The following is a 230,686-nucleotide window of genomic DNA, read 5'->3' as shown; positions in this document are numbered from 1 at the left end:
CGTGGGATGCGTCGGTTGCAGGAGCGCGTGACCATCCCGCTCGCCACGCGGCCGGTCCGCGATTCGAGCCATGCCGCGTGGCGGATCGAGGTTGTCGGCGCGGGCATGCCCGTTCAAGGCGTCGAGGAAGATGAGTCGTACCGTCTCGAGGTGGCCAGCAGCGGGGTCACGCTGCGCGCGGCGACCGTGGTCGGCGCGATGCGCGGCATCGAAACGCTGCTGCAGCTGGTGACGAGCGATGCCACCACTCACTACCTGCCCGCCGTCACCATCGACGATCGGCCGCGCTTTCCCTGGCGCGGACTCCTCGTCGACGTCGGGCGCCACTTCATGCCCGTGGAGCAGGTCAAGAAGACGCTCGATGGCATGGCGATGGTCAAGCTCAACGTACTCCACTGGCACCTGAGCGAAGACCAGGGCTTTCGCGTCGAGAGCAAGCGGTTTCCGAAGCTCCACCAGCTCGGAAGCGACGGGGAGTACTACACGCAGGAGCAGTTGCGTGACGTGGTGGCGTATGCGCGAGATCGTGGCATCCGGGTGGTGCCCGAGTTCGACATGCCGGGCCACTCCACCGCGTGGTTCGTGGGCTACCCGCAATACACCACACGACCGGGGCCCATCAGCATTCGACGGGAGTGGGGCGGCGCCGACGCGATCTTCGATCCGACGCGCGAGGAGGTCTACGGATTCATCGATCGCTTCATCGGCGAGATGGTGCGGATCTTTCCCGACGCGTACTGGCACATCGGTGGCGACGAGGTGGAGGACAAGCACTGGAACGCGAATCGCCGCATCGTCGCCTGGCGTCGCCGCCGCGGGTTCCGCAACAACGAGGAACTGCAGGCGTACTTCAACCGTCGCCTGACGACCATTCTCGCGAAGTATCATCGGCGCATGATCGGCTGGGACGAGATCCTCAACCCGCGCCTGCCAAAACAGACGGTGGTGCAGTCGTGGCGCGGCACGAACTATCTGCGCGATGCGGCGAAGGCCGGGTTCACCAGTATCCTCTCGGCGCCCTACTACCTCGACCACATCAAGCCGGCGACGGACTTCTACCTGGCCGATCCGGTCCCGCGTACGACCGACCTTTCCCCGCAGGAGCAGCAGCTCGTCCTCGGCGGCGAAGCCTGCATGTGGTCGGAGTTCGTCTCATACGAGACGACCGACTCGCGCCTCTGGCCGCGGCTTGGTGCTGTTGCCGAGCGTTTGTGGTCGCCGGGCGAAGTCACCGACGTGGCTGACATGTACCGCCGGCTCGACATCCTGGCGAACCGGCTGGAGGGTTCGGGGATCCGCGTGTTGTCGCACTCGGAGCGCATGCTGCGCAAGTTTTACCCCGTCGGCGAACTGAGCGTGCTCGACACGTTGCTCACCGTGGTGCAGCCGCCGTTCTTTGCGCAGCGGTTGAACGGAAAGTCCACCAACCAGCTGCAGCCGCTGACGCGGCTCGTCGACGCGGCGCGCCCCGATCCTCCGGCGCGCTGGCTAACCGAGCGTCTTGTGCGTCGCTTCGTGGTCAATGCCGACGACAGCGCGGCTTACGATTCGCTGGTCACGCTCTTCTCGCGGTGGCGCGAGCTGGCGCCGCGCGTCGATTCACTGGCGCAGCGCGCCACGGAGATCGGCGACGCGGTGCCGGTCACGCGCGCGCTCGAGCGTACATCAGCGATCGGCCTCGAGGCGCTGCGGCACGCCCGCGCGGGGACGCGGCCAGACTCCGTGTGGATCGCGAACGCGAACGCAGATCTCAAGCTCTACGATGCGCCGCAGGGGCTGCTCCGCGTGGTGATCGTCCCGGATGTGCGAAAGCTCGTCGCGTTGTTCCAGGGTGTGGTGCAGTAGAGGTTCGACAGTGGAGGCCCACGGGTGGCGCGCTTCGCGCGGGTACTGCGAGCACAATGACAACGCGGCGCCGCTGGCAGGAGTGGTCCGAAGTACCGCTGGTAGTTTGCGGATTGTCGTCCGCCCGCGATACTCAGGCGTTCGCCACGAGCGTGGCCGCGCCATCAGTGAAGCGAAGGTCAATGCCGCCGCGCGCGGCAGCGTGCGACGCATACCGCGTCCACGGACCATCGTCGGCGGTCATCGGAATCGTCGTACCGTCAGCCGAGCGCGCGGTCAGGCACAGCGCCGGTTGTCCGCCGTGCGATTTCGAGACGATATGCACCGTCGCTCCCGCTGCGAGGCCCCGGTCACGCGGAGCGCGGAGCAGGGCAAGGGTCGCGAAGGTCAGTGCGTGTGACTGCTGTGCCGTGATCGGTGTGTCATCCATCCGAGCGTCGAGCGCGATGCCTCTGCCAGCAACGGCGCGGCCAAAGCGCTCGATGAGGGGCCACCACCTTGCGAACGTCGTCGCGCTGTCGGGCGCGAGCTGTTCTTCACCTCGAGGCGCGCGGAGCTGCCGCAACTGTCGAGCGAGGGTCCGGGCTTCCGCAGCGATCGACACCAGTCCGCGGTGATCCTCCGCAGACACTGTGGTGCCGAGCGCGTCCACACGCAGCGCGAGGGCTGCGGCGATGCCGCCGAGGTCGTGTGCCGCAGACCCTATGAGATCCCCGAGCAGCGCACCTTCGGTCTCGGAAGGGTCGGGGACATTCGCATGCTCGCGTGCTATCATGTGGACTCAGTGGGCGAGAGAGCGCCCGCTGAAGGACGGCGCTGCGTCATGGTGCCGTGTCCGCTACACCTCGACCGTGCTGGACCGTTCATGACTGATACCCCGATTCGTGTGCTGCTCGTCGACGACCATGCCATCATGCGTGAGGGGCTCGCCGCCGTACTCACGGCTCGTGGCGGCATGATTGTCGTTGGCCAGGCGGGCGACGGATCCTCGGCGCTGCAGTTGTTCAACGAGCACTCGCCCGACGTGTCGATCGTGGACCTGCGCATGAGCCCGATGGATGGCGTGGAAATTACGCAGGCCATGCGGGCCGTCACGGCCAATGCGCGCGTGATCCTGCTCACGACGTACGATACGGACGAGGAAATCTTTCGTGGGCTGCGCGCGGGGGCGGCGAGCTACCTGCTCAAGGACGTCGACTCCGCGACGCTGATTGAGACGATCCGCGCCGTGCACGCCGGCCGCAAGGCCATTCCGCCGGAGATCGCCGCCAAGCTGGCCGACCATATGGCCACCGACGCCCTCACGCCGCGGCAGGCCGACGTGCTCAGGTGTCTCGCGGAGGGCAAGTCCAACCTCGAGATCGCCAACGCACTCTACATCAGTGAAGGCACAGTCAAGGCGCATGTGAAGGCAATCCTCCAGAAGCTCGCCGCGCGCGACCGCACGCAGGCGATCACGATCGCGATCAAGCGAGGGCTCGTCCGCGCGCTCTGAACGACGGGCTGTCCGCGCTACGCCTCCACCTCGATCACGGCCTCGCCATCCACCACGCGTCGGATCGAGGCCATGAGGCGGTCAGCGGGAACGCCCTTGGACACGAAACCCCAGGCGCCCAGCTCCATGGTGCGCGTCACCAGCTCGTCGTCCGGATAGCCGGTGAACACGATGACGCGGGACTCCGGCGTACGGCGGACAAACTCCAGGAGCAGCGCCACGGCATCAACGCCGCCCGGAAGGTCGATGTCCAGCAGCACCACCGTGGGCTGAACGCGCACCGCAACATCAACGGCGTCGGCGAACGACTCCACGCGATGGAACGCCAGGCAGTGGGGCTCCATCGTCAGGCGTCGCTCGAGTGCGTCGACGAGCATCACGTTGTCGTCGATACACATGACCGTGAACGAACTCGGCGTCAGCATCTCGGCCGCCTCACGTCGGGCCAGCGGTTGCCGTGTTTCACGGCAGCGCGTCGCCCAGGCGGGAGATCGACGACGGCTGGATCCACGTGACGACACCATGCACGGGTTGATCGGGCGCCTGGCCGATTGCGATGATGCGGACGCCCGGCTCCGCCCGATGTGCCTCCAGCACCGAGGGCAGCGCATCGCCGTCGCATACGACGACGACCGGCGCCCGGCCGCTGTCGGGCGTCCATGGCAGCATTCCTCGCTGACCCAGGATGCGGCGCACGAGGGTCCGTTGACGCGGATCGCGCAACATCAGGTGTACGGTCAGCGGACTGCGTGCCCCATCTGCATCGCCCTCGTTGGACGACTGCACCGGCAGCTTCAGCACGAACGCCGTCCCCGACTCGTCGGACGACGCCACCGTGAGATCTCCACCGAAGCGCTGCAGCAACGCGCGCGATGTGGAGAGCCCGAGCCCGGTGGCAAACTCACGGGGACGGGTCGTGAAGAACGGCTCGAAGCATCGCCGGCGCGTTTCGGCGTCCATGCCCCTGCCGTTGTCACGGACCTCCACGCACACCACGCCCTGGCTCGCCTTCGCCGCGATGGAGAACACTGGGCTCGACGTGGCTTCGGTGGCGCGACGGGCGTTGAGCACGAGGTTGATCATCACCTGCGCGAGCGTTCCCGGCGGGATGGCCACCGCGGGAAGGTTGCTCGGCACGTCCACCACGAGTCGAGTCTCGGTCGTGAGTGCGTCCGCGATCAGCGGCCTCACGTCGCCCCACCAGTCGGCGAGGCGCGTCGTTCGCGCTTCATTGCGTCCGGGTGTCGAATCCGCAGCCAACAGGCGAAGGCCGTTTGCCAGTCGCTGGAGATGCGCAATGCTCACGCGGATCCCCGCGAGATCGGCGCGCGCCTGCTCGCTGAGGTCAGGCGACGCCGCCAGGACGTCGAGGCGAAGGAGAACCGGCATGACCAGATTGCGCAGGTCGTGCCCAAGCCCGGCCGCAAGCGTTCCCAGCATCGCCATCTGTTGCAGGCGCTGCAGGTGGTACTGCTCCTCGTCGCCCGAAAGGTCGACGCGGTCCACGTGATCTATGGCCATGGCTGCTGACGATGGTGCCTGACGAGCGAGGAGCATGGTCGAGGCCGCCGCCAATGCCTCGAGGCACCGGCGGCCTGCGGGTGGCGCTGTTCCCGTTGGACTCTACCGCTGTCCGTCCCGGACTCCATAGGCCGTGAGGCCACACTTCGCATATCCCATGCGGGCATGACCGCGTGTTGGCGACCTCAAGCTGCGCTCGGCATGCAGGCATCGCAACGGCGCGGCTGATCCGAGGTATCCACTGATGAGCGTGTGCTCGGCAGTACCTTCATGCATCGGTTTCGCTCATCGTTGCGTTAAGATGTGGCTGCGAATGTTCGACGAGAGCTTACCACCGTTCACCGAGGAAGGCCGCGGGTGCCCAGCGAAGGAGACAACGTGACAGGCGCGCGCGAGCCGGCGCACGGGGCCGCGGACCGTGCGCCGGCGGTCACACCGAGTGCAACACCCACACCGACTCCGGACACGTTGCGGGTACTGGTGGTGGACGACAGCGCCGACCTGGTGGAGAGTCTCTCCATGACTGTGCAGTTCCTGGGTCATCAGGTGCAATCCGCCGTGTCGGGGGCAGAGGCGCTCGCGTGCATGCAGGCGTGGTTGCCCGACGTTGTGTTGATGGATGTGGGCATGCCGGGAATGTCCGGCTATGAAGCAGCATCGCGGGCCCGCGCCGAGTCGTGGGGGCGCACCGTGGTTCTGGTGGCGATGACCGGGTGGGGGCGGGAGGAAGACAGGGCGCGCGCCATCGCGGCGGGCTTTGACCGACACGTCGTGAAACCCCTCGACATGGCTGGCCTCCGAGTCCTGCTCGCCGAGCTGAGTCAAGGCCGATAGGGCCCCTGGCGACAATTTCTTAACGATCCGCGGTCCCGCGTCGTCCAACGCTTTTCAGCCATTCCCGTTCGGGACACCGCTGCAGGTCATCTGGAGCCAACTCCAGCACTGGCAACGGGTTGCGCGTACCACTTGGACATCGGCTGGGCTCAGCCGTCCAGCGCCTTTCCGCCCAGGGATCGCCTCGCTCCCTCCCTCCCGCGTGGGTGCGGTTCCGGCGAACGTCATGACTCCGTCGCACGTACATTCGAACATGCTGAGGACCCTTTTTCTCGTCGGGGCCGCTTTACTGGTCTCCGCCGGATCGCTCGATGCACAGCGCCAGGATTCGCTGCGCCTTTCCATAGAAGACGCCGTGCAGCGCGCCGTGCGCGAAAGCGACGAAGCGCGAGTGGCCGCGGCACAGGTCGAAGTCAGCGATGCCCAGGTCATGACGGCGCGCGCGGCGGGACTCCCGCAGATGCGTCTCGCGTCGTCGTATTCGCAGGTGCTGCGCAATGCGCGCGCCGAGATCGTGGGCCAGTCGATCTTTGGCCAGAACTACAACTACTCGGGCAACATCAACATCTCGCAGGTGCTCTTTCAGGGCGGCCGCGTGTTTGCCGGATCGCGCGCGGCGGGTGACGTGCGGGCCGCCGCGCGGCTCTCTCGCGCGGAGACCCAAGCGGTGATCGCCGTCGACGTGCAGCGCGCCTATCTCAACACGCAGCTCTCCCGCGAACTGCTCGCGATCCAGCAGCGCAACGTGGAGTTGGCCGCAGAGCGGTTGGCGCTGGTCGAACGCCTCGAAGCCGCCGGGCGCGCCTCACGGTTCGACGTGTTGCGGGCTCGGGTCGAGCGTACCAACCTGGAGCCGCAGCTGCTCCAGGCGAAGAATGCGGCGGAACTGGCGGAGATCGAGGTTCGGCGCGTGCTCAATGTGCCGGCGAGCCAGCCGCTCGTGCTCATCAGCCAGCTCGATTCGGCAGGTCTGGACGGACCGCGCTCCATGGCCGTGGCCGATTCCGGCAACGATCCGGTCCGCGCGTCTGAACGCGCGGCGCTGTCGACGCTCAATGCGCGTCGCGAAGGTGTGCGCGTCGCGCGCGCGGACCTCATGCCGACCATCACCACGTTCTTCCAGACCGGCTATACGGCGCTACCGTCCAGCAACGGATTTCCCACGGTGTGGGGTCGAACCTCGCTTGCGTTCTGCGCGCCGACAGCGCCGGGACAACCCGCACCGACACGGGCTTGCCAGAACAACGGCTGGTTTGCCGATCGCAACTTCGGTGTGCAGGTCGCGTGGCCACTGTTCGACGGGCTGCGCACCAAGGGCAACATCGACCTGGCGCAGGCGCAGACCAGGCTGGCGCAGCTGCAGCTGGACCAGGAGCGTGAGCGGGTGTCGGTCGACCGCGCGCGCACGTGGGCCGAGTTCCGCCGCGCCGAGGCCGCCTTTGAAGCCCAACGACAGAATGTCGGACAGGCGGAGGAGGCGTTCAAGATTGCCGCGCTCCGTTTTGAACGTGGCTTGTCCACGCAGCTGGAAGTTTCCGACGCGCAGTTGCTCCTGCTGACCGCGCGCACGAATGCGGCGCGTGCCACCACCGAGTTCTACCTGGCGACTGCCGACCTGGCGCGCGCCCGGGGGCTGGAGATTCCGCTGCCCCCCACCCATTCGACCTCACGATAGATGCAATCTTCGCAATTCGCGCGCGTCACCAGCGTCCTGGCGCTCCTGTGCTTTGCGGCCGGGTGCAACCGCGCCTCTGAGGCAAGCGCTGCCAACGGGAAGGACGCACGGCCGGCGGCCGACCCTGGTGCCGGGAAGGGCCCCGGAGGGTCGGGCGGGAGCAGCGGTTCCGGGGGTGGCGGTCGCCCGCCGACGGTCCTCGGTCCGACGGACGTGATGAACGTGGCGCTCGGGTCGATCGAAGCGGCGATCATTCTCAATGGCGACCTCAAACCGATCGAGGAGATCGCCGTGCGCGCCCGTGTCGAGGGCGATGTGGTCGCGGTGTCCGTGCGTGAGGGCGACCGCGTCAGCCGCGGGCAGGTGATGGGTCGTTTCGAGAGCGCGGTCCAGGAGGGCGATCGCGCCTCGGCGGAAGCCGATGTCGAAGCCGCGAAGAGCGATGTCACCAATGCGCAGTGGAATGCGGAACAGTCCGCCGAGCTTCACAAGGCCGGCGCCATCCCCGAGCGCGACCTGCGGACGGCGCAGCAGGCCCTGACCGCGTCGACCGCACGCCTGGCCGCGTCCGAGGCGCGGCTGCGCGCGGTGACGCGGACGCTCGACGATACGCGCATCCTGGCGCCGACCAACGGCGTGGTGTCGGCACGCAGCGTGGAGATCGGTGAACACGTGCAGCGTGGGGCCGTGATGTTCACGGTCGTGCGCAATGACGTGCTGGAGCTGGCCGCCAACGTGCCCGCGCGCCAGGCGGCGGATCTCAAGGCGGGGCAGCTGGTGCGATTTGTCGCGGCCGGCCAGGCCCTGGAGGGTCGCGTGGCCCGGGTGGCGCCCACGATCAATGCGGCGAGTCGCACGATCACGGTCTACCTGCAGGTACCGAATCCGCGTGGGGAGCTCAAGGGCAACACGTTCGCGACGGGTCGCGTGGTGACGAAGGCGATCGACAAGACGATCGTGGTGCCGATTTCGGCCGTCCGGCAGTCGGCCACGGGAGACAAGCCATTCGTCTACCGCATCGTGGATGAGAAAGTGGACGTCGCCCCGGTGGAGCTTGGGGTGACGGACGAGCAGCTGGGGGCGCAGCAGGTGCTCTCCGGGCTCGCGGTCGGCGACCGCATCGTGGTGGGGAACGTGGGTGCCCTTGGTCGCGGCGTGACCGTGAACGTGGTGTCCGCGGAGACGGGCGGTGGAGCCGGCGCGCGCAGCGTGTCTCCCGGTGGCGGGCGACCGCGCGCCGACTCGACAAGGCGTTAGGCAGGAGCGACCGATGATCCTCACAGAGATTTCGATCCGGCGGCCGGTCTTCACCACCATGATGATGCTGGCGCTGGTGGTGTTCGGCATCGTGTCGTTCAACCGCCTCGCGGTGGACGAGTACCCCGACATCACCTATCCGGTGGTGATGACCAACACCTCGTACCCCGGGGCGTCGCCGGAAGTGATGGAACGCGACGTGTCGCGGCCCATCGAGGAAGCGCTGAACACGGTGCAGGGCATTCGGGAGATCACGTCGACGTCGTCGGAGGGCAACTCCAGCGTGCGCGTGATGCTGCAGCTGAACGTGAACGTGCTGGAGGCGCAGCAGGAGGTCGTCGCCAAGGTCGCGCGCATCCGCCGCCAGCTGCCGCCCGACGTCCTCGATCCCACGATCAACCGCTTCGACCCGAATGACCGGCCGATCATGGCGGTGGCGCTCACCAGCTCCGAGCGGCCGCTGCGTGACCTCACCGACCTCGCCGATCAGAGCCTCAAGCCGCGCTTCGAGAGTGTCTCGGGGGTGGGCGGCGTGAACGTGAATGGCGGCACCACCCGACAGATCAAGGTGGAGCTCGATGGCGATGCGCTTGTGGCCTACGGCATCTCGCCCATGCAGGTCTCTCAGGCCCTCGCGCGCGAGAACACCGAGGTGCCCGCCGGCCGCGTCTTCCGCGGCGAGACGGAACGCATGGTGCGCGTGACGGGCAAGATCCGCGACCCGATGGCCTTTGCGGACGTGGTGGTCACCGTGCGCAACGGCGCCCCGGTCCGCGTACGCGACGTGGCCACCGTCGTCGATGGCATCGCCGATCGCCGGTCCGCCTCGTTCATCGGTGACACCCGCTCGATCACGCTCGAAGTGCTCAAGGTCACCGGCTCCAACACGGTCGCGGTGAGCGACGGTGTCAAGAAGGTCGTCGAGGAGCTGCAACGCACGCTGCCGCCGGACATCGCGCTCACCCTCGTGCGCGATGACTCCATCAAGATCCGCGAGTCGCTTGCCGACGTGGAGCTGTCCATCGGACTCGGCGCCGTGCTCACGATCATGATCATCTACCTCTTCCTCAATTCGTGGCGGTCGACGGTCATCACCGGGCTCACCCTGCCGGTGTCGATCATCTCGGCGTTTTTCGTGATGTGGCTGTTCAACTTCACGATCAACACGATGACGTTGCTCGCGCTCTCGCTGGCGATCGGGCTCCTCATCGACGACGCTATCGTGGTGCGCGAGAACATCGTGCGCCATATCGAGATGGGGAAAGACCACTACACGGCCGCTCTCGAAGGCACCAAGGAGATCGGGCTCGCGGTGCTCTCCACCACGCTCGCCGTGGTGGCGGTGTTCGTCCCCGTGGCGTTCATGGGTGGGCAGATCGGAAAGATCTTCTTCCAGTTCGGCGTCACCGTGGCGTTTGCGGTGCTGGTCTCGCTGTTCGTCTCCTTCACCCTTGACCCGATGCTGTCCAGCGTGTGGGCCGATCCGGAGCTGGAGCATGGCGGCCACGCCGACACACGCAAGAAGACGCGGAACCCGATCCGGAAGCTCGCCTTTGCGTTCGACGACTGGTTCGAACGCACGTCGGAGCGCTATCGGCGCGCCCTCGACTGGTCGCTCGACCGTCGCGGGCTGATGATCGGTCTGGCGGTGGTGTCGGTCGTTGGCGCCTTCGCGCTCTTCCCGATGCTCGGCTTCACGTGGCTGCCGGACTACGACAGCGGCGAGTTCAACGTGTCGTACCGCGTGCCGCCGGGTTCGCGCATCGAATACACCGTCGCGCGTGGCCAGGAGATCCAGAACTTCCTCCGCGCCCAGCCGGAAGTTGCGTTCACGTCGCTGAACGCCGGCGGTGGCGGCGGCTTTGGCCGCGGCTCGAACGGCGGGCAGGTGTTCGTGCGGCTCAAGCCGCGCCACGAACGCGAGAAGACGATGTTCGAGATCCAGACCGACCTGCGGAGGAAGCTTGCGACCTTCCCCAGCGTCCGACCGACGATCACCGGCAACCAGTCCATCTTCGGCGGCATGCGGCAGCCGATCCAGATCTACGTTCAGGGCCCGGAACCCACGCGGCTCAAGCTCGCGGCAGAGCAGGTCCTCGCCGCCATGCGATCCATCCCGGGGTCCGCCGAGCCCCAGTCGAGCGACGACGGCGAGATTCCGCAACTCGACGTGCGCGTCGATCGACAGGCGGCCTGGTCATCGGGCCTCGCCATGCAAACGATCGGCGCCACCATCCAGCCCCTGTTCCAGGGACAGCGCGCTACCCGCTGGGAGGATCCCAACGGCTACTCGCACGACGTCATGGTCGTGTACCCGGACTCGGAGCGCGCGTCACCCGATGATGTAGCGCGCATCCCGGTTCTCAGCGCCAACGTCGATCCGCGCACGGGCATCGCAGCCACCGTGCCGCTCTCCCAGATCGCCGAAATCCGTCCCGGAGTGGGCCCGCAGTCGATCGATCGCGGCTACCTCGAGCGCCGCATCAGTGTCTCGGCCGGTGTGCTGCCCGGTTACCAGATGGGCAACGTCGCCGACCAGGCCAAGGCCGCGATCGACGCCCTGGGCCTGCCCACCGGATACCGCACCATCTTTGGCGGCGACGTACAGAACCTCAACGAGACCAAGGGCTACGTGAAGGAAGCCCTCATTCTCGCGGTGGTGTTCATCTACCTCATCATCGCATCGATCTTCGGCTCCTTCATCCAGCCGCTGTCGATCATGCTCGCGCTCCCGCTCTCGCTCCTCGGCGTCGCGTTGGGCCTGTTGGTGACCGGAGGATCGCTCAACGTGATGTCGATGATCGGCATCATCATGCTGATGGGACTCGTCACCAAGAACGGCATCCTGCTGATCGACTTCGTGAACAAGGAACGCGAACGGGGCGTCGATCGTCGAACGGCGATCCTCAACTCGGCACGGGTCCGCGTGCGGCCGATCATCATGACGACGGCGGCGATGATCTTCGGTATGCTGCCGCTGGCATTCGCACTCGGTGAAGGCGCCGAGCAGCGCGCACCGATGGCGCACGCGGTGATTGGCGGACTGATCACGTCCACGTTGCTCACGCTGTTCATCGTGCCGACCGTGTACACGATGCTCGACGACCTCTCGAACAAGGTGCTCGGACGCTCCGCAGCGACGACGGCTCGCGCGGCACACGCGCCCGCGACGGGAGACTGAGCCACCGCGGTTCGGAACGGCTGACGACGCCCTGTAGCCAACCACCGTACGGGTTCGAGTTCTCGAAGTCGCGCCCCAGCGCGGCCAGCGGCGGCGTACTTCGACGGCAGCTTCACCGTGAGCGTGTTCCAGATTGAGCGATCGAGGCGCCGTGGGCAGTCCGCCCACGGCGTCCTGTTGAAGGGGTCCGCCCCACGTTGGTGACAGGAACTGCCTGACGGCGCCGGCATCCGCCGCCGCCCACGTTCCGCGTCAGCTCCCGCTGCCGAACCCGGCGGGTCGGGGGCCTTTCCGTTCTTCAGGACGTGCCAGTGGACTCGTTTGCCAAGGCCTTCATTCGCGCGAGCCTTCTCTGGTTCGTCGCTGGCATCACCCTCGGCCTCGCCATGGCCGTGCATCCGTCGTGGGCCGTCTACCGGCCCGCGCATGCCCACATGAACCTCGCTGGCTTCGTCGTCATGATGATTTTCGGCGTTGGCTACCAGATGCTTCCGCGGTTCTTCGGTCACCCCATCCACAGCCGTCGTCTCGCCATCGCGCATATCTGGCTCGCCAACGTGGGACTGGCCGCGCTGGTGGCGGGCTTCTTTCTCGCCCCGAGCATTGGCCGATCGAGCGTCCCGGTGACGGCGGGCGGTGGCTTGCTGTGGGCGGCAGGCGCGTACGGGTTCGCGTACAACATGTGGCGCACGTTCAATGCGGCGGAGCGACGTCGTCGGTTGATGGCGCAGCAGCCTCACGCCCGGCAACTGCCCACCCGGTAGCACGCCTCTCCGGCGCGGCCGTACCACGGTCGGGCTCGTTGCGCACGGTTCGTCACATCAGCGCTCGGGAGTGTGACCACGGCGTGGCGTGCGGGGGTCGTTCCTGTGCATGCGATGCTGCCCGCCGTGCGCGCGAGGTGGCCCCACTTATCAGGGAGGTGGTCCATGGGACGCCTGCGTTGTGACGGCAGGTTGCTGGCCTTGCCGCTCGTCGCGGCGTCGGTCCTGGTGGCAGCGCCAGGCGGCGCGCAGACCATTTCGCCTCGCACGGTCCCCGTGCTGATGAGCCAGCAGTTCGACATCATCCCGTCGGACCGCGCGGCCATGGCCGGGGTGACGATCGCCCTGGACGACGAGCTGCTCGATCCGTTCATGAATCCGGCGATGGCAACGCGCACGCGGACCGCCCGCGTGTCGGTCGCGCCGTATTTCCACAGCTTGTCGGCGAGCGACGTGGGTGGGCGCACACTTCCCATCGCCGGCTTTGGATCGTTTGGCAACTGGTCGGCTGGTGGCCTGGTGGCCCTGCAGTCACTCGATCGGGCGCGCCTGCGATTCAACGCACCGGTGAGTGAACGCACCGCCGCGAACCGCTACCTGCAGGGCATGCTGGCTCGCCGCCTTGGCGACAACGTCGCGATCGGCATGTCGGCGTACCTGGCCGAACTCGACGCCGCGCAGGGCATCGACCAGCTGTATGCGGGGAGCGATCGCATCCTGCAGAACGGGTCGTCGAAGGACATCCGCCTCGGACTCACGAGTCGCTTTGCGGGCACCCGCGTCCTCGAAGTCGTCGCGTTGCGGAGCAACTTCGACATGACGCACGACGTGCACTTTCCGGGATTCCGTCGTTGGTCCGGAAACGGCACGTTCACCGACGTGCCCGAGCGCCGCGAAGTCAACCGCGATCATACCGAACGCTGGGGCGCGCACGCGGTGTACAGCCTGCCGGTCGGCACTGATGGCTGGCGGATCGGGTGGCTGGGAACGGTCAATCGCCTGTCGCACCCCAAGATTCCGGACTACCGCATCAACGAGGTGATCACGGTGCCGCGCGATCCGGGGCACTCGTGGGCCTACAACCTGGGCATGGGCGCATCACGCACGGTCGGCAGGTCCACACTCGGTGCGGACGTGGTGCTCGAGCCCATTTACAGCACGACGTGGGCCGAGGCCGCAGGTGATACGCTGGCGGCCAACGGGCGCACGATCCGGCGCGGTGAACACACCGTCGACAACGAGTTCCGTTTCTCCAACTCGCTGATGCGCTTTGGCTTTGCCCACGAGTGGCCGCAGAACGACTCTTCGTCCGTGATCGGCCTGCGTGCGGGGCTCGCGGTGCAGGCGTTCAAGTACCGGCTGTGGCAGACCGATCTCGTCCGCGATTCCTCGAGGGTGCAGGACGAACACTGGATGGAATGGACGCCCACGCTCGGCTTCTTGTGGCGCAGTCCGGGGATGGAGTTCCGCTATACGGCGAGCCTCACCTGTGGTGCTGGAGGAGCCTGCGTTGGCTGCCTGCTCGCGTGCGGGGACGATGTCAGCATCGCGGCCCCGACGCCCGGCGACGGCGGCGTGATCGCGGCCCCGACCGATGCGATCCGCTTCAACGCCGGCCGCGCGGTCACGCACCGGTTTGCGTTCACGGTTCGGGGGCGCTGGTAAGTCGTCCGTAGGGTGGACGGCACGCCATACGGCTCGTATGGTTTGCCATATGAAGACGACCCTCAACATCGACCCGTCCGTGATGGCCCGCCTCAAGCGCGAAGCGGCGCGGAGCGGTCGCACCATGTCCGAGCTCGTGGAGACGGCGCTGCGACGGTTGCTCGCCACTCGCCAGGAGAGCGCGCCGCTGGCGCCACTCCCGAGTTTCGATGGGGGAGGGGCGCTCGTCGATATTGCCGATCGGAATGCGCTCTACCGAGCGATGGAGGGTCGGTAGTGTTCGTCGTGGACACAAACGTGCTGGTGTATGCTGCCGACGTGTCCGCTCCGGAACACGCCCGCTGCCACGCGCTGCTCGAATCCTGGCGTCGGCAACGGGGCGCCTGGTATCTCACGTGGGGGATCTGCTACGAGTTCCTTCGCGTCGTTACCCATCCTCGCGTGTTGCGCAGGCCCTGGACCGCGGACGCTGCGATGTCGTTTCTTGCCGCGATTCAGGCGGCGCCCGGGCTCGAGATGCTGGTACCGACCGAACGGCATGCCGCGGTGCTTTCGGCAACGCTCGCCGAGGTGCCCGGGCTCAGCGGAAACGTGTGGCACGACGCAGAGACGGCGATCCCCATGCGAGAACACGGCGTTCGCCGAATAGGCAGTCGTCGTGACACCGACTTCCACCGATTCCCGTTCGTGGAGCGGCTCGACCCGTTTACCGACGAGCCCTAGCGAAGGTTGGCAGGTGACGGGCTGGACGACTCCGCCGAGGAGCGCGAGCTTGGCACCATGCCGCGACCCGACGATCCCCTCACCCGCCGAGCGTTTGGGCAGCTCCTCGGCGCCGCCGCCGTGATGGGTTCAATGCCCGTACCGCCTGAGCCGGCGACGCTGGAGACCGCACCGCTCGCCCCCGTCGCTGGCGACGAGATCTGCGACGCCTCGGCGGTCGACCTCGTCGCACGGATTCGACGCCGGCAGATCTCGGCGCGTGAGGTCATGGAGGCGCACCTGGCGCGCATCGAGCGCGTGAATCCAAAGGTCAACGCGATCGTGACGCTCGTCGCCGATCGCGCGATGGCCGGTGCACGCGCGGCTGACGAGTGGCAGGCGCGGCGGCGTCCGCTGGGGCCACTGCACGGCTTGCCGGTGGCGCACAAAGACCTGGTGCCGACCGCCGGCGTCCGCACGACGTTCGGGTCGCCCATGTTCCGCGAGAACGTGCCGACCACCGATGCGCTGCTGGTCCGCCGCATCCGGGCGGCGGGCGCGATCATGCTGGGCAAGACCAACACGCCGGAGTTCGGCGCGGGATCGAACACGTTCAACCCCGTCTTTGGCGCAACGCGCAACCCGTATGACCTGCAACGCACCGTTGGTGGATCGAGCGGCGGTGCGGCCTGCGCCCTGCGCTGCGGTCTCGTACCTATCGCCGACGGGAGTGACATGGGTGGCTCACTGCGCAACCCCGCCGCGTGGAACAACGTCGTCGGCTTCCGGCCGTCGCCCGGTCGCGTGCCTGACGACGATGGATCGTGGTCGCCGCTCGCCACCGGCGGTCCGATGGGGCGCACGGTGGCAGATGTGGCCCTGCTCCTCAGCGCGATGGCGGGGCATCACGCGCCAGACCCGCTCTCGCTGACGGACGATCCGGCGGCGTTTCGGGCGTCGCTGGCCCGCGCTTTCCGGGGCACGCGCGTGGCCTGGTTCACATCGCTTGGTGGGCTCCCCTTCGAGCCGGAGATCGTGCGCGTCGTGAATGAGCAGCGCGCCGCGTTTCGCGCGCTGGGCTGCACGGTCGAGGAGCAAGAGCCGGATTTCACGGGCGTCGACGATGCGTTCCCGACGCTGCGCCACCTCTCGTACCACGCCAACTACGCGCTGCCGGCTCGTCAGCGTCCGGAGATGTTCAAGGCGACGGTGAAATGGGAGATCGCGGAGGCGGAGCGCCTCACGAGTGCCGACGTGGCGCGGGCTGTGGCGCGGCAGCAGCGCATGATGCACGAGGTGGCCGACCTTTTCACCGCGTGGGACTACTTCGTCCTCCCCGTGACGCAGGTCGAGCCCTTCGACGTCGGCACCGAATACCCGACCCGCATCAACGAGGTCACAATGCCGACCTACATCGACTGGATGCGGTCGTGCTGGTACGTGACGTTCATGGCCTGTCCCGCGATCTCGGTACCGGCCGGCTTCTCCGCGCGCGGCCTTCCGGTGGGGCTCCAGATCGTGGGAAAGCCGCGTGCGGACTGGTCGGTCCTGCAGATCGCGCATGCGTACGAGCAGGCCACGAACCACGGCGGCCGGCTCCCAACCCTCTGACGCAACTCCCATGGACATCACCGTTGTCGTTCTGCGATTCGTGCACGTGGTGGGTGGGATCTTCTGGGTCGGCGCGGTGCTGTTCACGGTCGGCTACCTCATGCGCGCACTCGCCGATGTGGGATCCGCCGGTGGGCAGGTGATGGCCGCGCTCGCCAGGCGACGCTGGTTCGACGTGCTGCCAGGCGTCGCGATCCTGGTGGTGCTCTCCGGTGTCGACCTGCTGCGCCGTGTGTCGGGCGGCTTTGCCCCGCAGTACATGGGCTCGGGAGTGGGCATCGCGCTGAGCATCGGAGGACTGTGCGGGATCCTGGCCCTGCTGATCGGCCTGATCGTTTCGCGCCCCGCCACGCTCCGGGCGATGGCGCTGATGGCCCAGGCCTCGGCGGTGACCGACACATCGGAGAAGCAGGGCCTGATGGCCCATGCCATGACCCAGCGGAGCCGAGGACAACAGTCGATGCGGATCGTCGCGGTGCTTCTGTTCGTGACAGCGACCTGTATGGCGATCGCCCGCTATCTCTGACCCCTCGCGCAGGGTGTGGGCGTGCGCGTCCGTGCGCCGCGCGCCAGATTTGGCCCGACCCACACCTCCCCAATGCGTCGACATCGTCTTCTTCTCGCCGCCCTCGCCCTCGCCACGACGGCGGGCGCCCAGACCGTTCCCTCGATGCACGGCAAGCGGGCGCCGAGGCTGATCATCCGCAACGCGATGGTGATCGACGGCATGGGCACCCCCGCCTCGGGGCCCTACGACATCGTCATCGAGAACAACCGCATCGCGCAGCTCGTGCCGATCGCCGACGCCGTTGCGACCACGATCGGTGCGGCAAGTCGCAGACCGCAGGGCGGCATCGAAATCGACGCACGCGGGAAATACGTGATGCCCGGTCTCGTGAACGCCCATGCGCACGTGCAGGACGAGCGGGGCGGTATTCCGCAGGAGCTGGAGTACGAACTCAAGATCTGGCTCGCCTCCGGGATCACCACGGTGCGCGACGTCGGCAGCGACACACGCAAGACGCTCCCACTGCGTGACCGGATCAATGCCGGCCAGGCCGAGGGCCCGCGGATCTTTCACTATCCCATGTTCAATCTCCCGCCGGTGCCCAACAGCGCCGCGGAAGCGCGCGCCCGCGTGCAGCAGCTCAAGGCGCAAGGCGTGGATGGCATCAAGTTCCTCGGCACCAAGCGGGACGTGATGGAAGCGCTGCTCGACGAGGCGAAGAAGGTCGGGCTGCGCACGGCGCATCACGCGGCGGTCGAGGAAACCAACGCCTGGGACGACATCCGTTGGGGCACGACGACGATCGAACACTGGTACGGCATCCCCGACGCAGCCATTCGTGAGGGTGGCCAGAGCTTTCCGGCTGACTTCAACATCACGGACGAGACCCATCGCTTTCGTTATGCGGGTCGGCTGTGGCGCGAAGCCGATCCGGCCAAGCTCACGGAGGTGCTGACCGGCATGGTGAAGGCCAACGTCGCGTGGGTGCCCACGCTCGACATCTACGAGGCATCACGCGACCTGCAGCGGGCGCAGACGCAGCCCTGGTTCCGGGAGTACCTGCACCCGACGCTCGAGGAGTTCTTCAAGCCCAACCCGATGAACCACGGCTCGTACTTCATCGGCTGGACTTCGGTCGACGAAACGTACTGGAAGGAGAACTATCAGATCTGGTTCAAGGCCCTGCGTGAGTTCGATCGACTCGGCGGCACCATCGCCGTGGGCGACGATGCGGGCTTCATCTACCAGATGTACGGGTGGGGCATGGTGCGCGAGATGGAGCTCAAGCAGGAGGCGGGCTTCAGTCCGCTCAGGATCATCCAGCAGGCGACGAGCAATGGCGCAAAGGTGCTCGGCAAGGAGATGGACTTCGGTCGTGTGCGGCCGGGCTGGCTTGCCGACCTGATCATCGTGAACGGCAACCCCCTCGAGAACCTCAAGGTGCTCTATGCCAGCGGGACCGAGGCCGTGCGCGATGGCAAGGTGGTGCCCGCGGGCGGTATCGAATGGACCATTCGCGACGGCTTCACCTACCACGGCCCGACGCTGCTGCGCGAGGTGCGCGAGATCGTGGCGAGGGCGCGCAAGAAAGTGAGCTGATCGGTTGAGAGCGCTCCGACGCGCGTAGCTGCTTGGTACTCCAATCAGCAAGAACATCGAGGGGGCGCGGAGGAGATTCGGCGAGGGCTGAGCCTAACGGGCTGATGTGCGAGCTGCGTCATCGGGCTTTCGCAACGACCCGGATTCACTCAGTATTGAGGCCCTTCCTCCTCCGCCGGATTGCCCATGCCTCATCCGCGTCGTCGTTCCCTGTTCCTGTCGATCCTGAGCCTCGCGCTCGCCCTCGGATCGCCTCCTCTTTCCACCCTTGGCGCGCAGGCGCGCACGGTCACCGGCAAGGTGACCGCCGCTGATGGCGGCACCGTGCTTGCCGGCGTGTCGGTCATCGTTCGCGGCACCAACCGCGGCGCCATGACCGACGCGACCGGGAGCTACCGTGTGACGCTTCCGGCGTCGGGAAGCGCCGACGTGCTGACGTTCCGGCTCATCGGCTACACGCCGGTCGACATTCCGGTAGCCGGGCGCACATCCGTGGACGTGGCGCTCGAGACGGCCCGCACCACGCTCTCGAGCGTTGTGGTCACGGCCAATGCGATCGTGCGTGAGACGAAGGAACTGGGCTACTCGATCGCGCAGATCGAGCCGGCGCAGCTCACGGTGGCTCGCAGCTCGAACGTGCTCAACAGCGTCGCCGGCAAGGTGTCCGGCGTTCGCGTGACGCAGCAGTCGGGCACGGTCGGCGGATCGAGCAAGGTCGTGATCCGCGGCGTGAACTCGATTGCCTCGGCGACCGAGCCGCTGTTCGTGGTCGACGGTGTGCCGATCTCCAACTCGTCGTTTGCCGGCACCGAGACCGAGATTGTCACGGGCGGTGTGGACGTGGGCAACCGCGCCCAGGACCTCAACCCCGACGACATCGAGTCGATGTCGATTCTCAAGGGCGCAGCCGCGTCTGCGTTGTACGGCTCGCGCGCCCGCAACGGTGTCATTGTCGTAACGACCAAGCGTGGTCGAGCCGGCCAGCGTCGCTTTACCTACAACGGCTCGGTGCGTGCTGACCAGATCTTCCGTTCTCCGGAGTTTCAGAACGAGTACGCCCAGGGCTCACTCGGTGTGTACAACACGGCCAACGCCAACGGCTGGGGCCCCAAGATCACCGGGCAAACCGAGCCCAACATCCTGGGCGTACCCGAGGTGCTCAGGGCCTACCCGAACAACTTCAGCGACTTCTTCGAGACCGGGTACACGAACGTGCACGCCATGTCATTCGATGGCGGCACCGAAACGAGCGACTATCGCCTGGGTGGCACGTGGCTTGGTCAGACGGGAATCATCCCAAACTCCGAGCTGCAGCGCTACACGCTTTCGGTCAACTCGGGGCAGCGGTTCACCGACAAGCTGAGCGTGCGCCTGGCGGCCAACTACGCACGCTCCAGTTCCGCCGGTCGAGCCTCCCAGGGGCAGAACGGACAGAGCATCCCGATGTCGCTCTGGACGTTCACGCCGCGCACGCTGTCCACGGAGTTCCTGCGGGCCAATCGCATCGGGCCCGATGGACGCGCCGGGGCGATCGACGGCACGGGCACGAGCAACAATCCGTACTTCGTCGTTGACAACAACGGGCTCAATAACTCGGTCGATCGCGTGTACGGCAACGCCTACATCTCCTACGACGCCAGCAGCTGGCTCAACCTCGCCTTCCGGGCGGGCACCGATATCGCCGTGGAGAACCGGCGCTTCGTGACCCGCAAGGGGACGCGCGGGCGCCTGGACGGCGAGTTCGACACGCAGGACTTCAACGAGCGCGAGCTGAACACCGACTTCATTGCCACCGTCACGCGACAGCTGACGCCGGACCTCGCGTTCAAGGGCCTGGTCGGCCACAACTTCAACAAGCGCGTGTTCAAGCGGCAGCGCGTCTTCAGCCAGGGCCTGAACATCGACAAGCTGTACACGCAGGCCAACGCCAACGTGAACGCGGCCACGAACTTCCTGTCCGAGCGACAGCTGTTCGGTGCATACGGTGACGTGGGGCTGGCGTGGCGCGACTATCTGTTCGTGAACGTCACCGGACGCAACGACTGGTCGTCGACGCTGCCGGTCGCGAGCAACCGGTACTTCTACCCGTCGGTGTCGACCGGCTTCGTGCTCTCCGACGCGTTCAAGGAAGCGGCGATCTTCAAGAGCGGCAAGGTGAGCTTTGCCAAGCTGAGGGCCAACTGGGCGAACGTGGGCTCTGACGAGGAGCCGTACCAGCTGGCCTTTACGTATGCCCCGCTCACGCAGCAGAGCGACATCTATACGTTCAACCAGAGCTTCCCATACAACGGAGCCTCGGCGTTCGCGGCGACCAACGTCATCCCGCCCGCCAACCTCAAGCCGCAGCGGCAGAGCTCATGGGAAGTCGGCGGCGAGTTCCGCGTCCTGAACGACCGCATCGGCGTCGACCTGACGGTCTACAACCTCAGGAACTACGACCAGATCGTCTCGATCTCGGTGCCGCAGAGCACCGGGTTCAACGCCCGCCGCCTGAACGTGGGCGAGATCGTGAACAATGGCATCGAAGCGCAGGTAAGCTATTCCATCCTGCGTGCGGCCCGGAACGGGCTGCAGTGGGACGTCACGGCGAACTACAGCCGCAACAAGAACGAAATCACCAAGCTCGCGCCGGGCCTCAAGGAGTTTATCGTGACGTCGGGCGACGGCTTCGGCACGTTCATCGCTGCGCGGCCAGGCACCACGTTCCAGATCCAGGGCGTCGGCTTCCTTCGCGACTCCGTGTCGGGGCAATACGTGATCAACCCGCAGAACGGACTCCGCATCACGGGGCCGCGCCGACTCTTCGGCAACATCTATCCCGACTGGATCGGCGGCATCAGCAACTCGATCCGCTACAAGGACGCCGCGCTGTCCTTCCTCATCGACACGCGCCGCGGAGGCGTGGTGATGTCGAACACCGTCTCGTCCCTGCGCTCGTCAGGCACCGCGAAGGAGACGGCCGATCGTACGCCGTTCGTGCAGCCTGGCGTCATCATCAATGCCGACGGCACGCGACGCCCGAACGATGTGAAGGTGGCCAGTGTGCAGCAGTACTGGGGCAACCTCGACAGTTCGATCAGCCCGGAGAACAACATCTTCGACGGCTCGTACACCAAGCTGCGCGAGCTGCAGGTCAGCTACACGCTGCCACGGAGCTGGGCGAGCGCGTTCCGCAGCCGCGACGTGGTGGTGTCGGTCGAGGGGCGGAACCTGTGGCTGATCTCGAGCAAGGTGCCGCACATCGACCCCGAAGCCAACGTCCACGGCACGAGCCTGATCGGCGAAGGCATCGAACGCAACAACCTGCCATCGACGCGTTCCTTCGGCATCAACGTCCGCCTGGCCTACTGAGCCTTTCACCGAGACGCATACCATGACCCGAATCTCCCGCAGTCTCGCGTCCCGTGCCCGGCGCCTCGCGGCGTGCGGCCTGATCGCGCTGGCCGGCGTCGCCTGCTTTGAAGACGGGGCACTCAACGTCGACCCGAACCGATCCACCACCGCCGAGCCGGCGCTGCTGTTCTCCGGTGCGGAGGTGAAGTTCTCGCTCCTGCGCGTGGCCGAACTCACATGGCCGGTCGCCCTCATGAACCAGATGTGGGCCTCGGGCGCCGCGTGGGGGCTGGCGCAGGCTCAATACGACCAGACGCGCGTACGCAGCGCGTGGGGCGCCATCTACGTGGACGTGCTCAAGAACCTGATGCTCGCCACCAAGGAGGCCAACGCGCGGACGCCAAAGCCCAACAACACGCTGGCGCAGCTCAAGATCTACACGGCGTTCGTCTACTCGCAGACCACGTACCTGTGGGGCGACATCCCGTTCACGGAAGCGGCGACGGGCGAGGTGGACATCCCCAAGTTCGACTCGCAGGAGGTCGTGCTCAACGGCTGCATCAAGCTGCTCGATGAAGCGCTGGCGCTGATCGACGCCAATTCGGCGAAGATCGGCGCACCGAACGACCTGTACTACGGCGGCGACATGACCAAGTGGCGGCGCTTCGCGAACTCGCTGAAGTTCCGCATCCTGATGACGATGGTCGACGCGGACCCGACGAAGGCCGCGGCGATCGGTGCGATGGCCTCACAGGCGATGATCGCCTCGCGCGGGGACGACATGAAGTTCCCGTACTTCGACACTCCGGGACGCCAGAATCCGCGCTACTCGTTCACGCAGATCTTTCGCGGTGGCGTGCAGCAGGACTGGTACGCATCGAACGTGATGTTCGCCGAGATGGTGCCGTTCAACGATCCGCGCCTGCCGATCTTCTTCCAGCCCGGCCCGGCGGCGTCTTCGACGGAGTACCTCTCGCTCAACCCGGTCGAGCCCCGCACCACCCGTTCGGCACTCGTGCACCTGAACATGCTCAAGGCCAACCTCCCCGAGGTGTCGTTCTCGTACTCCGAGCAGATCCTGCTCGAGGCCGAAGCCACGGCGCGCGGATTCTGGCCCGGCGGCGTCGGCCTCGCCGACACGCGCTTCCGCGCGGGCGTCCGCGAATCCATGGGCGCACTCGGCGTGGCCTCCGGCGCGATCGACACCTATGTGAACGCGCTTCCGACGCTCACGGCCGCCAACTACCGCCGCGAGCTCAACCGTCAGCAGTGGCTCGATCTGTTCATGCGCCCGGCGGACGCGTGGGTCCAGTGGCGGCGCAGCGGCCCGGTCGGGCAGGAGCACCCGACGATGACGGTCCCCACCGGCGCCCTGGCCACGTCGCTCGCGCGCCGGCTGCTCTATCGCAGCGAGGAGATCAACTCGAACCCCAACACGCCGAGCGGCCTCACGGTGGACAAGCCAGTGTGGTTCGACAAATGATGACCAACATCGCATGGCGCCGCCGCACGTGGCGGCGCCTCGGGGCGACTGCCCTGGTTGCAACGGCCATCGCGTGTGCGGGACGAACGGCCGGGTCGCAGGCGTCACCGCGCGTGCGCATCGACACCGATGCCGGGCCGATCATCGTGGAGGTCTATACGACCAGAGCGCCGGTGACCGCCGCGAACTTCCTGCGCTACGTGACCGAGCGGCGCTATGACGGCGGGGCGTTCTATCGGGTCGTCACCATGCAGAACCAGCCCACCAGCCCGGTCAAGATCGAGGTCATCCAGGGTGGGTTGGACACCGATAGTACCAAACGCCTCCCCGCCATCGCGCACGAGACCAACGACAAGACCGGGATCAGGCACGAAGACGGCACGATCAGCATGGCGCGCGGGACACCCGGCAGTGCGTCGAGCGAGTTCTTCTTCTGCATCGGCGCACAGCCCGAGCTGGACTTTGGCGGCAAGCGCAACCCTGACGGCCAGGGCTTTGCGGCCTTCGGCAAGGTCGTACAGGGGATGGACGTCGTGCGTCGCATCCAGCAGATGCCGGCCGATTCGGCACCGCCACAGCGACTGCGAAACGTCGTCCGCATCAGGAGCATCCGCGCAATGTGACGGGTGGTGACGGGCCGGCCCTACCGGCCCGTCGCCGATTGGCTCGGCAGGCAGTCGCTTCTCTGCAACCTGCCTTTGGCAGGTAGGCCAGGCAGCCCGAGTACGCCTCGCCCTCGACCCCTCCCCTGAGAGTCCCCCCGCCGCTCCCTCCAGTGGACGGTTGACAGTCGGGCCTCCACCGGCCGTTCGTTGGAACGGCCAGGGAGTCCTGCTGAAAGCGTCCCGATTCACGACCGAGCCGATCATCGTCATTTTGCAGGAGCACGCCGCTGGCGCGGCGCCCGCGGACCTGATCCGGCGCCATGGCATCTCGCGCCCTGGTTAGGCAGCCGTCCAACATGTGGCGCGTCCAGCACTTACATGGCGCTGGCGGCGATCCGCGTGAACGAGCGCGTCAGGGCTTGACGAGCGCGACCGACACTCGTGGCCCGGCACTGCTCACCTTGGGACATCCTTCGCTTAAGGAGGCGTATTGGGCATCGAGCGCTATCGTACGCGTTGCGTAACCCGGTGCGCTCATCGCAAACCGGTAGCTGCCGGAACTTGCTGCAAATCCGCACGCAACAGTGCATCGCAGGACCTGTCCCTCGACGATGGCCTGGATGGCTGGAGCTTTAGCACGATCTACGAGCACACTGACGTCGGTCACTGGGGCGCCTTGGAAGTATACGTCGCTGATTGTCACGATGGGGATCGCGATGCCGCTTACGGAGTCCTGGACCGACGCAATCGTGATCAGGGGCTCACCAGCACGGATGAAGCAGGCTTCTCCCGCGCTCGCGCAAGCACTGAGAAGCAGGAGAGTAATAGTGACCACTGGCAGTAGAGCGCCTGAGCGCAGCCGCGACCGCTGGCTTAGGTTTATTCGCCGCACGATGGGGCCCCCCCGGACACGCTCACTGCCACATTTGACGAGCCGGATGTGGCGTCCGGCGCGGTCACAAGAACAGCAATATTGTGAAATCCCCCGCCGTTGGTGTATGAGAGTGTTGCGGAGTTTGTACCTGCCGGGGAGCCGTTCACGCTCCAAGCGTAGGTAAAGGGACCAGGTGATCCCGCGACGACGGCCACGTACTGGCAGGAAACGCCCGGCTGAACGAGGGAGGGGCCGCTGATTGAAGCAACAATCGAATTGCTTGGATTAATCCGTGAGTAGAGCACACGGTTGGCGACTCCTAAGCCGTTGCCCACAACCACGGAACTCGCCCCATTCAACACCGTCGTCCTTAGCTGCGACGCCGATAAGGAGGAGTTCGCGGCGAGGATCGCTGCTGCCACTCCAGCCGCCAAAGGCGTGGCAAGCGAAGTTCCGCTCTGCACTGACACGGCTGAGTTGCTGCCCGTCCATGCGACCTCCATAAACTCGCCAGGTGCCATTAGCGAGACCGTGTTGCCCCAAGCCGTGTTCGCCGACCTTGCATCGCCCGAATTTGTTGCTCCAACAACTACGGAGCCAGCCGACCGATTGCTCCGATCCTGAAATGCATCGGCATTCCAGTTGCCGGCTGATTTGAATAGCAGGATGTTCGCCGCAACTACTTGCGCCGGGAAAGCGTTGCCCGTCGCACCTCGCCATACTGACAGGTACATCTTGGGCGTCACTGGCGCAACTATTGCAGCCGAGCTCGCCTAAGCAGCAGATGCGCTCGCTTGGACACAGTCACGTGCTTCATTCGGTGTGAGCCGGCCGTCTATGCTACCTAACGAATCTGTAGAACAACCCGCCGCGGCCGCGCGAGCGGCTGAGACTTTGCAGGGTTGCTGGGTGAAGCTCGAGCGTGGTTCGTCCCCCGTCGAGGAGCGCCCATGGCCCGCTACAAGTACATCGACACCCAGCCCCGCTTGCGGCCGGTGGACCTGGCCCAGCAGCTGATGCCGGGCACCTTCGCACAGGCCGTGCATCATTGGGTGGCGCACGCGATCTACCTGTCGCACTTCGACGCGCGGTTCAAGGACGACACGACCGGCGCGCTCGTCCAGCCGCGCGGCCGCGCCAGCGGCGGCGTTGTACCCTCGGACCTGCGCCAACTTCGCCTTGCATACCGCTGCGTGCCGAGACCTGCCAGCGGTGTGGCGCGAGAGCGCGGGACGCTTGGACCCGCGATGCATTGAGGGCGGCCGGCGGATTGTCCCTTGCGGTGCGGCTTGGAAGGCGGTCGATTCTCCTGCAACCTGCCTTTGGCAGGTAGGCAAGGCAGCCACAGCGCCGCCTCGCCCTCGACTCCTCCCCCCTCCCGAGGTGTCCCATGAGAGCCACGTACCCCGCCGTGCTGGTGGCCACATCCGTCACGCTGGTAGCCACTGCCATGGCGCCGAACGCCACGCGGGCGCAGGCGCCCGCCACGACGCGTTCATACGTGCAGGTGGTCCGGCTCAAGCCGGAGATGGTGACCGAGTGGATGACGTTGCCGCGAACGGAAGTGATTCCGGCGCAGAAGAAGGCTGGCATTGCGTCGCGCATCACGCTGGCGACACAGGTTGGCAATGCGTTCGAGTACTTCATCCTGACGCCATTCCCGACCTGGGCGGCCATGGATGGCGATGCGCCGCTCGTTCGCGCGCTCGGCGCCGAAGGCGCGGCCCAACTCAACGCCAAGCTCCGTCGGTGCATCCTGACCCAGGCGTCCTACATGACCAACCGGCAGGATAGCCTGACCATCGACCCCGGTCCTGCGCTGGTGTGGCGTGTGGTCCTTCGCAAGATCCTGCCCGGGAAGATGCCTGAGTACCTTGCCTGGCACCGAGCCGAAGTGCTGCCCGCGATGCAGAAGGCAAAGGCCGCTGGCAAGATCGCTGGCTCCACCGTTGCCGTGCGGGGCGCCGGCGCGGCAAGCGGGGAGTTCACCGTCGTGACGTACCACAACACGTTTGCGGAGCTGCAGGCTGGCGACCCCATCACCCAGGTACTGGGTGCCCAGGCGGCTACAGCGATCAATGCAAAGAATGCGCTCTACTCGACGCCGGTGAGAGTCGACATACGTCGGCGAGTCGCCGACTTGAGCTACTAGGACTGACGCGCGCGCCGTGGGCCGATGCGCCCCCGGCGCGTTCGCGGCGATCGCGAGCCGGCACGCGCGGCCGCACGCCTTGGCGCCCTGCTCTTGCGCTCCGCCCACGGGTGAGCGCCGCCCGATGCGACGGATCGCCTCTGGTGGCGGTGGACCGATCGTGTATTCTGTCACGGCTCACACCCTCAGCATCCAATGGCGCGCGCACTCGTGATCGGTGGTACCCTCTTCATGGGCCGCGCGCTCGTGGATCTGCTCCTCGAGCGCGGTGATGACGTGGTCATCATGCACCGCGGGCACGGCACGCCGTTCGGGCCGCGCGTCGACGAGATCCGGTGCGATCGCAACGACATCGTTGCCGTGCGGACCGCACTCGAAGGGCGCCAGTTCGACGTCGTCTACGACATGGTCTACGACTGGCAGCGTGGCACGACCGCCGATCAGGTGAGCGCGGCCGCGACTGCCGCGGCACAGGGGCTCGCGCGCTACGTGTTCACATCGAGCGTGGCCGTGTACCCGCCGGGCGGCGACCACGACGAAGACGCGCCGCTCGTGCCTTCGGACGTTCCGAATCCGTATGCCGCGCACAAGGCTGACAGCGAGCGCGCCCTCTTCGCGCTGCACCGGGATCGCGCGATCCCCGTGACCACGCTGCGTCCGGCGTTCGTCTACGGCGAGAACAATCCGTTCGAGCGCGAGGCGTTTTTCTGGGATCGGCTCGTGGCCGGCCGCCCGATCCTCGTGCCCGACGATGGGCGGGCGACGATGCAGTGGGTGTATGCTCGTGATGTGGCGCGCGCGGCAGTGCTCGCATCAGCGAGTGACGCGGTCCTCGGGTGCGGCGTGAACCTGGCAAACTACCCGCCCATCACGCAGCGCGAGTTCGTGGAGGCGCTTGGCCGCGCCGCTGGCCGCGCGCCGAAACTGGTGTTCGTCCCGCGCGAGCAACTGCTCGCGCTCGGTGGCCAGCTGTTCCAGCCGCCGTACTACTTTGGCGCGTACCTCGACGTCCCCCCGATCACCGTACGCGCCGATCTCGTGCGCATGGGCCTGGGGCTCGAACTGACGCCAATGGACGAGGGGCTGGCCAGAACCTACGAATGGTACCAGCGCCAGCAGCGGCCACGCCCCGATTTCTCATGGGAGGATTCGGTGCTCGCAGCGATCGGGTGATCCCGGCGCCGACGTCCGGAAGAATGCATCCGGACGTCGCACGCCCCGCGCGACCGCAGGCGCAGGATCGGGGGCGCCGCCGTCAGGAGATCGGCTTTCGGGGCGCTACAAACACGTTCGGGACGCCGAGCTCCTGCAGCAATCGGTTGAATGCGGCCAGGTCTTCGGCCTCCAGCCGCTGCAGTCGTTGCAGCTGCACCTGGAGCTTGGTGTTGAGCTGGTCGTAGATCTCGCCGTGCTGCCTGGTGGGCGCAAAGTCGCCTTGCTGCACCTGCGCGTTGAGCGTGATGAACCAGTTGTAGAGCTTGACCGGCTGGTCGAGCGTACACTGGTCGACGTGGCAGGCGATTTCGTAGAGTTCCTCGCGCACCGACTCGAACCGACCACGCACCGCCTTCGCCGCACTGTCGACGCGAGCGGCGTAGGCCTGGTCCTTCGTCTGCTGCACCTTGCCGTCGATCTGCTTCTGGATGTCTTCGGTGCGCTGCGTGTTCTCCACGATCTCGTTGATGCGCTCCTGCACCCGCAGCGCGGCGGCGTATTGCGCCTGGAGGTCCGCGGTGGTGGTGATGGCGGCGATGCGCGGATCGGCGATGACCTCGAAGTGGTGCGTCAGCGTGTCGGAGCCGGCGATGAGTCGTGCGGTGTACTGGCCCGGTGGCACCATAGGTCCACCAAGGTGCCCCTCGTCGATCACCGTGTTGTCCATCTTCTTCGCATCTTCGACCTGCAGGTTCCAGGCGAAACGGTTGCCGCCGGCCCGGGCCGGCACCTTGTCCGTTCCCGGCATGTAGGCGAGACTGTCGGCGCGAGTCGCGTCAGCGCGGCGGGCCAGGGAGTCCCTGGCGCCCATGGCCGTATCGGCCTTGCCTTCACTGTCGAACGACCGGAGCACCTTGCCGGAGCCATCGAGAAACTGGAGTGTCACCTTTGCGGTCGGCTTGGCGGCGAACCAGTAGTCGATGTAGGCGCCTCCGGCCGGGTTGGCCCCGGCGGTGTTGATGCCGCGCGAGCCACCGCGCCAGCGGACGGCGGTTGCGGGCTGGAACAGGTGCATGCGCTTCGACGTGACGCTGTCGGCCAACTGACGCAGGGGCGAGAGGTCGTCGATCACCCAGAACGCCCGGCCGTGCGTGGCGGCGATCAGGTCATTGTCATGAACTTTGAGGTCGCGGACGCTGACGCGCGGAAGGTTGAGCTGCAACGGCTCCCATGTCGCGCCGTCGTCGAACGACACGTGCACGCCGAGCTCACTGCCACTGTACAACAGTCCGCGCCGCTTCGGGTCTTCACGCACCACACGTGAGTAGGCGTTGGCCGGCAGGCCCCGGACAATCTTCGTCCAGGTCCGCCCATAGTCCGCCGTCTTCCACAACGACGGCGCAAAGTCGTCCTGCTGATAGCGGTTGGCGGCGATGTAGGCCACGGCAGGGTCGTGCGGCGACGGATCGATATGCGCCGTGCGCGTGAGTCGCCCGTAGCCCGGCGGGGTCACGTCCTGCCAGGTCGTGCCGTTGTCCCGCGATACATGCACCTTTCCGTCATCGGACCCGGCCCACAGCACACCCTTCTGTCGCGGCGACTCCATGAACGCGTAGATCGTCGCGTACCACTCGGCGCCGGTCATCTCACCGTGGATCGGGCCACCGGTGCGTTCGAGCGTCTTTGGATCCGCCGTGGTGAGGTCGGGAGAAATGCGCTCCCAGCTCGCGCCCTCGGTCGTCGAACGCCAGACGTGCTGCGACGTCACGTACAGCGTCTTCGGGTCGTGCGGCGAGATGAGCACCGGAAACGTCCATTGAAAGCGGTGCGGCACGTCTTTCGCGCCCCACCCGTCAAAGTTGCGCAGGCCAACCGAGATGTCGCGCTCCTGCCGCGTCCGATGGTCGTAGCGCGAAAAGGAGCCCATGTAGCAGCCGCCATAGGTGATCATCGGATCGCGCGGATCCACGGCGACCGTGGCGTTCTCGCAACCGGCAACGGAGTAGTAGTCCCGCTCCCCGATGCTGCCATCGTCAGAGCGCGACATCACCGACACCGCCGAGTTGTCCTGTTGCGCACCGTAGATGCGATACGGCCATTGGTTGTCCGTCGTGACGTGGTAGAACTGCGCCGTGGGCTGGTTGTACATGGTTGACCATGTCGCGCCCTGGTCGAACGACACCTGCGCGCCACCGTCGTTGCCGTTGATCATGCGACGGTTGTCCTTCGGGTCGATCCACAGCGGGTGCGTGTCGCCATGCGGGACGCGCACCACGGTGAACGTCTTGCCGCCGTCGATGGATCGCATGACCTGCAGGTTCATCACGTACACCGTGTTCTCGTCCGTCGGGTCAGCGGTGACCGCGGAGTAGTACCAGGCGCGCACCCAGAAGCGCGGGTCGGTGTTCATGCGCTGCCACGTGTCGCCGGCGTCGTCGGAGCGGAAGATGCCGCCTGACGAGTCCGGCGCCTCGATGCTGGCGTAGATGCGGCGCGGGTTGGCCGGCGACACGTCGAGGCCGATCTTGCCGAGTGGCGTGCGCGGAATGCCCGGATTGAACGTGATCTCGGTCCACGTGTCCCCACCGTCCGCCGTCTTCCAGATGCCGCTTCGGCCGCCACCGGCGTTCATGGACCAGGGTGTGCGCTGGAACTTCCAGAACGACGCGTAGATGATGCGCGGGTTGCTCGGGTCCATCGACAGGTCGTTGGCGCCGGTCGAATCATTGATGAACAGGACCTTGGCCCACGACTTGCCACCGTCCGTCGTGCGGAACACGCCGCGCTCCGCATTCGGTCCGAACGCGTGGCCAATCGCTGACACGAACACGCGATCGGGGTTGCGCGGGTCGATCACCACGTCGGTGATCTGGTGCGTGTCGGTGAGGCCGAGGTGCTTCCACGTCTGGCCGGCGTCGGTGGAACGGTAGACGCCGGTGCCGAAGGTGAGGTCTTCGCGCAGCTGCGACTCGCCGGTGCCGACGTAGATCACGTTGGGGTCCGACGGCGCGGCGGCAATGGCGCCTACCGATGAAATGTCGGTCGTTCCGTCGGTGACGTTGTTCCACGATTGGCCACCGTTCGTGGTCTTCCACACGCCGCCGTTCACGCTGCCGTGGTAGAACACGAACGGACGCGTGGGGTCGCCGGCGACGGCCACCACTCGGCCGCCGCGGATCGGGCCCACGTTGCGCCATCGCAGCGATTTGAACCGCGCCGACGTCGCCGACGGTGCGGTGTAGAGCGTGGGGTCGTAGGCCGGCGCGCCCACCGCCTGCTGCGGTGCCGCAGGTCGAGTGCGCTGGGCACTCGCGAGGGATGCGCCGAGGGAAAGTGCGGTGAAGGCGAACGCGAGGGTGCGGACAGGTCGCATGGACGGAGACTCGACGGAGGGCCCGGCCGCCGGACGCGGCCGAGGGGCGAAAACTAGCCCTGGGCCCCTGAAAGGTCAGGTCGAGCGACCGCGCACGGCGCGCGCTCATCCCGCGACGCCCGGCCCGCCTATCGCTTCCAGCCCGCCAGGTTCTCGGCCACCACCGGCACGTCCATGTGCTGCAACAGCAGCTCGAACCGACGCTGCTCCTCCTTCAGGAACTTTGCCTGATCAGGATAGAGCGCCTTCGCGATCGTCGAGGAGTCGAAGTCGTCGTGCGCCACGTCGGCGTTCTTCCACACGATGGTGAACCGCAGGTCCCAGCGATCGGCTTCGCCGGCATGATAGACCGGAGTCACCGCCGACATCGACACGATGCGTCCCATCTCCTGCTGTCGCTGCAGGATCGGGAAGTGGTTCCGCTTGTAGAGATCCATCCACTCCGCCGTGTGGCCCCACTTGATCCTGTAGTAATAGTCGACGGTGAACGGCTTGTCGGCCTGGGCCTGGACCGTGCTGGCGCTGGACGAAGCTGCCAGGACGAATGCAAAGGCGTGCAGCAGGGCTTGGCGCATCTGGCGGGGGAAGAGTTGCCCGAATCTACGCGTTCCATGCCCAGCCGGCGACGGAACGAGCGCGAGAACGAAGCCTCCCGCGTCTCCACCGCTGTCCGGTGCTCCTTCGTTGGGTACTACGCCTCCGCCCCAGTCATTGATGCCACGTCGTCCACACGCGCTCACCGCCGCGGAACGCAAGGAGGTTGCTGCCACGCACGGCGTGAGGAGGGAGTTCGTCCAGCCGCTTCACGTTGCCTCCGCCGAGCACGACGTAGTCGCAAAGCAAGGCGACGCGAAGGATCTCCGTGACGTGGTGCACGTGGCGCTTCCACTTGCGGGCGCCGAGTCGCTGGAGGCCGCGTACGCCAAGGTAGTCCTCGTAGCTCTTTCCCTCCCGATAGGGCAGGTGCGCCAGTTCGAGCGGTTGCACGCTGGTGGCGTCTACGGTCGCCGAGCCGAGTCCCGTGCCAAGGCCGAGAAACAGCATGCGCCGGCCGCGATAGCTCCCGATGGCCTGCATCGCGGCATCGTTCACCAGACGGACGGGATGTTCGAAGGCCTCCTCGTACGCGAACCGCGTCCAGCCTCGGCCAAGGTTGTGCGGATTGCGGATCGGTTGTCCGTCGCGCACGGGCCCGGGGTAGCCAATGGTGACGACGTCGTATCGCCAATCCGCCGTTCCTGCGCGAACGGACTTCACCATCTGCGCCGGCGTGAGCGAGGGGCCCGACGGCAGCTTGAGCACGCGGCGCTCGCCGGCAATGGCAACCTTGACGTGGGTGCCACCGACGTCGACGACGAGGATGCGGCGTGGCCCGCCCCGTTGGCGTCGCGCGGTCATCGCGGATCGATCCATCCGCCGACACCGGCAACGAGGGCCGGCGCTTCAGCAGGGCCCCAACTGCCGACGGGGTACGAGGTCGGGAGGCGGTCGACATGGAGCAGGGGATCGACGATGCGCCACGCCGCCTCCACCGCGTCCTGACGCGCAAAGAGCGTCGGCTCGCCCTGCATGGCGTCGCCGAGCAGACGCTCGTAGGCGTCCATCTCGTCCGACGTCTTCTGGCGCGTCATCGAGAGCTCGATAGGCGTGCCCGCCATGCCTTCACCGGGCACCTTGGCGCTCGCGCCTAACGCGATCGCCACGTCGGGACCGAGCCGGAATCGCACGTAGTTGCCCATCGCCGGCTCCGCTTCGTTGAACACCACCTGCGGCGGCGCCTTGAGTTCCACATAAACCTCGGTTGCGGTCACGGCGAGCGACTTGCCCGCGCGGATGTAGAACGGAACGCCCGCCCAGCGCCACGAGTCGACCTCGACGCGCACGGCCCCAAAGGTGGGCACGCGTGAGTCCGGGGCCACGCCTGCGGCCTCACGATAGCCCTCGAACTGACCAAGCACCGCGGTTGCCGGGTCGAGGGGCCGGATGCTGCGCAACACCTTGGCCTGTTCGTCGCGGATCGCTTCCGGATACGCGCTGCTCGGCGGCTCCATGGCGAGAAACCCAACGACCTGGAGCAGGTGGTTCTGGATCACGTCACGCACCACGCCGGCTTCTTCGTAGAACTTCCCGCGTCCCGCCACGCCGAACGATTCGGCCATCGTGATCTGCACGTTCTCCACGTAGTTCCGGTTCCAGACCGGTTCGAAGAACGCGTTGGCGAAGCGGAAGTAGAGCAGATTCTGCACCGCTTCCTTTCCCAGGTAGTGATCGATGCGGAAGATCGACGACTCGTCGAAGCGCGCGTGCAGCGTGGCGTTGAGCGCCATGGCGGACCCAAGGTCGCGTCCGAACGGCTTCTCGAGAATCACGCGCCCGCGTGACGTGCAATCCGACGTCGCGAGGCCCTCCACCACTGTGGTGAACAGCGAGGGTGGAATCGCGAGGTAGAACAGCGGTTGTCGACTTGCGCCGAGCGCCTGCCGGATCCGGCCGTAGGTCTCGGACTCGAGGTAGTTGCCCCGCACGTATGCGAGCCGGGAGGCGAGCGCGGCAAACGCTTTCTCGTCGATCGACACCTTCGCGTCGGTGAGCGACGCGTGCGCGCGCGCGACGAGTTGCTCCCGGGACATGTCGGTGGACGCGACGCCGACCACCGGGAGGTCGAGTACTCCCCGTCGCGCCATCGCGTACAGGGCCGGGAAGATCTTCCTGTACGCGAGGTCGCCAGTGATTCCGAAGAAGACGAGGGCGTCGGAGCGCGCGCCGTTCATGCGTGCGGCCTCTCCACGTGGCCACCGAACTGATGACGAAGCGCGGAGAGCATCTTGTTGGCGTAGTCGGCTTCACCTCGCGAGGTGAAGCGCTCGAAGAGCGCGCCAGCCAGTACGTGGATCGGTACGCCGAGGTCGTTTGCTGCGGCGAGCGTCCACCGCCCCTCGCCGGAGTCGGAGACGCGGCCCTGGTAGCCGGCGAGCGCCGGGTCGTCGGCGAGAGCCTGCGTCGCCAGGTCCAGGAGCCACGACGGGATCACGCTGCCGCGCCGCCACAGTTCGGCGATCTCGCCAACGTCGAAATCGTATCGGTAGTACTCGGGGTGATCGAGCGGCGTGGTCTCGGCGTCGATGGCGCGCTCGTGTCGGCCCGCCCCCGCGTGACGCAGCAGGTTGAAGCCCTCGGCATACGCCTGCATCATGCCGTATTCGATCGCATTGTGGATCATCTTCACGAAGTGGCCCGCGCCGGCAGGGCCACAATGCAGAAAGCCGTGGTCCGCCGTGGAGTCGGTGCGCGTGCGACCCGCGGTTGGGGGAGCCGCGTGCGCTCCGGGCGCGAGCGTCTCGAAGATCGGGCGCAGCCGCTGCACGACGTCGGCCTCGCCACCGATCATGAGGCAGTAGCCCCGGTCGAGCCCGAATACGCCGCCGCTGGTGCCGCAGTCTACATAGTGAATGCCGGCCGAGCCCAGCCGCCTGGCCCGCGTGATGTCGTCGTGGAAGCGCGAGTTGCCGCCGTCGATGATCGTGTCGTCCGGTGCCAGATGCGGCAGGAGGTCGTCGATGGCACGGTCGACGATCGCCGCGGGCACCATGAGCCACACGAAGCGCGGCGACGGAAGTGCTGCGGCGAGCGCTGCCGGTGACGCCGCACCGACGGCGCCCTCGGCGGCCAGTGTCGCCACGGCGTCGGCGGCGCGATCGTACGCCACGCAGCGATGCCCGTCCTTCATGAGGCGCCGAACCATGTTGGCGCCCATGCGCCCCAGACCGACCATGCCGAGGTCCATCGCGTGTCCCGTGAAAGAGTGGTGCGTGCGCGCCGCGGCGCGAGCGGCGCCGCGAGGCTAACGTACAAGGTGGCATGATGCACACAAGTTCACCCGGAGTGCCCGACCCTCGCGTTCACGTGGCGGACGCGGCTGCGCTCGCGCGGATGCTCGTGCGAGAGGCGGCGACCGTGTGTGCACATGCTCTTGCCACGCGCGGGGCCTGGACGATCGCCGTGCCCGGGGGCTCGGTGCTCGAGCTGCTGGTGCCTGCCCTGGCCGAGGCGGCGCTCCCGTGGGATCGCGCGCACCTCGTACAATGCGACGAGCGCGTGGTGCCGGCGGGCGACCCCAGGTCCAACTGGTCGGCGTTGCGCGCGCTGCCGGCCTTTGCGCACCTGGCAGGCGCGATGCTGCACCGCATGCCCGTGGAGCTGGGCGAAGACGCACCGGTGGTGTATGAGGAGACGCTGACGCGGGTCGCCGGCCGCCCGCCCGTGCTCGACATCGTCCTGTTGGGTATCGGCGAAGACGGCCATGTGGCGTCGCTCTTCCCCGGGCACGCAGTCGCGCGCGCGACCTCGGCGAGTGTTGTCATGGAGCACGATGCGCCAAAAACACCGCCGCAGCGTCTCTCGCTCACGCTGCCGGTGCTCACCGGCGCCTCGCTCACCGTGCTTGCCGCGTTCGGTACCTCCAAGCGAGACGCGGTGCGCCGCACGCTCGACCCTCAGGGTGATGTGCCGGCTGCCGCGGTGTTTCGGGGCGCGCGGCGCGCCCTGCTGCTGATTGATCCGGCGGCGGCGCCAAACTCCGCGGGTTGATCCTGCGTGCATCGCCGAGATGGGCCCCCGGAGGTGGCGAGATATGCCCTATGGCCATGAGCGTCGTCGGCGCGACGGCCGCCGTTGCCTCGAGCGGCGCAGGACGAGGTTTCGCGGACAGGGACTCAGCACCGGTGAAGCGCCACAACCGCGGGATCAGCGAGATCGCCGGAGCCGTATCACTTGACCCCCTCAGGTGCTACCTGTTGAGCCAGTAGGCGAACTTCACGAGGAACGTGTTGTCAGGATGCAGGCCGAACAGATCGCGATAGTCGCGGGCCCATGACCGATCGAGGTTGCGGTCGTCGTTGTCCTGCCGCCCGTGTGCCCAGACCACAAACAGCGTCGAGCCGGGGCGGTACTCCCACCGGGCGACGGCATTCGTGCGAAGCTGCGTGACCGTGAAGGACATCTGCGACGTCGCCGGCGGTGTGTATGGCCGGAAGCGATCGTCGTACCGTTCGGCTTCGGGCGTGGCACTTACCTCACGCACATTGGAGTACGAGCCGCGTGTCACGAACGGCTGGCCGTAGAACTCGAAGCTGAGCCGCGGGGTCGCCGCATAATTGAGTCGGACATTCGTCGACACCGTATGCTGATCGAGGTGTGCGAACGCATAGTGCCGCACACCCCGCTCGTCGGTGAAGTTCCCAAACCACTGCATGTCGTTCACGTTTCTGCTGAACCCACTCCCAACGTTGGCCTGCAGGCGCGTGGAAACCCGAACATTCACGTACGGCTCGAGGGACCGTGAGCGCGAATTGCCCTCGTCGCCAAAGCCGAGGTTGAACCACAGGCCACCCGAGACGGTCTTTCGGCTGTCGGTGTTCACGCCGCCCCAGGGGTAGAAGCCGCGCGATTGCCGGAGGTGCGGGCCACCGCGGGTGCAGCGATCGCACACGCTGGGCGTCATGCGCGCCATCGTGCCGCCGAGGTGCACGTCCCAGGTGTTCATGAGGCCCATGTGGCCATTGAAGTTGAAGGCGTTGTCGAGCCGCGCGCCCGAGGTGTTCCAGGTTTCCCAGTGGTTGGCGTTCACCTGCGCCCAACGATAGATGCCCTTGGCCGTCCGGAAGGTGAGCGCGGCCCAGGTACTCCAGTCCACCTTGTCGGCACGCTGCAGGAACCCGATATCGTTGACGTCGAAGCCGGCCGACTGCCTGACGAGGCTGGTTTCGAAGCGGGTGATCCCGCCCCCATACTTGCCGAACCTGACCTGCTCGGCGTGGCCGACGAGCGAGGCGCGCGTGGTATCGACATCGAGGTCGTCGCCCGGCTGCTGGTAGAAGTGCACCGAGTTGCGCTGGGTGCGTGCGATGACAGCCGGCGTGCCCTCGATGCGCGAGCCGGCGAACTGCGCGGTGAACTCGTACTGTCGCTTGTAGAACCGGTTCCGGAACGTCGCGCCCGTTGCGTATGCGTTGCGGTGCAGCCAGGGCTCCGACCACGTGTCGAGCGAACGGTTCACCGCGGTGGCGATGAGCCCGATCCCGGCTTCGCCGCCTCGCAGGTCCTGCTGGGCACGAAACACGGCGTAGTTAGTCGTGGGCTCCACCGTCTTGCCGGAGTCCCCCGCGACCCGCGGTGTCACGGCGTCCAGCATGCCAAACGACAAACCGGAGTTGGTGCGTCCGGTGAGCTTTGTTGCCGCGGCGATTGATGTCGCCGTTGGCGTGGTGCGGTTGCCATACAAGTCGCGCAATGCGGGCGACCGCCCGATGCGTCGCGAGTAGAACAATCCCTCGTTGGTGCCGCAGTCCACAACTATGTAGCAGTTGAGTTCGAAGGCATAGAGCGCGGTGCCCTCGAGAAAGAAGGGGCGGCGCTCATTGAAGAAGACTTCGAAGGCGGAGAGGTTCACCACGGCGGGATCGGCCTCCACCTGGCCGAAGTCCGGATTCACCGTGGCGTCGAGCGTGACGTTTGGCGTGATGCCGAACTTGAGGTCGGCACCGCCGGTGATCTCCTGGTCTCGCCCAAAGCGCGACGGCGACATGACGCGCTGGACGTTCCTGGTGACCACGTACGGCGTAAGCTCCAGGCGTCGCGCGGTCGTGATGCCTTGCAGGCCCTCGAGTCGCCCGAGCTGCGACGCGAGGCCATTGCGCGTTGGAACGTATTCCGGCCACGCAGATCGTTCGCGATACCGCTCGATGTCGCGCCAGAGCCCGAATCCGAACATCGGCGATGCGGTGGGCGCATAGCGAAGCTGCGACAGCGGGATGCGGAACTCCGCCGTCCAGCCGAGCGAATCCACCTGCGTGCCGACATCCCACACACCGTTCCATGAGTCGTCTTCCTGCGTGTCGTTGCTGATCGAGTAGTCGCGCTGCACACCGTCCGGGTTGACGGCGAACTGGAAGCCCGTGCGTCGATCCCCATACGAGTCGATCAGGAGCTTGATCTGGTCGGACGGCCCGCGTTGGTCGCGACGCGACAGCGCGTGCATGACGCTGTCCGGGTGTGGATCGAACATCCTGGCGAACACATAGAGGTTGCGCTCATCGAACGCGACCTGGAACTCCGTGCCGAAGCTCGGCTTGAGCCCCGCACGCGGTTCGAACTGCACGAAGTCGGCGAATCGCGGCGCGGATTGCCACACGGCATCGTCCGCGCGACCATCGATCTGCGGGGCGCGCTGGGCCTGGACTGCTGTGGCCGTGCGCGTTGCGACCCTGGTGTCCTGCGCACCGAGGTTCGACGTCACGGCGACGGCGATGCCGAGCGGAAGGATATGGCGCAACATCGAGACGACTCTGGAAAGCGACCGAGCTTGGACAGCGCGTTGGTCCGATTGGTTGAATGGCCAACCGTCGGCCGGAATCGCGTGTCCTGCCTGACAGCTGTCGGAGGTTCGCTCCGACAGACCACCCGTCCTTCGGTTCAGGCATGTTAGGGCATCAGGGGGAGACCGGACTCCAGCGTGCGCCGGGGTGGACGTGCGGCGTCAGGCAGGCGAGCTTCTCCGCTACGGGCACGCCTTGCTACATACGTCGTCTCGATCAATCGAGCGCTCTGACGAGCGCGCCTCATCCATGATGACCCGCTACCGAAGCGGTCGCTTATCGGTCGCCCTCCCTATCCGCTGATCATGCGCTTCACAACAGCCTTCGCCGTTCTGCTCCTCCCGGTGTCTCTTGGTGCGCAGGTCAGGGCCTTCACCGGCCTTCGCCTCATTGACGGCACGGGTCGCGCGCCGATCGCGGACGCGACGATCGTGGTGCGCGACGGACGCGTGGTGGCGGCGGGCCCGTCCCGGCAGGTCAACATCCCAGCAGGCGTCGAGCGCATTGCGCTGAACGGCAAGACCGTGATGCCGGGACTCGTGAACGCACACGGCCACGTGACTTCGCCGGCAGACCTCGCGACCTACGCGGCGTACGGCGTGACCACGGTGTACAGCCTTGGCGGCGAACCGGCATCGGTGTTCGAGGCGCGGCGGAGCCAGGAGACGCCATTGCTGGCGCGGACGAGAGTGTTCGTGGCGGGCCCGGTGCTCGCGCCGACGACGATCGACGAGGCGCGAGCCCAGGTGGCCGGCGTCGCGGCGCAGCAGGTCGACATGGTGAAGATCCGCGTCGACGACAACCTCGGCACAACACAGAAAATGCCGGAGCCTGTCTACCGCGCGGTGATCGATGAGGCGCACCGACGAGGGCTCCGTGTGGCGGCGCACCTGTTCTATCTCGACGACGCCAGGCGCCTGCTCGATGCCGGCGTGGACCTCGTCGCGCACAGCGTTCGCGATGCGGCCGTCGACGGCGGGCTTATTGCCGCGCTCAGGGCAAAGGACGTCTGCGTGAGCCCGACGCTCATGCGCGAGGTGTCGACGTTCGTCTACGAATCGACGCCTCCCTGGTTCGACGATCCGCTCTTCAAGGCCCATGCGAATCCGGAATGGGTCGCACAGGGGAGGGATCCCGCGCGACAGCAAGCGATGCGCAGCAGCACGAGTGCGCAGCGCTACAAGGCAGCCCTCGACGTGGCGAGTGCGAACGTAGAGCGGCTGTCGGACGGCGGCGTTTCGATCGCGATGGGTACCGACACGGGGCCCGCGGGTCGCTTTCAGGGGTACTTCGAGCTCATGGAGCTCGAACTCATGGTGAAAGCCGGCCTCTCACCGCTGCAGGCGCTGCGCGCGGCCACGCTCGACGCAGCGCGCTGCATGAAGATCGACCGCGACCTTGGCACGCTGGAACCGGGGAAATGGGCCGACTTCGCGGTACTCGACGCCGACCCGCTGGCCGATATCTCGAACGTCCGCCGGATCTCCTCCGTGTGGGTGGCCGGGAATCGCGTAGTGCGCTGACCCCTCGGCGTCGCGGCGCCGAATGGCGCCTTCGCATTCTCACCTCGGCGGCGCGCAGCGCCAGCCGCGTGCACACGGAGGACCGGCAGCAAGCGGCGTCCCCGTAACGTTCCAGCGTGCACACCCCACGGTCGTTGCGGTCGCGAACGTGGGCGCGGGGCCGACCACGCGATGGACGTTGTCAGATGGCGTCACACGGTGACGGTGGATCTGCGCCGCTGTTCGGGGGCTGATGCGCCGCTTCGCGACGAATGCAGCCCATGTCAGGCCCCGGACGCCTAACGGCTTCCGGATTCGGTGGCCGGCCGGTCGGCGTCGCTCGCCCGCAATCTCACGGCCCACGAGATACCTGCTGAAACACTCGGCGCCTGCACGGTCGCCGTGAACGGATCGTAGATGTCAGGATCGCCGGTCGTGCTCCGCGGCCTCCACCAGACCGACTGCGCGGCGACAAAGACGCCAAAGGCCCCGGTGGGCGATGGCTTCCACGAAAGGTCGACGCCGAGCGAGGGGCCCCAGTAGCCGGGACTCGTGCTCACGAAGCGCGCCGTCTGCTGGGCGCGCGTGTCGCTCGTGCCCTCGACCCATCGCAGATCGCCCGTGACCGACACCGCCACCTGTCGCGCGCGAAAGACGGTGCCCGCGAGGCCGGCGCGCAGGTCGAGCAGACGTGCGTGATTGTCGAGTTGCTCCGTGGGACAGTTGGCGCACACCTGGCCGACGCGATTGCGCCGATCGCTCGTGGCGGATACGCCGACCAGCAACGTCACGTAGTCGTTCGCCGGGTACTGAAAGGCGAGCCCCCACCCCGACGGGTTGCCCCAGCGGTCGTCCGAGGTGCGCGCGTGCACCGAGCCAAGCCGCAGTTCCTGCGCGGAGACCGACGCCACACCAGCGCTCATCAGCGTTGCGAGCAGAGTCCCCAGGAACCAAACGCGCAAACGCCCGAAGGACGGAGTCATAGCGGAGCAATGAAGGATGGTCGCCGGTGACGGCCAGACGCCGGCCGCCTGCCTGTCCGACGCCCGCGTTGAAGGCGGGGTAACGACGGCGCGATCCGTGCACGCGAGGCCGTTGCCGTGGCGGGAAAGCTACCGTTGCCGACGCGAATCGCGTGTGGTGAATCGCACCAGAACGCTGTGCGCCGCGTGGCACGCTCGCTGGAGCGGTCTGCGGGTCGCCGCACCTATCCCACGTCGGCGCACCGTGACGTCAGCGCACCGTGAGCACGCGCTCGGCGCGAACCGGTGCAGTGCCCTGGGCGGTGATCTCCATCTGCAGCACGTAACGACCCGGGCGCAGGCTCGTGAGATCCACGACGACGGCACGCGGCGTGAACGCGCGCCCACGCGCGCTCACATCGCTCAGGCCCATCGACACCGGCTGCGATTCGCGCACCAGTCGCAGCGCCGTCAGGCCGCGACGCAGCCACCCACCGCCACTCTGTTCCTCCGGCGCCACGTTGATCGCCACCTGGATGCCTTCTCCCAGCGGACTGGTGTTGTAGGTCTCCCAGTAGATGCCAATCTTCGAGTCGCGCGCCACGACCTGCGAGGCGCGCGCATGCGGGAGCACTTCGTCGAGCGTGCGCGGCATTCCGTCGTACGGCTCGAACAACAGGAGGTCGGAAATGCTGACGCGAGAGCCAGGATGGTCGGTGGCGCGCAGGCCATATCGCGCGCGGGCCAAGGTGCCCCGGGAGGTCGCTGCCACTTCGCCACTGAGCAGGGTCGGGCCCCAGGACGTCATGGCGGAGATCGTTCCGGTTGCGCCAGGCAGCGCGTGTCGCACGATCGAGGCGTCGGCTTCTTCGCCCTTGGTGAGTACGAGCGCGGCTGACATCGCGCTCGTGCCGGCCACCGCGGCGAGCGCGGAGTCACCGGACACGTCGTAGGCCATGACGACGAGCGCGGAATCTCCGCGACGGAATAGCGCGGCCTGATGCACCAGTGGCAGCAAGCGGCGTGCGACATCGGGTGAGTAGCGCGCGCGCACGCCGGGAAGCCCCTTGCCACGCCATCCGATGGAATCGCTCAGCGCCGGGTTCCGCACCGTCGCTGCGGTGGGGAGCATGGGTGGTGCGGGGGAGGGTTCGTACCCGGTAATCACGCGACTCTCACGGCCCTGTACGTGGACGGTGGATTGGGTCCACGCCCGCGGCCAGCCGTACCGGATGAGCAGTTCGCGCTCGTCGGCGTCGAAGCCTTGCTCATGGACCGAGGGTGCGTCGGTGAGCATAACGGCATACAGTCGACGCGACAGGAACTCCGCGTGCGCGTCGTTGCCGGGCGACGAAAGCATCGGCCGAGCCAGCCACCAGATGCGGTTCTCTTGCGCGCGGCGCGCGACGCAGTCCACCTCGCGATAGTCGCGCAGCATGGCGTCGTCGAGTACGAGCTTGAGGTCGTGCCACTCGCATCGCTGACCTTCGTCCATCGCCCGCAGTGCAATGCTCCACGCGCTGTCTGCCTGCGCCGAACGCCCCGCAGCGTGGTAGGCAAACCCGCGGAGCGCCGGGCACCACCATCCGATGGTCGTGCATGTCGCGGCCACGTCGATCGCGCGGTCCACTCGACCCGCTTCAACCAGGTAGCGGACCAGAACCCCCGAGGTCCATGGTTCAGCCGGAACCACGCGGAACGCTGAATCGAGTCTCGCGATGAGTTGCTCGCGACGCCGGGCAATGTCGTCCGGCTCTGGAGGGGCCGGCGGTTCGCTCTCGTCGTACCAGTAGCAGAACCGACCCACCTGTTCGTCACACCGGCCACCAGAAGATCGGCCAAGATCGACCAGGGGGATGTGTTGGCGACGATACCCCTCGAACTCGAGTTGCTGGTGCTTGAGTTCCGAAAGAAGGGGTCCGGTTCGCACCGGGGTCACCGGGCGAACACTGATCACTTGTGCGGGGGCGGGCCGGGGCGCGGCAAACACCAGCGCGACAGCCGCCCGACGGATGAGCGATGAGGAAGGCGGAGGCATGGACACAGGAATGTACGACGCGTCGGCCCGCGATCGCGCGACCCGACGCCCGCAGCGATTGATACACGCCACGGTTCCTTCACCCGTGTGGTCGTTACCTGCGCCCGCCCAGCGTGCCAACCGCGATCGCCCCCAGTGGAAGGGGGACCGATCGCACCCGCGCGCCCGAGCCGTCTGCTCGGCAGGCTCGCTACGCGTGGGATCGAGCCAATGCCTGCACGACGGCGGCCAGGGCGTCCGCATCAAGTTCCTGCCATCCTCGACCGTCATCGTTCCGCGTGCCGATGCGGGCGCTCCCGTGCCGAGCGCGCATGGCGCCGGTGGCGGCGCGACGCGGCCCCGTGTGCACCTCAAGAACGCCAGCGCGTTCGACCACCTGGGACGCCGTGTCTCCGCGCACGGTTCCGCCCGCGATGATCCCGAGCCGCGCCCCGGCCCGCGTGCGAAGGCGCCCCAATGCGTCGACGCCCTCGAGCGCGGTCGACGCCCCGCCCGAGGTCAGGATCCGGGTCACGCCTAACGCGAGACAGGCATCGAGGGCTTCGTCGAGGTCGCGCGTCAGGTCGAACGCGCGATGGAACGTGAAGGGGAGCGGCGCGGCGGCCTCGAGCAGCGCCTCGGTGCCATCTTCGTCGATCGTGCCGTTCGGATGCAGCGCTCCGCCCACGATCCCGTGGACGCCCGCCGCCTTGGCCGCCTCGATGTCCCGCAGCATGACCTCGATCTCGTCGGCGGAATAGCAGAAGTCGCCGCCACGCGGCCGGATGATCGGAAAAATCGGGATGCCCGCCTTCGCCACGGTCGCGCGCACCATTCCCAGACTCGGCGTGGTGCCGCCTTCCTGCAGGTTGGCGCACAGTTCGATCCGACCGGCGCCAAGACGTTCGGCCGTGACGGCATCGGCCACGGAATCGACACAGGCTTCGACAAGGACGGGCATGCGGCTCTCGGTCAATCTGGGGCGAGACACGGAATCAGCGTGCCGAACGCGGGTGTCGCACCCGGGGGCCACGGCCGGTCGCGTGTCGTGGAGGTAAGTGGCTGACTCAAGAATACACGAGCGCCCTCTCCCCACCGCCGCCCTCGCTATGTTGTGGAGCGCCACCTCACCGATTGCCGCGTCGCCGAGTGCAGCTGGACTTCTTCCCGGAGCAGGTCAGGATTCAGCGCCTCGATCCGAGGGAGGTGGTGGGCGAGAAGACCCGGGTCGAGGCGATCTATGTGGTGCGCTTCGAATGGGAACGCGCCGTTCACCAGGTGTTCAAGGATCACTACGGGCTGTATTGCGCCGATCACGGGCGCCTGTGCCGAGCGGTGAGCGCCGTCACGGCCCGGCCCGACGAATAGCCACATCGTTGGCGCATCGGAGGGCCAACTCATGAAGCGAGCAATTTGGCTGAGTGGGGCCCTGGTGGGCCTCGTAGCGTGCAGCGGCGGAGATTCCAGCGGCCCACCTGGTGGCGGCGGCGTGGCCACGGTGCGCATGGTCGCCAACTCCATCACGTTGTTTCCCTCACAGAGCGAACAGCTCTCGGCGACCGCACTCGACGCGTCGGGGAACCCCATCGCGACACAACCGGCGATCGCCTGGGCGTCTGGCAACACCGCCGTAGCCACCGTGAGCCCGGGCGGCCTCGTGACCGGCGTCGCGAACGGCCAGACCGATGTCACCGCGACGATGGGCGGGCGCGTCGGGACCACGCGCGTCACCGTAGGCACCGCGCCGCTCATCGTCGTGGTCGACATGCCGGGCAACTCGTTCACCCCGTTCACGTCGACGATCCGGGTGACCGGAAGCGTGGATTTCCGGTTCCCGGCCACCGCGCACAACGTGATTTTCAAGGCGGCCGCCGGGGTGCCCCAGGACATCCTCCCGATCTCCAACACCACCGTGCGACGGACGTTCAACACGACGGGCACCTTTGCCTACGACTGCACGCTGCACAACGGCATGGCAGGCGAGGTGGTCGTCGTGCGCTGAAGGGTAGGGGGAGTCCCCACGGCCGTGCTGTGGCGCGGTGGCTTGACCGCGGCGTAGCTTGATCGCTCGCTTCCTCCCCCACTCTCATGCGCACCTCTCGATTGACAGCCGCCGCAGCGTTCGCGGCGGGCCTCGTGGCACTCCCCGTGATCGCGGCCGCCCAGGGTGGTCGGCCCGTCACGTTCCCGACCGATGACGCCGTTCTCAAGCGCATCTGGTCCGAAGGCATGGACAACTCGCGCCTGACGCAGCTTGGTCAGGTGCTGCTCGATTCCATCGGCCCGCGCCTCACCGGAAGCCCCGGCATGAGGTCAGCGAGCGATTGGGTCATCGCGCAGTACAAGGCGTGGGGCATCGACGCGAAGCGCGACGAATACGGCACGTGGCGCGGCTGGCGTCGCGGCGCCTCGCACATCGACCTGGTGCAGCCGCGCGTGCGTTCGCTCGAGGGGCAGATGCTGGCGTGGAGCCCGGGCACCAAGGGACGCCCCGTCACCGCGCAGGCGATCATCCTCCCGAAGTTTGCCGACAGCACGGAGTTTGTCCGCTGGCTGCCTCAGGCGCGCGGCAAGATCGTGCTGCTTTCGCCCGCGTGGCCGACCTGCCGCCCGTCAGAGGACTGGTTCCGCTGGAGCACCCCGGAGTCACGCGCACGCATCGACAGCGCGATCACGGCGATGCAGGCCGACTGGTCGAGTGACCCCCGCGACAGCACGAAGCTGTATCGCGGCACGGGCAAGTCGATGGGTCTCGGTACGGGCACGCTTGGGATGCGGCTCGAACAGGCCGGGGTGGCCGGTCTGATCACCTCGCGCCTCAAGCAGGGCGGCTACGGCGCCGGCGGTGGCGGCGGCTTTGGTGGGCCGCCGGGCGGCGGCCGCGCGCCGAGCGCTGGCAGCATGCGCGGCGGTGGTCCCGCCGCTTCGGTGACCGCCAATGCGCCGCGTCCGCCGCAGGGTTCCGGCGGCTGGGGTACCGTCGAAGTCTTCGAGACCTACAACACGGTTGCGCCTGCGGTGACGCTGAGCTGCGAGGACTACTCGCTGATCTATCGCCTGGCCGAGAACAATCAGCGGCCGATGGTGCGTCTCGACCTCGACGGTGAACTCCTGGGCGAAGTGCCGGCGTTCAACACGCTCGGCACGATCAAGGGTTCGGAAAAGCCCGACGAATACGTGATGCTCTCGGCGCACTTTGATTCGTGGGACGGTTCTTCGGGTGCGACCGACAACGGCACCGGGACGCTCATGATGATGGAAGCCATGCGCATCCTGAAGAAGGTGTATCCAAACCCCAAGCGCACGATCATGGTGGGCCACTGGTCCAGCGAGGAGCAGGGCCTCAACGGCTCGCGCGCGTTTGCGACCGATCATCCCGAGGTGCTCAAGGGGCTGCAGGCGCTGTTCAACCAGGACAACGGCACCGGTCGCGTGCAGAACGTGTCCGCGTCCGGCCTCACCGCCATCGGGCCGCATCTCCGCGACTGGTATGGCAAGCTCCCGAGCTTCTTCACTGATTCGCTGAGTCCCAACGTGGTGTCGTGGGCCTTCAACGACACACCGGTCGGCAACCCCGGTGGCACCGACGGCGCCGTGTTCGCCTGCTACGGCACCCCGTCGTTTGGCATGGGCGCGCTCAACTGGAACTACGGCACGTACACCTGGCACACCAATCGCGACACGTACGACAAGGTCGTGTGGGATGACCTCAGGCACAACGCGGTGCTCGTGGCGATGATGACATACCTCGCGAGCGAAGATCCGCAGTTCATCGATCGCACGAAGTCCCCGGGCACGTGGCCGGCGAACTGGCCGGACAACTGCGGCGGTGCGCCCCGGAAGACGAGGCCGCGCTACTAGAACGGACGAAGGGCAGCGGGTAGGTCAGCTGACGATCGGCAGCAGCTGAAAGGGACTCGGCGCGAGAGCACCGAGTCCCTTTTTCTTGCGCTGGAATCCCTTCATTCGTCGGGCTGTCACCCACCACCCGTCCATCCGACGAGCGGCATCCCTGCGCCCACCCCCTGGTGCTCCACCCTTCAGTCGTCTGGGCGCATCCGCACCCCCACCAGTCGATCGGTGGGTATTCCCATCACTCTCTAGGCGTTCGGCTTCGTCACTCCCCTGATGACCGGCACATAACCGGGGAACACCACGCCCAGGTTCGCATTGCCCAGCCGGTTCTGCACGATCTCCGCCAGGATGTCGCGGTGATCGATCGACACCGGAAGGTCCTGGCGATCGGCCAGGTTCTCCTGTGAAAGCGAGCGCCAGTTGTTGGTCAGCACGCGACCACCGTTGATGCCGCGGCCCATGGCGAACATCGCGGTGCCCCGGCCATGGTCGGTGCCGCGGCTGCCGTTCTCTCGCACGTTCCGGCCGAACTCGGAGACCACCACCACCGTGACGTTCTGCGTGAGGCCTGACGCGATGCAGTCCTGCCAGAACGCGCCCAACGCACCGGAGAGCTGTGTCATGGTCCCGTTCATGCTGCCAGCGAGCGGATCCTGCTGCGTGTGCGTGTCCCAGCCGCCGATGTCGAGGTGCACGGCTTCTACGCCGATGTCGGCCTTGATGAGAGCGGCCGAGTTGCGCAGGCCACGACCGAGGCCCGTGTTCGGGTACACCGCGCCGTTCGCCGGCTGGTAGCCGGCCACGTTGAGGTTGCGCAGCATGTTGATCGTGTTGAGCGCGTCCGACGCCGCGGTCTTGGCGGGATCGATGGACTCGCCCCATTCCAGTCCGAGCCACGCCTGACGCTCGGCGCGCGTGCTCCCCGACCCGGAGATGCCGTAGTTCGCGGGGTCGGCAATGGGCAGCGCGCGCGGCGCGCCCTTGAGCGTTTCGGCGAGGCCGTCGGCGATGGTGATGGCACGCAGACTCGCGGCGTTCTTCATCGGGGACGTCGTCGCGAGGTGGCGACCCAGCCAGCCGGTGTTCACCGAGTTGTCGTTGGCCTTGCCCAGCTCGATGAAGTGTTGGGCGTCGAAGTGCGACCGCGTGTTGTACGTGAGACCGGCCCCGTGCACCACGAGCAGGTGCCCGGCCTGGTATGCCGGCACCAGGAAGCGCATGCCCTGCGGGAAGCCGAAGAAGTTGTCCAGCGCAATCGCGCGGTTGGCACTCGAACTGTCGGGCCGTGGGATCGCAATGGTCGGGCGCCCGGTGTAGTAGAGCGGATCACCGAAGGGCACGCACAGCGAAAGGCCGTCCGCGCCACCGCGCAGGAAGATCGAGACGATGACATCCCGCTCGCCGGCGAACGAATCGGCGAAGGAGACCTTGGGAAGCCATTCGGGATACGCCCACGCAAAGAGGGCCGCGCCGCCAAGGCCACCGCTGGTCTGCAGAAAGGAACGTCTCGACGTGAGGTCGTTGTACTCGTCGCACGCGCAGGCGTCGTGTTCGTCGTGGCTCATGGGAACCTCGTCAGGGTGGCTAGAGCCAGTTGTAGGTGGCGGAGCTCAGCGTGAGGGCAATGGCCTCGCGCGTGCGCGTGAGCGACATGGTTGGCGTCGCGGCGAGGTAGCCGCGCACGAGCGCCTTCAGCCGGTCAGGCATTTCGCCGCCAAAGAGATGCAGCGCGATCGCGTCCACCACCGTGTCCGGCGTGTTGGACGCCGGCGTCGTCGCGTTCCAGAAGCGATTGGCGTCCATGCGCGCTTCGGTGGAGTTCGTCGTCGTGATGTACGTGGCGAAGTTCCACCGCTGCAACACGCCGCCGGCCCAGTAGTCGGCGCGATCGGGATACCCATCCGGCGGATCCCACTGGTACATCGCCTGGCCAAGGAGCGGCAGGTACCGGAACGACAGCTGATCGACCTTGGCCACCTGCGAGGGCACGAGCGTGGCACGCATCGCACCAAGCATGAAGGTGTAGGGACGCTTGTACTTCGGGGTCGCCGCCAGAAGGTTCTGCGGCGTGAGCACGGCGCGCATCATCGCGGGGATGTCGCCACCGGTCTTGGTGTACACGCTGGCCACCGCCGCGATCTGCGTCGGTGAGGGATCGTACTGCAGGAAGAAGCGCAGCATCTTGAACGACACATACTCCGCCGTCTTCGGATGCTTCACGAGGAACTCGATCATCGTGTCAGCGTCGGTCTTGCCCTGCACGCCGGACGACGCCGGGAGCGCCGGAATGCGCTGGCCCCACACCATCTTCTCGCCGAAGTCGTGGCCGTTGGGGTCGAAGTTGAAGTTGCCGCGACCCGCCAGCGTCCATCCCGTGAAGCAGCGTGCCAGCTCGCGCACGTCGGCCTGCGAGTATCCGCCCGTGGCGCCGACGGTGTGCAGCTCCATGATCTCGCGCGCGTAGTTCTCGTTGAGCGTCGTGCGGCGGTTGCGCGTGTTGTCGAGGTACTCGAGCATGGCCGGCGAGTGCGCGCTCGCCTTGAGCATGTCGGGGAACTTCCCGAGCACGTGCTTGCGGATCACGTCGCGGTCGTCACCCAGCTTGAGGTAGCGGACCTTTTCGTACTCGATGTTGAAGTGGTCGCTCCAGAACTCGACGAGCCGCTCGTGCAACTGCCGCTTGGAGAACGCCGCCCGATACACGCTCGACGCAATCAGCTGGTCCATCGGGATGCGCTGGTCCAGGCTGTAGAGCGCTTCGGGCGCGCTACCGAGCAACGGCGCGTTCTGGCCCACCCAGGCCTGGCAGGCGCCATCTTCGATCTTCGACGCCTGCAGGTGGTAGTTGAGGTAGCCGTTGAAGCCCAGCTTGTGCGCCAGCTTCATCTCTTCCTCGGTCACCCCGTTCGTGACCCGCCGCACCAGTCGCGACAGCGCCGAATCCCATCCCTTGGTCGACAGCGTCGGCTGGCGCTTGAAGGGATCGAAGGCCGGGTCAGGGGGCTGATTGAGGAGCCGCTTGACCATGCCTCGAACCGCTGAAGGCTTCTTTGCGGTTCCCGTCCCTTGCGCCGCCGCCGCCGAAGCGCCAGCCAGCGACGCCGCCGCCACCGAGGCCCCCATCGCGAAAAAGGCGCGCCGACTCGGTCGCGCGTCCTGGTCCTCGGCGTCTGCGTCCGACGCTGCTCCGATGGCGTCCGTCGAAGTCACGCTCATAGTGCTCCCCGTGCGCGTGCGGTGAAATGACATGCGGTTCCTGGCGCCCACCCGCCCTGCCTTCAATCCGTTGCGGTACCCACGAACTGGGCTTGAAAAACGACCAACCCTCGTGGCGACAATGCAAATACCAACCCACCCTGACGCGCCGTGTCACGGCGCACACCGGCGTCGTGGGCTCGTCTGCCCCGCGGGCCTCCGAAGCTCCCGCTTCCGTCACTCTGTCCCACCCGCGCGGCGCGGCGGCAGGTGCGTTCCGCCACGACCCCCGCGCTTCGCCCGCCTACTGGCCCACGATGTCAGCGTCTTCCCCGGTCCCGCCCGCCTTCCCGTCACGGCCAAATGTCATCAGGTCGAAACCGTTGGGGTTCCGATCACCGGGTGCGCGATACACGTACGCTCGCCCCCAAGGATCGGCCGGAACCTCCTTGCGAAGGTAGGGCCCGCGCCACGTGGCCAGCCCTGTAGGCGCGGTGCGCAGCGCACCGAGCCCCTGCGCCGTCAGCGGATACGCCCCGATGTCCAGCTTGTAGTTGTCGAGCGCCGACGCGAGCAGGGACATCTGTGTCTTTGCGGCCACGTCCTTCGCCTCGCCCACACGGCCAAAGATCTGCGGCGCCACGAGCCCGACGAGCAGGCCGAGCACGATGATCACGACGATGAGTTCCAGCAGGGTGAATCCGGCTCGTCTCATGGCACGCTCGCGTTGATCGAATAGATCGCCTGCAACATGGCCAGGGCGATGAATCCCACCAGCCCCCCGAACAGGACGATCAACACCGGCTCCACCAGCCCGACCAGTCGACGGAGGCCTCGTTGCACCTCGGCGTCGCACCCGTCGGCCGCACGTTCCGCCATCGCGCCCAGCGTGCCGCTCTCCTCGCCGACGGCCAGCAGCTGCCGAGGCAACGGGGGCAAAACGCCGTCAAGCGCCGTCGCCAGCCGATCGCCGCGCTCGACACGCGCGATTGCCGCGTCGAGCTGCCGGCCCATGTACAGGTTGTCCACGCTTTCACGGGCGATGCGGAGCGCCGTGAGCACGGGGGTACCTCCGGCCAGCAGCGCGGCGAGTGTCCGCGCAAATCGCGCCGTCGCCGCGGTCCACTCCAGCGCCCCGACCACCGGCCATGTGAGTCTCGCCGCGTGCCACTGGGCACGATGTTCGGCGTCCCGGTTCCACACGATGGCGCCGGCGACCAGCGCGCCGATTCCACCGATCCAGAGCCATGCGTAGTCGGTCGCTCCGCGCGACGCACCAACCAGCAGCCGGGTGCTCCACGGGAGGTTGCCGCCCAGGTCGCCGAGCATCTGGACGAACCGGGGCACGACGAAGGTCAGCAGGACGGTGACGCCAACCCCTGCGACCAGCGCAAGGAGGGCCGGGTAGATCAGCGCGTCACGCAATTGTGCGCGCAACGCTTGCGCACGCTCCTGATGGTTGGCCAGTCGATCGAGCGCGGCGTCGAGCGACCCACTCTCTTCCCCGGCGCGCACGAGCGCGGGGGCGAGCGTCCCGAACAGCGCCGCGCGTTGGCCCAGCGCGGTCGCCAGCGTCAGGCCGCCGTGCACGTCGCGTCGCACGCCGTCGAGCGCCGTCGACACGTCCGGGTGAGCGGCCTGACGAGCCGCAAAGTCGAGCACCTGGTCCAGCGTGGCCCCTCCGGCGAGCAGTGTGGCCATGGTGCGCATGGCGACGGCGACCTCACTCCGCGGCGAAGCACGTGGCCACACCGGTCGTGAGGGACTTACCTGCTCCGGCGCGAGCGACACGGGCACGAGCGTCTGGCGTCGCAGGTCTTCGAGTGCGCTGCGCTCCGAGTCGGCGCGCACCACGCCTTCCACCAGTTGCCCACCGGCCGTGGCAGCGCGATAGCGGAAGGCGGTGCTCATTCGGCCTCCCCGGCGTTGGTCACCCGCAGGATCTCTTCCATCGTGGTGATGCCGTCCGCCACGAGCGCGCGGCCCGCGTCCACCAGCGACGCGACGCCCGCGGTTCGAGCCGCAGCCCGCAGTTGGTCACCCGTCGCGCCGGCCACGATGCGCTGTCGGGCCGCGTCGTCGGGGACGAACAGTTCGTAGAGGCCCGTGCGTCCGCGGAAGCCCGAGCCGCCGCAGGCGGCACAGCCGACGGGCACCCCTTCGCCCGTCGGCGCACGTCGCACGCATGCCGGGCACAGCACGCGCACGAGTCGTTGGGCGAGGATGGCCTGCACGGTGGCGGCCACGAGATAGGGCTCGACCCCCATGTCCACGAGTCGGGTGACGCCGCTGGGTGCGTCGCCCGTGTGGAGCGTGGAGAACACGAGGTGACCGGTGAGGGCGGCCTGGATGGCGACGTCGGCGGTCTCGCGGTCGCGCATCTCACCGACCATCACGATGTCGGGATCATGGCGAAGGATCGATCGGAGCGCGGTCGCGAAGGTGAGCCCGGCCTTGCGATGCACGGGCACCTGGGTAACGCCGGGGAGCTGGTACTCCACGGGGTCCTCGACGGTCACGACCTTCACGCCGGGCTGATTGAGTCGTGCGAGGGCGGCATAGAGCGTGGTGGTCTTGCCGGAGCCGGTTGGTCCGGTCACCAGGACGAGTCCACTGGTCCGGGCCAGCACGCGGGCAAACGCGGCCTCGACGGTGACCGGCATGCCTAACGCCGGCAGGTCGCGCGCGCCGCCGCCGTGGTCCAGCACGCGAAGCACCACCGACTCGCCGTGCAGCGCGGGCAGCGTGGACACACGCAGGTCCACCTCGCGGTCGCCGAGCCGCACCCGGGCGCGCCCGTCCTGCGGCAGGCGACGCTCGGCGATGTCGAGCCCGGCGAGCAGCTTCACGCGGCTCAGGGCTCCGGCGGCGAGCCGCGCCGGGTAGGTCGCGACGTCGCGCAGCACGCCGTCCTGGCGCAGGCGTGCCCGCAGGCCGTCGCGCCCGGTCTCGAGGTGCAGGTCACTCGCCCCCGTGCGCAGCGCGTCGGCGAGCATGGCGTTCACCAGTTGCACCACGGGCGCGTCATTCGCCTGGGCGCGCAGGTCGCCCATGGCCTCGGTTTCCAGCGCGCTGGCCGGTGCGACCGGTGTCGCTTCCCGACGGGCGGCGAGGATGGCGGCCTGCACGTCGTTGAGCGGGGCCTCGTACCAGCGCACGGTGCGGCCAAAGCGCCGCTGCAGTTCGTCGGCGATCGTCGCATCCGGCGGTCGTCCGCAGGCCACCACGAGGGCGCCGTCCGGCTCCACCCGGAGCGGCAGGAGGGCGTGCTCCTCCATGAACCGCGCCGGAAGCTCGGCGGCGAGTGGCCCGGAGGCCGCGGCCCGAAGGTGATCGCTCACGTCAGCGACGCACCGCGCTCGTGTCGGCGTCCATGCGGCGACGCACGCGCTCGCGCAGCGCATCGGCGTCTTCGTCCGTGCGCACGATGTACGGCGTGACGAAGATCGCGACCTCCGTGCGGTTGCGGGCCACGCTGCGGCGCTTGAAGAGGTTCCCCATGAGCGGGATGTCCTTGAGGAACGGAATCCCGCTCTCGATGTCCTCGCGCGACGTCCCGATCAGCCCCGCGATCACCACTGTCTGGCCGTCGCGCATCACGGCACGGGTGGACGCCTCGCGCGTGGAGATCACCGGCGCGTTGAGCGCCGCCTGCACCGTTTGCGTGGTGAGGGAGCTGACCTCCTGGAGGATCTGCACGCTCACGTAGTCGTCGAGGTTGATCGTCGGGATGATGGTGAGCGATGTGCCGACCTCTTCGTACTGCACGTTGCGATCGATCGCCACATCGTTGCCGAGTCGCGTCGACGCGATGAACGGCACGCGACTCCCGACGAGGATGCGCGACTCGCGGTTGTTGGTCGCGACCACGGACGGCGTCGAGAGCACCCGCACCTGTGACCGCGTGGACAGCGCGCGGAGGATCGCGCGCACGTTCGCGTTGCGCAGTGTGACCACCCGCACGGCAAAGTCGCGGAGCGAACCGGAGTCGGCGACCGCCGGGTTGCCGGACGAAGTCGTCGTGCTGCCACCCACGCTCGACCAGTCCACGCCGAACTGGTCACCCGTCCCCAGCGTCACCTCCGCGACGGTGACCTCGAGCAGCACCTGCGCGGGTCGCACGTCGAGCGACTGTACCGTTTCCTGCAGCAGCGGAAAGTTTGGCGGCGACGTCCGGATCAGCAGCGAGTTGGTCGGCCCGTGCGGCACGACGGTGGTCTGGCCGACGAGCATGCCGGGCGCTGCACTGTCACGCGCTGCCGCACCCGCACCGCCCGCCGGGTTCACGATGATCGGCGCCGGCGTCATGGACTGGCGCGTCCGAAACGTGTCCATCTCGCGCTCGCGATAGTCGCGCAGGGAACGCGAGAGACTCAGGTCGTCGAGCGAACGCTGACTCCCGCCCGCCACGGTGATCCCGAAGAGCTGGCCCATCGACTGCGCGAGATCGTCGGCGGTGGCGTACTTGAGTGGCACCACGTAGGTGCGAAGCCCGGCCTCGCCCTGCGACCGTTCATCGAGACGGCGCAGCACCTCGAGATAGCGACGTACGTTCGCCGCCCGATCGGTGATCAGAAGCGCGTTCGATCGCGCCACCGGCTCGATCGTGGCGCCTGGGGAAACCATTCCCTTGAGCGCGGCTGCGCCTTCGTCGGCTCGTATCGACTGCAGGGGAACGAGCTGCGTCACCAGACCGACGGGAGCGGGCTCGGCCAGCGTCAATCCGAACCCGACCTGGCCTGTCTTTGGCGCCTGCGACACGGGGTACACCTGCGCCACGCGGCCCTGCACCACCAGCACGAGTCCGTGTGTCTCGAGGATCGACTCGAGAATCTGGGGAATCTCCGCGCTGGGCACCGGCGCCGCCGTCGAGAACGACACGCGAGTGCCGGCGCTGTCATTCACGATCGCGCTCAGGCCCATCGTGGCGGCGAGCGTGCGCACGACATCGGCCAACGGCGCGTCGCGGAAGTCGAGCCGGGTCTGTGACTCGGCCCGCGACGCCGTCGCGGCGAGACCCAGCAGCATGGTCGCGAGCCAGCGCGCGCGGGCGCGACGTGGCGTGGCGACAGGAACGGGATGCCTCACGGGCGATCCTCCTCGGGATCGAGTCGAAGCGTGGTGCGCCCTCCGGGACCCCGGAGCACGACCACACGTGGTGCGATCGAAATGATGCGATAGCCAGCGTCGGCTTCTCCTGCCGCGTAGAGCCGTGCGGTGCCGCCGGGCTCGAGTTGCAGCAACGCCATCGGCCCCGCGGGCCCGACGACGGTGCCCAGCAAGCGTGGTCCGTCGGCTGGCGCGGCCTCCACGATGGTCGTGGGCTCGACCATCCCGTCGGCCGACGAGGCCTGCGCATCCGCTGGACTGTAGCGCTTGGCGGGCGGCGTGCGGCTCGCGGCGAACAGGTTGGCCACCGCGATCTCCTCGGCAATGGCCGGGTCGATGGCCACCGGTGCAACCGGTGAATCCACGGCCGCGGCGGGAGCGAGCGGCGCCGCAGAGACGTTGGGCGGCATCCACCACACGACGGCGGCGACGATGACGCCGAGCGCGCTCAGGAGCCAGGACGCGCGCCGCAGGAGGCTCGGGCGGATGGTCACGGCTCGAGCACCACGGGCGCCCGCACGGTCAGTGCGAGTTGCAGCAGCTGGCCCCGCAACACGGGGTTGGAGGTCACGAGCACGTCTTCGATGGCGAGCACCCGCCGCGACGCCTGCAGGCGCGTCAGCAGGTCCGCCACGCCGTAGATGTCCGTGGTCGCGCTCATCGTGGCGCGCACCAGCGAAGAGTCCGCGATATCGACCAGGTCGAGCCGCTCCACACTCACGTGGCTCACGCGTGCGAACTCCTGCAGCGCGCCCTGCAGTTCCGCCGAGGCCAGCGCCACCGTGCGGCCGCGCACCGCGAGCACCCGATCGTCGCCAGGCGTTGCCTCGGATGCCGCAATGAGTTCCGGTGCCTGCGCGCGCAGTCCCGCCAGGCGCGCCACGCGGTCGCGCGCCGCGTCGATCGCTGCTTCGCGATCGCTCCAACGCCGCGCAGCAGGCTGCACCACGAACGCGCCAAGCAGCGCGAGCGCGGCCACGGTCGCCCCGATCACAAGCGTGCGCCGCTCGCGCGGGTCAGGGCGTCGGATGGACACGGAACGCGATGGAGAAGGATTCGCGCGTGCGCTCGCCATCGCGGAAACGCGAACTGGCGGCGAGCGATCGCACGTTGTCGAAGCGCGGGTCGGCATCGAGCAGCGGGACCAGCGTGGCGGCATTGCGTGCCGTGCCGTCGATCTGCCACTCCGTGCCGCGCGCCCTCGCGGTGAGCAGGACCACGTCGTTCGGCAGCGTGGCACCGATGGCGGCGAGGGCGGCGGCGGGATTGGCGCGCTCGGCCTGCGTGGCCCGCACCAGCCGCGTCTCCTGCTGGGCGAGCACCGTCCGGGCCCGGGCGTCGAGCGCCTCGCGCGCCTCGCCCGTGAGGCGCACCGCCTCGGCTTCGAGCGCCTGGAGCGTGCGCTCGCGTGAGCGATCCACGCTCGCGAAGAGCACGGTGAGCCCCGCGACGGCCGCGACGATCGCCGTCGCCATGGCACGACGACCGCGCCGCGCCGCGACGACGCGTTGAGCTGCGGTGAACAGCGTACCGGCCAGTGACGCGTCCTCGCGACGGGCCGCCCCGCGCGCCACGCGCCAGGGGCCAGGGACCCCGTCTCCATCGGGAACCTCGGGTGCCTCCGGCGCCTCACGGCTCGACATTCTTCGCAACGAAACCATGCGTCCATCACGCAGCACGAGCACGCCCGTCTCTCCCTCGCCGGCGGGGAGGCGCCACGTGGCCGAGGCGCCCGGTGCCACCGTGGCGAGCAGCGCGACCGGTCCCGCTTCGATGCGCGCGATCGGTCCCCAGGTCTCCAGCGCGACGCAGACCGCGTCGAGCCACGTGGCATCTGCAGCGAACGCCACGTCGCTCCCGGGCATCACGGCCGCGCGCAACAACCTCGTCAGCGGGAAGAACCGTTCCGGCTCGAGCTGCACCATCGCGTCACGCACCTCATCCGTGCTCGGCGGCAACTCCACGCGCGTGATGTGCAGGAAGGCCAGCCCGATCGCCACGGAGATGCCGTCCGGTGCCGGTAGCTCGGCGCGCAGCGCCGGAATCGCGCCTGACGGATCCGCCGGCGACCACGGCACCTCGAACGTGCGCACCACCGTGTCGCGCCACGCCGGCATGACCACACCGCGAACGCACGACGCGGTCAGTTCCAGGGACACGCGCGGGCTCACAGCGAACGCTCCCGCCAGTGCACGAGCACCAGTCGTGTTCCCGAGATGGCGTACGCGCCCTGGATCTCGTGGGTGAGCGGATGGCCCGCGAACCACCCGCGGGAGATCAGCAGGAGTCTTGACGGCGTCGTCCGTCGTTCACCAAAGGCGGCGCCGAGCACGGTGTCGGAGGCGGCCGTCACGTTCACCGTTCCGTCGCCGTCGATGGTGAGGTACGGGGCGGCCCGCGTGACGAGCTCCACGTCCACGCCCGGCACCTCGCGCAGGGCATCGAGGCTGCGCAGCGGCGTGACGAATCGCGTCGGGCCGGGTTGCAGACGACCGTCGCCGGTCGACGCGGGCGCTCGCTCGATCCAGCGACGAATCGCGCGCGCCGTCGCCGTCGCCCTCCCGGGCTCCCCAACTCGCGACAGCAGGGCAGCCAGGTTCGCCTCCGGTGCCTCGTTCACATCGAGACGCGTCGACGGGTCGTCGATCGCCACGGCAGCGCGCCCGTCGCCAAGCATGATCGAGTCGCGCGGGCTGCCGGCCAGGCCGTTGAGATACGTCCCCGCCTCCACCGTGTCACTCATCGCGGCCAGCCGCCGCTCGATCTCGGCGATGGTCGCTTCGAGCCCGCTCTCGGCGGCGAAGCGCGCCACGGCCGCTGCGCGCACGTTTCCGGCGAGCGCGCTCGACGTCCGCGCATCACGCACGACCAACGCGCCGATGCCGCCGAGGATCACGACGAGCCAAAGCACGAGGACGAGGGCCACGCCACGTCGCGCGATCATGGTGCGCGCTCCGGGAAGAGTCGGGCGATCAGCGGCTGCACCGGACCTTCCGGTCCGACAAACGTGAACGCTGCCGCCTGCGGAGCCACGGACCGCTGGCTCCAGTCGCTCGTCCAGCTGGCAACCACACCACGTCCCACGGTGCGGACGTCCAGCCCGTTCACGCCCGGCACGGTGGCAACGAAGGCCCGAGCGTCGTCAGCGTCGCCCGGGGTCGCCACGAAGCGGAGCCCGACGGAATCGACGCTCACGCTCACACGCCATGCGGTTGACGTGCCATAGGGCGCAGTCACGCCACGCGTCAGGAACTCCACCGAGTCCGCCGGCGTGCCATCACCCTGCACGCGACTCACCAGCACAAACACGTCCGGACCGCCAGGCACCCCGGGAAGCCCATGACGCAGTGCATCGCGGATCATGGCTCGCACGGTGACGAGCGCTTCCTGCCGCTCACGCTGCGCCGTAAGTCGCTCGCGGGTGTCCAGCCCCCCTTGCACGGCTGCATAAGCGAGCGTGACGACGAGGCCCGTGATCACGAGCGCGATCATGACCTCGAGCAACGTGAACCCGGCTCGCCGTGTCATGGCAGGCGTGCCGGTGTCGGGCGCCGCACGAGGCGATGCAGCGTGAAGACCGTCCCGCGCGGCGACGTCACCGTCACCACGACGTCGGACACGTCCGCGTTCCAGGGCTGGACCGCGATGCGCGGCGCATAGCCTGCGCTCCGCCCCGCATCCAGGGCTTCCTCGGCCTGCCGGGCGTCGCCGAGGGCCGCACCCTCCATGGCCGACTCCGCAACCGCGACGAGTCGCTGCCAGTCGTCGGCCTGCTGTGCGGACCGCGCACCGGAACCAAACACGTCGAGGTATCCAACCGCGGCGAGGCCGAGGATGACGAGGGCGACGAACGCTTCGAGCAGGGTCATCGGGCGCCCTCGGCTGAGCACCGGGCGGCGTCCCAGCGCAGGACGCGGCCGAAGCGGATCGTGCAGGCCCCGAGCGGCGACACGTCCAGCACCACCGGCCCCGGTTCGGCGATCGCGCCGCTGTCCATCGTTTGCCTCTCCCCTCCGGAGGCCGCGAGCAGCCACCGGCCGTCCGCGGCGAGGCGCAGCGTGAGTGGCTGGGCCGTGGCGATCGCGCGCGCGCGCGCCTGCTGCGCGACGGACGCCAGGGTCGCCTGGGCGGGTCGCGGCGTGATAAACGTGGGCAGCACCAGCGCGGCCCCCACGCCGAGGACCGCGAGCACGAGGACCAGCTCGACGAGCGTGACCCCGCGCCGCAGCGCGGACGAACGACCGCGGAGGAGCCTCGCCACGGAGGGTTGGGGGGTCATGTAGGTCGGGCGCGTCAATTGATTGGGGGGCACACGCTTGACGGCTCTCGGCAGAGGGAAGCAACCCATCGCGGGGACCCCGGGCAAGGATCGCTCGGCCTCGCGGCCCGGGCTCGACTTTCCGCGACGCCTGGGTCAGACTCGACGTCCCCGCACGACCGTGTGTCCGCGCCAGACGTACGACACCGAGCGCCGTGCCCGACCCTTTCAGACGTGTCCGCAAACCGTTGGTCGCGCGATGCCGCAACCCTAACGAGCGCGTCGCCGGCGTCCGTGACCATGATCACGCGATTCCAGGCCAATGGGGATAACTCCATCGCCGGGTCTCGTCCGGCTGCTCGAGGAAACGCCTGATGGCCGATGCGCCTTATGACGTTGTGATTGCAGGGCTTGGCGCCATGGGCAGCTCAGCCGCGCTGCACCTCGCGCGGCGCGGCGTCCGCGTACTCGCCCTCGATCGCTACGCCCCACCGCACGACCATGGCTCGTCGCATGGCAAGACCAGGCTCATCCGCGAAGCCTACTTCGAAGCTCCGCTCTACGTCCCTCTCGTCAGGCGTGCCTACGAGCTGTGGCACCAACTGTCCGCCGAGATCGGCTCGCCGCTGATCCAGCCGTGTGGCGCCCTCATGATCGGCACCCCGGACTCCGCCGTGATTGCCGGCACCCTGGAGAGCGCGCGGCACCACGCCGTTCCCCACGAACGGTTGGATGCGCAGGAGATCCACCGGCGCTTTCCTCCGTTCACGCCGCTCGACGACATGATCGGCGTGCATGAACCCGGTGCCGGCCTGCTGGAGCCGGAGCGCGTCATCGCACTCCATCTCGAACTGGCCACTCGCTCCGGTGCCGCACTCATGTATGGATGCCGACTCGAGCGGTGGGAGTCGGCGGACGGCGGGGTGACGATCTACACCGATCAGGGCAGCTTCAGCGCGCACCAGCTCGTCCTCGCCTGCGGCGCGTGGGTGCCCGGCCTCCTCCCGCAGCTGCCACTCGAGGTGGAGCGTCAGGTGCTGCACTGGTGGATTCCGGCTCGCACTCCCGAGGCTTTTCGCGCCGATCGCATGCCGGCCTCGTTATGGTCCCTCCACGATGGCACCATGTTCTACACCATGCCGGACACGGGCCACGGCTTGAAGACAGGTTGGCATCACCATGGCGAGCGCGCGGACCCCGATGCGGTCGACCGGACCGTGTCTCGCGCCGAACACGCGGCGATGACGGACCTGCTCCGTCGCTTCGTCCCGGCGGGCAAGGGCACCAGACGTGAGTCGCAGGTGTGTCTCTACACCAATACGCCAGACCAGCACTTCCTGATCGACCGGCTGCCCGGCGAGCCGCGTGTGCTCGCCGTCAGCGCGTGCTCGGGCCACGGCTTCAAGTTTTCGAGCGTGATCGGCGAGGTGGTGGCCGACCTCGTGACGACCGGCATGTGCGCGTTCGACCTCTCCCCTTTCCGGCTGTCACGGTTTGGACGTCAGCCGATCGACGCATGAGTGTGCGCCCGACCGCGGACGGATCTGCGCGTCCCGACGGTCACCACCAGGCGGGCCTCGGCGTGCTGGATGCCGAGCGCGATCGCGCCGAGCGCGTGCTGAACGCCGTGCGTGCGGTGGTGCTCGTGACCCTGGCGATCTCCGCGGCCGCCTATGCGCCGTCGCTGAGCCCGGCGCTCAACCGCGTGAACCTCGCGGTCCTGCTCGTCATGCTGCTCTGGACCGTTGGCCAGTATCCCATTTTCTATCGACGCGCCCGTCTCCCCGGCTGGCTGAGGCTGGCCAACCCCATCGTCGACATCACCGGGGTCACGGCCATCGTCGCCGGGTATGGCATCGTCGCGTCGCCGGCGCTCGCGCTCCGGACGCCGATTCTTGACGCCTACTTCGTGATCCTCGCCGCCCTCCCGGTCGCCTCGTCCACGCGCAAGGCCGCAAGCGTCTCACTCCTCGCGACCACGCAATACGCCGCCCTGCTCGGCTGGTTCGCGTCCACGGGGCGGCTTCGACTCATCATGGATCCCGTCGCGGCCAGCGGAGCCACCGGAGTGTCGCCCCTCGACGAGGGGGCCAAGATCCTCCTCCTCGTGTGCGTCGGCGCGGTGGCCACCTATGCCACGCACTGGCAGGAGCGACTGGCCGGCCGGTATGCCTTTGTCTCCGGTCAGAGCGCGCGGCTGCAGTCGCGGCTGACGCGCACCGAACTGCAGGCCCTCAAACTTCAGTTGCAGCCCCACTTTCTGTTCAACACGCTCAATACGATCACGGCCCTGCTGCACCGCGACCCTGGACGCGCGGAGCGCATGGTTTCCGGGTTGAGCGAGCTGCTCCGCGTCTCGCTCGGCTCGGCGGGCGATCAGCTGGTCACGCTGGCCCGTGAACTCGAGGTGCTGCAGCACTACGTTGAGATCCAACAGGTCCGCTTTGAGGATCGCCTCACCGTCACCGTTGACGCCCCGAACGACGTCCAGCGCGCACTCGTGCCAAACCTCATCCTGCAGCCTTTGGTCGAAAACGCGATTCAGCACGGGCTCTCGGGTCGTGCGGCCGCGGGTCATGTCTCCGTGGTGGCGCGGCGGATGTACGACCAGCTGGTCCTCACCGTCGACGACGACGGCGTGGGCGAGGCCGATCCCGGGTCGCGGCGCGAAGGCGTTGGCCTCGCGAATTCGCGCGCGCGGCTCAGGCAGCTCTACGGGGATGCCCATCGCTTCGAGGCCGGAGGGACGGTCAACGGCTTTCGCGTCGTCATCGAGATTCCGCACCAGGTGGAGCCGGATCGTCAGGTCGCGCGCACGGCCGCACCACGATGACCGCGTCCCTGCGGGTCCTCATCGTCGACGACGAACCCCTCGCCCGCGCACACCTGCGCTCGATGCTCGAGGCGCGGGGCGATGCCACGGTGATCGGTGAGTGCGGTGATGGCACCAGTGCGGTCGCGCGCATCCTCGCCGATGCGCCGGACCTCGTGCTCCTGGATGTCCAGATGCCGGAGCTCGACGGCCTCGAAGTCGTGCGCCAAGTCGGGCCCGAGCGCATGCCGCCGACCATCTTCATCACCGCCTTCGACGAGCACGCGCTCGAAGCGTTCGAGGTGCACGCCGTCGACTACGTGCTCAAGCCCGTCAATCGACAGCGCTTTGCCCGGGCGATCGACCACGTGCGCCGGCAGGCGACCACGGCCCGCCAAAGCACCGGACTCGCCGAGGCCGTGGCAGCGATGCGCGAACCCCGCGCCGGCGCCGATCGACTCGCCGTGCGCATTGGCGAGCGAGTGCTATACCTCCGCGTCGCTGATTTCGACTGGATCGAGGCGGCCGGCGACATCGCCCGCATCCATGTCGGGCGCCAGGTCTACGAGCACCGTGCGACCCTCACGCAACTCGAGCAGCGCCTGCCTCGCGAGCGGTTCGTGCGGGTGCATCGATCCACGATCGTCAACACCGATCGCATCGCCGAGTTTCAGCCGTGGTTCCAGGGTGACTGGATCATCGTGCTGGCCGACGGCACCCGCTTGCAGAGCGGCAAGAGTTATCGCGCCCGGGTACGCAGTCTGATGGAGGGCTGACGGCCGACTTCATCGTCAGGGGCCGTACGTTCGTCGTCTCCACCGGTGCATTGGTCGTGCGGCCGTTGGAGTTGGCCGCCCTGGGGTGTCAGTATCCGCGTGCCACCGGGGTCATCCCGTGGCCTCTGATCCACACCTCTGACCGGAGCCGTCCCCTTGCGACTTCTTCCCGCGACCGCCGCGCTCGTGCTGAGCGTGATGTCCGCCGCGTGCGGCGGCGGCGACGATGGTGGTGTGGTCAATCCGCCGGCCGGGCGCACACTCGGCTCCATCGTGCCGAACGCGACGACGATCAACCTCACCGCCGGCCAGCGTCAGACCATCAGCGTACAGGCCCTGGACACCAACAACCAGCCGATGACGGCCAGCGGCTACGCCTTTACGTCCGCGACCCCAACCGTGGCGGTGGTCTCCACCGCGGGTGTCGTCACCGGCGTGGGCGCCGGATCTTCGACCATCGCCATTTCGCTGACGGTGGCTGGTGTTACCAAGACCGCGTCCGTGGCGGTGCAGGTGACGGGCCAGCTCCCGACGACCGCAACCATCGCCGCCGGCGGCAACAGCAATGACTTCACGCCGGACTTCGTCGCCCTCGCCCGCGGGGGCACGGTGACCTACACGTTTGGAGCGCGCGTGCACACGGTGGAGTTCGCGACCACGGGTGGCGCGCCGGGCAACATCGGCGCGTCGAGCAACACTTCGGTCACCCGCACGTTTGGCGCGGCCGGCACGTTCGGCTACCTCTGCACGCTGCACGCCAACCAGACCGGGACGGTGCTCGTTCCCTGACGGATTGCGGTACACAAGGAAAGACCCGAGGCACCGTCGACGATCGTGGGGGTGGAGCAGGCAAGTGATCGGCGGCGGTGTCCTCTCCTTTCTCTCTCAGCGGGCAATGGACACGAGTGAGCGGCACCTGGTCCTGGACGCGACCAACACCACGATCACCTTCGAGGTGATCTGGTTCGGCGTGTTTCCGGTCCGGGGCCGCTTCACACGGGTGCATGGGGCGCTGCACCTGGATCCTGGCTGCATCACGCGCGCCCAGGTCAGCGTCGACGTCGAAGCGGCGAGCCTGGACACCGGCATCGCGCTCCGCGATCGGCACCTTCGCGGTCCCCGGTTTCTCTTTGCCGAGCTGCACCCGTTCATCTCGTTTCGCAGCACGGCGATCGTGCGCCGCGGCGAGGATGTTGTTGTCGACGGCACGCTGGCGTTGCGGGGGCGCGAGACCTCCGTCAGGTCCACGTGGCCCATCGGGCCCCGCCGGGCGCATGCATTGCTCGATCTCGAGGCGGAGTTTACTGTCTCCCGCCGTGCCGGTGATGTTGGCTTTCCCTCGGGGATTGCCGGTTGGAACCCGTTGCTCAGGGCGATCGCCGACGCCGTAAGAATCAGCGTCTGTCTGCGGGTGCCCGCTGCACCGCTCGTCCCAGTGCTCGCCGCAGCCCGCTAGCCAGTCCGCGCAACACGCCCGCGCGCCGCCACCGGCCAGCTCGTCTCCACCTGGTCGCCGCGCACGCCGTGGATCACGTCGTTGAGGTGAACGACGATGCACACGTGGTTCGGCACGATGCGCACCTGCTCGCCCACGCTCGGGCGCCACGCGGACTTCCCGAGATCGAGCACCCCGTGCTCCTCGCTCATCCGCGACACGACCACCTCGGGACGATCGAGCAGCGCGCCAAAGCCCTCGCCGTCCACGCCGCGCATCGGCTCGCGCCCAAGCGCCTTGGTTCCGCAGTCCACCACCGCCTGACCCGCGACCGCGGTGCTCACCACCGTGCCGAGTACCGTGAACGCGCAGTCGTCCCACGTGCACGCACCGAGCGCGGCCGTCGTGCGGTCGTTGTAGACATACGTGCCCGGCCGGACTTCGGTGACGCCCGGTATCTCGTGCATCCGCCAGGCTGCGGGCGTCGAACCGCCGCTCACCACGCGCGGGTTCACGCCGCCGCGACGCATCACTTCGATCAGGCCCTGCACGTCCGCACGCAGCTTGTCGAGGTTGGCCTCCTGCTGCTGCACATGTTCGCGGATGTGACCCGGATAGAACATGACACCGGCGAAGTGGAGCAACGGTCGCGACCGGATGTGCAACGCAAGGGCGAGCGCTTCCTCGGGGGACTGTGCGCCCACGCGATGCATGCCGAAGTCCACTTCGACGAGCACGTCCACGTCACGGTCCGCCGCCTCCGCTGCCTCCGCGAGTGCATCGACGGCGATCATCGAGTCCAGTCCCACCGCGACGCGCACGGGGCGCGGCAGATCCATCACGCGCCTGAGCTTCGACGCGCCCAGCAACGGATACGCAAGCAGCAGGTCGTTGGAGACGTCCGCCATGACCTCCAGCTCGCGCGGCGTCGCGCACGTGAGCCCAACCGCGCCAAGCCGCAGTTGCTCCGCAGCGATCCGCGGCGACTTGTGCGTCTTGATGTGCGGCCGCAGCGACAGCCCGTGCAGCACCGCATAGGATGCCATCCGGTCGAGGTTCACCGCGAGCCGATCCAGGTCCACGAGCGCACACGGCGTCTCGAGCTCCTGAACCTGCTGCGGACGTGATGCCGTATCGAGACTGCGAAGCGTCAACATGGAAGCGCGTTCAGTCGGTGTCCCATTCCTCGACTCGCCAGATCGTCCATCCGTCCAACCTTCATCCGTCCACCGCCCGTCTCTCACCACCACCCCAGCACCTTCCACCACCCCACACCCACGATCGCCCACGTGCCCAGTGTCAACACGGATGCGATGAGCCCAAACCGCCACCACTCGCGCTGTGTCACGTACCGCGCGCCAAAATAGATCGGTGCGGTCGTCGTCCCATAGTGCGTGAGTGACGCGTCGAGGTTCGACGCGGCCGCCAGCGACAGTACCGCGAGCTGCGGCGGAGCGCCAGCCGCAAGCGACACCACCAGGAACGGCGTGAACATCGCCGTCGCGTGCGCCGTGATGCTCGCGAACGCGTAATGCGCGTAGAAGTACACGACCACCAGGATCGCAAGCGCCGGCGCCCACCCCCAGCCCGCCGTCCACGACGCCGCCTCCTCGGCGAACGCCTTCGTGATCCCCGTCTCGCCCAGCGCTTCGGCCATCCGGACGAGCCCGCCGTACCAGATGAACACGTCCCACGCCTGCCGCTCCGTGATCAGGTCGTCCCACCCGATCACCTTGGCCAGCAACAGCGCCGCCACGCCAAGCATCGCCACCACCGCGTAATGAATGCCATGCAGCGACGGCGTCATCCACAGCAGCGCCACGCCGGCGAACACCGCAAGCATCAGCCACTCGCCCCGCGACATCGGGCCCATCTGGTCGAGCTCACGCTGACCCAGCTCCGCCGCGTGCGGTGTTTCCTTCACGTCGGGCGGGAACACGCGGAAGAGCACGTACGGCACCAGCAGCAGCGCCACGAGCCCGGGAACCAGCCCGCCAATCAGCCACCGGGAGTAGGTCAGCTCCATCTGCGTGACGTCGAACGCGAACTTCGCGATCAGCACGTTGGAGGCCTGGCCCGTGAGGAACATCGCGCACGCGATCACGTCCACCTGATAGACCGTCACCATCAGGTAGGCGCCCAGCCGGCGCCGCGTGGCGCCCGGGGTCGAATCGTAGGCCTCGGCCAGGCTCCGTACGATCGGGAAGACGATGCCGCCGGCGCGCGCACTGTTGGACGGGATGATCGACGCAAGCACCACGTCGGTCGCGCCGAGTGCATAGGAAAGGCCTAACGACTTGTGCCCGAGCGCGCGAATGAACAGGAACGCGATGCGCCGCCCCAGGCCCGTCTTCATGACGCCGCGCGAAATGAAGAAGGCGCAGAGGACGAGCCACACGACCGGGTCGGCGTAGCCCTTGAGCGCCGCGGCGGGCGTCATCGTGCCGGTGGCCGCGATGGCCACCACACCCAGAAAGACGATCGCTCCCGCTGGCGCCGGGCGGAGGATCGACCCGACGATGGTCGCAAGAAAGATCGCGAGGAGCCGCCAACCATCCGGCGCGATCCCGTCCGGTGGGCCCACGACGAGGACGGCCGCCGCCACCAGCAGCGTCACGAGCCACCTCCACCACACGCGCTCGGCGAAGGGCTGCGGGGTGGTGGGCGCGGGCGCGGTCATGGGTCGGCGAATATGGGCGCCCCCGTGAAGGACCGCGAGGGTGATATCCTGCGCGCCGAGCGTGCCCTAAGTGCTTGAATCGCAACGCCGAATCGCGTCGATGCGGCAGGGCGACGAGCCCGAGCCCCTCCCCGGCTGACCGGTGTCCTGCGCGCCTAGGTGGGTACGGCCTGCGCGCCTAGAGGGTACGGCCTGAGCGGCGTGCGCTACGCCGACCGGCGAGGCCCCCCGCAGACGCCACTCGGCTGGCGCGACGGCCATCCACGCAACCCAATTCAGACTCATCTTGTCCCAAGGTCGATCGCGAATGGCACTGTGCCCTCGTGGTCCCGAACCTCCCTCGGCCCTTCGAACGTGTGAACGAACGCGAGCTCATTGCTCGGGCGGCCGCGGGTGATCCGGAGTCGCAGCGTGCGCTGTACGACGCGCACGTCGAACGCGTGTATCGGCTGGCCTTTCGGCTGGCCGGAGACGACGATCTGGCGAGGGACTTCGTGCAGGACGCGTTCGTTCGGGCCTTCCAGCGGCTCTCGGACTTTCGGGGCGACTCGGCGTTCGGAACCTGGCTGCACGCGATCACCGTTTCGGTGGCACTCAACGGGCTGCGAAAGATCAAGCGACTCCGGTCGCGCGAACTGCCGCTCGAAGATGCCGAGATGCTCGGTAGCATGCCGCGTCGGGCAGATCCCGACCTCCGGCAACGGCTCCACGCCGCGATCGATGGCCTTCCACCCGGGTACCGCACGGTGTTCGTGATGCACGACGTGGAAGGCTTCACGCACGAGGAGATCGCACAGTCGCTCGGCATCCAGCCGGGGACGAGCAAGGCACAGTTGTTCCGGGCGCGCGCACGGCTGCGCGACGTCCTGGCCGATTTCGCAGGAGCGTGGTCCGCATGACCGACGACGAAAAGTTCGATACCTGGCTGACAGCGCGGGCAAGCGAGTACAACGAGCCGCCGAAGACGGTGCCGCGCGAGCCCATGTGGGAAGCCATTCGCGCATCACTCGACGCGGACGCGACCGTTGGTATGGCGCATCGACGCCGCGTCACGCCGATCCGCTGGCTCTCGATCGCTGCGGCCGCGGCCGTACTCGTCGTGGTGAGCTTTCAAGTCGGGCGCTGGAGCCGCGCCGGTGGATCGACCACGCCAGATGCATCCAGTGCGGTCTCGACAGCGCGCACCGACAACGCACTCTACACCAGGGCAGCTGAGCAGCATCTCGGCCGCGCCGATGCTCTGCTGACGACCATGCGCTCGGCCACGGACGACATCGACCCGGCTCTTCAGGCGTGGGCGCGAGACCTGCTGGCCGACACCCGACTGCTGATCGACTCACCGGCCGCAACGGACGCCCTGCGCCGGCGACTCCTGCAGGATCTCGAACTCACGCTCGCCCAGATCGTCCAGCTTCCCGCCGCTACCACGCCTGACGATCGACAGCTCGTCGAGCGCGCGCTGCAGCGCGGCGAGCTGCTCACCCGGATTCGCACCGCGGTGCCGTCCACCTACAGCGGTACCTGATTGGAGATCGCCATGACCTCGAGCCGTTTCCTTCGATTCACCTTCGTTGTCGGGTTCGCCGCGCTGGGCGCGGCACCCCTTGCCGGACAGGCGTCCCCGGCACCCGCGTCGGCTGCCCGGCCGGTGGACGGCGGCAGCACACAGTTGGGGTTGATGAACCCCGGGGCGTTTGAGGCGGAGGAGGCGATGTGGACCGATGCCGATCTCCTGGCTCGGCGACGCTGGTCGAGTGGCGACCAGGCCTCAGACTCGCTGTATCGCCTGGGGCGTCAGGCGCTCAACCGTGGCGACTTTGGTCGCGCCGCCTCGCTCTTTCAGCAGTTGCGGGAACGCGATCCACGGGCGCGGATCGCCGCTGACGCGCTGTACTGGCACGCGTACGCCATGTACCGCGCCGGCGGCTCCGGCAACCTGCAGAACGCGCTCGCTTCGTTGACCACGCTCACGAGCGAACATCCGCGAGCGGCGATCAGTGGTGACGCGCGCGATCTGCGCATCCGCGTGTGCGGCGAACTCGCGCGACAGGGCAACGAGCGCTGCGCCGCCGAGATCGCGGCCGCGGCCAACGCCGAGCGCCCGGAGCGTCCGGAACGGCCCGACCGCGTCGAGCGCCCCGAACGGCCCGAGCGCGGGGACCGCGGGAGCGCACCGGTGCCGCAGGGCTGTCCCGACGAAGACGACGACGAGCGCCTTGCCGCGCTGAACGCGCTCTTGCAGATGGACGCCGATCGCGCGCTCCCGCTCCTGGAGAAGACCCTGCAGCGTCGCGACCGCTGCTCGGTGACGCTGCGTCGCAAGGCGATTTTTCTGATCGCGCAGAAACGCGACCCGCGGGCGGCCGACATGCTGCTCAACGCCGTACGAAACGACCCGGATCGCGAGGTACGCTCGCAGGCCGTCTTCTGGCTCGGCCAGATTCGCGACGAGCGCGCCACCTCCATTCTCGAGAACCTGCTGCGGACCGAGCAGGACGAGGCCGTGCTGGAGAAGGCGATCTTTGCCCTGTCGCAGCAGAAGAGCACCCGCGCCGCCTCGATCCTGCGCGACATCGCGCTGCGTGACAGTGCGCCGACGCGGCTGCGCGAACAGGCCATCTTCTGGCTCGGCCAGCAGCGCTCGGGCGAAAACGCGGAGCTGCTGATCGGGCTGTTCGCCCGCACGTCCAACGAGGACATCCGCGACAAGATCATCTTTTCGCTGTCGCAGATGCGTTCGCCCGCTACCGACAAGTTCATGCTCGACCTCGCGACCGACGAAAAGGCCGACGTGGAGATGCGCAAGAAGGCCCTGTTCTGGGCCGGCCAGAACCGCTCGCTCAACGTCGCGGCCATCGCGGCGATGTACGATCGCGTGACCAACCAGGAAATGCGTGAGCAGGTGATCTTTGTCCTGGCGCAGCGCCGTGACCCCGCGGCCGTGGACAAGATCTTCGATATCGCCCGCAACGATCGCGACAAGGCGATGCGATCCAAGGCGATCTTCTGGCTCGGGCAGTCACGGGATCCGCGCGTCGTCAAGCTGCTGGAGGAGCTCCTCAACAAATGATCATCTCCATGAGAGACGCATCGCCGGGTTTCGCTGACGCCAGAGCGCGCGTCCGTTGCGCGGCCACCGCAATGCTCGCCGTCGTGGTCGTGGGCGCCGGTGCCACGCCGGTTCGCGCGCAGTCGGCCGCCACGCGGCTGGCCGCCGTCCGCGATGGTCAGGTGCGTTTCACCTTTACCCTCCGCCCCGGCGTCTGCGGGCAGGGCCAGAACGTCTGGCGCACCGGAGTCAGTCGCACGCGGACCCGCACGACGTTGGATACAGACGAGAGACGCGACGTGGAGTATGACGTCGAATGCGACTCCGGCCCCGGCCGCGTCGTGATCGACAAGAACGAAGGCGCCATCACAGACGTGCGGTTCTACATCGGCGGCCGCTGGCGTGCGTCGGCTGCTGCCGCGGACCTCGGAGCGGTTGGCGCCCGCGAGACGTCGCAGATCCTGCTCGCCATCGTCCAGGGCGAGGGGGGACGCGTCTCGGAGCGCGCGATCTTCCCTCTCACGCTCATCGACAGCGTTGACGTCAACGGCGACCTGCTTCGGATAGCACGCAACGACACGCGGCCATCCTCGACCCGCAAGCAGGCCGTGTTTTGGCTCGGTCAGGCCGCCGAGGGCCCGGCCACGGCCGGACTCACGGAGCTCGTTGGCGAAGCAGCGCTCAATCGTGACGTGCGGGAGCAGGCGGTCTTCGCGCTGTCGCAGCGACCGCGGGACGAAGGGGTCCCGTCCCTGATCAATGTCGTGCGTACGAACCGTGACCCGGAGATCCGCCGCAAGGCCCTGTTCTGGCTCGGGCAATCCGGAGACCCGCGCGCCGTGGATCTGATCGAAGAACTGCTCACCAGGCGGTGACCCGGCATCCGACCTCTGGGCAGGCCCGCAGGCGAGCGTGAATCGCCCGCAGCATCCCCGCGTGACAGTGACGCGAGCGTGCGCAGGGGAAAGGCCGTCGCGGGTTGTCGTGTGTGCCCCGGCACGACGCCGAGCACCGCACAGCCGCCTTCCGGGATGGGGGTTCGCACGTCGGGGCCCACGCCCTATCCATGCGTCGGCGGCGCCTGTTCTATTCCTGCCGGTCACCAGGCGCGAGGACGTGGGTGGGCACGGACAGATATCGTCGACTCTTTGACGACAGTACCGCACCGCAACTCGTCGTCGACGGGCGCGACGGCCGGATCGTGGAGGCGAACCGGGCGGCGGCGGACTTCTACGGCGTCACCCCCGACGGGCTGACGGGCACGACCCTCTCGTCGTTAGGCGTCGAAGACCCCGGCGGCCTGCGCGATGCCCTCGAAGTCGCTGCCGCTGTCGGGGTCCACCTCGTGGGCCTCGCGCAACGCCACGCCTCCGGCGAGGTCCGACGCACCGAAGTGTACGGGACACCGTTTGCCGGCCCCGACCAGCAGCTCGTCCACCTCATCCTGCACGACATCACCGAACGCGAAGCGGCCCGCGATCGTGAACGCGAGTTTCTGGGTCAGCTCGCACGACAGGATGCCCTGCAGCGAACGGAGACGTTCAGTCGCATGGGCGAGCTGGTCTCAGGTGTCGCTCACGAGGTGCGCAATCCGCTCTTCGCGCTCTCCTCGGCCATCGACGCGCTCCGCCAACGCCTCGCGGACAACGAGCACTTCGCGCGCTACGCCCCTTTGCTCACGAGCCAGGTGGAGCGGCTGTCCACACTCATGGCTGACTTGCTCGACTATGGCCGACCGGCCGCGCTCGCGGTTCGTCCGGTGCGTGTGACCGAAGTCCTCGTCGCGACTGCCGAGGTCTGCTCGCCGATCGGCGAGCGGGCCCGCGTCGCCGTCGAGCCGCACAGCTCGTGTCGGCCGGAGACCTGGGTCGCGGTGGACCTGTTTCGATTCGTGCAGGCACTCCAGAACCTCGTCACGAACGCCATTCAACACGCCCCCGCGGGCAGCACGGTCACGCTCGAGGCCCACATGGTCGACGCCGACGTGGAATTCAGCGTGATCGATCAGGGCCCGGGGTTCGACGAGGCGTCGATCGCGAGCGTCTTCGAGCCATTCTATAGTCGCCGACCGGGAGGCACTGGCCTCGGGCTGGCGTTGGTGCACCGCACGGTGCACGATCATCAGGGTACTGTCAGTGCCGAAAACCAACGCAGTTCCGACGGCCGGGTCGTCGGTGCCGTGGTGCGCGTCCGGCTTCCGACCACCTCTTCCCGACCGAAGTGAACTCAACCAGGCGCCTGCTCCTCGTCGAAGACGACCCGGCGATCCGCTTCGCCCTGCGTGATTTTCTGGGCACCAACGGCTACGCGGTCACCGAAGCCGCGACGTGCGCCGACGCCGAGCGCGCCTTCGAGCGCGAGCGGCCCGCCCTGGTGCTGAGCGACTACCGGCTTCCCGATGGGACGGCGCTGGATCTGCTTCCCCGCATCCGCGCGCTCAGCGCCGTCGTGCCGTTTCTGGTTCTCACTGGCCACGGGTCGGTCGAGCTGGCGGTCGAGGCCATACGCCAGGGTGCGGACGACTTCCTGACCAAGCCGGTATCGTTGCCGGCATTGGCGGTCGTGCTCGATCGCGCACTAGACCGTCAGCGCGAGCGCCAGCGCAGTATGGCGAGAGCTGTGCGCCAGCAAAGGGCCACAACGGACCCGTTCGTCGGAGAGTCGGCGGCAATCCACCGACTCCGCGAACAGGCGGAACGCATCGCGGCTACGGACCGCCCAGTCCTGATTCTCGGCGAAACCGGGGCCGGAAAGGGTGTGCTCACGCGATGGCTCCACGCGCATGGGGCCCGCGCCGACGAAGCCTTCGTCGACCTGAACTGCGCTAGTCTCCCCCGCGAACTGCTCGAAAGTGAGCTCTTTGGCTTTGAACGCGGGGCGTTCACGGGAGCAGTCACCGCCAAAATGGGCCTGGTCGAACTGGCGCACCGCGGCACGCTGTTTCTGGACGAAATCGGCGACCTCGAACTTTCGCTCCAACCCAAGCTCCTCAAGGTCCTCGAAGACCAGGTCTTCCGGCGGGTGGGTGCGGTCAAGGACCGCCAGGTGGACGTGCGGCTCGTGGCTGCCACGCACCAGGATCTGCCCAACCTCGTTGGCGCCGGCAAGTTCCGCGGAGACCTCTACTTCCGCATCAGCACCATCCCGCTCCACGTGCCCCCGCTGCGGGAACGAAAGGAAGACATTCCGATCCTCGCGCGCCGACTCCTCGAACGGCTGGCCGGGGAATTGGGCCGCGCTTCGATCGAACTGACACCCTCGGCCGACGAGGCTCTCGCCAGACACCCGTGGCCGGGCAACGTGCGCGAACTGCGCAATGTGCTCGAACGCGCCGTGCTCCTCTCCGCGCGCGGGTCTATACGCGCCGCGGACCTCACATTTGATGCGCCCGCGGCGCTGACCCCGGCCGGCGGCACGACGGCCATCATCGGCGGAGAGGACCACCTGACTCTGGAAGAACTCCAGCGGCGCCACATTATTCGCGTGCTGGAGCTCGTCAACGGGCGCGTGGAGGTGGCCGCCCAGCGATTGGGTGTCCCGCGCTCGACCCTGTACCAAAAACTCAAGGCGATGCGCATCGCGGTCGCCAGGCCCGCCTCCTGACATCGGCGGAGCATTCGCCAGGACGAACCGACATGAGCGACCCCATCTGGACCCACGCCGAAGCCAACGGCGCCGAAGGCGGCCCCAACGACACGGGCAACGTCGACAAGATCCGCGACATCCTCTTTGGGTCCCAGATGCGGGACTACGATCGCCGGTTCGCGGCGACCGAAGAGCGACTCGGGCGCGAATCCACCAACCTGCGTGAGGACCTCGGCCGGCGAATGCTCGCCACCGAGCAATACCTCCGCGCCGAACTCGAAGCGCTCAGCTCGAGCCTGCGGAGCGAAGAGCGCGAGCGTCTCCAGGGCGTGCGCGATGCGATGGACGCCATCGGCGCCCTCAATCGCGAGCTCTCCGATCGCGTGGCCGCCCTGGCCGAGCAGTCGGCGCAGGCCCAGCGTGACCTGCGTGCCCAGCTGCAGGACACGCACCGCGCACTCGCCGAGGAGACGGCTCGTCGGCACGACGAGATCTCCGACGCGCTGCGTCGTGAAGCCTTCGATCTGCGATCGGCAAAGGCGGACCGCAGCACGATCGCGGCCATGTTCGCCGAGTTCGCGCAGCGCCTGGCCGGCGGACCCGACGCTCGTTAGGTCGCACGGCAACGCGCGTGGCCGACCCCGTCCGCCTATCGGACCCTCCCGCGGGATCGCCGCGGCCCGTCGATCCCGCGGTGCGTGAGCTCGCGGACCATCGGGCGTCGCCCACGCCCGCCGAGCGCTGGGCCGAGCTGACCAGGTTGCTCATCGGGGCAGAGCGCGACCGCCTGACGAGAGTCGAGCGTCGCCTCGACGATCCATCGCTCGGCCTCGATGCGGTGAGCGACGCGCTCCCTGACGCCATCCATCGTCGCGCGAAGGACCCCGCGCTCGGCGCGGCCCTGGGTCCGGTGGTCGGCGAGGCGATCAAGGCGTCGGTACGCCGGGACCCGCAGCCCGTCGTCGATGCGATCTTCCCCGTCATCGGGCCGGCGATCCGCCGCGCGATCTCCTCGGCATTCGGCGAGCTCGTTCAGTCGATCAACACCACGCTCGAGCACTCGTTCTCCCCGCGCGGCATCGGCTGGCGCATCGAGGCCATGCGGACGGGGAAGTCGTTCGCCGAGGTGGTGCTCAGGCACTCCCTCAGGTTTCGCGTCGAGCAGGTCTTTCTGGTGCATCGCGTGACGGGCCTGCTGGTCACTCACGTCTCCGCGCCCGGTGTGAAGGCGCTTCCTCCGGAGATGGTCGCCGGCATGCTCACCGCGCTTGGTGACTTCGCACGCGACACGTTCGAGATGTCGGTGCAGGAGGGACTCGATTCGTTCGCGCTCGGAGACCTGACCGTGTGGGTGGAGCAGGGCCCAGCCGTGATGCTCGCCGCCGTCATCCGTGGCCACGCCCCGCTCGCCCTGCGCGAAACGCTCCAGCAGGCCGTGGAAGAGGTGCAGCGTGTGCACGCGACCGACCTCGATGCCTTCGCGACCTCGGGGCGTGCATTCATCGTTCGCGACGGCATCATCGAGTCCTGTCTCGTCTCGCAGGTGGCGACGCGAGCTCCCGGAGCGGGGCGATGGAAGGTCGCAGCGCTCGCCGGCGCCCTGCTGCTTGGCATCGGTTGGTGCGCCGCGCCGCGCGCGCTCGAGTCCCGTCGATTCGGGAAGGCCGTCGATGCCCTGAGGCAGGAACCCGGTGTGGTGGTCGGGAGTACGGGCCGTACAGCCGGTCGCTACGTCCTCACCGGCCTGCGCGATCCCCTGGCCCGCGATCCTGCGCAGGCCATCCTTGCCGCCGGCCTCGATTCGTCCAGGATCACGATGCACTGGGAGCCGTACATCGCCTTGCGCCCCGAGTTCGTCTTGCGCCGCGCGGGTGCGGCGCTGGCGCCGCCATCGTCGGTGCAATTGGTGATGCACGGCGACACGCTCTCGGCCACCGGTGTGGCGTCGGCGGCATGGCTGGCGCGTGCGCGCGGACTCGCACTGGCGCTGGGCGGCGTATCGGCGACCGACTTCACCGCGGTGCGCGACTCGGCCGAGGTCGCGCTCCGTGCCGCGGCAGATCGTGCGGAAACCTTCACCGTCTCCTTCGGCCTCGGATCGGCCATCCCTCGCGGCGAGTTTCGGCGGGTCGTGGACTCCATGTCGGTCGCCCTGCGCGACCTGCTGCGCGATGCGGCGAGTGTGGGGCGAACGGTCGGCGTGGAGATCAGGGCCACGACCGACACCGTGGGCACCGAAACGTCGAATGCGCCGCTCCGGATCGCGCGCGCTCGCGTGGTCCGCAACATGCTGATGGCAAGCGGAGTGCCCGCCCCGGTCATGACGCCGAGTCCCGACTCCACCCCGGGCCGACGATCCGCGTCGCTCCGCATCGCCATTCGAGCCATCTCGCCGAGCAGTCAGTGACGGTCATTCAGCGCAAGGTCTGCATGTTGGGCGCCACCGGCGTCGGAAAGACGAGCCTCGTCAGGCGCTACGTCGAGAGCATGTTCAGCGAGAAGTACCAGGCGACGATCGGTGTCAAGATCGACCGCAAGCTGGTCGACCACGAAGGCGGCCAGGTGAGCCTGCTGCTGTGGGATCTTCAGGGCGAAGACGACCTGCAGAAGGTGCGGACCACCTACCTGCGCGGTGCTGCTGGCCTCATCTATGTCGCCGACGGTACGCGTCCCGACACACTCGATCGTGCGCTCGCCATCCAGCGTGGTGCCGAAGATGCGGTCGGCAGCGTCCCCTCCCTCCTGTTCGTGAACAAGTCGGACCTTGCCGACGAGTGGGCGGTCACCGCCGCCGATCAGGGCGCCCGCGGGCCGGCGGGCGTTGACGTGTTCACGACCTCGGCACGGACCGGCGCCAACGTCGAAGCGGCGTTTGCCGCCCTCGTTCGTCGGATGCAGGCGCCCTAGCCAGCCGCATCCGGAATCGGGACGCGCCAATCCGCGTTCCAGAATCGGCGCCACCGTTCCTCCTTGGTTCCGGCAGCGCCGACGCTCGCTGCGAGCGCCCAACCTGTTCCGGGAAAGCGACTTGCTCCGGCTCGCCGACACAGGCACCGGCATGGAACGCGCGTTGCTTTGACTCTGGTGTCGAAGTTTCCCACGCCAGGGCGCTACGTGACTGCTGGATCCCGGCGGGTGCTCGTCACCGGACGAGAGACACCCCGCCTTTCCGTATTGACTGGGTATCTGACGTTCCGCGGCTTTGTCGTCGATCACGTTCCCGACGTGGCCGAGGCCCGCGCGATGCTCGGTCAGGTGCCGTATCGTGGGGTCGTCGCTGCCTTCGATCTCGGCTTCGACGATCCCGATCCCCTCGTCGCGCTCATCGACGACGCGCACCGTGAAGCGGAGCGGCCGCGAACCGTGGCCCTCGTGCAGTCGTCCCCTTCGCGAATCGTGCGCTGGCCGGAGGCCGACCTCGTGCTCGGCGCCGACCTGCCGATCATGCACCTCGGAGCCGTGCTGTGCGCCTCACTCCTCGGGTAGTGCGCATGGCGGCGAGCAACGTCCGGGTGCCGTCGGCGCGTGTGCTGGTGCGTCGCGAGGCGATCTGGCGGTCGCCGGCTCCGGTCGCCCGCGAGCGCGTCGAACTTACGTACTACCCGCCTGAGCGGCTGGTCTCCTCGTCGTTTGTCGCCTATGGCGCGGCGCCCGACGTGGCGACGTTCGAAGACACCGTATTGCCCGTGGCCGGCGCGTTGCGATACTCGCGTTCACACGTACTCGTCGGTTTCGTCGTCCATGCGGCATCGTTCGATGCTCGGTTCCTGCGAGTCGCCATGGAGCGCTGCCACGGCCTGGGCTTCGGCACGATCGTCGAGATCGCCGGAGAATGGGGTACCTCGGCGCTCGAGTTGCTCTGGGCGCTGCGGCCGCTTTACCTCCGGCTGGGCCCGGACCACGTGCGCGGCGTCCACGTGATTCCCGAGCAGCTGCATTCCGTGCTTCGACTGGCTGCGTTTGCCGAGTACAACCGTGTGCCCATGGTCGTGCGCGGCGCAGAGTCACCGGAAGAGCGCACCGTGCTGCGGAACGCCGGGCTCGAGCTCTATCATGTGACGGAGTCGGGATCAACGACCCCGGATCCCTTGCGGGACTTCGGGCCCGCGGGAAGTGTCCGAACGGCGACCGTCCTTCAATTCCCCGCCTGGCCAGCGGAGGGATAGGGGCGAACGGGGCGCGGGCCGGCTGGCGACACGCGGAGCGCCGCCGGCCCACCCCCGGCGCCGGGCTCGAGGCCAGTCAACACGATCCGTCGCCCACGTTGCGCCTGGTCGAACGCCGGGACCGCGCGACCTCTTGTCACATGGCACGCCCTCGCGCGCAGCGGTAGCATTCCAGCGATGCGCGGAGACGGCGTACGACTCGCCTTCGATCCGCGTCGCTCGGCACCTGCCCACTTCTCCTGAGTCGCGCCTCGGCTGCCATGCCCATCATTTACCTGAACGGCTCCTACATGCCTCGCGAAGAGGCGAAGCTCTCGATCGACGATCGCGGCTTCATCTTCGGCGACGGCGTCTACGAAGTCACCCGTGTCGTCAACGGTGAATTGTTCGAATCCGGACGCCACCTGACGCGCCTCGCCCGGGGCCTCGCCGACCTTCAGCTTGACCCGGTGGAGTCGCTCGCCGACATCGAGAACATCTCGCGTCGACTCATCGCCGAGAACGGGCTCGAGGAGGGGGAAGGGACGATCTACCTGCAGATCACGCGCGGCGCCGCACCGCGCACCCACCACTTTCCTCCCGCTGGCACCCGCTGCACCGTGTTTCTCTCCGCGGCAAAGTTCACGGTCCCGAACGACAAGCGGGCGACTGGTGTTTCGGTGGTGACGTACCCCGACATCCGCTGGTCCCGCTGCGACATCAAGACCGTGAACCTGATTCCCGCCGTGCTGGCCAAGCAGTATGCCGTGGACCACGGGGTCTTCGAGGCGATCTTCGTGCGCGGGAGTGCGATCACCGAAGGTTCGCACACGAACGCCTTCGGGGTGATCAACGGCGAATTGCGCACCTACCCGGCGTCCAACTACATCCTCGGTGGTGTGACGCGGGACGTGGTGCTGGAGCTGGCGCGCGAGCTGGGCATTCCTGTCGCCGAGCGTGCCTTTCACGTGGCCGACATTCCGCGACTGGAGGAGTTTTTCGTCACTGGCACCACGACCGACGTCATGCCGGTGGTGGAGATCGACGGTTCGCGGGTCGGCACTGGCACGCCAGGGCCGATCTCCCGCCAGCTCTACGAGGCGCTGGCGGGCCGGCTGTACCGGTCGTCGGCGATGGCGCGTTAGGCAGTGACAGGCTCGCGGCGCCTGGAGCGCTCACCAGGGCCGGACGCAACTCATTCATCGCGCCGGCCTGCGCCGGAGCGTGGCTTCCCTCTCGCCGCTCCTGCCAATGTCAGGAGCCAGGTGTCCTGCTGATGACCGCTCGATTCTTCGCGACGTATGCCATGCTCACGCTGGCGTTCACCGCACCCCTGGGTGCCCAGACGCTGCCGCGGGTTCACGTTCTCGCCACGGGTGGTACGATCTCCAACCTCGGCAACGACGCACGCCGCACTGGCGAAGAACTGGTCGACGCGATTCCCCAGCTCAAGGGATTGGCACGCGTCAGTGTCGAGCAGTTCAGCAACGTCGTGTCCGGATCGATCACGCAGGAGATGTGGCGCGACCTCGCGCGCCGTATCACCGCGCTGCAGTCGGGACCGGATGCGCCCGCCGGCTTCGTGATCACGCACGGCACCGACACCATGGAGGAGACGGCGTATTTCCTCTCGCTGACCGTTGGCGGCTGTTCACCCATCATCGTGACGGGCGCCATGCGCCAGGCCAGCGCCGTGGGCGCCGATGGCCCGGCCAACCTGCTCAATGCAGTGCGCGTCGCCGTGGCGCCGGCGGCGCGCGGGCGCGGCACGATGGTCCTCATGAACGACGAGGTCTTTGCGGCGCGTGACGTGACCAAGTCGAACACCACGCGCCTCAATGCCTTCACCGCGCCTGACGCCGGCGTCCTCGGTCTCGCCGATCCCGACGTGGTGGTCTTTCACCGCCCGGCACCCGAGGTCGGGAGCATGTGCCGTCGGGCCGCGATCGATCTCAGCAAGCTCACCGACTTTCCGCGGGTAGACATTGTCTACGCGGCGATCGGTACCGACTCGGTGCTGGTGGACGCCGCCGTCGCGGCGGGAGCGCGCGGACTCGTGGTCGCCGGTGTCGGCCGCGGCGGCAGCACGCCGTCCATGGGGCGCGCGCTCAATCGTGCACGCGATGCCGGCGTCGTGGTCGCCATCTCCAATCGCACCGGCTCGGGACGCGTAGGCGTCGGTGGGCCGCGAGAGTCCGCGGCTCGCGCCGGTGAAGGCGCGATGATCGGGACCGCCGACCTCAACCCGCAGAAGGCGCGCCTGCTCGTCATGCTCGGCCTCGCCACCGGCCTGCGCGCCGGCGACATTGCCCGCCTCATGGAGCTCCGCTGACCCATGCCTTCACGCAATCGACTCGTCACCATGACCCGCTGCGCATTGTTGGCCGCCATTGCGGCCGTCGCTCCGACACTCGGCGCCCAGACGGCGAGCGTGCCGACCGCGAACCCTGCCGTCGCCGCGGCCCTGGACATCGTCAGGCGCGACAATGCCTGGACCCTCGAACAGCAGGTCTCGATCTGCGAAATCCCGGCGCCGCCATTCAAGGAGCAGGTGCGGGCCGCGGAGATGGTCCGACGGTTCCGGTCGCTCAACCTGACAAACGTTCGCATCGACGGCGAAGGCAACGTGATCGCCGAGCGCGCGGGCTCGGGGTCCGGGCCGACCGTGGTGGTCTCCGGGCACCTCGACACCGTGTTTCCGGAGGGGACGAACGTGAAGGTGACGCGCGAAGGGACGTTGTTTCGCGGGCCGGGGATCGGCGACGATTGCCGCGGGCTCGCCACGTTGCTTGCGGTGGCGCGGGCGGTTGACCAGGCGAAGGTCCCCTTCCCCGGCAAGATCCTGTTTGTCGCGACCGTGGGCGAAGAAGGCCCCGGGAATCTCCGCGGCGTCCGGGCACTGTTCAAGGCGCCGCCGGAGAAGATCGACTTCTTCATCTCGGTCGATGGCACCGGACTTGGCCTCACTACCGGCGCGGTGGGCAGTCACCGATACAAGGTCGAGTTCCAGAACCCCGGTGGCCACAGCTTTGGCGCCTTTGGGATGCCGGCGCCGATCCACGCCATGGGCCGCGCGATCGCGAAGATCAGCGACTTCAAGCCGCCCGCCAACCCAAAGACGACGTTCAACGTGGGGATCGTCAGCGGTGGCACGTCGGTGAACACCATCTCGCCGCTCGGCGCGATGGAGGTCGACCTGCGCTCGGAGTCACCGCAGGAACTCGCGGCGATCGATGCAAGGCTCAAAGCGGCCGTGCAGCAGGCGGTCGAGGAAGAGAACGCTCGTGCGCCGCAGTCCAGCGCGAAGGTCACCGTGAAATGGACCGACATGGGCGTGCGGCCGGCCGCGCCCGTGAACGACGCGTCGCACATTGCGCGCACGGCGCTGGCGGCGGCCAGGGCGATCGGCTTCACGGCGCCGACCAGTGCGTCCAGCACCGACGCCAATATCCCCATGAGCCTTGGCATTGCCGCCATCACCATGGACGGCGGTGGGATGGGGCGCGGTGCCCATTCGCTGACCGAGTCCTACGACGATGGCGCGGATGGCTGGAAGGGGCCGCAGTGGGTGCTGCTGACCGTCGTCGCACTCGCGGGCGCCAGGTAGGGCGCGGCGCAGCAGCGGCAACTGCAGGTAACGCGCTGGGCACTGGCTTCGAGAACGAGCGTCAGCGCCGCATCACTTCCTGCAGTCGGGCCACGAGCGCCTTGGGCGTAAATGGCTTGGGAAGGAATGCGGCGCCGTCTTCGAGCGCTTCACTCAGGCGCAGTGCGCCGGCCGTGTAGCCAGAGACGTGCAGGACGCGGATGCCAGGACGCTCCTGCCGGAGGCGTCGCGACAGTTCACCGCCGCCCATTCCCGGCATGATGACATCGGTGACGAGGGCGTCCACCTCGTGCGGATACGTACGAGAGATCTCGATCGCTTCTTCGCCCGACGCGGCCTGGAGCACCACATAGCCCGCCCGTTGCAGCACGCGTTTCATGAGCAGGCGCACCGTGGGCTCGTCTTCCGCGAGGATCACCGTGCCGCTCGAGGCCGTTGCATGACGATCGTCCGCGGTTGCATCACCGCTCGGCAGAACCGCAATGGGGAAGTACACCGTGAGCCGGCGACCCGCTTCGGGCGACTCGAGCAGGACGGACCCACCGGATTGGCGCACGAATCCGCGCAACGTGGCGAGCGCCAGCCCTGAGCCAGTGTCGGGAAGTTCCACGCCGAAGAACGGCTCGAACAGTCGTGCGCCCGCTCCGGGCGCGAACGCTGGCGCGGAGTCGGTCACCGTGATCGTCGCGTAGCTGCCGGGGCTCAGGTAATCCGGCGTGCCGGCTATCGGTGCATCGAGGTCGGCGCGCCCGACCTGCAGGTCGAGCTGTCCACCGCGGCCCATCGCATCGGCGGCGAACGCGCCCAGCGTCACGAGCACCTGCTCGAGTTCCTCGCCATCGACGTTGGCGATCGCGCGCACCGAGGTCGTGTGCGCGCGGATGTCGAGGTCGGGGCGCAAGGTGCGCCGCATCGACGAGACCGCGCGCCTGACGATGACGTTCAGGTCGCTCGGTCGCGGCGCGAGTACCTGCTGCTGGCTCAGCGCCAGCAACTGCCGCGTGAGTTCCGCGCCGCGGCGGGCGGCTCGACGCACCTCCTCCGCATCCTGTCGCCCGATGTGGTGCGGTTCGAGCGCGTCCTCCAGCATCTCGATCGACGTCAGGATCGTGGTAAGGAGGTTGTTGAAGTCATGCGCCACGCCGCCAGCGAGCCGATTGAGCGCCGCCACGGTTTCGGCCTGACGTGACTGCTGCTCGAGCTGGCGTCGTGCGGTGGCGTCGACCTGAACACCCCAGGCGCCGGTGAGGTGGCCACCGCGCACCGTGCCCACCAGGTGTGTCACGAAGTGGCTCGTGGTGCCATCCGGGGAACGCTGGGCGTACTCCACGCCTTCGAGCCGGTAGCCCGAGTGGACGAACGCGCGCAGGTAGTCTCGATGCGTCGGGTTCGATGCGTCGAGCAGGAACGCCACGTTGCGCCCGATGATCGCCTCCGCGCGCGGAAAGCCGTACTGCTCGGCGAGGGCGTCGTTGCAGTCGACGAGGCGCAGGTCGCGCAGGAGCCGTTCCACCTGGTCCTCGGCGTCGAGCGTGATCGGCATCGGCGGCTGCATGGCGAAGTGCGCCAAACGATCCGATGCAGGATCGGTCATCGAGACTGGGGCTGGCGCGAGCGCGCCTGTGCCCGTCGGGTCGTCGGTGTCGGCCGGCGAAGGCAAGGGACGGAATTGTTGGACGCCGACTCGCACGGGCAGGGGGTGCGAACCGTCGTCGGGGAGGGATGTACGAGGCGCGGCGTCCCTGCTGCGCCAGCAGACGCATAAACCTGTGCCGGACCCGGAGGCGGCGGAAGAGGTGGGGGACGAACGGAAATCAGAGCCAGTGCCGCGCCTGGTCCGGCAGGTGAGCCCGCCACGATTCGCTGTCAGGCGTTGGATGCGCCGCCTTGAACGCGCGGAAGCGCCGGAGCGTACGGGCGTATCGACGCTCCGACATGTGCACCCGATGGTGCGGCATGTGGATCAGCGCCTGCTCCACCGACCACAGGTTCGTCGTCCCGAGCCGCCAGTTTGTGCGCACGATCACATCCAGGTCCGCCGTCCCGTACCCCACGACACGCCCCTCGCCGTCGACAAACGGGTCCATGTAGGAGTCGACGAGCGCACGCACCGTGCGAAAGACCGGCTTGCGGCCGTGCAATCCCTCGTCGCGCGATCGCGCGACCGTTCCCCAACGCCCGTCCTGACGGTACAGGAACACCACGTGGTCGAGCTTGTCCTGCGACTCGATGTCCAGCACCAGCGGCGGATAGCCGTGCTGCTCCAGCACCGTCGCGGCGAAGAGCACGGCTTCGAGGCAGTGGGCGCTCCCGTGCTTCACGACGCCGCGAAAGGTTCTGAGTGTCTCCTTCCAGTTGTAGGGGAACTCCCGCAGGAAGCGCTGCACGGCGACGGGCGTGCGCAGTCTGGCGACGAGTGCGCGCTCGCGGGGGGTGAGGGCGGAGAGGGGTGGTCGACGGTCGGTCACGGTTGGAGAGAGGAAAGGCGAGACGCTCAGGAAAGGAGCAATTCCAGGTCTTCCCTCGTGAGCGAAGACACCGGCCCCGCGTCCGCCCGGATGATCGCCTCCGCAAGGTCGCGCTTGGAGGCCTGCAGCTGCACCACCTTCTCCTCCACCGTGTCGCGCGCGATCAGGCGCGTCGCAAAGACCGCGCGCGACTGGCCGATACGATGCGCGCGATCGATCGCCTGCGACTCCACCGCCGGGTTCCACCACGGATCGAGCAGGATCACGTAGTCCGCGGCGGTCAGGTTGAGGCCAAGCCCTCCAGCCTTGAGGCTGATCAGGAAGACGGGGCACGAAGCGTCCTCCTGGAATCGCGTCACCCGCGCGGCGCGATCGCGCGTCTGGCCATCGAGGTACTCATAGACGATGCCGGCGGCGTCGAGCGCGCGCCGTACGATCGCGAGAAACGACGTGAACTGCGAGAACACGAGCACCTTGTGGCCCTCGGCCACGGCCTCGCGGACATGCGACTCCAGAACTTCGAGCTTGCTGCTCGATGCGCCAACCAGGTCCGGAGCCATCAGCCCGGGGTGGCATGCAGCCTGGCGCAATCGCAGCAACGCTTCCAGCACGTGTACGCGCGCGGGAAGCCCGTCGTCGTCCACGCGCAGAAAGAGCTGCGCGCGATAGTGATTGCGCAGTTCATCGTAGCGCTTGCGCTCGGTCTCGCCGAGGTCGACGTACAACGTCTGCTCCACCTTGTCGGGCAGGTCGCGGGCTACCGACTCCTTGGTCCGGCGCAGGACGTACGGACGCACGGCGCGGGCCAGCAGTTCCCGTGACTCTCTTGCCCGTCGCAGGGCATCGGCATCGCCGTCGTCCGCCGGTCGTGTCAAACGCGCGAATGCGGCCGCGGTGCCGAGCATTCCGGGATTGAGGAACTCGAGCAGACTCCACAGCTCGGCGAGTCGATTCTCGATCGGCGTGCCGCTCATCGCGAGGCGATGGCGTGCGCGCAGCAGTCGCGCCGCCTTTGCCGCATCGGTCTCGGGATTCTTGATCGCCTGCGCCTCGTCCAGGATCACGTAGTCGAACTCGATGTCCATCAGCTCACGGGCGTCGCGGCGCAGGGTGCCGTAGGTGGTGAGCATGACGTGGTGTCCGGCCGCGCGCGCAAGGGCGCGGCGCCGGGCGGGCCCCGCATGCACGTGCACCGAAAGTTCGGGCGCAAAGCGCCGGGCTTCCTGCTCCCAGTTGAACACCAGAGAGCTCGGCACCACGACGAGGGACGGCCCGGCGCCGTCGAGCCGACGCTGGTCCAGCAGCGCCAGCGCCTGCACCGTCTTGCCGAGCCCCATGTCGTCCGCCAGGCAGCCTCCCAAACCGAACTCCCGAAGGAAGTGCAGCCAGCCAAGCCCCTCGCGCTGGTACTCGCGCAGCACGCCGGTGAAGCTGGGCGGAGCATTCGCCGGTGCGACGCCGCTGAAGCGGTGCAGGGCCTCGCGCACGCGTTCGAAGGCCTCGTCCACGCGCACCGCGGGCATGGTCGCCAGGAGGGCGTCGAGCACCGCCGCCTGCGCACGCCGATAGCGAACGTGCCCGCCCTGTGCCGTACCGGTCGCGGTGAGCACCGCCAGGCGGTCGAACAGCTCGTCAGGCACCATGCCTAACGAACCGTCGGCGAGTGCCACGCGATGATCTCCGCGGCGCACGGCGGCGAGGAGTTCGGGCAGACGCGCGCGCTGCTCGCCAAAGGTGACTTCGCCCTCCAGCTCGAACCAGTCGATCCCCGTGCTCAGTCGCAGGTCCACCTCACCCACGTCCCGCAACAGCCGACCCTCGACGTCGAGCCGCCAGCCCTCACGCGTCAGGATGCGCATCGCGCGCTCACTCCGCGTCGGCGCGATGCGCCAGGTCCGCTCCTGCGTCGTCTCGTCGACGTCCATGCGGAATCCTGTCGCGACCAGCTGCTCCTGTGCCCGCGCCTCGGCCGCGTCATCGCGGACGTAGGCGTGCAGGGTCGTCGGATCGAGCGATGACTGGGCGGCGCTCGTCCATGGCACGCTGGTCGACCCGTACGCAAACGCGAGCAGTCCCTCGACGCGGCGCTGGCCGCCCGGGAGTACGATCTCGCGCACGGTCAGGCACGGCACCGGCGGCTCATGTACGTGTGTGAGCCCCAGGTCGGGCGGGATCTCGATGTCGATCCGCTGCGGGAGCCTGAACAGCTCGGCCACCAGGCTCACCGCCTCGCGGCGCGGAACCCGCACCGACACCGCGGTGCGCAGGGCGTAGGCCACGTCGAAGACGTGCGCATCGACAAACCGATGAATGCAGTCGTGCGTGACGAACAGGCCGCCGCGCATCAGGACCGCGGGTTCATGCACCGGGACGACCTCTTCGCCGCGCGCAAAGGCCCCGTCCAGCACGTATGCCATGCGCCGTCCGCGGCCTTGCGGCACCACGCGAAGCCGAAACCGCCAGGGCTCTCCGGGATCCCAGGCCACCGTGGCAGGCTCCGCGTCCGGGAGCACGCGCAGCCTCGCGCGCCCGGTCTCCACCATGCGACGGAGCGTGGTGTCGAATGCCGCTGCGCGCACGATGTAGCGCCGCGTCCCCATGGTTCCGGGCGCCGAGCCGTCGGCGGGCCTCGTACCGAGCAGCATCTGGGCGACCTCGCGATCCAGCACATCGGGTGCGTTGAGCCAGGTCGCCGGATTGACCCGCAGGGGCACCGGGGGGCTCCAGTCGCCATTGGCCCGCATCCGCTGCTGCGCAACTTCCACCACGAGTCCGTCGCTTCGGTACGAACTGGCATGTACATCGAGGATGTAGACGATGCGGCGCGTGGCTGGCCATCGGCCGCCGGACTCGTCAGGCGTCGGCAGGGCCGGGTCGAGCAGGTCGCCCAGACGACGCACCTGGGTTTGCCAGGTTCCATCTTCGCGCGCGCTCGCTTCCTCGTCGTCGTGTCGGGCACCGGGCAGCAGGCCCGCTGCATCGGCCTCGAGCAGCGTCGCCCACACGTGTTTGCACCACCCGTGGTCGCGACCGTAGAGGCAGGAGCAGTCGACGGCCAGGCCACCCGCCTGCGTTGGGCGAATGCGGACGCGGTAGTCGTCAGTACCGCGGACGCGAGCCTCGATGCGGTCGGGCAGGAGCTCGGTGAGAGTCACGCGTCCGGCATGGAAGTACCGATCGCCACGCTCGCGGATCTGCGGTGGGAACTGTCGGACGATGTCGGGGGGAAGCGCCAAGACGTGCCGGGGAGGGCGGGCCGCGTGTCAACGACGCCGGGCGCCGCCCGCGCAGCGTCCGAACTTCACATGATAGTGGGAGGGGGCCTCGATCTGGCCTGGCGCGAACCCAGAAAGTCTGCCCGCCATCTCGCGGGAATGGTCTCGACGCCTCGGTGTACCGCGGCGACCTTGTGCGACGCTCTTGGCGCCGTGGTTCGCGGCCATGCGAGATGGGTTCGGCACATAGGGGCGGCGCCGCGCCTGGCCTGCCTCGCGTCGTGGAGCAACGCTGGTGACCTGCTCCATCGCTGGTTCTGCGCGGGCACGTCGAGGTGTCAGCCAGAAGCTCGCAAATCGAGGAACGAGGAGGCGGTTGGCGTGGACGGTTCACGAATACTTCGGGCGCTCCGGAAGGGTGCGACAGCCGAACTGCGGGATCTCTGGTCGACGTTCGAGCCGAGCGAACGGGCAGCAGCGATCTTGGCCGCTATCCAGGGTGAGCGGGAATCCGCTACCAGCGGGGCCAGGCGAAAGCTGTTGGTCGCTCTGCTGCTCAAGTACAAGTCCGGCTTCCGCCCGGGGACCGTAAGTGGATGGTCTGTGCCACGGCTCTGCAGCGAGGTTGGCCGCCTCTCCTATCCGGAATCAAAAGAAGTGGTTTTGGACATGGCGCATGCTCACTTTGCGTCGCAGCTCGATGTCCTGCAGGCGCCGATCCTCGATCATCTCGGGATATCGCACGAAAACGGAGGCCTCAGCGACGAAGGGATGGCCGCCGCACAAGCTCGAACCCGAGATGAGCTGGCCCAGGCCGCGTTGCTTGCTTTTCGGACCCATCCGACGTTCGAGATGGGACGGTTCCTCCTTGCGCTTGCGCTGGTGATACCGGACCCGTGGAGCGCCCTCAACTCGGTGCTACCAACCGTTGCGGACGAGCTGGAACTCGTAACAACGTCGACGCACCGGTCACCAGACCCCCGCGTTCCCTCGTCGCAAGTCGTTGTTCAGGGTGCTGCGACCGCGTGGTCGCCTGGCGTGGCAACGCCGGTGCAAGACCACGGGGAGTCGGCGCGCGCTGCTCAGGCTCCCGCGCGCAGCGCTGGCGCCGACACTTCCCGCCTGTCGCCGCTCGACGAGCAGCTGATCCTGAGAATTGCGGACAGTCTGCAGGGCACGCTTGCCGCCCCGGATGAGGCAACGATCGACAGCATCATTGATGAGCTGATCTCGCTGAACGCCCAGCGACACCAGTCCTTCTATCACCTGGGCTTCCACGACGCGGTCCGATCGCGACCTGCACGGCCAATGCTGCCCGCGCAGAATACCTCGCGATGGAGATGGTACTATGCGGGCCTTGCCGCCGGACTCGAACGGCTCGAGAAGTACGACGCCATCCTCGAACTGTTTGACACCCGTGAGGAGGTCAAGACGCTCGGAGATTCGGGGCGCGGACCTTCCCGCTACGGCGCCATGCACGTTCTTCGGGCCCTCATCCGGAGAGGTCGTTCGAGCGACATCGTCGCCTTCGCACAGCCCGCCGCCGTCGCACGCTTTGGAGAGCTGCGAAAGGAAGTCCTGAAATATGGTACGTCACTGCAGCGGGAGTTTCGCTTCTCCGATGCCATGCCCGTCTTCGAGGTGCTCATGCGGGCGCTGTCGGCGACGGATGGTGAGCTCGATCTCGACGAATGGGCGACCGTTCGTCGGCGTTTCGCTCACTGTCTGCGCGAGGGTGGACAGCTCGAGGCCGCTCGTCGCCTGCTGGAGGCTATCCTGAGGGATTCGGACGACGTGCATCGCGCCATGGTGCTCGTCGACATCGGACTGACCGAAGCCGGGTTCAAGCGCCTGGCCGACCTCCGCCTCGGCTCCACCAAGGACGAATGCGCACGACTCGCACGTGCGCTCGACGCGTCGATGGTGCGGTTCTCAGAGGCGAAACAGCTCGACGTCACGACATCGAGCCATGCCTACTACGTGCTTGGCTTTCGCGCGCTCCTGTCTCGGAACTACGAAGCCGCGGAGCGAGATCTCGATCATGCCGTTGCGTCGTTTGAACTGGAGCCTGGCAGGTACGATCGGTTGCTCGCCCAGGCGCGGGTGCATGTCGCCATTGCCCGGTGCGCGAGCACGGAAGCTGGTGCACAGCGGCTCGAAGCAGCGATCGACGATCTCGTGCATGGTGTCGGCGCCGGCGCATGGATTCCCGAGCTGTTCATGGTCGAGGTGATCGCAGGACTCACCCTCAACCACCAGTTTGGGGTACAGGGCATTGAGTCACTGCTCGGCATCGGTGGAGAGTCCCTTCTGGACATTCTCCGTGAGGAGGAGTCGGTGTTCCCCTCACGCGCCATTGCCGGCGCACTGAGGGAGCGCAGCGCGCGGCCGCACCGCACGTCGATCCAACGCATGACGGATGGGCGCTCCGCCCTGCAAATGCTCCTTCTCCAGGCTGAACGGTGCGCTGATCCGAAAGAGCGCGAGAAGACGGTTGACCTGGCGTCGCAACAGCTTGACGCGCTCGAGGAGCTGACATTCGAGGCAAAGCTGTTCGAGGAGTTCGAATACCTGCTCGCCAATGAGCCCAGACTGGAGATGCTCTGGGCCACCGCTGATGTTGACGCGGCGCGCATACGGGCCCTTGAAGGTCAAGGGCGATATCGCGACGCCGCACAACTGCTGATTCGCCAGTTTCACGCGGTCGTGGCGCGCAGCTCCGGCGCGACCACCGCCTCGCCCGAGGACATCCTCGAGACACTCGCAACCTACCCCCACGCTGAAACCCTCGGACTCGACGAGCTGAGGCGCCGATTGACGGCCGCGCCAAGGCTGAGCAGCTCCCCGCCCAAGTCGCTGCGTCCGATTTCCATCCTTGTCGTGGGCGGCAACGAGACACAAGCGCAATACGACGAATCGATCAGGGCCGGCTACAGTGACCGAGCGTGGCTGACCGTTGATTTCATGCACACCGGCTGGTCTTCGAACTGGGGTTCGTTCGTCGATGAATTTGCGCGCCGCCTCCCGGGTATTGATGCCGTGGTCGTCCTCTCGATGATGCGAACGGGGCTTGGACGGTCTATCAGGAGCATGTGCGACACCAAGCCATGGCGCGGCTGTCACGGTACCGGCAAGGCATCCATCGTTCGCGCGATCGACGCGGCGGTCACGGCGGCCCTTGGCAGCCCCGCAGCCAGGAAGCGGGTATGAGGAACTCGTGAGCAAGGCGCGCCTGAACCGGGATCGCTCCACAATCGGGAGGCGTCGTGCAACGTGCGGTCGCGTCGCCACGCCATCGAACGCGCGGATACCCACCAACTCCCCAGCCGGTGGCACTCGGCAGCCTACATGAGTCATCCGGTAGCGTGCTCGCCGGCGGCGCACGTGGCCGGCGTCAGCGAAGTCCGAAGGAGACCGTCGTGGGTCGGACACGACAGAGCCGTCGAGACAGTATTGCCGGATATAGGAACATTATGGCAGTTTACGTGCAACGCACATAATCTCCGTTAACTCTGGCATTCGCCAGCCCCCGGCCCACAGCAACCATGGACGCCTTCAAGAACCCTTTTGCGCCCGGGGCTGGTACCCCGCCACCGGAACTGGCTGGTCGGGCGGGAATCATCGAGGCGGCCTGGGTGGCGCTGCGACGAGTCAAGGACGGACGGTCAGCCAAGAGCCAGATGCTGCTTGGACTGCGTGGCGTCGGTAAGACAGTTCTCCTGAACAAGTTACGCGAGGTCGCCGAATCCGAAGGGTACCTCACCGTTCAACTCGAAGCTCCCGAAAACCGCAGGCTCGCCGACATGCTAGTGCCCGAGCTCCGGAAGGTGCTCCTTAAGCTCAGCGCGGTCGAAAGGGCCCGGAACCTCGCCGTGAGAGCACTCGGCACGCTCCGGTCCTTCGCTTCGACGTTCACGATGAAAGTCGGCGAAGTCGAAGTCGGAGTCACCCCCGACGCGATCGGTGCATCCGGCAACCTTGAAATCGATCTCCCGGACCTTCTTCTCGAGATCGCTGTCGCAGCCAAGGCCGCGGGACGGCCAGTTGTCATCCTCATCGATGAGGTGCAGTACCTCAAGTCGGACGACCTGAGTGCCCTGCTCGTTGCCGTTCACAAGATTGGGCAGCGCGGCCTCCCTATCGTGGTATTCGGAGCCGGCCTTCCGCTGCTCGCAGGCCTGGCTGGCGATGCCAAGTCGTACGCCGAACGCCTGTTCGATTTTCCGGGGGTAGGACCGCTCGACCGCGATGCCGCAATCGCCGCGATCCGCGAGCCCATCAGGCACGAAGGCGCCGACATCGTCTCGGATGCGCTCGTCGAGATTGTGCAGCAGACGAAAGGGTATCCGTACTTCGTTCAGGAATGGGGATCCAAGGCCTGGAACGAGGCCCCCTCCTCTCCGATCACCAGGGCCGACGTGGAACGTGCCACGGGTGCCGCGATCAAGGCACTCGACGGCGGCTTCTTTCGTGTCCGCCTCGATCGCCTCACGCCGCGTGAACGCGACTACCTGCGCGCGATGGCGACACTTGGTCCAGGCCCGCATCGTTCCGGTGACATCGCTGCGGCGCTGGATGCAAGGGTTTCACAGGTTGGACCGCTCCGCGATGGGCTCATTCGCAAAGGGATGATCTACAGCCCGGCATTCGGTGACACGGCCTTCACTGTTCCGATGTTCGACGACTACATGAAGCGCGTCATGCCGCAATGGAAACCGCCAACGGCCTTCGCCGACTCGCGAAAGAAGCAAGGCAAGAAGCGTTGATGGTGCGACCTGTTTGCGAAAAGATGGACGAACGGCAAGTCGACCAGATCCGAACACGCGGTGAATGGGTAAGCCGACGGAGGAGCTCTCCGCGGACGCCGACCCAACGTCATGGATCTGCGTCCCGGTCGCCGCTCCACCGGCGTCCTCTGCGACGACGAGCGCCTTCCCACGGCGCGCGCTCGTCGACTCGGAGACCTCGTGCGCCTCGTCTCGCCGAGGGTTGGCGGACCGCACGCGCGAGTCCGCCTTGTGCCGAAAGGGCGCGAGATACGGCGATGCCTCGTACCGCAGCGCCGTGTACGTGGGCTGAGTCGGCGGAGCAATCGACAGGGCGCGGTACCGCGCTCTAGAATGAGGAGCGCGGCCACCCCGGGCCGGCTCCCCTCCTTTCGTCCATCGCCCCATGCGTCGCCTCCCCCTCGCCTGCGCGAGCCTCGCCCTCGCCCTCCCGCTCGCTGCCCAGCGCCCCGCCACGCCCGCCAACATCACCACCCGCCAGTTTGGCGACCTTGCCGCCGGCCCCTACAACCGGCTCGTCATTCGCAACGCGATGGTCATCCCGGGTCACGGCGGGCCGCCGGCCGGTCCGTACGACATCCTCATCGAAGGCAACACCATCACGCAGATGGTGCCGTTCGACCCGGTGAGCGCCGAACGCCGCGGAGCAGGACAGCGCCTGACCGGTGACCGCGTCATCGACGCCGCCGGAAAGTACGTCATGCCCGGCATGATCGACCTCCACACGCACCTTCGCACGCTGCCCGAGGAGATCGAGTACGTCTACTATCTCAAGCTCGCCATGGGCGTGACCACCATGGTCAATGCCGCCGATCGCGGGTTCCAGAGTGCGATGGACGAAGCGCGGAAGAGCGAGGCGAACAGCATCATCGCGCCGCGCATGTACCCGCTCACGAGCTACGGTACGGGCGTCACGGGCTTCTCGCGGCTCGACCTCGACAATCCCGCCAAGGCGCCCGAAGTGGTGAAGGCCATGAAGGGCGCGGGCCTCCGCGTGATCTCGATGGACCCGTTAGGCTGGTCGCTCGAACTCGTGACAGCCATCGCGAAAGCGGCAAAGGAGAACGGGATGATCACCTCGTTCCACCTCCAGCCGTCCAATACCGCGGTCACCAATGCGGTGCGGGCGGCGTGCGCCGGCATCACGATGATCGAACACCACTACGGCTACGCCGAGTCCGCGCTCGACAACCAGTCACAGGACTTCCCGCGCAACTACAGCTACGGCAACGAAAACGATCGCTTCCGCGAAGCCGGCCGCGTGTGGACCTACACCAACAAGGAACGCCTGCTCACCACGGTCGTGGACTCGATGCTCAAGTGCGGCGTCACGTTGCTGCCCACCCGCGTGGTCTATGAAGCCAACCGCGACATACTGCGCGCGGAGTCGCTGCCCTGGCACGCGAAGTACACGCATGCCTCGCTCTGGGGCTGGAACCTGCCGGACCCGGCCTGGCACGGGGCCTTCCACTACGACTGGACGAGCGACGACGAATACAACTGGACGCAGGCGTTCCGGCTCTGGGGCGACATGATCAACGAGTTCAACCGCCGGGGCGGCCGCGTGGCGTTCGGTACCGACGACAACTACATCTGGGCTACCCCGGGCTTCTCGACCATTCGTGAGCTGCAGCTGACGCGCGAAACCGGGATGAGCACGCTCGATGTCCTCAAGTCGGCCACGCTCAACAGCGCCATCACCCTCGGTGAGCCCGGACTCGGGCTGGTACGCCCCGGCTACAAGGCGGACCTGCTCCTCGTCGACGGCAATCCCGCTGCCAACCTCAAGTATCTGTACTCGTTCGGCGACCTGGCGCTCGACAAGGACGGCAAGATGTTTCGCACACAGGGCATCGTGCATACCATCAAGGACGGCGTCGTCATGAACAACGTGCGCCTCATGGAGGAGGTCGAGAAGATGGTGGCGAAGTCAAAGGAGAAGGCGCCAAAGACGGATGCGGTGCGTGCGCCGTTCCAGCCAAAAGGCACGATCATTCCATGACGCTCGGCGGCGCGAAGTGGTTGCTCCCGCTCCAACTACTCATTGCCGGCAACCTCGCGGCGCAGTCCACAGCCATCGACCGCTGTGGACTGCGCATCCCGTCGACGGAACGAAGCGGCTACGTTGGGCTGCCCTCCGGTGACGTCTTCTGCCCGCTGCTCGCCGACCCCAAGGGGCTGCACTCGTTCCTCAGCTATCAGCGAACCATCGGCGAGAACGACTCCCTGTCGACCATCGGATCGGTAGGCATCGCCGACCAATTCGGTATCGCCCGCTGGAACGGCGCGACGCCGGGCAACGGGGTACAGCTCTCGCTCGCTGGTGGTGTGTTCGCACAGTTTGACCTCGGCGCGCCATCGTTCGACCTGCTGAACGCCGACTATGTTGTCGGCGTCCCGCTCACCATTCGGCGCAACGCGTTCTCCACGCGGCTTCGCGTGTACCATCAGAGTTCGCACCTCGGCGACGAGTTCCTGCTCCGTGCCGCAGACTCCGGACGCGTGAACCTCTCGTTCGAAGCCGCGGAGGCCATCCTGTCGATCGAAGGGCCGCTGCTGCGCCTGTACGGTGGCGGCGAGTGGCTGTTCAATCGGTCACCGGACGACCTCGAACCGGTGGTCGCGCACGGCGGTGCCGAGTTGCGGACCACGCGCTCGCTCATCTCCCTGGGGACGGCCGGGGGACTGCGGCCCGTGGCCGCGATCGACCTCAAGGCTTCGCAGGAGCAGGACTGGAAGCCGAGCATCTCGATTCGCGCCGGCATCGAGTTCGAGCGCACGCGCGGCGCCGACCCGCCGTCACGCCGATGGAGCCTGCTCTTCGAGAGCTACACTGGTCCGTCGCCGTACGGACAGTTCTTCCGCGAGAAGATCCAATACATGGGCCTCGGCGCGCACTTCCAGCTCTGAACGCAGGTCGCCTTAACAGCTCCGGGAGCACGAACGTCACAAGGGCGTGATCGGTGCGCGCGCGTACGAGCGCACATCGGGTCATGGTGTCGCGGCTACACACTCTCCCCAGCCGGCATCGTTGCGTCGACACGGGCGGCCCGCCCGCGGTACCTGCCGCGCGCGCTTTCTCGTCCATCACTGACAACGGACACCGACCATGCGATTCCCACGCACACTGGGCGTGCTCGCGGCTGCCCTCCTGGCGGCTTGCGGCACTGACGCCCCCACCACCATCACCGGTTCCGACGCCGTCCTCAGCGCCGACGTCGCTACCATCGCGGCCGATGCCGCGGCGACCGACGTCGAGCTGATGCGCGGCCCCGGCGCCGGCCCCTTCGGGCTCGGCCTTCTCGCGCGGCCCGGACACTTCGAGTGCAACCGCGAAGCCCGAGGCGGACTGGACGTCGAACGCACTTGCACCTACAAGGATGCAGCGGGCGTCACCCAGCCCGCCTACGACTCGCTCACCACCGCCAGCGTGTCCATGCACGCCGTCATCAGCGGCGAGATCACTCGCCCGCACTGGACCGCCACCGTGAACCGGGTGCGTGATTTCACGGTCAGCGGACTCGCCGGCCGCGAGACCTCGATGACCTGGAACGGCACGGACTCGGCCACCGCGACCCGAGTGCGCGTGAGCGACGGTGAGACGCGTACGTATTCGATCCGCGGCAAGGGCACCATCAATGCCGTGATGATTCCGGTACCGCGTACCGCCACGAGCTGGCCGACCTCGGGCACCATCACCCGCCACGTCGTTGCCACGCGGCCCGATGGCTCACTCGTCGAACGAGGGGTCACCATCACGTTCAACGGCACCCAGTTCGCCGTCGTGACGGTGAACGGAGAAACGTTCGAGTTCGACCTGTCCCAGCGCGGCAAGCCGCGTCGGCGCTAGTCACGGATCCGATGGCCCGGCGGCGTGCGGTCTGCGCACGTCGCCCGGGCCACGCCCGCGGCGGGCCGCGGCCGTTCGTCCGCGCGGTGTGGAAACGCCGAGCCCTTGCGACGGTTGTCCGCACCCACCGAATGGAAAACGCTGACCCCTGCGGCGTTCATCCGCGCCGTGTCAGCAACCGCGACCCGTTCGCCGGTCGTCCGCGGTACGCCTGGCGGCGACGACCTGTTCGCTCGCGAGTGCGCAGCGCGTCAGCGACGGCGACCCGTCAACAAGACGCTCACCTCGTCGGTACGCGGGTTCTCGAACGTGAGTCGCACGCGACCGTCGGGCTCGAGCGTCACCACCGCTGGAACCGAGCAGTTGGTCACGTACCACCCGGCCGGCAGTACCATCGCGTTGACCGGTCGGCCAAAGGCGCGGTCCCACACCAACAAGTCTCCCTCGTCCAAACGATAGCGTGCCGGATCGGTATACGTCTCGGCGATCCGCAGGCGAACCGACTCGCCGGCCCCGGGTGGTGGAAACCGGATCACGACGACTTCCGTTTCGGGCGTGACCGCCTGGCCGATGTCGACCTGCGCCTGCGCGATCTGTGCCCCCTTGAGCGTCTGCGTCACGAGCCGCTCCCCCGTGTCGAGCACGTACGCGGAGGGATTGGCCACGCGCGAGCCGGCGCGCACCACGTTGAGGTAGGTGCCGACGCCCTGACGTGTTTCGGTGTAGTCGTGGTACAGGTCGAACGCGCTCGTTTCCGGCGACTGCAGGAAGTACACGATCTCGCGGTCCTGCCGTGCGCGCTCCGAGAGACGCGGATCGTCGAGCACGTTGCCGCGAGCTGGCGCGGCCGCCACGACCGGGCTCGTGGGCGCAGGCGCTGCGGCTCGCCCGGAGCTCGTGGCCGACCTGGAAGCGGCGAGCCGCCGACCGCGCACCACGTACGGAACCTCCGACGGTCCGATGTTCATGAACGACACGCGGACGCGACCGTCGGTCTCGGTCCGAACCTGCGACGGGTAGTTCACACCGACCAGCTCGTAACCAGCCGGCAGGACCACGGCGTTGCGCCGGATGCCTAACGGGCGCGTGAAGACCAGCGTGTCACCGCCGGCGATATAGCTCCGGGCATCTTCGTAGGTCTTGTCGATGAGCAGGCGTTGCTCCCCGTTGTCGGGGACGGGCCGGCTGAGTTCCACCGCGATGTATTCCATCGTCGAGTCGGCGCCGCGCACGCCGCCGGCGCGCGCCTCGGATCCCTTGACCACGGAGAAGCGCAGCGGCCTGCCCGTGGCGCGGTCCGTCACCCGTTCATCCGTGGCGATGCTCCCGCGCCGGATGGGGTTGAAGTATCGCGTGGCCCCGGAGGTCGTGGCCGACACCTCGTAGACGATGCGGAACTTCGCCGTGCCGGGCGCCAGGAGTTCATAGCGCGTGTAGTGGTCCGCGTCGGTCTGTCGCGGGGCCTGTGCCCCGGCGACCGTCCCGAATAACCACATCCCCGTGACCACCAGCTGCCACGGGGATGTCGGTGTCTCGTCTCGCATGGCGCTTCGTCGTTCAGGTGACTCGGTTCCGCTTCCCGAGGAGGAAGAGAATCAGCATCGCCCCGAGCACGCTCGCAATGATCCCGGCGCCCTGACCCGGGCCGTACCACCCGGTGAGCCGGCCGAGCACGCCGGCGAGAAAGCCGCCGAACAGGCCGAGCAACATGGTCTTGAACAGGCCCATCTCCTGCGTCCCCGGGAAGAAGAACCGGGCGAGTCCGCCCACGAGGAGACCGGCCAACGCTGCGAAGATGAGGCCCATGAGAACAACTCCGGAGAGAGAGAGTGGCTGCCGGGCGTTGGTGACGCCTAGGGTGCGTGACGCCGCCACGCCAGCCTTCCCAGCCATCGCCACGTGAGGATCACGGTGGCCACGACGAGGGCAAGGCTCGCCAGGGGAACGAAGACGGCCATCACTACGACGACAACCGCACCGAGGGTTTCAGCAGTCGACACGAGCGGATTCCCCAGCCCACCGGTCGCGACCGTCGACTTGATCCGCGTCGCCACGGTGAGGCCCTGCACCACGCCTGCCACGCCGCCTCCGCCGATGATCGCAATCGCCCATCGCACCAGCGGAGGTACGTCGGCGACCACCGCGGCGCTCGCCATGATGCCCGAGACGAGCGCGGCCGGCGTGGCGACGGTGTCGAGGGCGTGATCGAGCCAGGGTACGTGATACGCAACGACTTCCAGCAAGGCCGCGGTCCCGAGCGCCACGAGCGCCAGCGGCTCGCCGAGCCATGCAAACCCGTCGTGCAGCGAAATCAGGCCGAAGCGCGCGGCCAGGCCCGCTCCGAGCAACGGTACGAACACGCGAAGCCCGGCAGCGGTCGCCAGTCCGAGCCCGAGCGTGATCGCCAGGAGGGTGGCGCCAACATCATTCATCCGTGCCTCACTCTCTCGCGTCCGGAACCTGCGCGATCGCGAACGCCACCAGGCGCGCCGTGGCGCCTGCACCGGTGGCGACCACCACAAACTGTCGCCCGGCACGAGTGCGGTAGGTCATGGGATTGGCGTACCCGTCCTGCTCCAGTTGCCCCTGCCAGGCGACCGTGCCGTTGCGCACATCGATGGCGTACAGCACGCTCCCGCCTCCCGTGATGAACACGAGACCGCCCGCCGTCACCACGCCACCGGGCGCGCCAGCAACGCCGAGGTAGGGTGGAATCGCCACGCCGCGAAGTGCGGGATGCGATCGAACGCCCGGCGTGTCGCCCAGCGGAACCTGCCAGCGCTGCGCCCCCGTTGCCATGTCGATGGCGGTGAGCGTGCCGTAGGGGGGCTTGATCACCGGGATCGGCGCAGCGTCGCCGAGTCGCACGGTGATGGACGAGTTCGCGAGATCCGCCGCGTATTCCATGTCGTTGGTGTCGGACGGCGTCGGCCGGGCCAGGATCCTCCAGACCGATGGCGAGTTGGTGGCCTTCACGAACAGCGTGTTCGACGCGGGATCGAACATCGCGCCACCCCATCCGGCCCCACCGATCGATCCAGGCAGGGTCACCGTGCCCTCGAGCGACGGCGGCGTGAACAATGGCCCGAGCCTGTACCTGCGCAACGCGGCGAGCGCGGCTTGGTGGATCGCGGGCGTGAAGTCCGCCGCGTCCGCCTCGCTGATTCCGGTGCGGGCGAACGGCGCCGGCAGTCGCGGAATGGGCTGCGTCGGCCAGGCCTGTTCTCCGGGCACGTCGCTCGCCGGCACGGGCCGCTCGTCGATGGGCCACAGCGGCCGACCCGTCACGCGCTCGAACGCGAACAGCAGGCCCATCTTGGTCACCTGCACGACGGCGTCGATCGCCCGGCCGCCCTGTCGCACGGTGATCACGTTAGGCGGCGCCGGGAGGTCGTAGTCCCAGAGGCCATGGTGCACGGTCTGGAAGTGCCACACGCGACGACCGGTGCGCGCGTCGAGGCAGACAAGGGTCTCACCAAACAGGTTCATGCCCGGGCGTCGACCACCGTACCAGTCATTGCTCGGCGTACCGAACGGCAGGTAGACAAGGCCACGTGCGCTGTCCACCGTGAACGGCGCCCACACGTTCGTGTGCCCGGTGTGCTTCCATGAGTCGTTGCCCCAGGTCTCGTGCCCAACTTCGCCCGGCCCGGGTACGGGATTGAAGCGCCAGACCCGCTTCCCGCTGCGCACGTCGATCGCCTGCACGTCGCCGGACGGATCCCCGCGATACATGAGGCGATCGCCAACGCCGTTCCCGAGGATCACGAGATCGCCCCACACCACAGGAGGCGAGGTGTTGGTGTAGTGCAGCCGATTCACCGACCGCGAAAGGCCAACGGTAAGATCGATCTCGCCGTTGGCGCCGAACGAGGGGATCGGCCGACCCGTGGTGGCGTCGAGCGCAAAGAGTCGCCATCGCGAGTTGATGAAGATCCGACGCTGGCGACCGTCGCTCCAGCTCGCGACGCCCCGGTGCACCAGCCCGGTACCGTTCGACGGCTGTCCGGCGCGGTACGCCTGTGGATCAAAGCGCCACAGCTCCCGACCCGTGTTCGCATCGAGCGCCACCACCTGATTGAGCGCTGTCGGCAAGTACAGCGTGTCGTTGATCATCAACGGGGTCGCCTGGAAGTTCCCCGGGCGCGCCGGCCGCCCTGAGTCGGCGGGTGGGCTGGCCGGATCCTTCGTGTCCCACGACCACGCGCGCGCCAGCCGGCGCACATTGTCCCGGTTTACGTCGGTGAGCGGTGAGTACTTCATGCCACCGGCATCGCCGCCGTAAGTAGGCCACTCGACGATCTGACGATTCGTGCCCTGCGATCCTGCTACCGACGCGCCGAACGCCAGAACGACGGCGACCGTGCCCCGCGTCATCGCCGCGCTCCCGGCTCGTTCCGGTAGACCACACCGTCCTTCATCACGAACCGAACACGCAGGAGCGCAGTGATGTCCTGACGCACGTCCCCAGGCACCGCGATCACGTCGGCCAGCAGGCCGGCGCGCAACGTTCCCAGCGAATCTGCCAGCCGCATCGACTCGGCGGCCACCGATTGTGCCGATGCCAGTGCGTCAGCCACCGACTGCCCGCCGCGCTGCACCCGGCACACCAGTTCCTCGGCGTTGCGCCCGTGTGCGCCGGCCACGGCGTCGGTACCAAACACCACCTTGAGCCCCTTGGTGCGTACCGCATTGCGGATGGTGGTGATGCGCGCCGCTTCGCTGTTGCGCATCGCGGCAAAGCCCTCCTCGTTGTAGTTGCCGATGCCCTCGAACTTGCGGCGGTTCTGCAGGTAGTTCTCGATCACCAGGCTGCACTGCGGCGACAGGTAGACGCCGTTGGCCGCCGCGACGTCGAGCGCGGCCTGGTCGGAGAGCATGCCGTGTTCGATCTGATCGCATCGCGCCCGCGAGGCGATGTTCATCGCGTCGCTGGCGTGGGCATGCACCAGCACCCGAAGCCCCAGCGCGTGGGCCTCATCGCACGCCGCCTGCACCTGCTCGAACGTCATCGTCGGCGCGCCACCGTCCCGGATGCTCTTCGAGGCGAACAGCTTGATCAGGTCGGCTCCCCGCTGCCTGAACGTGCGCACCCGCTCACGGATCTGCGCCGGCGTGCCGGCGTTTTCATTGATGGAGCCGAGCGACGTGAGCACGCGCGGGCCGGGAATCCAGCCACGACCGATCGCGCCGCGCACCTCCGCGTCTTCAGGCGATCCCGGGCTCTGGATCGTCGTCACACCGGCCCGCAGCGTCTCCCATGCGTTCCCCGCGATAGCCAGCATGGACTCGGTGGGCGTGTCGCCGTCGTTCGCGGTATGCAGCCGGTCCTGTTTGTTGAAGTACCAGGCAAGGTGCGCATGCACATCGATAAGGCCCGGCATCAGCGTCGCATCGCCCAGGTCATAGCGCACGCCGCGAAACGTCGCTGGCAGCGCTCCCACGCTTGTGATGCGCTTCCCCTCGACCACGACCGCGCCGTTGGGTATCCAGCGTCCGGCACCGTCAAACACCCGCGCGGCCGTGATCGCCACCGGCTGTGCATCGACACTCGCGACCGCGAGACCCAGCCCGACTCCGAGCAAACACAAACGAAGCATTGCGTCCCTCCCAAGGTGTGATCCTTCCCGGACTGCCTGGCTCCTGCGACGGCCGCTCACGCGCCGCGTGCGACCGCCTCACCCGTGCGCAGCGACAGCGCGCAGAACGTGAGCGTTCCGTTCGCGCTGCTCGATGAAACGATGGTCGGTGCGCCGGTCACGAACAGGTTCTCGTGGTCGTGCGTTCGCCCCCAGCTGTCGACCACACTGTGCGCCGGGTCGCTCCCCATGCGGCATCCGCCGCCGGGATGATCCTGGAACGCATCCACGTTGGATCGCAGGACGCGGCCATTGCCGGCCCGCGCCAGCTCGTCAAAGACGACCCGCACGTGCTCCTCGGTGAAGCCGCGCAGGTCGCGGGATACGGGGTCGTCGCGCATGGTGATCACCGGGGCCGGATCGCCGAATGGCGTCCGCTTCGCGCCGTCGAGCGTGAGCGCACTCTCGCGATCCGGTACCACGTCGTAGTACGCCCGTACCCGCGCCGTGCCCTCCCGCGTCCGTTGCTGCCAGTCGGCCATGACCGCATCGCCGAGCATGAGTGCGCCGGTGTCGTCGGTGAGTCGCGGGGCCCTTCCCACGGCGGACTCCCAGAGTCGCAGGTCGTGCCGCACATACTTCGAGGTGCGCGGCGTGCGCATGAAGTGCTTCGTCACCAGGGAATGCTGTTCGTTGATGCCGGGGTAGAGCTGCATCGGCAGCGAGACGAACGCCTGCACATTGCGATGCCCGGTGAGGTATTTCCCCACCAGACCCGAGGAATTCGCCAGACCGTCGGGAAAGCGCCCACTGCGCGACAACAACAGCAGGTAGGCACTCCAGATGTAGCCCGCTGCCACCACGAAGGTCTTCGCCCGGTACTCGACCGCGCTCTCGCCTCCGGATCCGCGCCGTACGGCCTCCGCAGCTTCGATCCTCGCGCCGTTCGCCGCCGGTCGCAAACGCCTGACGAGCGTCATGGCATGCAGCTCGACGCGCCGTCGGGACCGCAGCGTTCGCCACGTCATGTCGGGCGAGTACTTCGCGCCCACAGGGCAGATCGGAAAACACGTATCGTTGCGACAGCACGCTCCGCGACCATCACGCGCGACAGTCAGCTTGGCCGACGGCTGGCTCCAGGTGGGGATGCCTGCATTGGCCGCCCATCCCTTCAGCTTTTCCAGGTTCCACGTCAGCGGAATGGCCGGCAGCGGGAACGGCTTGCTCCGTGGATCGAGGGCAGCCGGCCCCTGCTCGCCAGCGATCCCCATCAGCTCCTCGGCACGCTGATAGTAGGGATCCAGGTCGTCATACGTGATCGGCCAGTCCGAGCCGACGCCAAAGAGCGAGTGCGTCCGGAAGTCTTCGGGCGAGAACCGGGGGGTGACGCCGCCCCAGTGCATGGCGAGTCCGCCCACGCACATCGAGCGCGACTGGATGCCCGGTGGACCGAGGCCGTCGATGTGATCCCGGGGCCAGGGGCTTTCTCCGTAGCGCAGAAAGCGCTGCCGCAGCCGGGGAAACTGCGCCGGGTCCGGTGACTCGGCGCCGGCCTCGATGACGATGACGCGTGCGCTGGTCGGCGCCAGCGACTCGGCCACCATCGCCGCCGAGATCCCCGAGCCGATGATGCACACGTCGCATTCGTACACGCGCGGCTGCGTCATGTCCGGCCCCCGCGCGCGAGGGGCAGCGGCTGTCGGCTGTTGTGGACCAGCGGCCGGCACGACCTGGTGTTCAGCTGCACCCCGTAGCAGAGGTTGGTGGCCTCGCTGGATTCGTAGAAGTGGGCCAGCAGGGCGAGGGCCACGTGCGGGGCGGAGGCGATCGACGGCATCGTCGTGGGCCGCACGCCGTCCAGCTCGCGTCGCACCACCGCCTGCCGTTCGCCCGTGCCTAACGCGCCGAAGGGTCGCCCGTGGGCGGCCCGTGCCGCCCGGTCGAGCGCAGCGAGCTGCGACCGCCAGGCGCGAAGCGGCACCGCGGGGAGAAACGCCAGCTGCTCCGTGCCGTAGCCATGAAGCACTTCGCTCCCGGTGCGGTACTCGGCGATCCACGTGGCGAATGCGCGCGCCGCGCGCCCCGCGCCGTCGGGACCGAGCGTCGATGGAAGCACCGCGCCGGCGAGGGCGGCGAGTGACACGGCGGGCAGGGACTCCGGCTGCTCCTGACGGAGCACGACATCGGCGCTACGCGCCCTCCGCGTGCCCAGCAGGGCGCCAAGCGCCCCGAGCCAGCCCACGAACGCGCGGCGACTCGTACGGAACATCGACCCTCTCGGTACGGCGGAAGGCGGCCTAATGTACAGCAGCGAGCGATCATGGCAAGGAACCCGCTGGACGCCGCGTGGTAGGCGCGACAGCATGCACGCATGGAACTTCCCCTCACGCGCCTCACCATCAGGTCATGGCGCACCGACGATGCGGCCGCGCTGGCTCCACTGGCGGATGATTACGAGGTGTGGCGCAACCTCCGCGATCGCTTCCCGCATCCCTATGCGGTGGCCGACGCGCACGAGTTCATCACGCGCGCACTGAGCCGCGAGCCGCAGGTCAACTACGCGATTGCGCTCGACGGGGCGCCCATCGGCTCCATCGGGATCATCCCGGGCGAGGACATCTACCGGTTCTCTGCCGAGTTCGGCTACTGGTTAGGCAGGCCGTTCTGGGGTCGCGGCTTCGCGTCCGAAGCCATCCTTGGGTTCACGGACTGGGCGTTCGCCGAGTGGAACTTCATCCGGTTCAATGCCTTCGTCTTTTCCTGGAACACTGCCTCGGCGCGCGCCCTGGAGCGCGGCGGCTTCACGCGGGAGGCGACCATGAAGTGCGCCGCGGTCAAGGAAGGTCGAGCGGCCGATGAGTGGTGCTATGCCAGGCTGCGACCCGGCGCCGCCTCGGGCGCCGTGGTGCACGGGGCGTAAGGCGAGGCTACTCCACCCCGCCGCAGAGGACCGCCATCGCGCCGTCTGCCCGGCAGCGCCCTGATGCCTGGGCTACCGCCGCCGGAGCGGCGCCGCGCGCCGATGCGAGCGACGGCCCGCGCCGCTGCGCGTTCGTCCACCGGGCGCGCGTGCCGCGGACATCGATGTGGGCGAACGGCCCGCTTGGCCCCGTCTCGTGGTAGAGCCCGAGGCCACCCACCAACTCCGGATAGCGTTGCTCGATCCGCTGCACCGCCCGATCCAGCACGCGCAGGTCGGCAAACGTCACCCGACCGTCCATGTCCAGGTCATCCATGCGGCCATCACCGTTCGCGTCGACGATGATGTCGGCCGCGTCGCCGAACTGGTGGCGCGAGGAGCGCGCCATCCCTTCGCCCACGCCGCGCGTGTTGTATTGGGGCGAGCGGAACCCCGAAAGCACCACCACGTGCCGCGTTTCCACCCCCGCCTCCTGCAGCGCGTCGAGCACCAGTTCGAGCTTGTCGAGCAGATCCTCGCGCAGCACGACGTACTTGGGCCAGACCCATCCCTGATCGTGCGTCACGAAGTCCCGCAGGCGAAAATGCGTCGAAAGCTGCGTATCGACGTTGTCGCGCGTGACCTCGATGAACCCGGCCGGGTTTTCGTAGCCTGCTGCCGCCCGACGACCTTCGCCGGGCCAGTACCCGACGTGGTAGCCGTTGATGTGGCTGCCGAGTTTTTGTCTCCACGACGCCATCGTGACGAAGGTGAACGGGACTTCGCTCACTCCGTCCATCGGTCGGATGCCGGCTCGCCGGGCCTCGTCACCGTACTGGCGGCCCAGCCCCGGGTATGACGCCGTTTCGTCGGCTTCCATGATCCGCACGCGCAGGTCGCCGCTGCGCCCGACGAGCGAATCGAGGGAAATGGCAGGCATCCGTCGCCGACCGATCGTGGGCATGTTCACCAGCTCCGCGTGCACCACCGGTACCGCGAAAGGAGACGGCAATCCGCGGCGCACTGGAGTCCCGGACACCGCACGCGAAGCGAACACCACGAGGGCGATCACCAGCGGCAGCGAGAGCAGGGGACGGAAGCGCGACAGGCGGGGCATGGGTATCTCTCGGACGCTGCCAGGCGCCTCGTGGTAACGCGTGCATTGCCATGGAGATACGTCACCATGACCGGTCACCGCGTCGCCGCGGCACGACCGTCACGATTCCGGAGGGCGTGCCCTCAAGCCGCCACCCTCGTCTACGGACTGAAGGACCGATTCCGAGGGCATCATGTCGCAGACGAACATCACGATTCCGCCGAGACGCGCACGCGCCGTTCGTGCGCAGGACCGACTGCTCGATCTTGCCGCGGCGATGACCCTGATCAGCGGACTCGCCCTGTTTGCGATTGGCCGCGCCCAACTCGCTGCCCTCGCTGGCAACACGTACGACGCGCCGCCCAAAGGTGTGACCTGGGTGTCGCGCGCCGAACGCCACGACGCACAGACCAGGTGGGGGGCGATGATCGCCGGCGCCGGCCTGATCCTCTGTGTTGGTGCCGCGGTCAAGCACGCCTCCGCCCGGCGGTTCCACGACTGAGCGCGGAGCGTCACCGCCTCCGCCGGCGATTCCACGACTGAGCGCGGAGCGTCAACGCCTCCGCGCGATCCCCCGGCCGCTGCGCTTGCGGTGACTACTTGTTGCCGGCGCGCAGGTAGGCGTCGGTCTTGTTGATCCAGTCCTCGCGCGGCGGACTGAAGATGTCCACGTCGAGCGTGTCCTCGAGCGCCTCGGCCTTGTGGAACACCAGGGACGGGATGTGCAGCACTTCGCCCGCGGCCACGTCGATGATTTCGCGTTCGTCTTCCCCGATCCAGAACCGCAGCGCACCGGAGATGATGTAGGTGAGCTGCTCGTTGTGGTGGTTGTGGCGCGGGACGATGCAGCCCTTCTTCAGGTAGACGTGCGCGAGCATCATGCGGTCGCCCGTGATGAGTCGCCGACCGAGCATCGGCGTCACCTCCTCGATCGGCATGGCATCCCAGCGGTAGTGCGTGACAGACGGCGACGGCATGAACATGTTCTCCCGATGTGGTGAGGACGGGGACGATAGCTGGCCGCGCCCGCCCTTGCGAGTGGACGCCGGGTGCCTTATCTTAGTACTAAGATATACCCGACCTCATGCCGCGCACCGCAACCTCTTCCGCCCTCTCCACGGCAGCGTCTCGCACTGATGCCGGTGACGAACGCACGGACGCCGCACTCCGGCTCTGGGTCATTCTCACACGGGCCCAGGCCGCGATCAATGTCCTCGCGACCGACGACATCCGCTCGGAGGGCCTGAGCGAGGGTGAGTTCGGCGTCCTCGAGTACCTCTATCACAAGGGACCCAGGCTGCTGGGCGAAATCCAGCGCGGGGTGCTGGTGTCGAGCGGCGGCATCACGTTCCTTGTCGATCGACTGGTGGAGAAGGGGCTCGTCGAGCGGAGGGAGTGTCCGACGGATCGCCGCGCACGCTACGCGGCCCTGACGAAGGACGGCGAGAAGCTGCTCCGTCGCATCTTCCCGCGACATGCCCGACGGATCGTCGACGCGGTCGCCGGACTGACGCTGACTGAGCAGAAGCAGGCGGCAGAACTTCTCAAGCGGCTCGGACTACACGCCGCGGAACTGGCGCCGGACCCATAGCGACTGAGTGAGCCGTCATCAGGCGGCCGCAGGAGAATCGATCATGACACCCCGTTTCCGCACGACCGGTTTTCACCACATCACGATGGTTTCGTCGAACGCCGCCCGCACGCTCGGGTTCTACCGCGGCGTGCTCGGCATCGGCCTCGTGAAGCAGACCGTCAACTTCGACGATCCGGGATCGTACCACCTCTATTTCGGCGACGAGACCGGCGCGCCGGGCACCATTCTCACGTTCTTCGAGTGGACGGGGCTCCCGCACGGCAGCCCGGGAGTCGGCGGCGTGCACCACCTCGCCCTTGGTGTCGAAACGCCAGAAGCGCAGCTCAAGTGGAAGCGGCGCCTCGTGGATGCCGGTGTACCGGTGAGCGGTCCGTTCAATCGAGGATGGTTCCGCAGCATCTACTTTGCCGATCCTGACGGTCAGATCCTGGAAATCGCGACCCGAGGTCCGGGCTACGCTCTGGACGAACCCGCAGACGCGCTTGGCCGCACGGAACTGCTGCCACCGGGCGCGCAGATCCGCGGCGATCGCGACGAAGCTGCGATTGCCAGCCTAACGCACGCCGAGCCGGTGCCGGTGATCACCGCGGACATGGCGCTGCAGGGTATCCATCACATCAGCGCCATCACGACCGATCTCACGCGCCTGGACGAGTTCTATTCCAGCGCGCTGGGGCTTGCCCTGGTGAAGAAGAGCTTCAACCAGGACAATCCGTCGGTGAAGCACTGGTTCTGGGCATCGTACGACGGCAAGGACGTCGCGCCGCACAGCGCGCTTACGTTCTTTGGATGGCCGCCGCGCGGTCGGCTCGTGCGTCCCGGCATCGGCCAGACGCATCACATCGCGTTCAGGGCCGCGGACGCCGACGAGCAGCTTGCGTGGCGCGACCATCTGCTCTCGTCGGGGGTCAGCGTGTCTCCCGTCATGGATCGCACCTACTTCCAGAGCATCTACTTCCGCGATCCGGACGGGCTCCTGCTCGAAATCGCCACCGACGGCCCGGGCTTTTCGAGGGATGAAGCGCCGGAGGCCCTGGGTCGAGAACTGCGGCTCCCCGCGTGGCTCGAGCCGGATCGTGAACGGATTGCCGGCGGTCTGACGCCGCTGGCGGTCTGATGATGGACGACCGTGACGCATCGACGGCGGGTGGTATTCCGCCGCACGGTGACGCGCGGATCCTGCGCCGTGCCCCGGGAGGCACGGCGGCGCGGGCGGTGATCATGGTACACGGGCGAGGCGCCAGCGCGCAGGACATCCTGACGCTGGCCGCCCCGCTCGGCCTCGACGACGCGCTGCTCCTTGCCCCGCAGGCAAACGGTCACACCTGGTATCCCTTCTCGTTTCTGGCGCCCATGGCGCAGAACGAACCGGGCATCACGTCGGGGATCGCGCTCCTGGAGTCACTCGTCAGGCAGGTCGAGTCGGACGGCGTTCCAGCGTCGCGCATCGCGCTGCTTGGGTTTTCACAAGGTGCCTGCCTGACGACGGAGTTCGTGGCGCGGCACCCGCGACCGTACGGCGCGGTCCTGGGATTCAGTGGTGGCCTCATAGGGCCACCGGGAACGTTACGTGACTACCCGGGATCGCTCGATGACACGCCCGTGTTCCTCGGGTGCAGCGATGTGGATCCGCATATCCCGGCCGCCCGCGTACAGGAGACGGCAACGGTGCTGGCGAAGATGGGTGCGCGCGTCGACCTGCGGCTCTATCCCGGCATGCCGCACACGATCAACAACGACGAACTGGCGGCCGGGCGCGCGCTCCTCGACACGCTCAGTCCCGCCTGACATCGTGCCTGGACCGCGACGATGTGACGCGCGCGCCTGGCGACGCCGTGCGCTGCGCGACGCGCTCGAGCCGACCTGGCCTTGCGCTGGCGTTTGACTGTCTGCCCTGCGAGCCTGACGACCCTCGCGGGCGGCGCGACGCGCTCAAGTCGACCTGGCTTCGCACTGGCGGTGACCATCCGGTGTGCGAGCCTAACGGCTCGCGGCGAACGGCGTGCGATTGAGCGCGACGCGCCCGTTGCTTACCACGACCAGCACATCGCCCAGCGCGCGAGGATCACTCAGCGGATTCCCCTCGACCAGGATCAGGTCGGCTTCGAATCCGGGCTTGATCTGCCCGACCCTGGCCCCGATCCCCAGGAGGTCGGCCGCCGTGGTCGTCGCGCTTCGCAGGGCCTCGAGGGGCGTCAGGCCAAGGTCCACGAACGACGCAACCTCGCCGGCAATCCGTGAAAGGCTCTCCTCGCCGTAGTTGGTGTCGGCACCGGTGGCGATGCGCACCCCGAGCCGACTGGCGCGCCGGACCGTCTCGCCAAGGACCGGCAGCATGAACCGGCCGCGCAGCGTGAGCACCGGATCGTCGTAGTCGCCGCCCGGCTGAGTCAGGTCGACCACCGTGATGTACGTGGGCACGAAGAACGTGCCCTTCTCCTTCATGAGCCGCAGCGTGGAGTCCGCCAGGAACGTGCCGTGCTCGATGCTCCGCACTCCCGCCTGCACCGCGGCATACGCACCTTCGTCCCCGTGCGCGTGCGCCATCACCGGGACGTTGCGCGTGGCGGCCTCGCTCACCACCCAGCCGAGCTCCGTCGTGGTGTAGGTCTGTTTGCGGGGATCGGTGTTCGGCAGCCCGGCGCGCTCGGTGCCCCGCGTCTTGATGACATCCACGCCGTGGTCGAGGTTCACGCGCACGACCTCGCGCATCGCCGCTTCCGTCGTGACGCGCCCGCCGAGCTTCGTCAGGCGCGGATCGGCGAGCATCGACTCGCCGAGGTCCGGCGAAACGAACACGCCCGCCGCCAGGACGTCCGGCCCGGGGATCACGCCATTGCGCACCGCCTCACGCAGGGAGACATCCTGGTAGTTGGAGGTGCTCGCGCTGCGGATCGTGGTCACGCCCGATTCAAGGGCGCGGCGTGCCGCCGCAAAGTTGGAGACGTGCGCATGCGCATCGATCAGCCCCGGCAGCAGGTAGCGCCCGCGCGCATCGATGACCTCTGCTCCCGCAGGCGCCTGGTAGGTGCCGGCCACCACCTCGGCAATGCGACCGTCTCGGATGACCACCGACGCGTCACTGGCAAAGGCGCCTCGCGTGCCGTCGATCAGGTTGGCGTGGGTGATCACGAGCGTGCGACCCTGCGCCTGCGCTGCGACGGCGGCAAAGACGAGTACAGCGGCGAGGGGTCGAAGCATGGCGGGGATCAGGGAAGGGTGCATGGGGAGTCTGACTCCACTTCGGGTGCCCAATCTTACGCCGCGGTCACGCGGGACGCCGACGGTGGGCGCGGAGTCCCGAGCGCACCAGCGTGGAGTGTTCGGCTGTCCCTGGCGCCCGAGACGCGGTGCTGGCCGGTCCGGCGCGCTCAAACGGTGGAGCTCTTCAGGGATCAGGCTTCGCGGCCGGCGTCCAATCGGGGCGTACGAGACCTCATCATGGCGTTCAGCGGGTACGAGACCCCAGGTCGGCGTTCAGGGCGTCGGCGACCCCATGGCGGCGCATCGGAGCGTCGGAGACCCGGTGGCGGGCGCCGACGTTCCGTACCCTCACCCCGACACGGTCGTCCTAATAGGTCAGATGGACCGCACCGACCACGGATCGTTGCCAATGATGACCAGCCGCATCAGTGATCCACGTCCCGAAGCCTCGGAACTCCAGACGGAGGGGCCCACCCCTGCGCGGGTCTGGGGCGACCAGTGGCTGCGCGTCTCCGAGAAGGTCCTCAAGGGGCTGAATCACCAGCTGACCAATCGCGTCGCGTCGCTCGAAGCCATCGCGGCGTTGTTCGACGACGATCAGGAACTGCCGGATCCGCAGCTCGTGCAGTCGCTGGCCCAGGAAGTCAAACGCCTGAACCAGCTGCTCATGCTCTTCCGGCTCATGCCGGCCGAGCCATTCGTGACCACGGAACCGGTGCGGGTGCAGGACGTGATACCCCAGGTCATGGAGCTGCACGGGCACCACAGCGATCTGCGCGGCATTCCCATCGACATCTCCGCTGCCGGCGACATTCCGCCGGTCCTCGTACGCCCGTCGGCGCTGCTGCGGTGCCTGCTCGTGCTCCTCGAGAGCGCGGCCGGTAACGCTCTGCGTTCGGGATGCGAGGCCACGCTGCAGCTCAGCTGCGGCGGCGACGCAAAGCACGTGTTCGTTCGCTTCGAGGCGCCGTCTCCCGCCGGACAACTGTTGTTCACGGGTGACGGAAGCCTGGTGCATGCGGTGCAGAGTGGTCTCGCGCACGCACACGTGACAGCGACCGCCGAACTGGTGCCAGCCACGCCGTGTCCGCGGCTGCGATACGAGATCACGCTGCCCTCGCTCGCCGAGGCGCGACGCATGGAGCGCGAAGGACTACGCTAGCGCACGTCGGGCAGAGGCCCGCAGGCATTGCGTCATCCCCGGGTTCACGCACTCTCGCGGAGTGAGCCCATCGACACGCGCAGTCGGCTGATCGCCTTGGCCCGGATTTGCGATACGCGCGACTCGCTCACGCCAAGGATCGCCGCGATCTCGGCCAGCTTGAGTTCCTCGAAGTAGTACAGGCCGAGCACGTTGCGCTCCTGTTCCGGCAGGTCCAGCAGGGCATCGTGCATGCGTTCGATCTCCTGCGCCAGCGTCAGCCGATCATCGACGTCCGAGTCCGTGGCGGCGATGAGGTGCTCCATCGGGATGCGCGAACCGCTCGGCGTGCGCTCGCTCGTGCGTTCCAGCGGAATGAAGCGGCTGTTGTCGCTCTCAGCCTGCATGCGAAACAGTGCATGGAGGTCGACCCCCATGGTCTCGGCGAGCTGTGCCTGATCTGGCGCGCGGCCGAGCTGGCGGGTGAGCGCTTCGGTGGCGGCGTTGAGTTCGCGCGTGCGGCGTCGCACCGAGCGCGGGACGTGATCCTGCCGGCGGAGTTCATCCAGCATGGCCCCGCGAATGCGTGGCGCGGCGAACGTCGAGAAGGCGAGTCCGCGCGCGCGATCGAAGTGGTCCCACGCTTCGATGAGCCCGATCGTTCCCGCGCTCACCAGCTCGTCGAGTTCGACGTCCATCTGCTTCGTCCGGCAGAGTTGTCGGGCCACGTGGTACACGAGGCCAAGGTGCTCCCCGATCAGCTGCTGTCGCTCATCGTGGGCTACCCGTGTGCTGGGCCCTGCTGCCGCTGCGTGCGCCATGGCGTCGAATCCGGTTCGAGGTACGGGTCCGCGCGATTCCGCGGCTCTCCCTCAAAAGGCAACGGGTGTTCCACAGCCCCGCATCGCGAGGTCCGGCGGACTCGATGCGCGCTATCGCGTTGTGCGGCAAGCAGTTGACTGCGTCCAACCCGGCGGCTCTGGCGCCGTATCCGACGCCGGATGGCGGGTAGTTCCTGCCGGATTCGGCACTCTTTTCCGGGCCAAACGCGCGGAAAAGGTAACAATGGGGCTCAAGTCGGCCGCGGACGTGCCGATACAATCAGTCGAACCGCCGTCCGGAGATCCCGTGCCTCAGCGTACGCGCCTCGATACAGCAGTCCCCGAGTCTCGCATCGAACCGCCGTTTGACTCGATGCCCATCGCCTTGCCCGAGCGAGGGGAAGGGGCCTCGATCAACTGCCCGACCCCTCGGGCGTTTGCCGACTGCGCGTCGACCGGCCTGACAGAAGCGCAGATCGCTGAATATCGCGGTCGGCTGCACCGGGGCTTCTACGCTTCGCCCGCGGTCGTGCGAGAGGTCGCTCGTCGCATTCTCGAGAGCCGGGATCTGTAGGGCGAACGAGGGGCAAGGCGCGCGGACCAGGGGGCAGGCCAATCGTCGGCCCCTGTGTGTTGCCACCTGCTGAACCCGGGGAGGGGAGCAGAAGGCCCACAACCACGCTCGACGGCGGCCGTTGCACAGCCTCACGGGTGCCCGGCGCGGCGACACTGGTGCGGGCGGCTGCGCGCGACGCTCCGCATCGCTCGCCGCCGGTCGCGCGGCTGCTCCCGACTCCCACGCCCGGTCGACGACCTCGTCGACGATCGAGATCCTCCGGTCGCGTCATCAGCACGCGACGCAGCGCCCGGTTGCGAAGCGCCTGGTCCGCAAGCCCGGTCGTCCCAGGCCGCGCCAGCGCGCCACTGCCCTCGCCGGCGCGTCCAACCGGTTGCGCTAGCTTGGAGCATGCACCGATCCGCGATCCGTCACCTCAAGGCGGCCGACCCTGTGCTCGCCGAGCTCATTGCGCAGGTTGGCCCGTGCCGGCTTCAGCCGACCACCGAGCAGTCCCACTTCGAGTCGATCGTGCGCGCGATCGTCTACCAGCAGCTTTCCGGCAAGGCGGCCGGCACGATCTACGGGCGCTTTGCCGAGTTGTTCCCCGCTCGTCGCCCGACGGCGCCCCATCTCCTCACCCTCGACGACGGGGCGCTCCGCGGTGTCGGCCTCTCGCGTCCCAAGCTGACCTACGTCCGCGATCTGGCCACCCGGGTCCACGAGAACGCGCTCCCCATCGAGCGGCTTCACACACTGCCTGACGAGGAGATCCTCGCCCACCTGACGGCGGTGAAGGGCATCGGCGTGTGGACGGCGCAGATGTTCCTGCTGTTCAGGCTTGGTCGACCAGACGTGTTGCCGGACCTCGACCTCGGGATCCAGAAGGCCGTGCAGCGCGCGTATCGCCTTCGCAAGCGGCCGACCCCGGAGCGCGTACGGAGGATCGGTGCGAAGTGGGCGCCGCACCGATCGGTGGCCACCTGGTATCTCTGGCGCTATCTCGACGGTGACGCCGCGTGATCGCGCGCCACCGATGAAGATCGCGATCACCGGCGCGTCAGGGTTCGTCGGCCGGACGCTGCAGCGAACCCTTCGCGAAGCCGGACACTCCGTCTGCACGATCGGGCGCGCCGCCGCCGCGACTGACGTGGCGTGGGATCCAGGGACCGGTGCGATCGACGCGACGAGGCTCCGCGGCATCGACGCGGTGATTCATCTCGCGGGCGCCAACATCGCGCAGCGGTGGACCGAGAGGGCTCGGCGCGAGATTCGTGACAGCCGCGTGGACACGACCGCGCTGATCGCCCGAACCATGGCCGACCTCGATCCGCGACCTCGAGTGCTCGTCAGCGTCTCGGGGGTCGGCATCTACGGCGACTGTGGCGACGAGTTGGTCGATGAGACGCACGCGGCGGGGCGCGGCTTCCTGGCCGAAGTGGCGCAGGCCTGGGAAGCCGCCGCGCTCCCGGCGCGCGAAGCCGGCATTCGTGTGGTGCATCCGCGGCTTGGAGTCGTGCTGCACCGGAGCGGCGGCGCCCTCGCGAAGATGCTGCCCGCCTTCTCGTTAGGTGTCGGCGGACCGATCGGGTCCGGGCAGCAGTGGATGCCGTGGGTGGCCCTCGCAGACCTGCTCCGTGCGCTGCAGTTCTTCGTGGAGTCGCCGCATACGAGTGGTCCGTACAACCTTGTCGGTCCGGAGCCGGTAAGGAACGCGACGTTCACCCGCACCCTGGGTCAGGTGCTCGGTCGGCCGGCGGTCATTCCACTTCCGGCGTTCGCCATCCGGCTGCTATTTGGTGCGATGGGCGCGGAGACGCTGCTCGGCGGCCAGCGCGCCTCGGTCACCCGGTTGGTCGACGCCGGATTCAGCTTCCGGTACCCGACCATTCGGACGGCGCTGGAACAGGCGATGGTCGCTACCGTGTGACGCATGTGCCCGCGGCGCCGTAGTTTGAGCCGATCGAAACTTTCCCGACGCCTGTCACGTAGAGCGCTGCAACACCAATGATCGCCATCATCATGGAAGGGGTGCTGTTCGTCGCGCTGGTCGCGGCAGGCGGTGCCCTTTTGTTCTTCGTCGTCACGACGTTCACGCCGCTTGGCCGTCGCATGCGTGAAACGCGCAATCGCCGCAATATCGAGCGCGCCGCGGCCAACCACTGTCCCATCCACGGGGAGTTTCGAGAGGACGAGATGGTTCGCCTCCCATCGGGCGATCGCGTCTGTCCGCACTGCTTCAAGGAGACGGTATGGCAAACTCGATGAGTGAGGTGCTGGGGTCGATCCGTGGTCGCACGCCGAGTACCGGTGGGGGGAGCGGGTTCTTCCGGCTCCTGCGCATCGTCGTCGTGTTGATCATCATCGCCGTGCTCATGCCGCAGTGCGTCACCTACGTCGAGCCGGGACACGTCGGCATCCTCATCCATCGCGCGGGCGGCGGCGTGGACCCCAAGCCACTCGGCCCGGGCTTTCAGGTGCGGAACCCACTCCTGAGCGCCATCGAGGAGTACCCCGTGTTCATGCAGACGCTGGTCCTGACGCGGGGGAACACCGAGGGTTCTCCCTCCAACGACGAGATCAACGTCAACTCGCAGGAAGGACAGCCGCTCTCCCTCGACGTCGCCATGTCGTTCGAGCTCGAGGCGTCAAAGGTGCCCATGCTGTATCAGACCTTTCGCACCGACATCGAAACGATCCAGCACGGCTACGTGAAGCAGACGATCCGTCAGGCCCTGCAGGAGGTCGTTGGCGGGGAACCGATCGCCGACATCCTCGGACCCAAGAAGGCCGAAGTCGTTGCGCGATCGCAGCATCTGCTCACCGAACGCCTCGCCACGTACGGCATCGTCGTCCGGCAGTTCACCATCAGCGAAACGCGCGCGCCGGAGACCGTGATCGAGGCCATCAACGTGAAGAACGTGATGCAGCAGCAGGCGCTCACCGCGCAGAACGAGTTGCAGAAGAACGAGTTTCAGGCGCGAGGAGACTCCATCAAGGCGGCCGGCCGCGCCAAGGCGATCCTCGCCGAGGCCGAGGCGCAGGCACGCGCCAATCGTTTGCTCGCGGAAAGCGTGACACCGACGCTCGTGCAGTACCGCATGATCGAGAAATGGAACGGAGCCATGCCGCAGGTCGCCGGCGGCGGCACGCCGCTCATTCAGCTACCTGTGCCAAAGCCATAAAGGCAGGGGCGCGCTCGACGTCACCCACTCGTCAGGCGACGAACGACTCCACGCCTTTCTGCGTTGCCGGCCTGCCTCACCGAGGCCGGAACCTCTGACCGACCCCCGCGCCCTCGCGTGGGTAGCTACCCCAGAGCACGTGCCCAGGACGAGGGGCATGTGGACGCTGCGCCTTCGCGCGGGAGGCTACCCATTGAGCCACTCGTCGAGGTGATCCGCCACGAACGCGTCGTCGGCGAGTTCGGGGTAGGCGCGCGAGACACGATCGAGCTCGCGCGCCTGACCCGGGGACAGCGTCTCGTGTATGTCGAGGCACCACGTCCCCCGCATCAGGCCCTGCCGGCGCAGGACTTCATGGATGCCCGGAATGCACCCGGCAAAGCCATGGGCGACGTCGAACACCGCGCCGTTCGCGTCGGTAAGCGCGGCGCCGCGACTGAGCCATCGCGCTTCGATCGGCACGCCGGACCGCAGGCGCCTGACCTCCTCCAGCATCTCGACGGCCCGGCGTGTCCACACCGCCCATTGACCGAGGAGCCCACCGACGATGTGGCGCTCCACGCGTCGCCCCCCGCTCTCAAAGACGAACGGCGTCAGCAGGTCGGGGAGAATGTTGTCGTCATTGCCCGTATAGAGCGCGACATCCTCCCGGCCGGATTCGGCCAGCGCCCGCACGACGTCCAGCGTCTGGTAGCGATTGAACGGCGCGATCTTGATGGCTACGACGTTCGGAATCTCGGCGAACTCCCGCCAGAACCTGAAGCCCAGGGCGCGACCCCCAACCGCCGGCTGCAGGTAGAACCCGATCACCGGCATCACCTCGGCCACGCGGCGGCAGTGTCGGATGAGCGCGGCGTCCGGGGCATCGCGCAGGGCGCCGAGGGAGAGGAGCACCGCGTCGTAGCCCAGGCTTCGCGCCAGCTCCGTTTCGTCGAGTGCCTGGCGCGTTGCGCCGATCGCCCCGGCCACCAGCGCCAGTGGCCGCGTGCCTGCTCGCGCGCGCGCCACGTCGCGCGCCAGGGTCAGGGTCGGCGCGAGCATGCCATGCTCGCGGATGGCGAATTGGGTCGTGTGGACGCCGACGGCGATGCCGCCGGCGCCGGCGTCCACGTAGTAGCGCGTCAGCGCAGCCTGGTGCCGCTCGTCGAGCGTGCGACGCGCCGTGAGCGCGAGCGGATGCGCCGGAATCACCTGACCGGCAAGGAGGTGCGAGCGCAGGTTCAGAACGCGCCCTCCCGCTGCTCGAACCGTGTGGCCTTGCCAGATGTTTCGCCGCCCGCCGCCAGCCAGTCCGCCACCCACGCGATGAGCGTCTCAGCCGAGATCGATGGTGCGCCCCAGCGGGCCCGGAGCCGCGCGGTGGACGAGAGCAGGGCATCGCGCGCTTCCTGCCCACGAATCGTCGCGCGCGCGCCAAGCCGCGCGGCGAGTTGCTCCGCGACGTCGCGTACGCGCAGGATCTCGGGCCCCGTCAGGTTGAGGACCGTGACCGGCGCCGACGCCGCACCTAACGATGCCAGGGCAAAGGCGTTCGCATCGCCCTGCCAGATGCAGTTCACGTGGCCCATGGTGACGTCGACCGCGTGGCCGCCAAGGATGCGCTGGGCAATGTCCACGAGGACGCCGTAGCGGAGGTCGACCGCGTAGTTGAGTCGGAGGATCGCGCTGCGCGTTCCGTGTGATGCCGCGGCGTGCTCGAACACGCGCTCACGGCCCAGGCATGACATCGCGTACTCGCCGATCGGTCCCGGGGCGTCCGACTCCTGCGACCCACCGCGGTCCACGGCGCTCAACGGATACACGTTGCCCGTGGAGAACACGGCGAACCGCGCCGCGCGATATCGGTCGGCGGCAAACGCCGGGACGATGGTGTTCATGTGCCACGTGCGTGCGGGCGCGCCCTGCGTGCCGAACTTCTGGCCTACCATGTAGACCACGAGCGCGGCGTCGGGCAGCGGGCGCCACGCATCGGGTTCGGCGAGGTCGGCGCGAACGATTTCGACGCCGGATCCCGACAGTCGCGACGGCGCTGCGTCCGATTGGAAGCGCGACACGGCAATGACGCGCCGTCGGGTCCCGGCGGCGTTCGCGGCGCGCTGCGCCATCGCGGAGAGCGACGGACCCATCTTGCCACCGGCGCCGAGGATGACGATGTCGCCCGGAAGTCCGCGCAGCGTTTCGATGACCAGCTCGGTGGGACGGCTGAGTCGTTCCTCGAGCTCGTCGACCGATCGTGGGGCCGCCGTCGTCATCGTGTGACCGGATCGCGGTCGCCGGGCGGTTCGGGGGCGAATCGCTTGTGGCTCTTGTCGCAGAATGGCTTCTGCCCGGAATGACCGCAGCGACACAGCACGATGCCCCTGCCGGGCGGCGGCACCAGATGGTTCCCGCCCGCGTCCACGATACGAACGTGTGCCGCATCATCGGGGGCGATGTAATACGGCCCGTGTTCACGAAGATGGATGGTGATGGTCATCGGCTTGGCAGCGGCTCGGGCCCAGGGCATGGGGCGTGGCACCGTCGGCCAACGGTTGCACCCAGGCACTCGTAGGGATATCGTCCCGGTTCTATCATGACACGTTCATGAACACAATGAAGAGATCCGTCAAACTCGCTGCGATATCCCTTGCTCTCGTTGCCCCCGACACGTCGGAGGCGCAGGCCACGGACACCACCCGAACCCGACTCACGGAAGTTCGCGTGAGTGTCTCTCGGTCGCCATCGACCATTGGCGGGGCGGCGGCCGTGGTCACGTCGGTCGACTCGCTGCGCCTGACGCCCGCCGCGCCATTGTCTGACGCGCTGCGCGAGCTGCCATTCGTGCTCGTGCGGCAGAACTCCCGGGGCGAAGTCGAACTGTCGGTGCGTGGCTCGGATTCCCGGCAGGCTGCGGTGCTCTTTGACGGATTGCCGCTCACCACGGGATGGGATCATCGCTCGGATGCGTCGGCGTTTCCGCTCTCCGGTGTGGGGACTATCGTGGTGGTACGCGGACTCTCGAGCGTGCTGCAGGGGCCCAACGCACTTGGCGGAGTCATCGACCTCGGCGTCGTTTCCGATCGCAGCGAGCGTGTGCGCGGCGAGAGCCTGCGCCTGGCGACCGGCTTCGACCAACTCGGGACGCAGGCGTACCATCTCGATTGGGCCCGCGGCATTCGCGCCGGGGCCGGCGAGTGGACGTTTCGTGCGGGCGGTGGGCTGCGTGATCGCGAGGCGATCGCGCTCAGCGGCGGCGTCAGCGACAAGTACACGACGGACAGCCACCGTTTGACCAACAGCGACGTGCGCCAGCGCGACCTCTACACCGCGCTCCGCTACCAGACCGCCGGTGGCGCGTGGGTCGGGGGTTCGTATTCGGCCAACGCGATGGAACGTGGCGTGGTGCCCGAGCTCCATGTCACCGCGCCGCGGTTCTGGCGTTATCCGGACCAGACGCGGCACCTCGGTGTCGTGTCCCTCGGCACGGGGCGCCGGCGCACGCCCCTGGGTTCAGGCGACCTCGAGGTCGTCGTCGGCCAGAACAATTCCTCGCTGTTCATCGAGAGCTTCCTCAACGCGCAATACGACTCGATCGTCGCGACCGAGCGCGGCCGCGAGCGGACCAGCACGGCGCGCCTCCTCGCCGATCATTCGCTTGGCGCCGGAGAGTTGCGCACCGCGTTCACCGCGACGCGCGTTCGGTACACCGAGACGCTCAACGCGGCAGCGCCGAGTGAGTATGAGCAGAACCTCTGGAGTTCGGGGGTCGAGGTGGACATGCCGATCGCCGGCGCGCTGCGCGCCAGCGCGGGCTACGCCGCCGACGGCTCCACCACGCCGGAGACTGGAGGCAAGACGTCGCTTGGGCGCCTGTCCGAGTGGGGTGGCCGGTTTGGGCTCAGTACGATGGCGCTCGGGAATCGCGTGCGATTTCACACATCGGTGAGCCGTCGTGCACGATTCGCCGCGCTGCGCGAGTTGTACTCCGGAGCACTCAATCGATTCGAGCCCAACCCCACGCTGCAGCCCGAGCGGCTCGTCGGCGCGGAGCTCGGTGCGACGCTGCTTTCCAGTCGTGCGCAGTTCCAGGCCGTCGTGTTCCGCCATCGGCTCGAAGACGCCATCGTCCGCATCACGCTGCCCAACCGCCGGTTCAAGCGCGTGAACCGCGATGAGCTTCGCAGTGCCGGTCTCGAGCTGCTCGCGGGCTGGAACAGCGGTGGGTTCTCGATCACGAGCGATGCGCTCGTGCAGCGGCTTCGCATCGAGGATCCGGCGGTGTCGGGCAGCGAGCGCAAACCCGAGCACCAGCCGGAGTTCCGGCTCGGTGCGGACGCCGCGTTTCCGACCGTTGCGGGCGTCCGCGGTCGCCTGGGGTTCAACCACACCGGCACGCAGTATTGCGTGAACCCGGACCTGGGCCGCAACCAGAACCTGAGCAGCCAGACGTGGGTCAACGGCGGCGTGGAGCGCACGTTCTCCCTGCGCCCGAGCGGCCTGCTCAGCCGCCTGTTGGCGTCGCTGTCGATCGACAACATCGGAGACAGCGCCGTCTACGATCAATGCGGGCTGCCGTTCGCGGGACGAACGCTGCGGTTTGGCCTCAGCCTGATGTAGATCGTCGGGCGCGCGCGAGCGGCATCAGGCAGGATGGAAGGTGTGGGGAACGACGCCACCTTCCATCAGGGCCGCGCAGGCGATCGGGCACGCGTCGTTCGCCGTCGGGGAGAACGAGTCAGACGCGCAGGTGATCGGGTCGCCATTCACGGACCGCCTTCTTGATGTCACTGGGCCGGGCGAACTCTCCCGTCAGCACGCGACGGAAGAGCGCAGGCACCTCCGCGTCGGAAGCAAAGCGCAGCGCGATGAGGTCCCGCACTCGCAGGGCATCGACCGCCGGATGGTCGGCGGCGGGCAGCAGCGCGCGGAGGCGAAGGCGCTCTTCGAGGCGAATGACGCGATTCTGCACGGTGAGCGCCTGTGCGCGCGCGAGCCCGATGCCGAGCATCGTGGCAAACGCGACGACCGCGGCCCAGGCGCTGGCCGCACCGGGCTGCCTGACGAGTGCGACCCCAGCCACCACGATGTTCACGAGGAGGATCGGGAGGGCAACGAAGTGGTAGAGGGGATTCCAGCGGACGTGATTTTCGATGGTTTGCGTGGGGCGCATGGGTCGTCGTGTGGGAATCGTCAGGCAGTGGCTTCGCGCGCGTGGCGCTTGAGTCGCGCGACGAGCGCCTCGAGCCCGACCTCCCGCGTGCCAAGGCCGAGTCCCTGCATCAGGGCGCGCACGAAGTGCTCGGGGATCGCGAGGGTGGAGGCGGGCGGTTCGTCATTCACCGCACCAAACACGATGCTGAGGAACGCCGCGACGGTGGGCGACTGGCGCACGTTGATGTCGGCATAGAAGTGGATCCGGCCGTTGGTCATCTCGGGGAAGATGCGCACCGGCGTCTGGCATTCCGGAACCGCGTAGCTCATGTCGGATATGGCGGCAAAGCGTTCGGGCAGCGGCTCGAGTTTTCGTGCCTGGCTGACCAGCGCAGCCATCTTGTCCTCGCGGCCGAGGGACTGGAACCGATCGAGCAGGGCAGCGATGCGAGGGGGCAGGGACATGCAGGTGGCCGCGGCCGCGGGGGGGGGAAGGCTAGCTCGCTGGGAGGAACCGTTGCCTGTGAGCGGTTCGGTCGCGGGTCCGACCACCGCTACGCGGGCAAGCTAACGTGGCGCCCAGCCGCTCCCCAACGTCGCTTGCGAGACGTCGTCAAGCAGCATGTACTCCGCACCGAATTGCCTGGAATGCACCGCGTCCGATCCAGATGCCGCATTCGGACATCGCGATCCCTCCACCGTGGTCCCCTGCGCTGAACGCGTCTGGAGCGGGCCGGCACGACGGGCGGCCTTGCCTCCCACCTATTCAATCGGTTGATTAAGCTCCCATGCCACCCGCCGACCTCGACTCCCGGGCCCGTATCCTCGTCGCCGCCGAAACGCTCTTCGCGCACAAGGGATTCGCGGCGACGTCCATCAAGGACATCGGGCGCGCGTCCTCCCGGAACACGGCGCTGATCCACTACTACTTCACGTCCAAGGAACAGCTGTACCGCGAGGTGCTGCGCAACGCCCTCGAACACGTGATGGGATCCGTGGGCCCGGCGATCGCCGGCAACGACGACGATCCCGAAACGCTCCTCCGTGCCTTCGTGCGGGCACAGGCCATGGCGCTCCGGGCCCGGCCGCAGGTCATCCCGCTCATGGTGCGTGAGATGACCGACGCAGGCGCCGCGCACGCCTCCGAGCAGATCCACACGCTCGCCGCCACAGTCTTTGCGCGCGTCTGCGCCCTCGTCGAGAACGGACAACGACTTGGCATTTTCCGACGTGATGCCGATCCGCGATTCACCGCCATCTCCCTCGTCGCACAGCTCAACTGGCTGATGCTGGCTCGGCCCGCCGTGGGCGTCCTGCTCGGTCGCGGTCTGGGGGAGGTGCACGAGGCCGACATCTCGGCGTTCGCCGATCACGCCGCCGATCTCGTGATCGGCGGCCTCAGGGCCAGGCCTGCAGCCAAACGAGCGACAGCCGCGTCGCGCCGCCAACCGGCCGGTGTGCGAACGAGGAGATCCCGATGAATCAGGACCTTCTCACCCAACTGGAAGCAGAGCGGCCGACCGACAAGGGCGCACGCCGTCTCCGCTGGTTCATGAGCGGGCAGTGTGCGCTCGTCCTCGCCCTCGTCGGACTCGTCGCCTGCGGTGACGCCGATGACACGACGCGCGCCACCGGCACGGTCGAGCTGACCGAGACCGACGTCGCGCCGCTCAGCAGCGGTCGCGTGTTGCGCGTGCTCGTCGACGAAGGTGCGGTCGTGCATACGGGTGACACCCTCGTGGTGCTCTCCCAGTCCGCGCTGCCGCCCGAGATCGAAGCCGGACGCGCACGCGTGAGCATGGCCGAGTCCGAGTTGCGGGACCTTCGCGCCGGGGCGCGTGCGCCGGAACTGGAGCGGGCACGCGCGGACCTGGCCGCCGCCGTCGCAAACGCAACGAACGCGCGCCGTGAGGCTACGCGCCTGCGCACGCTCCAGCAGAGCGGAGGCGTCGCCGTCATCCAGGTCGATGCCGCCGAGACAGTGGCGAAGGTCGCCGAGGAGCGCGTGGTCACCGCGCGCGAGTCGGTTCGGCTGCTCGAAGCGGGCGCGAGGCCCGAGCGCCTGCGTGCCGCCGAAGGGGCCGTGCAGCAGTCGCGCGCCCAGCTCGCCTCGCTCACCGCGCGCGCCGGGGAGCTGGTGCTGGTGGCGCCGCACGCGGGCGTCGTCCTTGGCCGCCACGTGGAGCCGGGTGAGGCCATCGCCGCCGGCGTGCCCGCCGTTTCGTTAGGCGACCCCCGAGCCCCATGGGTCCGTGTTTTTGTCGCGCCCGCCGCGTTCGAGACGCTGGCGCTCGGCGACGCGGCGATGGTCCGGACACCCGGGGGCGCGGGCGCCACGTATCCGGCCACGGTCGTTGCGCTCAGCCCGCGCGCCGAGTTCACGCCGCGGGTGGCGATGACGGAAACCGAGCGCGCCGACCTGCTATTTGGCGTGAAGCTCAGCGTCAGCGACACGACCGGGCGTCTCAAGGCCGGATTGCCCGTCACGGTGACTTTCGCGCGGGATTCGGTCCGGTGATCACCCCGGTGAGTGAGGCGGCGGTCCGTACCCGGGGACTCCGCAAGGTGTTCGGGTCGCTGGTCGCCGTGGAGGGCCTCGACATGCACATCGAGCGCGGTGAGGTCTTTGGCCTCCTCGGGCCCAACGGATCGGGCAAGACGACGACCATCCGCATGCTGTGCGGGCTCATCGAGCCGACAGCGGGCGAGGCGACCGTGGCCGGACTGGACGCCGTCCACGACGCCGAGTCGGTGCGAAAGCGCATCGGCTACATGTCGCAGAAGTACGGGCTGTATGACGAGCTCACGATCGTCGAGAACATCCGGTTCTACGCCACGCTGTACGGCCTGTTTGGTGCGGCGCGAGACGCGCGGGTGGACGAGTTGCTGACCGACCTGAGTCTGCGCGAGCGCGCCCGACAGTTTGCCGGGCAGCTCTCCGGCGGCTGGAAGCAGCGCCTTGCTCTCGCGTGTGCCACGGCGCATCGGCCAGACGTGCTCTTTCTCGACGAACCGACGGCGGGTGTCGATCCGGCGAGCCGACGCCTCTTCTGGGAATGGATCTATCGGCTTGGTCGCGAGGGAACGACGATCGTCGTGACGACGCACTACATGGACGAAGCCGAACGCTGCGCGCGGCTGGCCTTCATGAGCCGCGGCCACCTGATCGCCATGGGAACGGGTGCGGAGGTCACGGCGCAGTTCGGGCAAGCCACCATCGAAGACGTCTTTATTGAGCTGCAGCGGCGGGACGAAGGGGCGATCGCCGGCCGCACGACCGTGCGAGCCTGACCATGCTCCAGCGCCTGCGCCGCTCCGCCGTCTGGCCGATGTTGTGGAAGGAGTTCATCCAGCTCCGCCGCGACCGGTTCACGCTGGGCATGGTGGTCGGCGTGCCGGCCATCCAGATCGCCCTCTTCGGCTTTGCGATCCGGACCGAGGTCCGACACCTCCCGCTGCTCGTACTCGACGAATCGCGCACGAGTCAGAGCCGGGCGCTCGTGCAGGCGATGGTCAACACCCGGAACTTCGATCTGCAGGGTCACGTCACCGATCGCGAAGACGTCCGCCGCGCCATCGAGCGGGGCGATGCGCAGGCCGCACTGGTGATTCCGCCCTCGTTTGCCACCGACCTCAAGCGACGCCGTACGGCGACAGCACAGATGATCGTGGACGCCGCCGATCCCATGGCGTCATCTGCCGCGATCGGCGCGGCGGCGCAGGCAGGAGCCGTTGTTGCCGGCGTGCTCGGTTCACCAGGCGTGGTCCCGCTCGAGGTCCGGGTGCGGCCGTGGTACAACCCCGCGCTCGAAAGCGCCGTCTACATTGTGCCCGGCGTCACGGGCGTTCTGCTGACGATGACGCTGATCCTCATCAATGGGCTCGCCATCGTGCGCGAACGCGAGCGCGGTACGCTGGAACAACTCGTCGTGACGCCCATCTCGCGCACCGGCCTCATGCTGGGAAAGCTCTTTCCGTTCGCTCTGGTTGGGTACGTGCAGATGACGGTGGTGCTGCTCATCGGGAGCCTGGCGTTCGACGTCCCCATGCGAGGGAGCGTCGGGCTGCTCTACCTGATGGCGTTGCCGTTCATCATTGCAAGCCTGGGCATCGGCCTCCTGATCTCGACGCTCGTGCGCACGCAAGCGCAGGCGCTCCAGCTGGCGTTCCTCGTGTTGCTGCCAACGATCCTTCTCTCCGGCTTCATGTTTCCGCGGCAGGCGATGCCAGCTGCCGCGCAGTGGATAGGCGCCGCGTTCCCCGTGACGTACTTTCTGCGCATCCTGCGCGGGATCCTGCTCAAGGGGGCGGGGTGGCCCGCCCTCTGGCGCGAGACGCTCGTCCTCTCCGTCTTCGCGATCGTGCTCGTGGTGCTGGCCACGACGCGGTTCCGAAAGTCGGTGGAGTAGCCCGCGGACTATCTGCGGGGTCCGGCGAGGTCGGCAAACAACCACTCCACGCCGAGGCGAACGCTGGAGCGACTGACGGCCTTGGACAGCGAGGCCGCTCCCTCCAGCACGATCGCGTTCCGTGCGCCCGTCCTGAACCTGACCCCGCTGCCGGCGCGTAGGCCAAACACGTTGGTGTTGTAGCGCAGGTCGATGGGAATCGAGCCAAAGCTGCTGGTCAAGGCGTGGATCCCGACGCCGAAACTCAGATAAGGCACCACGCGCCGCGCCGGGCTCCGGAGGAGCAGGTGCAGGTCCACGTGGCCCGAGAGATCGTAGAACACGTCACGGTAGGTGGTGTCGTCGGCCTCCACGTATTCGCGATGAGGGAACGCACGAAGGAACGAAGCCTCCGCGGCGAGGCGAACCCGTGAAGACGCGAAGTGGCCAAGGTCGAGGCTGACGGTGGCCTCGGCGGCATCGACGCCCTGTTCCACCCGGGCGTAGCCGCCGTGGACGCCCAGGGCGCCGATTCCACGCATACCCAGGGTGGCTTGGGCCCCCGACCTCGACGGGAGTACCCACGAGACGACAAGCGCACACAGGAGGCGAGCCAGGCTGGACCGGAACGTTGTCACGAAGGAAAGGTAGAGGCACTTGCCTCATGGCAAAGGCGCGCGAACCCCTCTCGCGGTCGCGCCGTTCGTGACAATTCGATTGATTGCTGTGTCTGACAGGCAGGACCCTTGCAGGCGGAGTTGGCCGTGATGACTCGGACTACGCGAATCTGTCTCACGCTTGCCGCGATCACGATTGCGGCCGGCGCTGGTGCGTTCGCGTATCTGCGAACCGATCAGCCCGCTGTCGCCCCCGCCGTCGCGTCCGGACTTCGCTTCGCGGATTCGCTGGAGCGCTCGTACGCCTCGCAGCCGGTCGAGGCGTCGGACGCGCTCGTCTCGCTCTACCTCGAACGCGCGCGGCTGGGCATCGGGAGCCCGTTTCGCCTGATCGAGCAGGCCCTGCGTGATCCCATGTTGCCGCCCGACGTGCGGCGGCAAACCGCGTATGCGGTGTTGGGTCGTACCGCCGAGGGCATGATCTACAGTTCGCCGGCGGAGGCGCTGGATCTCCTGTCCGCGCGTGGCCGCGGGCTCGGCCTTGCCCATCGCAACTTCATCGAGGGCGTCATCGACTCGGCGCGCGAACCGCGCGCAGCGGAGCTGGCGCTGCGGCTTGCCTACCAGGTGACGTCGACGAGTGGCACCACGTCGCCCAGGGCTGGTGCGGTCGCGATCGCGACGATTGCCCAGGCGCGCGACCGTGCGCTGGCGATGCGCGATGTGAACGCGCTTCTCATACACGCGCGACGCCGCCGTCTCGATCCGGTAGATCTCGTGCCGGTGTGGCGCGCCGAGCGTCGCTTTTCGGTGGAGCGCCCGCTGGTGGATCCAGCCACGCCGAGTCAGGAGCGCGAGGCGGCCGCGCTCCTGCCGATGCTGATCGCTGGTCTGGACACGATCCGTGACCCCGCCCCGCGCACGCGCCGCGAACGGACGCTTGGCACGCAGACGTCGGCCGCGGCCATGCAGGTCGCGGTTGCCAGACGCTCGCCCCCGCAGGCGCCGATCGTGGTGACCATGGGTGGCTTTGGGAACTACGTCACCGCGGGCGGTCTGACGCCGGGCTCGCGCGCCGCGCGCTCGACCTTCGTAGCGCGCGCGCGAAGCGAGGAGGAACTCGTCGCCGCGTACGAACAGCTCCGGGTCACCGAGGCATATGCCGCGGAAGCGGCGCTGAGCGTGGTGACGGCGGCGGTTGCCATGCGGCCGTATGCGCAGGAGCAACCATGGTTTGCCGGTGATGCGGGTCCGACGGTCGACGAGCTGCGTCGCGACTTTGGCGTGGCGGCGGTCGATTTTGATGCCAGCGTGCCGGGTGCGTGGCAACCGTACTTCACGCGCATGCTGGCCAGCGTGGTGACCGACCTTCGCCGGGTGTTCCCCGACCTCGACGTGTCGGGGCTCACCGTTCGGTTCGGGCCGTCGCCTCTCAAGGAGCGCGCGCTGGCGCTCCACGACCCGCTCACGCGCACGGTCTACTTTCCGATCGAGACGAGCGCTGGCGCGATGGCGCACGAGTTCTCGCACGATCTCGACTGGCAGGCGGCGCGACGTCGCTACGGATCGCAGAACAGCTATCGCACGGATCGCAGCATGCGGCAGTACCGGGATGGGCTGGCCGCGACGCTGGATCGGATGGCGGGGAGCGCCGCGAGTGGGCGGCGTGGGGTCCGGGTCTCGCCGGGCGGCGATCGTCCCACCGAGGCCTTCGCGCGTGGGGTCGACTGGATCGTGGCGTCGTGGCTCGCGAGTGAGGGGGTGATGAACGGGTACCTGAGCGCGGTGCAGGACGAGTGGCTCACTGGGTACGCCTCGGCCTCGGCGCCGCAGCGCGACCTGTCGGATGGCGATGCCACGATGATTGCGCTGCGCGAGATCACGACCGTGGCGCCCGGGATGGTGACATGGTTCGCGGAGGCGTATGGGGACGCGCGTCGTGCAAGCCTGTCGGATGCGGTGCGAAGGACGCTGCTTGCTCCCTTGCCGCGGGTGGACCTTCGTTCGGGCACGATGGGCATGAGCGGCTGGGCAGCGGCGCTGCAGACCCTTCGCGCCTCGCCCGACGCGTCGGGGAACTGGAGTTGCCAGCTCCGGACGCCGGCGCTGTCGCGGTCCGACGTGGCCATGCTGCGCACCGCGATGGAGACCGCCGCCGACGCGCGCGTTCGCGGTCTGACCCAGCGATGGGGAGACCACGCCGCGCGCACGCGATCGAGCTGGCGGCTGCGTTCGTTAGGCGGGGCTCCGTGGCGACCGGAGATCGCCGATTCGCTGACCCGTGAGCTGCGTGACGCACTCCTGTGGCGTGCGGCGCGTCCGGACGACGGTCGTGCGGGCGCCGACTTTGCGGAACGCGCGGAGCGGGCGGCGGCCCGGGAGGCTTGCGCCGGGGCCGGATCGGGCGGGTAGGCGCCGACCGGGCGTGCTCGGGGCGCAGAGGCATTCCGGACGATGTGCGGCCTCGCTGGCCCGGGTGCGCTCCGGATCTCGGTCCCGGGGCGATCTCGACGGCTTCGTCAATGCTACCGGGGAGAGCGCTGGCGACACGAACCTTGCTGCTCGCGGGGCCTTCGGTGCATCGGATGCGTGCTCAGGCGTCGGCTCGGCGTTCCAGGATCGTGCGGGTGGGGAACGCGAAGTCGATGCCCTGCGCCCTGAAGGCACGCAGCACCGCGATGTTCACGGCTTGTTGCGTGTCCATGAAGGTTGCGTAGTCCGGGTTCCCCACGAAGTAGACCGTCTCGAACTCGAGCCACGATTCGGCGAAGCGCGTGAAATGCGAGCGGTCGAATCGCGTCATGGGCTGCGACTGGACGCACTCACGGAGGATCGCGGGAATCGTCGCGACCAGGTCCGGCGGGGTGTGGTGCGTGATGCCGATCGTGAGTATCGCGCGCCGATCGTGCTGTCGCTTGAGGTTGCGCACGCGGCTCTTGAGCAGGTCGGCGTTGGAGAAGATCACCTGCTCGCCGGTGAGCGCGCGGACGCGGGTGCTCTTGAGGCCGATGTGTTCGACCGAGCCGGTGAACGTGTCGACGGCGATGGTGTCACCCACCTCGAAGGGGCGATCGAGCACGATGGAGAGTGCCGCGAACAGATCGCCGAGCACGTTCTGCACCGCGAGGGCGATCGCTATGCCTCCGATGCCGAGGCCCGTGAGCAGCGCCGAGATGTCGTAGTCGAGGACGTTGCGCAGGGCGAGCACGAAGATGAGCGCCCAGAGCAGGCCTTTCGCCGCCAGGCCAATGGCGTTGAGTGTCGATACGCCCGCTTCGGTCCGGGCGCCCCAGCGACGCAGCCAGTACTTGATGAGGGCCGTACCCCAGACGGCCAGCTGCAGCAGCACCGCGATCGCCGCCACCTGACGGATGGCGCGCTGGATGCCGGGGTCGAGCGTGAGCGCAACGCTTCCGGAGCGCAGCGAGAGCGCCACCACGAAGTACCATCGCACCTTGGTCAGGAGCTCAGCGGCGATGTCGTCGACGTCGCTGGTGGTGCGACTGGCAATCACGGTGAGCCGCCGCCCGAGGACCATCTTGACGAGCGTGAGCAGCACGAGCACCGCGCCGGCGACGAGGCCGGCGGTCGTCCATGCGCGCATGGGGTTGCCCAGGAAGTCGGACGGGATCTGCAGCAGGGCGAACATGAGTCGAGGGGCGAGGGAGCCTGGTGGAGGGACCGTGCGGTCCGTCGTGCCTAACGCCAGGGGTTCGCGAAGCGGGGGTTGGTCAGGAACGTCGTGTCGGTCAGCGCCCGAAGGAAGGCCACGAGGTCAGTCTTCTCCTGGGGTGTGATGGCGAAGCCGGTGATGCGGCGGTCCTTGTTGGGGTTGTCACGCCCGTCACCGGCGTTGGTGCCCTGCGTGATGAGTCGACCGCCCCGCGCGTAGTGGTCCACGACGTCTTCCAGCGTGCCGACGCTGCCGTCGTGCATGTAGGGAAAAGTGACGCCGACGTTGCGCAGCGACGGGATCTTCATGCGGCCCATGTCCTGCGGCCGTCCCGTGCTCTCGAACAGCCCACCGTTGCGCGCCGGATACGCGCCAGCGCCGCCCAGGTTGTAGAGACCGGTGTTGGCGAACGAGGAGTCCGCCGGTGCGGTCGCCACTCCAGGTGTGGCCGCCAGCGTGAAGAGCACGCCCGCGTGGCATTGCGTGCAGCGCTTCGCCGCAAACACCTGCTCACCTCGCTGTGCAGCCGCCGTGATGGCGTTGGCGTCACCGCGCCGAAAGCGATCGATCGGCGCGTCGAGGGAAAAGAGGGTGCGCTGGAAGGCGCCGATGGCCTTCGTCACGTTTTCGACCGTGACTGGATTGGGAACCGGGAACGCCTTGGGGAAAAGGGAGCGGTAGACGGGCTCTGCCTCGAGACGGCGCAGCAGCGGGCCCTCCTGACCCTTGAGTCCGAGCTCGATGGGGTGCTCACCGAACATCGGAATCAGCGCCTGGGCTTCCAGGGAGCGTGTATCTGGGCCGGCCCAACCGAGCGTCACCTGCCAGCCGGTGTTGGCGAGTCCCATCGAGTTTCGCGTGTGCGCCTCGCCGGTGCTGCCCACCGGAATGTTCTTCGCGTCGGCGAAGCCGAACTCCTGGCGATGGCACGAGGAGCAGGCGAAGGCGCCGTTGCCGGAGAGTCGAGGGTCGTAGAACAGTCGTCGACCCAGTTCGACCTTGGCGGAAGACATGGCGTTGTTCGCGGGCACCGCGGGCGGAGCGATGCCGCCAGGGAGGCTCCATGAAAAGCGCGTCGGGTCGCCCGAAAGCTCGTCGAGTGGCGCGTGCGGCTCACCAGCGCACGCCACCATGGCTGCGACTGCAATGAAAAGGGTTGAACGAGTTCGCGCGCAAGGCATGGCAGAGCGTCGGGAAGCTGCGGGGCCGCGCTGGGCGGCCTGCACGTGTGATTGTAACGACCGCGAGGGTCACTGGCGCGGACCTCGCGCGGATGCAGCTCCCTTGGGCACTACCGTCGTCGGGGCGTCCGCGAGGTGTCCGGCAGTCGTCATATCACTCGGCTCGACACATTGACGCTCGGCTCGACACATTGACGCGCGTCGCGATGGTGAGAATTCATGCAGCGTGCTTGACAGTTTTCTGCACCGTGCCTAGCGTCGGACGTCTTCGCCTGCCGCGACGCGTTCGCACCGTTCCCCACTGGATACAATTTGCCGTGCAATGACGCGGCGTCGCGGTCCAGCGATCAGAGAGTGTTTCGTACGTGGGTCACCCCCCAGGAGGGCGCATGAGAGCGAATGGATTGTCATTTCACTGGAGGCTGGCACTGACGGGCCTGATGGTCCTCGGTGCCGGAACCGCAGCAGCACAGACCGGCGGACTGAGCGGAGCCGTGACGGATCGCGCGTCCGGCCTGCCGGTGTCGTCGGCGCGCATCCAGATCGTCGGACTGCAGAACGCGGCCGCGAACACCGACGATGCGGGTCGGTACTTCATCCGCAACATCCCGGTCGGCGCACACACGGTGCGCGTCACGCGCATCGGGTATCGGCCGGAGACGGGTCAGACGACGATCGCCGCGAACGATACGGCGAGCCTGAGCTTCCAGATTGCCCAGAGCGCCGTTGAGCTGCAGCAGGTGGTCGTGACGGGAACGGGTGGTGCGGTGGAGAAGCGCAAGGTCGGTGCGTCGATCGGGTCGATGGACGTGGCCGCGCAGCAGGAGATCATGCCGGTCACGAACTTCACCCAGGTGCTATCGAGCAAGGTGGCGGGTGTTCGCTCGACGGGCGTCGGCGGTGGCGTTGGTGGCGCGCAGGATCTGCGGATCCGCGGCATCTCGTCGGTATCGCTCAACCAGCGTCCGGTGATCTACATCGACGGTGTGCGCGCCGACTCGCGGGCCACGGAGTGGACCACGGCCACGGGCATGGCGTCGACCGCGTGCTGCTCGTTCTCGGGTGGAACGTCGACCGATCGCCTGAGCGATCTGAACCCGAACGACATCGAACGCGTCGAGATCCTCAAGGGCGCGTCGGCGGCCACGCTCTACGGCTCAGAAGCGACCAACGGCGTGATCCAGATCTTCACCAAGAAGGGCCGTGGTGAAGGCCGGACGCAGTGGAACCTCGGCCTCGGCACCGGCATGAACCGGCTGCGCGAGAACCTGCCCACCAAGACGTTCCCGCGCTTCACCGGCCCCACCGGCTTCCGCGCGAAGGACGCCAATGACCTGATCAAGAACGGGTCGTTCAACCAGATCGACCTGAGCGGACAGGGCGGCACGCAGCGCTCGACGTATTTCGTCTCCGCGCTGGGCTCCCGCGAATACGGCTCGATTCAGCCGAACGACCAGACCAAGGGCAGCCTGCGCGCGAACGTGAACTTCGTCCCGACGGACAAGATCACGGTGGAAGTGCGCTCGGCGTACGCGCGCAACGTGATCAACGAGCTGCAGGCCGGAAACAACTGGACGGCGCTCCTTGGCAACGCGATCAACGGCAACCCGCGCACTGCGACGGCGCAGCGCCCGTACGGTGAGGCGTGGATTCCGGTGGCCGACATCGAACGAATGAACACCAAGAGCGATGCGGACCGCTGGACGGGTGGCATCACGCTCTCGTACACGCTGACGCCGAACTTCACGCACCGGCTCACGGCGGGCACCGACGCGGTCAACGACCAGAAGTCGCGCTTCTTCCCGTATGAGGGCGCGTACGGCCCGGCCGGCGTGACCTTCGGCCAGCGCAACCTCGGCGTCCGTACCTATCGCACGACCACCATCGACTACCTCGGCCAGCTGAACTTCAACCTGCCGGGTGGCATCGAGAACAACCTCTCGTTCGGCACGCAGGGCTTCTGGGAGAACCAGCGCCTGAACATCGCGGTCGGCAACACGTTCGCCGGCCCGGGCATCTCGACGGTGGCCGGTGGCGCAGTCACCACGGGTGGCGAGGCGTACACCGAGACCATCAACCTCGGCGTGCTCGCGCAGAACCGCTTCTCCTGGAACGACCGCCTCTTCGTCACCGCCGGCCTGCGCATGGACGGCAACTCGGCGTTCGGTGACGATTACGGATTCCAGAAGTACCCCAACGCAAACTTCTCCTACGACATCTCCAAGCACGGGTTCCTGCCGGCGGCAATCTCCAACTTCCGCCTCCGCGCCTCGTGGGGCCGCTCGGGCAAGATGCCGGGACCGTTCGATTCGTTCACGAGCTACGGCTCGCAGCCAGTGTACGAGAACGTGCCGGGCATCGTTCCGCTCAACCCCGGCAACAAGAACCTGCAGCCTGAAGTGACCACCGAGACGGAATACGGGTTCGAGGCGGGCATCTTCGGGGATCGCGTGGGCGTCGAGGCCTCCATTTATCGCGCGGAGACCGAAGACGCGATCGTCCCCAAGGCGTTCCCGGGCTCGGCCGGCTTCTCCCAGGCGCAGCGCGTGAACATCGGTGCCATCCAGAACAAGGGATGGGAAGCCAGCGTCAACTACGCGGTGTATTCGTCGCCGTCGATCGACTGGACGACGAACTTCAAGGCGGACGGGAACAAGAACAAGGTGCTCTCGCTTGGCGGCGTCCTGCTCGCGGGCACGGCGGTGCAGGTCGGGTACCCTGTGTCCGGCGTTTGGGGCCAGAAGCCGACCGGTTTCTCCGTGGTTCAGGGCGGTGCGAACTGCGGTGGCCTGGCGCCGGTGCAGAGCTTTGGCTGCCCGACCACCACGCGTGGCTCGACGCAGGAGTACTTCGGTTCGCCCCTCCCGACCTTCAACGGGTCGTGGGGCAACACGATTCGCTACAAGTCATTCTCGCTCTACAGCCTCATCTCGATGGAGAAGGGCGCGTGGATGAACAACGGCGACCGTCCGTACCGCATTCGTCAGGGCGGTTCCGACGAGTACCTCAGCGCCCTCGGCCCCAACGGCGAGCGCACCTTCCGCTCGGACTCGATCTTCCAGTGGGCGTCGATCCTCACGCACTTCGACAAGCGTGACAACGTGCGCCTGCGCGAGGTTTCCCTCACGTGGCAGGTCCCGGCGAACCTCAGCTCCTTCTTCAAGGTTGGCCGCACGACGATCTCCGCCGCGGGCCAGAACCTCATGTGGTGGGACGACTGCAACTGCGTCGATCCCAACATGAACTGGGCGGGTGCCGATCCGTTCACGGTGGCCAGCGGATTCCTCGCGCAGCCGTCGCCGAGGCAGGTCCGACTGCAAGTGCGCACCAGGTTCTAAGCCGAATGCGGGGCGGGTGAGCCTCACCCGTCCCGCCACCGACCTCTCCTTCATCGACTGACACATACAATGACCATTCTTCGCACGAGACACGGGTATGTCGCGCGTGGCGTGCTGACGCTCTTCGCGGGGTTCAGCATGGCGTGCAGCGGCATATTCGACGTGGAAGACCCGCAGGCGTTCGGCAACGACGACCTGAACAATCCCGTCATCGTCAAGAACGTGGCTGACGGCGCCGAGGGCTCGCTCCAGCAGGCATACGACGACTTCGTCACCGTGGCCGCGCTCCTGGGCGACGAGATGGAGTCCACATCGACGTGGATCGACTGGGAGAACATTTCCGACGGTCGCCTCCGTGGTGACGAGGCGACCGGCGGTTCGTTCTCCGGTCCGCAGGACCAGCTGCTTCGCGCGCGGTTTGCGGCGCAGGACGCGGCACGTCGCGTTACGGAAGTCCTGGGCGCCGGCGCGGCAACATCGCCGTTGATGGCGCAGGTGCTCTGGACCGACGCCTTTGCCGACCTCACGGTCGGTATGGGTTGGTGCGAAGGTCCGCTCGTGGCCAACGGCCCGCGCGCGCCCAACACGGAGTTCTTCAAGCAGGCAGTCACCAAGCTGACCGCGGCACTGACCGCCGCGAACAGCATCGCCGCGGCGGCCGACAAGGCCAACTGGGTGAACACGATCACGGCGAGCCGCGCGCGCGCGAACCTGTTTGCCGGGAACTACGACGCGGCCCTCGCCGACGCGCTGGCCGTGCCGGCCGGATTCGTCAAGAACGCGATCTACGCCGAGGCGGCAGGAAACCAGCAGAGCACCACGGGTAACCAGTTCCACCAGAACCGCAATCGCTCGGGGGGCCTGCGCCGCATGTACCATTCGCGCGTGCTGGGCACGTTCACGACCACGGCGTATGCCACCGGCGCCCTGGCCGATTGGTACGACAATACCAAGCCCGATCCCCGCATGTCGGTCAACCGGAAGTCGGGCGAGTTGGGCGTGAACAACCGATTTGCGTACTACGGCATCACCAAGTACGCGGATCGTGCGGCCGACCAGCCGATGATCTCGTCGCGCGAGATGAACCTGATCGCCGCCGAGGTGTACATGCGCAAGAACGACTACGCCAACATGACGGCGAAGCTGAACATCGACCGTCGCGCGAATGGTCTGGCGGACATCGTGGCGCCAACCACGGCCGCCGCGGCGCAGAACGCGTTGCTCAACGAACGCATGGCTGTGCTGTTTACCGAAGGCCAGCGCGCGCTCGACCTGCATCGGTTCAACCTCGTCACGAGCGTACTGGGCGCGGGCCGCAACACACTGCTCCCGCTGTCGCGCAACGAGATTCTGGCCAACACGAGCATGAAGGTGGGTGAGGCCACCTGTCCCAAGATCAGCTGAACCTCAACTGTGGTTTCCGGGGGGCGGGCCTTCGCAAGAAGGTTCGCCCCTCAGGTTTCTGCCCCAGGTGACCCGGCCCCATGTCTCGCGTGCCGTCTGACCTTGCACTGTCACTCTCCGCGCCCACCCTCGTGTCACGACGTGGCTTTGTGACCGCTGCGGGCTCCGGAGTGGCGGCGCTGTGGGTCGCGGCCTGCGGCGGGGGCGATGGCCAGATCACATCGCCGAGCAAAACAGGGACGGTGCGTGGGCAGGTGATCGACCTGCAGGGCGTCGCACAGGCAAACTTCGGGCAGCTCATCCTCATGTATCCGAACGGCCAGCACGTGGGGCCGCGGCTCACGCCCGATGCGAACGGTCGCTTCGCCTTCGAGAACCTCCCGGCGGGCGACTACCAGGTCCGCTTCAACGCGACCGGCCAGGCCATCATCCCCGAGCCGTACCAGCATCCGATGAAGTTCGCGGTGCAGGGCGGAAAGGTGACCGATCTCGTCGTGCGCATCGTGCGCGGCAACTTTGGCTCAAATCAGGTCGAGATATACTGCGGCGACGGCTTCTACCAGCTGCAGCCGGATGGCGCCGAAAACGGCGAGACGATCGTGAAGCTCGGCACCATCGTGTGCTGGTACAACGTGGGACTCAACATCCATTCGGTCACCGGCGGCCCATGGAATGACTCCGGCGACCTGCAGAAGACGCAGTCGTACATCTGGGTCGCCAATCAGACCGGTCTCTTTCCGTACTTCTGCCGATACACCCGCCCGCAGATGCAGGCCGCGTTGCGCGTGACCGCATGAGCGCGGGCCCCTCAACAGTTCATCCCTCGAAGCCGTAGCGTTGCGTGCAGCATCCCCCCACGGAGTGGCTCCCATGACTCAGGCCTCCCTTCGCGTACTGGCCGCTGGCGCCGTGTTCGTCGCCGCGACCGCCCTGCCGGCCCAGCAGGTGTCCTATTCCCGTGCCGAGCAGCTGCTCGACTGGAACACTCGCACGCTGGTGGCGGGCGACGAGGTGCGTCCCGGCTGGCTCAAGGACGGGAATCGCTTCTGGTACCGCAACAAAACGAACACCGGCGCGGAGTTCATCCTGGTGGACCCGGTGGCGGCGACGCGCGCACCGTTGTTCGACCACGTGCGGCTTGCGCGGGCGATGACGCTTGCCGGCGACACCGCCTTCGAGGCGCAGAAGCTGCCCTTCCAGACATTCGAGTTCACCGACGACGGCCAGAACGAGACGGAAATCGAATTCAGCGCCAACCGCCGGCGGTTCGTCTGCAACATCACCACCTACCGATGCACGGCAGGCGACACGCTGCAGAACAAGCAGCGCTTCGTGCTGTCCCCGGATCGCCGATCCGAGGCGTTCATCTCGAAGAACAATCTCTGGGTGCGGCCCCGCAACGGCACGGACAGCACGCAGCTCACCACCGACGGCGTGGACTACTACGCCTACGGCCTCACGATGCCGCGGCCGAGCGAGATCCAGTTCAACCGCGTGGCCCAGCGGCGACCGAACCTCCGCTGGTCGCCGGACTCGAAGAAGATCGCCGTCGTACGGGCGGACGAGCGCTATGTGGCGCACCACTACTACGTGCAGTACACAGGGCAGCGGACGAAGAGCTACTCGCAGCCCTACGCCCTCCCGGGGGATTCCGCCGTTCCGTATCCGTACCTCTACGTCGTGGACGTCGGAACGAAGCAGAGCGTGCTCGCCAAGGTGAGCCCGAGGCCCAACCAGCTCTCCATCGGTGGTTCGGTGCGCGATTCGGCATGGGCCGACGAAGGAAAGACGCTCAACATCTCGATGTACACCCGCGGCTCGAAGAGCGCGTACCTCGCCGCCATTGACGCCACCACCGGCGACATGCGCGTGATCGCGCGCGACACCGGCAAGACGTATGTGGAGATCTCCAACCCGCAGGATCCCGGCTCGTTCTACACCACGAAGGACCAGAAGGACGCCTTCTGGTTCTCGGAGCGCGACGGATGGGGCCACCTCTATCGCTTTGATGGCGCCGGCGTGACCGCGATCGCCTCCACCGATGGCGACGGCGGCATGGTGATGACGCCCGAGCCGCGCGCACAACTCACGAGTGGCGCCTTCCAGGTGGGGCAGATCTCCTACGTCGACGAAACCGCGAAGCAGATCTACTTCACCGCGCGAGGGCGCGACGGCTTCCTGTACTACCCCAAGCTCTACCGGATGGGTTACGACGGGGCCGGCCTCACCCAGATCACCACCGAAGACGCGCACCACACCATCACGTTCAGCCCCAGCGGCAAGTACTTCGTAGACACGTACTCCACGCTGCAGACGCCACCGGTGACGGTCCTGCGCTCGGCGGACGGCAAGGTCGTACGCAAGCTCGAGGACGCGGACATCTCACGGCTCAAGGCGGTCGGCTGGAAGCCGGTGCAGCTGTTCAGCGTGAAGGCGCGCGACGGCATCACGGACATCTATGGGCTCCTGTACCTGCCGTCGAACATGGACTCGACGAAGAAGTACCCGATCATCTCGCACATCTACCCGGGTCCGCAGGTCGGCTCCGTGCGCGGCTGGAACTTCACCAACGGTGGAGAGCCCATGGCGCTCGCGGAGCTTGGCTTCGTCGTGATGCAGCTCGACCACCTCGGCACGCCACTGCGCTCGAAGGCGTTCCATGACAACTACTACGGGTTCTTCGGCGACAACGGCCTGCCCGACCACATCACCGCGATCAAGCAGCTCGGTGCACGCTACTCGTTCATCGACACCGACAAGGTCGGGATCTTCGGACACTCCGGTGGCGGCTTTGCCTCGACCGACGCGATCCTCCGCTACCCGGACTTCTTCAAGGTCGCGGTGAGCGGCGCGGGCAACCACGACAACCGCTCGTACAACATCTACTGGGCCGAGAAGTACCAGGGCCTCATGAAGCGGGACACTGTCCGCCGAACGGACAACTTCGAGACCTCGGCGAACAAGACGCTGGTGAAGAACCTCAAGGGCAAGCTGATGCTCATGCACGGCGACATGGACGACAACGTGCACCCCGCCATGACGGTTCAGGTGATCGACGAGCTGATCAAGGCGAACAAGTCGTTCGACATGGTGTGGGCGCCCAATCGCAACCACGGCCTCAACGAGCCGTATTTCATCCGTCGCCGCTGGGACTACTTCGTCGAGCACCTGCTCGGCGCCACGCCACCGGACAACTATGAGATCCGCCAGCCGGTCGAAGGCGCTCCGGGTCGCCCGGCCGCCCCGGACGACGACACGTGGGATCCGCCCGGATTCCCGTACTGGAAGCCGTTCAAGCCCTAACGAGTCGATGGACGGTTGAGGCGTGAACGGATGGACATGTGGGCGGATGTGCGGACGGACGGATGACGGGTTCGGCGCGGTGCAGCAGCATGACGCAGGGTAGCAGCGCGCCAAGGCGTCCGCCGCGATGGGGCACTGATGGCCGCCACGAGATGTGAAGGAAGCACGGGACGGTGTCCCGTGCTTCCTTCGTGTTCGGCCTCGTGCACTCGCCAGTTTCACAAGCGGTGTCGTGTTTCTCGGGTTTCCCCTGTAGCCACTCTCTCTCGATGCGTCGACTATTCCTCCTGGTCGCGGCTCTCGGTGCCGCGCCTCTCCTCGGTTCTGCGCAAGGCACCAGAACCGACTATGCCCGCGCCGAGCAGTTGCTCAACTGGAACGCGAGCGAGCTGGTGATCGATGACGCGGTTCGGCCGCGCTTCATGGCGGGTGAGCGATTCTGGTATCGCAATCGCGGACCGAACGGGTACGTGTTCCTCGTGGTCGACATGGCAACGGGCACCAGGCGCCCCGCGTTTGACCACGCGCGTCTCGCGGCGTCGCTTTCGCAGGCGGCGGACACGGCGTTCGACCCGGCGAGGTTGCCGTTCCGGGATCTCGTGTGGGTGCAGAATGAAAGCGCGATCCGATTCTCGACCGGTCGCGCGAAGACCTGGACGTGCAGCGTGAGCACGTACGCCTGCGCCGGGCCGGACACGGTGCCCGTGAGCAAGCCGAGTGAGTCGCGCTCGCCGGATGGGCGACTGATCGTGTTCGAGCGGGGCGGCAACCTGTACCTCAGGCCGACCGATGGCTCGGCAAAGGAAGTTGCGCTCACGACCGATGGAACGCCGGAGTTCGGGTACGGGTTCACGACTGGCGGCACCAACACGGTCACCACGGCGCGCAACCGGACAGAGCAGGCGCCCACGCTGTCGTGGTCGCCGGACGGCCGGAAGATCGCCACGCACAAGTGGGACGTGCGTGGCGTGCGACAGATGTACCTGCTCGAGACAAAGAATCCCGGACCCGTGCTTCACTCCTACCGATATGCGCTGCCTTCGGACAGCGTCGTTCCGCGCTATGAGTTGCTGACCATCGACGTCGGGACGCGTGCCGTCACGAAGGTGGATCGCACGCCCATGGAAGCATCCAACACCACGTGCTGCTGGCTCTCCACGGCGGATACCGTATGGAAGGACGTGAAATGGAGCCCATCGAGCGACCGGCTGTTCTTCACCGTTGGGGCACGGAGCTTCCGTCAGTTGGAGCTGGTCAGCGCGGACGCGTCGACCGGGTCGAGCCAGCGCGTGCTCATGGAGAACGCGAAGACTTTCGTCGAAACCAACCAGAACTCCGGCGGCATCCCGAACTGGCGGCCGATCGCTGGCGGAAAGCAGGTCGTGTGGTGGTCGGAGCGCGATGGGTGGGGGCACCTGTACCGCGTCGACGCCGCGACCGGAGCCGTGATCAACCGGATCACGAGCGGTGACTGGATGGTGAGCGACCTGCTCGCGATCGATGAGACATTGGGTTGGGTGTACTTCACGGCGCGAGGGCGGGAGAAGGATCGCGATCCCTATTTCCGCCATCTCTATCGGGCGAAGCTCGACGGCTCGGCCATCGAGCTGCTCACGCCGGAAGACGCGGACCACGAAGTCACCATCGCTCCCTCGGGGAAGTTCGTGGTCGACGCGTATTCGCGCCCCGACGTCCCGCCGGTGTCGGTGATCCGACGACCCGACGGAACCAGGGTGGCAGAGCTGCAGAAGGCAGACATCTCGCGCCTGCTGGCGGCGGGTTGGCGGGCGCCACGGCCCTTCAGGGTCAAGGCGCGCGACAACACCACGGACCTCTACGGACTGCTGTGGTTCCCGGCCGGCTTCGACTCCACGAAGACGTACCCGATCGTCGACTACATCTATCCGGGGCCCCAGGTCGGGTCGTTAGGCGGCCGGCAGTTTCGCGCCACGGCCAACGGCAACGCCAATGCCCTCGCCGAGCTGGGGTTCTTTGTCGTGCAGGTGGACGCGATGGGGACGCCGGGACGGTCGAAGGCGTTTCACGACGCCTACTACGGCAACATGGCCGACAACGGCATCCCGGACCAGATCGCGACAATCAAGCAGCTCGCCGCACGCCACCGACAGATCGATATCGCGCGCGTGGGCATCTACGGACACTCGGGCGGTGGCTTCTCATCGACCGACGCAATCCTTCGGTACCCCGACTTCTTCAAGGTCGCCGTCTCGAGCGCCGGCAATCACGACAACCGGAGCTATGACTACACCTGGGGCGAGAAGTATCAGGGTCGGTGGACTCGACTCAGCGACTCGACCGACAACTTCGATTCCCAGTCGAACTGGCGCATCGCGAAGAACCTCAAGGGCAAACTCATGCTGTCGTACGGCACGCTCGACGACAACGTGCATCCTGTTGCCACGCAGCTCGTCATCGATGAGCTGATCAAGGCCAACCGGGACTTCGACCTTGTGGTGATGCCCAACCGGAACCACGGGTTTGCGAGCGAGCCGTACTGGGTGCGACGCACCTGGGACTACTTCGTCCGGCACCTGCTGGGCGTAGAGCCACCGGCGGGATACGAGATCCGACCCGCGGGTGGCGGCATGTAGATCCTGTGGAAGCGTGCTCCGCTCGGTGGATCGGCTGTGCACCGACAAGACTCACGGCGGCTGGAGGAGCGGCGTTGGAAAAGGGGCCCGGGCCGCCGATACACATCGGTGGCCGGCTGCGGCGTCATCACCAGCGGTGGAACAACGGCGACCGATCTGTCCCGGCCTTTCGCGCGTAGTATCATGCAGAGGGACTGTGGGGAACTCCCCGACCGACGTCGGGATTCCACCCCCTGTCCCGAACCCACAGCCCGGAGCGTTCCATGTTGATCCGCGTCACCCCGGAGCACGCCATCCCGTCGTCTGAAATCACTCCCGAAGGGGTGTACGAGGACCGGCGTACCTTCCTCAAGGACGCGGGGCTCCTGGGCGCTGGGCTCGCCGTGGCCCTCGCGGGCTCGCGCCGCGTCGGCGCGCAGGGCACCCAGGGAACGTCGATCGGTGGCGCCGAGCTCAAGGGCGAACTCACGCCCGAAGAGGACGTGACCAGCTACAACAACTTCTACGAGTTTGGCACCGGCAAGGACGATCCCAGGCCGAACGCGAAGAACCTCAAGACCAGGCCCTGGAGCATCAAGGTCGAGGGCATGGTGGCCAAGCCGGCCACGTACAACCTCGAGGACTTCGTCAAGCCGTCGAAGCTCGAGGACCGCATCTATCGCCATCGCTGCGTCGAAGCATGGTCGATGGTGATCCCGTGGCAGGGCTTCCCGATGGCGGATTTTGTCCGGCGGGTGGAGCCGCTCCCGTCGGCGAAGTACCTCGAGCTCACCACGCTCATGGACCCGAAGCAGATGCCCGGCCAGCGCTTCCCGGTGCTCGAGTGGCCGTACGTAGAGGCCCTGCGGCTGGACGAAGCGCTGAATCCGCTCGCGTTCTTCGTGACCGGCGTGTACGGCAAGACGCTGCCCAACCAGAACGGTGCACCGCTCCGGCACGTCGTTCCGTGGAAGTACGGCTTCAAGGGGTGCAAATCGATCGTGAAGGTGCGCTTCACCGACAAGCAGCCAACCACGGCGTGGAGCGTGGCAGCGCCTGACGAGTACGGGTTCTACGCCAACGTGAATCCTGACGTGGACCACCCGCGCTGGTCGCAGGCGCGTGAGCGCCGGATCGGTGAACTCCGACGCCGCGAGACCCTCATGTTCAACGGCTACGGCCAGCAGGTGGCGTCGCTGTATTCGGGCCTCGACCTCCGAAAGAACTACTGAGGAGCGTGACCACCTCGCGCTCGGCCGACCGCGCGACCACTCGGCCCCCGGTCACGCCTGGCGCTCACACCGCGCCGCCGAGTGATCGTCGGCCCGGCGAACGTGGACCGGTCGCGCCGTCCAGGGCTCATCCCACCAGCGAGCGCAGGGGCTCGGTGCCGCCGGACACCGCGACGCGCCGACCCAGGAGCTTCAAGCCACCAGGCTGGCTGCACCCGGTCATCATACTCCTCGCGCTCATTCCGTTCGCGTGGGTCGCGTGGGCGATGTGGTCCGACGTGTTCCAAGGCACGCGCCTGCTGGGCTCGGAGCCGATCAAGGAGAGCGAACATTTCACGGGGAAGTGGGCGCTCCGCTTCCTTCTGGCGAGCCTCGCGATCACGCCGCTCGTGCGCCTGGCGAAGGCCGGCTGGCTCGTTGCTTACCGGCGGAGCCTGGGTCTCGTGGCGTTCTTCTACGCCACGATCCACCTCACCATCTACTTCGGTCTCGACATCGAACTGATGTGGAGCAACCTGGTCGAGGACGTGCTCGATCGGACCTACATCACCCTGGGCATGACCGCGTTGCTGCTCCTTGTGCCGCTCGCGCTCACGTCGACCAAGGCATCGATCCGGTGGCTGGGCAACCGCCGATGGACGGCGATCCATCGGCTGGTGTACGTCTCCGTGGTGCTCGGCGTGATCCACTTCTACATGGCGGTCAAGCGCGACGTTCGCGAACCGTTGCTCTACGCGGCGATCCTCGCGACCCTGTTCGGGGTGCGGTGGTGGCTCCTCCGGCCGCGCGCCGGGCGTCAGGCGTCGTAGCGCGCGGTCACCGAGGACGTTAAGCTGTCGCGGTCGGCGCACGGCGCAACCGTGCGTCGCACGACCACGTCACCAGGTGCCACGAATCGACCTCCCTCGTGTCCCGTACCCTCAGTCTCTCCCTCTGTGCCCTGGGCACTGCGCTCATCAGCGTCGCGTACCTGTCCGCCTTCATTCCCGGGCGTCCGATGTGGGGCGCCTGGAGCATGATCTTCGGGCTGGCCTCGCTGTGCGTCGGTTGTCTTGCCCTGGGCGCATATCGGGCCGGGCGGCGCAGCGCGCTGCTCACCTGGTCGCTCGTCGTGAGCGCCGCGGCCATCGTGACGGGATTCGGGCTCGCACTCGCACTCACGCCCGCCGAAGCGCCCGGTGCGCGACTCGTGCTCGGATTTCCCGTGCGGACGGCCGCCGTGCTGTACCTCGTTGGCGTCGTGCCGCTGGTGCTGCTGCCGATGGTGTACGCGCTCACGTTCGATCGCCTGACGCTCACCGATGAGGACATCGCCCGCGTCCGCGCGGCGCGGCGGCCGGACGCCCGATGAGCCGGCCGATCGTTGCCGTGCAGGCTGCGGCGCTGCCGACCTTTGCCCAACCGCCGGTCATCGCGGCCATGCTGGCGTTCTTCGCCGCAACGATCGTCATCGGCTGGTGGGCCACTCGCCGCACGCGGACCACCGAGGACTTCTTTGTCGCGGGGCAGGGCCTCGGCATGCTCACGATGACGATCGCCGCCATGTCGGCGACGCTTTCCGGGTTTGCCTTCATCGGTGGCCCGGGGCTGGTGTACACGATCGGACTGGCCGCGATCTATGTGGTGCTACCCCTCTCGATCACCAATGCGCAGGGGGCCTGGGTGCTGGCCAAGCGCCTGCGGCTCCTCGCCGAGGTGCGGCCGATGCTCACGGTCCCTGATGCGATCGGGGCGCGGTATCGGTCGCCCGCCGCGCAGGGGCTTGCCGGCACGGCGATCGTGATCGCCGTCGTGGGCTACATGGCGACCAACCTGCTCGCCCTTGGGCTTGTCATCGACGCGGTTTTCGGGTCGGGCCTCGTGCCCGGCATCTGGATCGGGGCGCTGGTCACGCTCGCGTATTCCGTGGGCGGCGGGATCCTCGCCGGCGTCTACACCGACCTGTTTCAGGGGAGCGTGATGGCCATCGCGTCGCTCCTCGTGTTTGCGCTCGTGCTTCGCGTCGGTGGCGGAATGGACGGCATCTCGACCAGCCTCCTGGCGCACGACGCTGGTGTGATCGGCCCCTGGGGGAAGTCGAATCCACTGGCCGCGCTTTCGCTCTTCTTTGTGTTCGGCATCGGCACGCTGGGCCAGCCCCACGTCGTCCACAAGTTCTACATGCTACGCGACCCACGAAGGCTCAAGTGGTATCCGGTGGTGATGACCATCGCGATGTCGGTGACGCTGCTGCTGTTCATCGGCGTCGGGCTCGTGGTGAAGGCGCTGGTGCTGCGCGGCGACATGGCTCCTCTCGCGCGCGCGGATGACGCGACGCCTGCGTTCCTGCTGCGATTCGCCCCGGTCTGGCTCGCCGGCGTCGTGCTCGCCGGCGTGGCGGCCGCGATCATGAGTACGGTGAATGCCTTCATGAGTGTGGGAGCGGCGGCCATCACGCACGACATTCCGATCGGCCTCGGTCGCTCCCCCGCCCAGGGCCTGCGCGCCGGTCGGCTGGCCACGCTCGCGATCACCCTCGTATCCACGGTCGTCGCTGTGCAGTCGGGAACGCTGGTCGCCTTCCTCGGAATCTTCGGCTGGGGATTGTTTGCCTCGACGCTGGTCCCGGCCCTCGCCATCGGACTCAACTGGCCGATGGCCACGCGCCAGGGCGCGCTGGCGTCGATCACCACGGGGCTGACGGTCACGCTGGTCCTCGAGACCCTGGCGTACCTCAGGGTCTTCACCTTCCCCTCGGGCGTGACGGCGACCGCGCTGGCGCTGGTCAGCTCACTTGGCGTGTTCCTGGTGGTCTCGTGGGTCACGCGCGCCGATGCCCCGTCACAGATCGACCCCGACATACAGGCCGTGATGGACGTCTAGCGGGGCGAAAGACCGCCACTGCGGCCTCGCCAGCGGCGGACCGAAACCCGGAGCACGCGACGGCGGTAGGGATGGAACCACGCCCACTCCGCGCGCATCATGTCCACGCTGCTCCACGACCTCCGTTCGGCCCGGCGGCTGCTGACCAGGAACCTGACCTTCACCGGGATCGCCGTCCTCACCCTCGCGCTGGGCATCGGGCTCAACACGGCCGTCTTTTCGGTCATCGAGGCGCTGCTCCTTCGACCCATGCCGGCCGTTCGCGCGTCCGACGAGCTGGTGCAGATCTACCGCCACTGGCCCGGCATGGAGCATGGGTCGTCGTCGCCGCCAAACTGGATGGACCTGCGCGGCCGCACGACCGATGTGTTCGAGGGCCTCGCCACCTGGAGCTACACTCCGCTGAGTGTCTCGGCGAATGGGGCCTCGCAACGCGTCTTTGGGCAGATCGTTTCGGCGAACTACTTCAGCGTCCTGGGCGCCACGGCACAGAAGGGACGTTTGTTCGTCGCCGACGAAGACCGCAACCCTGGTGCCCACCCCGTGGTGGTGCTCTCGCACGCCACATGGCAGACGATGTTCGGCGGCGATCCCGCCATCGTCGGCAAGACCATCATCCTCAACGGCACGCAGTGGGAGATCGTGGGCGTGTCGCAGCCCGACCTGCGCTCTCCGATTCCGGTCGTCGCACCGGCGATGTGGGTGCCGCTCATGCAGATCGACCAGGCGGCACCCGACCGCCGCGGCGCCCTCGAGTTCCGCGGCAACAACTTCATGAACCTCATTGCGCGCGTGCGGCCCGGGGTCACCACGGCACAAGTGCGCGACCGGCTCAACGCCATACAGCAGCAGCTGATCGCCGAGTACCCCGACACATACAGAAACTCCGGCTGGACCGTCGTCCCGCAGTCGGAGGCCGGCATCCACCCGACCATGCGCACGGCGCAGGTTGGGCTCTCGGCGGTCGTCATGGGCGTCGTGGTGATGCTGCTGCTGATCGCCTGCGTCAACGTCGCGAACTTGTTCCTCGCGCGTGCGCGCGATCGCTGGCGAGAGATGGCCGTGCGCCTCAGCCTCGGCGCGCAACGCGCCACGCTCATCCGGCAGCTGCTCATCGAGAGCCTGGTCTTTGCGGCCGTGGCCGGGGCTGCTGGCCTCGCGATCGCGGCGTTCTCGATGTCGCTGCTCAACAGGATTCAGCTGCCGATGGACATCAATTTCACGCCCGACCTGAGGCTGAGCATGCCGGTGCTCGGCTTCACTCTCCTGGCCACGCTGGTGACCGGTGCCTTGTTCGGCATCGCGCCGGCCCTGCAGGCCACGCGACCATCTCTGATCCCCACGCTCAAGGGCGAAGCCCCTGCCGGCGACTCGCGCTCGCGGGCGAGCAAGACGCTGGTCGTCGCGCAGATGGCCCTGTCCCTGGTGCTCCTTGTTGGAGCCGGGCTGTTCCTGCGCAACCTTCAGGCGGCGACCACCATCGACAAAGGCTTCGCTGGCGGCAACATGCTCCTCGCCGATTTCGACCTCGGCCTGCAGGGCTACGAGCCTGCGCGCGCACGGCAGTTCCAGCAGCAGCTCGTCGATCGGCTTTCGCAGTCGCCGAATGTGACGGGTGCAAGCCTCAGTGCCACGCTGCCCCTCGGGCTCAACAACAGCGACAGTCGCGTGACCATTCCAGGCTATGCGCCCGCTGCGGACGAAGACATGAGCGTCCGCTGGGACAAGGTCTCCACGGACTACTTCCGCACCATGGGGATCAGGCTCACCAGTGGCCGCCCGTTTGTCGCGGCGGACGACAGCACAGCACCACGCGTCGTGGTCGTGAATCAGCGATTCGTCGAACGGTTCTGGCCCGGTCAGGAGGCCGTGGGAAAGACCTTCCGCACTCGAGGGCAGGACCGCGTCGTGGTGGGCGTCGTTCCAACGGGCAAATACCAGTCACTCGGCGAGGCGCCTCGCGCGTTCATGTTCTTCCCGATCCTCCAGGATCCCGATAACTCGTTCACGCTGGAACTGCGCACGCGCGATGACCCATCGCTCGTCGTTGCCACCCTGCGCTCGGAGGTCGCCGCACTCGATCCCAACCTGCCGGTCTCGAACGTGCGCACCATGGACTCACACCTGGGCCTGACGCTCTTGCCCGCGCGGCTTGCTGGCGGCGCGCTGGCCGTGTTCGGTGTGCTCGGTCTCATCCTCGCCTCCGTCGGCATCTATGGCGTGATGTCGTATTCGGTGGCGCAGCGCACGCGCGAGATCGGGATACGCATGGCGATCGGCGCCCCTCGTGGCGAAGTCGTCGGTCTGGTGATGAAGCAGGGACTCTGGCTCGTGGCGATCGGCGGCGGCATCGGCATCGTGGCCGCGCTCGGCGCATCGCAGTTGCTTCGGGGGATTCTATACGGATCCAGCGCCGTGGATCCGCTCACGTTCATCGGCGTTCCGCTCCTCCTCACGGCGGTCGCAGCGCTGGCCATTTGGGTGCCAGCGAGGCGGGCGGCAAGCGTCGACCCCGTGACGGCGATCAAGAGCGAATAGGGCCACGGCCTCACTGGGAAATGGGGGGATTCGCCCCCTAGCGAAACACGGGGCGTCACGCGATGCTTGGCACGCGGTGACCCCCGGTTCGCGAAGCGGACACGGGGGCGATTTCCTCCACATTCTCCTGCCCGCCACGAGGCGCTCCAGTCCCATGGCCCTGTCGATTCCCGGTCTGAACGCAGACGTTCTTTCCAAGCTCAAGAACGGCGACCTCTCCGCGTTCGAGTCCCTGTTCCGCGCGGCGTATCCCGCGCTGCTCGCCAAGGCGCGCGAAGTGCTCGACGACGACTCCGCCGCGGCGCGAGTGGTGGAGCGCTTCTTCCCGCGGCTCTTCGCTGATCGTACGGCGTTCACAACGCCCGACGCTTTTGCCTCTGCCGTCGAAGGCGGCCTTCACGAGGCTGCGGTTCGCGAACGCAGTCGCCTTGCAGGCATCCGCAAGCGTGACGACGGCGGCAAGAAGGCCACGACCGCGGCACCGTCGGCCGACGAGGTCTGGGGCAAGGTGCTGGCCACGATCCAGGGGCCCACGGCCGAAGCCATCGCGCAGGCCAACCAGATGAAGGATCGGCTGGCGCATCAGTCGGCGGGGCACATCAAGCAGATGACGAAGACCACGCCGTGGTACATCCGCGCCGGCGCCCTCGTCCTGCTGCTCGGCACCGTCGGCGGCATTCTCTACGTCTTCCAGAAGTCCGGCGAAAAGGGTCGCCTCCAGCGTCAGATCGCGGCTGCGGTCAAGGACGTGAAAACGGGCACGGGCCAGCGTGGCAACGTCACGCTCGACGACGGCACCAAGGCCATGTTTGGCGCTGACACGCGCGTGACGATCCCCGAAAAGTTCGACGAGACGCACCGTGGCGTTGGCCTCGAAGGGGTCGCGGAGTTCACGCCGTCGCAGAACGCCACGCTCCCGTTCCAGGTGCTCTCTGGCAACGTGCTCCTCACCTCGGCCGGCGCCGAGACCTTTGCCGTGCACCACTACAAGGACGACCCTTCCGTCGTGATCCGCGTAAAGGCTGGCACGGTGAAGGTCGAAGTGCAGGATCCCAACCCGAGCGAACAGACGCTCACCGCGGGCCAGGCGCTCGTCGTGACGCCGGATGGCAAGACCTCGGAGCCCGGCCCAAATCAGCTCGCTGAGGCTTTCGGCTACGTGGACGGCACGTTCGCGATCGACCAGAAGTCGCTCAAGCACACGCTGGCCGAAATCAAGAAGTGGTACGGCACGGAGCTGTACCTCAAGGACACGACAGCCGGTACCCGCGTCATCTCCGTGACGGCCCCCCTCGGTTCCACCACGGACGCGATCAAGGCGATCGAGACCGCATCCGGGCTCGTGTTCGGGTGGGAAGGCCAGACCATGGTGCTGAAGGAGCCGGACCCCAAGGCAGCGAAGGGCAAGAAGAAGTAGGTCGCACCTGGAGGAGGGTTCGCACTGGCCCTCCTCCCGCCCGTGCGGAGTCACGTAGAATCCGGCGTGCCCGCGCCCCGCACCTCCTTCAGCGCTTTCGCCGTTGCCGCGCCTGGTCTGGCGGCGCTCGTCGGTGAGGAACTCCGAGATCTCGGCGCCGACGTCACCCAGGTGGATGACGCCGGCGTTTCGTTTGCCGCCGATCACGCCGCGCTCTACCGCGCCAACATCGGGTCACGCATCGCAAGCCGCATCGTCGTGCGTGCTGCGTCGTTCAGGGCTGCGCACTTCTCGGAGCTCGAAAAGCGCGCGCGGGCCGTCGATTGGGAGCGATGGATCGCGCCCGGACGACCAGTGATGGTGCGCGCATCGTCGCGTAAGTCACGGCTGTTCCACACCGGGGGTATCGCCGAGCGTGCATGCGAGGCCATCGCGCACTCCGTCGGTGAAGTGAGGCGCGACGAGGCGGTCGACGATGACGACGACGTGGGCGACGCCCAGCTCGTGATCGTGCGACTCGAGCGCGACCAGTGCACCATCTCGATCGACAGCTCGGGTGCCCTGCTGCACCGGCGTGGATATCGCCAGGCCGTGGCCAAGGCACCCCTGCGCGAGACGCTGGCGGCCGCGATACTCCGTGCGGCGGGCTACACCGGGGGAGCACCCCTCGTCGACCCGTGCTGCGGATCGGGCACCATTCCGATCGAGGCCGCGATGATCGCCAGGCACATGGCTCCGGGCCTGCAGCGGACGTTTGCCTTCGAACGATGGCCGTCGTTCGCCTCGAAGGCGTGGGGCACGGTGCAGGAACGCGCACGAGACGCGGTGCGCGCGACGGGTCTCCCGACCATCGTGGGCACTGACCGAGATGCCGGGGCCATCGAGGCTGCACGCGCAAACGCCGCGCGAGCGGGAGTCGCTGACGACATCGTGTTCGATCGGCGCCCGCTTTCCCGCAGCGAGCCGCCGTCCGGGGCAGCGGGGCTCCTGGTCAGCAATCCCCCGTACGGGGCCAGGATCGGCGACCCCGAGGCCCTGAGGAGCCTATATGCTGCGTTCGGGGCACATGCACGAGGGTTATTCGCCGGTTGGCGCGTCGCCCTTCTCGCCACCGACCCCAGGCTCGTGGGGCAGGCGCGCCTCGGGCTCCGGCCTGTCCTTCGCACCGTCAACGGGGGCATTCGCGTGTCACTGTTCGCGTAGGTCGGCGCGGACCCGTGCCCGTGCGGGCGCCACGCGACTGCCCCGCTCGGGGACGAAGGTGTGCGCCGCGGACCCGCGCGCGTGCGGGCGCCATACCGACGCGCGCCACCGCTCCGTTCCACGGGCGCCGGGCAGTGCTGCGTCCCGTGCGGGCGACCGACCGCCGCGTGTGTGCCGCGGCCCGCGCTCATCGTGACCCAAGCTGCGCTGCGGGTTAGATTTGCACCCCATGAGCACCCCGATCATCGGCGTCTATAACGACGCCCACGTTGCCGAGCTCTACGAGGCGTTCCGGCGCGATCCCTCGTCTGTTGAAGAGTCGTGGCGCCAGTACTTCCAGTTCGCGCTTTCGCTGTCGGGTGGTGGTGCCGTTGCCGCCGCACCCGTGGTAGGGAGCGCAACGACGGACGCCGCCACGTTGCGCAAGGTAGCGGGCGCGGCGGCGCTTATCGATGCCATCCGCCACTACGGCCACCTCGCCGTGCACGTGGACCCGTTAGGCTCGGCGCCGAGCGGGGCGGCGGAGCTGAGCGCGGAGTTCCACGGCATCACTGAAGCCGACCTGGCCCAGGTGCCGGCCACCGCCCTCGGCCACGCGAGCGGCACCGCGGCAGACGTGGCGCGAACGCTCAGGGCGATCTACGCCGGCCGTGTGGGCTACGAAGTCGGTCACCTCGAAGAGGACAACGAGCGCGAGTGGTTCCGCGAGGCGATCGAGGGAGGCGCGTACAGCGCCGGGCTCTCGACCGAGTCGAAGGTGGCGCTGCTCGAACGGCTCACGCAGGTCGATGGACTCGAGCGTTTCATCGCACGCGCGTACCCCAACGTCAAGCGCTTCTCGATCGAGGGCACCGACGCGATGGTGCCCATGCTCGATACGGCGATCGACGAGGCGGCAAAGCGCGGGGCACAGGACGTGGTGATCGGCATGGCGCACCGCGGCCGGCTGAACGTGCTCGTGCACATGCTCGACAAGCCGTACGAGAAGCTCTTCAACGAGTTTGACGGCAAGCACGCCGACCACGCCGACAGCGAGACCGGCGACGTGAAGTACCACCTCGGCGCCCAGACCGTGCGCGCCACATCGAGCGGCCGCGACGTGCGCGTGGCGCTCGTGCCCAATCCGAGCCACCTCGAAGTCGTGAACCCCGTACTCACCGGCGTGGCGCGCGCGACGATCGAGGCCGGGACATCGGGCGACGCCGCGGTGCTCGCGGTGGTGATCCACGGCGACGCGGCCTTTCCCGGCGAAGGCGTGGTGGCCGAGACCTTCAACATGTCGCGCCTGCCCGGCTACCGGGTCGGTGGGTCGCTGCACATCATCGCGAACAACCAGGTGGGCTTTACCACCAACCCGTCCGATGCGCGCTCGACGTGGTATGCCAGCGACCTCGCCAAGGGCTTCGAGGTCCCGATCGTGCATGTCAACGCCGATGACGCTGAGGCGTGTCTCTCGGCCGTCCGCCTCGGCATCGCTTACCGCGAGAAGTTCGGCAAGGATTTCCTGATCGATCTCGTGGGCTATCGGCGCTGGGGGCACAACGAGGGCGACGAGCCTACCTACACGCAGCCAAAGCTCTACGCCACCATCCGCCAGCACCCGACGCTCCGCCAGATCTGGGGAAAGGCGCTGGTCGACGGCGGCATCATGCCGCAGGAACGCGTGGACGCCATCGACGCCGCGTTCCAGAAGAAGATGGACGACGCGCTGACATCGTCCCGTGAACACGACGTGCACGCGGACGACGACGAGTTGGAGATCGAGGTCCGCAAGGGCACGCCTTCGTCGATGCCGGCCATCGAGACGGCGGTGCGCGCCGAGTCGCTGGTCGCGCTCAACGAGCAGCTCCTTGCCTGGCCGGCGTCGCATACGCCACACCCGCGGCTCGCCAAGCAGCTCGAGCGTCGTCGCGAGGCCATGGGCGAAGCCGGTGGCATCGACTGGGGGCACGCCGAGGCCCTCGCGTTTGCCTCGCTCCTCACCGAAGGCGTGAACGTGCGCCTCACAGGTCAGGACGCCGAGCGCGGGACGTTTTCGCACCGTCACGCCGTACTGAACGATGTGAACACCGGCGCCAAGTACACGCCCCTCCAGCACCTCCCGAACGTCTCGGCGCGGTTCGACGTCCACAACTCGCCCCTCACCGAACTGGCCGTCCTCGGCTTCGAGTACGGGTACAGCGTGCAGGCGCGCGACGCGCTGGTGCTCTGGGAAGCGCAGTTTGGCGACTTTGCCAACATGGCCGCGCCGATCATCGACCAGTTCATCGCCGCCGACCGCGCGAAGTGGAGCCAGGATTCGTCAGTCGTCATGCTCCTGCCGCACGGCTACGAGGGGCAGGGGCCGGAGCATTCCTCGGCGCGCCTCGAACGCTTCCTGCAGCTTTGCGCCGAAGGCAACCTGCGCGTCGCCTACCCCACGTCGCCCGCGCAGTACTTCCACATCCTGCGGCGTCAGGCGCATCTCCCGGTCAAGCGGCCGCTCGTGCTCATGCAGCCCAAAAGCATGCTGCGCCTCCCGGTTGCAACCAGCACGCTGGAGCAGCTCACGGCGGGTCGATTCATGCCCGTGCTCGACGATCCGTTCGTGCGCAACCGGGATGAAGTCACGCGCCTCGTCTTCTGCACTGGCAAGATCTACTACGACCTGACGGGCAAGGATCACCCGGGGCACCTCGCGGTGGTGCGCGTCGAGCAGCTGTATCCGTGGCCGCACGAGGAGGTCTCGCGCATCGTCGACCTGTACCCGAACATCGCCGAGATCGTGTGGGCACAGGAAGAGCCAAAGAACATGGGCGCCTGGAGCTACGTCGCGCCGCGGTTGCGGGCGTCGGCGGGCAACGCGCTGATCATCCGCTACATCGGGCGCCCCGAACGGGCGAGCCCCGCCGAAGGGTACGCGTCCTCGCACCAGGTCGAACAGGCGCGCATCGTCGGTGACGTGCACGCGGCGCCGATCGTGCCGCGCGGGCGCCCGCCGGCCATGCGCTGATCGCCGCGCCCGGACTCGGGCGCACCACCACCACGTCGTCAGCGACGAGAGATGTCGATCCCTTGCTCCCTCACCGCTCCAGGCGCCTCACGGTTCCTGGAGCGTTTGATCCCTTGGAGTTGCGCGGCTGCCGCCGCGTTGGTGGTCACGGCGACCATATCGAGCACGCCGGTCATGGCCCAGGAGCGCGGCGCCGCGGCGCTGGCGCCGCTCGTCCGAAGCCTTGGCACCAACGTGCGCGTGCTCATGATCGCCGCGCACCCGGACGATGAGGACACTCAGCTCCTCACCTGGCTCGCCCGCGGGCGCGGCGTCGAGACGGCGTACCTCGCACTGACACGGGGCGACGGCGGCCAGAACATCATCGGCAACGAACTGGGCGAGCCGCTGGGCGCCATCCGCACCGAGGAACTCCTCGCCGCCCGTCGCATGGACGGCGCGCGCCAGTACTTCACGCGTGCGTTCGATTTCGGGTTCTCGAAGAACGCCGAGGAGACCCTCACGCAGTGGTCGCGCGACTCGGTGTTTCGGGACGTGGTGACCGTGGTCCGTGCGTTCCGCCCGCACGTGATCGTCTCCGTGTTCTCCGGCACGCCGGCCGACGGCCATGGGCACCACCAGGTCGCCGGCATCCTCGCGCGCGACGCGTATGACCTGAGCGCTGATACCGTGCGCTTCCCGCGAAGCGCAACCGCGGGTCTGGGGCCGTGGACGGTGTCCAAGTTCTATCGCGGCGCGTTCTTCAGGAATCAGAGTCGCGCGACGATCCGTGTAAACGTTGGCGAGTTCGATCCCGTGACAGGCCGCTCGTACGCCGAAGTCGCCGCGGACTCCCGCTCGCAGCACAAGTCCCAGGCGATGGGCGCGTTGCAGCCCAGGGGAGCGCGCTTCGATCAGTTGGAGCGTGAAGCGACGCGGGTTGGTCCTGCCGACGCCTCGTCGGAGCGCTCGATCTTTGACGGCATCGATACCACGTGGGCTCGCTTCCGCACCGTCGCGCGCACGCCGGCGCAGCGTGCTGCCCTGGACTCGCTGGCCGCCGATTTCGCGGCAGCGCGCGCTTCGCTCGATCTCCTTCGTCCGGCCAGCGTGGTCCCCGCGCTCGCCAGGTTGCAACGGACGCTGCTCGACGTGTGTCGGGCCGCCCCGGCAGACAACCCATGCGATGCGCCAACCTCCGCCGGGCGCGACGCGAGGACCGGCGACCTGCGAGCTTCCATGGAGGTCGCAAGGGGGCGTGTTGAACAGGCGCTGGCGCTGGCGAGTGGCGTGGCGATCGAGGTCACCGCGGCGCGCGACGTGTGGGCAGTGGGTGAACCATTCCGCGCGGCGTGGACGGCGTACAACCGTGGCACCCTGCCGGTTCGCCTGACGCGACGCGAACTTCTGGTGCCGGGAGCCGATTCGTCCGCGATCGGCGGCGACGCCCGGGCCATCGCGCCGGACTCCGCGCTGCGGGACTCGGTGTCGATCACGATGCTGCGCACGAGCCAGCCGTGGTGGCTCGAGCGCGCGCGACAGGGCCCGATGTTCGCGATGCCCGCTCGTCCAGATGACGAGGCGGCGCAATCGTCCTCGCCCAGCGTGATTTCGTTCTTCGACGTAGAGGGCGCCAGCTTCCGTCTCACGACTCCGGCCACCTGGCGGTTCGCGGACCCGGTGCGTGGCGAGGTCAATCGACCCGTGGTGGCTGCGCCCGCCATCACGCTCACCCTGTCGCGGGCCGTGGAGTACGCGCCGGCCAGCACTCCCATCCAGCGCACGATCGACGTCGAAGTCCGGTCGCACTCGAGTGAAGCGCGCGAAGCAGAAGTGCGGCTCGCGCTGCCTCCAGGTCTTGTGGCCGACAGCGCGTCGCGGCGCGTGTCGCTCACCGGGCAACGCGCGAGGTCGAACGGTGCCGGAACTTCGCGCACGGTCACGTTCACGCTACGCGGACAGCTGGCCGCGGGGCGCCACGAGATCTCGGCGATGGTCACGAGCGGCGGCACGACGTTCACGACCGGCTACTCCGAGGTCGCGTACGATCACATCCACACGCAGCGCCTCTACCGCCCCGCAACGCTCGCGATCAACGCGGTCGACCTGCGCCTGCCACGCTCTGCCGTCGTTGGCTACATCGCCGGTGTCGGCGACAACATCGCTCCCGTCCTGCAGCAGCTCGGACTCGACGTCACGGTGCTCGATCCGGCGGCGCTGCCGCGTGCCGACCTCTCGCGCTTCACGTCGATCGTCGTGGGAACACGCGCTTACGAGGCACACCCCGCGCTCGTGGCCAACAACGCCAGGCTCCTCGACTACGCAAGGAATGGCGGCACGCTCGTCGTGCAGTACGGCCAGTACGAGATGACCCAGCCCGGGATCATGCCCTACCCGATCACGCTGGCTCGCCCCGCGGATCGGGTGACCGTGGAAGCGGCGCCGGTAACGATCCTCGATCCCGCGGCGCCGGTTCTCAACGCACCGAACCGGATCACCGCGAAGGACTTCGACGGCTGGGTGCAGGATCGCTCGCTCTATTCTCCACGCACCTTTGATGCGGCCTACACGCCGCTGCTCGAACTCCACGATCCGTCGGAGCCAGAGAATCGTGGCGCGCTCCTCGTTGCGCCACTCGGTCGCGGAACGTACGTCTACACCACCCTCGCGTTCTTCCGGCAGCTGCCCAACGGGGTACCCGGGGCCGCGCGGCTGTTCGTGAATCTTCTCGGCGCCGGGGCTGCGCGCATCGCCCAGTAGGTCCACGCCTTTCATATCATTCGTCCATCCTTCTTCCCGAGTCCACGTATTCCCGATCGTCCGTCCGTCCTGATCGTTGGTGGTGGGTTCGGCGGTGTGGCTGCCGCACAGGCACTGCGCCACGCGCACGTCGACGTCACCGTCATCGATCGCCACAACCACTTCGTCTTCCAGCCGCTCCTGTACCAGGTGGCCTCCGGGACGCTCGCGCCGAGTGACATCGCGGTCCCGATTCGCTGGTACCTGCGCGGCCAGAAGAACACGCGCGTGATCCTCGGCGAGGTGACGCGCATCGACCTTGCCTCGCGCACGGTGTGCATTGACGGCGAAGCCCATGTGGAGTCGTACGACTACCTCATCGTGGCCGCCGGCTCACGCCACGCGTACTTCGGGCACGATGCCTGGGAGGAACGTGCGCCAGGACTCAAGTCGCTCGATGACGCCCTGTTGATTCGTTCGCGCTTCCTCAATGCCTTCGAACAGGCCGAGCTGACGCACGATGACAACGCTCGCGCGGCATGGCAGACGATCGTGATCGTGGGCGGTGGTCCCACCGGGGCGGAGCTGGCGGGCATCATGATGACCATCGCGCGCCATGCACTGCGCAGCGACTTTCGTCGGATCGACACGGCCAGCACGCGCGTGTTGCTCGTGGAGGGCGGCCCGCGCATCCTGCCCACGTTTCCGGAAGAGTTGTCGCACCGGGCACTGCGCGACCTGCAGCGACTCGGCGTGGACGTACGACTGAATGCCAGCGTGTCGCAGGTGGAGGACGGCTGCGTGCGCATCGGCGACGAGGTGATTCGCACGCAGACGGTGTTCTGGGCAGCAGGGAACGTGGCATCGCCGCTCACGCGTCAGCTCGGGGTGCCTCTCGATCGCGCCGGTCGCGTGCTGGTGGAGCCCGATCTCTCCATCCCCGGGCACGCGGAGGTGTTTGTGGTGGGCGACCTGGCCGTCACGACGCAGAGAGACGGCCGACCGGTGCCCGGTGTCGCGCAGGGCGCGATCCAGGGCGGTCATTGCGCCGGCGACAACGTCTATCGGTCGGTGACGCGCAGGGAGCGCCGGCCGTTTCGCTATCTCAACAAGGGCGACATGGCGACCATCGGGCGCCACAGTGCGGTGGCGGACCTGGGCGGCCCGCTGCGATTCGGCGGTGTGTTCGCGTGGCTGCTGTGGCTGTTCATCCACATCGCCTACCTCGCCGGGTTCCGCAATCGTCTCGTCGTGCTGATCCAGTGGGGCTGGGAGTACCTCACGTACCAGCGTGGTGTCCGGCTGATCCTGCACTCGGACGGGCGGCCACCGCGTTAGGCGCCGGGCGCGAAGGGTCGGGCGGCCGCGGCGTACCTCGTCTGCCCGGGCCTGAGGGCGTCCGGCGACCACGGAGGTGCGTGGTCCACGCCCCCCAGCTCACCCGAGGAACGGCGTCGTGCGTCGCTGGCGCTGCTATGGTTCGGGAAACCGGAAGTCCCATGCCGAGTCAACCTCGCCGCCCAGGTGCGGCAGCTCGGCGCGCCACCAGCGCACGCGCTCGCGGCTGACGTCGAGGCTCCACGTCTCCTGCGCCACCGGGTTCGGGTGTGCGATGGCAGACGGCGTGAGCACAGCGCCGCAGGGGCCATGCTCGGGGTCGCGCACCGACTCGTAGCGGATCACGGCAACCCCGGCCGCGCGTGCCGACCTGCCTAACGCCTGACACGCGGCATAGTCCGAGGGATGCGTCCACTCCGCACGGCGCGCGTCGAGCGGAGGCAGGCGACAGTCGAGTGCCCGCCCCCGCACGACGCACTGGAACACCGTCTGCGGCGCAGGGTCGAGTCGCGGTAGCGCCGGCGAATCGCGCAGGAAACGCCAGCGCCAATACCCAAGCTCCGCACAGGCGGTGCGCTGCGACTCGGCGCCGTAGAGCACCCCCGGCTCGTGCGGCTCGCGAAAGCGGCTGCCCCACGGGCTCCGGTACCGAAACGGTGTGACCAGCAAGTAGTGCAGACCCGCGGTTTCCGCCGGGAGGGCCGGCTTGCCGCTCTCGATCAGATCCTCGAGCAGTCGTTGCTCGGCCCGTGTGTCCACGAGGGGCAGGGTGGACACCACGTGTTGCGCTTCAACGGCACGCCAGAGCGCGAGCTCCACGTCCTCAGATGCGTCCGCGTGCCGCATCGAGGTACTGCACGGTGCGCACGAGCCCCTCAGCGCTGCGTACCAGGTCGATGGGACGGCCACCCAGCGCGAGGTTGGGGCCGCGCATCCAGGTGCGTGCCTGCTCACCATGCCCCACGACTGCGTCGAGCGAACGAAAGACTCGAAGAAAGAGCACTCCCAGCTCCCACTCCTTCCTTCGCGATGGATCCAGCATGTACATGCCCGCGACAAGCCGCGACGCGGTGGAGCGACTCAGCCCCAAGGCGTCAGCCAGCGCTGCCTGTGAGACCCCCAGAAAATCCGCGGCTCGCACGACCGCCTTGCTGAGCGTCGGGCCCGGTTCCGGCTGGGTGAGGATGGATGGGATGGCGGACATAGAATGTGTCTGCAGAAACAATACACTAGAATGTTGGCTCCTGCAACACACGGCAAGGTGCTTGGTGGGTTAGCAAGCCGTCCGATTCGATGGCAGCGGAGAAATCACGGAGCTTCGCTTGGGGAGCGCTCCGCATCGGAGATCGGTACTGACGCGGCCTCTGCCATCGCCTCCGATGCGCGGTGCCGTCAGACCGGGCTCGCCCCCTCGCGGCTCGATGACACGACATCGACCATGGTGGTCGCCCTTGTACTCCGGCACACTGGAGCGGATCGTTAGAGGCACGTGGGGGGAACGATGGGTGGAAGGTGCTGATTCGATCGTGTCCGATCCTCTAGCCATCAAGTCATTGCCCCACATGCGCTTGCGAATCGCCCTCCTCGCGACTCTGGCCCCGGCCGTCCTGGCGGGCCAGTGGACCAACCGGTACCCGAAGAATGCCGGGTATGCACACCAGGTGTACCTGGAGGGATACGAGCTACCAACCATGGGGAGCGGCCCCATGGACCCAGCGCCTGCCCCCGACGGTCGGTCGCTGCTGATCGCGTCGCGAGGGTGGATCTGGCAACTCGACCTCACGAGCGGCGTCGCCCACCGGATCACGAACGGTTCGGGTGTCGACGCGCGACCGACCTGGTCGCCCGACGGCAAGCGGTTCGCGTTTGTGCGAGATGACGGTCGGACCACATCGGTTGTGGTGCGGGATGTGGACGGCGGGGCAGAACAAGAGATCGAGCGCGGGATGGCGCTCGACCCGGTCTTTACCCCGGACGGTGTCGGCCTGGTCTACAGCAGCCTCACACCAGGCGGCGACCTGGACCTCTGGTCGGTCACTCTGCAGACCGGGACCAAAGCTCGGCTCACCGCGGAGCCCGGGCTCGAGCTGAGAGCGCAACTTCACCCAGATGGCGAACGCACCCTGTACGTCTCCAAGAACCGCGTTGGGGACAACATGGTCAGGCTTCGACGGCGTGGGGACGCCGGTCCTGGTCAGACCCTCCTCACTGACAACATCCTGTCGCTCATCAGGCCAGCACTTAGTGCAAGTGGCGCTGAAGTGGCCTATAACTGGCCTGTAATTGACGGGTGGGAGCTGAGGACGATGTCACTCGATCGACCCTCAGCGTCGACTCGCCTGTTCGGCCGCCGACGTGGCCGACCGCTGACCCCTGCGTGGAGCCGCGACGGACAGTGGATCTACTTCACGGAAGCCGATAGCGCACAACGGTTTCACCTGTATCGTATCAACCGGAACGGAGGCTCTGTCACCCCGGTCGAGGTCACGTCGTGGGACTACGGAACCCCGACGGGTCGCGTCGTTGTTCGCACGCCGGGGCCGGCACGCATCCACGCTCGTGATGCGGCCGGCCACCCGCTCATTCCTACGTCGGGTATGGTCCGTTTTGATGGGCAGAACGGACTCACCTACTTCTACTCGTCAGGCACGCTCCAACTCGAAGCGCCGGTCGGGCGCGTCGAAATCATGGCGGTCCAGGGGCTGGCGTCGGCGCCCGTTTCCGTCCAGGTCGACGTCGCGGCCGGCGCCACGGTCGAGGCATCGCTCGCCCCCCGAGCGCTCTGGGATGCGTCGGCGAATGGGTGGTTCGCGGGCGACCACCACTTTCACCTCAACTACGGTGGTCAGGTGGATCTGGCGCCGGCTGACCTGTTGGCGCCGATGCGCGGCGAAGCGCTCGACGCGGGAACGCCCATGCTCGCCAACCTGCACAATCGATTCGAGGATCAGGAGTTCTTCTCCGTACGATCGACCGCCGCTTCGCCGATGATCGCCTTCTCCCAGGAGGTGCGCGCCCACTTCCTCGGGCACATCGGCCTCATCGGTACCTCGTCGCTCTTCTGGCCCTGGATCTGGGGCCCGGGCTACCAGATGTACGGTGCTGACGATCGCCTCAACGCTGAACCGCTTGCCGAAGGACGCCGCCAGGGAGGCCTGGGCATCTACGTGCATCCAGTCTCTGGCAGCGACCCATTCAGCGAGGCCGGACTCTCCAGCATCCCGATCGCTCTGATCCCGGACGCCGTCCATGGTGCGTTTGATCTGCTGGAGATCGCGTGCCTCTGGAGCAACGAAATCGGCTCGACCGAGCTCTGGTATCGGCTGCTCAACGCCGGCCTCCAGGTAATGCCGTCGGCTGGAACCGATGCCATGACCGACCTGCACCGCACCATGGCCCTTGGCGCCACCCGAGTGTACGTGCGGCCGGAAGGCCCGTTCACGTGGGAGAGCTACATGGCCGGTCTTCGCGCCGGTCGGTCATTCGTGACCACCGGGCCAATGCTGGAACTTGAGCTGGGTGGTCTGCGTCCGGGTGACGTGATACCGCGCGGGGGCCGAGAGGTGCCGTTTACCCTCGCGGTGCACTCGGCGATGCCGGTTGATTCCGTCGCCATCGTGGTCAACGGGCGCACGCTGTGGAGCGGTGTTCCGGGGCGGGCGCCATTCTCGCAGACGTTTCGCGGCAGCGTGCGGGTTCCCGCAGGTGGCTGGGTGGGCGCGCGCGTCCTGGGTCCAGCGGTGGACCGCTGGCCTGCGATGGCAAGCCGCGTGTTTGCCCACACCGCACCGATCTGGATCGGTGGCCGCGGAACGACCGACCCGGTCTCGCGCCGAGCGGCAGTCACCGACCTCGAGCGCGCCTTGGCAAACGCCGAGCAACGCCTGCTCGCGGGATATGCCGGTGCGCCGATTCCGGTGCTCCGGTCCTACTTTGGCGAGGCGCGCGCTCGTCTGGCCGAGATCGGTCGCAGGTAGCCGGCCGGGGCCGGGCGTCCACGGGACAACCGGACGGAGGACCGCGCCCTACAGGAGCCGGGATCCTGCAAGCCGACCGACGATGGCGACAAGCCTCTTCGGTGGGGATCACGGTGCCCGCCCGGCCGGAGCGGTTGCCACCATTATGCGGAACGGTCGGATGGGACGACCCGTCTTGCTGACGGCCTGACCGAGATTCACTATAGACGTCTCCGAGTCCCTGACATTTCTGTCAGGGGTTTTCGGGTTGCGCCGGCGAACGCAAGGCGATCACGGAGAATCGGGCATGAAGGTATGGGTTGCCACCTCGGCAACGAGCACACTGCTCGCGGCCGTGGCATCGGCTGCATGGTTCACCCCCGCGACTCTCGAAGCCCGGACACCGGCGGCGAAGGTCGCGGTGTCATTCGCGGGACCGTTTGCGTTTCCGCACTCGGCGCCACGGCGCGTGATCGCCCCGATGCCGCCTGAGGCGCTGACGGCGATGGTCAAGCAGACCTGCGCCGCGTTGTGCCACAGCGAGCGACGCAAGGCCGGCGATCTCTCGCTGGCAGGCTTCGACGTGGCCAGGGCAACCGCCACGCCTGACGTCGCCGAGAAGATCATTGCCAAGCTGCGTGCCGGGATGATGCCGCCACCGGGCGCACGGCGACCGGCCGGAGACACGCTGCCTGCCCTGGCCGACGCCCTCGAGCGCCTGATGGACACGCATGCGGCGCTGAAGCCCGAGCCCGGCACGCGCACGTTCCAGCGGCTCAATCGCGCGGAGTATGCCGAATCGATCCGCGACCTGCTGACGCTGGAGGTCGATGCAGGGGACTGGCTGCCGCTCGACACCAAGAGCGCAAACTTCGACAACATTGCCGACGTGCAGATGCCGTCGGCAACGTTGCTCGATGCCTACCTCGACGCAGCGAGCGAGATCAGTCGACTCGCCGTGGGCGACCCCAAGGCGAGTGTTGCATCCACCACGTACAAGCTGCCGCGCCTCGCCTCGCAGTGGGACCGTACTGATGGCGCGCCGATCGGTACGCGCGGCGGCATCTCGGTCATGCACACGTTCCCCGCCGACGGCGAGTACGTCTTTGTGGCGCAGCTGCACGCCATTCCCACGGGCCAGCTGTTCGGGTCCGACGCGCCGTTTGACGAGAAGATCGAGGTGTCGGTTGACGGTGCGCGCGTCGCGCTGCTGGACATCGATCGATGGATGTCGCAGGCGGATCCGAACGGCATGGACATCAGAACGTCGCCGATCCAGGTGCGCGCGGGAGCGCATCGCGTGACGGTGGCGTTCACGCAAACGTTCGAAGGTCCGGTCAACGACAACCTGGCGCCGCACGGTCACAGCATCGCCGACACGCAGATTGGCTCCGAGCCGGGCATCACCAACTTCGCGCACCTGCGCGACATGACCGTCACGGGCCCCTACAACCCCACCGGCGTCTCGGAAACGGCGAGCCGCCGCAAGATCTTCTCCTGCCGCCCCCTGGCTGCGGCGGAGGCGAGACCCTGCGCCGAGAAGATCGTCTCGACGCTGGGCGCCGAGGCGTACCGCCGCCCGCTCACCGCCACCGACGTGAAGGGGCTGCTGGCGTTCTACGACGAAGGCGCAAAGAGCGGCGGGTTCGAGCTCGGGATCCGAACGGCGCTCGAGGCGATTCTGTCGAGCCCGCACTTCATCTTCCGCTTCGAGGAGCTTCCTGCCACCGTCAGGCCGGGCGACCGCGTGGCCGTTGGTGGTCTCGACCTGGCGTCACGCCTCTCGTTCTTCCTCTGGGGCACGCCACCGGACAGCAAGCTCCTTTCGCTCGCCCGTGCCGGCACGCTTGGGACAACACCGGTGCTGCAGGCGCAGACTCGGCGCATGCTGGCCGACCCGCGTGCCGAGGCGCTGGCCACGCGCTTCGCCGCGCAATGGCTGCGCCTCCAGGACATCGACAAGGTCCACCCGGACGCACTGCAGTTCCCCGATTTCCACGAACAGCTCGCGACCGACATGCGGCGCGAGACGGAACTCTTCTTCTACAACATCGTTCGCGAGAACCGGAGCGTGCTCGACCTGTTCTCGGCGGACTACACGTACCTCAACGAAACGCTGGCAAACCACTATGGCATTGCCGGCGTGACGGGCAACGAGTTTCGGCGGGTGGCGTATCCGGATGATCGTCGCCGCGGCCTCCTGGGTCAGGCGAGCGTCCTGACGCTGACCTCGCACGCCAACCGGACCTCACCGGTGCTGCGTGGCAAGTGGGTGATGGAGGTCATGCTCGGCTCGCCGCCGCCGCCCCCGCCGCCAGGCGTCCCCGACCTCGACGAGACCGGCGAGGCGAAGGAGGGTCGGATGCTCACCACGCGCGAGCGGATGGAGATGCACCGGGCCAATCCGCAGTGCCGCTCGTGTCACCTGTTCATGGACCCGATCGGACTCGCGCTCGACAACTTTGACGTGACGGGGCAGTGGCGCATTCGCGAAAATGGCGCGGCGCTCGACACGCGCGGCACGTACTACGACGGCACCGAGATTTCGACGCCCGCGCAGCTGCAGGCCGTGCTGCTCAAGCGACCCGCGCCGCTGCTTCGGACGTTCACCATGAACCTCATGGCATACGGTCTCGGTCGTCGCGTGGAGCCGTACGACATGCCCACCGTGCGTCGCATCGTCGCTGATGCGGAGCCCGGCAACTACAAGTTTGCCGACTTCGTGCTGGGCATCGTGAAGAGCGATGCCTTCCGGATGCGGCGCGTTCCCCTCGCCGCCACCGCCGCGACCGATGCCGGCACCAAGGGTGGGCCAGAAGCCCGCCAGCCCTGACCACCACGCACCTGGAGCAGGAATCACCGATGCAATTCCTGATTGGAAAGCCGCTTCCCCGTCGCAGGTTCGTGAAGGGCATGGGCGCCACGGTGGCGCTGCCGTTCCTCGACGCGATGGTGCCGGTGGGCCGCAGTGGCCTGGGCAAGGCGGCGACGGATCGCACGCGACTCGTCGCCATCGAAATGGTGCACGGCGCGGCCGGCTGCAATGAGCTTGGCGCCAAGCTCAATCTGTGGTCGCCTGCGGCCGCGGGGCGGAGCTTCGATCTGGCGCCCACCGCGCTCAGCTCGCTCGAACCATACCGGGAGTACCTGACCATCGTCTCCAACACGGACGTGCGTGGCGCCGAGCCTATCACGCCCAAGGAGATCGGCGGCGATCACTTCCGGTCGAGTGCGGTCTACCTCACGCAGTCGCATCCGCGGCAGACCGAGGGCTCCGACGTGCGGGTCGGTACGTCGCTCGATCAGATGTATGCACAGCGATTCGGCCAGGAGACGCCGATTCCGTCGCTGCAGCTCTGCATCGAACCGGTGGACCAGGCGGGTGGCTGCGCCTACGGCTATGCCTGCGTCTACACCGACTCCATCAGCTGGGCGTCGCCGACCGAGCCGCTCCCGGTCATCCGCGATCCGCGGGTCGCCTTCGAGAAGCTGTTCGGCGTCGGAGGGTCCGCGGCGGAGCGCTCGTCGCGCCGACAAACGCGCCGCAGCATCCTCGATTTTGTCGCTGGTGAGCTGACGTCGCTCAAGAAGACGCTCGGCGCCGAGGACCGCTCCCGGATGGACAAGTACCTCGAGGACATCCGGGAAGTCGAGCGACGGATTGCGCGCACCGAGGCCCGCAACGCGTCGGGCGAGCCGCGTGACCTCCCGGGGGCCCCCGCGGGTGTCCCGGATTCCTTCGCCGAACACGTGCAGCTGATGTTCGACATCCAGGCGCTTGCCTTCGCCGCCGACATCACGCGCGTCTTTTCGTTCAAGATGGGGCGCGATGGCTCCAGCCGGACGTACCCGGAGAGCGGGACCGACAAGCCGTTCCATCCAGCGTCGCACCACGGCGGCACGGAGAAGAACGTCAAGGATTTCAACCTCATCAACAAATACCACGTGGCGATGCTGCCGTACTTCCTGGACAAGCTGAAGGGCATCCAGGAAGGCGACGCCAACATGCTGGAGAAGACGCTCATCATGTACGGCTCACCGATGGGCGATTCGAACCTGCACAACCATCGTCGATGCCCGCTGATCGTCATGGGCAAGGCGAACGGCCGACTCGACGGCAATGTCCACATCAAGGCAGCGAACGACACGCCGATGGCCAACGCCATGCTCAGCGTGATGCATTCGCTCGGCATGGACGACACGAAGGCCTTCGGAGACAGCACGAGCGCGCTGTCGCTCCGCGCGTCTGACGCGACGCGCACGGATCCCGGCCAGTGAGAGCGCCCATGCTGCGACGCGTGTACCCCCTGATGGCGCTTGCCGTCGTCCTGCTTGCTGCAGCCGCGGCGCCGAGCGATGAGTCGCCGGTGGCCGATGCCGCCATGAAGCGGGACACCGCGAAGGTGAGACTGCTCATCAGGCAGGGCGCCGACGTAAACGCCGCGCAGAGCGACGGCATGACCGCGCTGCATTGGGCGGCGGCGATGGGGGATGTGGCGACGACGCGCATGCTGGTGGTGGCCGGGGCGCGCGTGGAAGCAACGACCCGCAACGGGAGCTACACGCCGTTGCATCTGGCGGCGCGCGCGGGTCGTGGAGCGACGGTGAGTGCGCTCATCGAGGCCGGCGCCAACGTGAACGCCGCCACGACGGCTGGTGGGGCGCGTCCGCTGCACCTGGCCGCGATGCAGGGCAGCGAGGAGGCGGTCGCCGCATTGCTCAAGGCCGGCGCGAGCGTCGACCAGAAGGACGGCGCCTGGGAGCAGACACCTTTGATGTGGGCGGCCAACTACAATCGGGTTGCCGTCATCACGTTGCTGGTGAAGTCCGGGGCGAGCCTGAAGGCGATGTCGAAGATCGAAGACACGCCGGCCCGGGATCGGGCCGATCGCGCCTCGAATCAGTTGCGCCAGCGGCGCGTTGCGGCGCTGAAGGCGGCTGAGCAACCGCCACGTCCAGCCGGTGCTGCGGTCGCTGCCGGTGCCGGCGGAACGACCGGCCCGCAGCCCGCCCAGCTGGCACGGGCGCGAACCGATAGCGGAGCGTCGCCGACCGGCCGACGCAGTGCGACACCGGCCACGGCCGCGCGTCGCGATTCCTCGGCGTCGCCGGTGCGCGACTCGGCGGCCACGCGGCGGCCGGCGACCGACAACGAACCGCGCCCGGCCAACACCGCCAGTGACACGCAGCAGGACTCCGCGCGCACCCGGGCGGGGCAGGAGCGTTCGTTAGGCTACGCCGACCTGGTCGGCAATCGGGGCGGTCTCACACCGCTGCTGTTTGCCGTGCGGCAGGGGAACACCGCCGCCGTCGAAGCGCTGCTCGCGGCTGGTGCGCCGATCAATGATGTGAGCGGCGGGGATCACACCAGCCCGCTCCTCATGGCCACGATCAATGGCCACTTCGACATCGCCATGCAGCTGCTCGCCAAGGGTGCGGACCCTCGGCTCGCCAGCGAGGCCTGCGCTACGCCGCTCTACGCAACGATCAACGTGCAGTGGGCTGCCAAGTCTCTGTACCCACAGCCGACCGCGCAAACGCAGCAGCAGACGACGCACCTCGAACTCATGGAGGCGCTGCTCGCAAAGGGCGCCGACCCGAACGTGCGCCTGACGAAGCACCTGTGGTACATGTCGTACAACTTCGACCTGCTCGGCGTAAACACGCAGGGCGCTACACCGTTCTGGCGTGCGGCGTACGGGCTGGACGTCCCGGCGATGAAGCTCCTGCTCGCGCACGGTGCCGACCCGAACATCCCGACGTCCAAGCCGGCTGGCCGGATCCGGAACGACGACTCGTCGCCCGATGAAGAAGGCGGCGCCGCGAAGGACCCTTCGGGCCTGCCGCCCATTCCGACCGGTGGTCCCGGCGTCTACGCGGTTCACGCTGCGTCGGGTGTTGGCTACGGCGAAGGGTTCGCCGCCAACTCGCACCGGCACGCACCCGACGCGTGGATTCCGGCGATGAAGTTCCTCATCGAGGAGCTCAAGATGGACGTGAACCAGCGCGACCTGAACGGGTTCACCCCGTTGCATCACGCGGCGGCGCGGGGTGACGACGACCTGATTCAGTACCTGATGTCGAAGGGCGCCGACATCACCGTCGTGAGCCGTCGCGGCCAGACGGTGGCCGACATGGCCAACGGCCCCGTGCAGCGCATTCCTCCGTTCGTGGAGACCGTCGCCCTGCTCGAGAAGCTCGGGAGCAAGAACTCGCACAAGTGCCGGAGCTGCTGAGCGTCGACCCAGTGCACGTGTGGTGAATGGCAAGGGCGCCTCGCGGGGCGCCCTTCGTCACGTTGGGAGGTCCGTCGCGCGCGCTTTGGGCGGTGCGTGTTGTCGCGTGCCTGACCGCCGACGCATCCAGCGCGGAAGCCAGATCGTGGCTCCCGTCAGTGGCAGACTCGCGGCGAGCAGGCTGACCAGCGTGGCAACGATCTGCGTCGGCCAGCCGAACAGCGTGCCGGTGTGAATGCCGTAGTTCGAGTTGCGCCACTTCATGCCGAGGTTCTTCTCGTCGAAGCGTTCATCGCCGAGCAGTGTGGCGCTGACTGGGTGGAAGTAGAAGCGTTCGTACTCCTCCCAGAGGCTCTCGCGGTCAAACACGGCCCCCACTGTGAGCACACGCCGATCGTCGGCTGGAACTTCGATGAGGTAGCGCTGCGCGGCCGGTGCAAGCGTCCGTGTGGAGGTCAGCGCGGTTTCGAGCGGCTGGCTCACCCAGTAGGGAGTGCGTCGCGGCGTCGGCACCGGCTGCGAGACGAGACGCGCTTCGCCGGTCAGCGTCCACACGATGGCATCCGTGTACCATCGCCAGGTCCACACCGGGCCCGTGATGCCCACGATCAGGAGTCCGGCGAGCCCGTAGAACCCGAAGATGTTGTGTGCGTCGAACACGGTGCGCTTCCATCGCCCGCCCAGTTTCGGTACGAGGCGTGTGGACAGCACGGTTCGCGTGCGTGGCCACCAGAGAACGAGCCCAACGACGCACATCAGGATGAAGGCCAGCGTCGCCACACCAACGATCCACTCGCCCCACTGAGCGAGGAGGAGCGAGGTGTGGATGTTTCGCGTGAGGTAGATCCAGTCGTGCTTGCGATCCGCGACGCCCAGCACGTCACCGGTGTGGGGATCGAGGTAGACCTCGTCGAACCATCGCAGCTGCGAGAAGTAGTGCCGGCCCTCGGGGTTCTCGCGCTGCGACTGCGCGATCGCTGCCCGCCGCGGGTTGCCGTAGATGATCATGCGGGTGACGGGTCGTCCCTGCGGCATCGCGCGTCGCGCCGAGGCGAGCAGCGAGTCGGCGCTTACCGCGGAGGAGCTCGCCGGCACAGTGACCAGGTGCGGGTGGACGAGCGCGAACAGCTCCTGCTCCCACACGTAGATGGCGCCCGATACGCCGGCCACGAAAACGACGAGCCCGGACGTGAGCCCGATCCAGCGGTGAAGCCTGACGAGGAGGCGGCGCATGCGGAGAACGTAGGCGGCAGCCGAGGGGGAGAGGAAGCCGGGACCCGCAAGGCCCGCGGCGAAGGCGACGAGGCAGGAATGACGCCACGCGTCGGCGACGGAAGGGCCGCGATCGGTGCCCTCTGCGATCTGCCCCTTGACGCCCCCAGGGCTGTTCCCCTACACTCACCCTCCTCATGCGCTTGTCCGCCGCCACCGCCCAGAACTTCTACTTTGCCGGCGCCTACTGGTATACCAGCGGGCGGTGGACGCGCACGTCTTGAGGCCCCGATAGGACTTCAAAACGCAGCCGCCACGGCCCCCGAGATGATCGGGGGCCGTTTTCTTTTCCCTCCTCGTGGAACGCCCGCATGTCCGACACACCGCTCGTCGCCCGCGCCGCTGACCGGCCGCTTTCCACCCGCATCGAGGTGGGCAATCCGCGTGGCCCCGTCGCGCCGTTCACCGTGGGCGGTCACCAGTTCGTGGTGGCGGCCGGCCCCTGTTCGGTGGAGGGTCGTGACATGCTGCTGGAGACCGCACGCGGCGTTCGCCGCGGAGGTGCGGTGCTCCTCCGCGGAGGGGCGTTCAAGCCCAGGACCAATCCTTATGCTTTCCAGGGTTTGGGCGATGAGGCGCTGGACCTGCTCGCTGAAGCGCGTGCCGAGTGTGGGCTCGCGATCGTGACCGAGTGTCTGGACCTGCGTCACGCCGATCGGATCGGGGCGATCGCGGACATGATCCAGGTGGGAGCGCGCAACATGCAGAACGTGCCGTTGCTCGCCGCAATCGCTGCCCAGGGCAAGCCTGTCCTGCTCAAGCGCGGATCCTCGGCGACCATCAAGGAACTGCTCGGCGCCGCGGAGTACCTCGCCGTGCATGGCAACCTGCAGGTGATCCTTTGTGAACGCGGGATCCGCACGTTCGAAACGTCGACCCGCAACACGCTCGACATCGCCGCGATTCCCGTCCTCAAGCGCGAGACGCACCTGCCTGTGTTCGTCGACCCGAGCCATGCGGCGGGCGACGCGCATTATGTGCGCGCTCTTGCCCGGGCAGCCATGGCCGCCGGCGCGGACGGCCTCATCGTCGAGGTGCATCCGTCGCCCGCGACGGCGTTGTCCGACGGCGCACAATCCCTCACACTCGGTGCCTTCGACGCGATGATGCAGGAACTCTCCCTGCTCGCGCCCGCCTTGGGCAGGAGCTTGCCCACGCTGGTGGCGGGAGCGGACACGCGGCGTCACGTCGCGTGAGCCAGCCGTCCACATTCCCGACAAGGCTGACGCGCGTCGGCGGATGTCCCCTGGCGTACCAGAGAAACTGCGGGGCGAAGGCGACTGGATGATCGACCGGTGGTGTGGGCGCCTCACGGGTATTGCCGATGCAGCCATCGCGAGCCAGGAGTGTGCGCTACGTTACGGTCTCACGGTGCTCCAGGACCGGAGTACGTGACCTCGACGACGATCGGGCGGAGTTCGCTCACGCGCGTCGGCGTCGGGAGCGTATCCAAGTCCGCCGGTGTGGTGTACTCGTGAACAACCTTGGCGCGAGGATTCCGATGAAGCGTTGTTCAGGTCAGCTGGGTCGCGTGGTTGCTGCAGCCGTTCTGGTCACCCTGCCGGCGCTCGGTGCCGTGCTTGCGCAATCGCAGGTGAGCGCGATCGCGGGTGCGACCTTTTCGACGCTACGGGGTGTCGACGGTCTCGACCGGCGTACGGGGTTGATCGGTGGCCTGTCGATCGTTCTGCCCTCGAGCGGCATCACGGCGTTTCAACCCGAGGTGTTGCTCGTGAGCAAGGGGGCGAAGGGCACCAACAGCGGCCCCGACGGGCTCAAGCTGAACTATGTGGAAGTCCCGCTGCTGTTTCGGTTGTCGCTCGACACGGGCGCCGGCATGGTACCGTTTGTCTACGCTGGTCCATACCTCGGCTTTCAGATCGACTGCAAGGTCCAGGGCGTCGATGCCGACTGCGCCGACGCGCCGGGTGTGAGCACACGGACCGTGGACATCGGTGGTGCTTTTGGCGGGGGCCTTGGCTTCGACCTTGGCGGTGCCCTGTTGACGACCGGCGTTCGCTACAGCTTTGGCGTTTCGAAGATCGCCGACTTTGATGTCGGCAACGTGCGCGAGTCGGCAAAGAACGGCTCGTTTGCGCTTTACGCCGGGCTCGGCTTCAGGATCGGGGAGCGGTAGCGCGCAAGGGAGTCCGTCGGTGCGGTGAACGGTCTGGGGCGGCGAGGCTGGAGCGCTAGTCGTCGTGGCTCAGCTCGTATTTGCGCTGCTCGTGAGCGTTGTCCTTGGCCTGGGCGGCATCGCGTCGTTGGGCGGCGGCCATGGCCTTTGCATGCGTGCTCTCGGATTTCACCGCCGGGAGCGAGAGTTGCCGCTCGATCCCGGTGGCGCTGCACGCGGGGCACGATGTGGGCGCCTGTTCGTTCCGCACCAGGGCTTCAAAGCGGTGGGTGCAGTTCGGGCAGGCGTATTCGTAGATGGGCATCGATCGACTCCTTCAGGCCCTGAAGATCGCAGGCGGGCGTGCCCACCGGGAGGCGTGCCATGGGTGACGGCACGCGAGACGTCGGCGAGTAGTGTTGCCCGCGGCAGCGTTGTCAGCGGCGCGTGCCAACCCGGTCGATCTCCGCGAAGCGCAGCCTCATGGTCGTCTCACGGCCGCTGCGAGTGAACGCCACGGTCCCAGCGGTGTGCAGCAGGTGAAAGCGGTCGCGCGTGATCGGCACCAGCACGAGTTCACGTTCGCGCGGCGATCCGGGCATCAGGAGCGTGAGTCGCCCGCCCGTCAATCTGATGGTGCCGACGGGATCGCCATTCGGCATGGCGTAGTTGCCCGCATACGCGCGGAGGACGGCGGTCGGCACGATGACGGTCGTTGAGGCGCTGGCGAGTCCGCCGGGTCGGGCGATGTCGCCCAGCGGTCGGATCCAGATGTTGCGATAGCGAACGGGGTTGTCGTGGTCCTGGAGGACCAGCGGGAGCGTGTCGGGATGGCGCTTGTAGGCGAGGTGCTGCAGCCACGTGGTAGGTCCCCAGAGTGGTTCGGCGTCCTGCACCAGGACGCCGTTGTGGAAGACCGTGAGCCGAGCGGGCGAGGTGATGCGGGTGTCGGCGCCGAAGCGAGGGCGGCGGAATACGATGTCGTACGTTTGCCAGGCACCGGGTGCTCGCGATGCGTTGACCAATGGCGGGTATTGCCCGTAGATCGCAGCGGCCTGGCCGTCGGCGTATGTGAGGTTCTCGTACGAGTCGAGCACCTGGACTTCGTAGAGTCCCATGAGGATGACGCCGCTGTTGCCGCGACCTTGTCCGGCGCCCTGCACGCGGGATGGTGTGGCGAACTCGATGTGCAGTTGGGCGTCGCCGAACGCGCGCCGGGTGAGGAGGGGGCCTGCGCCCGGGGCGGTTTCCATGTAGCCGTCGCGGATCGCCCAGCCGGCCGGCTGTCCGTCGGGGCCGGACCACTGGTCGAGGTTCGAGCCGTCGAAGAGGACGATGGCGTCGGACGGCGGCTGCCCCAGGGTCTCGGCAGGCGTCACGACCGGTGGTTTGGGGCGCTCTGGGTCATGTGCACGCCAAGCTTGCGTGGACTGTGCGGAGACGGATGATGCGATCAGGGCGAGGGCGATCGTCGCGAGCGGCAGGCGGGTCATGGCCGGCGGGAGTTGGTGTACTCGGAGAAGGTACCGATGCAGGATCAGGTGGGAACCCGTGCGAGGTGGGGTTCGGTGTGGGGCGAGCCGGGCGTTCGGCGACAGAACGATGTCGTGCGCGGCGATTCGATGGTGGTCGCGCGGGGACGCTCGCGTAGCGTGCGTGTGTGCCACGACTGCTCGAACAGGTTCGCGCTGCGATTCGCACGCGCCATTACAGTCTGCGCACCGAGCGCACGTATCGGAGCTGGATCATTCGATACGTGCGCTTCTGCGGACTGCGTCATCCTGCCGAGTGTGGCGAGGTCGAGGTCAAGGCGTTTGTCGAGGCGCTCACCAGGGCGCGGCCGCTGAGTGCCAGCACACAGGGGCAGGCCATCGCGGCGCTGCTCTTCCTGTATCGGGACGTGCTGGGTCGGCCACTGGCGCGGTTGCCGAGCGTGGTTCGCCCGAAGCACGCCCATCGGCTGCCGAACATCCTGGAGCCGCCCGAGGTCGACCTGGTTCTTGCTCGGCTCACCGAGCCGGTGAAGCTCGTGGTGGCGTTGCTCTACGGGTCCGGGCTGCGGCTGAACGAGGCGCTGTCGTTGCGGCTCAAGGACATCGACCTCGTGCGGCGCACGATCGTTGTACGCGCCGGAAAGGGCAACAAGGATCGGCGTACCATGTTGCCAGAGCGTCTCCTCGATCAACTCGGCGCGCGGATCGCCGAGTTGCGCGGCGGACATCTGCGGGCGCTGCAGAAGGGGGGAGGGTACTATCCCTTACCGGACGCATTGGCGGCGAAGCTCCCAGGCGCCGTGCGGGACTGGCGCTGGGGCTGGCTCTTCCCTGCGCGCGCGGACGTGTATGACAGGGTGCTGCGACGCAGGGTGCGGTATCCATTGCATGCGACCACCGTGCAACGCGCCATCTCGGGCGCGGTGCGATCGTCCGGGATCAACCGCCGGGCCACGGCGCACACCTTTCGTCACTCGTTTGCCACGCAGTTGTTGCGGAGCGGCTGCGACATTCGCACCGTTCAGGAACTGCTCGGCCATGTCGACGTGTCGACGACGATGATTTACCTGCACGTACTCGATCGCGGTCCGGGCGTTCGCAGTCCTCTTGACGTGCTTCCGGGCCCGCCGCCATCATCGGGGTGACGCTCTGCCGCCATGGGTCTTATGCGCACTTCGCGCTCGGCATAAGCCGGGCCCGGTCACGTGGGGCCATCGCATAACACTATGGCTTGATGCGGCTTGGCGTCTCCTTGCCGATGCGGCAGGCGTGTCGTATGCTGCAGCGGGCGTGTTGGATAAGACCCTCGGCGCGGGTGCGAAGATTTATCACAGCGCTGCCCAATTCGCGTTGGACGGAACAATCCTAGCATCTACGTAGCGGCGGTTCGTGCAATGGTTCGACGTATCGCGTGCATAGCACTCCTCAGTTGTGGTGCCGTGCTCTCGGCATGTATGCGGGACGGCGCGCCGCCGCGTACCGAGCAGCGCCGGCTGGTGCCCTCGCTCCAGATCGGCAGCGAGAGCGACGGCGCGGAGTACATGTTCACCGCAATTCGCCAGGTAGTTGCCTCGGACTCCGAGGTCTTCGTGCTCCCCGCCGAGACCCCGGAGATTCGCGTCTTCGACATGCACGGGCGACATCGCAGAACCGTCGGCCGCCGAGGCGCAGGCCCCGGCGAGTTCGACGCCGTCACCGCCATCGGACTGTTCGGCGATACGCTCTGGACGCTCGATTCCAATCTCCGACGTGTCACTCGCTTCTCGTCAGCGGGCGAATTGCTGACCATCTCGCGTCTCGCCTCGATGTCGCCGGAGGTCGGACGCCGTGGGACGTTCTACTTCTTCTATCCCATGGCGATGCTCAAGGATGGTTCACTCTTGGGCTTCGGCGGGACCACGGGTCGGGCAATAGCGGCCGGAGAGGTCGTGGCACTGCCTCTACTGCGAATTCCGCGTGGCATCGGCGCCGCAGACACGATCGGGTGGGTGCCGATCGGCAATGAGCACCTGATTCTCCGGTCCTCGAAAGGCACCTTTTATCGAGCCCAGCCGTTCGCGGACGCGCCACTTACTGCGTACGATCCTTGGAAGGAACGGGTGCTCGTCGTTGAGCGGTATGCGGCGGACGCCGCCGGTGACGCCGCCGTGCGCGTGACCTCGCTCGGCATGGCCGGTGACACGCTTTGGTCGACGGCCCTGCCATACACCCCGCGTCGCCTCGACGCGCGGGTGGTGGATAGCATCCGCGCACATCTGACTCGGACACTCGCACCGCGTTTCCCCACCAGCGAGATCGATCGCCGCCTGTTTGTGCCAGCATATCGCACTCCGGTCACCGAAGTACTCGCGGGGGCGGACGGGAGGGTGTGGATCGGCTGGGACTCGCCGGAACACGCCGCTGCATTCACGGTGCTCGCGGCGGACGGTCGTTCATCCTTCGAGGTGGAGGGCCCTCGCGGTACGCATCTCGTCTGGGCAGATGGTCGCGCGGCGTGGGGGCAGATGCTTGATGACAACGATGTACCCTCTCTCGTGCGATTCCGCATTGTCACATCACGCTAGAGGTGTATCGACGGTCCCCAGCGAAGTGCTTGCCGTCGAGCAGGAGCACGAGCCACTCCGCGTCGTCATGCCGGCGCTCCTGGAGCTGGCGGAGCGCCGTCGCACTGGTGCGGACAAAGCGGCGCGAGACGCTCGACTTCGTGAGGCCGAAGGCCGCCGGCACGGCTTCGGCGGCCGCCTCGTACTCACGACACGACACGCCCGCCAGCACGCGGCGGAACAAGCCCACGTCGTGGCCGCGAGGCGTCTGCAGCTGCGCGTAGGTCGTCAGCGGCACTTCGGAGCGCGTGATCTGATTCCGAACGCGCGGGACGGTGATCGGCAGCTTCTGGTCGGCGAGATAGATCGACCCCGGCTGCTTCCCCCAGCGCACCACGCCGGCCGGCCCGCCGCCGTGCACGTACCGCGCGCCGGCCAACCGCGTGACTTCGTCTTGCAGCGCCGCCTGGACCGCGCGGAGCCCCAGCGGGATCAGGGCCTGAATCACCGCCAGTTCCAGGGTGCCATCATCCAGGGGCAGCTCCTGGTGCGCGGGCGGGACTGACTGGTGACCGCGCGGGTTTTCCCGTACTCTTGCCATGGGTGGTGTCCTCCGTGCTTGAGCGCGAATCCTTGCCGGGATCAACGCTTGACTATGGAGGCACCACCTAAATTTCAACTAGCCTTGGGACAGACTCCGCCAGGCCGCGCCGGGCTTTCTACAGCCTCGTTATGCCGCAGGCCCCAAGTCAGTAGTGATAGCGAGCCTGAAGAAACGCGACTCTGTCGGCGAAGACCTCGTAGACCAGGCGATCGACCTCGTTGATCCGTCGCGACCACACGTTGCCGCCCAGGTGCTTGAGGGGTTCTGGCTTGCCGATGCCCGCGAACGGGTCGCGCAGCACAGCCTCGACCAGGTCCAAGACCCGGAGGGCCGTCTTGCGGTTCGTGTCCACCCAGTAGCGGAGGTCCTCGAGACACTCCGGTTCGAGGACCGCGCTGCGCCGACGCTTGGACACCGGGCTCAAGGATTCTCCGACACCCCGAGCTCGCGGCGGAGAGCGTCGAGATCCGTCGCCTTGGTGCGCCCGCGCCGAGCGCGCGTCAACGCTGTCAGCAGCCGCACCGCATTCTGAGGGGAGCGGAGCAAGTACGCGGTCTCCCGCAGGCTGCTCAGTTCATCTGCGGGGATCAGCGCCATGTCTTCGTGGCCACGCCGTTGAATGACGGCGGCCTCTCGGGAGTCCTCGACCTGATCCCAGAGCGTGGCCAAGTTCTCGCGGGCGTGGCTGTAGCTGGTCTTGACGGTCATGGGAACCTCCGGTATTGTACAGATAATCTGTACAGGTAAGCCCATCCTGTCAAGGGCGACATAACAGTGTGTTGCAGCAGACGAGGCTGTGGTTGTTGGCGGCTGCGCCACCTTCCTTGATACCGCATCGCTGCTGAACACAAACGTCATACCGACGGGCCATTTGGCCCCCAACACCGAGAGGTTGATGTGAGGCGATTGACGTGCGCGGCGTTCACAGCTCTGACTCTGGCGAGTCAGCCTGCGGATGCGCAGAAGCCCGGCTCCCGTCTCGTGGGCACTTGGCGCATACTGGAGTTCTGCAACGTGAATAGCCCCGGCGACACGACCTACTCGCTCGGTCGCCAGCCGATCGGCTTCTTCATCTACGATGCGGCAGGAAACGTCTCCATTCAGGCGATGCGCGCGATGCCGACGGGCGCCTTCACGAAGGACTCCGTTCCAATTCGCGGTATGGCAGAAGTGCGCACACAATACCTCGGGTACTTCGGTACCTACACCCTCACGTCGGACTCGACCGTCGTTCATCACGTCCGGGGAGGTACGATCCCGGCGTACATCGGGACGGACCAGCGCCGCAACTTCCGGTTTCGCGGTGATACGCTCTCAGTCAGCGAGCACGAGCCGTGGGCCTGTCGAAAGCTTGCGCGCGTGCACTAGCGCAATTTGTGCCGCCCGGAGACGCCGTGCATGTTGCAGGCTGACCCGCTCGGCAAGTGTACACGACTCGGATCATGCATGCCGCTCGACGGTCAGGCTAACGGCGTCCGGCCCGGCTCCGCGAACATCCCAATGAATGACCAACCTTCGCACTGAGGCCTGGTTGTTGCGCGGAATCAGCAGCATCCCCGGCACGCTCTCGCTGCAGAGCCGGCTGGTCATGTTCACGGCGCACGGTGCGGGATCGGCCTGGCCGTGGCAGCTGCGCAAACTCGAGCGCGCCATGCGCGCTGAGGGCCTGGCAACGTCGATCGAAGCCGGGGAGGCGAGCGTCGTTTTTCGCTGGCCGGTATCGGATGCAAGGTTCTGGATCCCATGGTACTACTTTGGAGGTGGCCTCATTCTGGAGCACGACGGGCAGCGCCTGAGATTCAGCTTCGGTCGGCCGGCAAACACCCATGTGCCGGTGAAGGATCTGGCCAACGTCGTGTCAAACATCAGGGAAGTCACCCACATGCGAGCCACGGGACGCGCCTGGCTGTCCGCGCTCAGCAGGGCAAGGGTCGACATGGGCCGCGCGGGCCGCGTGTGACACGGGGCAAGCTGCGCGGGTACGTCGGAACCATTCCACCAGGAAAAGGGTGATGCGCATCGGCTCGGTGGTTCACGCCCTGGCAATCCTGATGACCACCAGCGCGTGCCCGGGCATCATGAGCGCGCAACGGGCGCGGGCCCTTGTCGGTGCCTCTGCGTACCTGACGCGCGATAGTGGCTGGAACTTCGACAACAACATCGCCGGGAGCGTCGGCGTGGAGCGCTCCAGCGGGCGCCTGGGCCTTCGGGTTCTGGCGACCCTACGATACATGCCACGGGCCGAGGGATATGCGGCCGTCTATCCTCCCTATCCACAGTCGGCACGAAACGGCCTGTCCGTGGGCCTGCACGGACTCCTTCTGGGTCCCGCCGGGTTCTATTTCCTGGCAGGACCGGAACGCTACACCGTGGCGTGGGAGGACGGACCGGCGCCGCCGAGCGGGAGTACGTGGGTCGTGGTGGGAGGCGTTGGCATGCGACGCGGATCGTGGGCCGTGGAAGGGCGCTACGGATCCTTTGCTCGCGAACGTGGAACCACGCGTGGTCACCTGGACGTCGGGATCATCTGGGCGTCAGGCCGGGGTGGCGCCTGATCGCCGACCCATGAATGGGATGCCTTGCCCAGCACGCTCGACGCGTGCTATTCCGGGAAGCTCACACGGACACCAACGAGAGGCGACGACATGAGACCAGCCGTTCCGCAGCCAAAGCTCAATATTCTCGTGTTCGGTGCCTCGCTTCGCGGTGACTCGCTGAACGTCAAGCTCGCCGACCTCGCAGCCAGGACCGCCCAGCAGGCCGGCGCGACGGTGGATCGGGCCGCCATGCGGGATTTCGACGTCCCGCCGTACGACGGCGATGAGGAGAGAGCGCACGATCTCCCCACCGGGGCGCAGGAGTTCCGGCGTCGCCTCATGGCAAGCGATGCGTTCATCATTTCGTCGCCGGAGTACAACGCGTCGATGCCAGGGTTACTCAAGAACCTGATCGATTGGACCTCGCGCTTTCGGCCGCAACCGTTCGACGGCAAGCATGGCCTGCTCCTGAGTGCCTCACCCTCGCTCGTGGGTGGCAATCGGGGTTTGTGGTCCCTGCGAGTTCCGTTCGAGCACCTCGGCGCGCGGATCTACCCTGACATGTTCTCACTGGCGCAGGCACACAAGGCACTGGTAGCCGGCAGTATCTCGGACAACGCGCTGCAGGCCCGCTTCGAGAGAAACATCGAGTCCTTCCTGTCGCTGGTCGAAGCCGCTCGGCACTACCCGTGCATCAAGCGCGCGTGGGTCGAGTTCCTCGGGGAACCGCCAAGCTCCGAGGCCGATCGCGTGGACCCGGTGTCTGCTTGATACGCAAGCGCGTGATGGCGTGATACGACGTGAGCATTCGATCGGCCGGCGGTAGCGCGCTGCCGCCGCCACGCATATGCTGCCCCTTGTTGCGCCGCCAGGCGATTGGTGCAGGACATTCGATGGACGAGAGGGGATGACGATCGGCATGACCCACATGGGCAAGAACCGACTCGAGGCCTTCAGCGACGGTGTGCTCGCCATCATCATCACGATCATGGTGCTCGAGCTGGAGATTCCCACCGGGGACAGCCTCGCAGCCCTGGCGCCGCTCACTCCGGTGTTGATGAGCTACGCGCTCAGCTTCGTCTACGTAGGGATCTACTGGAACAACCATCACCACATGCTCCACACCTGCAACCGGGTCACCGGGGGCATTCTCTGGGCCAACTTGCATCTGTTGTTCTGGCTGTCGCTCCTTCCCTTCGTCACCGGCTGGATGGGCGCGAACCATTTTGCTCCGGTGCCCTCCGCGCTGTACGGCGTGGTGCTCCTGGCAGCGGCCATCGCCTACTGGATGCTGCAGCAAACCATCATTGCCTCGCAGGGGCCGCAGTCACCGTTGAAGGCCGCGGTCGGCCGTGACTGGAAGGGCAGGGTGTCGCCAGCACTCTATCTCCTCGCCATCGTGTGTACGTTGGCGTGGACGTGGGTGGCGCAGGTCCTCTACGTCGCCGTTGCGCTGCTCTGGCTGGTGCCTGATCCCCGAATCGAGCGATCGTTGGATGGCGCCGGCGTGCCCCGGAAAGTTGCTGACGTCGACGAAGGCGCACCTGTCTGATGCTGTGCCCTCGGTGCGCCAGCTTCCTGCGCGAGAGCGACGGTAATCTCTCGACGCTTGAGCGATCCGTATGCCAGGAGCCGGATCACCGCACTCTCGAGCTCGCGGGCATTGGAGCGAATTTGCTCTGCCGCCTTGCGTCACCCGTGTCGATGCAGTTCAAGCTTAGACCATCGGCCGGAGGAACCGAGATGCGGATTCGACTGAGTGGCATTGCCCTGCTTACGCTGCTCTGCACCACGGCTGACGCGCAGGCCGTCGCTCCCGTGACGTTTGCGACGTGCGCCGGTCCGTGTCGGCAGGCCGTCACCATTCGGCCCACCATCGGTGCGCTCCCGCATGTGATGCGCACCAACGCGGGGCCGTCGGGTCAGGAGTCGCGGCCGACGCGTGGCGCGGTCGCCCGCCGCGGCCTGCTCTGGGGCGCGATCATCGGTGGCGTGATCGGGTTCTTCGCCGGGCAGTCGGAAGAGTACGGTGGCGCGGTGAGCGGAGCCGTAGTCGGTGGCGTCATAGGGGCGCCCATAGGCATGATCGTGTTCCTGTTCGCCACGCCGATCTGACGACCAGCCTCATTCAAGCTCACCAGAAGAGCGAATGGCCACTCACCACGCGACGATCCATTGGCAGCTCCGCACCGACGACTCGTTCACGACCAACCGCTATAGCCGAAGACACACGTGGACGTTCGATGGCGGAACGGTGGTGCCAGCCTCCTCATCGCCCGCCGTCGTCCCGGTGCCCATGTCGTCCGCGGAGGCGGTCGACCCTGAGGAGGCGTTCGTGGCGAGCCTTTCCAGTTGTCACATGCTCTGGTTTCTGTCGATCGCGTCGAAGCGAGGCTTTGTGGTCAGCGAGTACACAGATCATTCCCGTGGCACGATGGGGAGAAACTCCGCCGGAAAGATGGCCATGGTTCGCGTCAACCTGATGCCCATGAGCAGGTTCGACGGTGACAAGCGTCCCACGCGCGACGACATCGAGACGATGCACCACGCCGCCCACGAGCAGTGCTTCATCGCGAGCAGCGTCACGACCGAAATCGTGTGCACTCCGAACTTCGCGGACGAACGCTGAAACGCAGGGTGGAAGTTCCTCGTACAGCACTGCTTCTACAGCCTGGTACTCCGATCATGGTGTCTCGACGCGCGTTCGCTGTCCTTCTCTTCTCCGCCGCAACGGCGTGTGGAGCGACCGTTCCTCGCGCGTCCGCGCCGGACCTCGCCGGCGCCTGGGACTTCTCGGTGGACGTTGGGAGCCGAGTCACGCCGGGTTCGATGACGCTGGCGCGCGCTGGCGCGACGTGGACCGGCGAGCTGCGCGCGGCCGGCCCGAATGCCTTGCCGGTGCGCTCGGCGACAGTGAGCGGGCGTCAGGTCGACCTCGCGGTCGAGTCGCCCGAAGGGCCTGTCACGTTCAGGGGAACGCTCACCCCCGACGGGAACAGCGTTCAGGGCGAGGTCACCTACCACGGCGGCAAGCGCTACCCCATGGTCATGACGCGGCGGTCGCCCAGCGGCACCTGACGCCGCCGAGCGAGCGACGGGACGGTGCCCGATGGGTGCATCGGGATACAAGCGCAGGTGGCAATTCCCCAATGAGGTCCGTGTGATGGCACGCCAGCGACGTGCCGACCGCCGCTCGATGCGCGCGGCGAACATGCGGGAGGAGGTCGCGGAGTGACGGCACACGACCCAAACGAGAACCTGCGCCTCTACAACGAACTGGCGCCGTGGTGGCCACTGCTCTCCGACGCGAAGGACTACGCCGAGGAGGTCGAGTCGTTCCTCACCATGCTCGATCCGGTGGCGGAGGGCACGCGGCCAACGATGCTGGAACTCGGGTCCGGCGGCGGGAACCTCGCGTCGCACATGAAGGCGCACTATGCGCTGACGCTGAGTGACCGATCTCCGGGGATGTTGCAGGCGAGTCGCTCGATCAATCCGGAACTCGAGCACATCGAAGGCGACATGCGCACGCTTCGCCTTGCCCGACAGTTCGACGTGGTGCTGATCCATGACGCGATCATGTACCTCGTCGCCGCGGACGACGTGCGTGCGGCGCTGGCGACGGCGGCGGTGCATTGCCGGCCTGGTGGGCAGGTGCTCGTGGCGCCCGACGTCGTGCGCGAGTCGTACCATCCGGATGCCGACCACGGTGGCGAGGACGGTGATGACGGTCGCGCGCTCCGGTTTCTCGAGTGGAGCCTGCCGGCGGATCCGGACACGTCGTCGTTCGAGGTGGTGTACGCCGTGGTGCGTCGCGAGGCCGACGGATCGATGCGCATGGACCTCGATCGACACCAGCACGGTTTGTTCAGCGAGGCGGAGTGGCTGCGCTTCTTTGACGGGGCCGGGCTGCCAGCCCGCGTCACGATCGATCCATGGATGCGTCACGTGTTCGTCGGGCGTCGAACCTGAGTCATTGTCGTCTGGCTGTGATCGGCGGGCATGGGATCGCTGCCTCGATGGTTGCTGTGCTGCACGTCGTGAGGCTCACGCGGGAGATGCGGTCCGTGTTTGATTGTCGGGTTGTGCCTTGGCGTCTGCATAGGACCTCGACCGACTATCTCAGTCGATGCACCGTGCCGACTGTCCCACGGGTTGGTATCGTCAGGCCTTGAAGGTGAGTGCCATCACGTACAGCCCGAAGCCGAACACGGTGTGGGTTCCAATGCTCTTGAGGCGAGCTCGCCATGGACTCGGTGCCTGCGAGGAGGCGATCCCAAGACCCAGCGCGGGCTGGAGGATGAGGAACGGAAACACCGTGGTGCATTCACCGAAGACCAGCGCAGCAAGCGCTGTCGGGTGTTGCAGCCACCTCGAACCGACCAACCATACGAAGCCAACTGCCAGCGCAGCGCCAATCGCGTAGTGGATCACCCAACCGAACCCGCATTCATGCGCGCATGATGGTGCCGACGTGATGCTGGCGTGCCGGAACACGCCGCGTCGCAGGTGACACACCCATCGCCCGAGCATGCAGAGGTTGAGGGACGAAACGTGGAGGCTTCGCCTGAGCAGCGTGTTCCAAAGGTCGGTCAGAGCGGTCGCGCCGGCTCCGATGAGCGCGGAGGTGAGCATGGTTTCCCCGATCACGAGATGCCTCCTGCAACAACGACTTGTGGCAGCGGACCGCGGGTGGCGCGCCGATCTGACCAAATGGACCATTCGGCAACGAACAGGTTGATGACCCACCCGGCCCCCATCAGCACCGCTCGCCAGGTTTCATCGGGTGTCCCGATCAACAGGACATACGGCAGGTGTGTGAGCACTTGCGTAGCAGCTCCCATGCCGAGGGCGTAAGCGCGCGTCATCCATGCCCCGTGGGCTGGGAACTTCATCTGTGCTGCCGCGCGCACGCCGAGCGCAAGGAACGTCAGCATGCCGGTCCCAGCGAGCAATCGTTCCACGTATACGCCGACGCCGTCACCTGCAGGCCAGGGATAGAACTGCGCCATCCACAGGCCGGAGAGTGCCACGACCAGCCCGCAGGCGCCGAGCACGCGGCCGGCGATGCGGTGCCACTTGTGTCGGCGCAATGCTGGCGCGAACTGGAATGCTCCAAAAATGCTGTAGGGGATTGCTGCGAGGATATGCAACACGACCGGTGCTGGCGCAGCATGGAAGCGCGCGGTGTCGGAATAGCCCGCGGATCCGGTGGCAAGCGCGGCAAGTCGCCACACGCCGGCGAACGTCGGGACGAGGCTCAAGGCGATCAGGAGCGTCGGTGCGCGCCACCCCGGACGCCACGGGGCGAATCCACGCGCGCTCATTGCCGCACCCAACGCAGTCCTGCCATCACCAGCGCATCATGGCGTGTTCTGCCGATGTGTTGGTCACCGGGAGATGCGAAGCCACTGACATAGTCGCGCACTTCGAAACGCAAGCGCAGCCGCCCATCACCCAGTTCCGTGCCAGCGGCGCCATAGGCGGCGATGGTGTGCGTGGCGTGCGCGCGGATCCCGCGGTAGTCGTAGGTCCGGCCACCTGCACCGACACCCATGAAGGGGCGTGCTGTCAGCACTCCCGCACCAAGCGGCGCGCGGCGCCACTCGGCGCCGATGTCGTACATGATGATATCAACGCGCCGCTTCCCGGGCGTCGCCAGGTCGCGGCTGCGCGTCCAACCAACCGTGGTGGTAAAAGCGAGAGTGGGTCGCGACCTCCATGCGAGTTGCGCTGCCGAGTGATCGCCGCGTTTGAGTGCCCGGCCCTGTCCGCCGATCGGGATCAGGGTGCCTGAGGGAAGATTGAACTCCCATCGCGTAGCATGCGGCGCCGCGCCCTGGGCGCCGGCAGGCCCCGGACTGGCGAGGGCGCCGGTCAGCGAGACGATCAGCGCAACCGCCTGCGAGATGAACCGCCCAAACCGGCGATGAACGATGGGGATGACGCCCCAGACCATCGCGACAACCATCATAGGCGCCACCAGCAGCGTCTTCTGCCAGATCGCCCAACCCGCCGTGAGCGGCATGAGCAGGTACAAGATCGCGGTGATCACGGGATATGCGCCCGCCAGCACCAGCAAGGCAAAGCGAGCGGTCGATACGCGAGTAGTACGTCTTTCGGGGTGGGTCATGGAAAGCGGTTTTCAGGTGAGAGGTGTGTTCCCTATGCACCCGAAGGATTTCTCACGGACTGACATGGCGGAAGACGCACGAATTGCACACAATACATGCATGAGACGCCATATCACACGTTCCGCAGGGGGCCCCGCCTCGGTGCCGGACCTGAATCTCCTGGCGACGCTCGACGCCCTTCTGGAGACGGGTAGCGTTGCGCACGCTGCGCGCCGCCTGCGCCTGAGCCCGTCGGCGATGAGTCGTGCCCTTGCGCGCTTGCGCTCGGCCACGGGAGATCCCCTGCTCGTCCGGGCCGGGCGCGGCCTCGTGCCCACACCGCGCGCGATCGAGTTGCGGGAACGGGTGGGACCGCTGCTGCGAGACGTGCAGGCAATCCTCCAGCCAGCCAGGCTTCCGGACCTGCGCGCCGCGACCCGGACGTTCACGATGCGGACCAGTGATGGGTTCGTTGAAAACTTCGGAGGTGCCCTCATGGAGCGGATTGCGAAGGACGCACCGGGTGTCCGACTCCGGTTTGTCCAGAAGGTCAGCAAGGAGAGCGCGTTGCTCCGCGAAGGTGGCGTGGACCTCGAGACCGGTGTGGTCGACAGAGAGATCGGACCTGAAATTCGTACGCAGGGCCTGTTCCGGGATCGTCTCGTGGGGGTGGTGCGAGACGGGCATCCGCTGTCCCGACGACCGGTGACGGCCGTCCGCTACGATGCGGGTCGGCACATCCTCGTGACACGACGGCGGTTGGACGAGGCAATTGGCGATGACGCGATCCTTCGTTCCGGTGGTCGGCGCAACGTGGCCACCATCGTGGCGGGTTTCGGTGCGGCGCTTGCTCTGGCTCGATCGTCGGATCTGATTGCCACCGTCCCGGAACGCCACACGGCCAGCATGCGTGCGGGGATGTTCACCTTTCCGCTGCCGGGCGGTGCGCGGGAGTTCACTGTTTCCCTGCTGTGGCATCCTCGGATGGACGCGGACCCGACCCACCGTTGGCTCCGGGATTGCGTGCGTGAGGCGTGCAAGTCAACGCAGTGACGATGCACTGCCGCCGCTGAAACCGGAGACCTCCCCGCACCAGCAGAGACGCGCGTAGCGTCTGCCCGTGCAGGTGATGAGCGATGTCCATGCGCATCGCTGTGTCTGCTCACGCTCCGAACGTGGGTGCGTCACAGTGTCCATCAGGCGTCGCCCGGGAGTCGCGGTAAGCGCAGGCAGCATCGCGCTGGTGTCAGCGGAGAGGTGTCGAGCAACCTGTCAGGATTCTCACCAACTGGTGTCTGCATGAGACGGAAGCAGATTCCAGCAGCAGGAACCTGAGGTCGCCGCGGCCGCATCGTGGGCGACCTTGCCTGAATCACAGGCCGACGGCAGTGCCGCAGGCGCATGAAGACCATGCATCCCTCGGAGGTGGAAGGTGGTACGCAGCATCAGGGAAGTGGGCTACTGGGCCGGGCTGGCGGCCTGCGCCTCAGCCATTGCGTACGACGTGGTGCAGCTGCTGCAAGTTGGAGGGTGGCTCCGCTTCCCGGCCGACGAGCGCCTGATCTACGGGACATCACTCTGCATCGTGGTGCCTTTCCTCATCGAGATGCTTGCCCTCCACCACCTGACGCCGCGCGAGAGGCAGTTCTGGACGCATGCAGCGCTGGTATTCGCGACGATCTACGCGGTATTCGTGATCGCCAACTATGTCGTGCAGCTCGCGACGGTGGTGCCTGCCAAACTCGATGGGAGCCTCGAGGCGATCCGGGTGCTCGACCAGACACCGCATTCGATGTTCTGGAACTACGACGCGATAGGGTACGTCGCCATGGGCTTTGCTGCCCTTGTGGCTCTGCCGGCGGTCGGCAATGCGGGGTTCGGGCGGTGGGTGCGGCGGTCCCTCATCGCCCACGCGCTCGTGACACCGCTCATCAGCGTTGTGTACTTCTGGCCAACGTACTCCACAAAGCTCTTGTTCCTCGGCTTCCCCTGGGCAATCACGGCGCCACTGTTCATGTTCATGATCGCGGTCATGCTGCGGAGGCCGCAGCCAGGCGAAGAGGTGCGCTGAGCCCGGGAGGCAGAGTCTGTGCAGTGGCGAGTCCATGAAGACTCCGAGTACTGACCCAGGCCTTCCTCGGCCACCGGAGCATCGGAGATGCGAGCGAACCTGCCTGCGCCTTTCACTGGGGCTTCCCAGGTTGGCCCGCTCAACGAAGCCCTCAACCGCCCCGCGCCAGCCGGCTGTCATGGTGGATGTGGAGTCCATGATCCCTGACGAGTGATTTCGAGGCCGACGTCCTGCGCGCTGCCCTCCGCGCCAGGACCACACCATGGCTGACCAGCTCAAGACGTTCTCGCTCCAGGGGCGTCCGCACCCCGCGCAGGATCGGGAAGGCGGGGCTGCTGCGTCACTTGACGTATCGGGCGAGTCTCCCTGCGCGGGTATCGTGGGCTCCAACCCCCGCCGGAGTCCTCCATGCGTCGTCACACCGTCCGTTCGATCGTGTTTGCCGCCCTGCTCACCGCAGTCGCAGAGCCGGCGTGGGCCCAGGCCGTCGAGGTGCAGCCTGGAGCGCGCATTCGCGTGAGCAGTCCGGAGCTCTCGGCCGAAACAGCCACGGTGCTGGAGCGGCACGGGGACACCCTTCGCGTGTTCACCGGTCGTGGTTCGCCGTTCGACCTTCGCATCTCCGAGCTGACCGCGCTCCGGGTGAGTCGGGGGCGAGATCGCTGGCTCGGTGCACGAACCGGGGCGCTGTGGGGTGCGGGGATCTACGCGGGCCTTACGATCTTCACCTATGCGGCGGCTGAAGGGTGTGAGGTCTGCGATCCCAGCGTCGACGGCTCGGACCTCGCGACGTGGATCGCCACGGGCACCATAACCGGTGCGATCATCGGCGCCGCGGTCGGGCGGGAGCGATGGGAGAACGTGCCGCTGGCATCGCGCGGGTCGCTCGAGGTGCGCGCGAGTGCGCGGCGAGTGGGCCTTGGCGTGTTGGTCATGTTCTAGCGATCTTCGGTGGTGCGCCCTCCCGGCAATGCTCGAGGGAGGTCCTGGACCACTGCGACGGGTGGGGTCATACATGGACCATCTGGAGGCGTTCAAGCAGTTGGCGTCGCGGGCCGCCGTGCTTTGTGGCTTTTCCTTCACGTTCCTGGCGCTCTTGCTCGGCCTCAAGGACCACCGTGCGATGGTGAGCGTCCATCGGCATGGCGACGGTCGCGGCAGCGGCCCTCATGCTTCCCACCGTGCTGTTCACCTACCTGTCGTTTGCGTGGAGCGCCGCCCCGGCGCGGGGGAGTGCGGCCTTGGCGTCGGCGTCGCTGGTGGCGGCTGGCGGATTCTTGTTGGCGTGGCGATGTTGCTGGCGAGTCTGGCGGTCTCTGGTTCGATCCATTCGAGGAGAATGGGCTACCTGTCGACCGGCTCCGCATGTGTAGTCGCCGTGGGGATCGTGGCGGGGGTGGTCGCCATGGGTCGTGCCCTGGGCGCGGGCTGACACAATCCTGGTCCCGATACGTCGGCCTGGCCAACGGAGGGTCAGCAACCCATGTCGTCGGCAGCGTTCAGTGTGCGGTTTCGCGCGAAGTTGTGGCGCTATCCGGGCAAGGGGGGGTGGCATTTTGCGCCCGTGCCGGAGAAGTACGCGCCCCCGGTCACTCATGGATGGGGCCGGACCCCCGTGCTCGCGATCGTCGATGGCTACGAGTGGCGCACCAGTGTGTGGCGCGACAAGCGCGGCAGGACGTTGCTGGCGGTTCCGAAGGCGGCGCGCGGGGAGAAAGGCGATGGTGACACGGTGCGGGTGGAAATCCGCTTCTCGGTGTTGTGAGGTTGTGGATCGGAGTACCTGGCGGTTCGCCCTGGGGGGGCGCGGAGCGATTCGGGCTTCGCCGATCATTGCCCTCGCGCCAATCGCCGCCACCCGGATTCTCCAATAGTGCCTTGCGGTGGGACCGGCTCGCGGGGCGCGCTGCGGTCGTCACGCTGTGAGACGAGCAGGCGCGCGCGTCGTGCCGAGCTGCTGAGCGCCAAACCCTTCGAAGGCCCCGATGACCGGTGCTGGGGCCGTCGGCCGACCGGACGACACCACGTCAAGGACTCCCTGACTCACGCACCCGCCTCCCAGCGGTAGACTCGGGTCGTGGACCAGTCGACGGAGGGCCTATGACCCAGGGCACACGCACGTTCCGGGAAGGCATCGTTCTCGGCATCATCGGATACGCCACGGTGGCGGCGTTCTTCGCCATCTTCGACTTCCTTGCCGCCCGGGGCACGCTGTTCACGGTGAACCTGCTCGGCCAGACGGTGTTCCGTGGCGTTCGCGACCCGGCGGTGCTGCAGCTGCCGATCCCCCTCGACATGGTCGCCATCGGCCTGTTCAACGCCCTGCACCTGGTCGCGTCGCTCACCATCGGGCTGATCGTGGCGTGGCTCGTGGCGCACCTCGAAGGCCCACCGGCACAGCGACGCCTCGCGTGGCTGCTCATCGGGGCCGGCTTCTTCGTGACGATCTTCGGGATTGGGCTGCTCTCGGCGTCGTTCAGGGCGCTCTTGCCGTTCTGGTCGGTGGTGCTGGCCAACGTGGCGGCCGTCATCGTGGGCGGTGTGTGGATGCTCAGACACCACCCGCGCGCCCTCGCAAGCTTGCGTCACGTGCTCCCAACGTCGGCAGCGGGCGGAGCGGCACACACCGAGTAGCGGGTGCGCGCGGCCGCGCTGCTGCGAGCGCTCGCGCGGCGGCGAAACGACTCGACGCCCGACGCCGTCCGCGCACGCCTTCGGTTGCTCGAAACGCTCGCGCGACGGAAACTCAGGAGTGCGCGCGCCGTGGCCGCGCTGCACGACGAACTGCTGTTCCTCGTTGCGTTCCCGCACAGCAGGACGCTCACCACCGCCGCACGACGGGCGCTGCGCGGCATCGCCCGGCGAGTGCGCGACCTCTCGCGATCCGAAGCGCGCCGGTTGCAGGACTCGGGCATCGACGGCACGCGGTCGACGCACGCGTTCATGCACGGGGTCGCACGTTGGCTCGTCAGGCAGCGCGAAAGCGTGGTCCCGCGATGGCAACGCGACAAGGACGCGGAACGCCTCGATCCCCTCATCCGGTTGTCGATGCTCCCCGCGGAACTCGACGCGTTCGACGAGTCCGGGCTCTCCACGCGCCAATGGGTGCAGCGCGCCAGCGCGCGACTCGCGGGTGGGGTGGTCGAGTGGCTGGTGGGACCACGGCCACTCGCGACGGATGCCGCCTCACGCGAGCTGTACGAGAACGCCGAGGTGCCGCTCGTGTGGTCGCTGGCGAACTCGCGATGGTCGACGTCGCGGAACGTGGCGCCGGGCATGGGGTGCGGCACGCGGGGCCCGTTTCGCCGAGTGGCAGGCGATCCTGCGGCATTCATCTCGGCGCCGCTCACGGTCGTGCGGCGGGTGGGAGGCAGCGAGGCCCAGGACTGGGTGGACGCATCGCTGGCCGCGCTGGCGGCGCGCTGCCGCGAAGTGGCCGCCATCGCCAATGCCAACCTCGAAGAAGTCTACATTGCCGAGTTTGGTGAAGGCGTTCAGCTGTGCCTGATGGGCGCCGGGCTCGCGGACCGACTCGCACTGGAGGCCAACTACGGCTACGTGATGTTCAGCAACCGCGTACCGATCGGCTACGGTGGGGTCACGGCGCTGGCCAACCAGGCCAACACCGGCATCAACATCTTCGACGCGTTTCGAGGGTCCGAGGCCGCGTATGTGTTCGCCCAGGCGCTGCGCGCCTTTCGTGGACTGTTCGGCGTCGACAGGTTCGTGGTGAGCCCGTACCAGTTTGGGGCAGACAACGACGAGGCGATCCAGTCGGGTGCGTACTGGTTCTACGACCGACTCGGCTTTCGCCGTATCGACGCACGGGCGCGCGTGCTGGCCGATCGTGAACGTCGTCGACTGAAGGCGCCCGGACAGCGATCGACTCCCGCTGTGCTTCGGTCGCTGGCCGGCGGCGACCTGGTGCTGGAGCTCACGAGGACGAGCGCGGTGGCACACGTCGAGGAGCGGCGGCTCGTGGACCTGGGGCTGCGGGTGGCTGCGTCACTCGCTCATGTGCCGGCCGGGGAGCGCATCGTCCACGTCCTCTCGCAGGCGCGACGCCAGAAGCACCGGCTCACGGGCGATCGAACGGCGCTCACACCCAGCGAGCGCCGTGGAGCCGTGCTGCTCGGCCCGCTCCTCGACCTGATCGAGCGCGACGCGTCGCGATGGAGTGCGCGAGATCGGCGCGACCTCTGGAGCGTGGTGCGTGCCAAGGGCATCCTTCAGGAGCGCACGTTCGTGCGTCTGTCACGCACGCACGAACGGCTGTGGCAAGCCATCGGGAGATGCAGGTGACCATGCAGTGCGACGCGGTCTTCAGCGTCAGGCATCGATTCACGGAGAAGTACGGCATGGGGTGGCGCTTCTGGTTCACACGCTTTGCGACTGCGTTCGTCGCCGCGCTGGTGGTGCTCACCGTTGTGCGCGTCGCAAGAGGGAGCTCCTTCATCGACGCCGCGACGTATGGGGCGCTTTGGGGCGCGGTGTTCGCCGCGCTGTTCACCGTCATCGGCTATCTCAGGTTCCGGCGCAACCCGGCGTGCATGCTGCCGCCGCCCCCGCGATCGAACGATGCGTAGCACGTGGCAGTGTCTCCCGACGGCGCAGCCAGTCCGCAGGCGGCGAACCACGCGACACGTCGTGGTCGCCTGCCCTGGTGACACGCGCGGGTCTTGACCGCGGGGCTCCCGGCCGCGAACGTCAGCGCCGTTCAACCCTCGCCTCCCGGGCCGCCTCGGCTCTCAAGGTCGCCCCCCAACAACCCATCGAGCACAACGCCATGAGATGGTGCATCGGGCGACTCGCGTCGCCGCGCAACGTCGTCGCGGCTGCGCTCTCGGCTGGCCTCGCCCTGGGATGCACTGGGTCTGCCTCTCAGCAGCGCCTGTCGCCGACCTCGACGCCGCGGTTTCGCCAAACGGAGCGCATGGTGATGACGTGGGTGCCACCCTACGGCGTTGGTGCCTCTAAAGCGCGCCTGGAGGAGTCGTATGACGGGCTGGGGATGAAGGACGGCCTCACGCACCTCGCGCTCCAGTTCTGGGAGCCGACGGCTGACGGCAGCGGCGTGGCGCGGGTCAAGCGCGGCGACGACACGAGCGACGATGCCGTGCGACGGCTCCGCGACTGGGGCCACGCCAACGGCGTGCGCGTGCTGCTTTGCGTCTACAACTACAACGTGACCACGCAGGCGTGGGACTGGCCCTGGGCGCGGCGGGCGTTCGTGGATCGGCGGGCCGAATTCGTGTCGAGTCTCATCGCCGAAATGGATCGCCTGGGCCTCGATGGGATCGATCTCGACCTCGAAGGCACGGGTGAACTCGACGCCGACAAGGCGCCGTACCTGGAGTTCGTGCGCCTCCTGTCCAGGGAACTGCGCGCGCGTGGCAAGCACCTCACGGTCGACACCTTTGCGTACGTGTGGCACGCGCCCAACCAGTCGTGGTGGAAGGATCTCTTTCCGCTGGTGGACGGAATCAACTCCATGGGCTACGAAGAACTCGGGGCGCACGCCGAGGCGTGGCGCGCGTTCGGCGCGCAGGAGGTGGTGAGCGGGAGCGACGTGGCCAAGCTGATGATCGGAATGCCGGCGCACCGAAATCAGTGGCGCGGGAACGCGTCGATGGAGCACCTGGCGTGGCTGCGCGACTCGGGCAAGGCGGGGTTGTCGCTCTGGGACGCGCAGCTGGGAGGCTCGACGTGGCGCACCCGGGAGGCGTGGGCGGCGATCCAGACGATTCGCGGCGCCAGGTAGCGCCGGCATTCGACGCACGACCTAACGAGAGCGAGGGCAGGCATGAGGCGCGTTCACGCGGCCGCGGCGGTCACCGGCATCTGGCTGGCACTCGGCGCACCGATCGATGCCCAGGCGCAACGCGCCGGGGACGCCACGGGCAAGGTGCAAACGGTGCTGGGCCCGATCGATCCGGCGCAGCTTGGGCACACATTGATGCACGAGCACGTGCTGGCGGACTTCAGTCTGCCGGAAACCGAGCCCGATCGCTGGAAAGCAGCCGGACGCACTCGACCGATCGGAGCCACGGCCGTCAGGCTCTACAACGCCCCGCTCACCATCGACATCCTCTCCGACGTGATGCTGGGCGCCCCAAACCGGGAAAACCAGCTGCTCGACGCCGAGGCGACCGCCGTGGCCGAGCTGGCCGAGTTCAAGCGGCGAGGCGGGACGGCGCTGGTGGACGTGACCAGCATCGGCCTCAGGCGAAACCCCGCTGGTCTGCAGCGGGTGGCGAGGGCCACGGGCGTGCAGCTCGTGATGGGCACGGGCTGGTACCAGGCCGGCTGGTGGCCCACGGGGCTCGGTGACCGCAGCATCGAGAGTCTGGTCGACGAGATGGTTCGCGACATCACGGTGGGCGTGGAAGGCACCGATGTGCGCGCCGGGATCATCGGGGAGGTCGGGATCGCGGGCGGTGCAGACTCTGCGGCGGCCGACCGCGTGCTCCGTGCGGTGGGCCGCGCCAGTCGCGAGACCGGGGCAGCCGTGCTGCTTTCCGGTTCTGCCGGGTTCCGCCAGCACGGCCGCGTGCTCGACGTGCTCCAGTCCGAGGGCGCGGACCTGCGCCGTGCGGTGCTCGGGCACGGGGATGCGTACGCGGGAGACCTCGCCTACCTCAGGCCGTTGCTCGATCGCGGGGCCACGATCGCGTTCGACATGCTCGGCACGCCGCCGCTGGTGACCCGCACGTGGCCGATCGATTCCGAGGTGGCAAGAACGATCGTCGAGCTCGTGAAGGCGGGATACGCCGACCGCATCGTGGTGTCGCAGGGCATCGAGGCGCGCACCAACCTCAAGGCTTACGGTGGCACGGGGTACTCGTTCATCGCGGAGTCGTTCCTGCCTTATCTCAAGCGGCAGGGGCTCACCGACGCACAGCTCAATACGATCGTCGTGGAGAACCCGCGGCGACTGCTCACGCTGGTGGCGCCTCAGGCGTCACGATCCGGCCGAGCCGGAGGGGAGTGAACCATGATCGCACTGAACAGACGTGTGATGGCCGCAGCGGTTGTGGTTGCGGCAGCCGGTGCGGACGCGGTCTCGGCTCAGGGCAGCGCGACGGCGCCAGCGCGCATCCCCAACCTTGCCGGCAAGATCCAGACGGTGACGGGCCCGATCGACCCGTCACGGCTCGGGCCCACGCTCATGCACGAGCACATCTTCATCGACTTCCAGCGTCCGGTGCCGGTGGTGCCGCGCTTTGCGAATGCGGAGGACGCCGAGCTGTACGAGCAGCCGCTGACGATGGAGACGCTGAGTCGCACGCGATATGGACGCGGCGTGAAGGGCAGCAACTTCCTCGGCGACTTCGACGAGTCGTATCACGAAGTCATGGAGTTCAAGAAGGCCGGCGGCGGTGCAATTGTGGACGTGTCGGAGATCGGCCTTGGTCGCGACCCAAAGGCGCTGCGGCAGATGGCGAACGCCACCGGCCTGGACATCGTGATGGGCGCGAGCTGGTACACCAAGTCGTATCATCCCCTCGACATGGACCAGCGCTCGGTCGACGACCTCGCGGCGGTGATCGTCAGGGACATCACGGTCGGCGTGGACGGCACCGGCATCCGTTCCGGCGTGATCGGCGAGATCGGCATCGACGGCGGCCCGCTCACGCCTAACGAGATGAAGGTCATTCGCGCCAGCGCGCGCGCCGCCCGCATCACCGGAGCGCCAATGTCGTTCCATGCCGGTGGCGTCGACGACGAGCGGCTGACCTCGATCGATATCTCGCTCTCGGAGGGCGTGGATCCGTCGCAGATCATCATGGGCCACAGCGGCGGCATCACGCCCAACTTCTCCCTGGTCAAGCGCATCCTGGAAAAGGGTGTCTATCTCCAGATCGATTGGCTCGGCGTGATCACGGGACCGGCGGGCGTGCTGGGCAATCGCAGCGACCGCACCATCGCCTCGGTCATCGTCGAGCTGGTCAGGCTGGGCTACGCCGATCGCATCCTGTTGAGCCACGACATCTGCACCAAGCCGCAGCTCAAGACGTACGGCGGCACGGGCTTCGCCTACATCTCCGAGTACTTTCTGCCCGAGCTCAGGCGCCAGGGGCTGAGCGAAGAAGTGATCAACAAGTTCATGGTGGACAATCCGCGTCGGGCACTCACGTTCGTGGCTCCGCGGCCAGAGATCGCCGCATCCCCGGCCAGCGCACGTCGTTCCTGAGTCTCCTCCGCCCGCTCCACGAACACCATGCATCCAACGAACATCGGGAAGTACCGGATCGTCGGGACGCTGGGAGAGGGCGGCATGGGCACGGTCTACGAGGCGGTGCAGGACCAGCCGCACCGCCGGGTGGCGCTCAAGGTCATTCGTGAGGACTTCCTGTCGCCGCAGCTCGTGCGTCGTTTCGCGCGCGAGTCCGAGGTGCTTGGCCGACTGCAGCACCAGGGCATCGCGCAGATCTACGAGGCGGGTACGGACGAAGGGCCCTACGGCTCGCAGTCCTACTTTGCGATGGAGCTGGTCCGTGGCGAACCGCTGACCACGTACGCCGAACGCAACGGGCTGACGCTCGCTCAGCGGCTGGAGGTGTTCGCGCGCATCTGCGATGCGGTGCACTACGCGCACCAGCAGGGCGTCGTGCATCGCGATCTCAAGCCGGCCAACATCCTCGTCGACGCCGCGGGGCAGCCGAAGATTCTCGACTTCGGGGTGGCTCGGCTCACCGACGCCGACATGCAGGCGACGCGCGCGACCACGGTGGGCGAAGTCGTGGGAACGCTGCAGTACATGAGTCCCGAGCAGGTGAACGCAGACCCGACCGACATCGACGGTCGGAGCGACGTGTATTCGCTGGGTGTGATCCTCTACGAGTTGGTGTCGGGGCGGCTGCCGTACGACCTGAGCCGGAAGATGATCATCGAGGCGGTCCGCGTGATCCTGGTGGACGAGCCCGCCCCACTGAGTTCCATCGATCGGCGCCTGTCGGGTGACGTGGAAGTCATCGTGGCGAAGGCGTTGGACAAGGAGAAGGCACGCCGCTACGACTCGGCGGATCAACTGGCCGGCGACGTGAGACGGTTCCTGCGCGACGAACCGATCGTGGCGCGTCGCGCGAGTGCGGTGTATCAGATGCGCAAGTTCGCGCGCCGAAATCGCGCTCTCGTTGCCGGGATCGGCGCCGCCGGAGTGGTGCTCGTTGCCGGTACGATCGTGAGCACGTATCAGGCGATCCGCGCGCGGGCCGCCGAACGCACGGCCGAGGTGCGACGCGCTGAAGCGGTGGCGGCGAGCACCCTGGCCGAGCGTCGTCGTGCCGTGGCCGATTCAGCACTTCGCGTGGCCGACTCGGCGCGCGCGGAAGCGACGCGCGAACAGGCCGCGGCCGTGGCCAGCGCCGAGCGCGCGACGGGAGAGGCGGCCAAGGCGCAGGCCATCAACACGTTCTTGCAGCGCATGCTCGCCTCATCCGACCCCGCGAACGCGCGCGGGAAGGAAATGAGCGTGCGCGAGCTGCTCGACCGCGCGGCCGCCGACACGTCCACGACGGCGCTCGCCGGACAGCCCGAGGTACGCGCCGCCGTTGCATCGACCATCGGCCGCACGTATTTCAGCCTTGGGCTCTACGATCAGGCAAGGCCGCAGCTCGACAGCGCGTACACCATTCGTCGCCGCGTGCTGGGCGCGACCGATCCCTCGGTCGCCGAGAGCGCCGACGAACTGGGGAAGCTGGCCCAGGCCACCGGTGACTATCCCCTGGCCGAGCGTCGACTGAATGAGGCGCTCTCGCGCATGCGCGGGACGATGCGGCCCGACGACGATCGCATCACCAGCTCGCTGCAGGCGCTTGGTGACGCCCGGTACATGCAGGGGGACTTCCCGGGCGCCGAGAAGCGGTATCGCGAGGCGCTGCAGCTCACCCGTCGGCGACACGGCGGCACCGGCCTCGAAGTCGCTCAGCGCCTCAAGGCGTTAGGCACGTTCTTCAGCTACACCGCGCGTTCACCCGAAGCGCTGCCGTTGCTCGAGGAGTCGCTGGCCATCGTGCGCCGCGTGTACGGCACGAACCACCCGACCGTGGTCGAGGGCATGATCAGCCTCGCCGACGCCTATCTCTACAAACCGGACAACGCCAACGCGGAGAAGACCGTCCGGGAGGCGCTCCCCATCGCCCGCACGCTTTACGGTGCCGAACATCCGCAGATCGCCAACATCCAGGGGCGTCTGGGTACGGCGCTGGTGGCGCAGCGCAAACTCGAGGAGGCAGAGGAACCCATCCGCGCATCGCTCGATATGCGGGAGAAGCTGCTTGGCGGCGACCATCCGGACGTGCAGCTCTCGCGTACGGAGCTGGCCAGGCTGTTTCAGGCCCAGGGTCGCTTTGACGAAGCCGACACGCTGTTCCAGAAGGCGCTGGCGTCGCGCCGATCGGTGCTCGGCAACAGCAGTCCGGCCGTTGCCGCCACGTTGATGGACCTGGGGATCCTCGCCAGTCGGCGCGAGGATTGGCCCGCGGCCGAAGTGAGATTGCGCGAGGCCATGCCACTCTGGAAAGCTGCCGGTATCCAGGACCAGGCGCTGTACGCTCAGGCCGAACTGGGCTGGGCGCTGCAGAAGCAGGGCAAGTACGACGAGGCGGAGACGATGCTCAACGAGGCCCTGGCTGGTCGGCGGGCGGCGTTTGGGCCGGAACACTGGTCGGTCGGCGACACGTACGAAAAGCAGGCCGCGATCGCCGTCGCACGCGGGCGACCTGCCCGCGCCGAATCGCTCTCGGTCCTCGGTCTCGACATTCGCCGCAAGGTGTATGGACCCCGGAGTGCACAGGCGGGCATACAGTTGGCCAACCTCGCGGCCGCGATCGAGGCGACGGGCGACACCACGCGCGCGATCCCGCAGCTGGAGGAAGCGATGTCGATCCTGTCGAATCGTCCGCCGACCGACGCCATCATCATCGGGGTGCGCCGCGCGATGGCGATCGACCTCTGTGCGACCGGCGCCGTGCAACGCGGGAACGCGATGATCCGGGAGAGCCTGCCGTACCTGCCGCGCGACTCGACCCAGGCCCTGCCATTGCGCGTGCGGGGCGTGCTGGGGTTCTGCCTGACGAGGGCCGGGCAGTACGGCGAAGCGGAGCCGATTCTCCTGTCGACGGAGAGTGGACTGCGCACTCTCGGTGCGCCAGCCGCACCGGCGTGGAAGATCAATGCGGTGTGGCTGGCCAATCTGTATGAACGGTGGGGCAAGCCCGAGCAGGCAGGCGTGTGGCGAGCGCGTGCCGCGCAGGGGAGATAGTGCGCACGTCGCATGTCCGTCGATCGAGCGAGGGCCATGAGGCCGTCGACGGCCGTGCTGGTCTGTACCGGTATCGGAGCAACTCATGATGGGAGCGCGCGCCAGGTCACGAGCCGCGACTGCACACCGTTGGTTGGGGATTGTGCTGAGTCTGCCGCTGCTGGCGTGGATCGCGTCGTCGGTGGCGATGATGCTCGTCACGATGAACGCCGGCCCCAACGGACTGGCCGGGAACTACACCATCAACGCGCACAACTCGGTGGACGTCCCGCTCGGCTCGGCGCGGATCACGCCCAACGAACTCCTGCGTCGCCTGGCGAGTGAGCACGGGCTCCGCCGCGTCTACTCTGTGCGATTGCAGCCGCGCGGGAACGAGCTGTGGTACACCGTGAAGCCGACTCCGTCGGCGCTGGCCATGACCTTCGACGCGATGACCGGCGCGCGGCTCGATCCGTTGTCGGATGAACGATTGGCGCTCGTGGCAGGTGAGGCTCTCGCCGGCTCGCGCTTCGTGCGGTTGGAGGAGGCGCCCGAGTACAACCGCTACTACGATGTGAGCCGTGTGCCGGCCGTCCGCGCCACGGTGGACGGCGATCAGGCGGCGACGCTGGTGCTTTCGCGCGACGAAGGGCGCACGCTCAGGCGGATGAATGCGGGTTCAGGCCGGTTCGAGTGGTGGTACCGTACGCTGCACGTGAATCAGCTGAGCGATCATCTGATGGTGTGGACGACCATCCTGCTCACGTGTGCGACCGGTGTGATCGTGCTGGTGTTCCTTGGATATCAACTGTTCTGGTGGCGACGCACGCGGGCGACCGTGACCGGTGGATCGGACGGGCTGGGCGCGCGAACGCTGCACCGTCGGGCCGGCCTCGTGGTGGGTGGTCTGCTCGCGCTGGAAATGGGTGCGGGGATCTACATGTGGATCTGCTTCGGTCCCATGGAGGATCCATTCCGCGGCAAGGCCAGCATCAATCGCGCATGGGCGGCCGGCATACCGACCACACATGGGCTCGCGGAACCGGGCACCGTGCTGCAGGCAACGGGCGCGTCGGACGCCCCTGGCTCGCGCCCGGTGCAAGCGATCGAGTGGCGCAGGCTCGGCGATCGTGACACCTGGATCGTGGTGCGGAACCTGAGCGAACTCGGAGACGTCCACGACGCCGCAACGGGTGAGCGCACGGAACGGATACCCGTTGAGCTGGCTGGGCTCGTCGCCCGGCAGGAGACGGTCGGTGAGCCTGTGTACTTCTACGTCGGCGAATCCTCGCAGCTGTGGATGGATCTCAACACGCAGGTGAGTGCGTACCGTTTTCGATTCGAGGATCCCGACCGCAGCGACGTGTACGTGGCGATGGCCAACGGCCAGGTGCTGCAACGTCGGTCGGCGTTCTGGCGGCGGTTTGGCCCGTATCTCGACCTGCACATGTTCGCCATCACCGGTCGTGGCGGCATCGACATGGTGCTGCTGGGACTCTTCGAACTCGGCGTGATCGTGTCGGTCCTCACCGGCATGTTCCTGCAGTTCGCTCCGCTCAAGCGCGACCCGAACCGAGCATGACTCGATCCACGCTCCCTCGCCACGCCAGGATGGCTCGCGCCGATGTGCTTGCACTGGCCGTCGGCATCGCTCTCTTCCTTGGCGGCCTCACGTTCTTCGTGTGGCGAGTGATCGAAGGCGCCCAACGCGAGACCCGCATCACCCCCGCGGAGGCGTCTCCCGTCGCCCTGGGCTGACGCGCGCTCGTTGGTGCACCATGGCGGGCGCGGCGACTGTGGCACTGCATGATGGCGACAACCAGGAGTGGGAGCACGCTGCCTTGAGCGCGGCACGGTTTTCAGCTAGCGTTGCCCCCGTTCGACCCAACTACCCCGAGGAGGGCGTGCCGTGAGACGCTTGTTGACCACCGCTGCCGTCGCAGCATCTGTTGTGTTGTCCGCGCCGCTGGCGGCGCAGGGGCCCGGCCCGCGCCCGGGGACCGCCATGGTGTCGGGCGAGAACCCCTACATCCGGCTGCTCGACAAAGCCGGCGGCAAGACGCTCACGTCCGTGAGCTTCTGGCGCGTGCACTGGAGTCCGGTCGGTACGGGCCACGTGTGTTTTGTCACCGTTGGAGAGGCGGGCGAGGCCGGCCAGGTACGGGTGGCCCTGTACGACAACGAGCGGCTCTACCAGTACATGGTGAACGACATCCTCAGGCACACGAGCCCGGCCTACACCGAGCGTCCGTTCACCGCGGTTGGCGGGGCGACCTTCGTTCCTGGCGGCGATGGGATTCGCGAGCGCACCGAGTCGTGTCGCGGCCCCGGCTACGACATCCGGCTGGCCTGGCACGATCTGCAGGCCGCGGAGCTGATCGACATCCTGCCGGGTTCGCGGCCCACGAATCCGTTTGGGCTGACGTTCCTCCGCATCAACGGCACCTCGGCCGACGTGACCATCAACGGCACGCGCGCGCCCGGCACGTCGTTCGGCGGATCGGCCCTGGCCTTTGGCGAGAGCTGGCTGAAGAAGTAGCACCCGCTCCGTCGCTGCCTCGCGCACACGGTGGCGAGGCGCGGCGGGACGGCCGGCGAGGGCCCGGCGCCTAACGACCGTGACCCCCGCGAACCGGTCGGCGACGGCCGCCGCGCCGCACGGCGACCGCCGACCGGCCTACCGACGGCCGATGCGGACGCGCCAGACCTCGGGACCTTCGGCTTCGTACGTCCACTCGAACTGCTCGGGACGTTCGGCAGCAAACTGGTAGCGCAGGGGCCGAGGGTCGTGATCGTTGATGATGACCATCGCCTGCCCGGCGGTGAGCGCGTCGAAGGTCCTGAAGATCGTGGGGTGCTTGTCGCGGGGTGGGATGAGGCGGACGTCGAGTTCCATGGTCAACTCCTTCGAAAGGTGAATTGCGCGTCAGGCGCGCCAGAACCACACGGACCAGTCGTCCGGTGCGTGGGAGCGGGAGGTGTGCGTGAAGCCACGTTCGCCGAGCACGGCGAACAGGGGGACGGGTTCGAAGATGGCGCGCAGGTGGAGCACCGCCCCGGGTTCGAGCTTCGCGACCGCTCCCATGATCTTCGAAAATGGTTCGCGGCCGGAGCGCAGGTCATCGCGAACATCGAGTTCGACGACGGGCGCCGAGGGCGGGGGAGCGGGAGTGGTGTGGGTCATGAGGTGACTCCGATGGGGCGGCCGACGGCAACACGCAGCATCTGGCTGGCGAAGATCAGCGCGCCGGTGAAGTAGAGCGCCGCGCCGCTGACGGCGACGGTCGCCAGGCCCAGCAAGGTCGCCGTGATGAGGGCCACGAGGCCGGCGCCCATCAAGGCGAGTTGCACCTGTGCGGTGCGCGCCGAGTACAGCTGCGCAACTGTTGGCGCGCTGGCCTGGCCCACCATTCCCTGATAGCGCACGGTCCAGGCGAGCAAGGGAATGATCTTGTACAGAAAGCCGATCACGTAGGTGACGACGCCACCGAGCAGGCCGGCGAGCACGTAGGCCGTGGCAACCCGCGTGGACGAGGCGCCGCGCACGAGCAGGATGGGGCCGAGTACACCCGCGGCGGCGAGGAACGCCAGCGCCGTGGCCGCGAAGCGCATGCCGACGTCGATCTGCTTGCGCACCCGGACGCGGTAGAAGGCCCACGCCTGCCTGACGAAGCAGGCCACGCCGGCTTCGAGCAACACGACGGCCACCCAGACCAGCGCAGGCAGCGACAGTGTAGTGCCAAGGGCAAACGCCGTCACTCCCGCGGCGAGCAGCACGATCGCCCGCCGGGTCCAGCGCGTATCGGCGCCGTGCGCGAGCAGGAACATCGGCAGCAGCCGGTGCGACACGCCGACGATCATCATGAGTGCCCAACCCACGATCGCCATGTGCAGATGAGTCGCGAGGACACGCACGCGCGCGGCCGCGATGAAGCCGGTATGCACGTTATGCAGCAGCACCACGCCCAGGATGAGCGTCGATACGAGGAACGCCATGGCGAGCGCGATCGCCACCCACGTTTCGTCGCGCGAACGCGCGCGAGGCAGCGTCGCCGCAAGATTGGTCACGGCCAGGACGATGCCCAGCGTCAGCAGCGCAATACCCGCGTGCGTCGCCCACACCGAACCCGCAGCCACGCCACATGCAAACGCGCCCGCGCCGGGCGCCAGGGCGGCGAAGCTCACGTGGGCCATGCGCGGCCAGCGCAGCGGTGCTCCCAGCGCCACCGGCACCAGTTGATACAACGCCCCGAAGATCGTCATCGTGAGCCAACCGAGCGTGAACAGGTGCGCGACGCCGGTCACGTGCGGAGCGAGGTAGTTGCCGGCCGCCAGTTCGGGAGCGATCCACACCAGCCCGACCGAGCCGCTGACCAGGTACGCGATGGCCGCGGCGAAATGCTTGCCGGCCAGCTTTGCCGAGGCGGTCGTGGGCGACGCAGCGGCGGCGCCGGGAACGGTCGCTGCCGCCGCCCCGTGCGACGCCATCGGACGCGCGCTCGACGTCATTGCACCGCGGCCGGCACGCGTTGCCAGCCCAGGGCGCTCGCCACACCGGTCGCGACGTGATCGAACGCAAGCGCGGTGTCGCTCCCGGGGCGACCGACCATCGACGGCACGCCGCGGTCACCTTCGGCCACGATGCTCTCGTCGAACGGAATCTCGCCCAGCAACACGGTCTCCAGCTCGGCGGCGATCGTCAGGCCCGCCCCGCGTCCGAACGGGCCGCTCATGTTCTCGACAATGCCAAGCAACGGTACCTCCAGCGACCGGAACATCTCGGCGGCCTTGCGCGCCTCGGCGATCGCAACGCGTGCGGGCTGCGTGACCACGACGGCGCCCGAGAGCGCCACCGATTGCGCGAGACTGAGCGGCACGTCGCCGGTGCCGGGCGGAAGGTCGACCACCAGAATGTCGAGTTCCGGCCACGCCACGCCGCGCGCGAACTGCTTCACGGCCTTGGACACCATCGGGCCTCGCCAGATGGCCGGTGAACCCTCGCCAAGGAAGAACCCGAAGCTCACGAGCGGCAGCCCATGCGCTTCGAGCGGCATGATGTGCTTCTCCGACGACATGCGAACCTGACGTGCCCCGTCCTCGATCCCGAGCAGGATCGGAAGGCTCGGGCCGTAGATGTCCGCGTCGAGCAGGCCGGTGCGCAATCCCTCCTTCGCGAGCGCGAGCGCGAGGTTCACGGCGACCGTGCTCTTGCCTACACCGCCCTTGCCGGCGCCGACGGCAATCACGTGTTGCACCGTCGCCAGCCGAGCCTGATCACCCCAGGGATCCCTGGCGCCGGGAGCGGTGGCGGCCACGGGTGCCGGGTCGCGAATCTCGATCGCGAGACTCACTGCGCCCAGAGGTTCCAGCACATCCCACATCGCTTTCTCGATACGCGCCGGGATCGACGCATCGGTGGTGCGCAGGCCGAGTACGACCTTCACGCGGCCGTCGCAGACGCTCACGTGCTGCACCATGCCGAACGAAACGAGATCCCGCGAGAGGCCGGGATAGCTGACGGACCTGAGGGCGTTGGTCACACCGGCGTGGGTCAGCGCGGTGCCCTCCACGGGAGACGTTGGGGACGTGTTCATGTCCCGAAGGCTCACCATCCGTCAGGCCCCGAGGTGTGACGGATGTCTCAGCGCCGCGGGTTCACCCCTCCCGGCCCGGAGCCAGGGCGCGCAGGCCGGCTACGTCGGGGATGAGCAGCCGCCGATGGCTCGCCGTCCGTATCAATCCGCGTCGCCGGAGTTCCTTCATGGCCCGCGACACCGACTCGCGCGCGGTTCCGATTTCGTGCGCGATCTCCTCCTGCGTGCGGTCGAGTTCGATCTCCGTGCCCGCAGGCGTCACCACGCCACTGCGTTCGGCATATCCGACGAGGAGCAGGGCGAGGCGCGCTGCCACGTCGCGGAATGCGAGCGTTTCGGCGAGATGCACCAGCTGCCGCAGCCGTCGGCCCAGCGCGCGGATGACGGCCTGGGCGATGTCCGGCTGCGAGCGATACAGGAACTCGAAATCGGCGCGTGGCAGGAACACCAGCCGGCTGTCTTCGATCGTGACTGCCGACGCAGGGTAGGGACCGCCGTCGAACAGCGGAAGCTCGGCGACCGCGCGGCCTTCGCCCTCCACGTGCAGCACCTGCTCGCGGCCGGCCGCGTCGGTGCGGTAGATGCGCACTCGGCCGGATTCGACCATGTACAGTCCGCGACACGGCTCGCCAGTGGTGAACAGGACCGTGCCAGCCGGGTGCGCGCGCGTGACGCATCGATTCGCGAGCGCCGAGAGTGCGTGGTCGGACAGCTCGGCGAACAGCGGAATCCGGCGCAGCAGGGCGGTGGGCATCGGTTCGGCCGCGGGCATGGCGGGAAGATACGCGGAGATACGCGCGCCTCCATCTGTCCCTGTGACAACCGTCACGCGTGGCCACGGTCAACCGGGCGAGCTTTCGTCAACTCCTGCCTGCCGGCTTTCCGGGAGATTCATGGAAACTGCGTCGACCGCCTCAACCATCTGGACCGCCCTGTCGACCGTGATCGACCCCGAACTCGGGCGCGACATCGTGACGCTTGGGTTGGTGTACGATGTGGCAGTCGATCACGACACCGCGCGCGTGACGTACACGCTGACCACACCCGGCTGCCCGCTCGAGCGCCTCATCACCGATGGCATCCGATCGGCGGTGGCGCAGGTGAATGGAATCGCGCGCGTCGACACCAACCTCGTGTGGGATCCGGCGTGGCATCCCGGCATGATTGCACCAGGCGCATTCCCCCAATGACCGTTGAACCATCCACGATGACCACGACGCTTCCCATCGACCCGGCGCTGACCATCAATGAAGTGGTCGCCCGACATCCGGAGACCATTCCGGTATTCAATCGCCTTGGCCTGGACACCTGTTGCGGAGGTGGCGTGAGCCTCACCGACGCGGCGCGCCGCGACGGCCTGGACCTGGCGGCGCTGCTCGTTGCACTGAGCAACGCGCGAAGCGGCGCATGAAGACCTACGATGCCTCCGCCCTTGCGGCGAATGCGGTGAGCGCGCGGCCTGATCGACCGGCCATGACGCTCGTCCACGACAGCCCCGACGTCCGCGTTGCGCTCTTCCGGATCGAACCGGGGCAGCAGGTCGCGGTCCACACGAGCCCCTCCAGCGTGCTGCTGCACGTCGTGTCGGGGAGCGGCATCGTGTCCGGAGCGGACGGAGTCGAGCAGCGAGTGAGTGCGGGAGCGATCGTGACCTATGAGCCCGGCGAACCCCACGGGATGCGCGCGGACAGCGAAACCTTCACGCTGGCGGCGACGATCGCTCCGCGCCCGGCGGCCCGCTGACTTCGGCGTCGAGGCTGGTAGGCGCAGTCGGCCGGAGTGTGGCAGGGTTTGCGGGAGGTGCTGGGCTGTGAGATGCTGGCGGCGGCAGGGCTTCCCGCGCGACGGGAGTCGCGCGTTCGGCTGACCGTGTGTGCGCGTTCGGCTACTGGCACGCGCCCGGCCACCGCGGGCTGACTCGGGCGAACGTGATGAACTCGTAGTTCCCGCGCTCGAACAGCACGCCGATGTCGCCCCCGGGCAGGATGACGATCGTGGAGTACGCCGATCGTCCCGCTTCGACCGTCGAGGGTGCGCTCCAGCTGGTTCCATTGTCGCACGAGTAGCGCAGCGCCACGTGTTCACGCGCGGCTGCATGCGCCGTGTTGCTGAACACGAGCCACCGCGCGCGTGTGCTGCCGGGTCGCGCATCCGGATCGTAGCGCACGATGGCGCCGTTGTTGGCCGGATCGATGAGCTGGGAGTCGGCGCGCACCTCGCCCCACGTCTCGCCGCCGTCCGCCGAGAACGCGATGAGTCGATGTGGCGTCGCGCGACTGTTGAGCATCACGCGGCCATCGTCCAGCTCCACGGTCTTGTTCTCATCGAGGCCTGGGCCGACGAGCTGTCCTGAGCGCCAGGTGGCGCCGTGATCGTCGCTGAACGCACTCACACCGTAGTTGGCGCCGTTGCGTCGCACCACGTATTGCTGGATCAGTCGTCCGGCGTGTGGGCCGTGCCGCAGCTGAATGCCCTGACCCGACGAGGCAAACATGCCGCCCCATGACGGATCCTTGATCGCCGAGGTGATGCGCCGGTGCTGCCAGGTCCGGCCATCGTCGTCCGACCAACTGTAGTCTGCCTGCAGGACGTCCAGGTCGTCCTCGCGATTGCCACGGGCGGATCCGGTGAATCCCTGGCGCACGGAGGCCACGTGAAAGAGAAAGATTCGTCCGGTGGTGCGGTCCACGAGCAGGCTCGGGTCGCCGTAGCCCAGGGGAGGGCCGCCTGAACGCGCGACCTGACGGGGAAGCCAGGTCGCGCCACCGTCGACGCTTCGACGAACGAGCAGCGCAATGTTTCCGGGCACGTCGGCCATCGACGGCCGGCCGTCGTACGCGGCGATGAGCGTGCCCGCGTTGGACACGGTCAGGGCCGGGATGCGGTACACCGGGTATCCCACGCCGCTCGAATCCAGGTCGACGCGCTGTGTGTTCGCGATTGCCGGAGCCCCGCGGACGCCGGCGGAGCCCTGGGTGGAGCAGCCGGCGAGCAGCAGCCACAGGATCGTCGCTACGGAATTCGTGGGGAAGGATGCCATGGGCCGGGCCAGACGGGGTGAGGTCGCTCCGCGGATTGGCATCGGGAGAATGCCACGGGGCATGGTGCCGGGCCAGCCCGAGAGGCTACCTCTCCGTTTGCCATCAACTCCTCACGAACCGTGACCACCCATGGTGCTCTCGTGAACGTCCCCGTCGAGTTCTATAGGTATGGCAAGCTGGCCTGGCTGTGGCGGCTGCTCATGGCATTCGGGCTCGTCGTTGGTGGCCTGTGTGTTACTGCCGGCGTGTGGTTGCGTGCGCCTGTCCTCTTGCTCGTGGCGGCTCCGCTCGTGCTGCCGGTCCTGTTCTTTGGCCATGCCGTCGCGATTCGCGTCGCTCGCGAGGGTGGGGAGGTAGTGGTGACCACACTGCTGGGGACGCGCCGACGCCTCGCCCTGGATCGCCTTGGGAGGCCGCGATTCTATCTCTGGGCGCAGGCGACCGTTGATCAGGTGCGGGCGCCGCGGGTATGGATTCCGGTGCGCGGCCGGATTCCGGTGTACGTGGACCTGCTGGGCCAGATCGTCGACCGGCCCCTGTTTCTCTCCACGCTCAAGGTGGAAGCTCAGCATGTGCCGGCAACAGGCCGGAGCCGCGAATCCAGGGAGTGATGCGTTGACGCACGAGCTGGTCGACGGGTCGAGGAGGCTTCGTGTTCTGGATGGGCGCATGCTGCAGCGCTACCTTTGGCGCCCGCGGTCCCCGGCCCCGGTGACCATGACTTCACCGCCACTCAATTCCGCGATCGGAGAGGATTAGCATGCACCGCATGATCGAGCTGATGTCCCGAGGACTGCGTGGGGCCCTGCTGTCCGCCGTAGCGCTCTCGGCGAGCGCTGTCGCGGGTGCGCAGGGCAACGGCGCTGCTGCCGCGCCCAACCTCGCGGGCAAGATCCTCACCGTGACCGGGCCCATCGATCCCGCGCAGGCGGGTGCGACGCTCATGCACGAACACATCTTCATCGACTTCAAGGCACCGGCCACAGCCGACGGAAAGCCGGTGCCGCCAACGCCGGGCGACACGGCGCGAAGCGGCGGCCTCACCGACTTCGACATCCAGCTCGCCGAGATCCGGAAGTTCAAGGACGCGGGCGGCGGCACCATCGTCGACGTCACCAACTTCGGGCTGAGTCGCAATCCGGACTGGTTGCGGCGCGTCTCTCAGGCCTCGGGCCTGCACGTGGTGATGGGCGCCGGGTGGTACATGCGCCCGTATCACCCCAAGGACATGAACGAACGCACGGTCGAGGAGCTCACGGCGATTCTTCTGCGTGACATCACGCAGGGCGCGCAAGGAACCAACGTGCGCTCGGGCATCATCGGCGAGGTGGGGGTGGGAGCCTTTGGCGCACGCATTCCGCTCACCGAGAACGAGCAGAAGAGCATTCGGGCGAGCGCGCGCGCGTCCCGTCTCACCGGGGCTCCGATCAGCTTTCACAGCTTTGCGTCACAGGACGAGATGCTGCGTGCACTGGACATCGTGGCCTCGGAGGGCGTCGACCTCAACCACGTCGTGATGGGGCACACCGGCACCGGTGACCTGGCCGCGATGAAGCGGTATACCGATCGTGGTGCCTATGTCGAGTTCGACTACATCGGGAGTGTACGGAGCGCGGACAGCAGCGCCGTGCAGCTCGCGCGCGGCGCCGAACGCCTCGCGGCGAGCATCAAGACGCTGATCGACGGGGGGCTGACGGAGCGCATTCTGGTGGCGCACGACGTGTGCACGCAGGCGCAGCTCACGAAGAACGGTGGCGGCGGCTTCGCGTACATCTCGACGATGGTGGTGCCGGCGCTCAGGAAGCTGGGAGTCACCGATGAAACAATCCACAAGATCCTCGTGGAGAACCCGAGGCGCGTGCTCACGTTCGTGGCGCCGCAGCCGCAGGTGAAACAGGCCGGCGCGTAGTCGCGGGTCGGTGGCGCGGGCGACGAGCCTGAGCGGTGCGCATGGCGTCGTCCGCCCTCGTGACCGGCCGCGCCTGCCTCGCGGAACTCGTTCGGGCTGATTGGCAAGCGGCATCTCACGAGCTGCTCGGTCGAGCGCCCCTCGGGCCCTGAGCGCATCCAGCGCTGGTCGCGGCGCGTCGACCCAAACAGTCGGCGCGCGCCGTGTGGTCGTGGAGCCGCACGGGTCATACAATTCGGAACTCGTTGCCGAGCGGCTGATCGGCGGGAAGGTTCGACCCTTACCATGACCCTGCCAAACCACAAGGAGCCGAACCACCCGCGTGTCGGCATGCTGGCGACGGTCCGCAACCGACGCGGCATTGTCACCGCCGTTGAACCGTACGACGCACCAGGCGAAGGCCGGTTGCACCTCGTACGCGTCGAGTACTCGGGCAGCGAGGGAAGCGCCGAGGACACCGTGCTCTGGGAGCGTGAACGTCATGCGTCGCTCCTCGAACCGACGGCCCTCCCACGTGTGGCCGATGAACCCGCGATGCCACCGGCGGACTTCGACGCTTTGGTGCGCGCCTGCCGCTGGTCCGCCGTCACACCGTTCCCAGGGCCCGGCGCCAGCGCACCCATCGCCGCTCCCGTCTTTGGCGCCGTGCAGGTCGAGGACTTTCAGCTCGTCCCCGTCCTCCACGCGCTGCGCATGCCGCGCGTCTCCCTGCTCCTGGCCGATGACGTCGGACTCGGCAAGACGATCGAGGCGGGCCTCGTCCTCACCGAGCTGCTCCTGCGGCGCCGCGTGCGGCGCGTGCTCATCCTCTCTCCAGCGTCGCTACGACACCAATGGCACCAGGAGATGCGAGACAAGTTCTCCCTGGGCTTCGATGTGGTCGATCGCGACGAGACGCACAAACTGCAGAAGCGCCTCGGGCTCGATGCCAACCCGTGGCGAACCTTCCCGCGCATCATCACGTCCTACCACTACCTCAAGCAGGCGGACGTACTCGAACGCTTCACGTCGGCGTGCCGCCAGCCCGAGGGATCGGCACTCCTGCCGTGGGATCTCCTCATCGTCGATGAGGCGCACAACCTCACGCCGTCCAACTTCGGACATGACAGCGACCTGTGCGAGATGTTGCGGCTCATCAGTCCCTGGTTCGAGCACAAGCTCTTCCTGACCGCCACACCGCACAACGGGCACACGCGCTCCTTCTCCGGGCTTCTCGAGTTGCTCGACCCCGTGCGTTTCACCCAGAAGCCCGAGTTCACACCGGAAGAACGCAAGCGCGTCGAAGACGTGGTGATCCGACGGCTCAAGCGCGAGATCAACGAGAGTGACGAAAAGGCAGGTAAGCCCGCACGCTTTGCGCAGCGCTTCGTTGAACCGGTGCCGCTCTTCTTCGGCGCGCGTGAGCAGCAGCTGGCCAGCGCGTTTGGCGAGTTTCGCCGGGCCGTGCGCGCGCGTGCGGCCGCAGCTAAACGCGCCGAGCAGGTTGCGGGGACGTTTGCTCTCGAAGTGCTCAACAAGCGGCTGCTTTCCTGCCCCACCACCTTCGCCGACTCCTGGTTCCGGTTCAAGGAGGGCCTTGCCGACGCCGAAGCCGCGCACCCGTCGGAGATGGGCGCGGCGATGCGTGCCAGCGAGGAAGACCTTGCTGACGACGGCGAGAAGACCGGCCGCGGACGGCACGCGAGCCGCACGGCGGGCGCGTGGCTCAAGCCCATGGCCGGCGATCTCGTTGAGCAGATCACCGCCATCGACGACGCACTCGCCGCGTTAGGCCTGCGTGGCGATGCCGCCGACGTGCCCCCCGGCGAGGACGAACGCTGGGATCGCCTCGTCGCGCTGGTCAGACATCGCCTGCGCCAGGGCTCGAAATGGCACCCCGACGAGCGCCTCATCGTCTTCACCGAGTACAAGACGACGCTCGATACCCTGCTGCGGCGCCTCAGGCAGGAGTTCAAGGACGATGGTCGCGCGATCCTCGCCCTCTTTGGCGGCGACGACTGCGACCGCGAGGCCATCACCGCGGCGTTCAACGACACCGACGACCCCGTCCGCGTCCTCGTGGCCACCGACGCCGCCTCGGAAGGCATGAACCTGCAGGAGACCGCACGCCTGCTGCTGCACTACGACGTGCCCTGGAACCCCGCGCGCCTCGAACAACGCAACGGCCGTCTCGACCGCCATGGGCAGGCGCGCGACGTCACCATCTTCCACTTCACCAGCAACGACGACGCCGACCTGAGCTTCCTCGGTCACGTGGTGGGCAAGGTCAACGCCATTCGCGAGGACCTGGGCGCCATGGGTGAAGTGTTCGACGCCGCCTTTCAGCGCCGCTTCACCGACCAGCTCGATACCTCGTCGGTCACCGTTGCGCTGGATGCCGATGTCGACCGACGAAGAGGCCGCACCCGCGTTCCGCGCCTCGCCGAAGCCGGCGAAGACGAATCGGAGAGACTACAGGAGTTCTGCCGCGAAATCGACCTCTCGCCCGATTCCCTCCGGCAGACCCTCGACGTCGCTCTCGGCATCAACTTCGGCAGCCCGCGGCTCGACGGCCCGGACGCACGCGGATGCTTTCGTCTCAGGCACCCGCTGCCGCCGCAATGGACCGACATCATCGACGACGCGGTTCGCATCAGTCCCACCGCACGCGTCTCCGGTGCCCTCGCCGCGCTCGCGTTCGATCCAAAGGTCTTCGTAAAGGATCTCGCGGGCAGGCCCGTCTTCAGGCCGGCCAAAGACACGCGACTGCTGCACCTCGGCCACCCGCTCTTTCGCCACGCGCTCGCCATGTTCGCCCGGGCTCGATTCCCGGGAGGACACCAGGGAACCACGGTCAGCCGATGGACCGCCCGCACCGGTGCGATGCCCGACGGCGCAGACGCCGTGCTGCTCCTCACCGTGGAAGAACTCGCGATCAACGAACTGCGCGAGCCGTTTCACCATTGGGTGCGCACGATCCGCCTGCCCGTAAAGAACGGCGTGATCGGCGAGCCGCTGCCACCCATCGCTCCGGCCGATGACCGTCCGCTCGACACCGACGACACGCACCTCGCCGCACAAGCCTCCGACCTCTGGCTCGACGTCGGGCCTGAACTCCCCGCTGTCCTCGAGCGCCTGTCGGCAGACCTGACCACTCGTATGCGCCGAGACGTGACCGAGGCGGCCAAGGCTGCCCTGTCCACCGAAAAGGAGCGCTTCAGGCATCGCCTCAAGGAAGTGGAGCGCGCCATGCAGGAGACGACCCTTGCCCGGCTCGAACGAGAACGCGAGGCTCTGCTGGCCGACCTGCGCCAGGGTGCCCTGTTCCCCGAAATAGCGCGACAACAGGAACAGGAGCTGGCCAACCTCGAAGACGAACTGCATCGCCGGCGTACGCACTACCAGGAATTGCTCGCGCAACTCAAGCGGGAACAGGCGCGCGTGCTGGAGCAACTGCTTCCCCGGCGCTTTGCCCTGCGCGGTGCCGCGCAGGTGTTCCCCGTCGCCATCGAGATCCGCTTCCCCGCGGCTCCTGCCACACGATGACGTCCCCATCCCCGAATCCGGAAACGTGGTGGGCATCGCTCGTCCACGGGGGCATGCTCATTGCCCCCGCGCGCATCGCCGAATCGTTCCCTACCACGGCAGCGCCGTTGCCGGGCCATCTCGCCGATCGACTCCGGCGCGACCTGCTGCGACTTGGCACAAACAATGGCGAGCAGCTCGGCGCCCTGCTCGACCTCGTGTTCGAAGACGTTTTGCAGCTCAAGCCGTCGTGGTGGACAAAAGGCAGCGAGGTGGACGTGCGCTGGTCGATCAAGGCCGTCACCGGCGAGACCCTCAAGCCGCGCCGCGTGTGGCACGCACTCGTCGACTCCGACACCAGCGACAGCCACAGGGAGTTCGTGCTGCCGCTGTTCGTCGCCGATCACGCAGGCGCGGGAGAACGGCTGGGGCGAGGACGGGGACGGCGCGCCGTCTCGCGCGTTACCGAGTGGCTCCGGCGCCTCAATCAGCCGGTCGCCGTGGTCACCAACGGCCGCCAGTGGCGCCTCGTGCACGCCGGCGCCGACTACGATGCGTGGTGCGAGTGGGATACCGATCTCTGGTTCGAGGAAGGGGAGCCTGGCGCGCAGCTCACCGCGCTCCGAACGCTCCTGTCGCCGCAGGCTCTCCAACCACCGCGTGCAGGCGAACACCCGCCGCTCGTTGCCGCCATCCTGGCCTCGCGACGCGGCCAGGCCGAACTCTCCGCCGCGCTCGGCGAACGCGTGCGGCAGGCGGTCGAACGCCTCATCCAGGAGTCGGCAGCCGCGCTCGACGCGGTCGACGGCAACGGGCCGCAACAGGTCTCGCGTCGCGAACTGTACATTGCCGCCACCCGCCTCGTCATGCGCTGCGTGGTCGTGCTCTTCGCCGAAGCGCGCGACCTGCTCCCGCGCGACAACACCATCTACCACGGATGCTACGGGCTGCAGGGGCTGCGCGAGCAACTCGCGCGTCTCGCTGGCGGGCGCGCCGAGCGCCTGCGGCATTCGTTCAGCGCCTGGCCGCGGATGCTTGGACTGTTCGACCTCATTCGTCGCGGATCGGCGCATGAAGCGTTGCCCATTCCTGCATACGGTGGTGGCCTCTTCGAGCCTGGTCATGCGTCGTCGGCCGACGGCGTGTTGCGCGCCATCGCCGCGTTCGAATCACCAGCCAACGCCCCCTCCGACCACTGCATCCACCAGATCCTCGAGCTGCTTACCGTCAGTAAGGTCAAGGTCCGGCAGGGCCGAGCGAGCACGTGGGTGAACGCGCCCGTCGACTTCTCCGACCTGTCGTCGGAGTACATCGGCATCCTGTACGAGGGCCTGCTCGACTTCGAGTTGCATCGCGCGCCGCCTGACGATGCGATCGTGTTTCTCAGGCTTGGCGATGAGCCGGCGCTGCCCCTGTCGCGCCTGGAGCAGGAGATGGCGCCCAAGGTGCTCGCAGAGCTCATCGGGAAGTTGGGAAAGAGCGCCAGGCAGGGCGAGGCCGACGAAGAGGGTGACGACGACGAAGCCGCCGATGGAGCGTTGGGTGACGAGGCCGATGACCGGAGCGAGGGCAGCGACTCGTCGGGCACCGACGACGGTGCGGCCCTCACGAGCGAGAGCGAGGCGGAACCGACTGGCGCGGACGCGGGCGCCGCCGACACCGCACGAGTGATCCGCGAGCGTGCATCGATCTGGGCCGAGAAGGCAGTGAAGGAGGCCAGGCTCGTCCCCTACCCGCGCAACGACCAGGACCCGGTGGTGCGCGATCGCTGGGCCAGCGAAGTACGGCAGCGCGCCCAGTCGCTCTACCGGCTGGTGCTTCCCGGCCAATGGTACCTCGTCCGCTGGGGCGGCACGCGCAAAGGTGCCGGCACGTTCTACACTCGGCCGCAGCTCGCCGTACCCACCGTGCGTCGCACGCTGCAGCCGATGTGTTACACCAGCGTCGAGCAACAGACCGACGCCGCAACGGGCCTGACCACGGTGACCCGCTGGGCGCCGCGGACGCCCGAGGAGATCCTCGCGCTCAGGATCTGTGACCCGGCCATGGGGTCCGGGTCGTTCCTCGTGTCATCGCTGCGCTACGTTACCGACGCGCTGGTGGAGAGCCTGCATGCACACGGCCGCCTGCACGCGCGCGCCGATGGCGCCATCGTCAAGCTGGCCGACGGGCAGCCGCTCGAACACCCCACGCAGGAAACCGTGCCGCTTCCGCTGGAGCACGAGGACTTCGACGATCGCCTGCGCGCGCGGCTCAAGCGGCACGTGGTGGAGCGCTGCATCTATGGAGTGGACATGGACCCGCTGGCCGTTGAGCTGGCGCGCATGGCGCTCTGGATCGAGACCATGGACCGGCGGCTGCCCTTCGGCTTTCTCGATCACAAGCTGCGTTGCGGCAACGCGCTGGTAGGCACGTGGTTCGACCGCTTTCAGGACTATCCGGTCATGGCCTTTGCGCGGGACGACGCCGGCGACAAGGACCACCGCTTTGTGCATCACTATCGCGAATACGAGGCAAAGAGCGGCAAGAAGAAGGGCGAAGTGAAGCGCTCGGGCGATCGCTGGACCCAGGCGTGGAAGGACGTGCGCGACGACGTGATCAAGCCCCAGATGCGCGAACTGATCGAGGCGCGCGGGCCGCAGCTACGCACGGCGATGGTGCAGGACGTGGCCGCCGCGCACGCGGTGCACGACAACGCGCTCGCCGTGTTCCGCAAGCTGCACGACCTGCCGGTCCACGCATCGAGCGAGCGCGAGGAGCTGTTCAGGCACAAGATCGCCGAGAACCCGGAGCTGGCGAAGTTGCGCGACGCCTTCGACGCGTGGTGCGCCATCTGGTTCTGGCCGGGAGACCAGCTGGCTCACGTGCCCACGCCACTGACCCTGCACGACCTGCCTGCCGCGACGCGCGAGATCGTGCGGTCGGTACGCAGCGAACACCGCTTCTTTCACTGGGAGCTGGAGTTTCCGGACGTGTTCACGGACCCGCGCTCGGGCTTTGACGCGATGGTCGGCAATCCGCCGTGGGAGATCCAGAAGCCGAACTCCAAGGAGTACTTCTCCAACATCGACCCACTGTATCGCACGTACGGCAAGCAGCAGGCGCTCGCCGCCCAGCAGGCAATGTTCGAGCGCGACGCACGCGTCGAAGCGGCGTGGATCGGCTACAAGGCGCGCTTCAAGTCGTTCTCCACGTGGAATCGCTCGGTGGCGTTCCCGTTTGGCGACGCGCAGGATGGCGATTCCGCGTTTGCGCTCTCGCGATCCCCGACAGATAGCGCGGCGCTGCACACGTTCTGGCGCACGCAGCGCTCGGCGCGTGCCGGATATGCCGACGAGGAGCATCCGTACCGTCACCAGGGCTCGGCGGACATCAACACCTACAAGATGTTCGTGGAGGCTGCGCGCGCCCTGCTGAGGGACGACGGTGTGCTCGGCTTCATCGTGCCGTCGGGGATCTACACCGACAAGGGATCGACGGAGCTGCGGCGGCTGTTGCTGGAGCGCAATCGGTGGGAGTGGCTGTTCGGGTTCGAGAACCGGCAGAAGCTCTTCGACATCGACAGTCGCTTCAAGTTCAACCCGATCATCGTGCGCAAGGGCGGGCAGACCACGGCCATTCGCACGGCGTTCATGCATCGCGCGGTGGAGGACTGGCAGGAGGCGGAGCGGCACGTGCTGGCCTATCCGCGGGAGCGGGTGGCGCAGTTCAGCCCGCGGTCGAGCGCGATTCTGGAGATTAGGTCGGAGCGGGACCTGGCCGTGCTGGAGAAGATGTACCGGAACTCGGTGCTGCTGGGTGATGAGGGGCCGGACGGGTGGGGGATCAGGTATACAAGGGAGTTCGATATGACAAACGACTCCAAGCTCTTTCCGCCGCGGCAGGAGTGGGAGCGGAAGGGGTACAGGCCTAACGAGTACGGGATGTGGATCGGGCCGGACGGGGACGTGGCGCTGCCCTTGTACGAGGGGAGGATGATCGGCCAGTTCGATTTCAGTGAGAAGGGGTGGGTGCGTGGGAAAGGACGCACGGCGGTGTGGCGGGAGATCCCGTGGGACAACAAGGTGATCGAGCCGCAGTACCTCATGGCGGTGAATGACTACGCGGCACGTTCGGATCGCGCGAGTGGTACAAAGGTCTCTCACATGCGGATTGGTTCAGCTACCAATGCGCGTTCAACGATCGCGAGCGTGTTGTCAGACGTACCCACGGGCGACACCGCAGCGATCTTCTGGACCTCAAGTACCGAGAGCGACCTCGCACTCGTGGCTGTGCTGAATAGCCTCCCGTTTGACTTCGTCATGCGGGCGCGTTTGGGAGGTCTCCACCTTGACTATCACGTCTTCGATGCGAATCCGCTCCCGAACCGAGAGGCGGCGACGCAGCTACTCTCTGAAGTCTCGGCTCGCTTGAACCTCCCCCATGTAAGGTGGAGTCGGACCTGGAGGAGTGTCTCGCACCGTCGAGATCAAGCTTGGCGCCGCCTCTGGGCCGTTGCTCCCCACGAGCGGAGGAGACTGCGCGTGATCGTTGAGGTACTATCCGCTCACACCTATGGCCTCGAGGTTAGCTCGCTGAGTTGGCTACTCAACGAGTGTGACCAGGCACGAGACTTCCTGGGTTCCGACACGTTTGCCCGGACGGTAGATCCGAAAGGCTTCTGGCGCGTGGACAAAGACAAGGACCCCGAACTCCGTCACACCGTCCTCACCCAGGTCGCCTTCCACGACCTCCAACGCCTCGGCCTCGACGCATTCCTCAACCAGAACGACGGCGAAGGATGGATGCTTCCCGAAACCCTCCGCCTCGCCGACTACGGCCTCGGCCACGACGATCGCGCCCGGGAACACCAGCCTGTTGCCTCCCGCCTCGGTCCCCGCTTCTTCCCGTGGCAACTCGAGCAAGGCGTGGAAGAATCGTGGGACGAGTGCGCCCGGCACGCCGAGCGCATCGACGCGCTCCTCGGCGGCGCGTCGAGCGCCGCGGCCACGGCCATTGAATCGCACGCAACATCCAGCACCGAGCTGGAGAAGCCCACCGACGGCGTGACCGATCTGTTTGGCCAGCACGCCGCGCCGCCAAAGAGCCGCCGCCGGCGATAGTCTCAGCCAATGACTAACGGAGACGAACAGGTTCCGGACGACAGCGCGCGACGGAGCGCCCTCGACCTGTTGCTCGAAGGCGGCATGGCCGCCGATGCCGTCGACCACGCGCGCCAGGTCGCGATGATCACCTCGATCGTGGCCAGCGCGTTCGAAGACGCAGGAATGCAGGTCACGCTCGTTGGCGGTTCGGCCATTGAAGTGCACGCACCGGGCATCTTCAAGTCCGGCGACATCGACCTCGTGATCGAGGCGCTTCGCGGACCGACTCAGCGAGACCGCCTCGACCCCGTCTTTGCCCGCCTCGGCTTCGAACGCTCCGGCCGGCACTGGAAACGCGGCGAACTGTTCGTGGAGGTGCCATCGCTCGAGATGTCGGACCCTACGCAGCTGGTGCGCGTCGGCCTTTTTCCGCTGCGTATCGTCGTAAGGGAAGTGCTGCTCTCGGACCGCGTGGTGGGCTTCAAGCATTGGAAGCACACATCATACGGCGAACAGGCCATCGAGATGATCGTCGCGTTCGGGAAGGATCTGGACACCGCGTCACTCCGGGATCGGCTGCGACGGGAGTCCGCAGTCGACGCCTTCGAAGCCCTCGAGGGGATGGCTGCAGCCGGGAAGGTCGTGACCGAGGAGGCCCTCCAGGCGTTACTGGAACAATTGCACGCCCTTGGGCGTTAGCTTCAGGCAAGAGCACCGATCGCACATGAACACCATCCGCCTGCCGAACCTCGAGCTGCTGTGGCCTGAGCGCATTGCGCGCCTCCGGGAGCTTCAGGCGCGCACCGACGTCACGGGCATGACGCGGCCCCCTCGCGATCCGGACGAGCGAGCGTTTCTCACGGCCACGGGTCAGCTGGGCCCCTTCAGGGAGTCAGGGTCCGCGCCTGTCCGTGCGGCCGTCCAAGCATCTCGGTAACGAGACGGTGCTCGACCCGATAGCCGCGCACCAGGAGCCGACCGAGGCCGACTGCAACGTAACACTCGCACCGATCCACCCCGGAGCGCACCTCGCGGAAGAGCTCGAAGCCATCGGAATGAGTGCTGCCGAGCTCGCGCGTCAGCTCGCCGTTCCCCCCAACCGCATCACCCGCGTTCTCAAGGGAACGCGCGCGATCACAGGAGACACCGCCCTCCGCCTCGGCCGCTTCTTCGGCACCAGCGCCGAGTTCTGGCTCAACCTTCGGAACCTGCACGATCTGCGGGTCGCTCATCGACGCAAGGGCAGGGAGATCCACGCGCTTCCTACGCTGCAAGGCTGGAAGGCATCACGCCGTGGCTCCGAAACCTGACTGAGGAACGCGTTCGAGCTGGTGCGGCTCGCGATCACGGGTAAGCGCTGTTCCTCCGCGGAATCAGCCGTCGCTCGCCTCGCCGTCACCATCGACGTGCCAGAGTAGCGAAACAACCTGCTCCAGCCGGTCGATCCGGTACGTGCTCTCAAGCAGCTCACCGCGCATTTGCCGCGCGTGTGCGAGCCATGACGCGAGGGGCACGGCCAACGGCGCATCCGAGAACTCGTCGGACCGGTACCCCGCCGACGCGAGCGTGTCGCTGTGCAAACGGTCTGTTTTCCCCGGCAGATAGAGCTTGAAGCCGCTGGATCGAGCCGTCCAGCTCACGCGGCCATTCGCACTCACCACGAGCGCCGCGGCCTGGCGCGTGGTGTGGACCATGCGCAGCGCCGCTGCGAGTATCGACACGTCGTACCACGCTGCGCTTGCCAGGTCCTTCGCCGAGGCCACCGAAATCGCGCGCGCGTCCACGTCTTCGCCAAAGAGCCGCGCCGGCATGAGCAGCTCGCTCGCAAAGTCGTTCGCTTCCCATTCGAGCAGCTGAGGGCCACCCTCCCACGCGCGGAGGTCAGAGTCCGTGCACCAGCCGTTGACATCCTTGTGCGACGGGATGTGAAAATGCCCGAGTTCGTGCGCGATGGTGAAGCGGCGCCGGCCGCCCACCTGGTCACTCGGGACCATGATGCCGCTACTACCACTCGTCCGCACCAGGCACCCCGCGTGCCCCGGATGCTCGACCTTCGACGTCTCGAGGTCGATGTCATCCTCGGCCAGGATCGCTTCGAGGTTGCAGCAGCGCACGTCCAGGAGGCCGCGCGCCTGCCGGAAGAGCTGCGCGACGCGCCGTCCGTTCCGTTCCTGACCGTTCGCTCCCACCCCCGGCCGCCGCGGCACGCTACTTCGCGCTCTTGCGGCTCTGCTTCTGCCGAAGGTATGCGGCGAAGTCCTCCAGTTCCTTCTTCGCCTCGTCCGAGAGTCCGCGGTAGTTGCGGAAGTGCGCCAGCTCTCCGGGCGTGAGCGACTCGACTTCGCCGCCGACGAGGTGTGCAACCGACACGTTGAGCGCCCTGGCGATCTGGCGCAGCATGTCGAAGGACGGGTTCCGCTCCCCCGCTTCGATCTGCGAAATCGCCGACTGCGACGTCCCGACGGCGCGCGCGAGGCCAGACTGGCTCAGGCCGACTTGGCCCCGGATCTCGCCGATTCGCTTGCCAATGTCCATGGTGATACCTCCGTGCCTGATAGGTCGCCCGAGTCTTGACACCCATCACTAATCGTCCTAGTGTTCTCCCGACTGCTGTGATACAGCCTATCACGATTCGACGTAGCTTGCAAGATTGCGCGCTCTCGATGGCGGTGTGCGGCACGGCGCCATCGATGGCGAAGCAGCGGAGAGCGTACACGCGGCGGACCGAACCTCACGACCCATGCTCAACCCGATCACGTACACCGAGCGCGTAGTCGGCGACTTTCTTCGCTACCAGCTCACCACGTACCCATTTGCCGACGACCGACTGCACGCTCAGCTGCGTCGGCTCCTCAGCCTCGAGGAAACGCGCGCCACTCCGCTGCTCAAGGGGCCCTACGTCAGCCTGAGTCGCTCATTCCGGCGTGGAGCGTCCGTGGCCGACCTGGTGCGCGACGGTGTACTGCACCCGCACCTCGCCAACGTCTCGCCGTACCCGAACGTCTACGGGCACCAGGAGAGCGCGATCCGATCGATCGTGCAGGGGCACGCCACCCTGGTGTCCACCGGTACGGGCTCCGGCAAGACTGAAGCGTTCCTGTACCCCATCATCAGCCGCTGCCTGGCCCTCCGCGACGACGATGCGCCACCGGGCATCGTCGCCGTGCTCGTCTATCCCATGAACGCGCTGGCCGAGGACCAGCTCGACCGCTTGCGGGCGCTGCTCGCGGGAAGTGGCGTCACGTTCGGCATGTACATCGGCAAGACGCCCGATCGCACCGCCGACGTGCCCGGGGAGCGCCTCCGGGAGGGCGCGTCGCAGGCGGACTACCGCCGGGCCGTCGAGCGTGCGCGCTCCGGGCGACATGCCCATGCCGTGCACCCGCCGGAGGAGCGTGTGTCGCGGGAAGAGATGCGCACACCGGGAAAGCAGCCGCGCATCCTGCTCACCAACGTCAAGCAGCTCGAACTGCTCCTCACGCGCCACAAGGACGTTGAGTTGTTCGATCGGGCGCAACTGGAGTTCATCGTATTCGACGAAGCGCACACCTTCGGTGGAGCCGCCGGAGCGGAAACCGCCACGCTCATTCGCCGGCTGCGTGCATACTGCGGCAAGTCGCCTGCGGAAACCGTTTGTGTCGCCACCTCCGCCACCATCGCCGATCCTGTGCGAGGGCCGCACGCCGGGCGCGAGTTTGCCGCCAGGTTCTTCGGCGTGCCCGATGCCTCCGTGACGCTCGTTGGGGAGGAGTATCAGCCTGACATCTGGGCCGCCTCACGAGTCGTTCCACCCGTCCCCGCACGCGCGCCCGGCGAGCAATTGAGCGCCGCGCTTGAAGCCGTCGCGGGCGTGGAGAACGATGGTGCGCCGCCGGAGAACGTCGAGGCGCTCGCCACCCTGGTGGAGTCGATGAGCGGCGCGTCGCTCGATCGCGCGTCCTGGCAATCGAGCCTGTACGACCTGCTCGCGAGCAACGAGATCGCGTACCGGGCGGCCGAGCTGCTCGAGGCGCCCAAGGCTTTGAGTGAGCTGGTCGGCGCCATCACTGAGGCGGTGGGGCGCAGCGTCACCGAAGAGGAGATCCTCTCCTGGCTCGCCCTCGGCGCCGTCTCGCGCAAGAATGGTCGCCCGTTGTTGCGGCCCGTGGTTCATGCCTTCGTTCGTGGCGTCGCTGGCGCCGTGGTGACGTTCCCATCAACTCAGGTCGAACCGCAATTGTGGTTGTCGGCCGAAGACGCGCAGGAGGCAGATCGGGAAGCGCTGCGGCTGCCGGTGCTCAGCTGCACCACGTGCGGGCAGCACTACTTCGTGCATCACGTCGAGGACTTTGACTTCACCGATCGCGTTCCCGGCGGGGGCACGGCCGTGGAGGGCGGCAGAGTCTGGCGTGCCCTCGATGCGGCACAGGGAGGGCGACGACTGCTGCTCGTCGACCGCCGAGTCATCGATGAAGATGAAGATGCTGCTGGGGGCGGCGCGGGCGCCGGGGGAAATCAGCCTGCCTGGGGCGCGGTCCTGTTCCTCTGTCGCACCTGCGGTGCGCTGCATCCAACCGCCAGGGAGCGATGCGACGGTTGTGGTCGGAACAGCGATCTCGTTCCATTGACCGCCGTCAGGCAGAAAGTGGCGAACCCCGGGTACCTGACGTCGTGCGTCGGCTGTGGTGCCATCGGCCGGCAGCGCGTCGGTGTGTACCGCGAACCGGCGCGCCCGGTTCGCGCCGTCACCGTCTCAGACGTGCACGTGCTCGCGCAGAATATGCTCCATCACGCGGAGCGTCGCAGACTTCTCGTGTTTGCCGACAACCGGCAGGAGGCCGCGTTCCAGGCGGGATGGATGCGCGACCACGCCCGGCGGTATCGCTTGCGAGCGCTGATGTTCGAACAGCTGAGCCGCTCGGCGTCGTCCGTCGGCGACCTCACGGCGCACCTCGACGACCTGCTCGAGCGCGATGACGACTTGTCGCGATCGCTTGTGCCCGAGGTGTGGCGGGTGCACCGGAAGGAGGCCGAGGGCAGGCGACATGGCGAGGAGCGCAAGCGATTCCTTCGCATCCAGGTCTTGCGCGAGCTGGTGACAAGTCCGCGGCAGCGCATCGGCCTCGAACCATGGGGCCGCTTGGTGGTCGAATATTCTGGCCTCACGCCCGGGCTGGACTTCATCACGAAGTGGGCCCCCGTGCTCCAGACGTCGTCGACCGAACTTGTTGGTGGCATTGCCACGCTGCTCGACATCGTGCGTCGGCGCGGCGTCCTGCTCGACCGCGATGGCAGGATCTTCTCGAAGTTCTGGAACGACGGCGACCCGGAGATCCAGCGGGGCTACCTGCCCCTCATGCCCGGTGTCCCCAAGGGGCTCAAGGTGCGACGCGACGCCGATGACGACGACGGCCGCGTGGAGCAATGGCTCAGCGACCGAGGGCAGACGCTGGCGATGCAGCTCGTCGCGCGCTTTGGTGTGCCGCAGGGTCGCGCGCAGGAGTTCTTTGACGAGTTGTGGCATCTCCTCGCCGCCGACCTCGCCCTGCTCACGCCGATCACGCTCACGGGCGCGCGTGGCAAGGCGCTTCCGCGATGCGCGGGCGTGCGCCAGGTGGACGCCGACAGGCTCCGGCTGCACGCCAACCGTGGCGCGTATCGCTGCGACACGTGCCGGCGCACGCACAATCGCGCCACACCCCACATGGCGTGTCCGGCCTGGCGCTGCAACGGCACACTGTTTGGCGTCGCCGAAAACGCGGACGACTACGACCTGATGGTGCTGGACCAGAACTTTGCCATGCTGCGTGCACGCGAGCACTCGGCGCAGATTCCCGCCGACGATCGCGAGTTGATCGAGCGCGCGTTCAAGGGCGAGCAGGAGGTCGTGAACACGCTGGTGTGCACGCCGACGCTCGAACTTGGCGTCGACATTGGCGCGCTCGATTCCGTGCTGATGCGCAACGTGCCGCCCCTGCCGGCCAACTATTGGCAGCGGGCCGGGCGAGCGGGCCGGCGTCATCGCATGGCGGTGAACGTCACCTACGCACGCACCGCGAGTCACGATCGCGCTTACTTCAACGAACCCCTCAAGCTCCTCGAAGGCCTGATCACTCCGCCGCGCTTCAACCTGCGCAACGAGCTCATGGTGCAGAAGCACGTGCATGCCGCCGTGCTCACGGTACTGTTCAAGCTGGCGCGTCCGGGCAGCTCCATGGCGAGTGCTGCACGTGCGGACCTGGAGGACGCGCTCGGTACGTGCTTCCCCGTGCAGATCAAGCAGTACCTGTTCGACGACGCGGGCATGGTGCGCTCGACCGCGTTCGATCTCACCCCGCTCGCCACGGCCGTGTCGGTACATCGCGCGGCCATCCTCGCGCACATCGGGGACGTGTTCCAGCAGGGATGGCCCGCGGGCGACATCGACGTGGTGCGCCCCGAACGGCTCGAGGCGACGGTGTCCGGAATGATCGACAACCTCGGGCGCGTCATCGCCCGGCTGTCGCGTCGCCTTCAGTGGGCGCTCGACCAGATGCACCGTCTCGAAGACGCGCGCCGGCAGCGGGGCACCCTCGACGCCGACGAAGACGCGCTGATGGCCCGCTGCGATCGGCTGGTCAAGAAGCTCAAGGGCGTCCAGCGCCGGCAGCGACGCGAGGCCGAGGGTTTCGACGACACCAACACGTACGCCGTGCTCTCTGCCGAAGGCTTTTTGCCCGGCTACGGACTCGACACCGGCGGAGTCGTGGGACTGCACCAGGCCCCGCGCTACGGGAGCGACCTGCGAGACTGGGAAGTGCGGCGCCCGCTCCCGCTCGCGCTGCGGGAGTACGTGCCTGGAAACCTGATCTACGCGAACGGCCATCGGTTCTTCCCGCGGTTCTTTCAGCTCGAAGCCACGGCACCGATCGCCTTTCAGGTCGATATCTCCCGCGAAGCCGTGGTCGAGGCAGGTCCGCAGGGGGGCCAGGGTGGTGGACTCGGGACGTCGCTTCTTGCCGCGCTGCCGATCTGTGACGTGGACCTGCCGCACCAGGCACACATCAGCGACGACGAGGACCATCGCTTTCAGCTCGCCGTGTCGGTGTTCGGCGATGAACAGGCGCGCCACGGCGGAGGTCGCGCCTTTCAGTGGGGCGAGAAGGACCTGTCCCTGCGCGCGTCGGTACATCTCCGTCTGGTCAACGTGGGCGCTGCCCAGCTGGTGAGGACCACAGGCGTCCTTGGCTACCCGCTGTGTACGGTCTGTGGGCAGAGCCGGTCGCCACTCGCTTCATCCGCTGACCTGAACCAGTTCACCATCGACCACCGCGACCGGTGCGGACGCGCCGTGGCGAACGTCGGGTTCTATGCGGACGTGGTTGCCGACGCGCTCACCATCCGTGGGTGCAGCGATCGTGAGGAGGCCTACAGCGTCGCAGAGGCCCTTCGACACGGCGCCACCGAGATCCTCGAGATGGAGATGGAGGACCTCCAGGTTCTGCCAATCGGCCGCGCCGGCTCGGAACAGGTGGACCTGCTGCTCTACGACCCAATGCCCGGAGGTTCAGGGCTCCTGCAGCAGATGGTCGATCGCTGGGGCGAGGTCGTTGGCGCGGCCCTCGCCGTCGTGGACACGTGCCCCTCGGCGTGTGAGCGTTCGTGCGTCGATTGCCTCCAGACGTTCCGGAACGCCTTCTACCACCCGTCGCTCAATCGGCACGTGGCGGCGGACCGGCTTCGCGCCTGGGGCGACAGGCTCGTTGCCACGCACGAAGTGCCGCCCGCACTGCCTGCTGATGGGGGCGGCCCACAGCCGGTGAACAACGCCGAACAAACGCTTCGTGCGCTGCTCCAGCGCGCAGGATTCGCGACACCCGAGGCACAGCGCGCGATTCCCCTCGGGCTGCCGTTGGGTACGACGACGCCCGACTTCTTCTATGAGGATCCGTCCGGGCGCCTCGACGGCATCTGCATCTACCTCGATGGCATGAGTCGCGCCCTGCACGGCGATCCGGCGACTCAGCGCCGGGATCGCGAGATTCGGGAAGAGCTGAGGCACCGCGGCTATGAAGTGATCGAAGTCCCAGTCGGGCAACTGACCGATCGTGAAGCGATGGTCCGACATTTCTACCGCATGGGAAGAATCATGTTGGGTCGGGAGCGTGCGGAGCGCCTGCGCGACGGCTCGGGGTGGTTCCGGGAGGGAGGTGAGCCCCTGTAGCGAGTGGCCTCGGACGCGCGGCTGTCTTCGCCATGTTCTGTCTGGAAGCGCGCCGCGTGCCGATCTGTGGCCGACCTGGCAAGGATGGTGCGTGGCGTCCCTCGTCGTGACAGTGCTCCACGTGCCCGAGCGCATCGCGGGACAAACGACAGCGCCCTCGGCGGATCATGGTCCGCCGAGGGCGCTGTGCTTGAGGGGCTCTATCGTCGCGGAATGATCGGCAGGATCACGTGCGATGGGTACTGCGTCGAGTGATGGATGGTCTGCGTGGCCTTCTCCATGCGCGTGCCGGTGGCCGGATTCTCACCCGTGTTGAGGTTGCGGTCGAACCGCGGAAAGTTGCTGCTCGAGACTTCGACCCGGATGCGATGCCCGGGCAGGAATACGTTGCTCGTCGCCCACATGTCGACCGTGTACTCGACGATCTTGCCCGGCTCGACGAGCTTCGCCGACCTGCCGATGGTGCCGTTGTAACGCGCGCGAATGATGCCGTCCTGGATGTTCTGCGCGTAGCCGTCCGGGTGCACGTCCACGAGCTTCACCGTCCAGTCCGTGTCCTTCGCCGACGTAGCAGCGAACAGTTTGGCCTGCAGCGGTCCGGTCACTTCCACGGCTTCGGTGAGCACGGGCGTGGTGAACACGAGCACGTCCGGGCGCTCCTCGATCTTGCGCTGGTCGAACGGGCCTGACGGGACCGAGCTGCAGCAGGTGTTGCCACCGCCAGTCGGCACGGGATCGGCCGGGTCGTACACATAGGTGTCGGTCGGCGCGCCGGTGGGGAGCGCGGTGCTCAAGGTGCCGTTGCCGCTCGAGGTGTTCGCGCGACCGCCACTCGCCAGGTAGTACTTCGTGTACTGCGTGCGCGCGAGCGGCCACTCCTGCTCGTCGCGCCACTTGTTCTCGCCCATCACGAAGATCGTGACCGGCGGATCCTTGTCGACGCCGTTGTCGATCCCCTTGAGCCAGTGATCCTGCCAGCGCAGATAAATGAGCTGCGGATCGAGCTGCGCGTCCGGGCCGAAGTCGATGCCGCGATCGGTGGTCCGCGGCTGGTTCACATACCGCACACCCGTGCTGTGCGACCAGGGCCCAAGAATGAGGCGCTTGCCTCGGCGCCCGAGTTCGCTCGTACCCTTGGACTTGATGGCGATGTGGTCGCTGATCGCGCCGCGCAGGAACAGATCGTACCAGCCGTCCACGGTGAGGTACGGAATCGCGATCTTGTGGACCTCGTCCTCGAAGCTGATACCCTTCCAGTACGGATCGCTGCGCAGCGGGTGCTTGAGCCAGTCGCGATACGGCTGGTTCACGTGGCTCGCCGCGGAGTCGGACGTGGCGATGGGCAGGTTCCAGTACGCCTTGGGCCAGTCGTCGGGGTTGCTGGTCTGGCCGACGTGCCCGTCCATCGATGCCGAGCCCCACGGGAACGCAAAGCCGTAGAAGAAGGCGCCGTCCACGTAGACCCAGTTGTTGTAGATGTCCGACGTCGTCACCGACGCCGACATGGCGCTCACGTATTTGCTGCCGCGAATGGCCTGCGTGATCTCGGTGTAGCCCAGGTACGAGCCGCCCATCAGCCCGATCTTGCCGTTGCTCCAGGGCTGCCGGCCGATCCATTCGTCGGTGTCGTAGCCGTCGTTGGCTTCGTACTTGTAGGTGTACGGCTCGCCGTCGGAGTCGTACTTGCCGCGCACGTCGGCCTTGACCACCACGTAGCCGCGCGAGGCGTACCACTTGCCCTGCGTTACCTCGCCCGCGGAGTTGTTGCTGTACGGGGTGCGCCAGATGAGGGTGGGGTACTTGCCCGGTGCGTCAGGGTAGTAGATGTCGATCGAGAGCTTCACGCCGTCGCGCATGGGGATGCGGACGTTGTAGTCGGTGCGGACTTTGTACGTGGGCTGCGACAACTTCGACGCGTCCCAGAAGCGCGACGACTGAATCGCGGGCTCCGGCTGCGCGGGCTGCTGCCCCGCGACAAACGCCGGGACTGCCGCCAGGATGCCGGCACACAAACCGAACCGCGGTGCCACTGCTCGCCAGTGCATCTACCCCTCCGGTGATGATCGCTTGGTGACCTGATTGGATTCTGCCGAGCCGCCGGCACGCGGGACCATGCGCGCCAAAGGGCCGAGTGACAAGGCCCGCTGGCCAGCACTCTCTCCCCGGGATTCGTGCTGCGGGTGCCGGGTGCCACGGCTATACTGCCTGTCAGGGGCGAGAGGACACCCCCTCTCCACCACGCAAAACCAGGCTCAAGCCAGGAGCACCGCGCAGGCATTGGCTTCCAACGACCACCCAACGGCCGGCGATCCGGGCCACGAAGCCCGGGATCCGAGATTCTCGACCGGTGAGCATCTCGCCGACTCGGCGCGCGATGCGGGCGCGCTGCCCGTCGCACCGGGCCTGCCGCTCGCCTCTTCGGAGACGGCGGCGGTGCGGGCACCGCGAGAATACGAGCCCATCGACCGGCGTGTGGTGCTGCTCGCCGTCCTCTGCGTGGTGCTGGCCGTCGGCGCCACGCTGGCCGCCCAACTTCTCACGCGGCTCATCGGGTTCGTGACGAACCTGGTCTTCTATGGCCGAGTGAGCACAGAGCTGGTAGCGCCGGGTGGTGGACACGCGAACACTGCGGTGCTGCTGCTGGTCCCGATCGTCGGTGCACTCATCGTGGGCGTGATGGCCCGGTACGGCTCGGCGGCTATCCGCGGTCACGGGATTCCGGAGGTGATGGAGAAGGTGCTGGTTGGGGAGAGCCGCATCCCCGCCAGGGTGCTGTTTCTCAAGCCGCTCTCGGCGGCCGTGGCCATCGGGACGGGCGGGCCCTTTGGCGCCGAGGGACCGATCATCGCCACGGGTGGCGCGTTGGGATCGCTCATCGGGCAGTTCCTGCGCGTCACCGCCGACGAGCGAAAGATCCTTCTCGCCGCAGGCGCAGCCGCGGGCATGACCGCCACGTTCGGGACGCCGGTGAGCGCGGTGCTCCTTGCCGTCGAGCTGCTGTTGTTCGAATACCGACCGCGGTCACTCATCCCCGTTACGCTGGCCGCGGTGGTGGCAGCCGGTGTACGGGCCTTGTTCGAGGGCACCGGCCCCATTTTCCGCGTGACGCAGTTCGGTCAGCCACACGGCTCTGCGCTGGTGATGTATGCCCTGCTCGGGATGCTCATCGGAGCCCTGGCGGCGAGCATCACGCGGGTGACCTACGGTATCGAAGATGGGTTCGAGCGCGCGGGCCATCGCCTGGGCATTCACTGGATGTGGTGGCCGGCGTTCGGCGCGGTGGTCGTGGGCATTGCCGGTGTCATCGAGCCGCGCACGCTGGGCGTAGGCTACGACAACATCACCGGCGCGCTGAGCGGCACCATCACGGGTCAGCTGCTGCTGTCGCTCGTGGTCTTCAAGTTCATCTCCTGGGCGGTGTACCTCGGCAGTGGCACCTCGGGCGGTACCCTGGCGCCGCTCTTCACTATCGGCGGCGGCATTGGCGCGTGGCTGGGTGCGGTGGTGGCCGCCACCTGGCCCACGTTAGGCGTGGAAGCCGGTGTGGCCGGGCTGGTCGGCATGGCGGCGATGTTCGCCGGTGCCTCGCACGCGCTGCTCGCATCGGTGGTGTTTGCCTTCGAGACGACGCGTCAGCCAGTTGGACTCCTGCCCCTGCTCGCCGGGTGCACGGCGGCGTATCTCATCTCGCTGCTCATCAACCGCCACTCGATCATGACCGAGAAGCTGGCCAGGCGCGGCATGAGCATTCGCCCCGAATACGCAGCCGACCACCTCTCGCTGGTGCAGGTCAAGGACGTGGCCACGCGCGACGTGGTGACGCTCAACGCCGAGGACCGCATTGCCGACGTCCGGGCATGGCTGGCGTCGGGCGCCGGCGGGGCGACGCACCAGGGATTCCCCGTGCTTGACTCGGCCGGTCACCTCGTGGGCGTGGTCACGCGCCGCGACCTCGAGCGCGCCCCTGCCGATGCCGCGCTCCTCGTGCGCGAGGTTATCACTCGGCGCCCTGTGGTCGTGTTCGAAGACAGCACGCTCCGCGACGCGGCCGATCAGATGGTGCTGGCGCATGTGGGTCGACTGCCGGTCGTGAAGCGGGACGCGACGCAGCAGCTCGAGGGGATCATTTCCCGGAGTGACCTGTTGGCGGCGCACCAGCCGCGGCTCGATGCTGCGCATCGGGCGCGTCGGGTGCGGCGGTTTCCGGATCCCTTCAACCGGACCTGAGGGAGCCAACGACTCAACTGCGCCCGATCGCGAACCGCGCTACAGCGCCGTTGGGTTGCATTCAGATCCCTTCTACCGACCTGGAGAGGAGCGGGCACTCATCGCGAGACACCGCGCAACCCTGGCACCGCCTGGATGTCGTATGCGGAAAGACGGCCGAGCCCGGTAGTGCGGCCCGCGCCATGAAGCGAACTCCTGCCGCGACTGGTGGGCGTGAGAAATATCACGGGACGGGCTCAGTGCGTCGCGCGGGCAGACGCAGTTGGTAGTTAGGGGCCACAACAAGCTCAGCAGTGATGCCGTAGCCGGCGTGCCAGCCACACGACTATCATCCTCGCCGGCGACGCTACCCGGAGCCTTGGTGCCCACGCCACGGCGGGTGCGTCGCCTCACTCTCAAGAACGGAGACGTATGAGATCATCGTTCGGAAAGTCCTGCCCTGGGCGGCTGGTGAACCTGGTGGCGTCTCTCTCTCTCTCTCTCTCTCTCTGCGTGCGCGATTGACGCTCCGACTGCGCTGGCGGTTGATGCTTACCCATCGCTCATGTCAGAGGGCAAGTCGTCGACGCAGGCGCGACAGGGCGAACTGGCCCGCAGAGTCGCACTGGCTCTGCAGGACGATGCGATTCGGCAGCTGGTAAAGACAA

The 230,686-nt window shown here is 67.5% G+C and carries 193 protein-coding genes and 1 pseudogene (1 of these 194 only partly in view); 124 read left to right on the top strand and 70 right to left on the bottom strand.

All coding sequences use genetic code 11. The features are described 5' to 3' along the window. A protein-coding gene (locus IT361_03855) for a family 20 glycosylhydrolase (protein ID MCC6316805.1) crosses the window boundary here: on the top strand, positions 1-1,845 show its 3' portion. 192 nt of this gene lie to the left of the window's left edge; the window shows 1,845 of its 2,037 coding nt (coding positions 193-2,037); its start codon lies beyond the left edge, outside the window; the stop codon is at positions 1,843-1,845. Positions 1,846-1,978: 133 nt separating this feature from the next. Here IT361_03855 and IT361_03850 read toward each other — a convergent pair whose 3' ends face one another. Next, positions 1,979-2,620, bottom strand: coding sequence for a hypothetical protein (locus tag IT361_03850; protein MCC6316804.1), 642 nt, complete (start codon positions 2,618-2,620; stop codon positions 1,979-1,981). A gap of 90 nt (positions 2,621-2,710) precedes the next feature. On the opposite strand from IT361_03850, the gene IT361_03845 reads away from it, so the two are divergent. Next, complete coding sequence (locus IT361_03845) at positions 2,711-3,340, top strand: response regulator transcription factor (protein MCC6316803.1); 630 nt, start codon at positions 2,711-2,713, stop codon at positions 3,338-3,340. A 17-nt stretch (positions 3,341-3,357) separates the two neighbouring features. Here IT361_03845 and IT361_03840 read toward each other — a convergent pair whose 3' ends face one another. Next, entirely contained in the window at positions 3,358-3,765 is a 408-nt protein-coding gene (locus tag IT361_03840; GenBank protein MCC6316802.1) for a response regulator transcription factor, read from the bottom strand. A 37-nt stretch (positions 3,766-3,802) separates the two neighbouring features. After that, complete coding sequence (locus IT361_03835; protein MCC6316801.1) at positions 3,803-4,861, bottom strand: HAMP domain-containing histidine kinase; 1,059 nt, start codon at positions 4,859-4,861, stop codon at positions 3,803-3,805. A 357-nt stretch (positions 4,862-5,218) separates the two neighbouring features. Between IT361_03835 and IT361_03830 the strand changes: the two genes are divergently transcribed. The 14 genes from IT361_03830 (at position 5,219) to IT361_03765 (ending at position 24,096) form a co-directional block, all read left to right on the top strand. After that, a complete protein-coding gene (locus IT361_03830; protein MCC6316800.1) occupies positions 5,219-5,695 on the top strand; it encodes a response regulator in 477 nt (158 codons plus the stop codon). 253 nt (positions 5,696-5,948) lie between these two features. After that, positions 5,949-7,370, top strand: a complete 1,422-nt coding sequence (locus IT361_03825) for a TolC family protein (GenBank protein ID MCC6316799.1) — start codon at positions 5,949-5,951, stop codon at positions 7,368-7,370. Next, positions 7,371-8,627 carry an efflux RND transporter periplasmic adaptor subunit gene (locus IT361_03820; GenBank protein MCC6316798.1) on the top strand — a complete coding sequence of 419 codons (1,257 nt, stop codon included), beginning with the start codon at positions 7,371-7,373 and terminating at the stop codon, positions 8,625-8,627. Positions 8,628-8,640: 13 nt separating this feature from the next. Continuing rightward, a complete protein-coding gene (locus IT361_03815) occupies positions 8,641-11,808 on the top strand; it encodes an efflux RND transporter permease subunit (protein ID MCC6316797.1) in 3,168 nt (1,055 codons plus the stop codon). A gap of 305 nt (positions 11,809-12,113) precedes the next feature. Further along, positions 12,114-12,572 carry a cbb3-type cytochrome c oxidase subunit I gene (locus tag IT361_03810; GenBank protein ID MCC6316796.1) on the top strand — a complete coding sequence of 153 codons (459 nt, stop codon included), beginning with the start codon at positions 12,114-12,116 and terminating at the stop codon, positions 12,570-12,572. A 165-nt stretch (positions 12,573-12,737) separates the two neighbouring features. Continuing rightward, positions 12,738-14,237: a hypothetical protein gene (locus IT361_03805; protein ID MCC6316795.1), complete on the top strand. Its 1,500-nt coding sequence runs from the start codon at positions 12,738-12,740 to the stop codon at positions 14,235-14,237. A 49-nt stretch (positions 14,238-14,286) separates the two neighbouring features. Then, positions 14,287-14,514, top strand: a complete 228-nt coding sequence (locus tag IT361_03800; protein MCC6316794.1) for a ribbon-helix-helix protein, CopG family — start codon at positions 14,287-14,289, stop codon at positions 14,512-14,514. Then, positions 14,514-14,960 (top strand): PIN domain-containing protein, encoded by a 447-nt coding sequence (locus tag IT361_03795; protein MCC6316793.1) that lies wholly within the window; start codon positions 14,514-14,516, stop codon positions 14,958-14,960. Before IT361_03800 ends, IT361_03795 begins: the two co-directional genes overlap by 1 nt. A gap of 132 nt (positions 14,961-15,092) precedes the next feature. Then, positions 15,093-16,550, top strand: coding sequence for an amidase (locus IT361_03790; protein MCC6316792.1), 1,458 nt, complete (start codon positions 15,093-15,095; stop codon positions 16,548-16,550). Between the two features lie 10 nt (positions 16,551-16,560). Further along, positions 16,561-17,076 (top strand): hypothetical protein, encoded by a 516-nt coding sequence (locus IT361_03785; protein MCC6316791.1) that lies wholly within the window; start codon positions 16,561-16,563, stop codon positions 17,074-17,076. Positions 17,077-17,148: 72 nt separating this feature from the next. After that, positions 17,149-18,657, top strand: a complete 1,509-nt coding sequence (locus IT361_03780; GenBank protein MCC6316790.1) for an amidohydrolase family protein — start codon at positions 17,149-17,151, stop codon at positions 18,655-18,657. A gap of 186 nt (positions 18,658-18,843) precedes the next feature. Beyond that, positions 18,844-22,008: a SusC/RagA family TonB-linked outer membrane protein gene (locus IT361_03775; GenBank protein ID MCC6316789.1), complete on the top strand. Its 3,165-nt coding sequence runs from the start codon at positions 18,844-18,846 to the stop codon at positions 22,006-22,008. 22 nt (positions 22,009-22,030) lie between these two features. Further along, the gene (locus IT361_03770) at positions 22,031-23,473 is read left to right on the top strand and encodes a SusD/RagB family nutrient-binding outer membrane lipoprotein (GenBank protein MCC6316788.1); all 1,443 of its coding nucleotides are present in this window, start codon (positions 22,031-22,033) and stop codon (positions 23,471-23,473) included. Beyond that, positions 23,473-24,096, top strand: a complete 624-nt coding sequence (locus tag IT361_03765) for a peptidylprolyl isomerase (GenBank protein MCC6316787.1) — start codon at positions 23,473-23,475, stop codon at positions 24,094-24,096. The genes IT361_03770 and IT361_03765 overlap by 1 nt, the downstream gene beginning before the upstream one ends. 861 nt (positions 24,097-24,957) lie before the next feature. Here the strand turns inward: IT361_03765 and IT361_03760 are convergent. Further along, on the bottom strand, positions 24,958-25,698 hold the full coding sequence (locus IT361_03760; protein MCC6316786.1) for a S8 family serine peptidase: 741 nt from the start codon (positions 25,696-25,698) through the stop codon (positions 24,958-24,960). Positions 25,699-25,902: 204 nt separating this feature from the next. Here IT361_03760 and IT361_03755 point away from each other — a divergent pair, with 204 nt between their 5' ends. From IT361_03755 to IT361_03745, 3 genes are all read left to right on the top strand, one after another. Then, complete coding sequence (locus IT361_03755) at positions 25,903-26,208, top strand: hypothetical protein (protein MCC6316785.1); 306 nt, start codon at positions 25,903-25,905, stop codon at positions 26,206-26,208. A 134-nt stretch (positions 26,209-26,342) separates the two neighbouring features. Then, positions 26,343-27,104, top strand: coding sequence for a hypothetical protein (locus IT361_03750; protein MCC6316784.1), 762 nt, complete (start codon positions 26,343-26,345; stop codon positions 27,102-27,104). A gap of 195 nt (positions 27,105-27,299) precedes the next feature. Next, on the top strand, positions 27,300-28,277 hold the full coding sequence (locus IT361_03745; protein MCC6316783.1) for an NAD-dependent epimerase/dehydratase family protein: 978 nt from the start codon (positions 27,300-27,302) through the stop codon (positions 28,275-28,277). A gap of 82 nt (positions 28,278-28,359) precedes the next feature. On the opposite strand, the gene IT361_03740 is transcribed toward IT361_03745, so the two are convergent. The 5 genes from IT361_03740 to gnd form a co-directional block, all read right to left on the bottom strand. Continuing rightward, positions 28,360-31,632, bottom strand: coding sequence for a glycosyl hydrolase (locus tag IT361_03740; GenBank protein ID MCC6316782.1), 3,273 nt, complete (start codon positions 31,630-31,632; stop codon positions 28,360-28,362). Positions 31,633-31,760: 128 nt separating this feature from the next. Then, positions 31,761-32,207, bottom strand: a complete 447-nt coding sequence (locus IT361_03735; GenBank protein ID MCC6316781.1) for a hypothetical protein — start codon at positions 32,205-32,207, stop codon at positions 31,761-31,763. Between the two features lie 133 nt (positions 32,208-32,340). After that, positions 32,341-33,030 (bottom strand): ROK family protein, encoded by a 690-nt coding sequence (locus IT361_03730; GenBank protein ID MCC6316780.1) that lies wholly within the window; start codon positions 33,028-33,030, stop codon positions 32,341-32,343. Then, on the bottom strand, positions 33,027-34,403 hold the full coding sequence (zwf, locus tag IT361_03725) for a glucose-6-phosphate dehydrogenase (protein ID MCC6316779.1): 1,377 nt from the start codon (positions 34,401-34,403) through the stop codon (positions 33,027-33,029). The genes IT361_03730 and zwf overlap by 4 nt, the downstream gene beginning before the upstream one ends. Beyond that, complete coding sequence (gnd, locus tag IT361_03720) at positions 34,400-35,416, bottom strand: decarboxylating 6-phosphogluconate dehydrogenase (GenBank protein ID MCC6316778.1); 1,017 nt, start codon at positions 35,414-35,416, stop codon at positions 34,400-34,402. Before gnd ends, zwf begins: the two co-directional genes overlap by 4 nt. A 98-nt stretch (positions 35,417-35,514) precedes the next feature. Here gnd and pgl point away from each other — a divergent pair, with 98 nt between their 5' ends. Further along, entirely contained in the window at positions 35,515-36,219 is a 705-nt protein-coding gene (pgl, locus tag IT361_03715; GenBank protein ID MCC6316777.1) for a 6-phosphogluconolactonase, read from the top strand. 199 nt (positions 36,220-36,418) lie between these two features. On the opposite strand, the gene IT361_03710 is transcribed toward pgl, so the two are convergent. Continuing rightward, positions 36,419-38,965, bottom strand: a complete 2,547-nt coding sequence (locus tag IT361_03710; protein MCC6316776.1) for a carbohydrate binding family 9 domain-containing protein — start codon at positions 38,963-38,965, stop codon at positions 36,419-36,421. A gap of 345 nt (positions 38,966-39,310) precedes the next feature. On the opposite strand from IT361_03710, the gene IT361_03705 reads away from it, so the two are divergent. Further along, entirely contained in the window at positions 39,311-40,528 is a 1,218-nt protein-coding gene (locus IT361_03705; GenBank protein MCC6316775.1) for an amidohydrolase family protein, read from the top strand. Between the two features lie 278 nt (positions 40,529-40,806). On the opposite strand, the gene IT361_03700 is transcribed toward IT361_03705, so the two are convergent. The 3 genes from IT361_03700 to IT361_03690 all read right to left on the bottom strand — a co-directional run bounded on the left by IT361_03700 (position 40,807) and on the right by IT361_03690 (position 44,447). Continuing rightward, positions 40,807-41,490 (bottom strand): hypothetical protein, encoded by a 684-nt coding sequence (locus IT361_03700; protein MCC6316774.1) that lies wholly within the window; start codon positions 41,488-41,490, stop codon positions 40,807-40,809. Positions 41,491-41,740: 250 nt separating this feature from the next. After that, entirely contained in the window at positions 41,741-43,507 is a 1,767-nt protein-coding gene (locus tag IT361_03695) for a hypothetical protein (GenBank protein ID MCC6316773.1), read from the bottom strand. A gap of 190 nt (positions 43,508-43,697) precedes the next feature. Then, complete coding sequence (locus tag IT361_03690; GenBank protein MCC6316772.1) at positions 43,698-44,447, bottom strand: copper homeostasis protein CutC; 750 nt, start codon at positions 44,445-44,447, stop codon at positions 43,698-43,700. A 173-nt stretch (positions 44,448-44,620) separates the two neighbouring features. Between IT361_03690 and IT361_03685 the strand changes: the two genes are divergently transcribed. From IT361_03685 to IT361_03675, 3 genes are all read left to right on the top strand, one after another. Then, positions 44,621-44,854: a hypothetical protein gene (locus tag IT361_03685; protein MCC6316771.1), complete on the top strand. Its 234-nt coding sequence runs from the start codon at positions 44,621-44,623 to the stop codon at positions 44,852-44,854. A 31-nt stretch (positions 44,855-44,885) separates the two neighbouring features. Beyond that, positions 44,886-45,488: an Ig-like domain-containing protein gene (locus IT361_03680; protein ID MCC6316770.1), complete on the top strand. Its 603-nt coding sequence runs from the start codon at positions 44,886-44,888 to the stop codon at positions 45,486-45,488. Positions 45,489-45,943: 455 nt separating this feature from the next. Then, complete coding sequence (locus IT361_03675; protein MCC6316769.1) at positions 45,944-47,347, top strand: M20/M25/M40 family metallo-hydrolase; 1,404 nt, start codon at positions 45,944-45,946, stop codon at positions 47,345-47,347. A 239-nt stretch (positions 47,348-47,586) separates the two neighbouring features. Here the strand turns inward: IT361_03675 and IT361_03670 are convergent, their stop codons facing one another. Together IT361_03670 and IT361_03665 are read right to left on the bottom strand one after the other, a co-directional pair. Next, positions 47,587-48,906 carry a DUF1501 domain-containing protein gene (locus IT361_03670; protein MCC6316768.1) on the bottom strand — a complete coding sequence of 440 codons (1,320 nt, stop codon included), beginning with the start codon at positions 48,904-48,906 and terminating at the stop codon, positions 47,587-47,589. A 19-nt stretch (positions 48,907-48,925) separates the two neighbouring features. Beyond that, positions 48,926-50,368, bottom strand: a complete 1,443-nt coding sequence (locus IT361_03665) for a DUF1800 domain-containing protein (GenBank protein MCC6316767.1) — start codon at positions 50,366-50,368, stop codon at positions 48,926-48,928. On the opposite strand from IT361_03665, the gene IT361_03660 reads away from it, so the two are divergent. Further along, on the top strand, positions 50,367-50,582 hold the full coding sequence (locus tag IT361_03660) for a hypothetical protein (GenBank protein ID MCC6316766.1): 216 nt from the start codon (positions 50,367-50,369) through the stop codon (positions 50,580-50,582). The genes IT361_03665 and IT361_03660 overlap by 2 nt on opposite strands. A gap of 258 nt (positions 50,583-50,840) precedes the next feature. Here the strand turns inward: IT361_03660 and gspG are convergent, their stop codons facing one another. From gspG to IT361_03605, 11 genes are read right to left on the bottom strand one after another with little or no spacing between them, the layout of a single operon-like run. Continuing rightward, positions 50,841-51,251: a type II secretion system major pseudopilin GspG gene (gene gspG / locus IT361_03655; protein ID MCC6316765.1), complete on the bottom strand. Its 411-nt coding sequence runs from the start codon at positions 51,249-51,251 to the stop codon at positions 50,841-50,843. After that, on the bottom strand, positions 51,248-52,447 hold the full coding sequence (locus IT361_03650) for a type II secretion system F family protein (protein ID MCC6316764.1): 1,200 nt from the start codon (positions 52,445-52,447) through the stop codon (positions 51,248-51,250). Before IT361_03650 ends, gspG begins: the two co-directional genes overlap by 4 nt. After that, positions 52,444-53,877, bottom strand: a complete 1,434-nt coding sequence (locus IT361_03645) for a type II/IV secretion system protein (protein MCC6316763.1) — start codon at positions 53,875-53,877, stop codon at positions 52,444-52,446. The genes IT361_03650 and IT361_03645 overlap by 4 nt, the downstream gene beginning before the upstream one ends. A 1-nt stretch (position 53,878) precedes the next feature. Then, complete coding sequence (locus IT361_03640) at positions 53,879-55,624, bottom strand: hypothetical protein (protein ID MCC6316762.1); 1,746 nt, start codon at positions 55,622-55,624, stop codon at positions 53,879-53,881. Beyond that, entirely contained in the window at positions 55,621-56,139 is a 519-nt protein-coding gene (locus tag IT361_03635; GenBank protein ID MCC6316761.1) for a hypothetical protein, read from the bottom strand. Before IT361_03635 ends, IT361_03640 begins: the two co-directional genes overlap by 4 nt. Further along, entirely contained in the window at positions 56,136-56,681 is a 546-nt protein-coding gene (locus IT361_03630) for a hypothetical protein (protein MCC6316760.1), read from the bottom strand. The genes IT361_03635 and IT361_03630 overlap by 4 nt, the downstream gene beginning before the upstream one ends. Further along, positions 56,662-57,804: a hypothetical protein gene (locus tag IT361_03625; GenBank protein ID MCC6316759.1), complete on the bottom strand. Its 1,143-nt coding sequence runs from the start codon at positions 57,802-57,804 to the stop codon at positions 56,662-56,664. Before IT361_03625 ends, IT361_03630 begins: the two co-directional genes overlap by 20 nt. Positions 57,805-57,812: 8 nt before the next feature. Next, positions 57,813-58,589 carry a general secretion pathway protein GspK gene (locus IT361_03620; protein MCC6316758.1) on the bottom strand — a complete coding sequence of 259 codons (777 nt, stop codon included), beginning with the start codon at positions 58,587-58,589 and terminating at the stop codon, positions 57,813-57,815. After that, positions 58,586-59,173, bottom strand: a complete 588-nt coding sequence (locus IT361_03615; protein ID MCC6316757.1) for a prepilin-type N-terminal cleavage/methylation domain-containing protein — start codon at positions 59,171-59,173, stop codon at positions 58,586-58,588. Before IT361_03615 ends, IT361_03620 begins: the two co-directional genes overlap by 4 nt. Further along, the gene (locus IT361_03610) at positions 59,170-59,514 is read right to left on the bottom strand and encodes a type II secretion system protein (protein ID MCC6316756.1); all 345 of its coding nucleotides are present in this window, start codon (positions 59,512-59,514) and stop codon (positions 59,170-59,172) included. Before IT361_03610 ends, IT361_03615 begins: the two co-directional genes overlap by 4 nt. Then, positions 59,511-59,906, bottom strand: a complete 396-nt coding sequence (locus IT361_03605) for a prepilin-type N-terminal cleavage/methylation domain-containing protein (protein MCC6316755.1) — start codon at positions 59,904-59,906, stop codon at positions 59,511-59,513. Before IT361_03605 ends, IT361_03610 begins: the two co-directional genes overlap by 4 nt. 371 nt (positions 59,907-60,277) lie before the next feature. Here IT361_03605 and solA point away from each other — a divergent pair, with 371 nt between their 5' ends. From solA to IT361_03580, 5 genes are all read left to right on the top strand, one after another. After that, entirely contained in the window at positions 60,278-61,423 is a 1,146-nt protein-coding gene (gene solA, locus IT361_03600; GenBank protein MCC6316754.1) for an N-methyl-L-tryptophan oxidase, read from the top strand. Next, the gene (locus IT361_03595; GenBank protein MCC6316753.1) at positions 61,420-62,736 is read left to right on the top strand and encodes a histidine kinase; all 1,317 of its coding nucleotides are present in this window, start codon (positions 61,420-61,422) and stop codon (positions 62,734-62,736) included. The genes solA and IT361_03595 overlap by 4 nt, the downstream gene beginning before the upstream one ends. Next, positions 62,733-63,491 carry a response regulator transcription factor gene (locus IT361_03590; protein ID MCC6316752.1) on the top strand — a complete coding sequence of 253 codons (759 nt, stop codon included), beginning with the start codon at positions 62,733-62,735 and terminating at the stop codon, positions 63,489-63,491. The genes IT361_03595 and IT361_03590 overlap by 4 nt, the downstream gene beginning before the upstream one ends. A gap of 156 nt (positions 63,492-63,647) precedes the next feature. Continuing rightward, positions 63,648-64,280, top strand: coding sequence for a hypothetical protein (locus tag IT361_03585; protein MCC6316751.1), 633 nt, complete (start codon positions 63,648-63,650; stop codon positions 64,278-64,280). A 106-nt stretch (positions 64,281-64,386) separates the two neighbouring features. Continuing rightward, positions 64,387-64,947 carry a YceI family protein gene (locus tag IT361_03580; GenBank protein ID MCC6316750.1) on the top strand — a complete coding sequence of 187 codons (561 nt, stop codon included), beginning with the start codon at positions 64,387-64,389 and terminating at the stop codon, positions 64,945-64,947. Here IT361_03580 and IT361_03575 read toward each other — a convergent pair. Beyond that, entirely contained in the window at positions 64,944-66,083 is a 1,140-nt protein-coding gene (locus tag IT361_03575; protein ID MCC6316749.1) for an alanine racemase, read from the bottom strand. The genes IT361_03580 and IT361_03575 overlap by 4 nt on opposite strands. An 83-nt stretch (positions 66,084-66,166) precedes the next feature. Continuing rightward, complete coding sequence (locus IT361_03570; protein MCC6316748.1) at positions 66,167-67,606, bottom strand: DASS family sodium-coupled anion symporter; 1,440 nt, start codon at positions 67,604-67,606, stop codon at positions 66,167-66,169. 356 nt (positions 67,607-67,962) lie between these two features. Here IT361_03570 and IT361_03565 point away from each other — a divergent pair, with 356 nt between their 5' ends. From IT361_03565 to IT361_03500, 14 genes are all read left to right on the top strand, one after another. Then, a complete protein-coding gene (locus tag IT361_03565) occupies positions 67,963-68,505 on the top strand; it encodes a sigma-70 family RNA polymerase sigma factor (GenBank protein MCC6316747.1) in 543 nt (180 codons plus the stop codon). Continuing rightward, positions 68,502-69,131 (top strand): hypothetical protein, encoded by a 630-nt coding sequence (locus IT361_03560; GenBank protein ID MCC6316746.1) that lies wholly within the window; start codon positions 68,502-68,504, stop codon positions 69,129-69,131. Before IT361_03565 ends, IT361_03560 begins: the two co-directional genes overlap by 4 nt. Before the next feature lie 12 nt (positions 69,132-69,143). Next, on the top strand, positions 69,144-70,676 hold the full coding sequence (locus IT361_03555) for a HEAT repeat domain-containing protein (protein MCC6316745.1): 1,533 nt from the start codon (positions 69,144-69,146) through the stop codon (positions 70,674-70,676). Between the two features lie 8 nt (positions 70,677-70,684). After that, a complete protein-coding gene (locus IT361_03550; protein ID MCC6316744.1) occupies positions 70,685-71,530 on the top strand; it encodes a HEAT repeat domain-containing protein in 846 nt (281 codons plus the stop codon). A gap of 245 nt (positions 71,531-71,775) precedes the next feature. Beyond that, a complete protein-coding gene (locus tag IT361_03545) occupies positions 71,776-72,879 on the top strand; it encodes a PAS domain-containing protein (protein MCC6316743.1) in 1,104 nt (367 codons plus the stop codon). Continuing rightward, positions 72,876-74,258, top strand: coding sequence for a sigma-54-dependent Fis family transcriptional regulator (locus tag IT361_03540; GenBank protein MCC6316742.1), 1,383 nt, complete (start codon positions 72,876-72,878; stop codon positions 74,256-74,258). Before IT361_03545 ends, IT361_03540 begins: the two co-directional genes overlap by 4 nt. Positions 74,259-74,290: 32 nt before the next feature. Then, positions 74,291-74,854, top strand: coding sequence for a hypothetical protein (locus IT361_03535; protein ID MCC6316741.1), 564 nt, complete (start codon positions 74,291-74,293; stop codon positions 74,852-74,854). A gap of 80 nt (positions 74,855-74,934) precedes the next feature. After that, positions 74,935-76,647: a hypothetical protein gene (locus IT361_03530; GenBank protein MCC6316740.1), complete on the top strand. Its 1,713-nt coding sequence runs from the start codon at positions 74,935-74,937 to the stop codon at positions 76,645-76,647. Between the two features lie 23 nt (positions 76,648-76,670). Beyond that, a complete protein-coding gene (locus tag IT361_03525; protein MCC6316739.1) occupies positions 76,671-77,147 on the top strand; it encodes a GTP-binding protein in 477 nt (158 codons plus the stop codon). A 267-nt stretch (positions 77,148-77,414) separates the two neighbouring features. Then, complete coding sequence (locus tag IT361_03520; protein ID MCC6316738.1) at positions 77,415-77,726, top strand: hypothetical protein; 312 nt, start codon at positions 77,415-77,417, stop codon at positions 77,724-77,726. After that, entirely contained in the window at positions 77,705-78,406 is a 702-nt protein-coding gene (locus IT361_03515) for a hypothetical protein (GenBank protein ID MCC6316737.1), read from the top strand. The genes IT361_03520 and IT361_03515 overlap by 22 nt, the downstream gene beginning before the upstream one ends. Before the next feature lie 260 nt (positions 78,407-78,666). Beyond that, positions 78,667-79,530 (top strand): D-amino acid aminotransferase, encoded by an 864-nt coding sequence (locus tag IT361_03510; protein MCC6316736.1) that lies wholly within the window; start codon positions 78,667-78,669, stop codon positions 79,528-79,530. A 131-nt stretch (positions 79,531-79,661) separates the two neighbouring features. Continuing rightward, positions 79,662-80,717, top strand: coding sequence for an asparaginase (locus IT361_03505; protein MCC6316735.1), 1,056 nt, complete (start codon positions 79,662-79,664; stop codon positions 80,715-80,717). Positions 80,718-80,720: 3 nt separating this feature from the next. Beyond that, on the top strand, positions 80,721-81,992 hold the full coding sequence (locus tag IT361_03500; protein ID MCC6316734.1) for a M20/M25/M40 family metallo-hydrolase: 1,272 nt from the start codon (positions 80,721-80,723) through the stop codon (positions 81,990-81,992). Positions 81,993-82,053: 61 nt separating this feature from the next. Here IT361_03500 and IT361_03495 read toward each other — a convergent pair whose 3' ends face one another. The 3 genes from IT361_03495 to IT361_03485 form a co-directional block, all read right to left on the bottom strand. Then, positions 82,054-83,586, bottom strand: a complete 1,533-nt coding sequence (locus IT361_03495) for a response regulator (protein ID MCC6316733.1) — start codon at positions 83,584-83,586, stop codon at positions 82,054-82,056. A gap of 220 nt (positions 83,587-83,806) precedes the next feature. After that, on the bottom strand, positions 83,807-84,460 hold the full coding sequence (locus tag IT361_03490) for a hypothetical protein (GenBank protein MCC6316732.1): 654 nt from the start codon (positions 84,458-84,460) through the stop codon (positions 83,807-83,809). A 26-nt stretch (positions 84,461-84,486) separates the two neighbouring features. Next, positions 84,487-87,696: a DEAD/DEAH box helicase gene (locus tag IT361_03485; protein ID MCC6316731.1), complete on the bottom strand. Its 3,210-nt coding sequence runs from the start codon at positions 87,694-87,696 to the stop codon at positions 84,487-84,489. A gap of 648 nt (positions 87,697-88,344) precedes the next feature. On the opposite strand from IT361_03485, the gene IT361_03480 reads away from it, so the two are divergent. The 5 genes from IT361_03480 (at position 88,345) to IT361_03460 (ending at position 96,312) form a co-directional block, all read left to right on the top strand. Next, on the top strand, positions 88,345-90,885 hold the full coding sequence (locus IT361_03480; protein MCC6316730.1) for a hypothetical protein: 2,541 nt from the start codon (positions 88,345-88,347) through the stop codon (positions 90,883-90,885). 335 nt (positions 90,886-91,220) lie between these two features. Next, entirely contained in the window at positions 91,221-92,441 is a 1,221-nt protein-coding gene (locus tag IT361_03475; protein MCC6316729.1) for an AAA family ATPase, read from the top strand. 406 nt (positions 92,442-92,847) lie between these two features. After that, positions 92,848-94,464: an amidohydrolase family protein gene (locus tag IT361_03470; GenBank protein ID MCC6316728.1), complete on the top strand. Its 1,617-nt coding sequence runs from the start codon at positions 92,848-92,850 to the stop codon at positions 94,462-94,464. Further along, the gene (locus IT361_03465; GenBank protein ID MCC6316727.1) at positions 94,461-95,372 is read left to right on the top strand and encodes a DUF1207 domain-containing protein; all 912 of its coding nucleotides are present in this window, start codon (positions 94,461-94,463) and stop codon (positions 95,370-95,372) included. Before IT361_03470 ends, IT361_03465 begins: the two co-directional genes overlap by 4 nt. A 199-nt stretch (positions 95,373-95,571) precedes the next feature. Then, positions 95,572-96,312, top strand: coding sequence for a hypothetical protein (locus IT361_03460; GenBank protein MCC6316726.1), 741 nt, complete (start codon positions 95,572-95,574; stop codon positions 96,310-96,312). A 251-nt stretch (positions 96,313-96,563) separates the two neighbouring features. Here the strand turns inward: IT361_03460 and IT361_03455 are convergent, their stop codons facing one another. The 7 genes and pseudogenes from IT361_03455 to IT361_03425 form a co-directional block, all read right to left on the bottom strand. Then, positions 96,564-97,856, bottom strand: coding sequence for a hypothetical protein (locus tag IT361_03455; GenBank protein ID MCC6316725.1), 1,293 nt, complete (start codon positions 97,854-97,856; stop codon positions 96,564-96,566). Positions 97,857-97,869: 13 nt separating this feature from the next. Beyond that, positions 97,870-98,118 (bottom strand): GlsB/YeaQ/YmgE family stress response membrane protein, encoded by a 249-nt coding sequence (locus IT361_03450; GenBank protein MCC6316724.1) that lies wholly within the window; start codon positions 98,116-98,118, stop codon positions 97,870-97,872. Positions 98,119-98,165: 47 nt separating this feature from the next. Beyond that, the gene (locus IT361_03445; GenBank protein MCC6316723.1) at positions 98,166-98,744 is read right to left on the bottom strand and encodes a DUF4126 domain-containing protein; all 579 of its coding nucleotides are present in this window, start codon (positions 98,742-98,744) and stop codon (positions 98,166-98,168) included. A gap of 7 nt (positions 98,745-98,751) precedes the next feature. Beyond that, positions 98,752-100,689, bottom strand: a complete 1,938-nt coding sequence (locus tag IT361_03440) for a pyrroloquinoline quinone-dependent dehydrogenase (GenBank protein MCC6316722.1) — start codon at positions 100,687-100,689, stop codon at positions 98,752-98,754. Further along, complete coding sequence (locus IT361_03435; GenBank protein MCC6316721.1) at positions 100,686-101,912, bottom strand: amidohydrolase family protein; 1,227 nt, start codon at positions 101,910-101,912, stop codon at positions 100,686-100,688. The genes IT361_03440 and IT361_03435 overlap by 4 nt, the downstream gene beginning before the upstream one ends. Before the next feature lie 56 nt (positions 101,913-101,968). Then, positions 101,969-103,558, bottom strand: a complete 1,590-nt coding sequence (locus IT361_03430; GenBank protein MCC6316720.1) for a GMC family oxidoreductase — start codon at positions 103,556-103,558, stop codon at positions 101,969-101,971. A 227-nt stretch (positions 103,559-103,785) separates the two neighbouring features. Beyond that, a pseudogene (locus IT361_03425) lies at positions 103,786-103,869 on the bottom strand (gluconate 2-dehydrogenase subunit 3 family protein). A gap of 393 nt (positions 103,870-104,262) precedes the next feature. Between IT361_03425 and IT361_03420 the strand changes: the two are divergent. Continuing rightward, positions 104,263-104,811, top strand: coding sequence for a GNAT family N-acetyltransferase (locus IT361_03420; protein MCC6316719.1), 549 nt, complete (start codon positions 104,263-104,265; stop codon positions 104,809-104,811). Positions 104,812-104,818: 7 nt separating this feature from the next. Here IT361_03420 and IT361_03415 read toward each other — a convergent pair whose 3' ends face one another. Further along, on the bottom strand, positions 104,819-105,907 hold the full coding sequence (locus IT361_03415) for a hypothetical protein (protein ID MCC6316718.1): 1,089 nt from the start codon (positions 105,905-105,907) through the stop codon (positions 104,819-104,821). A 172-nt stretch (positions 105,908-106,079) separates the two neighbouring features. Between IT361_03415 and IT361_03410 the strand changes: the two genes are divergently transcribed. Then, positions 106,080-106,388: a hypothetical protein gene (locus IT361_03410; GenBank protein MCC6316717.1), complete on the top strand. Its 309-nt coding sequence runs from the start codon at positions 106,080-106,082 to the stop codon at positions 106,386-106,388. A 94-nt stretch (positions 106,389-106,482) separates the two neighbouring features. Here the strand turns inward: IT361_03410 and IT361_03405 are convergent, their stop codons facing one another. Further along, a complete protein-coding gene (locus IT361_03405) occupies positions 106,483-106,863 on the bottom strand; it encodes a cupin domain-containing protein (GenBank protein ID MCC6316716.1) in 381 nt (126 codons plus the stop codon). A 107-nt stretch (positions 106,864-106,970) separates the two neighbouring features. Here IT361_03405 and IT361_03400 point away from each other — a divergent pair, with 107 nt between their 5' ends. From IT361_03400 to IT361_03390, 3 genes are read left to right on the top strand one after another with little or no spacing between them, the layout of a single operon-like run. Beyond that, complete coding sequence (locus IT361_03400) at positions 106,971-107,477, top strand: MarR family transcriptional regulator (protein ID MCC6316715.1); 507 nt, start codon at positions 106,971-106,973, stop codon at positions 107,475-107,477. Between the two features lie 43 nt (positions 107,478-107,520). Further along, positions 107,521-108,597, top strand: a complete 1,077-nt coding sequence (locus IT361_03395) for a VOC family protein (protein ID MCC6316714.1) — start codon at positions 107,521-107,523, stop codon at positions 108,595-108,597. A gap of 2 nt (positions 108,598-108,599) precedes the next feature. Then, positions 108,600-109,268: a dienelactone hydrolase family protein gene (locus IT361_03390; GenBank protein ID MCC6316713.1), complete on the top strand. Its 669-nt coding sequence runs from the start codon at positions 108,600-108,602 to the stop codon at positions 109,266-109,268. Between the two features lie 192 nt (positions 109,269-109,460). Here IT361_03390 and IT361_03385 read toward each other — a convergent pair whose 3' ends face one another. Then, on the bottom strand, positions 109,461-110,681 hold the full coding sequence (locus tag IT361_03385; GenBank protein MCC6316712.1) for an amidohydrolase family protein: 1,221 nt from the start codon (positions 110,679-110,681) through the stop codon (positions 109,461-109,463). A 412-nt stretch (positions 110,682-111,093) separates the two neighbouring features. Between IT361_03385 and IT361_03380 the strand changes: the two genes are divergently transcribed. After that, the gene (locus IT361_03380) at positions 111,094-111,846 is read left to right on the top strand and encodes a HAMP domain-containing histidine kinase (GenBank protein ID MCC6316711.1); all 753 of its coding nucleotides are present in this window, start codon (positions 111,094-111,096) and stop codon (positions 111,844-111,846) included. Positions 111,847-111,890: 44 nt separating this feature from the next. Here IT361_03380 and IT361_03375 read toward each other — a convergent pair whose 3' ends face one another. After that, positions 111,891-112,646, bottom strand: a complete 756-nt coding sequence (locus IT361_03375; GenBank protein MCC6316710.1) for a FliA/WhiG family RNA polymerase sigma factor — start codon at positions 112,644-112,646, stop codon at positions 111,891-111,893. Positions 112,647-112,953: 307 nt separating this feature from the next. Here IT361_03375 and IT361_03370 point away from each other — a divergent pair, with 307 nt between their 5' ends. The 5 genes from IT361_03370 (at position 112,954) to IT361_03350 (ending at position 116,387) form a co-directional block, all read left to right on the top strand. Beyond that, positions 112,954-113,220: a hypothetical protein gene (locus IT361_03370; protein MCC6316709.1), complete on the top strand. Its 267-nt coding sequence runs from the start codon at positions 112,954-112,956 to the stop codon at positions 113,218-113,220. Between the two features lie 393 nt (positions 113,221-113,613). Next, positions 113,614-114,225: a DNA-3-methyladenine glycosylase 2 family protein gene (locus IT361_03365; protein MCC6316708.1), complete on the top strand. Its 612-nt coding sequence runs from the start codon at positions 113,614-113,616 to the stop codon at positions 114,223-114,225. Beyond that, positions 114,212-115,132, top strand: coding sequence for a TIGR01777 family protein (locus IT361_03360; GenBank protein ID MCC6316707.1), 921 nt, complete (start codon positions 114,212-114,214; stop codon positions 115,130-115,132). Before IT361_03365 ends, IT361_03360 begins: the two co-directional genes overlap by 14 nt. Positions 115,133-115,209: 77 nt before the next feature. Next, entirely contained in the window at positions 115,210-115,470 is a 261-nt protein-coding gene (locus IT361_03355; protein ID MCC6316706.1) for a hypothetical protein, read from the top strand. Beyond that, positions 115,455-116,387, top strand: a complete 933-nt coding sequence (locus IT361_03350; GenBank protein ID MCC6316705.1) for a prohibitin family protein — start codon at positions 115,455-115,457, stop codon at positions 116,385-116,387. The genes IT361_03355 and IT361_03350 overlap by 16 nt, the downstream gene beginning before the upstream one ends. Before the next feature lie 186 nt (positions 116,388-116,573). Here the strand turns inward: IT361_03350 and IT361_03345 are convergent, their stop codons facing one another. Genes IT361_03345 through IT361_03335 form a run of 3 tightly spaced genes read right to left on the bottom strand, consistent with a single transcriptional unit; the run spans position 116,574 to position 118,863 of the window. Continuing rightward, entirely contained in the window at positions 116,574-117,611 is a 1,038-nt protein-coding gene (locus IT361_03345) for a dihydrodipicolinate synthase family protein (protein MCC6316704.1), read from the bottom strand. Then, positions 117,608-118,639, bottom strand: coding sequence for an NAD(P)-dependent oxidoreductase (locus tag IT361_03340; GenBank protein MCC6316703.1), 1,032 nt, complete (start codon positions 118,637-118,639; stop codon positions 117,608-117,610). The genes IT361_03345 and IT361_03340 overlap by 4 nt, the downstream gene beginning before the upstream one ends. Further along, positions 118,636-118,863: a CDGSH iron-sulfur domain-containing protein gene (locus tag IT361_03335; protein MCC6316702.1), complete on the bottom strand. Its 228-nt coding sequence runs from the start codon at positions 118,861-118,863 to the stop codon at positions 118,636-118,638. Before IT361_03335 ends, IT361_03340 begins: the two co-directional genes overlap by 4 nt. Before the next feature lie 224 nt (positions 118,864-119,087). Here IT361_03335 and IT361_03330 point away from each other — a divergent pair, with 224 nt between their 5' ends. Beyond that, positions 119,088-120,983 (top strand): TonB-dependent receptor, encoded by a 1,896-nt coding sequence (locus IT361_03330; protein ID MCC6316701.1) that lies wholly within the window; start codon positions 119,088-119,090, stop codon positions 120,981-120,983. Positions 120,984-121,101: 118 nt separating this feature from the next. Here the strand turns inward: IT361_03330 and IT361_03325 are convergent, their stop codons facing one another. After that, positions 121,102-121,536, bottom strand: a complete 435-nt coding sequence (locus IT361_03325; protein ID MCC6316700.1) for a hypothetical protein — start codon at positions 121,534-121,536, stop codon at positions 121,102-121,104. 20 nt (positions 121,537-121,556) lie between these two features. Beyond that, entirely contained in the window at positions 121,557-121,982 is a 426-nt protein-coding gene (locus tag IT361_03320) for a SufE family protein (protein ID MCC6316699.1), read from the bottom strand. 323 nt (positions 121,983-122,305) lie between these two features. Between IT361_03320 and IT361_03315 the strand changes: the two genes are divergently transcribed. The 4 genes from IT361_03315 to IT361_03300 all read left to right on the top strand — a co-directional run bounded on the left by IT361_03315 (position 122,306) and on the right by IT361_03300 (position 125,926). After that, the gene (locus IT361_03315) at positions 122,306-122,998 is read left to right on the top strand and encodes a TetR/AcrR family transcriptional regulator (protein MCC6316698.1); all 693 of its coding nucleotides are present in this window, start codon (positions 122,306-122,308) and stop codon (positions 122,996-122,998) included. Continuing rightward, positions 122,995-124,035 carry an HlyD family efflux transporter periplasmic adaptor subunit gene (locus tag IT361_03310; protein MCC6316697.1) on the top strand — a complete coding sequence of 347 codons (1,041 nt, stop codon included), beginning with the start codon at positions 122,995-122,997 and terminating at the stop codon, positions 124,033-124,035. The genes IT361_03315 and IT361_03310 overlap by 4 nt, the downstream gene beginning before the upstream one ends. 83 nt (positions 124,036-124,118) lie before the next feature. Next, the gene (locus IT361_03305; GenBank protein ID MCC6316696.1) at positions 124,119-124,808 is read left to right on the top strand and encodes an ABC transporter ATP-binding protein; all 690 of its coding nucleotides are present in this window, start codon (positions 124,119-124,121) and stop codon (positions 124,806-124,808) included. Between the two features lie 38 nt (positions 124,809-124,846). Beyond that, positions 124,847-125,926, top strand: coding sequence for an ABC transporter permease (locus IT361_03300; protein ID MCC6316695.1), 1,080 nt, complete (start codon positions 124,847-124,849; stop codon positions 125,924-125,926). Positions 125,927-125,934: 8 nt separating this feature from the next. On the opposite strand, the gene IT361_03295 is transcribed toward IT361_03300, so the two are convergent. Beyond that, on the bottom strand, positions 125,935-126,447 hold the full coding sequence (locus IT361_03295) for a hypothetical protein (GenBank protein ID MCC6316694.1): 513 nt from the start codon (positions 126,445-126,447) through the stop codon (positions 125,935-125,937). A gap of 222 nt (positions 126,448-126,669) precedes the next feature. Between IT361_03295 and IT361_03290 the strand changes: the two genes are divergently transcribed. Further along, a complete protein-coding gene (locus tag IT361_03290) occupies positions 126,670-128,934 on the top strand; it encodes a hypothetical protein (GenBank protein ID MCC6316693.1) in 2,265 nt (754 codons plus the stop codon). A gap of 181 nt (positions 128,935-129,115) precedes the next feature. On the opposite strand, the gene IT361_03285 is transcribed toward IT361_03290, so the two are convergent. Continuing rightward, on the bottom strand, positions 129,116-130,171 hold the full coding sequence (locus IT361_03285; GenBank protein ID MCC6316692.1) for a mechanosensitive ion channel family protein: 1,056 nt from the start codon (positions 130,169-130,171) through the stop codon (positions 129,116-129,118). A gap of 50 nt (positions 130,172-130,221) precedes the next feature. Continuing rightward, positions 130,222-131,376, bottom strand: a complete 1,155-nt coding sequence (locus IT361_03280; GenBank protein ID MCC6316691.1) for a di-heme enzyme — start codon at positions 131,374-131,376, stop codon at positions 130,222-130,224. Positions 131,377-131,765: 389 nt separating this feature from the next. On the opposite strand from IT361_03280, the gene IT361_03275 reads away from it, so the two are divergent. The 15 genes from IT361_03275 to IT361_03205 all read left to right on the top strand — a co-directional run bounded on the left by IT361_03275 (position 131,766) and on the right by IT361_03205 (position 158,312). Further along, positions 131,766-134,714, top strand: coding sequence for a TonB-dependent receptor (locus tag IT361_03275; protein MCC6316690.1), 2,949 nt, complete (start codon positions 131,766-131,768; stop codon positions 134,712-134,714). A gap of 69 nt (positions 134,715-134,783) precedes the next feature. Beyond that, positions 134,784-136,118 (top strand): RagB/SusD family nutrient uptake outer membrane protein, encoded by a 1,335-nt coding sequence (locus IT361_03270; protein ID MCC6316689.1) that lies wholly within the window; start codon positions 134,784-134,786, stop codon positions 136,116-136,118. A 131-nt stretch (positions 136,119-136,249) separates the two neighbouring features. Beyond that, positions 136,250-136,915, top strand: coding sequence for a hypothetical protein (locus tag IT361_03265; protein ID MCC6316688.1), 666 nt, complete (start codon positions 136,250-136,252; stop codon positions 136,913-136,915). A gap of 73 nt (positions 136,916-136,988) precedes the next feature. Next, positions 136,989-139,421, top strand: coding sequence for a S9 family peptidase (locus IT361_03260; GenBank protein ID MCC6316687.1), 2,433 nt, complete (start codon positions 136,989-136,991; stop codon positions 139,419-139,421). 269 nt (positions 139,422-139,690) lie between these two features. After that, the gene (locus IT361_03255) at positions 139,691-142,033 is read left to right on the top strand and encodes a DPP IV N-terminal domain-containing protein (protein MCC6316686.1); all 2,343 of its coding nucleotides are present in this window, start codon (positions 139,691-139,693) and stop codon (positions 142,031-142,033) included. A gap of 263 nt (positions 142,034-142,296) precedes the next feature. After that, positions 142,297-143,244, top strand: a complete 948-nt coding sequence (gene msrP / locus IT361_03250) for a protein-methionine-sulfoxide reductase catalytic subunit MsrP (protein ID MCC6316685.1) — start codon at positions 142,297-142,299, stop codon at positions 143,242-143,244. 266 nt (positions 143,245-143,510) lie between these two features. Continuing rightward, the gene (locus IT361_03245) at positions 143,511-144,053 is read left to right on the top strand and encodes a sulfoxide reductase heme-binding subunit YedZ (GenBank protein MCC6316684.1); all 543 of its coding nucleotides are present in this window, start codon (positions 143,511-143,513) and stop codon (positions 144,051-144,053) included. A gap of 98 nt (positions 144,054-144,151) precedes the next feature. Beyond that, positions 144,152-144,595, top strand: a complete 444-nt coding sequence (locus IT361_03240) for a hypothetical protein (protein ID MCC6316683.1) — start codon at positions 144,152-144,154, stop codon at positions 144,593-144,595. Further along, on the top strand, positions 144,592-146,106 hold the full coding sequence (locus tag IT361_03235) for a sodium/proline symporter (protein MCC6316682.1): 1,515 nt from the start codon (positions 144,592-144,594) through the stop codon (positions 146,104-146,106). The genes IT361_03240 and IT361_03235 overlap by 4 nt, the downstream gene beginning before the upstream one ends. A 99-nt stretch (positions 146,107-146,205) precedes the next feature. After that, positions 146,206-148,644: an ABC transporter permease gene (locus IT361_03230; GenBank protein ID MCC6316681.1), complete on the top strand. Its 2,439-nt coding sequence runs from the start codon at positions 146,206-146,208 to the stop codon at positions 148,642-148,644. A 154-nt stretch (positions 148,645-148,798) separates the two neighbouring features. Beyond that, positions 148,799-150,061, top strand: a complete 1,263-nt coding sequence (locus IT361_03225) for a FecR domain-containing protein (GenBank protein MCC6316680.1) — start codon at positions 148,799-148,801, stop codon at positions 150,059-150,061. A gap of 66 nt (positions 150,062-150,127) precedes the next feature. After that, a complete protein-coding gene (locus IT361_03220; GenBank protein MCC6316679.1) occupies positions 150,128-151,264 on the top strand; it encodes a class I SAM-dependent RNA methyltransferase in 1,137 nt (378 codons plus the stop codon). A 229-nt stretch (positions 151,265-151,493) separates the two neighbouring features. Then, complete coding sequence (locus IT361_03215) at positions 151,494-154,256, top strand: 2-oxoglutarate dehydrogenase E1 component (GenBank protein MCC6316678.1); 2,763 nt, start codon at positions 151,494-151,496, stop codon at positions 154,254-154,256. A 174-nt stretch (positions 154,257-154,430) separates the two neighbouring features. Next, positions 154,431-156,995, top strand: coding sequence for a PIG-L family deacetylase (locus IT361_03210; protein ID MCC6316677.1), 2,565 nt, complete (start codon positions 154,431-154,433; stop codon positions 156,993-156,995). A 72-nt stretch (positions 156,996-157,067) separates the two neighbouring features. Further along, positions 157,068-158,312 (top strand): NAD(P)/FAD-dependent oxidoreductase, encoded by a 1,245-nt coding sequence (locus IT361_03205; protein MCC6316676.1) that lies wholly within the window; start codon positions 157,068-157,070, stop codon positions 158,310-158,312. Positions 158,313-158,447: 135 nt separating this feature from the next. Here the strand turns inward: IT361_03205 and IT361_03200 are convergent, their stop codons facing one another. After that, on the bottom strand, positions 158,448-159,158 hold the full coding sequence (locus IT361_03200; protein MCC6316675.1) for an RES family NAD+ phosphorylase: 711 nt from the start codon (positions 159,156-159,158) through the stop codon (positions 158,448-158,450). Next, positions 159,136-159,531: a DUF2384 domain-containing protein gene (locus IT361_03195; protein MCC6316674.1), complete on the bottom strand. Its 396-nt coding sequence runs from the start codon at positions 159,529-159,531 to the stop codon at positions 159,136-159,138. The genes IT361_03200 and IT361_03195 overlap by 23 nt, the downstream gene beginning before the upstream one ends. A gap of 343 nt (positions 159,532-159,874) precedes the next feature. Between IT361_03195 and IT361_03190 the strand changes: the two genes are divergently transcribed. The 4 genes from IT361_03190 (at position 159,875) to IT361_03175 (ending at position 168,504) form a co-directional block, all read left to right on the top strand. Next, the gene (locus tag IT361_03190; GenBank protein ID MCC6316673.1) at positions 159,875-162,289 is read left to right on the top strand and encodes a CehA/McbA family metallohydrolase; all 2,415 of its coding nucleotides are present in this window, start codon (positions 159,875-159,877) and stop codon (positions 162,287-162,289) included. Positions 162,290-162,575: 286 nt separating this feature from the next. After that, positions 162,576-165,101 carry a DUF1592 domain-containing protein gene (locus IT361_03185; protein MCC6316672.1) on the top strand — a complete coding sequence of 842 codons (2,526 nt, stop codon included), beginning with the start codon at positions 162,576-162,578 and terminating at the stop codon, positions 165,099-165,101. Between the two features lie 29 nt (positions 165,102-165,130). Next, positions 165,131-166,546: a DUF1552 domain-containing protein gene (locus tag IT361_03180; protein ID MCC6316671.1), complete on the top strand. Its 1,416-nt coding sequence runs from the start codon at positions 165,131-165,133 to the stop codon at positions 166,544-166,546. An 8-nt stretch (positions 166,547-166,554) separates the two neighbouring features. Beyond that, positions 166,555-168,504, top strand: a complete 1,950-nt coding sequence (locus tag IT361_03175) for an ankyrin repeat domain-containing protein (GenBank protein MCC6316670.1) — start codon at positions 166,555-166,557, stop codon at positions 168,502-168,504. Positions 168,505-168,561: 57 nt separating this feature from the next. On the opposite strand, the gene IT361_03170 is transcribed toward IT361_03175, so the two are convergent. Continuing rightward, positions 168,562-169,737 carry a PepSY domain-containing protein gene (locus IT361_03170; protein ID MCC6316669.1) on the bottom strand — a complete coding sequence of 392 codons (1,176 nt, stop codon included), beginning with the start codon at positions 169,735-169,737 and terminating at the stop codon, positions 168,562-168,564. Positions 169,738-170,087: 350 nt separating this feature from the next. On the opposite strand from IT361_03170, the gene aroF reads away from it, so the two are divergent. After that, entirely contained in the window at positions 170,088-170,972 is an 885-nt protein-coding gene (gene aroF, locus IT361_03165) for a 3-deoxy-7-phosphoheptulonate synthase (GenBank protein MCC6316668.1), read from the top strand. 305 nt (positions 170,973-171,277) lie between these two features. Then, positions 171,278-171,913, top strand: a complete 636-nt coding sequence (locus IT361_03160; GenBank protein ID MCC6316667.1) for a PorT family protein — start codon at positions 171,278-171,280, stop codon at positions 171,911-171,913. Positions 171,914-171,968: 55 nt separating this feature from the next. Here IT361_03160 and IT361_03155 read toward each other — a convergent pair whose 3' ends face one another. Then, positions 171,969-172,217: a zinc ribbon domain-containing protein gene (locus IT361_03155; GenBank protein ID MCC6316666.1), complete on the bottom strand. Its 249-nt coding sequence runs from the start codon at positions 172,215-172,217 to the stop codon at positions 171,969-171,971. A 112-nt stretch (positions 172,218-172,329) separates the two neighbouring features. Continuing rightward, positions 172,330-173,385, bottom strand: coding sequence for a DUF1080 domain-containing protein (locus IT361_03150; GenBank protein MCC6316665.1), 1,056 nt, complete (start codon positions 173,383-173,385; stop codon positions 172,330-172,332). Positions 173,386-173,552: 167 nt separating this feature from the next. Between IT361_03150 and IT361_03145 the strand changes: the two genes are divergently transcribed. Beyond that, a complete protein-coding gene (locus IT361_03145; protein ID MCC6316664.1) occupies positions 173,553-174,530 on the top strand; it encodes an integron integrase in 978 nt (325 codons plus the stop codon). 294 nt (positions 174,531-174,824) lie between these two features. Next, positions 174,825-175,949: a hypothetical protein gene (locus IT361_03140; protein MCC6316663.1), complete on the top strand. Its 1,125-nt coding sequence runs from the start codon at positions 174,825-174,827 to the stop codon at positions 175,947-175,949. On the opposite strand, the gene IT361_03135 is transcribed toward IT361_03140, so the two are convergent. The 3 genes from IT361_03135 to IT361_03125 form a co-directional block, all read right to left on the bottom strand. Beyond that, on the bottom strand, positions 175,936-176,529 hold the full coding sequence (locus IT361_03135) for a hypothetical protein (GenBank protein ID MCC6316662.1): 594 nt from the start codon (positions 176,527-176,529) through the stop codon (positions 175,936-175,938). The two genes, IT361_03140 and IT361_03135, sit on opposite strands and share 14 nt — an antisense overlap. 148 nt (positions 176,530-176,677) lie before the next feature. Then, entirely contained in the window at positions 176,678-176,947 is a 270-nt protein-coding gene (locus IT361_03130; GenBank protein ID MCC6316661.1) for a Txe/YoeB family addiction module toxin, read from the bottom strand. 5 nt (positions 176,948-176,952) lie between these two features. Further along, positions 176,953-177,240 (bottom strand): type II toxin-antitoxin system Phd/YefM family antitoxin, encoded by a 288-nt coding sequence (locus tag IT361_03125; GenBank protein ID MCC6316660.1) that lies wholly within the window; start codon positions 177,238-177,240, stop codon positions 176,953-176,955. 306 nt (positions 177,241-177,546) lie between these two features. Here IT361_03125 and IT361_03120 point away from each other — a divergent pair, with 306 nt between their 5' ends. The 9 genes from IT361_03120 (at position 177,547) to IT361_03080 (ending at position 183,041) form a co-directional block, all read left to right on the top strand. Then, a complete protein-coding gene (locus IT361_03120; GenBank protein ID MCC6316659.1) occupies positions 177,547-177,900 on the top strand; it encodes a lipocalin-like domain-containing protein in 354 nt (117 codons plus the stop codon). 136 nt (positions 177,901-178,036) lie between these two features. Beyond that, complete coding sequence (locus tag IT361_03115) at positions 178,037-178,492, top strand: hypothetical protein (protein MCC6316658.1); 456 nt, start codon at positions 178,037-178,039, stop codon at positions 178,490-178,492. Between the two features lie 52 nt (positions 178,493-178,544). Continuing rightward, the gene (locus IT361_03110; protein ID MCC6316657.1) at positions 178,545-179,087 is read left to right on the top strand and encodes a hypothetical protein; all 543 of its coding nucleotides are present in this window, start codon (positions 178,545-178,547) and stop codon (positions 179,085-179,087) included. Between the two features lie 90 nt (positions 179,088-179,177). Then, positions 179,178-179,840 carry an NAD(P)H-dependent oxidoreductase gene (locus IT361_03105; protein ID MCC6316656.1) on the top strand — a complete coding sequence of 221 codons (663 nt, stop codon included), beginning with the start codon at positions 179,178-179,180 and terminating at the stop codon, positions 179,838-179,840. 157 nt (positions 179,841-179,997) lie between these two features. Then, on the top strand, positions 179,998-180,621 hold the full coding sequence (locus IT361_03100) for a DUF1211 domain-containing protein (protein MCC6316655.1): 624 nt from the start codon (positions 179,998-180,000) through the stop codon (positions 180,619-180,621). Between the two features lie 191 nt (positions 180,622-180,812). After that, the gene (locus IT361_03095) at positions 180,813-181,184 is read left to right on the top strand and encodes a hypothetical protein (protein ID MCC6316654.1); all 372 of its coding nucleotides are present in this window, start codon (positions 180,813-180,815) and stop codon (positions 181,182-181,184) included. A 34-nt stretch (positions 181,185-181,218) separates the two neighbouring features. After that, positions 181,219-181,698, top strand: a complete 480-nt coding sequence (locus IT361_03090; protein MCC6316653.1) for an OsmC family protein — start codon at positions 181,219-181,221, stop codon at positions 181,696-181,698. A 56-nt stretch (positions 181,699-181,754) separates the two neighbouring features. After that, positions 181,755-182,147 (top strand): hypothetical protein, encoded by a 393-nt coding sequence (locus IT361_03085; GenBank protein ID MCC6316652.1) that lies wholly within the window; start codon positions 181,755-181,757, stop codon positions 182,145-182,147. A gap of 153 nt (positions 182,148-182,300) precedes the next feature. Then, the gene (locus IT361_03080) at positions 182,301-183,041 is read left to right on the top strand and encodes a class I SAM-dependent methyltransferase (protein ID MCC6316651.1); all 741 of its coding nucleotides are present in this window, start codon (positions 182,301-182,303) and stop codon (positions 183,039-183,041) included. A gap of 192 nt (positions 183,042-183,233) precedes the next feature. Here IT361_03080 and IT361_03075 read toward each other — a convergent pair whose 3' ends face one another. From IT361_03075 to IT361_03065, 3 genes are read right to left on the bottom strand one after another with little or no spacing between them, the layout of a single operon-like run. Continuing rightward, positions 183,234-183,704 (bottom strand): DUF2938 domain-containing protein, encoded by a 471-nt coding sequence (locus IT361_03075; protein MCC6316650.1) that lies wholly within the window; start codon positions 183,702-183,704, stop codon positions 183,234-183,236. Positions 183,705-183,715: 11 nt separating this feature from the next. Next, a complete protein-coding gene (locus tag IT361_03070) occupies positions 183,716-184,396 on the bottom strand; it encodes a DUF2306 domain-containing protein (protein MCC6316649.1) in 681 nt (226 codons plus the stop codon). Next, the gene (locus IT361_03065; protein ID MCC6316648.1) at positions 184,393-185,124 is read right to left on the bottom strand and encodes a hypothetical protein; all 732 of its coding nucleotides are present in this window, start codon (positions 185,122-185,124) and stop codon (positions 184,393-184,395) included. The genes IT361_03070 and IT361_03065 overlap by 4 nt, the downstream gene beginning before the upstream one ends. Before the next feature lie 178 nt (positions 185,125-185,302). On the opposite strand from IT361_03065, the gene IT361_03060 reads away from it, so the two are divergent. From IT361_03060 to IT361_02990, 15 genes are all read left to right on the top strand, one after another. Continuing rightward, positions 185,303-186,235: a LysR family transcriptional regulator gene (locus IT361_03060; protein ID MCC6316647.1), complete on the top strand. Its 933-nt coding sequence runs from the start codon at positions 185,303-185,305 to the stop codon at positions 186,233-186,235. A gap of 379 nt (positions 186,236-186,614) precedes the next feature. Continuing rightward, complete coding sequence (locus IT361_03055) at positions 186,615-187,253, top strand: hypothetical protein (GenBank protein MCC6316646.1); 639 nt, start codon at positions 186,615-186,617, stop codon at positions 187,251-187,253. A 408-nt stretch (positions 187,254-187,661) separates the two neighbouring features. Next, a complete protein-coding gene (locus IT361_03050; GenBank protein ID MCC6316645.1) occupies positions 187,662-188,195 on the top strand; it encodes a hypothetical protein in 534 nt (177 codons plus the stop codon). A gap of 73 nt (positions 188,196-188,268) precedes the next feature. Further along, the gene (locus IT361_03045; protein ID MCC6316644.1) at positions 188,269-188,685 is read left to right on the top strand and encodes a hypothetical protein; all 417 of its coding nucleotides are present in this window, start codon (positions 188,269-188,271) and stop codon (positions 188,683-188,685) included. A gap of 51 nt (positions 188,686-188,736) precedes the next feature. Further along, positions 188,737-189,018 carry a DUF1905 domain-containing protein gene (locus IT361_03040; GenBank protein MCC6316643.1) on the top strand — a complete coding sequence of 94 codons (282 nt, stop codon included), beginning with the start codon at positions 188,737-188,739 and terminating at the stop codon, positions 189,016-189,018. A 335-nt stretch (positions 189,019-189,353) separates the two neighbouring features. Continuing rightward, on the top strand, positions 189,354-189,887 hold the full coding sequence (locus IT361_03035) for a hypothetical protein (protein MCC6316642.1): 534 nt from the start codon (positions 189,354-189,356) through the stop codon (positions 189,885-189,887). Positions 189,888-189,890: 3 nt separating this feature from the next. Then, on the top strand, positions 189,891-191,555 hold the full coding sequence (locus IT361_03030; GenBank protein ID MCC6316641.1) for a hypothetical protein: 1,665 nt from the start codon (positions 189,891-189,893) through the stop codon (positions 191,553-191,555). Next, a complete protein-coding gene (locus IT361_03025) occupies positions 191,552-191,839 on the top strand; it encodes a hypothetical protein (protein ID MCC6316640.1) in 288 nt (95 codons plus the stop codon). Before IT361_03030 ends, IT361_03025 begins: the two co-directional genes overlap by 4 nt. A 347-nt stretch (positions 191,840-192,186) precedes the next feature. Further along, positions 192,187-193,014, top strand: a complete 828-nt coding sequence (locus IT361_03020) for a hypothetical protein (protein ID MCC6316639.1) — start codon at positions 192,187-192,189, stop codon at positions 193,012-193,014. A 42-nt stretch (positions 193,015-193,056) separates the two neighbouring features. Continuing rightward, a complete protein-coding gene (locus tag IT361_03015; GenBank protein MCC6316638.1) occupies positions 193,057-194,244 on the top strand; it encodes a phosphotriesterase in 1,188 nt (395 codons plus the stop codon). A gap of 27 nt (positions 194,245-194,271) precedes the next feature. After that, complete coding sequence (locus tag IT361_03010) at positions 194,272-195,447, top strand: aryldialkylphosphatase (GenBank protein MCC6316637.1); 1,176 nt, start codon at positions 194,272-194,274, stop codon at positions 195,445-195,447. Positions 195,448-195,474: 27 nt separating this feature from the next. Next, positions 195,475-198,519, top strand: a complete 3,045-nt coding sequence (locus tag IT361_03005) for a serine/threonine protein kinase (protein MCC6316636.1) — start codon at positions 195,475-195,477, stop codon at positions 198,517-198,519. A 142-nt stretch (positions 198,520-198,661) separates the two neighbouring features. Continuing rightward, the gene (locus IT361_03000) at positions 198,662-200,080 is read left to right on the top strand and encodes a hypothetical protein (protein ID MCC6316635.1); all 1,419 of its coding nucleotides are present in this window, start codon (positions 198,662-198,664) and stop codon (positions 200,078-200,080) included. Beyond that, complete coding sequence (locus IT361_02995) at positions 200,077-200,256, top strand: hypothetical protein (GenBank protein MCC6316634.1); 180 nt, start codon at positions 200,077-200,079, stop codon at positions 200,254-200,256. Before IT361_03000 ends, IT361_02995 begins: the two co-directional genes overlap by 4 nt. Before the next feature lie 151 nt (positions 200,257-200,407). Then, positions 200,408-201,037, top strand: a complete 630-nt coding sequence (locus tag IT361_02990) for a hypothetical protein (protein ID MCC6316633.1) — start codon at positions 200,408-200,410, stop codon at positions 201,035-201,037. 138 nt (positions 201,038-201,175) lie between these two features. Here the strand turns inward: IT361_02990 and IT361_02985 are convergent, their stop codons facing one another. The 5 genes from IT361_02985 to IT361_02965 all read right to left on the bottom strand — a co-directional run bounded on the left by IT361_02985 (position 201,176) and on the right by IT361_02965 (position 204,864). Next, on the bottom strand, positions 201,176-201,394 hold the full coding sequence (locus IT361_02985) for a DUF2249 domain-containing protein (GenBank protein ID MCC6316632.1): 219 nt from the start codon (positions 201,392-201,394) through the stop codon (positions 201,176-201,178). Positions 201,395-201,424: 30 nt separating this feature from the next. Beyond that, on the bottom strand, positions 201,425-201,682 hold the full coding sequence (locus IT361_02980) for a DUF2249 domain-containing protein (protein ID MCC6316631.1): 258 nt from the start codon (positions 201,680-201,682) through the stop codon (positions 201,425-201,427). Next, complete coding sequence (locus IT361_02975; GenBank protein MCC6316630.1) at positions 201,679-202,986, bottom strand: hypothetical protein; 1,308 nt, start codon at positions 202,984-202,986, stop codon at positions 201,679-201,681. Before IT361_02975 ends, IT361_02980 begins: the two co-directional genes overlap by 4 nt. Positions 202,987-203,003: 17 nt before the next feature. Then, a complete protein-coding gene (locus IT361_02970; GenBank protein MCC6316629.1) occupies positions 203,004-204,092 on the bottom strand; it encodes an Mrp/NBP35 family ATP-binding protein in 1,089 nt (362 codons plus the stop codon). A gap of 61 nt (positions 204,093-204,153) precedes the next feature. After that, positions 204,154-204,864: a Crp/Fnr family transcriptional regulator gene (locus IT361_02965; GenBank protein MCC6316628.1), complete on the bottom strand. Its 711-nt coding sequence runs from the start codon at positions 204,862-204,864 to the stop codon at positions 204,154-204,156. Between the two features lie 121 nt (positions 204,865-204,985). On the opposite strand from IT361_02965, the gene IT361_02960 reads away from it, so the two are divergent. The 3 genes from IT361_02960 to IT361_02950 are packed head-to-tail and all read left to right on the top strand — an operon-like array spanning position 204,986 to position 205,835. Next, complete coding sequence (locus tag IT361_02960; protein ID MCC6316627.1) at positions 204,986-205,282, top strand: metal-sulfur cluster assembly factor; 297 nt, start codon at positions 204,986-204,988, stop codon at positions 205,280-205,282. A gap of 17 nt (positions 205,283-205,299) precedes the next feature. Further along, on the top strand, positions 205,300-205,503 hold the full coding sequence (locus IT361_02955; GenBank protein ID MCC6316626.1) for a DUF542 domain-containing protein: 204 nt from the start codon (positions 205,300-205,302) through the stop codon (positions 205,501-205,503). Next, positions 205,500-205,835, top strand: coding sequence for a cupin domain-containing protein (locus tag IT361_02950; protein ID MCC6316625.1), 336 nt, complete (start codon positions 205,500-205,502; stop codon positions 205,833-205,835). Before IT361_02955 ends, IT361_02950 begins: the two co-directional genes overlap by 4 nt. Positions 205,836-205,977: 142 nt before the next feature. On the opposite strand, the gene IT361_02945 is transcribed toward IT361_02950, so the two are convergent. Continuing rightward, positions 205,978-207,132 (bottom strand): exo-alpha-sialidase, encoded by a 1,155-nt coding sequence (locus IT361_02945; protein MCC6316624.1) that lies wholly within the window; start codon positions 207,130-207,132, stop codon positions 205,978-205,980. 141 nt (positions 207,133-207,273) lie between these two features. Between IT361_02945 and IT361_02940 the strand changes: the two genes are divergently transcribed. The 6 genes from IT361_02940 (at position 207,274) to IT361_02915 (ending at position 218,940) form a co-directional block, all read left to right on the top strand. Further along, positions 207,274-207,744, top strand: coding sequence for a hypothetical protein (locus tag IT361_02940; protein MCC6316623.1), 471 nt, complete (start codon positions 207,274-207,276; stop codon positions 207,742-207,744). Between the two features lie 149 nt (positions 207,745-207,893). Further along, a complete protein-coding gene (locus tag IT361_02935) occupies positions 207,894-209,042 on the top strand; it encodes a TatD family hydrolase (GenBank protein ID MCC6316622.1) in 1,149 nt (382 codons plus the stop codon). A 330-nt stretch (positions 209,043-209,372) separates the two neighbouring features. Then, positions 209,373-212,567 (top strand): DNA helicase, encoded by a 3,195-nt coding sequence (locus IT361_02930; protein MCC6316621.1) that lies wholly within the window; start codon positions 209,373-209,375, stop codon positions 212,565-212,567. Beyond that, positions 212,564-217,648 (top strand): hypothetical protein, encoded by a 5,085-nt coding sequence (locus IT361_02925; GenBank protein MCC6316620.1) that lies wholly within the window; start codon positions 212,564-212,566, stop codon positions 217,646-217,648. Before IT361_02930 ends, IT361_02925 begins: the two co-directional genes overlap by 4 nt. A 9-nt stretch (positions 217,649-217,657) precedes the next feature. Continuing rightward, a complete protein-coding gene (locus tag IT361_02920) occupies positions 217,658-218,329 on the top strand; it encodes a hypothetical protein (protein ID MCC6316619.1) in 672 nt (223 codons plus the stop codon). 257 nt (positions 218,330-218,586) lie between these two features. Beyond that, positions 218,587-218,940, top strand: coding sequence for a HigA family addiction module antidote protein (locus tag IT361_02915; GenBank protein ID MCC6316618.1), 354 nt, complete (start codon positions 218,587-218,589; stop codon positions 218,938-218,940). A gap of 63 nt (positions 218,941-219,003) precedes the next feature. Here IT361_02915 and IT361_02910 read toward each other — a convergent pair whose 3' ends face one another. Both IT361_02910 and IT361_02905 read right to left on the bottom strand, forming a co-directional pair. Further along, a complete protein-coding gene (locus IT361_02910) occupies positions 219,004-219,837 on the bottom strand; it encodes an ImmA/IrrE family metallo-endopeptidase (protein MCC6316617.1) in 834 nt (277 codons plus the stop codon). A 1-nt stretch (position 219,838) separates the two neighbouring features. Continuing rightward, complete coding sequence (locus IT361_02905) at positions 219,839-220,165, bottom strand: XRE family transcriptional regulator (GenBank protein MCC6316616.1); 327 nt, start codon at positions 220,163-220,165, stop codon at positions 219,839-219,841. A gap of 205 nt (positions 220,166-220,370) precedes the next feature. Between IT361_02905 and IT361_02900 the strand changes: the two genes are divergently transcribed. Next, positions 220,371-225,812, top strand: a complete 5,442-nt coding sequence (locus IT361_02900) for a DEAD/DEAH box helicase (GenBank protein MCC6316615.1) — start codon at positions 220,371-220,373, stop codon at positions 225,810-225,812. 200 nt (positions 225,813-226,012) lie between these two features. Here the strand turns inward: IT361_02900 and IT361_02895 are convergent, their stop codons facing one another. Beyond that, positions 226,013-227,857 carry a CocE/NonD family hydrolase gene (locus tag IT361_02895; protein MCC6316614.1) on the bottom strand — a complete coding sequence of 615 codons (1,845 nt, stop codon included), beginning with the start codon at positions 227,855-227,857 and terminating at the stop codon, positions 226,013-226,015. A 67-nt stretch (positions 227,858-227,924) separates the two neighbouring features. Between IT361_02895 and IT361_02890 the strand changes: the two genes are divergently transcribed. After that, on the top strand, positions 227,925-230,039 hold the full coding sequence (locus tag IT361_02890) for a chloride channel protein (GenBank protein MCC6316613.1): 2,115 nt from the start codon (positions 227,925-227,927) through the stop codon (positions 230,037-230,039). Positions 230,040-230,686: the final 647 nt, after the last annotated feature.

The sequence above is a fragment of the Gemmatimonadaceae bacterium genome, from assembly GCA_020846935.1.
Taxonomy (GTDB): Bacteria; Gemmatimonadota; Gemmatimonadetes; order Gemmatimonadales; family Gemmatimonadaceae; genus RBC101.
The sequence above is the reverse complement of the archived record's forward strand: the minus strand, read 5'-3'. Positions and strand labels throughout refer to the sequence as shown.

Excerpts from the sequence above, each read along its gene's own strand:
- IT361_03335 (MCC6316702.1), bottom strand. The coding sequence starts at position 118,863 with ATGACCATCACCATCCATCTTCGTGAACACGGGCCGTATTACATCGCC.
- IT361_03325 (MCC6316700.1), bottom strand. The coding sequence starts at position 121,536 with ATGCGCCCCACGCAAACCATCGAAAATCACGTCCGCTGGAATCCCCTC.
- IT361_02960 (MCC6316627.1), top strand. The coding sequence starts at position 204,986 with ATGGAAACTGCGTCGACCGCCTCAACCATCTGGACCGCCCTGTCGACC.
- IT361_03535 (MCC6316741.1), top strand. The coding sequence starts at position 74,291 with ATGAGCGACCCCATCTGGACCCACGCCGAAGCCAACGGCGCCGAAGGC.
- IT361_03770 (MCC6316788.1), top strand. The coding sequence starts at position 22,031 with ATGACCCGAATCTCCCGCAGTCTCGCGTCCCGTGCCCGGCGCCTCGCG.
- IT361_03555 (MCC6316745.1), top strand. The coding sequence starts at position 69,144 with ATGACCTCGAGCCGTTTCCTTCGATTCACCTTCGTTGTCGGGTTCGCC.
- IT361_03245 (MCC6316684.1), top strand. The coding sequence starts at position 143,511 with ATGTGGTCCGACGTGTTCCAAGGCACGCGCCTGCTGGGCTCGGAGCCG.
- IT361_03665 (MCC6316767.1), bottom strand. The coding sequence starts at position 50,368 with ATGGTCAAGCGGCTCCTCAATCAGCCCCCTGACCCGGCCTTCGATCCC.
- IT361_03405 (MCC6316716.1), bottom strand. The coding sequence starts at position 106,863 with ATGCCGTCGCCGTCTGTCACGCACTACCGCTGGGATGCCATGCCGATC.
- IT361_02945 (MCC6316624.1), bottom strand. The coding sequence starts at position 207,132 with ATGGCATCCTTCCCCACGAATTCCGTAGCGACGATCCTGTGGCTGCTG.
- IT361_03415 (MCC6316718.1), bottom strand. The coding sequence starts at position 105,907 with ATGCCCCGCCTGTCGCGCTTCCGTCCCCTGCTCTCGCTGCCGCTGGTG.
- IT361_03060 (MCC6316647.1), top strand. The coding sequence starts at position 185,303 with ATGAGACGCCATATCACACGTTCCGCAGGGGGCCCCGCCTCGGTGCCG.
- IT361_03785 (MCC6316791.1), top strand. The coding sequence starts at position 16,561 with ATGGACATCACCGTTGTCGTTCTGCGATTCGTGCACGTGGTGGGTGGG.
- IT361_03310 (MCC6316697.1), top strand. The coding sequence starts at position 122,995 with ATGAATCAGGACCTTCTCACCCAACTGGAAGCAGAGCGGCCGACCGAC.
- IT361_02890 (MCC6316613.1), top strand. The coding sequence starts at position 227,925 with ATGCGCGCCAAAGGGCCGAGTGACAAGGCCCGCTGGCCAGCACTCTCT.
- IT361_03215 (MCC6316678.1), top strand. The coding sequence starts at position 151,494 with ATGAGCACCCCGATCATCGGCGTCTATAACGACGCCCACGTTGCCGAG.
- IT361_03300 (MCC6316695.1), top strand. The coding sequence starts at position 124,847 with ATGTTGTGGAAGGAGTTCATCCAGCTCCGCCGCGACCGGTTCACGCTG.
- IT361_03550 (MCC6316744.1), top strand. The coding sequence starts at position 70,685 with ATGAGAGACGCATCGCCGGGTTTCGCTGACGCCAGAGCGCGCGTCCGT.
- IT361_03385 (MCC6316712.1), bottom strand. The coding sequence starts at position 110,681 with ATGCTTCGACCCCTCGCCGCTGTACTCGTCTTTGCCGCCGTCGCAGCG.
- IT361_03440 (MCC6316722.1), bottom strand. The coding sequence starts at position 100,689 with ATGACGCGGGGCACGGTCGCCGTCGTTCTGGCGTTCGGCGCGTCGGTA.
- IT361_03745 (MCC6316783.1), top strand. The coding sequence starts at position 27,300 with ATGGCGCGCGCACTCGTGATCGGTGGTACCCTCTTCATGGGCCGCGCG.
- IT361_03150 (MCC6316665.1), bottom strand. The coding sequence starts at position 173,385 with ATGACCCGCCTGCCGCTCGCGACGATCGCCCTCGCCCTGATCGCATCA.
- IT361_03480 (MCC6316730.1), top strand. The coding sequence starts at position 88,345 with ATGGCGCATGCTCACTTTGCGTCGCAGCTCGATGTCCTGCAGGCGCCG.
- IT361_03395 (MCC6316714.1), top strand. The coding sequence starts at position 107,521 with ATGACACCCCGTTTCCGCACGACCGGTTTTCACCACATCACGATGGTT.
- IT361_03620 (MCC6316758.1), bottom strand. The coding sequence starts at position 58,589 with ATGATCGCGCGACGTGGCGTGGCCCTCGTCCTCGTGCTTTGGCTCGTC.
- IT361_03365 (MCC6316708.1), top strand. The coding sequence starts at position 113,614 with ATGCACCGATCCGCGATCCGTCACCTCAAGGCGGCCGACCCTGTGCTC.
- IT361_03305 (MCC6316696.1), top strand. The coding sequence starts at position 124,119 with ATGCACATCGAGCGCGGTGAGGTCTTTGGCCTCCTCGGGCCCAACGGA.
- IT361_03095 (MCC6316654.1), top strand. The coding sequence starts at position 180,813 with ATGCGGATTCGACTGAGTGGCATTGCCCTGCTTACGCTGCTCTGCACC.
- IT361_03235 (MCC6316682.1), top strand. The coding sequence starts at position 144,592 with ATGAGCCGGCCGATCGTTGCCGTGCAGGCTGCGGCGCTGCCGACCTTT.
- IT361_03390 (MCC6316713.1), top strand. The coding sequence starts at position 108,600 with ATGGACGACCGTGACGCATCGACGGCGGGTGGTATTCCGCCGCACGGT.
- IT361_03085 (MCC6316652.1), top strand. The coding sequence starts at position 181,755 with ATGGTGTCTCGACGCGCGTTCGCTGTCCTTCTCTTCTCCGCCGCAACG.
- IT361_03495 (MCC6316733.1), bottom strand. The coding sequence starts at position 83,586 with ATGACCGATCCTGCATCGGATCGTTTGGCGCACTTCGCCATGCAGCCG.
- IT361_03010 (MCC6316637.1), top strand. The coding sequence starts at position 194,272 with ATGGCCGCAGCGGTTGTGGTTGCGGCAGCCGGTGCGGACGCGGTCTCG.
- IT361_03820 (MCC6316798.1), top strand. The coding sequence starts at position 7,371 with ATGCAATCTTCGCAATTCGCGCGCGTCACCAGCGTCCTGGCGCTCCTG.
- IT361_03595 (MCC6316753.1), top strand. The coding sequence starts at position 61,420 with ATGAGTGTGCGCCCGACCGCGGACGGATCTGCGCGTCCCGACGGTCAC.
- IT361_03410 (MCC6316717.1), top strand. The coding sequence starts at position 106,080 with ATGTCGCAGACGAACATCACGATTCCGCCGAGACGCGCACGCGCCGTT.
- IT361_03090 (MCC6316653.1), top strand. The coding sequence starts at position 181,219 with ATGGCCACTCACCACGCGACGATCCATTGGCAGCTCCGCACCGACGAC.
- IT361_03200 (MCC6316675.1), bottom strand. The coding sequence starts at position 159,158 with ATGCGGCACGCGGACGCATCTGAGGACGTGGAGCTCGCGCTCTGGCGT.
- IT361_03270 (MCC6316689.1), top strand. The coding sequence starts at position 134,784 with ATGACCATTCTTCGCACGAGACACGGGTATGTCGCGCGTGGCGTGCTG.
- IT361_03650 (MCC6316764.1), bottom strand. The coding sequence starts at position 52,447 with ATGAGCACCGCCTTCCGCTATCGCGCTGCCACGGCCGGTGGGCAACTG.
- IT361_02955 (MCC6316626.1), top strand. The coding sequence starts at position 205,300 with ATGACCACGACGCTTCCCATCGACCCGGCGCTGACCATCAATGAAGTG.
- IT361_03445 (MCC6316723.1), bottom strand. The coding sequence starts at position 98,744 with ATGAATGATGTTGGCGCCACCCTCCTGGCGATCACGCTCGGGCTCGGA.
- IT361_03570 (MCC6316748.1), bottom strand. The coding sequence starts at position 67,606 with ATGACCGCGCCCGCGCCCACCACCCCGCAGCCCTTCGCCGAGCGCGTG.
- IT361_02930 (MCC6316621.1), top strand. The coding sequence starts at position 209,373 with ATGCTGGCGACGGTCCGCAACCGACGCGGCATTGTCACCGCCGTTGAA.
- IT361_03260 (MCC6316687.1), top strand. The coding sequence starts at position 136,989 with ATGACTCAGGCCTCCCTTCGCGTACTGGCCGCTGGCGCCGTGTTCGTC.
- IT361_03375 (MCC6316710.1), bottom strand. The coding sequence starts at position 112,646 with ATGGCGCACGCAGCGGCAGCAGGGCCCAGCACACGGGTAGCCCACGAT.
- IT361_03700 (MCC6316774.1), bottom strand. The coding sequence starts at position 41,490 with ATGACTCCGTCCTTCGGGCGTTTGCGCGTTTGGTTCCTGGGGACTCTG.
- IT361_03740 (MCC6316782.1), bottom strand. The coding sequence starts at position 31,632 with ATGCGACCTGTCCGCACCCTCGCGTTCGCCTTCACCGCACTTTCCCTC.
- IT361_03105 (MCC6316656.1), top strand. The coding sequence starts at position 179,178 with ATGAGACCAGCCGTTCCGCAGCCAAAGCTCAATATTCTCGTGTTCGGT.
- IT361_03050 (MCC6316645.1), top strand. The coding sequence starts at position 187,662 with ATGCGTCGTCACACCGTCCGTTCGATCGTGTTTGCCGCCCTGCTCACC.
- IT361_03420 (MCC6316719.1), top strand. The coding sequence starts at position 104,263 with ATGGAACTTCCCCTCACGCGCCTCACCATCAGGTCATGGCGCACCGAC.
- IT361_03510 (MCC6316736.1), top strand. The coding sequence starts at position 78,667 with ATGCCCATCATTTACCTGAACGGCTCCTACATGCCTCGCGAAGAGGCG.
- IT361_02975 (MCC6316630.1), bottom strand. The coding sequence starts at position 202,986 with ATGGCGTCGCACGGGGCGGCGGCAGCGACCGTTCCCGGCGCCGCCGCT.
- IT361_03115 (MCC6316658.1), top strand. The coding sequence starts at position 178,037 with ATGACCAACCTTCGCACTGAGGCCTGGTTGTTGCGCGGAATCAGCAGC.
- IT361_03790 (MCC6316792.1), top strand. The coding sequence starts at position 15,093 with ATGCCCGTACCGCCTGAGCCGGCGACGCTGGAGACCGCACCGCTCGCC.
- IT361_03005 (MCC6316636.1), top strand. The coding sequence starts at position 195,475 with ATGCATCCAACGAACATCGGGAAGTACCGGATCGTCGGGACGCTGGGA.
- IT361_03450 (MCC6316724.1), bottom strand. The coding sequence starts at position 98,118 with ATGGGCCTCATCTTCGCAGCGTTGGCCGGTCTCCTCGTGGGCGGACTC.
- IT361_02950 (MCC6316625.1), top strand. The coding sequence starts at position 205,500 with ATGAAGACCTACGATGCCTCCGCCCTTGCGGCGAATGCGGTGAGCGCG.
- IT361_03460 (MCC6316726.1), top strand. The coding sequence starts at position 95,572 with ATGCGATTCCCACGCACACTGGGCGTGCTCGCGGCTGCCCTCCTGGCG.
- IT361_03285 (MCC6316692.1), bottom strand. The coding sequence starts at position 130,171 with ATGTTCGCCCTGCTGCAGATCCCGTCCGACTTCCTGGGCAACCCCATG.
- IT361_03435 (MCC6316721.1), bottom strand. The coding sequence starts at position 101,912 with ATGCTTCGTTTGTGTTTGCTCGGAGTCGGGCTGGGTCTCGCGGTCGCG.
- IT361_03455 (MCC6316725.1), bottom strand. The coding sequence starts at position 97,856 with ATGCGAGACGAGACACCGACATCCCCGTGGCAGCTGGTGGTCACGGGG.
- IT361_02900 (MCC6316615.1), top strand. The coding sequence starts at position 220,371 with ATGCTCAACCCGATCACGTACACCGAGCGCGTAGTCGGCGACTTTCTT.
- IT361_03255 (MCC6316686.1), top strand. The coding sequence starts at position 139,691 with ATGCGTCGACTATTCCTCCTGGTCGCGGCTCTCGGTGCCGCGCCTCTC.
- gspG (MCC6316765.1), bottom strand. The coding sequence starts at position 51,251 with ATGAGACGAGCCGGATTCACCCTGCTGGAACTCATCGTCGTGATCATC.
- IT361_03765 (MCC6316787.1), top strand. The coding sequence starts at position 23,473 with ATGACCAACATCGCATGGCGCCGCCGCACGTGGCGGCGCCTCGGGGCG.
- IT361_03180 (MCC6316671.1), top strand. The coding sequence starts at position 165,131 with ATGCAATTCCTGATTGGAAAGCCGCTTCCCCGTCGCAGGTTCGTGAAG.
- IT361_03015 (MCC6316638.1), top strand. The coding sequence starts at position 193,057 with ATGAGGCGCGTTCACGCGGCCGCGGCGGTCACCGGCATCTGGCTGGCA.
- zwf (MCC6316779.1), bottom strand. The coding sequence starts at position 34,403 with ATGAACGGCGCGCGCTCCGACGCCCTCGTCTTCTTCGGAATCACTGGC.
- IT361_03690 (MCC6316772.1), bottom strand. The coding sequence starts at position 44,447 with ATGCCCGTCCTTGTCGAAGCCTGTGTCGATTCCGTGGCCGATGCCGTC.
- IT361_03315 (MCC6316698.1), top strand. The coding sequence starts at position 122,306 with ATGCCACCCGCCGACCTCGACTCCCGGGCCCGTATCCTCGTCGCCGCC.
- IT361_03295 (MCC6316694.1), bottom strand. The coding sequence starts at position 126,447 with ATGCGTGGAATCGGCGCCCTGGGCGTCCACGGCGGCTACGCCCGGGTG.
- IT361_03020 (MCC6316639.1), top strand. The coding sequence starts at position 192,187 with ATGGTGATGACGTGGGTGCCACCCTACGGCGTTGGTGCCTCTAAAGCG.
- IT361_03815 (MCC6316797.1), top strand. The coding sequence starts at position 8,641 with ATGATCCTCACAGAGATTTCGATCCGGCGGCCGGTCTTCACCACCATG.
- IT361_03670 (MCC6316768.1), bottom strand. The coding sequence starts at position 48,906 with ATGAGCCACGACGAACACGACGCCTGCGCGTGCGACGAGTACAACGAC.
- IT361_03730 (MCC6316780.1), bottom strand. The coding sequence starts at position 33,030 with ATGACCGCGCGACGCCAACGGGGCGGGCCACGCCGCATCCTCGTCGTC.
- IT361_03280 (MCC6316691.1), bottom strand. The coding sequence starts at position 131,376 with ATGCCTTGCGCGCGAACTCGTTCAACCCTTTTCATTGCAGTCGCAGCC.
- IT361_03400 (MCC6316715.1), top strand. The coding sequence starts at position 106,971 with ATGCCGCGCACCGCAACCTCTTCCGCCCTCTCCACGGCAGCGTCTCGC.
- IT361_03680 (MCC6316770.1), top strand. The coding sequence starts at position 44,886 with ATGAAGCGAGCAATTTGGCTGAGTGGGGCCCTGGTGGGCCTCGTAGCG.
- IT361_03755 (MCC6316785.1), top strand. The coding sequence starts at position 25,903 with ATGGCCCGCTACAAGTACATCGACACCCAGCCCCGCTTGCGGCCGGTG.
- IT361_03475 (MCC6316729.1), top strand. The coding sequence starts at position 91,221 with ATGGACGCCTTCAAGAACCCTTTTGCGCCCGGGGCTGGTACCCCGCCA.
- IT361_03230 (MCC6316681.1), top strand. The coding sequence starts at position 146,206 with ATGTCCACGCTGCTCCACGACCTCCGTTCGGCCCGGCGGCTGCTGACC.
- IT361_03340 (MCC6316703.1), bottom strand. The coding sequence starts at position 118,639 with ATGACGACGGCGGCCCCACGATCGGTCGACGAGCTCGAGGAACGACTC.
- IT361_03210 (MCC6316677.1), top strand. The coding sequence starts at position 154,431 with ATGGCCCAGGAGCGCGGCGCCGCGGCGCTGGCGCCGCTCGTCCGAAGC.
- IT361_03110 (MCC6316657.1), top strand. The coding sequence starts at position 178,545 with ATGCGCATCGGCTCGGTGGTTCACGCCCTGGCAATCCTGATGACCACC.
- IT361_03275 (MCC6316690.1), top strand. The coding sequence starts at position 131,766 with ATGAGAGCGAATGGATTGTCATTTCACTGGAGGCTGGCACTGACGGGC.
- IT361_03045 (MCC6316644.1), top strand. The coding sequence starts at position 188,269 with ATGGACCATCTGGAGGCGTTCAAGCAGTTGGCGTCGCGGGCCGCCGTG.
- solA (MCC6316754.1), top strand. The coding sequence starts at position 60,278 with ATGGCCGATGCGCCTTATGACGTTGTGATTGCAGGGCTTGGCGCCATG.
- IT361_02995 (MCC6316634.1), top strand. The coding sequence starts at position 200,077 with ATGACTCGATCCACGCTCCCTCGCCACGCCAGGATGGCTCGCGCCGAT.
- IT361_03505 (MCC6316735.1), top strand. The coding sequence starts at position 79,662 with ATGACCGCTCGATTCTTCGCGACGTATGCCATGCTCACGCTGGCGTTC.
- IT361_03835 (MCC6316801.1), bottom strand. The coding sequence starts at position 4,861 with ATGGCCATAGATCACGTGGACCGCGTCGACCTTTCGGGCGACGAGGAG.
- IT361_03575 (MCC6316749.1), bottom strand. The coding sequence starts at position 66,083 with ATGTTGACGCTTCGCAGTCTCGATACGGCATCACGTCCGCAGCAGGTT.
- IT361_03160 (MCC6316667.1), top strand. The coding sequence starts at position 171,278 with ATGAAGCGTTGTTCAGGTCAGCTGGGTCGCGTGGTTGCTGCAGCCGTT.
- IT361_03100 (MCC6316655.1), top strand. The coding sequence starts at position 179,998 with ATGGGCAAGAACCGACTCGAGGCCTTCAGCGACGGTGTGCTCGCCATC.
- IT361_03845 (MCC6316803.1), top strand. The coding sequence starts at position 2,711 with ATGACTGATACCCCGATTCGTGTGCTGCTCGTCGACGACCATGCCATC.
- IT361_03470 (MCC6316728.1), top strand. The coding sequence starts at position 92,848 with ATGCGTCGCCTCCCCCTCGCCTGCGCGAGCCTCGCCCTCGCCCTCCCG.
- aroF (MCC6316668.1), top strand. The coding sequence starts at position 170,088 with ATGTCCGACACACCGCTCGTCGCCCGCGCCGCTGACCGGCCGCTTTCC.
- IT361_03070 (MCC6316649.1), bottom strand. The coding sequence starts at position 184,396 with ATGAGCGCGCGTGGATTCGCCCCGTGGCGTCCGGGGTGGCGCGCACCG.
- IT361_03320 (MCC6316699.1), bottom strand. The coding sequence starts at position 121,982 with ATGTCCCTGCCCCCTCGCATCGCTGCCCTGCTCGATCGGTTCCAGTCC.
- IT361_03750 (MCC6316784.1), top strand. The coding sequence starts at position 26,343 with ATGAGAGCCACGTACCCCGCCGTGCTGGTGGCCACATCCGTCACGCTG.
- IT361_03805 (MCC6316795.1), top strand. The coding sequence starts at position 12,738 with ATGGGACGCCTGCGTTGTGACGGCAGGTTGCTGGCCTTGCCGCTCGTC.
- IT361_03735 (MCC6316781.1), bottom strand. The coding sequence starts at position 32,207 with ATGCGCCAAGCCCTGCTGCACGCCTTTGCATTCGTCCTGGCAGCTTCG.
- IT361_03155 (MCC6316666.1), bottom strand. The coding sequence starts at position 172,217 with ATGCCCATCTACGAATACGCCTGCCCGAACTGCACCCACCGCTTTGAA.
- IT361_03525 (MCC6316739.1), top strand. The coding sequence starts at position 76,671 with ATGTTGGGCGCCACCGGCGTCGGAAAGACGAGCCTCGTCAGGCGCTAC.
- IT361_02920 (MCC6316619.1), top strand. The coding sequence starts at position 217,658 with ATGACTAACGGAGACGAACAGGTTCCGGACGACAGCGCGCGACGGAGC.
- IT361_03675 (MCC6316769.1), top strand. The coding sequence starts at position 45,944 with ATGCTGGCGTGGAGCCCGGGCACCAAGGGACGCCCCGTCACCGCGCAG.
- IT361_03580 (MCC6316750.1), top strand. The coding sequence starts at position 64,387 with ATGGACACGAGTGAGCGGCACCTGGTCCTGGACGCGACCAACACCACG.
- IT361_03175 (MCC6316670.1), top strand. The coding sequence starts at position 166,555 with ATGCTGCGACGCGTGTACCCCCTGATGGCGCTTGCCGTCGTCCTGCTT.
- IT361_03350 (MCC6316705.1), top strand. The coding sequence starts at position 115,455 with ATGGCAAACTCGATGAGTGAGGTGCTGGGGTCGATCCGTGGTCGCACG.
- IT361_03660 (MCC6316766.1), top strand. The coding sequence starts at position 50,367 with ATGCCTCGAACCGCTGAAGGCTTCTTTGCGGTTCCCGTCCCTTGCGCC.
- IT361_03610 (MCC6316756.1), bottom strand. The coding sequence starts at position 59,514 with ATGACCCTGCTCGAAGCGTTCGTCGCCCTCGTCATCCTCGGCCTCGCC.
- IT361_03035 (MCC6316642.1), top strand. The coding sequence starts at position 189,354 with ATGACCCAGGGCACACGCACGTTCCGGGAAGGCATCGTTCTCGGCATC.
- IT361_02895 (MCC6316614.1), bottom strand. The coding sequence starts at position 227,857 with ATGCACTGGCGAGCAGTGGCACCGCGGTTCGGTTTGTGTGCCGGCATC.
- gnd (MCC6316778.1), bottom strand. The coding sequence starts at position 35,416 with ATGGACCTCGGCATGGTCGGTCTGGGGCGCATGGGCGCCAACATGGTT.
- msrP (MCC6316685.1), top strand. The coding sequence starts at position 142,297 with ATGTTGATCCGCGTCACCCCGGAGCACGCCATCCCGTCGTCTGAAATC.
- IT361_03840 (MCC6316802.1), bottom strand. The coding sequence starts at position 3,765 with ATGCTGACGCCGAGTTCGTTCACGGTCATGTGTATCGACGACAACGTG.
- IT361_02985 (MCC6316632.1), bottom strand. The coding sequence starts at position 201,394 with ATGGAACTCGACGTCCGCCTCATCCCACCCCGCGACAAGCACCCCACG.
- IT361_03125 (MCC6316660.1), bottom strand. The coding sequence starts at position 177,240 with ATGACCGTCAAGACCAGCTACAGCCACGCCCGCGAGAACTTGGCCACG.
- IT361_03850 (MCC6316804.1), bottom strand. The coding sequence starts at position 2,620 with ATGATAGCACGCGAGCATGCGAATGTCCCCGACCCTTCCGAGACCGAA.
- IT361_03695 (MCC6316773.1), bottom strand. The coding sequence starts at position 43,507 with ATGCCTCCGCCTTCCTCATCGCTCATCCGTCGGGCGGCTGTCGCGCTG.
- IT361_03590 (MCC6316752.1), top strand. The coding sequence starts at position 62,733 with ATGACCGCGTCCCTGCGGGTCCTCATCGTCGACGACGAACCCCTCGCC.
- IT361_03780 (MCC6316790.1), top strand. The coding sequence starts at position 17,149 with ATGCGTCGACATCGTCTTCTTCTCGCCGCCCTCGCCCTCGCCACGACG.
- IT361_03075 (MCC6316650.1), bottom strand. The coding sequence starts at position 183,704 with ATGCTCACCTCCGCGCTCATCGGAGCCGGCGCGACCGCTCTGACCGAC.
- IT361_03170 (MCC6316669.1), bottom strand. The coding sequence starts at position 169,737 with ATGCGCCGCCTCCTCGTCAGGCTTCACCGCTGGATCGGGCTCACGTCC.
- IT361_02905 (MCC6316616.1), bottom strand. The coding sequence starts at position 220,165 with ATGGACATTGGCAAGCGAATCGGCGAGATCCGGGGCCAAGTCGGCCTG.
- IT361_03775 (MCC6316789.1), top strand. The coding sequence starts at position 18,844 with ATGCCTCATCCGCGTCGTCGTTCCCTGTTCCTGTCGATCCTGAGCCTC.
- IT361_03355 (MCC6316706.1), top strand. The coding sequence starts at position 115,210 with ATGATCGCCATCATCATGGAAGGGGTGCTGTTCGTCGCGCTGGTCGCG.
- IT361_02925 (MCC6316620.1), top strand. The coding sequence starts at position 212,564 with ATGACGTCCCCATCCCCGAATCCGGAAACGTGGTGGGCATCGCTCGTC.
- IT361_03615 (MCC6316757.1), bottom strand. The coding sequence starts at position 59,173 with ATGACACGGCGAGCCGGGTTCACGTTGCTCGAGGTCATGATCGCGCTC.
- IT361_03380 (MCC6316711.1), top strand. The coding sequence starts at position 111,094 with ATGATGACCAGCCGCATCAGTGATCCACGTCCCGAAGCCTCGGAACTC.
- IT361_03190 (MCC6316673.1), top strand. The coding sequence starts at position 159,875 with ATGCGCTTGCGAATCGCCCTCCTCGCGACTCTGGCCCCGGCCGTCCTG.
- IT361_03560 (MCC6316746.1), top strand. The coding sequence starts at position 68,502 with ATGACCGACGACGAAAAGTTCGATACCTGGCTGACAGCGCGGGCAAGC.
- IT361_03040 (MCC6316643.1), top strand. The coding sequence starts at position 188,737 with ATGTCGTCGGCAGCGTTCAGTGTGCGGTTTCGCGCGAAGTTGTGGCGC.
- IT361_03430 (MCC6316720.1), bottom strand. The coding sequence starts at position 103,558 with ATGACGCAGCCGCGCGTGTACGAATGCGACGTGTGCATCATCGGCTCG.
- IT361_02965 (MCC6316628.1), bottom strand. The coding sequence starts at position 204,864 with ATGCCCGCGGCCGAACCGATGCCCACCGCCCTGCTGCGCCGGATTCCG.
- IT361_03705 (MCC6316775.1), top strand. The coding sequence starts at position 39,311 with ATGCGCTTCACAACAGCCTTCGCCGTTCTGCTCCTCCCGGTGTCTCTT.
- IT361_03135 (MCC6316662.1), bottom strand. The coding sequence starts at position 176,529 with ATGGCAAGAGTACGGGAAAACCCGCGCGGTCACCAGTCAGTCCCGCCC.
- IT361_02980 (MCC6316631.1), bottom strand. The coding sequence starts at position 201,682 with ATGACCCACACCACTCCCGCTCCCCCGCCCTCGGCGCCCGTCGTCGAA.
- IT361_02935 (MCC6316622.1), top strand. The coding sequence starts at position 207,894 with ATGCACCGCATGATCGAGCTGATGTCCCGAGGACTGCGTGGGGCCCTG.
- IT361_03185 (MCC6316672.1), top strand. The coding sequence starts at position 162,576 with ATGAAGGTATGGGTTGCCACCTCGGCAACGAGCACACTGCTCGCGGCC.
- IT361_03465 (MCC6316727.1), top strand. The coding sequence starts at position 94,461 with ATGACGCTCGGCGGCGCGAAGTGGTTGCTCCCGCTCCAACTACTCATT.
- IT361_03500 (MCC6316734.1), top strand. The coding sequence starts at position 80,721 with ATGCCTTCACGCAATCGACTCGTCACCATGACCCGCTGCGCATTGTTG.
- IT361_03800 (MCC6316794.1), top strand. The coding sequence starts at position 14,287 with ATGAAGACGACCCTCAACATCGACCCGTCCGTGATGGCCCGCCTCAAG.
- IT361_03710 (MCC6316776.1), bottom strand. The coding sequence starts at position 38,965 with ATGTTGCGCCATATCCTTCCGCTCGGCATCGCCGTCGCCGTGACGTCG.
- IT361_03225 (MCC6316680.1), top strand. The coding sequence starts at position 148,799 with ATGGCCCTGTCGATTCCCGGTCTGAACGCAGACGTTCTTTCCAAGCTC.
- IT361_02970 (MCC6316629.1), bottom strand. The coding sequence starts at position 204,092 with ATGAACACGTCCCCAACGTCTCCCGTGGAGGGCACCGCGCTGACCCAC.
- IT361_03825 (MCC6316799.1), top strand. The coding sequence starts at position 5,949 with ATGCTGAGGACCCTTTTTCTCGTCGGGGCCGCTTTACTGGTCTCCGCC.